At 61.1% G+C, this 227,119-nt stretch carries 212 protein-coding genes, 1 tRNA gene, 5 pseudogenes and 2 riboswitches (2 of these 220 cut by a window edge); of the genes and pseudogenes, 112 read left to right on the top strand and 106 right to left on the bottom strand.

Features of this window, described 5'->3' with window-relative positions; genetic code table 11:
* The 3 genes from J2J98_RS12130 to J2J98_RS12120 form a co-directional block, all read right to left on the bottom strand.
* Nucleotides 1-654, bottom strand: the 5' portion of a protein-coding gene (locus J2J98_RS12130; protein WP_064705217.1) for an ABC transporter permease. It extends 177 nt beyond the left edge of the window; 654 of the gene's 831 nt are visible here — the first part of the coding sequence; the start codon lies at nt 652-654; the stop codon falls past the left edge of the window.
* Entirely contained in the window at nt 651-1,457 is an 807-nt protein-coding gene (locus J2J98_RS12125) for an ABC transporter permease (protein ID WP_064705216.1), read from the bottom strand. Before J2J98_RS12125 ends, J2J98_RS12130 begins: the two co-directional genes overlap by 4 nt.
* 113 nt (nt 1,458-1,570) lie before the next feature.
* Nucleotides 1,571-2,344 (bottom strand): transporter substrate-binding domain-containing protein, encoded by a 774-nt coding sequence (locus J2J98_RS12120; protein ID WP_064705215.1) that lies wholly within the window; start codon nt 2,342-2,344, stop codon nt 1,571-1,573.
* A 331-nt stretch (nt 2,345-2,675) separates the two neighbouring features.
* Between J2J98_RS12120 and J2J98_RS12115 the strand changes: the two genes are divergently transcribed.
* Nucleotides 2,676-4,847 carry an OmpA family protein gene (locus J2J98_RS12115; RefSeq protein ID WP_207601168.1) on the top strand — a complete coding sequence of 724 codons (2,172 nt, stop codon included), beginning with the start codon at nt 2,676-2,678 and terminating at the stop codon, nt 4,845-4,847.
* A 90-nt stretch (nt 4,848-4,937) separates the two neighbouring features.
* On the opposite strand, the gene J2J98_RS12110 is transcribed toward J2J98_RS12115, so the two are convergent.
* Together J2J98_RS12110 and J2J98_RS12105 are read right to left on the bottom strand one after the other, a co-directional pair.
* Nucleotides 4,938-5,696, bottom strand: a complete 759-nt coding sequence (locus tag J2J98_RS12110) for an alpha/beta hydrolase (protein ID WP_207601167.1) — start codon at nt 5,694-5,696, stop codon at nt 4,938-4,940.
* Between the two features lie 54 nt (nt 5,697-5,750).
* Entirely contained in the window at nt 5,751-7,526 is a 1,776-nt protein-coding gene (locus J2J98_RS12105) for a cytochrome c biogenesis protein DipZ (protein ID WP_207603120.1), read from the bottom strand.
* A 345-nt stretch (nt 7,527-7,871) separates the two neighbouring features.
* Between J2J98_RS12105 and J2J98_RS12100 the strand changes: the two genes are divergently transcribed.
* The 5 genes from J2J98_RS12100 to maiA all read left to right on the top strand — a co-directional run bounded on the left by J2J98_RS12100 (nt 7,872) and on the right by maiA (nt 12,668).
* On the top strand, nt 7,872-8,924 hold the full coding sequence (locus tag J2J98_RS12100; RefSeq protein WP_138395365.1) for an alpha/beta fold hydrolase: 1,053 nt from the start codon (nt 7,872-7,874) through the stop codon (nt 8,922-8,924).
* 218 nt (nt 8,925-9,142) lie between these two features.
* On the top strand, nt 9,143-9,883 hold the full coding sequence (locus J2J98_RS12095; RefSeq protein WP_138395364.1) for a response regulator: 741 nt from the start codon (nt 9,143-9,145) through the stop codon (nt 9,881-9,883).
* Nucleotides 9,880-11,202, top strand: a complete 1,323-nt coding sequence (locus tag J2J98_RS12090) for an ATP-binding protein (protein ID WP_138395363.1) — start codon at nt 9,880-9,882, stop codon at nt 11,200-11,202. The genes J2J98_RS12095 and J2J98_RS12090 overlap by 4 nt, the downstream gene beginning before the upstream one ends.
* Nucleotides 11,203-11,391: 189 nt before the next feature.
* Nucleotides 11,392-11,808: an organic hydroperoxide resistance protein gene (locus J2J98_RS12085; RefSeq protein ID WP_138395362.1), complete on the top strand. Its 417-nt coding sequence runs from the start codon at nt 11,392-11,394 to the stop codon at nt 11,806-11,808.
* A 224-nt stretch (nt 11,809-12,032) separates the two neighbouring features.
* Complete coding sequence (gene maiA / locus J2J98_RS12080) at nt 12,033-12,668, top strand: maleylacetoacetate isomerase (protein ID WP_138395361.1); 636 nt, start codon at nt 12,033-12,035, stop codon at nt 12,666-12,668.
* Between the two features lie 64 nt (nt 12,669-12,732).
* Here the strand turns inward: maiA and J2J98_RS12075 are convergent.
* A pseudogene (locus J2J98_RS12075) lies at nt 12,733-12,912 on the bottom strand (cupin domain-containing protein); the annotation flags it as partial.
* 132 nt (nt 12,913-13,044) lie between these two features.
* Here J2J98_RS12075 and J2J98_RS12070 point away from each other — a divergent pair.
* Together J2J98_RS12070 and J2J98_RS12065 are read left to right on the top strand one after the other, a co-directional pair.
* The gene (locus J2J98_RS12070; protein ID WP_207601166.1) at nt 13,045-14,556 is read left to right on the top strand and encodes an ATPase domain-containing protein; all 1,512 of its coding nucleotides are present in this window, start codon (nt 13,045-13,047) and stop codon (nt 14,554-14,556) included.
* Nucleotides 14,531-16,693, top strand: coding sequence for a hybrid sensor histidine kinase/response regulator (locus J2J98_RS12065; protein WP_207601165.1), 2,163 nt, complete (start codon nt 14,531-14,533; stop codon nt 16,691-16,693). Before J2J98_RS12070 ends, J2J98_RS12065 begins: the two co-directional genes overlap by 26 nt.
* Here J2J98_RS12065 and mobB read toward each other — a convergent pair.
* From mobB to J2J98_RS12050, 3 genes are read right to left on the bottom strand one after another with little or no spacing between them, the layout of a single operon-like run.
* Entirely contained in the window at nt 16,625-17,146 is a 522-nt protein-coding gene (mobB, locus tag J2J98_RS12060) for a molybdopterin-guanine dinucleotide biosynthesis protein B (protein ID WP_207601164.1), read from the bottom strand. The genes J2J98_RS12065 and mobB overlap by 69 nt on opposite strands.
* A complete protein-coding gene (gene mobA, locus J2J98_RS12055) occupies nt 17,143-17,772 on the bottom strand; it encodes a molybdenum cofactor guanylyltransferase MobA (protein ID WP_207603119.1) in 630 nt (209 codons plus the stop codon). The genes mobB and mobA overlap by 4 nt, the downstream gene beginning before the upstream one ends.
* Nucleotides 17,773-17,781: 9 nt before the next feature.
* Nucleotides 17,782-18,690 (bottom strand): DMT family transporter, encoded by a 909-nt coding sequence (locus tag J2J98_RS12050; protein ID WP_207601163.1) that lies wholly within the window; start codon nt 18,688-18,690, stop codon nt 17,782-17,784.
* Between the two features lie 339 nt (nt 18,691-19,029).
* Here J2J98_RS12050 and J2J98_RS12045 point away from each other — a divergent pair, with 339 nt between their 5' ends.
* Nucleotides 19,030-19,797: an SDR family oxidoreductase gene (locus J2J98_RS12045; protein ID WP_207601162.1), complete on the top strand. Its 768-nt coding sequence runs from the start codon at nt 19,030-19,032 to the stop codon at nt 19,795-19,797.
* Nucleotides 19,798-20,081: 284 nt separating this feature from the next.
* Here J2J98_RS12045 and J2J98_RS12040 read toward each other — a convergent pair whose 3' ends face one another.
* The 5 genes from J2J98_RS12040 to J2J98_RS12020 all read right to left on the bottom strand — a co-directional run bounded on the left by J2J98_RS12040 (nt 20,082) and on the right by J2J98_RS12020 (nt 25,414).
* A complete protein-coding gene (locus J2J98_RS12040) occupies nt 20,082-20,864 on the bottom strand; it encodes a glucose 1-dehydrogenase (protein WP_064705201.1) in 783 nt (260 codons plus the stop codon).
* 207 nt (nt 20,865-21,071) lie between these two features.
* Nucleotides 21,072-21,860 carry an SDR family oxidoreductase gene (locus J2J98_RS12035; RefSeq protein WP_207601161.1) on the bottom strand — a complete coding sequence of 263 codons (789 nt, stop codon included), beginning with the start codon at nt 21,858-21,860 and terminating at the stop codon, nt 21,072-21,074.
* Nucleotides 21,861-21,881: 21 nt separating this feature from the next.
* The gene (locus J2J98_RS12030) at nt 21,882-23,360 is read right to left on the bottom strand and encodes a sugar ABC transporter ATP-binding protein (RefSeq protein WP_207601160.1); all 1,479 of its coding nucleotides are present in this window, start codon (nt 23,358-23,360) and stop codon (nt 21,882-21,884) included.
* 28 nt (nt 23,361-23,388) lie between these two features.
* Complete coding sequence (locus J2J98_RS12025; RefSeq protein WP_039620119.1) at nt 23,389-24,318, bottom strand: sugar ABC transporter substrate-binding protein; 930 nt, start codon at nt 24,316-24,318, stop codon at nt 23,389-23,391.
* 115 nt (nt 24,319-24,433) lie between these two features.
* Nucleotides 24,434-25,414 carry an ABC transporter permease gene (locus tag J2J98_RS12020; protein ID WP_207601159.1) on the bottom strand — a complete coding sequence of 327 codons (981 nt, stop codon included), beginning with the start codon at nt 25,412-25,414 and terminating at the stop codon, nt 24,434-24,436.
* A gap of 210 nt (nt 25,415-25,624) precedes the next feature.
* On the opposite strand from J2J98_RS12020, the gene J2J98_RS12015 reads away from it, so the two are divergent.
* From J2J98_RS12015 to J2J98_RS12000, 4 genes are all read left to right on the top strand, one after another.
* Entirely contained in the window at nt 25,625-26,434 is an 810-nt protein-coding gene (locus tag J2J98_RS12015; protein ID WP_207601158.1) for a transketolase, read from the top strand.
* Entirely contained in the window at nt 26,434-27,390 is a 957-nt protein-coding gene (locus tag J2J98_RS12010) for a transketolase family protein (RefSeq protein WP_207601157.1), read from the top strand. Before J2J98_RS12015 ends, J2J98_RS12010 begins: the two co-directional genes overlap by 1 nt.
* Before the next feature lie 65 nt (nt 27,391-27,455).
* Complete coding sequence (locus tag J2J98_RS12005) at nt 27,456-28,922, top strand: FGGY family carbohydrate kinase (RefSeq protein ID WP_207601156.1); 1,467 nt, start codon at nt 27,456-27,458, stop codon at nt 28,920-28,922.
* A 21-nt stretch (nt 28,923-28,943) separates the two neighbouring features.
* Nucleotides 28,944-29,894 carry a sugar-binding transcriptional regulator gene (locus J2J98_RS12000; RefSeq protein WP_138395347.1) on the top strand — a complete coding sequence of 317 codons (951 nt, stop codon included), beginning with the start codon at nt 28,944-28,946 and terminating at the stop codon, nt 29,892-29,894.
* Between the two features lie 56 nt (nt 29,895-29,950).
* Here the strand turns inward: J2J98_RS12000 and J2J98_RS11995 are convergent.
* Together J2J98_RS11995 and moaA are read right to left on the bottom strand one after the other, a co-directional pair.
* Nucleotides 29,951-30,397 (bottom strand): annotated as a pseudogene (locus tag J2J98_RS11995) (ATP-binding cassette domain-containing protein); the annotation flags it as partial.
* Nucleotides 30,398-30,482: 85 nt separating this feature from the next.
* A complete protein-coding gene (moaA, locus tag J2J98_RS11990; RefSeq protein WP_138395346.1) occupies nt 30,483-31,529 on the bottom strand; it encodes a GTP 3',8-cyclase MoaA in 1,047 nt (348 codons plus the stop codon).
* Nucleotides 31,530-31,720: 191 nt separating this feature from the next.
* On the opposite strand from moaA, the gene J2J98_RS11985 reads away from it, so the two are divergent.
* Both J2J98_RS11985 and J2J98_RS11980 read left to right on the top strand, forming a co-directional pair.
* Entirely contained in the window at nt 31,721-32,095 is a 375-nt protein-coding gene (locus J2J98_RS11985; protein WP_064705192.1) for a gamma-butyrobetaine hydroxylase family protein, read from the top strand.
* A 29-nt stretch (nt 32,096-32,124) separates the two neighbouring features.
* Nucleotides 32,125-33,315 (top strand): low temperature requirement protein A, encoded by a 1,191-nt coding sequence (locus J2J98_RS11980; protein ID WP_207601155.1) that lies wholly within the window; start codon nt 32,125-32,127, stop codon nt 33,313-33,315.
* A gap of 3 nt (nt 33,316-33,318) precedes the next feature.
* Here the strand turns inward: J2J98_RS11980 and J2J98_RS11975 are convergent, their stop codons facing one another.
* Nucleotides 33,319-33,786, bottom strand: a complete 468-nt coding sequence (locus J2J98_RS11975; protein ID WP_138395344.1) for a MarR family winged helix-turn-helix transcriptional regulator — start codon at nt 33,784-33,786, stop codon at nt 33,319-33,321.
* Nucleotides 33,787-33,833: 47 nt separating this feature from the next.
* Here J2J98_RS11975 and J2J98_RS11970 point away from each other — a divergent pair, with 47 nt between their 5' ends.
* The gene (locus tag J2J98_RS11970) at nt 33,834-34,814 is read left to right on the top strand and encodes an alpha/beta hydrolase (RefSeq protein WP_207601154.1); all 981 of its coding nucleotides are present in this window, start codon (nt 33,834-33,836) and stop codon (nt 34,812-34,814) included.
* A gap of 37 nt (nt 34,815-34,851) precedes the next feature.
* Nucleotides 34,852-35,463 (top strand): pyridoxamine 5'-phosphate oxidase family protein, encoded by a 612-nt coding sequence (locus J2J98_RS11965; protein ID WP_138395342.1) that lies wholly within the window; start codon nt 34,852-34,854, stop codon nt 35,461-35,463.
* Between the two features lie 6 nt (nt 35,464-35,469).
* Here J2J98_RS11965 and J2J98_RS11960 read toward each other — a convergent pair whose 3' ends face one another.
* Nucleotides 35,470-36,537 carry a GGDEF domain-containing protein gene (locus tag J2J98_RS11960; protein WP_138395341.1) on the bottom strand — a complete coding sequence of 356 codons (1,068 nt, stop codon included), beginning with the start codon at nt 36,535-36,537 and terminating at the stop codon, nt 35,470-35,472.
* 591 nt (nt 36,538-37,128) lie between these two features.
* Entirely contained in the window at nt 37,129-38,736 is a 1,608-nt protein-coding gene (locus J2J98_RS11955; RefSeq protein ID WP_207601153.1) for a fumarate hydratase, read from the bottom strand.
* Nucleotides 38,737-38,953: 217 nt separating this feature from the next.
* Here J2J98_RS11955 and J2J98_RS11950 point away from each other — a divergent pair, with 217 nt between their 5' ends.
* The gene (locus J2J98_RS11950; RefSeq protein WP_138395338.1) at nt 38,954-39,781 is read left to right on the top strand and encodes an Ig-like domain-containing protein; all 828 of its coding nucleotides are present in this window, start codon (nt 38,954-38,956) and stop codon (nt 39,779-39,781) included.
* A 34-nt stretch (nt 39,782-39,815) separates the two neighbouring features.
* Nucleotides 39,816-40,529 carry a cysteine hydrolase family protein gene (locus J2J98_RS11945; protein ID WP_138395337.1) on the top strand — a complete coding sequence of 238 codons (714 nt, stop codon included), beginning with the start codon at nt 39,816-39,818 and terminating at the stop codon, nt 40,527-40,529.
* 75 nt (nt 40,530-40,604) lie between these two features.
* Here the strand turns inward: J2J98_RS11945 and fumC are convergent, their stop codons facing one another.
* Nucleotides 40,605-41,996, bottom strand: a complete 1,392-nt coding sequence (gene fumC, locus J2J98_RS11940; protein ID WP_064712661.1) for a class II fumarate hydratase — start codon at nt 41,994-41,996, stop codon at nt 40,605-40,607.
* Nucleotides 41,997-42,057: 61 nt separating this feature from the next.
* Here fumC and J2J98_RS11935 point away from each other — a divergent pair, with 61 nt between their 5' ends.
* Both J2J98_RS11935 and J2J98_RS11930 read left to right on the top strand, forming a co-directional pair.
* Complete coding sequence (locus J2J98_RS11935) at nt 42,058-42,321, top strand: hypothetical protein (protein ID WP_207603172.1); 264 nt, start codon at nt 42,058-42,060, stop codon at nt 42,319-42,321.
* Between the two features lie 94 nt (nt 42,322-42,415).
* Nucleotides 42,416-44,323 carry a L,D-transpeptidase family protein gene (locus J2J98_RS11930; RefSeq protein WP_207601152.1) on the top strand — a complete coding sequence of 636 codons (1,908 nt, stop codon included), beginning with the start codon at nt 42,416-42,418 and terminating at the stop codon, nt 44,321-44,323.
* Between the two features lie 136 nt (nt 44,324-44,459).
* On the opposite strand, the gene J2J98_RS11925 is transcribed toward J2J98_RS11930, so the two are convergent.
* A complete protein-coding gene (locus J2J98_RS11925; RefSeq protein ID WP_207601151.1) occupies nt 44,460-45,164 on the bottom strand; it encodes an HAD family hydrolase in 705 nt (234 codons plus the stop codon).
* Between the two features lie 247 nt (nt 45,165-45,411).
* Here J2J98_RS11925 and rpiA point away from each other — a divergent pair, with 247 nt between their 5' ends.
* The 3 genes from rpiA to J2J98_RS11910 all read left to right on the top strand — a co-directional run bounded on the left by rpiA (nt 45,412) and on the right by J2J98_RS11910 (nt 47,060).
* Entirely contained in the window at nt 45,412-46,110 is a 699-nt protein-coding gene (gene rpiA, locus J2J98_RS11920; protein WP_064705179.1) for a ribose-5-phosphate isomerase RpiA, read from the top strand.
* Nucleotides 46,111-46,125: 15 nt separating this feature from the next.
* Entirely contained in the window at nt 46,126-46,683 is a 558-nt protein-coding gene (locus J2J98_RS11915) for a DUF2059 domain-containing protein (protein ID WP_064705178.1), read from the top strand.
* Between the two features lie 92 nt (nt 46,684-46,775).
* Nucleotides 46,776-47,060 (top strand): acylphosphatase, encoded by a 285-nt coding sequence (locus J2J98_RS11910; protein ID WP_064712659.1) that lies wholly within the window; start codon nt 46,776-46,778, stop codon nt 47,058-47,060.
* A gap of 45 nt (nt 47,061-47,105) precedes the next feature.
* On the opposite strand, the gene J2J98_RS11905 is transcribed toward J2J98_RS11910, so the two are convergent.
* A complete protein-coding gene (locus tag J2J98_RS11905; RefSeq protein WP_064705176.1) occupies nt 47,106-47,324 on the bottom strand; it encodes a hypothetical protein in 219 nt (72 codons plus the stop codon).
* A 177-nt stretch (nt 47,325-47,501) separates the two neighbouring features.
* Between J2J98_RS11905 and gor the strand changes: the two genes are divergently transcribed.
* Nucleotides 47,502-48,887: a glutathione-disulfide reductase gene (gene gor, locus J2J98_RS11900; protein WP_207601150.1), complete on the top strand. Its 1,386-nt coding sequence runs from the start codon at nt 47,502-47,504 to the stop codon at nt 48,885-48,887.
* Between the two features lie 5 nt (nt 48,888-48,892).
* On the opposite strand, the gene J2J98_RS11895 is transcribed toward gor, so the two are convergent.
* Nucleotides 48,893-50,182 carry a VWA domain-containing protein gene (locus J2J98_RS11895; RefSeq protein ID WP_207601149.1) on the bottom strand — a complete coding sequence of 430 codons (1,290 nt, stop codon included), beginning with the start codon at nt 50,180-50,182 and terminating at the stop codon, nt 48,893-48,895.
* 189 nt (nt 50,183-50,371) lie between these two features.
* Here J2J98_RS11895 and J2J98_RS11890 point away from each other — a divergent pair, with 189 nt between their 5' ends.
* Nucleotides 50,372-51,745, top strand: coding sequence for a class II 3-deoxy-7-phosphoheptulonate synthase (locus J2J98_RS11890; protein WP_138395329.1), 1,374 nt, complete (start codon nt 50,372-50,374; stop codon nt 51,743-51,745).
* Between the two features lie 57 nt (nt 51,746-51,802).
* Here the strand turns inward: J2J98_RS11890 and J2J98_RS11885 are convergent, their stop codons facing one another.
* Nucleotides 51,803-53,641 carry an ABC transporter ATP-binding protein gene (locus J2J98_RS11885; RefSeq protein WP_207601148.1) on the bottom strand — a complete coding sequence of 613 codons (1,839 nt, stop codon included), beginning with the start codon at nt 53,639-53,641 and terminating at the stop codon, nt 51,803-51,805.
* Nucleotides 53,642-53,948: 307 nt separating this feature from the next.
* On the opposite strand from J2J98_RS11885, the gene J2J98_RS11880 reads away from it, so the two are divergent.
* Nucleotides 53,949-54,347 carry a GFA family protein gene (locus J2J98_RS11880; RefSeq protein ID WP_064705172.1) on the top strand — a complete coding sequence of 133 codons (399 nt, stop codon included), beginning with the start codon at nt 53,949-53,951 and terminating at the stop codon, nt 54,345-54,347.
* A 20-nt stretch (nt 54,348-54,367) separates the two neighbouring features.
* On the opposite strand, the gene J2J98_RS11875 is transcribed toward J2J98_RS11880, so the two are convergent.
* A complete protein-coding gene (locus J2J98_RS11875) occupies nt 54,368-54,898 on the bottom strand; it encodes a DUF1003 domain-containing protein (RefSeq protein ID WP_064712655.1) in 531 nt (176 codons plus the stop codon).
* A gap of 180 nt (nt 54,899-55,078) precedes the next feature.
* Here J2J98_RS11875 and J2J98_RS11870 point away from each other — a divergent pair, with 180 nt between their 5' ends.
* Both J2J98_RS11870 and J2J98_RS11865 read left to right on the top strand, forming a co-directional pair.
* Nucleotides 55,079-56,758 carry an NAD+ synthase gene (locus J2J98_RS11870; protein ID WP_207601147.1) on the top strand — a complete coding sequence of 560 codons (1,680 nt, stop codon included), beginning with the start codon at nt 55,079-55,081 and terminating at the stop codon, nt 56,756-56,758.
* 77 nt (nt 56,759-56,835) lie between these two features.
* Nucleotides 56,836-57,663: a TolB family protein gene (locus tag J2J98_RS11865; protein ID WP_207601146.1), complete on the top strand. Its 828-nt coding sequence runs from the start codon at nt 56,836-56,838 to the stop codon at nt 57,661-57,663.
* On the opposite strand, the gene J2J98_RS11860 is transcribed toward J2J98_RS11865, so the two are convergent.
* The 3 genes from J2J98_RS11860 to J2J98_RS11850 form a co-directional block, all read right to left on the bottom strand.
* Nucleotides 57,660-58,724 carry a 3-deoxy-7-phosphoheptulonate synthase gene (locus tag J2J98_RS11860; RefSeq protein WP_138395326.1) on the bottom strand — a complete coding sequence of 355 codons (1,065 nt, stop codon included), beginning with the start codon at nt 58,722-58,724 and terminating at the stop codon, nt 57,660-57,662. The two genes, J2J98_RS11865 and J2J98_RS11860, sit on opposite strands and share 4 nt — an antisense overlap.
* A gap of 312 nt (nt 58,725-59,036) precedes the next feature.
* On the bottom strand, nt 59,037-59,618 hold the full coding sequence (locus tag J2J98_RS11855; protein WP_064705167.1) for a hypothetical protein: 582 nt from the start codon (nt 59,616-59,618) through the stop codon (nt 59,037-59,039).
* Between the two features lie 60 nt (nt 59,619-59,678).
* Nucleotides 59,679-61,556: a methyl-accepting chemotaxis protein gene (locus J2J98_RS11850; protein WP_207603118.1), complete on the bottom strand. Its 1,878-nt coding sequence runs from the start codon at nt 61,554-61,556 to the stop codon at nt 59,679-59,681.
* A 305-nt stretch (nt 61,557-61,861) separates the two neighbouring features.
* Nucleotides 61,862-62,048: riboswitch (cobalamin riboswitch) on the top strand.
* 42 nt (nt 62,049-62,090) lie between these two features.
* Between J2J98_RS11850 and bluB the strand changes: the two genes are divergently transcribed.
* Nucleotides 62,091-62,780: a 5,6-dimethylbenzimidazole synthase gene (bluB, locus tag J2J98_RS11845; RefSeq protein WP_207601145.1), complete on the top strand. Its 690-nt coding sequence runs from the start codon at nt 62,091-62,093 to the stop codon at nt 62,778-62,780.
* Nucleotides 62,781-62,783: 3 nt separating this feature from the next.
* Here the strand turns inward: bluB and J2J98_RS11840 are convergent, their stop codons facing one another.
* Nucleotides 62,784-63,884, bottom strand: a complete 1,101-nt coding sequence (locus tag J2J98_RS11840) for a DUF2865 domain-containing protein (RefSeq protein WP_207601144.1) — start codon at nt 63,882-63,884, stop codon at nt 62,784-62,786.
* A 203-nt stretch (nt 63,885-64,087) separates the two neighbouring features.
* Nucleotides 64,088-64,729 carry a GntR family transcriptional regulator gene (locus tag J2J98_RS11835; RefSeq protein WP_064705164.1) on the bottom strand — a complete coding sequence of 214 codons (642 nt, stop codon included), beginning with the start codon at nt 64,727-64,729 and terminating at the stop codon, nt 64,088-64,090.
* 171 nt (nt 64,730-64,900) lie between these two features.
* Between J2J98_RS11835 and J2J98_RS11830 the strand changes: the two genes are divergently transcribed.
* The 7 genes from J2J98_RS11830 (at nt 64,901) to J2J98_RS11800 (ending at nt 72,091) form a co-directional block, all read left to right on the top strand.
* On the top strand, nt 64,901-66,325 hold the full coding sequence (locus J2J98_RS11830) for a M20 family metallopeptidase (protein ID WP_207601143.1): 1,425 nt from the start codon (nt 64,901-64,903) through the stop codon (nt 66,323-66,325).
* Nucleotides 66,318-67,988 carry a M28 family peptidase gene (locus tag J2J98_RS11825; protein ID WP_207601142.1) on the top strand — a complete coding sequence of 557 codons (1,671 nt, stop codon included), beginning with the start codon at nt 66,318-66,320 and terminating at the stop codon, nt 67,986-67,988. The genes J2J98_RS11830 and J2J98_RS11825 overlap by 8 nt, the downstream gene beginning before the upstream one ends.
* A 56-nt stretch (nt 67,989-68,044) precedes the next feature.
* The gene (locus J2J98_RS11820) at nt 68,045-68,899 is read left to right on the top strand and encodes a transporter substrate-binding domain-containing protein (protein ID WP_207601141.1); all 855 of its coding nucleotides are present in this window, start codon (nt 68,045-68,047) and stop codon (nt 68,897-68,899) included.
* An 80-nt stretch (nt 68,900-68,979) separates the two neighbouring features.
* Nucleotides 68,980-69,699 (top strand): ABC transporter permease, encoded by a 720-nt coding sequence (locus J2J98_RS11815; RefSeq protein ID WP_207601140.1) that lies wholly within the window; start codon nt 68,980-68,982, stop codon nt 69,697-69,699.
* Complete coding sequence (locus J2J98_RS11810; RefSeq protein WP_207601139.1) at nt 69,699-70,439, top strand: ABC transporter permease; 741 nt, start codon at nt 69,699-69,701, stop codon at nt 70,437-70,439. Before J2J98_RS11815 ends, J2J98_RS11810 begins: the two co-directional genes overlap by 1 nt.
* Nucleotides 70,436-71,203 carry an ABC transporter ATP-binding protein gene (locus tag J2J98_RS11805; RefSeq protein ID WP_207601138.1) on the top strand — a complete coding sequence of 256 codons (768 nt, stop codon included), beginning with the start codon at nt 70,436-70,438 and terminating at the stop codon, nt 71,201-71,203. Before J2J98_RS11810 ends, J2J98_RS11805 begins: the two co-directional genes overlap by 4 nt.
* Before the next feature lie 30 nt (nt 71,204-71,233).
* Complete coding sequence (locus J2J98_RS11800) at nt 71,234-72,091, top strand: transporter substrate-binding domain-containing protein (protein WP_207601137.1); 858 nt, start codon at nt 71,234-71,236, stop codon at nt 72,089-72,091.
* A gap of 218 nt (nt 72,092-72,309) precedes the next feature.
* Here the strand turns inward: J2J98_RS11800 and J2J98_RS11795 are convergent, their stop codons facing one another.
* On the bottom strand, nt 72,310-74,622 hold the full coding sequence (locus tag J2J98_RS11795; protein ID WP_064705157.1) for an NADP-dependent malic enzyme: 2,313 nt from the start codon (nt 74,620-74,622) through the stop codon (nt 72,310-72,312).
* Nucleotides 74,623-74,858: 236 nt separating this feature from the next.
* Here J2J98_RS11795 and J2J98_RS11790 point away from each other — a divergent pair, with 236 nt between their 5' ends.
* Nucleotides 74,859-76,298 (top strand): FAD-binding oxidoreductase, encoded by a 1,440-nt coding sequence (locus J2J98_RS11790; protein WP_207601136.1) that lies wholly within the window; start codon nt 74,859-74,861, stop codon nt 76,296-76,298.
* A 113-nt stretch (nt 76,299-76,411) separates the two neighbouring features.
* On the opposite strand, the gene J2J98_RS11785 is transcribed toward J2J98_RS11790, so the two are convergent.
* Entirely contained in the window at nt 76,412-77,161 is a 750-nt protein-coding gene (locus J2J98_RS11785) for a histidine phosphatase family protein (protein ID WP_207603117.1), read from the bottom strand.
* 173 nt (nt 77,162-77,334) lie between these two features.
* On the opposite strand from J2J98_RS11785, the gene J2J98_RS11780 reads away from it, so the two are divergent.
* Together J2J98_RS11780 and J2J98_RS11775 are read left to right on the top strand one after the other, a co-directional pair.
* Nucleotides 77,335-78,177, top strand: a complete 843-nt coding sequence (locus tag J2J98_RS11780) for a UDP-2,3-diacylglucosamine diphosphatase (RefSeq protein WP_138395317.1) — start codon at nt 77,335-77,337, stop codon at nt 78,175-78,177.
* Nucleotides 78,178-78,341: 164 nt separating this feature from the next.
* On the top strand, nt 78,342-79,559 hold the full coding sequence (locus J2J98_RS11775; RefSeq protein ID WP_064705155.1) for an MFS transporter: 1,218 nt from the start codon (nt 78,342-78,344) through the stop codon (nt 79,557-79,559).
* On the opposite strand, the gene dgcA is transcribed toward J2J98_RS11775, so the two are convergent.
* On the bottom strand, nt 79,511-80,494 hold the full coding sequence (gene dgcA / locus J2J98_RS11770; protein WP_207601135.1) for an N-acetyl-D-Glu racemase DgcA: 984 nt from the start codon (nt 80,492-80,494) through the stop codon (nt 79,511-79,513). The genes J2J98_RS11775 and dgcA overlap by 49 nt on opposite strands.
* An 83-nt stretch (nt 80,495-80,577) precedes the next feature.
* Here dgcA and J2J98_RS11765 point away from each other — a divergent pair, with 83 nt between their 5' ends.
* Genes J2J98_RS11765 through J2J98_RS11750 form a run of 4 tightly spaced genes read left to right on the top strand, consistent with a single transcriptional unit; the run spans nt 80,578 to nt 84,625 of the window.
* Nucleotides 80,578-81,762, top strand: a complete 1,185-nt coding sequence (locus tag J2J98_RS11765) for an MlaE family lipid ABC transporter permease subunit (protein ID WP_138395382.1) — start codon at nt 80,578-80,580, stop codon at nt 81,760-81,762.
* A 1-nt stretch (nt 81,763) separates the two neighbouring features.
* Nucleotides 81,764-82,609 carry an ABC transporter ATP-binding protein gene (locus tag J2J98_RS11760; protein ID WP_064712644.1) on the top strand — a complete coding sequence of 282 codons (846 nt, stop codon included), beginning with the start codon at nt 81,764-81,766 and terminating at the stop codon, nt 82,607-82,609.
* An 8-nt stretch (nt 82,610-82,617) separates the two neighbouring features.
* Nucleotides 82,618-83,988, top strand: coding sequence for an MlaD family protein (locus J2J98_RS11755; protein ID WP_064705152.1), 1,371 nt, complete (start codon nt 82,618-82,620; stop codon nt 83,986-83,988).
* Between the two features lie 25 nt (nt 83,989-84,013).
* Nucleotides 84,014-84,625, top strand: coding sequence for an ABC-type transport auxiliary lipoprotein family protein (locus J2J98_RS11750; RefSeq protein ID WP_064705151.1), 612 nt, complete (start codon nt 84,014-84,016; stop codon nt 84,623-84,625).
* Nucleotides 84,626-84,840: 215 nt separating this feature from the next.
* On the opposite strand, the gene J2J98_RS11745 is transcribed toward J2J98_RS11750, so the two are convergent.
* Nucleotides 84,841-85,716 carry a D-alanyl-D-alanine carboxypeptidase family protein gene (locus tag J2J98_RS11745; RefSeq protein WP_207601134.1) on the bottom strand — a complete coding sequence of 292 codons (876 nt, stop codon included), beginning with the start codon at nt 85,714-85,716 and terminating at the stop codon, nt 84,841-84,843.
* Nucleotides 85,717-86,062: 346 nt separating this feature from the next.
* Between J2J98_RS11745 and J2J98_RS11740 the strand changes: the two are divergent.
* Nucleotides 86,063-86,822 (top strand): annotated as a pseudogene (locus tag J2J98_RS11740) (aminoacyl--tRNA ligase-related protein).
* Between the two features lie 130 nt (nt 86,823-86,952).
* A complete protein-coding gene (locus J2J98_RS11735; protein ID WP_207601133.1) occupies nt 86,953-87,471 on the top strand; it encodes a P-loop nucleotide/nucleoside kinase family protein in 519 nt (172 codons plus the stop codon).
* A gap of 208 nt (nt 87,472-87,679) precedes the next feature.
* Here J2J98_RS11735 and J2J98_RS11730 read toward each other — a convergent pair whose 3' ends face one another.
* Nucleotides 87,680-94,786 carry an apolipoprotein A-IV repeat region-like domain-containing protein gene (locus tag J2J98_RS11730; protein WP_207601132.1) on the bottom strand — a complete coding sequence of 2,369 codons (7,107 nt, stop codon included), beginning with the start codon at nt 94,784-94,786 and terminating at the stop codon, nt 87,680-87,682.
* Nucleotides 94,787-95,249: 463 nt separating this feature from the next.
* Between J2J98_RS11730 and J2J98_RS11725 the strand changes: the two genes are divergently transcribed.
* Both J2J98_RS11725 and J2J98_RS11720 read left to right on the top strand, forming a co-directional pair.
* A complete protein-coding gene (locus J2J98_RS11725) occupies nt 95,250-95,633 on the top strand; it encodes an Hpt domain-containing protein (protein WP_082930498.1) in 384 nt (127 codons plus the stop codon).
* Nucleotides 95,634-95,835: 202 nt separating this feature from the next.
* Nucleotides 95,836-96,156: a 2Fe-2S iron-sulfur cluster-binding protein gene (locus tag J2J98_RS11720; protein WP_003540151.1), complete on the top strand. Its 321-nt coding sequence runs from the start codon at nt 95,836-95,838 to the stop codon at nt 96,154-96,156.
* A 423-nt stretch (nt 96,157-96,579) separates the two neighbouring features.
* Here the strand turns inward: J2J98_RS11720 and J2J98_RS11715 are convergent, their stop codons facing one another.
* Nucleotides 96,580-97,206, bottom strand: a complete 627-nt coding sequence (locus J2J98_RS11715) for a DUF922 domain-containing Zn-dependent protease (RefSeq protein ID WP_207601131.1) — start codon at nt 97,204-97,206, stop codon at nt 96,580-96,582.
* 102 nt (nt 97,207-97,308) lie between these two features.
* Between J2J98_RS11715 and folP the strand changes: the two genes are divergently transcribed.
* Genes folP through folK form a run of 3 tightly spaced genes read left to right on the top strand, consistent with a single transcriptional unit; the run spans nt 97,309 to nt 99,051 of the window.
* A complete protein-coding gene (folP, locus tag J2J98_RS11710; RefSeq protein WP_207601130.1) occupies nt 97,309-98,178 on the top strand; it encodes a dihydropteroate synthase in 870 nt (289 codons plus the stop codon).
* Nucleotides 98,175-98,540 carry a dihydroneopterin aldolase gene (folB, locus tag J2J98_RS11705; protein WP_207601129.1) on the top strand — a complete coding sequence of 122 codons (366 nt, stop codon included), beginning with the start codon at nt 98,175-98,177 and terminating at the stop codon, nt 98,538-98,540. Before folP ends, folB begins: the two co-directional genes overlap by 4 nt.
* Nucleotides 98,533-99,051 (top strand): 2-amino-4-hydroxy-6-hydroxymethyldihydropteridine diphosphokinase, encoded by a 519-nt coding sequence (gene folK, locus J2J98_RS11700; RefSeq protein ID WP_207603116.1) that lies wholly within the window; start codon nt 98,533-98,535, stop codon nt 99,049-99,051. Before folB ends, folK begins: the two co-directional genes overlap by 8 nt.
* A 62-nt stretch (nt 99,052-99,113) precedes the next feature.
* Here the strand turns inward: folK and J2J98_RS11695 are convergent, their stop codons facing one another.
* The 4 genes from J2J98_RS11695 to J2J98_RS11680 form a co-directional block, all read right to left on the bottom strand.
* Nucleotides 99,114-99,665: a hypothetical protein gene (locus J2J98_RS11695; protein ID WP_064705144.1), complete on the bottom strand. Its 552-nt coding sequence runs from the start codon at nt 99,663-99,665 to the stop codon at nt 99,114-99,116.
* Between the two features lie 209 nt (nt 99,666-99,874).
* Nucleotides 99,875-100,954: a YcjF family protein gene (locus J2J98_RS11690; RefSeq protein ID WP_207601128.1), complete on the bottom strand. Its 1,080-nt coding sequence runs from the start codon at nt 100,952-100,954 to the stop codon at nt 99,875-99,877.
* Nucleotides 100,951-102,426, bottom strand: coding sequence for a YcjX family GTP-binding protein (locus J2J98_RS11685; RefSeq protein ID WP_207601127.1), 1,476 nt, complete (start codon nt 102,424-102,426; stop codon nt 100,951-100,953). Before J2J98_RS11685 ends, J2J98_RS11690 begins: the two co-directional genes overlap by 4 nt.
* A 76-nt stretch (nt 102,427-102,502) precedes the next feature.
* Nucleotides 102,503-102,997 carry a SixA phosphatase family protein gene (locus J2J98_RS11680; RefSeq protein WP_207601126.1) on the bottom strand — a complete coding sequence of 165 codons (495 nt, stop codon included), beginning with the start codon at nt 102,995-102,997 and terminating at the stop codon, nt 102,503-102,505.
* Between the two features lie 275 nt (nt 102,998-103,272).
* Here J2J98_RS11680 and dksA point away from each other — a divergent pair, with 275 nt between their 5' ends.
* The gene (gene dksA, locus J2J98_RS11675; RefSeq protein ID WP_008525884.1) at nt 103,273-103,692 is read left to right on the top strand and encodes an RNA polymerase-binding protein DksA; all 420 of its coding nucleotides are present in this window, start codon (nt 103,273-103,275) and stop codon (nt 103,690-103,692) included.
* 86 nt (nt 103,693-103,778) lie between these two features.
* Here the strand turns inward: dksA and J2J98_RS11670 are convergent, their stop codons facing one another.
* On the bottom strand, nt 103,779-104,414 hold the full coding sequence (locus J2J98_RS11670; protein WP_207601125.1) for a DUF1062 domain-containing protein: 636 nt from the start codon (nt 104,412-104,414) through the stop codon (nt 103,779-103,781).
* 403 nt (nt 104,415-104,817) lie between these two features.
* Nucleotides 104,818-105,843: a flagellar biosynthetic protein FliO gene (locus tag J2J98_RS11665; RefSeq protein ID WP_171049261.1), complete on the bottom strand. Its 1,026-nt coding sequence runs from the start codon at nt 105,841-105,843 to the stop codon at nt 104,818-104,820.
* 307 nt (nt 105,844-106,150) lie between these two features.
* Here J2J98_RS11665 and cckA point away from each other — a divergent pair, with 307 nt between their 5' ends.
* Entirely contained in the window at nt 106,151-108,754 is a 2,604-nt protein-coding gene (gene cckA, locus J2J98_RS11660; RefSeq protein WP_207601124.1) for a cell cycle histidine kinase CckA, read from the top strand.
* Nucleotides 108,755-108,834: 80 nt separating this feature from the next.
* Here cckA and J2J98_RS11655 read toward each other — a convergent pair whose 3' ends face one another.
* Together J2J98_RS11655 and J2J98_RS11650 are read right to left on the bottom strand one after the other, a co-directional pair.
* A complete protein-coding gene (locus J2J98_RS11655; protein WP_207601123.1) occupies nt 108,835-109,761 on the bottom strand; it encodes a pseudouridine-5'-phosphate glycosidase in 927 nt (308 codons plus the stop codon).
* 78 nt (nt 109,762-109,839) lie between these two features.
* Entirely contained in the window at nt 109,840-110,793 is a 954-nt protein-coding gene (locus J2J98_RS11650; protein WP_207603115.1) for a carbohydrate kinase family protein, read from the bottom strand.
* A 228-nt stretch (nt 110,794-111,021) separates the two neighbouring features.
* Here J2J98_RS11650 and recA point away from each other — a divergent pair, with 228 nt between their 5' ends.
* The 3 genes and pseudogenes from recA to J2J98_RS11635 all read left to right on the top strand — a co-directional run bounded on the left by recA (nt 111,022) and on the right by J2J98_RS11635 (nt 115,776).
* On the top strand, nt 111,022-112,110 hold the full coding sequence (gene recA, locus J2J98_RS11645; protein WP_011425583.1) for a recombinase RecA: 1,089 nt from the start codon (nt 111,022-111,024) through the stop codon (nt 112,108-112,110).
* 156 nt (nt 112,111-112,266) lie between these two features.
* The gene (alaS, locus tag J2J98_RS11640) at nt 112,267-114,921 is read left to right on the top strand and encodes an alanine--tRNA ligase (protein WP_207601122.1); all 2,655 of its coding nucleotides are present in this window, start codon (nt 112,267-112,269) and stop codon (nt 114,919-114,921) included.
* A 128-nt stretch (nt 114,922-115,049) separates the two neighbouring features.
* Nucleotides 115,050-115,776 (top strand): annotated as a pseudogene (locus tag J2J98_RS11635) (AraC family transcriptional regulator).
* Between the two features lie 47 nt (nt 115,777-115,823).
* On the opposite strand, the gene J2J98_RS11630 reads toward J2J98_RS11635, so the two are convergent.
* The 3 genes from J2J98_RS11630 to J2J98_RS11620 all read right to left on the bottom strand — a co-directional run bounded on the left by J2J98_RS11630 (nt 115,824) and on the right by J2J98_RS11620 (nt 118,257).
* Nucleotides 115,824-116,450: a glutathione S-transferase family protein gene (locus J2J98_RS11630; RefSeq protein WP_207601121.1), complete on the bottom strand. Its 627-nt coding sequence runs from the start codon at nt 116,448-116,450 to the stop codon at nt 115,824-115,826.
* An 80-nt stretch (nt 116,451-116,530) separates the two neighbouring features.
* Nucleotides 116,531-116,977 (bottom strand): GNAT family N-acetyltransferase, encoded by a 447-nt coding sequence (locus tag J2J98_RS11625; RefSeq protein WP_064705133.1) that lies wholly within the window; start codon nt 116,975-116,977, stop codon nt 116,531-116,533.
* A 68-nt stretch (nt 116,978-117,045) separates the two neighbouring features.
* Nucleotides 117,046-118,257, bottom strand: a complete 1,212-nt coding sequence (locus J2J98_RS11620; protein WP_064705132.1) for an NADP-dependent isocitrate dehydrogenase — start codon at nt 118,255-118,257, stop codon at nt 117,046-117,048.
* Nucleotides 118,258-118,448: 191 nt separating this feature from the next.
* Here J2J98_RS11620 and J2J98_RS11615 point away from each other — a divergent pair, with 191 nt between their 5' ends.
* The 10 genes from J2J98_RS11615 to J2J98_RS11570 all read left to right on the top strand — a co-directional run bounded on the left by J2J98_RS11615 (nt 118,449) and on the right by J2J98_RS11570 (nt 128,882).
* Complete coding sequence (locus J2J98_RS11615; protein ID WP_207601120.1) at nt 118,449-118,991, top strand: hypothetical protein; 543 nt, start codon at nt 118,449-118,451, stop codon at nt 118,989-118,991.
* Nucleotides 118,992-119,085: 94 nt separating this feature from the next.
* Nucleotides 119,086-121,125, top strand: coding sequence for an FUSC family protein (locus tag J2J98_RS11610; protein WP_207601119.1), 2,040 nt, complete (start codon nt 119,086-119,088; stop codon nt 121,123-121,125).
* 4 nt (nt 121,126-121,129) lie between these two features.
* Nucleotides 121,130-121,960, top strand: coding sequence for an RNA methyltransferase (locus J2J98_RS11605; RefSeq protein ID WP_064705129.1), 831 nt, complete (start codon nt 121,130-121,132; stop codon nt 121,958-121,960).
* Nucleotides 121,941-122,741 (top strand): glutamate racemase, encoded by an 801-nt coding sequence (gene murI / locus J2J98_RS11600; RefSeq protein ID WP_064705128.1) that lies wholly within the window; start codon nt 121,941-121,943, stop codon nt 122,739-122,741. Before J2J98_RS11605 ends, murI begins: the two co-directional genes overlap by 20 nt.
* Nucleotides 122,742-122,870: 129 nt before the next feature.
* Nucleotides 122,871-124,382 (top strand): helicase HerA domain-containing protein, encoded by a 1,512-nt coding sequence (locus tag J2J98_RS11595; protein WP_207601118.1) that lies wholly within the window; start codon nt 122,871-122,873, stop codon nt 124,380-124,382.
* Between the two features lie 225 nt (nt 124,383-124,607).
* A complete protein-coding gene (gene rpsD, locus J2J98_RS11590; protein WP_064705126.1) occupies nt 124,608-125,225 on the top strand; it encodes a 30S ribosomal protein S4 in 618 nt (205 codons plus the stop codon).
* Nucleotides 125,226-125,297: 72 nt separating this feature from the next.
* Nucleotides 125,298-126,227: a glutaminase gene (locus tag J2J98_RS11585; RefSeq protein WP_138395293.1), complete on the top strand. Its 930-nt coding sequence runs from the start codon at nt 125,298-125,300 to the stop codon at nt 126,225-126,227.
* Between the two features lie 57 nt (nt 126,228-126,284).
* The gene (ttcA, locus tag J2J98_RS11580) at nt 126,285-127,148 is read left to right on the top strand and encodes a tRNA 2-thiocytidine(32) synthetase TtcA (protein ID WP_064705124.1); all 864 of its coding nucleotides are present in this window, start codon (nt 126,285-126,287) and stop codon (nt 127,146-127,148) included.
* Between the two features lie 48 nt (nt 127,149-127,196).
* On the top strand, nt 127,197-128,024 hold the full coding sequence (locus tag J2J98_RS11575) for an inositol monophosphatase family protein (RefSeq protein ID WP_064705123.1): 828 nt from the start codon (nt 127,197-127,199) through the stop codon (nt 128,022-128,024).
* A gap of 33 nt (nt 128,025-128,057) precedes the next feature.
* Nucleotides 128,058-128,882 carry an inositol monophosphatase family protein gene (locus J2J98_RS11570; protein WP_207601117.1) on the top strand — a complete coding sequence of 275 codons (825 nt, stop codon included), beginning with the start codon at nt 128,058-128,060 and terminating at the stop codon, nt 128,880-128,882.
* A 59-nt stretch (nt 128,883-128,941) separates the two neighbouring features.
* On the opposite strand, the gene J2J98_RS11565 is transcribed toward J2J98_RS11570, so the two are convergent.
* The 5 genes from J2J98_RS11565 to J2J98_RS11545 all read right to left on the bottom strand — a co-directional run bounded on the left by J2J98_RS11565 (nt 128,942) and on the right by J2J98_RS11545 (nt 132,844).
* Nucleotides 128,942-129,415, bottom strand: coding sequence for a GNAT family N-acetyltransferase (locus J2J98_RS11565; RefSeq protein ID WP_207601116.1), 474 nt, complete (start codon nt 129,413-129,415; stop codon nt 128,942-128,944).
* Nucleotides 129,416-129,450: 35 nt separating this feature from the next.
* Nucleotides 129,451-130,728, bottom strand: a complete 1,278-nt coding sequence (locus J2J98_RS11560; protein WP_207601115.1) for a multidrug effflux MFS transporter — start codon at nt 130,726-130,728, stop codon at nt 129,451-129,453.
* Nucleotides 130,729-130,763: 35 nt separating this feature from the next.
* On the bottom strand, nt 130,764-131,969 hold the full coding sequence (locus J2J98_RS11555; RefSeq protein WP_207603114.1) for a multidrug effflux MFS transporter: 1,206 nt from the start codon (nt 131,967-131,969) through the stop codon (nt 130,764-130,766).
* 137 nt (nt 131,970-132,106) lie between these two features.
* Complete coding sequence (gene grxD, locus J2J98_RS11550) at nt 132,107-132,442, bottom strand: Grx4 family monothiol glutaredoxin (protein WP_011425564.1); 336 nt, start codon at nt 132,440-132,442, stop codon at nt 132,107-132,109.
* A gap of 171 nt (nt 132,443-132,613) precedes the next feature.
* Nucleotides 132,614-132,844: a hypothetical protein gene (locus J2J98_RS11545; RefSeq protein WP_064705119.1), complete on the bottom strand. Its 231-nt coding sequence runs from the start codon at nt 132,842-132,844 to the stop codon at nt 132,614-132,616.
* A 164-nt stretch (nt 132,845-133,008) separates the two neighbouring features.
* Here J2J98_RS11545 and J2J98_RS11540 point away from each other — a divergent pair, with 164 nt between their 5' ends.
* Nucleotides 133,009-134,199, top strand: a complete 1,191-nt coding sequence (locus tag J2J98_RS11540; protein ID WP_207601114.1) for a hypothetical protein — start codon at nt 133,009-133,011, stop codon at nt 134,197-134,199.
* A 260-nt stretch (nt 134,200-134,459) separates the two neighbouring features.
* On the opposite strand, the gene J2J98_RS11535 is transcribed toward J2J98_RS11540, so the two are convergent.
* The 4 genes from J2J98_RS11535 to J2J98_RS11520 are packed head-to-tail and all read right to left on the bottom strand — an operon-like array spanning nt 134,460 to nt 137,659.
* Entirely contained in the window at nt 134,460-135,176 is a 717-nt protein-coding gene (locus J2J98_RS11535; protein WP_207601113.1) for a transporter substrate-binding domain-containing protein, read from the bottom strand.
* Between the two features lie 13 nt (nt 135,177-135,189).
* Entirely contained in the window at nt 135,190-135,954 is a 765-nt protein-coding gene (hpaI, locus tag J2J98_RS11530) for a 4-hydroxy-2-oxoheptanedioate aldolase (RefSeq protein ID WP_207601112.1), read from the bottom strand.
* Between the two features lie 7 nt (nt 135,955-135,961).
* Entirely contained in the window at nt 135,962-136,744 is a 783-nt protein-coding gene (locus J2J98_RS11525) for a fumarylacetoacetate hydrolase family protein (RefSeq protein ID WP_207601111.1), read from the bottom strand.
* Nucleotides 136,745-136,765: 21 nt separating this feature from the next.
* Nucleotides 136,766-137,659, bottom strand: coding sequence for a dioxygenase family protein (locus J2J98_RS11520; RefSeq protein ID WP_207601110.1), 894 nt, complete (start codon nt 137,657-137,659; stop codon nt 136,766-136,768).
* A 252-nt stretch (nt 137,660-137,911) separates the two neighbouring features.
* Here J2J98_RS11520 and J2J98_RS11515 point away from each other — a divergent pair, with 252 nt between their 5' ends.
* From J2J98_RS11515 to J2J98_RS11470, 10 genes and pseudogenes are all read left to right on the top strand, one after another.
* A complete protein-coding gene (locus J2J98_RS11515) occupies nt 137,912-138,646 on the top strand; it encodes a GntR family transcriptional regulator (RefSeq protein WP_138395285.1) in 735 nt (244 codons plus the stop codon).
* Nucleotides 138,646-139,461: a sugar phosphate isomerase/epimerase family protein gene (locus tag J2J98_RS11510; RefSeq protein WP_207601109.1), complete on the top strand. Its 816-nt coding sequence runs from the start codon at nt 138,646-138,648 to the stop codon at nt 139,459-139,461. The genes J2J98_RS11515 and J2J98_RS11510 overlap by 1 nt, the downstream gene beginning before the upstream one ends.
* Before the next feature lie 48 nt (nt 139,462-139,509).
* Entirely contained in the window at nt 139,510-140,178 is a 669-nt protein-coding gene (locus tag J2J98_RS11505; protein ID WP_207601108.1) for an amino acid ABC transporter permease, read from the top strand.
* Nucleotides 140,179-140,187: 9 nt separating this feature from the next.
* A complete protein-coding gene (locus tag J2J98_RS11500) occupies nt 140,188-140,838 on the top strand; it encodes an amino acid ABC transporter permease (RefSeq protein WP_207601107.1) in 651 nt (216 codons plus the stop codon).
* A 43-nt stretch (nt 140,839-140,881) separates the two neighbouring features.
* Nucleotides 140,882-141,706 (top strand): transporter substrate-binding domain-containing protein, encoded by an 825-nt coding sequence (locus tag J2J98_RS11495; RefSeq protein ID WP_207601106.1) that lies wholly within the window; start codon nt 140,882-140,884, stop codon nt 141,704-141,706.
* A 7-nt stretch (nt 141,707-141,713) separates the two neighbouring features.
* Nucleotides 141,714-142,487 carry an amino acid ABC transporter ATP-binding protein gene (locus tag J2J98_RS11490; protein WP_281403602.1) on the top strand — a complete coding sequence of 258 codons (774 nt, stop codon included), beginning with the start codon at nt 141,714-141,716 and terminating at the stop codon, nt 142,485-142,487.
* A 19-nt stretch (nt 142,488-142,506) separates the two neighbouring features.
* Nucleotides 142,507-143,366 (top strand): annotated as a pseudogene (locus J2J98_RS11485) (shikimate dehydrogenase).
* A 15-nt stretch (nt 143,367-143,381) separates the two neighbouring features.
* The gene (locus J2J98_RS11480; protein ID WP_207601105.1) at nt 143,382-143,750 is read left to right on the top strand and encodes a 5-carboxymethyl-2-hydroxymuconate Delta-isomerase; all 369 of its coding nucleotides are present in this window, start codon (nt 143,382-143,384) and stop codon (nt 143,748-143,750) included.
* 31 nt (nt 143,751-143,781) lie between these two features.
* A complete protein-coding gene (gene aroQ / locus J2J98_RS11475; protein ID WP_064712615.1) occupies nt 143,782-144,231 on the top strand; it encodes a type II 3-dehydroquinate dehydratase in 450 nt (149 codons plus the stop codon).
* 2 nt (nt 144,232-144,233) lie between these two features.
* Entirely contained in the window at nt 144,234-145,271 is a 1,038-nt protein-coding gene (locus tag J2J98_RS11470) for a Gfo/Idh/MocA family protein (protein WP_207601104.1), read from the top strand.
* A 41-nt stretch (nt 145,272-145,312) separates the two neighbouring features.
* On the opposite strand, the gene J2J98_RS11465 is transcribed toward J2J98_RS11470, so the two are convergent.
* The 4 genes from J2J98_RS11465 to J2J98_RS11450 all read right to left on the bottom strand — a co-directional run bounded on the left by J2J98_RS11465 (nt 145,313) and on the right by J2J98_RS11450 (nt 150,037).
* Nucleotides 145,313-145,546 (bottom strand): BolA/IbaG family iron-sulfur metabolism protein, encoded by a 234-nt coding sequence (locus tag J2J98_RS11465; RefSeq protein WP_004676237.1) that lies wholly within the window; start codon nt 145,544-145,546, stop codon nt 145,313-145,315.
* A gap of 19 nt (nt 145,547-145,565) precedes the next feature.
* Nucleotides 145,566-147,797, bottom strand: a complete 2,232-nt coding sequence (purL, locus tag J2J98_RS11460) for a phosphoribosylformylglycinamidine synthase subunit PurL (RefSeq protein ID WP_207601103.1) — start codon at nt 147,795-147,797, stop codon at nt 145,566-145,568.
* A 120-nt stretch (nt 147,798-147,917) separates the two neighbouring features.
* Nucleotides 147,918-148,496 (bottom strand): acyloxyacyl hydrolase, encoded by a 579-nt coding sequence (locus J2J98_RS11455; protein WP_064712612.1) that lies wholly within the window; start codon nt 148,494-148,496, stop codon nt 147,918-147,920.
* Between the two features lie 122 nt (nt 148,497-148,618).
* Complete coding sequence (locus tag J2J98_RS11450) at nt 148,619-150,037, bottom strand: aminotransferase-like domain-containing protein (protein WP_207601102.1); 1,419 nt, start codon at nt 150,035-150,037, stop codon at nt 148,619-148,621.
* A gap of 81 nt (nt 150,038-150,118) precedes the next feature.
* Here J2J98_RS11450 and J2J98_RS11445 point away from each other — a divergent pair, with 81 nt between their 5' ends.
* Nucleotides 150,119-150,373 carry a DUF1127 domain-containing protein gene (locus J2J98_RS11445; protein ID WP_207601101.1) on the top strand — a complete coding sequence of 85 codons (255 nt, stop codon included), beginning with the start codon at nt 150,119-150,121 and terminating at the stop codon, nt 150,371-150,373.
* Between the two features lie 24 nt (nt 150,374-150,397).
* On the opposite strand, the gene J2J98_RS11440 is transcribed toward J2J98_RS11445, so the two are convergent.
* From J2J98_RS11440 to J2J98_RS11415, 6 genes are all read right to left on the bottom strand, one after another.
* Nucleotides 150,398-150,796 (bottom strand): hypothetical protein, encoded by a 399-nt coding sequence (locus J2J98_RS11440; RefSeq protein WP_207601100.1) that lies wholly within the window; start codon nt 150,794-150,796, stop codon nt 150,398-150,400.
* Between the two features lie 75 nt (nt 150,797-150,871).
* The gene (gene purQ / locus J2J98_RS11435; protein ID WP_207601099.1) at nt 150,872-151,543 is read right to left on the bottom strand and encodes a phosphoribosylformylglycinamidine synthase subunit PurQ; all 672 of its coding nucleotides are present in this window, start codon (nt 151,541-151,543) and stop codon (nt 150,872-150,874) included.
* A gap of 85 nt (nt 151,544-151,628) precedes the next feature.
* Entirely contained in the window at nt 151,629-151,871 is a 243-nt protein-coding gene (gene purS / locus J2J98_RS11430) for a phosphoribosylformylglycinamidine synthase subunit PurS (protein ID WP_138395274.1), read from the bottom strand.
* A gap of 15 nt (nt 151,872-151,886) precedes the next feature.
* A complete protein-coding gene (purC, locus tag J2J98_RS11425; RefSeq protein ID WP_008526002.1) occupies nt 151,887-152,651 on the bottom strand; it encodes a phosphoribosylaminoimidazolesuccinocarboxamide synthase in 765 nt (254 codons plus the stop codon).
* Nucleotides 152,652-152,920: 269 nt separating this feature from the next.
* A complete protein-coding gene (locus tag J2J98_RS11420; RefSeq protein WP_138395273.1) occupies nt 152,921-155,218 on the bottom strand; it encodes a putative bifunctional diguanylate cyclase/phosphodiesterase in 2,298 nt (765 codons plus the stop codon).
* Between the two features lie 88 nt (nt 155,219-155,306).
* Nucleotides 155,307-155,861, bottom strand: coding sequence for an RBBP9/YdeN family alpha/beta hydrolase (locus J2J98_RS11415; protein WP_064712609.1), 555 nt, complete (start codon nt 155,859-155,861; stop codon nt 155,307-155,309).
* 176 nt (nt 155,862-156,037) lie between these two features.
* Between J2J98_RS11415 and J2J98_RS11410 the strand changes: the two genes are divergently transcribed.
* Together J2J98_RS11410 and J2J98_RS11405 are read left to right on the top strand one after the other, a co-directional pair.
* A complete protein-coding gene (locus tag J2J98_RS11410) occupies nt 156,038-156,841 on the top strand; it encodes a DUF2189 domain-containing protein (protein WP_138395272.1) in 804 nt (267 codons plus the stop codon).
* Nucleotides 156,842-156,970: 129 nt separating this feature from the next.
* Nucleotides 156,971-157,450, top strand: coding sequence for a low affinity iron permease family protein (locus J2J98_RS11405; protein ID WP_207601098.1), 480 nt, complete (start codon nt 156,971-156,973; stop codon nt 157,448-157,450).
* Nucleotides 157,451-157,953: 503 nt separating this feature from the next.
* Here the strand turns inward: J2J98_RS11405 and purB are convergent.
* From purB to J2J98_RS11380, 5 genes are all read right to left on the bottom strand, one after another.
* Nucleotides 157,954-159,261 carry an adenylosuccinate lyase gene (purB, locus tag J2J98_RS11400; RefSeq protein ID WP_207601097.1) on the bottom strand — a complete coding sequence of 436 codons (1,308 nt, stop codon included), beginning with the start codon at nt 159,259-159,261 and terminating at the stop codon, nt 157,954-157,956.
* 72 nt (nt 159,262-159,333) lie between these two features.
* Nucleotides 159,334-159,819 (bottom strand): hypothetical protein, encoded by a 486-nt coding sequence (locus J2J98_RS11395; RefSeq protein ID WP_138395269.1) that lies wholly within the window; start codon nt 159,817-159,819, stop codon nt 159,334-159,336.
* 16 nt (nt 159,820-159,835) lie between these two features.
* Entirely contained in the window at nt 159,836-160,561 is a 726-nt protein-coding gene (locus J2J98_RS11390; RefSeq protein WP_138395268.1) for a DUF2259 domain-containing protein, read from the bottom strand.
* On the bottom strand, nt 160,558-161,235 hold the full coding sequence (rpe, locus tag J2J98_RS11385; protein ID WP_207601096.1) for a ribulose-phosphate 3-epimerase: 678 nt from the start codon (nt 161,233-161,235) through the stop codon (nt 160,558-160,560). Before rpe ends, J2J98_RS11390 begins: the two co-directional genes overlap by 4 nt.
* A gap of 62 nt (nt 161,236-161,297) precedes the next feature.
* Nucleotides 161,298-162,380, bottom strand: coding sequence for a branched-chain amino acid ABC transporter substrate-binding protein (locus tag J2J98_RS11380; protein WP_138395266.1), 1,083 nt, complete (start codon nt 162,378-162,380; stop codon nt 161,298-161,300).
* Between the two features lie 198 nt (nt 162,381-162,578).
* Here J2J98_RS11380 and J2J98_RS11375 point away from each other — a divergent pair, with 198 nt between their 5' ends.
* Nucleotides 162,579-163,073, top strand: coding sequence for a flavin reductase family protein (locus J2J98_RS11375; protein WP_064705087.1), 495 nt, complete (start codon nt 162,579-162,581; stop codon nt 163,071-163,073).
* Between the two features lie 31 nt (nt 163,074-163,104).
* Nucleotides 163,105-163,425, top strand: a complete 321-nt coding sequence (locus J2J98_RS11370) for a TfoX/Sxy family protein (RefSeq protein ID WP_064705086.1) — start codon at nt 163,105-163,107, stop codon at nt 163,423-163,425.
* 348 nt (nt 163,426-163,773) lie between these two features.
* Here the strand turns inward: J2J98_RS11370 and J2J98_RS11365 are convergent, their stop codons facing one another.
* From J2J98_RS11365 to J2J98_RS11345, 5 genes are all read right to left on the bottom strand, one after another.
* Complete coding sequence (locus J2J98_RS11365; protein WP_207601095.1) at nt 163,774-164,187, bottom strand: NUDIX domain-containing protein; 414 nt, start codon at nt 164,185-164,187, stop codon at nt 163,774-163,776.
* Between the two features lie 7 nt (nt 164,188-164,194).
* On the bottom strand, nt 164,195-165,694 hold the full coding sequence (locus tag J2J98_RS11360) for a DEAD/DEAH box helicase (protein WP_138395264.1): 1,500 nt from the start codon (nt 165,692-165,694) through the stop codon (nt 164,195-164,197).
* A gap of 157 nt (nt 165,695-165,851) precedes the next feature.
* Nucleotides 165,852-167,165 carry a peptidoglycan DD-metalloendopeptidase family protein gene (locus tag J2J98_RS11355; protein ID WP_207601094.1) on the bottom strand — a complete coding sequence of 438 codons (1,314 nt, stop codon included), beginning with the start codon at nt 167,163-167,165 and terminating at the stop codon, nt 165,852-165,854.
* Between the two features lie 138 nt (nt 167,166-167,303).
* Nucleotides 167,304-168,131, bottom strand: coding sequence for a ferritin-like domain-containing protein (locus J2J98_RS11350; protein WP_138395262.1), 828 nt, complete (start codon nt 168,129-168,131; stop codon nt 167,304-167,306).
* On the bottom strand, nt 168,128-168,601 hold the full coding sequence (locus tag J2J98_RS11345) for a peroxiredoxin (RefSeq protein ID WP_064705081.1): 474 nt from the start codon (nt 168,599-168,601) through the stop codon (nt 168,128-168,130). The genes J2J98_RS11350 and J2J98_RS11345 overlap by 4 nt, the downstream gene beginning before the upstream one ends.
* Before the next feature lie 125 nt (nt 168,602-168,726).
* Here J2J98_RS11345 and J2J98_RS11340 point away from each other — a divergent pair, with 125 nt between their 5' ends.
* The gene (locus tag J2J98_RS11340; protein ID WP_207601093.1) at nt 168,727-172,125 is read left to right on the top strand and encodes a YhdP family protein; all 3,399 of its coding nucleotides are present in this window, start codon (nt 168,727-168,729) and stop codon (nt 172,123-172,125) included.
* 13 nt (nt 172,126-172,138) lie between these two features.
* Here J2J98_RS11340 and J2J98_RS11335 read toward each other — a convergent pair whose 3' ends face one another.
* The gene (locus J2J98_RS11335) at nt 172,139-173,800 is read right to left on the bottom strand and encodes an alpha-amylase family protein (protein WP_207601092.1); all 1,662 of its coding nucleotides are present in this window, start codon (nt 173,798-173,800) and stop codon (nt 172,139-172,141) included.
* A gap of 183 nt (nt 173,801-173,983) precedes the next feature.
* On the opposite strand from J2J98_RS11335, the gene J2J98_RS11330 reads away from it, so the two are divergent.
* Nucleotides 173,984-174,280: a hypothetical protein gene (locus tag J2J98_RS11330; RefSeq protein WP_207601091.1), complete on the top strand. Its 297-nt coding sequence runs from the start codon at nt 173,984-173,986 to the stop codon at nt 174,278-174,280.
* Between the two features lie 63 nt (nt 174,281-174,343).
* Here J2J98_RS11330 and tyrS read toward each other — a convergent pair whose 3' ends face one another.
* A complete protein-coding gene (gene tyrS, locus J2J98_RS11325; protein ID WP_138395258.1) occupies nt 174,344-175,600 on the bottom strand; it encodes a tyrosine--tRNA ligase in 1,257 nt (418 codons plus the stop codon).
* A 130-nt stretch (nt 175,601-175,730) separates the two neighbouring features.
* Here tyrS and J2J98_RS11320 point away from each other — a divergent pair, with 130 nt between their 5' ends.
* Both J2J98_RS11320 and J2J98_RS11315 read left to right on the top strand, forming a co-directional pair.
* Entirely contained in the window at nt 175,731-176,843 is a 1,113-nt protein-coding gene (locus J2J98_RS11320; protein WP_207601090.1) for an anhydro-N-acetylmuramic acid kinase, read from the top strand.
* Nucleotides 176,840-177,346, top strand: a complete 507-nt coding sequence (locus J2J98_RS11315; RefSeq protein WP_207601089.1) for a GNAT family N-acetyltransferase — start codon at nt 176,840-176,842, stop codon at nt 177,344-177,346. Before J2J98_RS11320 ends, J2J98_RS11315 begins: the two co-directional genes overlap by 4 nt.
* Nucleotides 177,347-177,403: 57 nt before the next feature.
* On the opposite strand, the gene J2J98_RS11310 is transcribed toward J2J98_RS11315, so the two are convergent.
* A complete protein-coding gene (locus tag J2J98_RS11310; RefSeq protein ID WP_064705075.1) occupies nt 177,404-178,081 on the bottom strand; it encodes an alpha/beta hydrolase in 678 nt (225 codons plus the stop codon).
* A gap of 218 nt (nt 178,082-178,299) precedes the next feature.
* Between J2J98_RS11310 and J2J98_RS11305 the strand changes: the two genes are divergently transcribed.
* The 7 genes from J2J98_RS11305 (at nt 178,300) to sufA (ending at nt 185,477) form a co-directional block, all read left to right on the top strand.
* Nucleotides 178,300-179,466 carry a cysteine desulfurase family protein gene (locus J2J98_RS11305; RefSeq protein WP_207601088.1) on the top strand — a complete coding sequence of 389 codons (1,167 nt, stop codon included), beginning with the start codon at nt 178,300-178,302 and terminating at the stop codon, nt 179,464-179,466.
* Between the two features lie 143 nt (nt 179,467-179,609).
* Entirely contained in the window at nt 179,610-181,079 is a 1,470-nt protein-coding gene (gene sufB / locus J2J98_RS11300) for a Fe-S cluster assembly protein SufB (protein ID WP_064705073.1), read from the top strand.
* A 190-nt stretch (nt 181,080-181,269) separates the two neighbouring features.
* Nucleotides 181,270-182,025, top strand: a complete 756-nt coding sequence (sufC, locus tag J2J98_RS11295) for a Fe-S cluster assembly ATPase SufC (RefSeq protein WP_138395254.1) — start codon at nt 181,270-181,272, stop codon at nt 182,023-182,025.
* Between the two features lie 24 nt (nt 182,026-182,049).
* Nucleotides 182,050-183,324 (top strand): Fe-S cluster assembly protein SufD, encoded by a 1,275-nt coding sequence (gene sufD / locus J2J98_RS11290; RefSeq protein ID WP_207601087.1) that lies wholly within the window; start codon nt 182,050-182,052, stop codon nt 183,322-183,324.
* A 13-nt stretch (nt 183,325-183,337) separates the two neighbouring features.
* Nucleotides 183,338-184,579, top strand: coding sequence for a cysteine desulfurase (locus tag J2J98_RS11285; protein WP_207601086.1), 1,242 nt, complete (start codon nt 183,338-183,340; stop codon nt 184,577-184,579).
* Nucleotides 184,580-184,591: 12 nt separating this feature from the next.
* Nucleotides 184,592-184,972: an SUF system Fe-S cluster assembly protein gene (locus J2J98_RS11280; RefSeq protein ID WP_064705069.1), complete on the top strand. Its 381-nt coding sequence runs from the start codon at nt 184,592-184,594 to the stop codon at nt 184,970-184,972.
* A 112-nt stretch (nt 184,973-185,084) separates the two neighbouring features.
* Nucleotides 185,085-185,477 (top strand): Fe-S cluster assembly scaffold SufA, encoded by a 393-nt coding sequence (sufA, locus tag J2J98_RS11275; protein ID WP_207601085.1) that lies wholly within the window; start codon nt 185,085-185,087, stop codon nt 185,475-185,477.
* Between the two features lie 60 nt (nt 185,478-185,537).
* On the opposite strand, the gene J2J98_RS11270 is transcribed toward sufA, so the two are convergent.
* The 5 genes from J2J98_RS11270 to gcvT all read right to left on the bottom strand — a co-directional run bounded on the left by J2J98_RS11270 (nt 185,538) and on the right by gcvT (nt 191,638).
* Nucleotides 185,538-185,840: a flagellar basal body protein gene (locus J2J98_RS11270; protein ID WP_207601084.1), complete on the bottom strand. Its 303-nt coding sequence runs from the start codon at nt 185,838-185,840 to the stop codon at nt 185,538-185,540.
* Nucleotides 185,841-185,995: 155 nt separating this feature from the next.
* Nucleotides 185,996-187,036 carry a glycoside hydrolase family 25 protein gene (locus J2J98_RS11265; RefSeq protein WP_207601083.1) on the bottom strand — a complete coding sequence of 347 codons (1,041 nt, stop codon included), beginning with the start codon at nt 187,034-187,036 and terminating at the stop codon, nt 185,996-185,998.
* A 212-nt stretch (nt 187,037-187,248) separates the two neighbouring features.
* Nucleotides 187,249-190,113 carry an aminomethyl-transferring glycine dehydrogenase gene (gcvP, locus tag J2J98_RS11260; protein WP_207601082.1) on the bottom strand — a complete coding sequence of 955 codons (2,865 nt, stop codon included), beginning with the start codon at nt 190,111-190,113 and terminating at the stop codon, nt 187,249-187,251.
* Complete coding sequence (gene gcvH / locus J2J98_RS11255) at nt 190,113-190,475, bottom strand: glycine cleavage system protein GcvH (RefSeq protein WP_064705064.1); 363 nt, start codon at nt 190,473-190,475, stop codon at nt 190,113-190,115. Before gcvH ends, gcvP begins: the two co-directional genes overlap by 1 nt.
* 26 nt (nt 190,476-190,501) lie before the next feature.
* Complete coding sequence (gene gcvT, locus J2J98_RS11250; RefSeq protein WP_207601081.1) at nt 190,502-191,638, bottom strand: glycine cleavage system aminomethyltransferase GcvT; 1,137 nt, start codon at nt 191,636-191,638, stop codon at nt 190,502-190,504.
* Nucleotides 191,639-191,794: 156 nt separating this feature from the next.
* Nucleotides 191,795-191,887: riboswitch (glycine riboswitch) on the bottom strand.
* 158 nt (nt 191,888-192,045) lie between these two features.
* Between gcvT and J2J98_RS11245 the strand changes: the two genes are divergently transcribed.
* Entirely contained in the window at nt 192,046-192,426 is a 381-nt protein-coding gene (locus J2J98_RS11245) for a hypothetical protein (RefSeq protein ID WP_207601080.1), read from the top strand.
* A gap of 72 nt (nt 192,427-192,498) precedes the next feature.
* Nucleotides 192,499-193,500, top strand: a complete 1,002-nt coding sequence (locus tag J2J98_RS11240) for a DUF1775 domain-containing protein (RefSeq protein ID WP_207601079.1) — start codon at nt 192,499-192,501, stop codon at nt 193,498-193,500.
* Nucleotides 193,501-193,562: 62 nt separating this feature from the next.
* Here J2J98_RS11240 and J2J98_RS11235 read toward each other — a convergent pair whose 3' ends face one another.
* Nucleotides 193,563-193,829: a hypothetical protein gene (locus tag J2J98_RS11235; RefSeq protein WP_207601078.1), complete on the bottom strand. Its 267-nt coding sequence runs from the start codon at nt 193,827-193,829 to the stop codon at nt 193,563-193,565.
* A 111-nt stretch (nt 193,830-193,940) separates the two neighbouring features.
* Here J2J98_RS11235 and crcB point away from each other — a divergent pair, with 111 nt between their 5' ends.
* From crcB to J2J98_RS11200, 7 genes are all read left to right on the top strand, one after another.
* Nucleotides 193,941-194,318: a fluoride efflux transporter CrcB gene (crcB, locus tag J2J98_RS11230; protein WP_207601077.1), complete on the top strand. Its 378-nt coding sequence runs from the start codon at nt 193,941-193,943 to the stop codon at nt 194,316-194,318.
* Between the two features lie 87 nt (nt 194,319-194,405).
* Nucleotides 194,406-195,404 (top strand): RluA family pseudouridine synthase, encoded by a 999-nt coding sequence (locus tag J2J98_RS11225; protein ID WP_064705058.1) that lies wholly within the window; start codon nt 194,406-194,408, stop codon nt 195,402-195,404.
* Nucleotides 195,401-196,054: an HAD-IA family hydrolase gene (locus J2J98_RS11220; protein WP_207601076.1), complete on the top strand. Its 654-nt coding sequence runs from the start codon at nt 195,401-195,403 to the stop codon at nt 196,052-196,054. Before J2J98_RS11225 ends, J2J98_RS11220 begins: the two co-directional genes overlap by 4 nt.
* A 9-nt stretch (nt 196,055-196,063) precedes the next feature.
* Nucleotides 196,064-196,849, top strand: a complete 786-nt coding sequence (locus tag J2J98_RS11215) for an ATP12 family chaperone protein (RefSeq protein WP_207601075.1) — start codon at nt 196,064-196,066, stop codon at nt 196,847-196,849.
* Nucleotides 196,850-196,914: 65 nt separating this feature from the next.
* The gene (locus J2J98_RS11210) at nt 196,915-197,373 is read left to right on the top strand and encodes a calponin homology domain-containing protein (protein ID WP_207601074.1); all 459 of its coding nucleotides are present in this window, start codon (nt 196,915-196,917) and stop codon (nt 197,371-197,373) included.
* A gap of 35 nt (nt 197,374-197,408) precedes the next feature.
* Nucleotides 197,409-198,941, top strand: a complete 1,533-nt coding sequence (locus tag J2J98_RS11205; RefSeq protein ID WP_207601073.1) for an acyl-CoA carboxylase subunit beta — start codon at nt 197,409-197,411, stop codon at nt 198,939-198,941.
* 139 nt (nt 198,942-199,080) lie between these two features.
* Nucleotides 199,081-199,473: a DoxX family protein gene (locus J2J98_RS11200; RefSeq protein ID WP_064705053.1), complete on the top strand. Its 393-nt coding sequence runs from the start codon at nt 199,081-199,083 to the stop codon at nt 199,471-199,473.
* Nucleotides 199,474-199,522: 49 nt separating this feature from the next.
* On the opposite strand, the gene sugE is transcribed toward J2J98_RS11200, so the two are convergent.
* From sugE to lipB, 8 genes are all read right to left on the bottom strand, one after another.
* Nucleotides 199,523-199,837, bottom strand: coding sequence for a quaternary ammonium compound efflux SMR transporter SugE (sugE, locus tag J2J98_RS11195; RefSeq protein WP_207601072.1), 315 nt, complete (start codon nt 199,835-199,837; stop codon nt 199,523-199,525).
* Nucleotides 199,838-200,001: 164 nt separating this feature from the next.
* Nucleotides 200,002-200,460: a YaiI/YqxD family protein gene (locus J2J98_RS11190; protein ID WP_064705051.1), complete on the bottom strand. Its 459-nt coding sequence runs from the start codon at nt 200,458-200,460 to the stop codon at nt 200,002-200,004.
* A 10-nt stretch (nt 200,461-200,470) separates the two neighbouring features.
* A complete protein-coding gene (locus J2J98_RS11185) occupies nt 200,471-200,944 on the bottom strand; it encodes a GNAT family N-acetyltransferase (RefSeq protein ID WP_064705050.1) in 474 nt (157 codons plus the stop codon).
* A complete protein-coding gene (locus tag J2J98_RS11180) occupies nt 200,944-202,071 on the bottom strand; it encodes an S-(hydroxymethyl)glutathione dehydrogenase/class III alcohol dehydrogenase (RefSeq protein ID WP_138396517.1) in 1,128 nt (375 codons plus the stop codon). Before J2J98_RS11180 ends, J2J98_RS11185 begins: the two co-directional genes overlap by 1 nt.
* A gap of 75 nt (nt 202,072-202,146) precedes the next feature.
* On the bottom strand, nt 202,147-204,156 hold the full coding sequence (locus J2J98_RS11175; RefSeq protein ID WP_207601071.1) for an acetyl-CoA carboxylase biotin carboxylase subunit: 2,010 nt from the start codon (nt 204,154-204,156) through the stop codon (nt 202,147-202,149).
* Between the two features lie 73 nt (nt 204,157-204,229).
* On the bottom strand, nt 204,230-204,934 hold the full coding sequence (locus J2J98_RS11170; protein ID WP_207601070.1) for a hypothetical protein: 705 nt from the start codon (nt 204,932-204,934) through the stop codon (nt 204,230-204,232).
* A gap of 97 nt (nt 204,935-205,031) precedes the next feature.
* The gene (locus J2J98_RS11165; protein WP_171049258.1) at nt 205,032-205,982 is read right to left on the bottom strand and encodes a DMT family transporter; all 951 of its coding nucleotides are present in this window, start codon (nt 205,980-205,982) and stop codon (nt 205,032-205,034) included.
* 49 nt (nt 205,983-206,031) lie between these two features.
* The gene (lipB, locus tag J2J98_RS11160) at nt 206,032-206,751 is read right to left on the bottom strand and encodes a lipoyl(octanoyl) transferase LipB (protein WP_138395231.1); all 720 of its coding nucleotides are present in this window, start codon (nt 206,749-206,751) and stop codon (nt 206,032-206,034) included.
* 182 nt (nt 206,752-206,933) lie between these two features.
* Between lipB and J2J98_RS11155 the strand changes: the two genes are divergently transcribed.
* Nucleotides 206,934-207,018, top strand: a tRNA-Leu gene (locus J2J98_RS11155).
* A 184-nt stretch (nt 207,019-207,202) separates the two neighbouring features.
* Here J2J98_RS11155 and J2J98_RS11150 read toward each other — a convergent pair.
* From J2J98_RS11150 to J2J98_RS11140, 3 genes are all read right to left on the bottom strand, one after another.
* Entirely contained in the window at nt 207,203-207,571 is a 369-nt protein-coding gene (locus tag J2J98_RS11150) for a hypothetical protein (protein ID WP_207601069.1), read from the bottom strand.
* A gap of 306 nt (nt 207,572-207,877) precedes the next feature.
* A complete protein-coding gene (locus J2J98_RS11145) occupies nt 207,878-208,390 on the bottom strand; it encodes a BON domain-containing protein (RefSeq protein ID WP_064710517.1) in 513 nt (170 codons plus the stop codon).
* 71 nt (nt 208,391-208,461) lie between these two features.
* Complete coding sequence (locus J2J98_RS11140; RefSeq protein WP_064710583.1) at nt 208,462-208,956, bottom strand: peptide deformylase; 495 nt, start codon at nt 208,954-208,956, stop codon at nt 208,462-208,464.
* Between the two features lie 241 nt (nt 208,957-209,197).
* Between J2J98_RS11140 and mgtE the strand changes: the two genes are divergently transcribed.
* Together mgtE and J2J98_RS11130 are read left to right on the top strand one after the other, a co-directional pair.
* Complete coding sequence (gene mgtE, locus J2J98_RS11135; protein WP_207601068.1) at nt 209,198-210,610, top strand: magnesium transporter; 1,413 nt, start codon at nt 209,198-209,200, stop codon at nt 210,608-210,610.
* A 65-nt stretch (nt 210,611-210,675) separates the two neighbouring features.
* Nucleotides 210,676-211,068, top strand: a complete 393-nt coding sequence (locus J2J98_RS11130) for a MerR family transcriptional regulator (protein WP_011425479.1) — start codon at nt 210,676-210,678, stop codon at nt 211,066-211,068.
* Between the two features lie 26 nt (nt 211,069-211,094).
* Here the strand turns inward: J2J98_RS11130 and J2J98_RS11125 are convergent, their stop codons facing one another.
* Both J2J98_RS11125 and J2J98_RS11120 read right to left on the bottom strand, forming a co-directional pair.
* Nucleotides 211,095-212,084, bottom strand: coding sequence for a heparan-alpha-glucosaminide N-acetyltransferase (locus J2J98_RS11125; RefSeq protein WP_138395228.1), 990 nt, complete (start codon nt 212,082-212,084; stop codon nt 211,095-211,097).
* Nucleotides 212,084-212,848, bottom strand: a complete 765-nt coding sequence (locus J2J98_RS11120) for a DUF599 domain-containing protein (protein ID WP_207601067.1) — start codon at nt 212,846-212,848, stop codon at nt 212,084-212,086. The genes J2J98_RS11125 and J2J98_RS11120 overlap by 1 nt, the downstream gene beginning before the upstream one ends.
* Nucleotides 212,849-213,095: 247 nt before the next feature.
* On the opposite strand from J2J98_RS11120, the gene J2J98_RS11115 reads away from it, so the two are divergent.
* Nucleotides 213,096-214,496, top strand: a complete 1,401-nt coding sequence (locus tag J2J98_RS11115) for an L-serine ammonia-lyase (RefSeq protein WP_207601066.1) — start codon at nt 213,096-213,098, stop codon at nt 214,494-214,496.
* Between the two features lie 60 nt (nt 214,497-214,556).
* Complete coding sequence (locus J2J98_RS11110; protein ID WP_064710522.1) at nt 214,557-214,994, top strand: DUF1489 family protein; 438 nt, start codon at nt 214,557-214,559, stop codon at nt 214,992-214,994.
* 44 nt (nt 214,995-215,038) lie between these two features.
* Here the strand turns inward: J2J98_RS11110 and J2J98_RS11105 are convergent, their stop codons facing one another.
* The 7 genes from J2J98_RS11105 to J2J98_RS11075 all read right to left on the bottom strand — a co-directional run bounded on the left by J2J98_RS11105 (nt 215,039) and on the right by J2J98_RS11075 (nt 221,742).
* Nucleotides 215,039-215,314 (bottom strand): hypothetical protein, encoded by a 276-nt coding sequence (locus J2J98_RS11105; RefSeq protein WP_064710523.1) that lies wholly within the window; start codon nt 215,312-215,314, stop codon nt 215,039-215,041.
* A gap of 113 nt (nt 215,315-215,427) precedes the next feature.
* Nucleotides 215,428-216,978, bottom strand: coding sequence for a D-alanyl-D-alanine carboxypeptidase (locus J2J98_RS11100; RefSeq protein WP_207601065.1), 1,551 nt, complete (start codon nt 216,976-216,978; stop codon nt 215,428-215,430).
* Between the two features lie 118 nt (nt 216,979-217,096).
* Nucleotides 217,097-217,882 (bottom strand): hypothetical protein, encoded by a 786-nt coding sequence (locus J2J98_RS11095; protein WP_207601064.1) that lies wholly within the window; start codon nt 217,880-217,882, stop codon nt 217,097-217,099.
* A 219-nt stretch (nt 217,883-218,101) separates the two neighbouring features.
* Nucleotides 218,102-218,707, bottom strand: a complete 606-nt coding sequence (locus tag J2J98_RS11090) for a transglutaminase-like cysteine peptidase (protein ID WP_064710526.1) — start codon at nt 218,705-218,707, stop codon at nt 218,102-218,104.
* 352 nt (nt 218,708-219,059) lie between these two features.
* Entirely contained in the window at nt 219,060-220,034 is a 975-nt protein-coding gene (gene pip / locus J2J98_RS11085; protein ID WP_207601063.1) for a prolyl aminopeptidase, read from the bottom strand.
* A gap of 327 nt (nt 220,035-220,361) precedes the next feature.
* Entirely contained in the window at nt 220,362-220,973 is a 612-nt protein-coding gene (locus J2J98_RS11080) for a PilZ domain-containing protein (protein ID WP_207601062.1), read from the bottom strand.
* A gap of 124 nt (nt 220,974-221,097) precedes the next feature.
* Nucleotides 221,098-221,742 (bottom strand): PAS domain-containing protein, encoded by a 645-nt coding sequence (locus tag J2J98_RS11075; protein WP_207601061.1) that lies wholly within the window; start codon nt 221,740-221,742, stop codon nt 221,098-221,100.
* Nucleotides 221,743-222,003: 261 nt separating this feature from the next.
* Here J2J98_RS11075 and J2J98_RS11070 point away from each other — a divergent pair, with 261 nt between their 5' ends.
* A complete protein-coding gene (locus tag J2J98_RS11070) occupies nt 222,004-222,792 on the top strand; it encodes a rhomboid family intramembrane serine protease (RefSeq protein WP_064710530.1) in 789 nt (262 codons plus the stop codon).
* A gap of 95 nt (nt 222,793-222,887) precedes the next feature.
* Nucleotides 222,888-223,322, top strand: coding sequence for a CBS domain-containing protein (locus J2J98_RS11065; RefSeq protein ID WP_207601060.1), 435 nt, complete (start codon nt 222,888-222,890; stop codon nt 223,320-223,322).
* 289 nt (nt 223,323-223,611) lie between these two features.
* Here J2J98_RS11065 and J2J98_RS11060 read toward each other — a convergent pair whose 3' ends face one another.
* Nucleotides 223,612-224,496 carry a LysR substrate-binding domain-containing protein gene (locus J2J98_RS11060; RefSeq protein ID WP_207601059.1) on the bottom strand — a complete coding sequence of 295 codons (885 nt, stop codon included), beginning with the start codon at nt 224,494-224,496 and terminating at the stop codon, nt 223,612-223,614.
* A gap of 140 nt (nt 224,497-224,636) precedes the next feature.
* Here J2J98_RS11060 and J2J98_RS11055 point away from each other — a divergent pair, with 140 nt between their 5' ends.
* The 3 genes in view from J2J98_RS11055 to J2J98_RS11045 are tightly spaced (at most 26 nt apart) and all read left to right on the top strand, a layout consistent with a single transcriptional unit that may run on beyond the window.
* Entirely contained in the window at nt 224,637-225,398 is a 762-nt protein-coding gene (locus tag J2J98_RS11055) for an SDR family NAD(P)-dependent oxidoreductase (RefSeq protein ID WP_138395220.1), read from the top strand.
* A 26-nt stretch (nt 225,399-225,424) separates the two neighbouring features.
* Entirely contained in the window at nt 225,425-226,264 is an 840-nt protein-coding gene (locus J2J98_RS11050) for a transketolase (RefSeq protein ID WP_138395219.1), read from the top strand.
* Nucleotides 226,261-227,119 carry the 5' portion of a transketolase family protein gene (locus J2J98_RS11045; RefSeq protein WP_138395218.1) on the top strand. 179 nt of this gene lie beyond the right edge of the window, so 859 of the gene's 1,038 nt are visible here — the first part of the coding sequence; its start codon is at nt 226,261-226,263; the stop codon falls past the right edge of the window. Before J2J98_RS11050 ends, J2J98_RS11045 begins: the two co-directional genes overlap by 4 nt.

Below are 227,119 nucleotides of genomic sequence, written 5' to 3'. Positions count from 1 at the left end.
CGCCGAGCCCTTGATCAGAAGGATGATCTCGTTGCCGTACGGGCGAAGCGCCACAATGAAGGCCTGCGGCAGGATGATCTTGCGGAATGCTATAGTCTTATGGATGCCGAGGGCTGCTGCTGCTTCGCGCTGTCCGTGCGGTACGCTTTCGATTGCGCCGCGCAATATTTCCGCTTGATAGGCTGCAGTGTTGATGGTCATGGCGAACAGGCCGCAATACCAGGCGTCGCGGAAGAACCACCAGAGACCGAAAGCTTCCAGCTGAAGGCGGAACACGCCGAGGCCGTAATAAACCAGGAAGAGCTGGGCGAGCAGCGGTGTTCCGCGGAAGAAGTAGATATAGCCATAGGAAAGCCAGTTCAGCAGCCTGTTTTTCGACAGGCGTGCCATGGCAAGCGGCAGCGACAGGATGGCACCGCAGACCACCGAAATGGCAACAAGGCTGAGCGTCACCCATAGGCCGTGCAGATAACGCGGCCCGTAGCGGGTGAACTTCTCGATATCCCAGCCATTGATGACGGTGAAGATCAGCAGCGCGGCCAGCAAGGCCCAAAAACCGACGAAGATATAGCCGGCGAGGCGCGCCGCCGTCATCGGCTTCGCCGCTTCATGTGGGGCGGGCTGCGGCGGGATCAATGTTTCGGCGTAACTCAACGGCGGATCTCCGAACGCTTGGCCCAGCGATCGATATAGGTGAGCAGGAAGGAGGAGAGGATGGCGAGCACCAGATAGAGACTGCAGGCGATGCCGTAAAAGAAGAAAGGTTCCTTGGTCACGCGCACCGCGACATTTGTCTGGCGCAGGATATCGGCAAGGCTAATGATCGAGACGTAGGACGTGTCCTTCAGGAGCACCATCCAGAGGTTCGTGAGGCCGGGGAGCGCAATGCGCACCAACTGCGGCAGAACGATCAGGCGGAGCGTGCGGCCGCGATGCAGACCGAGCGCATCTCCGGCTTCGTACTGGCCCTTGGGAATGGCGCGGAAGGCCGAGAGCAGCACTTCCGAGCAGTAGGCGGAAAATACGACTGACAATGCGATCACGCCGGCCAGGAAGGCGTTGATTTCGACCGGCGGTCCGACATAGCCCGCAAGCTCCAGAAGGGACTGGATGAGCATCTGCATACCGTAATAAATGATGAAGAGCGTCAGAAGCTCCGGCAGGCCGCGGAAGATCGTCGTGTAAATGCCTGCCGCCAGCCGCAGCGATCCTTCTTCCGACTGCTGGCCGAGCGCGACGAGGAAACCGATGACGAGGCCGATTGGCAGGGTGACGATCGCCACCGATACGGTGACCTGCAGGCCGAGGGCGATCTCGTCACCCCAGCCGGTGTCGCCACAGGCAAGGATCGTCGACTGACCCAACCAGGTGAAGATGCCAACGGGTCCGCATAGCGGATCGAAAATGTGCACAAGTGAGCTCCAGAAGGAGCCGAGCGCGGAAAACAATCCGCCCATCCGAGAATTCCCCTCACGGCTTTTGCCGTTTTGATCTTGCCACCTTTGTCAAACAAAAATGGCGGAAGAGCAAGCCTTCCGCCATTCGCTTGATCGGCCAGATACCGAATTTCTCAGTCGCCGTAAACGTCGAAATCGAAGTACTTGTCCTGGATCTTCTTGTACTCGCCGCTGGCGCGGATCGCTGCGATCGCCGTGTTGAGCTTTTCCTTCAGCGGATCGCCCTTGCGGATGGCGATGCCTGCGCCTTCGCCGTTGATTTCCTTGTCGACCGGCAAGGTTGTCAGGATCTTGCAGCAGGCGCCGGCGTCGGACTTGACCCATTCGGAAAGAACGACGACGTCGTCGATGACGGCATCGACGCGGCCGCTGGAAACGTCGAGCTTGTATTCGTCAGCCGTCGGATAGAGCTTCAGTTCGGTGTCGGCGAGGTGCTTCTCGGCGTAGTTGGCGTGCGTCGTCGAGGTTTGCGCGCCGATCACCTTGCCCTTGAGGCCAGCGACGTCTGATATCTTGGAGTCCTTCGGCACTGCGATCGCCGGCGGGGTGTTGTAATACTTGTTGGAGAAGTCGACGAGCTTGAGGCGCTCCGGTGTGATCGACATGGAGGAAACGATCATGTCGAACTTCTTGGCATTCAACGCAGGGATGATGCCGTCCCAGTCGGTGCTGACGAAGGAACATTCGGCCTTCATCTCGGCACAAAGCGCCTTGGCGATATCGATGTCGAAACCCTGGATGGTGCCGCTGGCATCGACGAATTCGAAGGGCGGATAGGTCGAATCTGTGCCGATCACGTATTTCTCGCCCTCGGCCATAGCCGAGCCAGCGAAGAGCGACATTGCCGCGATCGAGGCTGCCGCGAAGATACGGGTGGAGTTAAACATGAGGATCCTCTCTGTTGGTGGCCGCTGCCTGTTCTTGTCTTGGACTCACGGCCGCAATTCAACGGTGTCGACACCGCCTTGTAGCGATAATCAGACTTTTTTTCATGGAATTGCAACACAAATTCCAGCGCAATTGTGCAGTGCAAATAACAGGCGAGATGAACGAAAGCAGACTGCAACATTCACGGGAGGTTAATCCAGGGCTTCCTAGAACCGGAACAAATCGGCGGGTTGGCGCTTAGCCATTTCGCCGTTTCGCCTCATTGCGAAGCTAGGGGCGAACCAAGGCCTGTCGGCCTTTAGGAAGCTCAAACAGGATCGAGGAAACCCGATGGGCAAGAAATCAAGATTGTTTGCAAGCGCAGCTTTCCCGCTGCTTTCTATTTCGCTGGCGCTGCAGCCGGCATCGGCAATGGCTGCCGCACGCGGTGCTGCGACCGAGGCTGCAGCCGTGCTGCAGATTGAACAGGGCAGCTTCGAAGTGGCGCAGGACGCGCCCTCCGAGGAGGAGCTCTTGAAGAAGAAGCGCAAGCAGAAGGAGGAAGCTCCGGCTGAACAGGCGCCGGCCGCCAAGCAGCCGAAGGAGGCGCCCGCTGAAGAGCCGAAGGCTGAGCGGAAGGAGGCGCCTGCGCCCGAACCTAAGGCAGAGCCGGAACCGCCGAAGGCCGAAGCGCCGAGGGAGGAGCCTGCGCCCGAAAGCAAACCGCAGCGGAAAGCCAAGCAGGCAGCTCAGCCGGAGGCAGAGCCGCAGCAGGAAGAGCAGCCAGTAACGCAGGAAAAGCCGAGAAAGCCGAAGAAGCAGGAGACGCAGCAGGCCGAGCCGGAGGCTCAGCCGGCGCCGGAGCCGCAGCCGGCCGCGAGGGAAACTCAGCCCGAGACAGAGCAGGCCCAGCCCGAGGTCAAGCCGGAGGGCAGCAAGAAGGGTCAGGACAAGGCCCAGAGCCGAGACAAGGGAAAGGCTAAGACCGAGACTGCCGCTCCGGAGGCGGTGACGCCGGCCGAGGAACAGGCCACACCGGCAATCGAGCCGGAGGCAAAACCCGCTGCCGAAGCGCCAGCCAAGAAGCCGAAGAAGGGCGAGGCTGCAGCACCGGCGGTTAAGCCAACAGAAGACAAGGCGGCCGCTCCTGATGCTGCGCCCGCCGAAACGTCCACGGAGGGCACGGCTGCAAAACCTGCCGCCAAACAGCCCGCCGCCGAGCAGCCCGCCGGCGAACAGCCCGCCAGCGGACAGTCGGCTGCGCCCGCCACCGACACGGCTCAGCCGCTGCCGGATGCCAGCGGCGGACAGCAGGTGGAGCAGGCAATTCCGGCGCCGGAAAAGGTTTCTCCAGAGGAGCTGGAGCGCCGCAAGCAGATCGCCGCAGATCCGGCCAAGAGCAACGAGACCGTCGTGCTGCCGGTCGAGAACGGTGCAGCCGTGCTCGACAGCGACAAGGATGCCGAGCGCAGCAAGGGGCGGGAAGGCCGCCTTGACCGCGACAAGCTGCGCGCCGAGAGCCAGGAGGTAAAGGTGCCGACCTCGGACGCCGATGCCCAGGCTCCCGCCGCCGCTGCGGCGCCGGCAATAAAGCTCGAGGCCGTGACCAGCGAGAAGGGCACGAGGCTTGACACGCGGCCGCAATTTGCCCGTCCCGAGGGGGCGCGCATCGACGACCAAACCGACGATAACCGTGTGATCATCCAGTACAACAATCAGGTGATCGTGCGCAGTGACGACGACAGACGGTTCTTGCGCGACGGCGAACGGCCGATCTATGAAGAGTTGCCTGACAATCGCTATCGCGAGACCATCACGCGGCCAGAAGGCTATCGTATCGTGACGATCCGCAACCGCTACGGCGACATCATCCAGCGATCGCGCGTAGATGCCCGCGGGCGCGAATACGTGCTCTACTATTCGCCTGATCTCTATGAGGATCCGGATCGCGGTTATTTCGAGGACCCGGGCGCCGATCTGCCGCCGATGCGGCTGCGCGTCCCGCTCGAGGACTATATCATCGACACCAGCAGCGATCCGGACCGGGACTATTACGAATTCCTCAGCGAGCCGCCCGTCGAGCAGGTGGAGCGTGTCTATTCGCTCGACGAGGTGAGGTATTCCGCCCGTATTCGCGATAAGGTGCGCCGCATCGACCTCGATACGATCACCTTCGCCACCGGCAGCGCCGAGATCCCCATGACCCAGGCGCGCACCTTGCGCAAGGTGGCAGACGCAATCAACAAGGTGCTTGAGAAGGATCCGAGCGAGACCTTCCTAATCGAAGGCCACACAGATGCGGTCGGCTCCGACCAAAGCAATCTGATCCTCTCCGATCAGCGCGCGGAGTCGGTCGCCAACGTGCTCACCGACGTCTACGGCATCGCGCCGGAGAACTTGGCGACGCAGGGTTATGGCGAGCGTTACCTGAAGGTCAACACGTCGGGTCCCGAACAGGAAAACCGCCGCGTCACCATCCGCCGCGTCACGCCACTGGTGCGCCCGGTCGCCGCTAACCAATAAATGCATCTGCCCCTCCCTCGCGCGCGAGGGAGGGGCGCTGACTTCCGCATCTCTCCTGCCGGAGAGGCGATGTAGCCATACCTTGCCTCTCTACTTCCCGGCTTTTGTAGCCGCCTTTTCGATGACGTCGGCGACTTTTTCCGGTTGTGAGGCGAAGACGGCGTGGCTGGCTCTGATTTCCGTCACTTCGCTGCCTGCTCGTTTTGCCATGTCACGCTCAAGCTCCGGATTGATGGAGCGGTCCTCGGTGGCGATGATCGACCAGCTCGGCTTCGTCCGCCATGCCGGCTCTCCGATCTTTGCCGAAAAAGCCTGTTTGGAGGCGAAGACCTGCGACCTTGCCAGGAAATCGGCTTCGGCCTTCGGCAGGTCGGCTGCGAAAGCCGCGGCGAAGGCGCCGGGGTCGAGATAGAGATATTTGCCGTCCTTCGTTTCCTTGATGTCCATGCTGCCTGCCGGCTTCGAACTCGCCAGGTTCAGCAGGCTCTCGCCCTTGTCCGGCTGGAATGCCGCGACATAGACGAGGCCCGCGACGGCGGGATCGTTACCGGCTTCCGTGATAACCATGCCGCCATAGCTGTGGCCGACGAGCAGGACCGGTCCGGTCTGGAGGTCGAGAACCCGCTTCGTTGCGGCCACATCGTCGTCGAGCGAGGTGAGGGGCTCCTGGACGATGGTGACGTTGAAGCCGCGTTTTTCGAGGATTTCCGTCGCCTTGCGCCATCCCGAGCCGTCCGCCAGCGCGCCGTGAACGATCACGATGTTCTTGACCGCGGCAGCCTCGGCTTCGAAGGCGATTCCGGCTGTGGCAAAGGCAAGGCTTGCGATGAAAGTCAGATGCTTGTTCATGGAGTCACTCCTTTGTTTCGATAGTGATGGTCTGGATGCCAAATGGTCTCGGGTTCAGCCGAAGGTGAAGGCGTATGCCTGGACGCGCGGATCGAGAAACCGGATTTCGAAGGTGCGGGCTGCGACGTTGCCGGCCTGGCGAACGAGCTGGTAAAGCCGCGTTGCGGTGACCGTTCCGTTGCCGTCGGCATCGATGTCGGAGCCGTGATCGGGTCCGGGGGCCTTGCCGTCTATCCTGACCTGGAAACGGATCGGTTTGGTGTCGGCGCCGGGTCCGAGAACGAGATGCAGGTCGCGGGCGCTGAAGCGGTAGGCGATGCTGCCGCCCGGCTGGTCGAGCGTTGCTTGATCCTTACCGATGGTCCAGGTGCCGGACAGGCCCCATGCGTTGATGCCGGGCTCAGTGATGGAGTAGTTTTGCGGTCTATCGGCCTGCAGCCCTTCGGGCGAGACGAAATTCGCGGCCTGTCCATAGCCGAGGTAGGTCTCGCCGGAGCGGACATTGGCGAGATCGGGAGCGGCTTCCACGCCCTTGGCATCGGGCGCTACCGGTGGCGTTTCAGTCATCTGGCTGCCGGCTTCGCGCAGCAGATCCTGGATGGCTTTTTCAGTCCTGCTGTAATTGCCTTCGCCGAAATGGTGATACCGGATCTGGTCATTGGCATCGATCAGATAGGCGGCAGGCCAGTAGCTGTTTTCAAAGGCGCGCCAGATTTTGTAATCATTGTCGATCGCAACGGGATAGCGGATTTGAAAGTCGCCGACGGCCTTCTTGACGTTATCGATCTTCTTTTCAAAGGCAAATTCCGGAGCGTGCACGCCTATGACGACGAGTCCTTGATCGGCATATTTTTCCGCCCAAGCCCTGACATAAGGAATGGTGCGAATGCAGTTGATACAGGAATAGGTCCAGAAGTCGACGAGCACCACCTTGCCCCGCAGTTGCTCGGAGGTCAGAGGCTTCGAGTTCAGCCAGTCGACCGCGCCGTCGAACGAAGGCGCATAACCTTCGATGGGCAGATCACTGCGGAAAGGCCTCTTTGCATCGCTCGCGGGAAGGATCGCGTCATTGCTCGCCACCTCAGAGGGCGTGCCGCCGGCCGGCTTGGCGTGCAGCCTGTCCAGCACGGCCTGTTCCAGCGAGGCGGTGCTGGCATAGGAAAGGCGCGCCAGCAGGCTGGTGTCGAGACCGAGCGCGATGACGGTAACGCCTGCCAGCACGGCAGCGCCGACCACTTGGCGAATTCGGTCGCCGATGCCAAGCGAACGCTTTATCGTAGCGAAGATTTTGCCGCCGACAAGCAAGGCGACCGAAAGCGAGGTCGCAGCGCCGGCGGCATAGGCGATCAAGAGGACGGTCGTCTGCAGATTGGCGCCCTGCAATGCCGCGCCGGTCAGCACGAGGCCGAGAATCGGGCCGGCGCAGGGCGCCCAGAGGAGGCCGGTGGCGACGCCGAGGATGAGCGCGCTCTTCACTGTCGGGGCCGCGAGTCCCCCGCCACCGGCATTCATAAGATTGTTGCCGAGATTGACGATCGGGCGGGCAAGCGTGCTTGCAAAGCGCGGAGATAGCAGGCTCGCTCCGAAGAGCGCGAGCAGGACGATCGCGGCAAGGCGGCCATATTCATTGGCACGGATCGCCCAGCCGCCGCCCACCGCGGCTAGCGTGGCAACGAGCGCGAAAGTGGCGGCCATGCCCACCAGCATCGGCAGAGTGCTCTTGACGAAAGGTTGGCCGGCTCGGGCGAAGACGAAGGGGAGGATGGGGAGGATGCAGGGGCTGAGAATGGTCAGCACGCCTCCGAGATAGGCAATGATCAGCAATGTCATCATCGTTTCCTTTGAAACCGATTGATCGGGCTCTGGACGGCGATGGGCCTGAACCAGCAACGGGGCGATTTAGCCGGCCGGAGGTATCCCGGATGTGTCTGGTCTGGCGGGAAAATGTACCGAACTATTGCGCTGGGGCGTCGCCGATACAAAAGGATACAAACTGTCGTGCCGGCAGAGGCGGCGGCAGCCGGCCGGACGTCCTGCCGAGGCAGCGCGATTGTATCGGAATGTATCTCGGAAGGCGCAGGTTACACTCGCATTCAAAAAACGCAGCCTGTGACATACGGGCGATACAAGCTGAACGCTTTCTGAGCACCGTGATCCATTCGACAGGAGAAACCGATGTCAGAGCAAATCAACCACCAACGCCGCCGTTTCTTCGGCATGACGGCAATTGCGCTTGCGGCCGTCGAATTCGGCGTCGCCGGCACCGCCGCCGGCCAGCCGGTGCCGGCCTCCCCCGCAGCCTTGCCCGAGGTGAAGGCCGGAACCAACACGAGCTTCGAAGCGCTGAAGCAGATCAAGACCGATGTGCTGGATATCGGCTATGCCGAGGCGGGCAAGGCGGATGGCCCGGTCGTGTTGCTGCTGCACGGCTGGCCCTATGACATCTATAGCTTCGTCGACGTCGCGCCGCTGCTTGCCTCTGCCGGCTACAGGGTCATCGTGCCTTATCTCCGGGGCTACGGCTCGACCCGCTTCCTCCATGAAAAGACGCCGCGCAATGGCCAGCCTTCGGCTCTCGCTGCCGATATGATCGCCCTGCTCGACGCGCTTGGGATCGAAAAGGCAGTCATTGCCGGCTACGACTGGGGCGGACGGACCGCCAACATCATGGCGGCGCTGTGGCCGGAGCGCTGCAAGGCGATGGTATCGGTGAGCGGCTACCTGATCGGCAGCCAGGAAGCCAACAGGAAGCCGCTGCCACCCAAGGCTGAACTTGCCTGGTGGTACCAGTTCTATTTCGCGACCGAACGCGGGCGTCTCGGTTACGAGAGCAATACTCACGATTTCGCGAAGCTCATCTGGCAGACGGCATCGCCGAAGTGGAATTTCGACGACGCGACCTTCGACAGGTCGGCGGCCGCCTTTGACAATCCCGATCACGTTGCGATCGTCATTCACAATTATCGCTGGCGTCTGGGGCTTGTCGAAGGCGAGGCGAAGTATGATGCCTATGAGAAGAAGCTTGCTGCCTTGCCGATGATTTCGGTGCCGACGATCACGATGGAAGGTGATGCAAACGGTGCGCCGCATCCGGAGCCCTCCGCCTATGCCGGTAAATTCTCCGGCAGATACGAGCACCGCACGATCGGCGGCGGCATCGGCCATAACCTGCCGCAGGAGGCGCCGCAGGCCTTTGCCCAGGCGGTCATCGACGTCGATCGCTTCTGATTGGCGCTAGAACAGCATGATTTTAGGCCGAGACCTAAAATCTGAATCCTGTTCTAAGTTAACAGTTAGAGCATGGTGTCGTCCGAAAACAGCTCACACTTTTCCGCATCATGCTCTGGAGGCTCGTTGCTCGGGCCGGCGGAATATGCGTAGGTCGCGTCCGGCGCCTCGACATTGTGAACGAGGCGGGGCGCGGCCGTAATGGAAATGGGGCAAATATGGATCATGTCGATCACATCCTGATCGTCGACGACGATCGTGAAATCCGCGAGCTGGTCTCGGGCTATCTGCAGAAGAATGGCCTCAGGACCAGCGTTGCCGCCGACGGCCGCCAGATGCGCAGCTTTCTGGAAGCCAATGCCGTCGACCTGATCGTGCTCGACATCATGATGCCGGGCGACGATGGGTTGGTGCTGTGCCGCGAATTGCGCGCCGGCCGGCACAAGGCGATACCGATCCTGATGCTGACGGCCCGCACTGACGAGATGGACCGGATCCTGGGTTTGGAGATGGGCGCCGACGATTATCTTGCCAAGCCCTTTGCCGCACGCGAGCTTCTCGCCCGCATCAAGGCGGTGCTGCGGCGCACGCGCATGCTGCCTCCCAACTTCCAGATCAGCGAAGCGGGACAATTGCTGACCTTCGGCGATTGGCGGCTCGATACGGTCGCCCGTCACCTTCTCGACAAGGACGGGACCGCGATTGCGCTGAGCGGCGCGGAATACCGCCTGCTTCGTGTCTTCATCGACCATCCGCAGCGCGTGCTCAACCGAGACCAGCTTCTGAGCCTGACGCAGGGCCGCGACGCCGAGCTCTTCGATCGCTCGATCGATCTTCTCGTCAGCCGCCTGCGGCAGCGTCTGGGGGATGATGCGCGCGAGCCGACCTACATCAAGACAGTGCGCAGCGAAGGTTATGTCTTCTCGGTTCCCGTCGAAATTTCGGAGCCGCGCCGATGAAGGCGGGAATGTCGATCCTGTCGGGCCTGATGTGGCCGAGAACGCTCAGATCGCGGATTTTTCTGATTCTTTTGGTTGGCCTGGCCTTCGCCTATGGGCTCTCTTTCAGCGTTCTCTACATGGAGCGCTACATGTCGGCCAAGGCGGTGATGCTCGGTACGCTGGAAAATGACGTCGCAACATCGATTGCCGTTCTTGACCGGCTTCCGGCAAGTGAGCGCGGCGACCTTTTGGACTGGCTGAGCCGCGGCAACTACCGTTTCGAACTCGGGCCTGGCCTGGCCGGTGTGCCCGACAGCTCCAGCAAGGCGAGAGAGATCGCAGGAAAGATAGGGGCGGCTGCGGGGCATCGCTTTCCGATCCGAATCGAACGGATTCCGGGCGAGGTGAACCGGCTGCAGGCGCATCTGACGCTGAGCGACGGAACTCCTCTGACGATCGATGTCACACCGAGAGGCGTCATGCCGATCGCCGCATGGCTGCCCTATGTGTTCGCGATCCAGATGGCGCTGCTTATCCTCTGCACCTGGTTTGCGGTCCGCCAGGCGATCCGGCCGCTCGGCAAGCTCGCCGCTGCCGCCGATGCGCTCGATCCTGACAAGGACGGTCAGGCTTTGAGCGAAGCCGGGCCGAGCGAGGTGGCGCATGCGGCAAGAGCGTTCAATGCGATGCGGGAGAGGATCGCCCACTATCTCGAGGAACGTGTGCAGATATTGGCGGCGATCTCGCACGACCTGCAGACACCGATCACCCGCATGCGGTTGCGCGTCGACATGGCAGAGGATTCACCCGAGAAGGAAAAGCTGGTGCATGATCTCGCCGAGATCCAGCGTCTCGTCCAGGACGGTATTGCCTATGCGCGCAGCGCCCGCGGCAGCGGGGAAAAGAACGCTCGAATCGATCTCGCATCGTTCATCGACAGCATAGCCTACGACTATCAGGACACTGGAAAGGCCGTCACGGTCGTCGGGTTGGTTGAAGGCGCCGCCTTCACCAGGCCGCATGCCCTTCGCCGCATCCTGTCGAATTTCATCGACAATGCGTTGAAATTTGCCGGCGCCGCGGAGATCAGCGTCGAGCGCGGTGCTGACAACGCAGTCGTTATCAGCGTCATGGATCGCGGACCCGGCATTCCGGATGATATGCTCGAAGCCGCGATGCAGCCCTTCTTCCGGCTCGAGCACTCCCGCAACCGGGAGACAGGCGGCACAGGTCTTGGACTAGCCATCGCCCAGCAGCTGACGGCCAAGATCGGCGGATCTCTGAGGCTCTACAATCGCTCCGGCGGCGGGCTGGTGGCTGAAGTCACCATTCGGTGATGTCGGCGACCGTTGGAAACGTCGCAATGTTTTGTACGGGAAAATGTCATGCGTGCCGGATGCTACGTTCTGTGACATTTCGGCCGTTTCCAGAAACATTCCGGATATATCGGTCCGTCAAACCACGCTCCGTCAACCCGGTCGCGCAGCGGCCAGCCGCGCAGAGCGACGTAAACAAGGAGTGTTTCCATGACCAAGATCGACAAGGTTCTCTATACCGGCAGGACCCGCACCACCGGCGGGCGCGACGGCGCTTCGCTGAGCGATGACGGAGAGCTGGATATCAGGCTCTCGCCTCCCGGCAGCACCCGCCCCGGCACCAATCCCGAACAGCTTTTCGCGGCCGGCTGGTCTGCCTGCTTCATTGGCGCGATCGGCATTGCCGCCGGCAAGTTGAAGGTCAGGATTCCCACCGAAACCGCCGTGAATGCGGAGGTCGACCTCGGCACGACGGATGGCGACTACTTCCTGCAGGCCCGTCTCAAGGTCAGCTTGCCGGGCATCGAAGCGGATGTCGCAAAGGCGCTGGTGGATGAAGCGCACCGGACCTGCCCCTATTCCAAGGCGACACGCGGCAATATCCAGGTCGAACTGAGCATTGCCTGACGGGCAGGAGCCGAAACAAGGAGCGAGGCCGGTCGGGCCTCGCCGACGGAGGATCGAATGAGATTGATGATCATCTGCGTTCTCGGAGCGGCAGTATTTGCCGCGCCCTGCATCTACGACATGAGTTCGCGGGAGCCTTCGCCGCTTGTGGGCCTCGTGACCGCGGCATCGGCAGTTTCTTCGGCGCAGGCGGCCGTTCATCCGAGATCATAAGGGAGAAAGCATTGAAGCTCTATCAGAACGAAATTTCCTCAGCGACGGCGAGGGTCAGGATCGCGCTCGCCCTGAAGGGGTTGAAGGCCGAGGCATTGCCGGTCACCATTCTTGGCGAAGACGCTGAGAGCCGGCAGGCGGGATACCGCAAGATCAATCCGCAGGGGCTGGTTCCGGCCTTGCTGACGGATAGCGGTGTTCTCATCACCCAGTCGCTGGCAATCATCGAATATCTCGATGAATTTCAACCTGAGCCGCCGCTCTTGCCCGGCACGGCGGAGGGCAGGGCGCAGGCCCGCTCGATCGCGCTTGCCATCGCAGCCGAGATCCATGCGCTGCTGCCGCCGCGAATCGGCCTGCATCTCCGCGCGGTCTTCCAGGCCGATGCCGATGCCATTGCCACATGGAGCCGCCATTGGGTCGGTGAGGGAATGGCTGCTGTCGAGACGATGATCGCGGGCCGGAGGCAAGGGGCTTTCGCCATCGGAGATCGGCCGGGCATTGCCGAGATTTTCCTCTTTCCGCAGGCGGTCAGCGCCCGGCGCATGGGTTTCGATCTCGCGCAGTGGCCGAATATTTCAGAGATTGTCGCAAAGCTCCAGACGATCCCTGCTTTCCAGGAGAACGCGCCTGCGGCTAGACGGTGACGTAATCGATGAGCACGCGGCCGCTTCCTTCTTACCGATTGAATTCGGTTTGCTTCGTCCTTTTCTAGCCCTGATATTGGGCATAGGTGACGCGTTCCATCCACTCGACGATCTTGCCGTCGAGCTGTTCCTGGATCGCTATATGGCTCATCGCCGTTTGCGGCGATGAGCCATGCCAGTGGCGTTCGTCCGGGGCGAACCAGACGACGTCGCCGGTGCGGATATCTTCGATCGGTCCGCCTTCGACTGGCTTCGCTATCGCCGTTCGATCTGGCCGCTTGCGCACCACCGATCCACAAGCGGAATCATCCCTTCCGGCAATTTGACATTCCTTAACGCGCCACTAATTCACCGTTGAAGCTGAAGGAAACGATGAATGAACAGTGCCGCGCCTGCCACGAAAGCCCGGACCGGTGTGTCCGGTTTGGATACAATTCTGGCAGGGGGCCTCTCCACAGGGCACGTGTTCCTACTGGAGGGGAATCCGGGAGCGGGCAAAACCACAATCGCCCTGCAGTTTTTGATCGAAGGTGCGCGGCTTGGCGAGCTGGGGCTCTACATCACGCTTTCGGAAACCGAGAGCGAATTGCGGGCCGGCGCCGCGTCGCACGGCATGGTGATCGACGGCAATATCGAGATCTTCGAGGTCGTGCCTCCTGAAAGCCTGCTCGATGCAGACCAGCAGCAGAGTCTGCTATATTCTTCGGATCTTGAACTCGGAGAGACGACGAGGGAGATTTTCGCCGCGTTCGAGCGGGTCAAGCCACGTCGCGTGGTGCTTGACAGCCTTTCCGAGATCAGGCTGCTGGCGCAAAGCTCACTCCGCTATCGCCGGCAGATCCTTGCGCTGAAGCATTATTTTGCGCGGCAGGGAGCGACGGTTCTTTTGTTGGACGATCTGACATCCGACGTACTGGACAAGACGGTGCACAGCGTTGTCCACGGCGTGATCCATCTTGAGGAACTGGCGCCGAATTACGGCTCCGAACGCCGACGTCTGAGGATCATGAAATATCGCGGGCAGGCGTTCCGCGGTGGCTTTCACGATTTCATCATCCAGACTGGCGGCGTGGTTGTATTTCCTCGGCTCGTCGCCGCCGAACACAGGTCGAGTTACCTCCGCGATCAGATCTCCTGTGACATTCCGAAGCTGGATCTTCTTCTTGGCGGCGGCATCGAGCGGGGTTCCAGCACACTCATCCTCGGTCCAGCGGGCACGGGCAAAAGCACCTTTTCGTTTCAGTTCCTGGTTGCGGCGATCCGGCGGGGCGAAAAGGCGGCGGCCTTCATTTTCGATGAGGAGCTCGGTCTGCTCCTTGCGCGTCTGAAGGTTCTCGGAATGGACCTTGAGGCGATGAGGGACGCCGGTCAGGTCCACATCGAACAGCTCGATGCCGCCGAGCTTTCGCCAGGGGAGTTTGCCCATCGCGTGCGAGACTGCGTCGACAAATTGGGCGCAAAAACCGTTATCATCGACAGTATCAACGGATATCAAGCGTCGATGCCGGATGAGAATTCGCTGGTCCTTCACATGCATGAGCTGCTGCAATTTCTGAACAGGCAAGGCGCCAACACCTTTCTCACCGTCGCCCAACACGGGCTGGTCGGGGACATGAAGGCACCCGTTGACGTCACCTATCTCGCCGATACCGTCATTCTGCTGCGTTACTTCGAGGCTGCCGGGAAGGTGCGGCGGGCCGTTTCCGTGATCAAGAAGAGGACCGGCTTCCACGAGGATACCATTCGGGAATATCGCATCGGCGCTAACGGGCTAACACTCGGAGGACCTCTCGTGGGGTTCCAGGGCGTGCTCCGCGGCGTCCCCGAATTCACAGATACCGCAAAGTCGCTCTTGTCGACCGATGGTGGGGATAGCGGCAATTCCTAATTCCGGCAAACCGAGAGCGCTGATCTACACCCCCGCTGGCCGCGATGCCTCGGTGGCGGTTTCATTGATTGATGAGGCAGGATTGGAATCGATTGCCGCCGCCGACCTTTCCACGTTTGCCTCGTCACTCAGTGATGACATAGCGCTTGGCGTTCTGACGGAAGAAGCGGTTCGGTCGAGTGATCTGAAGGCGATCGCGTCCTGGGTTTCGGCCCAGCCGAGCTGGTCGGACCTGCCTTTCATCGTCCTCACCATGCGAGGCGGGGGGCCAGAGCGAAATCCAAGCGCAGCCAGACTTTCCGAAGTGCTTGGCAACGTCACCTTCCTGGAAAGGCCGTTTCATCCGACCTCCTTCATTAGTATTATTCGAACAGCTTTGAAGGGACGGCATCGCCAGTATGAGGCGCGTGCCCAGCTCGAGGCTCTTAGCGAAGGAGAGCGTCGGCTGCAGACCGCGCTCGTTGCCGGTCGGCTCGGGGCATGGGAGCTGGAACTATCTTCGAAGGCCTTGTCGGTCTCGCCGACCTGCAAGGAGATTTTCGGCCGAGGCGCCGACGACGATGTCACCTACGACGATTTGATTGAAAGCATCCACCCCGAGGACCGGCCCGTCGTGGAAGCGCGCCTGCGCCAGACCATCGACACTGGACGTGACTACTCCATCGAGCACAGAACGATATGGCCGGATGGATCGCTACATTGGACCGAGGTCCATGCGCAGCTCTATACCGACAGATATGGTTCCGCCAGGAAACTTGTCGGCGTCTGCTCCGATACCACCACCCGGAAGACCGCCGAGGATGATCTGAGACGGCTGAACGAAACCCTCGAAGAGCGCGTCAAGGAACGGACCAGGGAGGTCAACACCGCGCATCAGACCCTGCTCGAGGAGGTGGCCCAGCGTGAGCGAGCCGAGGAGCAGCTTCGCCAATCACAGAAAATGGAAGCGATCGGCCAGCTCACGGGTGGTGTCGCACATGATTTCAATAATCTGCTGATGGTGGTTCTTGGGAACCTGGAGCTGCTGGGCAAACATGTCGCCGGAGATGCCAAGGCGATGCGTCTGGTCGATGGCGCACTGCAGGGCGCGCGTCGGGGCGCTGCGCTCACGCAGCGGCTGCTGGCCTTTGCCAGACAGCAGGACCTGCAGGTCAGGCCCGTCGATCTGGCCGAGCTGGTGACAGGAATGCACGATCTGCTGCAGCGTTCGGTCGGGTCCTCGATCAACATCGAAACCATTCTGCCGGCGGCGTTGCCGCCGGCGCTGGTTGATGCGAACCAGCTCGAACTGGCGCTGCTCAACCTTGCCGTCAACGCGCGCGATGCGATGCCGGAGGGTGGAAGGCTGGCGATATCGCTCCGTGAGGAACAGGTTATCGGCAATGATGGCGGTCTCGGGGAGGGAAGCTATCTCGTGTTGGCGGTGGCTGACAGCGGCACCGGTATGGATGCGGAGACGCTGAAAAAGGCGGTCGATCCGTTTTTTTCGACCAAGGAAGTCGGAAAGGGCACTGGCCTGGGCCTGTCGATGATCCACGGGCTTGCCGTTCAGCTCAACGGCGCTCTTGTCCTGACAAGCGAGCTGGGCACAGGAACGACCGCAGAGCTGTGGCTTCCGGCGACAGAACGGCCCCCTGAGCGTCCGGCCGAAGAATTGCCAGCCCTAGAGGCCTCGCCCGGGCTGAAGATACTTCTGGTGGATGACGATACGCTGATTGCCATGAGTTCCGCCGATATGCTCGAAGATCTCGGCCATGATGTCGTCGAGGCAAATTCCGGTTCGGAGGCGCTCGCGTTGATCAGGAGCGGTCAACACTTCGACCTGATGATTACCGATTATTCGATGCCGGGCATGACCGGCGCACAGCTCGCTCAGTCCGCGCGGAACATGCTTCCGACTCTCCCGATCATCCTGGCAACTGGTTATGCCGAGCTTCCCGCCGGCACAGATATCGATCTTCCGCGATTGGGAAAGCCCTATAATCAGGCGCAGCTTGCCAAGGAAATCACCAAGGCGATTGCAGGCGAAATGACTCCGATCTTGGGATCCAGCCGCATCGCAACCGCTTCAGTGCCTCGCTTGGCCGAGGCCGACGACCGCCGCGATGAAATCGGCGATGGCGTCCGTGTCATCTAGATCGAAGACGGGCAGGGCCGTATCCGCCACGGCATGATCGGCGGCGATGGCGCAGATATGAGGATCGGTCGGTGCCAGCGGCTGACGATTGGCGGCTTCAAGGCGACGAGCCTCGATCTTCGGAATAGGCTCGCGCTTGTAGCCCTCGATCAGGACGAGATCACAGGGGGCAAGGCGGGCGAGGATCTCCTCGAATTCGGGTTCGGGGGCGCCGCGTAATTCGTGCATGATGGCGTAGCGCGTGCCGGACACGATGGTGACCTCGTGGGCGCCGGCCTGGCGGTGGCGGTAGCTATCGGCTCCGACCTTGTCGATGTCGAAATCATGATGAGCGTGCTTGATCGTCGAGATCCGGTAGCCTCGGCGGGTGAACTCCGTCACCAGCCGGACGGCAAGCCCGGTCTTGCCCGAGTTCTTCCAGCCGGCGATGCCGAAGATTTTTGGTGCTGTCATGCGCGAAGGGCCTCCAGCCAGCGTTCCGCCTCGATGAGATCATCCGGCGTATTGATGTTGAAGAAAGGGTCGAGCAGGCTGGCGCGGGTCGGATGCAGGGGAAAGGCCACTTGCGTAACGTCATGCCGCAACAGGAAGTCGCGCACGCGGCGTTTTTCGTCGATGGCGAACCAGGTTTCCAGATCAGCGGCAAGCGTCACCGGCCAGAGCCCGAAGACCGGATGGCTGCGGCCCTCGGAGGCGGCAATGGCGATCTGCAAAGGATGCTCGAGCGCTGCTGACAGGCGGGCGACGAGATCGGTGGGGAAGAACGGGCAATCCACCGAAACGGTAACGACGTGGGTAACCGAGGGAAGGCCGGCCGCATAGACCATTGCCGCATGGATGCCGGCCATCGGCCCGGCCTTGCCGGGAAAACGGTCGGGGATGACCGGCACGTGCTCGGTGGCGGCATCCGCGTTGACGGCAACGGAGATGACCTGCTGCGAGAGACGGGCCAGCACATGGTGGAGCAAGCTCTCTGTTCCAAGCGTCACCTCCGCCTTGTCGCGGCCCATGCGTTGCGAGCGGCCGCCGGCGAGCACGACGCCCGCTATATCTGACCTGTCGAGCGAAAAACCAGTCATCATCCTGCCTCAAACCGGCGAGCGCGGCGCCGATTCCTGCGCGATCGGCGATACGCGGCGTTTGGCCTCACGATAGAACGTATAGAGGCCGGAAGCGATGACGATCGCAGCGCCCACGAGCGTCCACCTGTCGGGCACTTCGGCGAAAAAGACGAATCCGAGCAGCGAGGAGAAGATCAGGCTGGTATAGCGGAAGGGTGCAACGAAGGAGATTTCGCCGGTGCGCATGGCAAGGATGACCGACTGGTATCCGACGAGCACCAGGACCGAGGCGAGCAGGAGATGTCCAAGCGCGCTGGCGCTGACCGGCTGCCAGCCACCGAGCACCGGAATGAGCAGGGCGCCGAAGAAGGAGGCGGATACGGCTGTGATGACTGTTATCATCAGCGAGGGGATGTCCGGGTTGATGGTTCGGGTGGCGAGATCGCGTCCGGCCGTCGTCAGCACTGCGCTGACGCAAAGAAGGGCAGCGGCGGTAAAGCCCTCTGGACCGGGTCGGATGATGACCATCACCCCGACGAGGCCGACGAGGATCGCTGACCAACGCCGCCAGCCGACCGGCTCGTTGAAGAAGAGTGCCGCGCCAAAAGTGACGACCAGCGGCAGCGACTGCAGGATCGCCGAGGCATTGGCGATCGGCATCATGCCGAGCGCGGTGATATAGGTAACGGCCGAGAGCATTTCGCAGATGATCCGGAGGATGATCATCGGCTGCAGCACGATGCGCCAGGAGCGCAGCGCGCCTATTTTCCACGCGATCAGGTAGACGAGCAGGCTGGTAAACAGGCCGCGCAGGAACATGATCTCGCCGGCATTCATATAGGCGATCACCGATTTGGACAGAGCGTCGCTTGCGGAAAAGCCGGCCATCGCCAAGCTCATATAGATGGCGCCCTCAGTATTACGTGACCGCGGCATGAAGAGATTCCCTTACCTGTGCGCTCCTTCTTAGTCGGGAAGATGCATGAAGGGAATCGGATGAATGTCACACTCGGGATAAATCGCTGATGCGGTGCGCAAGGGGCTGACGTAACGGCAGCGCCTATGTGGAAAATCATCACAAGGGACGATTTTACCTCGCGAATTCGGCATTTCCGATACGGTCATCACGACTTCCGCCCGAACTCTGCCGCGAAACTGATCAGCGACGACGACCATTTGCCATCAGCGACTTTTGCTTTTGCGCGCGGGAAACGGGTGGCTGCAGCGCCTTATGTCTGAGATTTGGAATGCCTCGACAACTGAGGAGAAACAAACATGAGACTTCTGAACGACAAAACCGCGATCATCACCGGCGCAAGCTCCGGCATCGGCCGCGCAGCCGCTAAGGTCTTTGCACGGGAAGGTGCGAAGCTGGTGATCAACGGCCGGCGGCAGGATGCGCTCGATGCCGTCGTCGCCGAAATCGTGGCGGAGGGCGGAAGCGCTGTCGCCGTAGCCGGCGATGTCAGGGACGAGGCGCTGCAGGCAAGCCTCGTCGAAATGGCGGTCTCGCGTTTCGGCAGGCTCGATATAGCCTTCAACAATGCCGGCGTCGTTGGCCAGATGGTCCCGGTTGCCGGATTATCGCTGGAGGGCTGGCGCGAGACGATCGAGACCAATCTGACGGCCGCTTTCCTTGGGGCGAAGCACCAATCGGAAGCGATGGGAGAAGGCGGAGGGTCGCTGATCTTTACTTCCACCTTCGTCGGCCATACCGCTGGCATGCCGGGCATGGGCGCTTATGCCGCCAGCAAGGCCGGCTTGATCGGTTTCGTACAGGTGCTCGCCGCCGAACTCGCCTTTCGCAACATTCGCGTCAATGCGCTGCTGCCCGGCGGAACCGACACGCCTGCCAGCATCACCAATGCGCCTGATGCGACGGCGGAAGTGCTTGCCTTCGTCAACGGGCTGCATGCGCTGAAACGCCTGGCGCAACCGGAAGAGATCGCCAATGCGGCGCTCTTTCTGGCGTCCGATCTGTCGAGCTTCGTCACCGGCACGGCGATGCTGGCGGATGGCGGGGTTTCGATCAGCCGCACCTAAGCACGTCAGAGATCGAGCCACCCGCCCTCGTCCTTCGAGGCTCCGGCCTGCGGCCTAAGCACCTCAGGATGAGGGCTGATGGTGGTGCTCCGTCGTGGCTGGAGTGATCTGCGTGCCGTGTGGCTAGTGTGGTAATCAGGGCGCTACCTCACGTAGACTGGAGCTCTCGCGTGATGCTCGGCCCTCCATTGAGGCAAGCCGCGATTTGTCTCCGACCTCATCTGGTGCCCCGCAGGGGCCTCTAAGGACGAGGTCGGCCGCCATTGCGCCGTCATTTCCGGGACCTAGGACATAATCAAGCCGCCATCAACATTGATCGTCTGGCCGGTGATGTAAGCGGCGTCGTCACTGGCGAGGAAGGTGACCAGCCCGGCAACGTCCTCGCCGGAGCCGGCGCGTTTCATCGGGATGCCCTCGACCCATTCCTTCATCAGTTCGCCCGGGCCGTAATCGCCGAGCAGCTTGCCCCAGGCTTGGTCGTTATAGGCCCACATGTCGGTCTCGATGATGCCGGGGCAGAAGGCGTTGACGGTGATGTTCTCGGTCGCGACTTCCTTCGCCAGGCTCTGGGTGATGCCGACCACGCCCATTTTGGAAGCGGCATAGTGCGGCGTGAAGATGAAGCCGTCGCGGGCCTGGCCGGAGGCGGTATTGATGATGCGGCCGCCGCGCTTGTGCTTTCGCATTCTTGCAATGGCCTCCTGGGCGCAGAGGAAGACGCCCTTGGTGTTGACGGCCATGACCTTGTCCCACTCATATTCAGTGAGATCCTCGACTCGGGCGATGGTGATGACGCCGGCATTCTGGATCGAGACGTCGACTGTGCCGAATTCGCTTTCGGCCGCGTCGTAGAGAGCGACGACGCTCGCCTTGTCGGTAACATCACCGATGAAGGAGATCGCATTGCCGCCTTCGGCCCTGATCCCTTCGGCAACGCCGTGGACCAGATCCTCATTGGCCGAGAGGACGAGATTGGCGCCCTCGCGCGCAAAGCGCCTGGCGATCGCGGCGCCGATGCCGCGGCTGGCTCCGGTAATGACGACAGTCTTTTGCTCAAAGCGTTTCATAGTCGTTCCTCGTATTCTGACATAAACAGCAAATCTCGGCGCGGCCGATCCCGCGCTTATTGTTGGAGCTGAAGCGGCTGCTCGGCGTGAAGGGCGGGCAGACAGCGATGTTGCACGTCGTCATGCCCGTTAGTCCCTTCAGCACCGCGGTCTCAGCCAGGGAGGGAGCGAGACCGTTCTTTTTCCAGCGGCCGGCTTCTCATCGCATCACCAGCAGCAGAAGCCGCCATCGACGAGAAGATCGACGCCGGTCACGAAACTTGCCGCATTCGACAGCAGGAAGATCGCCGGCCCCACCATCTCGTCGACCGTCGCCATGCGCTGCATCGGCGTCTGCTCTTCGAAGAGCTTGGTCTGGTGGACCATCTCCGGCCGGGTGTTCATCGGCGTTGCCGTGTATCCGGGGGAGATGGTGTTGACGCGGATGCTGCGGCCGACCCATTCCATGGCCAAGGACTTCGACATATGGATGACGCCCGCCTTGGAGGCGTTGTAATGCGCCTGGCTCAGCCCCCGGTTCACGATGACGCCGGACATGGAGGCGATGTTGACGATGGAGCCGCGCCCATTCTTCAACATGGCGCGGGCCTCGGCCTGGCAGGACAGGAATATGCCCTTCAGGTTGATATCCATCAGCGTCTGATACTGATCCTCTTCCATCTCTTCTGCCGGATTGGCGTTGGCGATGCCGGCAGCATTGACGGCAAGGGTCAACGCGCCGAGATCCGCTTCGGTGCGCGCGACGGCGTCTGCAAGGGAAGATTTGTTCGTGACGTCAGCCGCGATCTGGATCGAGCGGCGGCCGGCGGCGCTGATGTGGTCAGCCGTCCTGGCCAGCCCGTCATCAGTCCGGCGGTCGAGCAGCGCGACGTCGGCGCCGCATTGCGCAAGGCCGATGGCAATGCGCTGCCCGATGCCGCTCCCGGCACCGGTTACGATGGCGACCTGGCCGCTGAGATCGAAAAGCTTCGGGGCGTTCAGAGTGATGTCGGACACCGCTCTTCCTTTCTCTGTTTGTTAGATAGTAGCCAACTCCATGACCGAAACGTCATTGGCCTGGTCACGATCGAGGATGCCTGCCTGCTTGCCTTGGGCAAGCACGAGAATGCGGTTGGAAACTCCGAGAACCTCCTCGAGGTCCGAGCTTACGACGATGACCGCCACACCTTGTTTGGCAAGGTTGACGATGATGTCGTAGATGCCGGCGCGGGCGCCGACGTCGATGCCTCTCGTCGGTTCGTCGAGGACCACGACCTTGGGATCGCGCAAGAGCCACTTCGCGATCACGACCTTCTGCTGGTTGCCGCCGGAGAGATCGGAGGCGTATTGCTCGGCGCGGCCCTTGACGCCGAACTTGGCAACTGCCTTTTCCGCGAAGGAGCGCTTGAGGCGCGGCGTGATCCAGCCACCGCCGAGTTTATCCAGATTGGCGTAGATGATGTTTTCGCTAATCCGGTGGCCGACGATGAGGCCCTGCTCCTTGCGGTCTTCCGGAACCATTACGATGCCCTTGGCGATGGCGTCGGCCGGATCACGCAGCCTGAGTTCCTCGCCTTCCAGCCTGATCGAGCCGGCACTGATCGGATCCGCGCCCGAAATCGCCCGCACCAGTTCGGTGCGGCCGGCGCCGACCAATCCGGCGATGCCGAGAATTTCTCCGGCCCGAACCTCGAAACTGACGTCCCGGAACGAATTGTCAGGCGAGCTCAGGCCGGAGACTTGGAGTACAGGGCGCTCGGTCGGAACGGGCAGGGTGGGGAACAGGCGATCAAGCGGGCGTCCCACCATGCTCTCGACAATCGTTCGCACCGGGGTCGCGCTGTCCGAAAATTCCTGCACCCGCTCGCCGTCGCGAAGAACGACGATGCGGTCGGTAATCTGCTTGATCTCTTCCATGCGGTGGGAAATGTAGACGATGCCCACGCCTTCCGAGCGAAGCTTGCGAACCTGTGCGAACAGAGCTTCCGTCTCGGCGCCGCCAAGGGCGGCCGTCGGTTCATCGAGGATAAGGAGCTTGGCGTTGAGAGCCAGCGCCTTGGCGATCTCGATGAGCTGTTGATTTGCGGTGGAAAGGCCGGCGACCATCCGCGTTGCCGGTATATGGAGGTTCAAGCGCGCGAGCTGGTCTTGGGCCCGGCGGACCATCTGAGCCCGGTCGACGACACCGTTCTTCATCGGCCAGCGTCCGATGAAGACGTTTTCGGCGATCGACAGCTGCGGCAGAAGCTGCAGTTCCTGGTGGATCAGCACAACGCCCTTGTCGATCGCTTCCCGCGGGGTGGCCGGGGCATAAGGCTGCCCCAGCCATGTCATCGATCCCTCGGAGGGTGTGCGTGAGCCGGCAATGATGCCCGACAGCGTCGACTTGCCCGCTCCGTTTTCCCCGAGAAGCGCAACCACTTCACCGGGATGGACGTCCAGGCTGACATTCTTCAGCACCTGGAGCGGTCCATACCACTTGGATATGCCCCTCAGGGAAAGAACTGGATCAGTCACGGCACACCTCCTCAAGACCTCGACTTCATTACGGATGGTTGGCGATGAAGCCTGCGACGTTTTCCTTGGTTGTCAGCGTGGCATCCAGGAGCTGTACCGGGGGTACCTTTTCGCCGGCGACAAGCTTGGCGGCATTTTCGACAGCGTCGCGGCCCATCTTCTGCGTCTGCTGGGTTGCCGTTACGTTGAAGACGCCCTTGCTGAGGGCTTCGAGAGCCGCGGTGTCGCCATCGAAGCCGCCGACCACGATCTTCTGCGAGGGGTTTGCGACCTTGATCGCCTGAGCGGCGCCAAGCGCGAGGCCATCGGCCTGTGCGAAGACGATCGAGACATCAGGATTTGCCTGCAGCATGTTCTGCATGATCTGGAAACCTTCGTCCTGGCTCCAGATGTTCGAATATTGCTCGGCGACGACCTTCACATCCGGATAGGCCTTGAGCGATTCAGCGCAGCCCTTGGAGCGGTCGACTTCCGGGGTCGTGCCCTTCTGGCCGTGGATGATGACCATCTTACCCTTGCCGCCGGCTTCTTTCAGAATGTAGTCGCATACCGCCTTGGCCGATGCGACGGAATCCGTTGCGAGGAACGTATCTCCCGGCGCGCCCTCGGCGTTGCGGTCGACGTTGACCACCGGAATGCCGGCGTTCTTCGCGAGCTTGACCGGAACGGTCGCAGCGGCGGCACCTGCCGGAATGTAGATCAGCGCGTCGATCTTCTGGGTCAGAAGATCCTGAATTTGGTTGACCTGCGTCGGCCCGTCGCCCTTTGCATCGACCGTGATGACTTCGATGCCGCGCTTCTTGGCTTCGGCCTCGACCGATTGCTTGATCTGGTTGAAGAAGTTTGCCTGAAGGTTGGCGACGGCCAATCCAAGTTTCTTCAGCTCCGCCGCGTGGACGGGACCGAGCATGAGACCGAGCAGTGCAGCGGACGCAAGCATGGTGCGCGCAATTTTCATTGTAGTTCCTCCGTTTTGATGGAACCCTAGGGTATGTCCTCCCCCTCGGGTGATTGCTCCGCCCCGAATTTCCGGGACGGAATTCCGTGCCCGCCAACGCGGCGGACGATGCGCGTCAGGCGCGACGCCGACGAATGGTCTCTGCGCCGACCGCAAGCACGATCACGATCCCGATGATCACCTGCTGGAGGAAGGGCGAGACGTTGAGAAGGTTGAGGCCGTTGCGCAGCACACCGATGATCAGCACGCCGATCAGCGTTCCGCCGATGCCGCCTGCGCCGCCGGAGAGCGAAGTCCCGCCGATGACGACGGCGGCGATGGTGTCCAGCTCATAGCCAAGGCCGCTGGACGGTTGGACGGAATCCAGGCGGGCGGCGAGCACGATGCCGGCAAGCCCGGCAAGGACTGCGCTCACGACATAGACGGCTATCGTCACCAGCGGGACGTTGATGCCGGCCAGCCGCGCGACTTCGGGGTTGCCGCCCACCGCATAGAGCATGCGGCCTTCGGACCGGAAGTGCAGGAAGAGCCAGGCCGCAAGAACGACCGCGAGCATGAGGAAGACCGTGGCAGTCATGACGCCGAAATGGCGATCGATTGCCAGCATCATGAACCAGTCGGGGAAGCCGACGATCTGCTGGCCGTCCGTGATCATGTTCGCAACGCCGCGCGCCGCCGACATCATTGCAAGAGTGGCAATGAAGGCTGGAACCCTGAACTGCGTCACCAGAAGTCCGACGATCAGGCCGCAAACAGCCGAGGCGATCAGCGCAAAGGCGATCCCAACGAGTAGCGGCAGACCAGCGACGTTGGCGGTCCAGCCCATGACCATCATCGCCAGGGCGAGGGCCGAGCCGACGGACAGATCGATGCCGCCGATCAGGATGACGAAGGTCATTCCAACCGCCATGATGCCGAGGACGGTGATCTGGTCGAGGATATTGAGGCCGTTCCGGACCGAAAGAAACGTGTCCGTGCTGAAGCTCAGAAAGATGCACAGCGCCAGCAATCCCACGAGCGGACCGGTCGCTCCCTTGAGCTTGCCGAGCCAAGCTCCGGAGGAAAGCCTGTGTTCATTGATATCGAGCGCCACCATTGCTCCTCCCATGCTTACGCTTGTATCTGATATTTGTGCAAGCTAGAATAATTATTCACCGTTGCTGGAAAATTCATTAACAAGTTGCTTTCCGGCTGTCAACAAGATTTGCAGCAGTGTGCGCTTCCGGGTGCCTCGCTAAAGGGCTTGACTAATCGGTTGGTTGTGCAAAAATATTGAGTAGTGAATATTTATGCACATGAGGAGCCCATGGATACGACAGAACTTGAGCGCATCGCCCGCGAGATCCGATTGCGTGATCTCCAGGCGGTCTTTGAAGCGGGCGCCGGCCATATTGGAGGGGAGATGTCGGTCATCGACATTCTGACGGCGCTCTATTTTCGTGTGCTGAAAGTCTGGCCGGATCAGCCGAAGCATCCCGACCGCGACAGGTTCGTTCTGTCAAAGGGACATACGGCCTGCGCTCTCTATGTGACGCTTGCCAAACGCGGCTTCATTCCGGAGGAGGAGATTTCCACCTTCCTGCAGCCGCATTCGAGGCTGAACGGGCATCCAAACTGCAACAAGGTTCCGGGCGTCGAAACGAATACCGGTCCGCTCGGCCACGGCCTTCCTGTTGCGGTCGGAATGGCAAAAGCCGCGAAGCTCTCAGGCGCTGGATATCGCACCTATGTCGTCACCGGCGACGGCGAGATGCAGGAGGGCTCCAACTGGGAAGCGATCATGGCGGCGGCCCAGTTCAAGCTCGATAACTTGACCCTGATCATCGATCACAACAGGTTCCAGCAGGGTGCTGCGCTGGCTGAAACCAACGATCTCGCGCCCCTTCGTCCGAAGCTCGAAGCCTTCGGCTGGGAAGTCACCGAAATCGACGGCAACAGTATGGGCGAGATCGTTCCGGCTCTCGAACACCGGGGGTTGGGACCGCATTGCATCGTCGCCCACACCAACAAGGGCCACGGAATCTCCTTCATGCAGGACCGGGTCGAGTGGCATCATAAGGTGCCGAGTAGGGAACAATACGAAATCGCATTGGCAGAATTGTCGGAGGCACTGTGATGAACGCGCCAGTAAACCCACCCAAGCTCCACGATTGCCGCGACGCATTCGCCTCTACGCTCGAGCGGCTGGCCGGCGAAAACGAAACGATCGTTGCCGTCTGCAACGACTCTGTCGGCTCCTCCAAGCTCGGCGGCTTCAAGTCGAGGTTTCCGGAGCGCCTCGTCAATGTCGGCATCGCGGAGCAGAACATGGTCGGCGTCGGAGCAGGCCTTGCCAATGGCGGACGGCTGCCCTTCGTGTGCGGCGCTGCTCCGTTTCTGACGGGGCGGTCGCTGGAGCAGATCAAGGCCGACATTTCCTACTCGAACGCCAACGTCAAGCTGGTGGGGATCTCGTCCGGCATGGCATATGGCGAACTCGGTCCGACTCATCACTCGATCGAAGACTTCGCCTGGACGCGGGTGCTGCCCAATCTCCCGGTCATCGCGCCCTGCGACCGGATCGAAACCGCTGCTGCGGTTGCCTGGGCAGCGACCTACAGCGGGCCTTGCTTCCTGCGCCTGTCACGGGTCGGTGTGCCCGACCTTCTTCCGGAAGGTCACACGTTCGAACTCGGCAAAGCGAATCTCCTTCGCCAGGGTTCGCAAGTCACCTTGATCGCCAATGGCACCTTGACGCATCGCATCGTGAAGGCTGCCGAGATTCTCGCAGACCGCGGCATCGATGCCAGGGTGCTCAATCTCGCAACGGTTCGTCCGATCGACGAAGAGGCCATCATCGCCGCAGCCAGGGAAACCGGAGCGATCGTCACGGCCGAAGAACATTCGATCTTTGGCGGGCTCGGCTCCGCGGTGGCCGAAGTGGTGGTCGACCATGCCCCGGTGCCGATGAAGCGCCTCGGCGTTCCCGGCGTCTATGCCCCGACCGGTTCGGCAGAGTTCCTGCTCGACGAATACGGCATGTCGCCATCCGCAATCGCCGACGCCGCGCAGGAGCTGATCAAGCGCAAGTAATGGGATCAAGACTGGCCGGGACGCCTGTTGCCATCCCGGCCGTCAGCTGATCTGGGGAGGATAGAATGCGGGCAATTCTGGCAATCGACCAAGGCACGACCAATTCGAAGGCAGTTCTCGTTTCCGAGACGGGCGAAATCATCGGCCGAGGTTCGTCCCCTGTCGGCATCTCCTATCCGGGGGAAGGCTGGGTCGAACAGGACCCGCGCCGGCTCTACGCTTCGGTCTGCGAAGCGATCGATGCGTGCCTGAAGGCCAGCCCCGACGCGAATATCGCGGCCATTGCCATTTCCAATCAGCGCGAGTCCGTCACCGCCTGGGATGCCGAAACGGGAGAGGCGCTTGGACCGGTGGTCAGCTGGCAGTGCCGTCGAACGGCACGGGATTGCGAACGTCTGATTGCCGAACGCCGCCTCGAGCGTGTGCAGGCGCTGACCGGCCTTCCGCTGGATCCGATGTTTCCAGGTTCGAAATTCCGGTGGCTGCTCGACCGGATTCCGGCCGGACGGCGGGTGCGATTGGGAACGGTCGACAGTTGGCTCATCCACTGCCTGACAGGCGGGCGCCGGCATGTATGCGATGCTTCGAATGCCGCCAGGAGCCAGTTGTTCGATCTCAGCGAACAGAGATGGAGCGAGGAACTCGGTGAGATCTTCGGCGTCGATGTCGCGTTCCTGCCCGAAGTGCTCGACAGCTCCGCCGATTTCGGCCGGACGAAAGGACTGCCAGGGGTGCCGGACGGCACGCCGATCATGGCCGCGATCGGAGACAGCCACGCCGCCCTGTTCGGCCATGGAGCATTCAAGCCGGGCGACGGCAAGGTGACCTTCGGAACCGGCTCTTCGATCATGACGACGCTCCCGCAATTCATAGCCCCACGCAACGGCATCACGACCACCGTCGCATGGCGCATCGGGGGAAAGCCGACCTTCGCTTTCGAAGGCAATATTCTGGTTTGCGCTGCCAGCCTTCCCTGGATGGCCGGCATTCTCGGCCTTGAAGATGTGGCGGCCCTTGTCGAACTTGCGGCGAGCGCCGAGCCTGGCGGACCCGGTTTCGTGCCAGCCTTCGTCGGACTGGGAGCGCCCTATTGGAATTCCGACGCCCGTGCCCTGTTCTCGCAGATCAACTTCAATACGACACGTGCGCAGATGGCGCGGTCGGTAACCGATTCCATCGCGTTCCAGGTCCATGATGTGATTGCCGCCATGCGGGCACAGAGCGGCGGCGCGCTCGGCGCGCTCTATGTCGATGGGGGACCGAGCCAGAACCGCTTCCTGATGCAGTGTGTGTCGAACCTCATCGAACATCCCGTAATCCAATGCGAAGCACCCGAGGCATCGGCTCTGGGCGCTGCCTATCTGGCGGGGCTGTCGCTCGGCATGTGGAGCGATCTCCACGTTGTCGCGGCGCTGCCGCGAAACACCGAGATCATCGAGCCGCAAACCGTGGATCGCGCGGGACTTCTCGATAGCTGGAATGATGCGCTCGCCCGCTCGACGTCCCGCGAAACACAGGCTAAAGGTGAATAAAAATTCACTCCGGGATCAGCGATGACTCGCCTCAACGAACTCCGCCTCATTTCAAGGGTCGCCCAGATGTACCACATAGAGGGGCGGCGACAGGCGGAGATCGCAGAGCACCTTCGACTGTCGCAGGCCACGGTGTCACGCATGCTCAAGCGCGCCGAGGCTGAAGATATCGTAAGGACCAGCGTGATCCCTCCTGTCGGCACCTACAGCGAGCTCGAGGGCGCGCTTCGCGAGAAATACGGCCTGCCTGAGGCGATCGTCGTCGAGTGCACGGAAGATCGGGACGGCGCCATCATGGCCCGTATCGGTGAGGCAGCGGCTCATCTCCTGGAGGTGACGCTTGCGCCGGGTGAGATCATCGGCGTTTCGAGCTGGAGCCAGACCATTTTCAAGATGGTCGAGAATATTCATCCTCAGAAGAGCGCCCAGGCGAAATACGTCGTCCAGACCCTTGGAGGCATGGGCGATCCGTCGGTGCAGACCCATGCGACGCAGCTGACAACACGGCTTGCGCGCCTGACCGGCGCCGAGCCGAAGCTGCTTCCTGTGCAGGGCGTCACGACATCCAGAGAAGCAAAGCTTCTTATGCAGGCCGACCCCTTCGTGCGCGAGACGATGGATCTGTTCGGCAGCATAACGCTTGCAATCGTCGGCATCGGAGCCGTGGAACCATCCGAACTTCTTGCACGCTCCGGCAATATCTTTTCGTCTCGCGAACTCTCCGACCTTGCGGAAGCGGGAGCCGTCGGCGATATCTCGCTTCGCTTCTTCGATAAGAACGGCAAGGCGGTCAAGACGCCCTTGGATGACCGGGTCATAGGGCTTCCACTCGAGGATCTCGAACGGGTGGACCGGGTCATTGCTCTTGCCGGCGGAGCCAAGAAGACCGACGCGATCGCAGGCGCGCTCCGCGTGGGTGTCATCGACATGCTTGTTACGGACAAGTTTACCGCGCAGCGATTGATCGACTGACGAGATGGGGTGACTTTACCAGGTCAATGTGCCGTCCCGTCGACGGTTACATGATGCTATTCCAGCGAGCATTTCTCCACCCGAGCCTCGATCCTGTAGATCTCCATCAACGTCTCGGCGGTCACCACATCCCCTTGGGGCGCCGCAGACGCGCATGCGGCCGTTGGCAATGATGAGGACTTGTCGACGAACCGCAGCGCCTGGTTGAGGTCTTGAATGGCGATCATGGCGAGCATGCCCTTGGTGCGGGCCTGTCGGCCATGAAGTCCAGGACTTCGATCTGGCGGTGGAGGTCGAGCGCGCTGGTTGGTTCGTCCATCAGCATGATTTCCAGCTCGCGGAGCGCCTGGGCGATCGAGACGAGTTTGACGTTGCGGCCGGACAGCGCGCCGAGATCACGGAAGGCGAGGGCTAATGTCTAGGGCGCCCATGATCTCGTCGATGAAGCGCAGGTCGCTGTCGCCGGCGGCCCAGGACTGGCCCTGCTTACGGGCGAGCGGGATGCCCGGGCCCTTCGCTTCAGGCTCCGGGCGTGCGGCCCTGCGATCGATTCACTGGATCGATCGCTGTGCTTTGCGGGACCGGGCATCACCCACCGGTGACACTCATATGCCGGGCCACCGCCGGACGGTTGTGCGTGCGGTCGATGATGAAGTCGTGGCCTTTCGGTTTGCGGGTGATGGCCTCGTCGATGGCGGCATGGAGAAGGGCGTCGTCTTCGGTGGCCCGCAGCGAGGCGCGCAGGTCGGCGGCATCGTTCTGGCCGAGACACATATAGAGCGTGCCGGTGCAGGTGAGGCGCACACGGTTGCAGCTCTCGCAGAAATTATGTGTCAGCGGCGTGATGAAGCCGAGGCGGCCGCCTGTTTCCTCGACCCTAACGTAACGCGCTGGGCCGCCGGTCTGATAATGGATGTCCACAAGGGTGAACTGACGTTCGAGATCGGCTCGCAATTTCGAGAGCGGCAGATACTGGTCAGTCCGGTCTTCTTCGATCTCGCCCATCGGCATGGTTTCAATGACGGTCAGGTCCATGCCGCGGCCGTGGGCGAAACGCAGGAGATCGGGGATCTCGGCACCGTTGAAATCCTTCAAGGCCACGGCATTGAGCTTGATTTTGATGCCTGCCTTCTGCGCGGCGTTGATGCCTTCCATCACCTTGTCGAAATCGCCCCAGCGGGTGACCTTGCGGAACTTCTCGGGATCGAGCGTATCGAGCGAGACGTTGATGCGGCGCACGCCGCAGTCATAAAGTTCCTGAGCATGGCGGGAGAGCTGCGAGCCGTTGGTGGTCAGCGTCAGCTCATCAAGGCCGGAGCCGATCTTTTCGCCGAGCCTGCGCACGAGATACATGATGTTCTTGCGCACCAAGGGCTCGCCGCCCGTCAGCCTGATCTTCTTCACGCCTTTCGAGATGAAGGCGGAACAGAGCCTGTCAAGCTCTTCCAGCGTCAGGAGATCCTTCTTCGGCAGGAAGGTCATATTCTCCGCCATGCAATAGGTGCAGCGGAAATCGCAGCGGTCGGTGACGGAGACGCGTAGATAGGTAATTGCTCGGCCGAAAGGGTCGATCATTGGATGCGCATCGGACACCAGCGGCGCTGCGTTGCTTATCGTTCCCACTCTTGTATTCACCAGTTCCTCCGCCGCAGGGCCTTGCCCTTCGGGCTGTCGTCGTCGCGAAAGTCATGCCGGTTTCAAGCGATATCTTTCAATGTGTGCATATGTGATTGCCCCGTCAAGGGAAACAGATTTCACATACGGCAATTTGCGCTTGCCTCCAAAATGGCGAAAGCCTACTTCTCCAGGGAAAGAGGGTGACAGAGATGAGCGATATCTGGCCGACCGAACTCCGCGTCTCGAAAGACAGGCAGCGGCTTGTGGTGACCTTCAGCGATGGGCAGAGCTTCGACCTGTCGGCCGAGCTGCTGCGAGTGCTCTCGCCTTCGGCCGAGGTGCAGGGCCACGGGCCGGGGCAGAAGGTAACGGTACCTGGCAAACGCAACGTCGCAATCATCTCGATGACGCCGACCGGCAATTACGCGGTCCGTATCGGTTTCGACGACATGCACGATACCGGCATCTACACCTGGACCTACCTGCGCGAGCTTGGCGAGCGAGGGCCCGAGCTGTTTTCGGCCTATGAGGACGAGCTCAGGGAAAAGGGCATGAATCGCGACACGGCGGAGAAGCCGCGCTGAATTTCAGATAAAACAGCCATGAGGGGCATATGGCGAAAACCAACCGAAAGAGCTGGCTGCGTGCCAAGGGCAGCGCCGCCGGCAGCAAAGTGACCTTTCTCGAGCTGTTCTTCGACCTGGTCTTCGTCTTTTCGATTTCGCAGCTTTCGCATGCGCTCGCAGCCCATTATACGCCGCTTGGCGCGGTCGAAGCGGCGCTGATGACCTTCGCCGTCTGGTGGGTGTGGATATTCACCGCCTGGGTGACGAACTGGCTCGATCCGGACAGGATGCCGGTGTGCGGCATGCTGGTGGTGCTGATGATGCTCGGGCTGGTGTTGTCAGCCTCCATTCCCGAGGCATTCGGCGACAAGGGGCTGCTCTTTGCCGGCGCCTATGTGGCAATGCAGGTTGGGCGGTCGCTGTTTGCGACCTATGCGATGACGCGAGTGGACCGTGCCAATACGCTGAATTTCGCCCGCATCACAAGCTGGCTGGTGGCGGCCGCCGTCTTCTGGATCGCCGGCGGGCTCTTGGAGCATGAGGCCCGGCTCATCGCATGGCTGATCGCATTGGCGATCGAATATGCCGGGCCGGCCGCGGGCTTTGCGGTGCCGCGGCTCGGACGCTCAAGGCCAAGCGACTGGGATGTGTCCGGCGCCCACATGGCTGAGCGTTGCGCCCTCTTCGTCATCATCTGCCTCGGCGAAGCAATTCTTGTTTCAGGCCGTACATTTTCGGAGTTGCCGATCTCTGGTTTGACCGGCCTGATCTTCGTAACCGCCTTCATCGGCACGGTCGCCATGTGGTGGCTCTACTTCCGCTTCGGCCACGGGCGAGCCGTTCATCGTATCGAGCATGAGGAGACACCGGGGGCCTTGGCGCGGCAGGCCTTCACCTATGGGCACATTCCGATCCTGGCCGGCATCATCGTGCATGCGGTGGCTGTGGAATTCATGTTCTCGCATCCGCATGAGACGGGCGACTTCGGAATCGCCGCGGCGGTGCTCGGCGGTTCGGGCCTGTTCCTCGTCGGCAATCTCTGGTTCAAGGGCGCGACCAGCGGGCAGATGCCGCTGTCGCATCTTGCCGGCCTCGTGCTGGTGATCCTGCTGGCCTTCGTGACCCCCTTCATCGAGGTCTATCTGCTGGGTATTCTGGCGACGCTGGTGCTGATCATCGTCGCTGCCTGGGAATACCGCTCGCTGAGCGGCACATCGACGGCGCCGTCGCTGCATTGATCATCACTCGTCGTCGCGCAGATCTTTCAGCAGCACGGCGACGATGCGTTCCATCGAGGTGGCGGTCGCCATGCATTGCTCGATCGGCTCATCGGAGAGCGTGCGCTCGATGAGATCGGTCTGGATTGCCATCGCCGCCTCGGTCAGTTTGCGACCCTCCGGAGTGAGATAGAGGCGTAGCACCCGCTTGTCGCGCTCGTCGCCGCGCCGCTCGATCAGGTCGCGTTTTTCCATCTGTGGCAGCAGCATGCTCATGTTGGAGCGGCCGACAAGCAGTTTGCGTGCCAGCTCCTGCTGCGAAATGCCTTCGAAGCGGTAGAGATTGACCAGAATGTCGAGGTGAGGCGGCTTGATTTCGAGATCGGCGAGCGAGCGGGTCAAAGACTGCTGCATCAGCTGACAGGCGCGCGCCACCGCAATCCAGCTGCGAAAACGCGGATGATCCCAGGGAAGGGATTGATTTTTGTTCATAGTTGTACTTTATTGTTCAGCGTTGAACAGTCTTTGGGATTCCCACTATGGCAAATTTCTTAAGTGACGTCACCCGCCGCGGTTTTTCGCTGCTGCAGGCAGTTTCACCCGCTCTGGCGGGCAAAGCGGCGTTCCTGCTGTTCTGCCGTACGCCATCGCCAAGGCCGGAGGGAGCGAAGGCGAGGGCGGCGCATGCGTCGGGTGCGGCCCGGCTTGCCGGAGCCGAGCGTTTCGCCCTTAAGCTCGCCGGTGGAGGACGTGCATATGCCTACCGGCTGAACGGCGGGGCCCGGGGCAAGCGCAAGCGATTTCTGGTGACGCATGGCTGGGGCTCGCGCACTGAATATATGGCCGAGCTCGTTTCCATGCTTTCGGCGCCTGGCGCGGAGGTCGTGGCGCTCGATTTTCCCGGCCATGGATGCGCCGGCGGACGCTTTCTGCACATGGGGCTCGCCGTGGAAACGATAGCGGCGGCCGAAGCGCGGTTCGGCACATTCGATGCAGCGATCGGCCATTCCTTCGGCGGGGCAGCTCTGATGGTCTCGGCTTTGGGTTTGCTGCCTCATCTCGCACCTGTCACCATCGAGCGACTGGCGTTGATCGGCGCACCGAGCGAGATGCGCTGGCTGTTTATCGATTTTGGCCGTTTGGTAGGCCTGCGCCCTGCCGCGCAGGCAGTCTTCGAGAACGAGGTTAGCCGTGTCACCGGGCGGCGACTCGAGGATTTCGATATCGGCGGGGCGGCGGATAGCATTGGCCGGCCGGTTCTCGTCATGCACGCCGAAGACGATAAGGAGGTGTCGCCCGCCCATGCAAGACGCTACGGGGCGGCAGGCGAGAGCGTCCGGCTGTTGTGGGCGAACGGTTTCGGGCATCGGCGCATCGTAAGCGCCGCTCCGGTGCTTGCTGCGATTGCGACATTTCTAGATGGCAATCCGGACGAGAAAGGCGTTACCGGCAGCGCTATCAAAAAAGATGCGGAGATCATTCCGTTTTTTGAGCTTCCGGCAAGGCGCGCGGCATTGTAGCGTCCGCCCCGGATATCAAGCCGCGGCGGGACGCCTTATGAAAATCATCAGCAGCATCGAAGAGCTCAATAGGATCTACGGCGCAGGCCTATCGCAGGCTTCGGTCGACAAGGTGACCAAGCGACTGACGCCGCTTTACCGTCAGATGATCGAGATATCGCCCTTTGCGGCGCTTGCGACCGTCGGCCCGGAAGGGCTCGATTGTTCGCCACGCGGCGATCTCGGCGGCGTGGTTCGCGTCGTCGACGAAGAGACGCTGCATCTGCCGGACTGGCGCGGCAACAACCGCGTCGATTCGCTCTCGAATATTGTGCGAGATCCAAGGCTCGCGCTGATGTTTCTGGTCCCTGGCTCGAATACGACGATGCGCATCAACGGACGCGGTGTCGTCTCCGACGATGATGCGCTGCTTGCAAGCTTCGAGATGGATGGCAAACACCCGCGCACCGTCGTCGTCATCTCGATCGACGAGGTCTATTTCCAGTGCGCACGCGCAGTGATGAGGGCCGATCTCTGGAATGGCGAACATTTCGCCGATCCGGCGAAGCTGCCGACGCCGGGTCAGATGCTGAAGGCCGCGGTCGGCGATTTCGACCAGGAAACCTACGACCGGGAATGGCCGGCACGTGCGGCGAAGACGATGTGGTGAAGGCCATCAGGACTTGTAGATCAGCCAGCTCTTGCTGAAGTCCTTCTGCATGCCGTCCTGATAGAGGACTATGCAGTTGCGCCCGGCATTCTTGGCGCCGTAGAGGGCGATGTCGGTCTTGCTGTATAGCTCGCCGGCATCCTCGGCATTCGACGCCATGCAGATGCCGATCGAAACGGTGATCGGGCCGTAATTCACCCGCGTGCGGGAATTCTTGAACGGCGTGGTTTCCAGCGTACGGCGGATGCGTTCGGCGATCGCCGCCACTTCCTCGACTGTGTTGCCCTCGATGATCAGGGCAAATTCCTCGCCGCCGGCACGGGCGACGAAGACGTCGCGCCGGACATTGCTGCGGATGACGGAGGCTACGGTGGCAAGAATCTTGTCGCCGACGGGATGGCCGTAGGTGTCGTTGATCTTCTTGAAATTGTCGATATCGGCGAGCAGCAGGGCCGTCACCGGCCGCATGCCGGGATTGTTGAAGACGGCCGCAAGGCGGTCGTCGAAGGCGCGGCGATTGGAAAGGCGCGTCAGCGAATCGGTATTGGCGATGCGCTTGTATTCGTCGAGTTCCTTGCGGACCTGGTCCATCTCCTGCGAGCGCTGGACGACGTCCTCGACGGTGCGTTCGCCATGCGCCATGGTGTCGCCAGTCGCCTGGCTTAAAAGTTCGATGGCGCTTTCGATCAGTTCGACGCTGGCATTGCTCTTCGATGTGATGCGCTTGTGGGTTTCGCCGAGCAGCCTGGAATAGCTTTCGAGCGAGCTCTGCTCCTGCCTCAGGATCCGCAACAGGCCTTCGAGTTCGCCTGATATGCGCGTATGAACGTCGTCGAAGACCCGGGCCGGGCTAGTGGTGAAATATTGCGCACCGAGCGCATCAAGTTCGGCCTGCGTGGCTTGGCTGCCAAGGGCTGCAAGTTCGCGAGTGAGGGCAGGGTTAGAGCCGATATAGGCCTCGTAGAAGAGTTCGTAATTGCGCGGTATCGGCGCAACACCCATCGAGCGCATGGCATAGGTGATTTGACCCGCGACGTCGGGAACCTGCACCTTCGGCGCGACAGCCGTATTCATCCGGCGAACTCCTCATAAATTCAAAGGCAATATTTAATTTGTTAGCTTAAATTTCTTGGGAAAAGATTAAAGCGACATATACCAAAGATTACATATAAAAATTCCGGCGAAGCTCAATACTTCAGGCAGACCTATGATTCTGCATTGGAAAATGTATCTTCGGCGGAACAGTGCATACCCGCTTGGCGGGAACGGTGTCTAAAAAACTTACAGTTCTTATCTGGTCCGAGGCCGTATTCATCTTGTCGACACCTGTAGGCAGAGGCATGAGACCATGAAAAGGTCTCGCCACATTTCTGTCATCGCTCTCGCCTCAACTGTCATCGTCGCTGGTGTCTTGCTGCTGGAGCAAACCGGTATTTTCGCCGGAGTATTCCGTACGGAGATACTGGCCAGAGTGGACGATGGAGATGTCGCGCGTCCCAGCCCTACTGCCGGTATGCCGCAGGATAACGGGGCATTGGATAAGGCGTCGACGCGGTAGAGGCGCGTGAGGAGCAGCTGACCGCGGTTGTTTTCATTGCCTATTCCTGGCGCTCAACGCGCTTGTGGCTCTGCCGCTTGCTTCTTCTCAACTGGATACCGTCGCAGTCATGCCAGGTTCAACTCCTGGAAGAAATCATTGCCTTTGTCGTCGATGACAATGAAGGCGGGAAAGTCTTCGACCTCGATCTTCCAGACTGCTTCCATGCCGAGTTCGGGATATTCGAGTACCTCGACCTTGCGAATGCAGTCCTTGGCGAGACGGGCAGCGGGGCCGCCGATCGAGCCGAGATAGAAGCCGCCATGTTTCTTGCAGGCCTCGCGCACGGCGCGCGAGCGGTTGCCCTTGGCGAGCATCACCATCGAGCCGCCGAAGGACTGGAACTGGTCGACGTAACTGTCCATGCGGCCGGCCGTCGTCGGACCGAAGGAGCCGGAGGCGTAGCCGGCCGGCGTCTTGGCGGGGCCGGCATAGTAGACCGGATGGTTTTTCAGGTAATCCGGCATGCCTTCGCCCTTTTCCAGCCGTTCACGAATCTTGGCATGTGCGAGGTCGCGGGCGACGATGATGGTGCCGGTCAGCGAAAGGCGCGTCTTGACCGGGTGCCTGGAGAGTTCGGCGAGCACCTCGGCCATCGGCTTGTCGAGGTCGATATGCACGGTCGATTCCGACAGTTTCGCCTCGTCGATCTCGGGCATGTACTTCGACGGATCAGTTTCGAGCTGCTCGATGAAAATGCCATCGCGGGTGATCTTGCCTTTGGCCTGGCGGTCGGCGGAACAGGAGACCCCGAGGCCGATCGGAAGGGATGCGCCGTGGCGGGGCAAGCGGATGACGCGCACGTCATGACAGAAATACTTGCCGCCGAACTGGGCGCCGACACCCATCTGCTGCGTCAGCTTGTGGATCTCATTTTCCATCTCGAGGTCGCGGAAAGCATGGCCGCTTTCTGAACTTTCGGTGGGTAGTTCGTCGAGGTAGCGGGTCGAGGCAAGCTTGACCGTTTTCAGGTTCATCTCCGCCGAGGTGCCACCAATGACGATCGCCAGATGGTAGGGAGGACAGGCTGCCGTACCTAACGTCAGAATCTTTTCCTTAAGGAAGTCGATCATCCTGTCATGCGTCAGGAGCGAGGGCGTGCCCTGGTAGAGAAAAGTCTTGTTGGCCGAACCGCCGCCCTTGGCGACGAAGAGGAATTCGTACGCGTCGGTGCCTTCCTCATAAATGTCGATCTGGGCAGGCAGGTTGTTCCTAGTGTTTTTCTCCTCGAACATCTTCACGGGCGCAAGCTGCGAATAACGCAGGTTCTTCTTCTCGTAGGCGTCTATGACGCCGCGGGCGAGGGCCGCCGCATCGCCGCCCTCGGTCCAGACCCTGCGGCCCTTCTTGCCCATGATAATGGCCGTGCCGGTGTCTTGACACATGGGCAGCACGCCACCGGCGGCGATATTGGCGTTCTTCAGGAGGTCATAGGCGACGAAGCGGTCATTGTCTGTGGCCTCGGGGTCATCGAGGATGGCGGCGAGTTGCTTCAGATGGCCCGGACGCAGCAGGTGGTTGATATCGGCAAAGGCGGTTTCTGCAAGTAGGCGGATGCCTTCCGGCTCAACAGTCAAGATTTCCTGACCCCTGAAAGTGTCGATCGAGACATGATCGCCGCTGATCTTGCGATAGGGGGTGGTGTCCTTGCCGAGCGGGAAGAGATCGTCAGCCATCGAAGAGACCTTTCTGGTGGGCGTGCGTCGCTAGATTGGAACCGATCTAAATCCCCTGCCAGGCAAAAGCAATCAGGATGCCGCGAGAGTTCGGCGGGTGCGCCATGCGCAGTGGACGAGGCGAGGCTGCGACGGGCTCGACACAAGACGACTTCAGGTTGCCTTCGGTTCGGAGCCGGTCCATATTCCCGGTCGCGTTAACTTGCAGGAGCTTCCGATGACCAAAGCAAAGCCAACTGCTAACGACGACCTCTTTATTTCTTTCGAACATGATCCGATCAGAGGGAACCTTCTCGACAACGACAACGATCCCGAGGGTGCGCCGCTCTATCTTCGTTTTTTCGATGGTGTCCGCGTCGATGCGAAACAGGGACCGACGCAGGAGACGATCATACAAGGGAAATACGGCACGTTCACCGTGCGGCCCGATGGTCATTTCACCTACGAGCTGGATTACACGCTCGACGTGGTGAAGAACCTGCGGGCGCACGAACAGCTGATTGAAGAGATCCGCTACAAGATCTCCGATGGCGCCGGGGGAACGGACGTCGGCATTTTGACGCAGGCGATAGACGGCGTCAACGAAGAGGACAAGTACCATGAGACTCTGGATTTCGACGATATGGGCGTCTTATCGAGGGCAGATAATTTCTCCCTTCCCAATTACCGTGGCTTTGCGCTCTCCGTGAACGGCAGCCATGAAGTGACGCTTCTGAACGGTATCGTCTATGATACGATCGCGGGCGTCGACGCCATCACCGAGGACGGGTTCAGCGATACCGTTCTATCGCCGGGTTCTGCGCCCGTAAGCTTGAAGCTGCTCGATGGCGGGGAATTCACCTTTCAGAGCGTTTCGATCGCCGAAGTGTCGGCAGCGCCCTTCCACCTGACGCTCACTGCCCTGAATGGCGGGCAGATCGTCTATCAGCAGGAACTCGAGGTCACCGGCGCCAGTCTCGAGGTCACTCTTGAAGACATCGAAGAAATCCGTTTCGACTTCATGGGCAATTCGGTCGTCATGGACAATTTTTCGCTGCTGGTTTGATCCCGGTCACCCAGGTCTGCAAGAGGAATGTCACATGTCAAACAGATATTCTATCGCAGCACAGCCTGAAGCGATCAGCTTCGATCAGGATCGGACGGCCGTCATGGTGATCGACATGCAGAATGACTTCGGCAGCCGCGGCGGAATGTTCGATCTTGCCGGCCTTGATATTTCGCCGATCCAGTGCCTCGTTCCGCCGATCGCGCTGCTCCTCGAAGCGGCGCGAAAGGCCGGTCTTCTGATCGTCTACACCAGACAGGAGCACAATTCCGATCTCTCTGATGCCGGAAATGACGATTCCGCCCATCGAATAAAGCACAGGCGCATGAATATCGGGCGGGCCGTCACGGCACCCGATGGCAGCGAAAGCATGGTTCTGGTTCGCGATACGTGGAATACGGCCATCGTTCCGGAACTAGCGCCTCAGCCAGGCGACGTCGTGATTTCCAAACATCGATACAGTGCGTTCTTCGAGACGCCGCTCGATGCCATTCTGCGGACCAGGCGGATCAACACGCTCATATTCGTTGGGGCGACTACCAGCATATGCGTCGAATCGACGGTCCGGGACGCAACTTTTCGGGATTACCGTCCCGTCGTGCTTCGCGACTGCACCGCTGAATTGATCGCCGCCGATGCTGCCCGCAGCAATCATGAGGCGACGCTGCTCGCAATCGAGCTGCTTTTCGGCTGGACGGCAGAATCCGGCGACGTGATTCAAAGTCTGCTTGCCGAGGCTGCCGGGTAGAAGGAAAGACGGATCGAGGTGAGCGATCGACCCGTCAGCAACGCCAGGCAAAGAAGGGCTGCAGCTTGCCGCCGGCTACTTCGGCCCGATCATCGTTTCCGGGCGGACGATCGCATCGTAGTCTTCGGCGGAGACCAAACCGCTGGCGAGCGCCTCTTCCTTCAGCGTCGTGCCGTTCTTATGGGCCGTCTTGGCGATCTTGGCGGCGGCGTCGTAGCCGATCTTCGGGGCGAGGGCGGTGACCAGCATCAGCGAGCGTTCGAGACCGGCCTTGATGTTGTCCTCGCGCGCCTCGATGCCGACGACGCAATTGTCGGTGAAGGAGACGGCGGCGTCGGCAAGGAGCTGCACCGACTGCAGGAAATTATAAGCCATCATCGGATTGTAGACGTTGAGCTCGAAATGGCCCTGGCTGTCGGCGAAGGTCAGTGCGGCGTGATTGCCGAAAATGTGGATGCAGACCTGCGTCAGCGCCTCGCACTGGGTCGGATTGACCTTGCCCGGCATGATCGAAGAACCGGGTTCGTTTTCCGGTAGCGCCAGCTCGCCGAGGCCGGCGCGCGGGCCTGATCCGAGCAGGCGGATGTCGTTGGCGATCTTGAATAGGGCGGCAGCTGCCGCATTGATGGCGCCATGTGAAAAGACCATGCTGTCATGCGAGGCAAGCGCCTCGAACTTGTTTGGCGCAGTGACGAAAGGCATGCCGGTGATGTCGGCGATCTCCTCAGCGACCTTTTCGGCGAAGCCCACCGGCGCATTGAGGCCAGTCCCGACTGCGGTGCCGCCCTGGGCGAGTTCGCAGAGACCGGGCAGCGTCATCTCGATGCGCTTTATGGCGGAGCCGACCTGAGCGGCATAGCCGGAAAATTCCTGGCCGAGCGTCAGCGGTGTCGCATCCTGGGTGTGGGTGCGGCCGATCTTGATGATGTGGCTAAATTCCGTAACCTTCATATCGAGGGCGGCGTGCAGGTGCTTGAGGGCCGGCAGCAGATGATGAGCGATCCGTTCGGCGCAGGCGATGTGCATCGCCGTCGGATAGGTGTCGTTGGACGACTGGCTCATATTGACATGGTCGTTCGGGTGCACCGGTTTCTTGGAACCCATGACGCCGCCGAGCATTTCTATCGCACGATTGGAGATGACTTCATTGGCGTTCATGTTCGACTGCGTGCCGGAGCCGGTCTGCCAAACGACCAGCGGGAAGTGCTCGTCGAGCTTGCCGTCGATCACCTCCTGGGCGGCGTCGATGATCGCCTTGCCGAGTGTGGGATCCAACTGCCCGAGCGACATGTTGGCGCGGGCGGCGGCCTGCTTGACGATGCCAAGAGCGCGGACGATCGACAGCGGCTGCTTTTCCCAGCCGATCTTGAAATTGCCAAGCGAACGCTCGGCCTGGGCGCCCCAATATCGGTCGGCGGCGACGTCAATTGGGCCAAACGTGTCGGTTTCGGTGCGGGTAGCGGTCATAGGGTTTGCCTTCCTGTAGCATGCTGTTTTCGGGCATCTTCGAAAGATGAGGTCTTATAGGTTGGAAACCCGGACAAGAAAACCGGATGCTGCGCGAAATATTGAAGGTAGCAGTCATGTTTGTGCTGCTGCCGCGTGCTTTTTCGGCCACGTTGAAAATTTTATGCGGCAGGAGGTTTTAGCCGCACTGGTTTGGCGGCAAAAAATCGGTAAAAAATTAACTAATAATTTCATAATTTTGTGTGAACTACTGCGCGGCGCCGTGCAGGATTTTCGTCACATAGAATTAGGTCCGCCGGCGCTGGCAGCGAAGGCCGGTTTCTGATCAATGGAGCCCTGCGCTGCTTGAGTTTCGCGGGATTTGAGCTTGAGCCTTGCGCTCGTGACAAGAACAGCATGACACCGGGACTGGAATATATATGACGTTCGTTTTGAAAGGTGCGGTATCCGCATTGGCAATTTCCTGCGGGCTGGCGGCAATGAGTGCCGCTCCCGCGCATGCCTATACGCTGATGGATATGCTGCGCGGCGACAGGCAGCGGACCCAGAACACCATCTTCATGGACCAGATGCCGCCCGGGCGCGTGGCGCCGCGTGGCAGCGCCGGCGGATCGCTTGGGCTCGACCCGGAGGCGCCGCTGCCGAAGGTGAGCGGCCCACGCTATTACACCTACAAGACCGAAGCCCTGCAGTTCGTCGATACCAGCAAGTTCGCCGATCCGATCGTCACAGGTGCGGTTGCAGAGGTTTCGCCGGCGAGCGATTCCGGCACGGAACCGGTGGTGCAGCGCCGCTTCCTGGCACAGGCCAGGGTTCGCGCCAATGCCGACGTCGCCAAGGCGCTCGAAGCTTATTATGGCGACAACCGCAACCCGCTCGTCTGGATTGACGGCAACCAGATCAGCGAGCGCGCCAAGTCGGCGATAGCCGCGCTGGCCGATGCGGCTTCCGTTGGCCTCGACCCAGCCGATTATGCCGTCCAGACGCCGACTGTCGATCCGGCCAATCCTGATCCTGCCGTGCGCGACCGGGCGATGATGCAGTTCGAGCTCGAACTTTCGGGCAAGGTGCTTGCCTTCGTGCAGGACACGGTCCGCGGCCGCATCGATCCAAACAAGATTTCCGGCTATCACGATTTTCAGCGCAAGGCGGTCAATCTGGCGCCGGTGCTGAAGCTCGCCCGCATGAGCCCTAACGCCGGCGCCTATATCGCGAGCCGTTCGCCTGATAGCCCGCAGTTCGAGGCTCTGAAGGCGGAGCTCGCCAAGCTTCGTGCCGCCGGCGGGAGTGAGGAGCAGATCGTCATTTCGCTCACCGGGTTGCTCAGACCCGGCGACAGCTCGCCCGAGATCGCCAACATCGTCAAAGCGCTGCAGAAGCACGGGTCCGAGACGCTGAAGACCGATCATGCGGCGACGCTTGCAGCCTATGCGGGCGGCAGCGACTATTCGCCCGAGATCGTCGCACTGGTCGAGGACTTCCAGAAAGAGCGCGGCCTGAAGCCGGATGGTGTGATCGGACAGGCGACGGTGCGCGCCATGACCGGGGGCGACACAAATGCTTCGAAGATCGACAAGCTCGTCGTCGCCATGGAGCAGGCGCGCTGGCTGCCTGAGGATCTTGGTTCCCGCTACGTCATGATCAATCAGCCGGCCTATATGGCCTACTACCATAATGACGGCAAGGAACAGCTGTCGATGCGGGTGGTGGTCGGTGGCAAGAACAACCAGACCTATTTCTTCAACGACCAGATCGAGACGGTGGAATTCAACCCGTTCTGGGGCGTGCCGCAGTCGATCATCATCAACGAGATGCTGCCGAAGCTGCGATCGGACCCGAACTACCTCGATCAGCTCGGTTATGAGGTTGAGGTGAATGGCCATGCTGTCGCCTCGTCCAGCGTCGACTGGTACGGATCAACGGCGAATGTTTCGGTGCGCCAGCCGCCAAGCAGCGATAACGCCCTCGGCGAACTAAAAATCCTGTTCCCGAACAGCCACGCGATCTACATGCACGATACGCCCTCGAAGAGCTTCTTCAAGCGCGACATGCGGGCGCTCAGCCATGGTTGTGTGCGCCTTGCAAACCCGCGTGCAATGGCAGCCGCCGTGCTCGGTACGACAATGGACGACATCGCCAGGCAGATCGCCAGCGGACAGAACCATGCGGTGAAGGTGCCACAGAAGATCCCGGTTTATGTCTCCTATTTCACCGCCTGGCCGAACAAGGACGGCGTGGTGGAATATTTCGACGACGTTTACGGCCGTGACGCCTATGTCGAGAAGGCTTTCGATGCCACGAGCAAGGCGCGTGGGGCGCAGATCTGACAATCGGATTTGATGGTTATGCGGGCGGGCGGTCTTTGGACCGCCCGTTTTGTTTTGGGGGCTTAAAGGGGAAGACACGAGGGAGAGGACATGCAACGGGCCGTGATCGCGCAGACATCGTCTTGATCACCAGGCCTCAAACAGCAACCTTTTCCGCATATTCCCCTAATAGTCTTTCGACCAATTCCGTTGTCAGCTCATCGAAATGGGTGATGATGTGGTCTGGTCCTAGGGTGTTCACCGGCACATCGGAATAGCCGAAAGGCACGGCGATCGACGGCACGCCGGCGTTTTTAGCGACAGCGATGTCGTTGATGCTGTCGCCGACCATTACAGTCCGGGAAACATCGCCACCGGCGCGCTCGATGGTAGATGTGAGGTGACGCGCGTCGGGTTTTCGGTATTCGAAGGTGTCGCCGCCGGTGATGGCGTCGAAATAGCCGGTGAGACCAAGCTTCTCGATCAGGCCGCGCGCGAGGCTCTCCATCTTGTTGGTGCAGACGGCGAGCCTATAGCCGCCCGATTTCAGCAGGTCCATCGCGGCGATCAGGCCGGGATAGGGTTGGGTATGGCCCGGCATATTGCCGGCATAATGGGCGACGAAGCGTTCGACCAGCGGCGGCAGGGTGTCCGCTGAGAGCGGATGGCCGCGCAGCCGGCAGGCGCGCTCGATCATGACGCGCGCGCCCTGGCCGACAAGATGGGTGAGGTCGTCATAAGTGACCGGTTCAAGCCCGAGGGCTGCAATCGTATGGTTCAGGCTTTCGACCAGGTCGGTATGCGTGTCGAGGAGCGTGCCGTCGAGATCAAAGACGACGAGCGGAGCGGGTGCAGGAGTCAAGGGCTTGCCTTTTTGAGCGTGGGCGTCTTGCGAGCGGCGTCCACGGAAACGAACGTGTCTCTCCGCGGAAGCGATGGACACTCCTGAGGTAGGCGATCGCGTGACGGAAAGCAACGGCCTGAGGACCGCCGGGAAAGCCGCAGGCGTTTGTTTCGGCTTTTCATTTTCCGTGATGATTTTGACTTTCGTTTGCCAGGCGAGGCGTGTAAACAGCACATCCAACGCAATAATTCGGAGTTGGCGGCGCATGGATGCCCGCGAAATGAAGATCAAGGCCGCCGAGGCCGCGCTCGCTCACGTCGAAAGCGGGATGCGTCTTGGCATTGGCACAGGGAGTACCGCGGAAGAATTCGTCCGCCTGCTGGCGGAGAAGGTTGCGGGCGGCTTCCAGGTCGAAGGCGTTCCAACGTCCGAACGAACGGCGCGGCTCTGTGTCGAACTCGGTGTTCCGCTGAAGTCGCTTGACGAACTGCCGGCGCTTGATCTGACGGTTGACGGCGCCGACGAGGTCGATCGGGCGCTTAGGCTGATCAAGGGCGGCGGCGGCGCGCTGCTGCGCGAAAAGATCGTCGCCGCCGCTTCGCAGCGGATGATCGTTATCGCCGACGAGAGCAAGCTGGTCGAAACACTCGGCGCCTTCGCGCTGCCGATCGAGGTCAATCCCTTTGGTCTCGTCTCAACACGGATCGCCATCGAAAAGGTTGCGACGCGGCTCGGCCTTTCGGGCGAACTCAACCTGCGTCAGTCCGGTGACGGAGAGTTTACCACGGACGGCGGCCATCACATCATCGATGCATCTTTTGGCCGCATTCCTGATGCAGAGGCGCTTTCGAGCGAGCTGAATTCCATACCCGGCGTCGTCGAACACGGGCTCTTTATCAATATGGCGGCACTTGCGATCATTGCCGGTCCTGCGGGTGCGCGCACTCTGCAGGCAAACAGATAACAGGAGCATACACTCATGGTGAACATTGCAGGTCTTGGCCGTTTTGCCGCTGCGACCATCGTTCTTTCCGGGCTTGCCTTCGGCTCCGCCGTCAACGCGCAGGAGGTCTCCGAGGAGCAGCTGAAGGCCGCGCGCGCGGCGATCGACGCCATCGGCGCTACTGCCCAGTTCGACAATATCCTGCCCGGTCTTGCCGAGCGCCTCAAGGCCGGCCTGATCCAGGATTCGCCGAACTACCAGGATGCCATTTCCTCGACGGTCGATGCGCAGGCGTTGGCGCTAGCGCCGCGTCGCGGCGATCTCGAGAAGGAAGCTGCGCTCACCTATGCGAAGACTTTCACCATCGACGAGCTGAAGGCGATCGCCGACTTCTACAATTCCGACGTCGGCAAGAAGCTGCTGAAGGACGGCCCGGTCGCCTCGCGCGAGACAGCGAAGGCCGCGGATATTTGGGCGCAGGGCATTTCTCGCGACCTGGAAAGGCAGAGTAACGCCGAGCTTTCCAAGGTCATCAAGGCGCCGCCGCCGGCAACCGACAGCCCGGTTGCTCCGGCTCCGGCCACCCAGCAGTAAGATCTGCTCGTCAGAACTTGCGAAAGCCCGGCATTGACCGGGCTTTTTTGTTATGATGCAGCAAGTGTGCGGCGGAGCTTGGTGAGGCAGACATGTCCGATCATTACAAGGCTGTGCGAGTGCGCATATCAGGGAGAGTCCAGGGCGTCGGGTTTCGCATGTGGACGCGCGGCGAGGCGTCACGGCTTGGGGTCACTGGTTGGGTGCGCAACGAAGCGGACGGATCTGTGGCCGCCTTGGTCGCTGGATCCGATAGCGCGATTTCGACAATGATCGAACGTTTGAGAAGCGGGCCGGCCGGGGCATCGGTTTCAGGCGTCGAGACTGAAGCGGTCCGGCTTGAGCAAATGCCCGCGGAGTTCCGTATCACCGGCTGAGAGCGGCAATCCGCCGACGGATGTGATCATCGACGCGCCGGAGACTCACCCCCAATCCTTCGAGCTCTTTGCCAGTTGCCACACGCCCGTCTCGTCCGGCTCCACGCGTTTGTTGCCACGGTAGAAGATCGGCACTCCGGTTTTCTTGTCCATTGCGAAGCGGCTCGGGGTAAATTTCTCATTCTCGTGACCCTGGATGGCGAGGTTGAGAGCTTCCTTGAACTTGCCGGCCCTGCACAGGTTGGCGAAGAGAATCTGATCCATCTTTTGCTCCGGCATTTTTGATCCCGTCAGTTGCCTGCCAGTCTGATGCGACCCGGTCAACCGCCAATGAGGATTCGCCAAGAGAGAACGTCGTGACGCGGGAGCGGGCTTTTGTTTTCATGACGATCGCCCCTATATCAGGAACGTCCTTCCTGTGATTCCCTTCCGGAGCTTCTCATGTCTTCCTATGATTACGACCTCTTCGTCATCGGCGGTGGTTCCGGAGGCGTGCGCGCCGCGCGCGTCGCCGCCTCGCTCGGCAAGAAGGTGGCAATCGCCGAGGAATATCGCTACGGCGGCACCTGCGTCATCCGCGGCTGCGTGCCGAAGAAACTCTTCGTCTATGCCTCGCAGTTCCACGAACATTTCGAGGATGCGGCGGGCTTCGGCTGGACTGTCGGCAAAAGCAGCTTCGACTGGAAGAAGCTGGTGGCCGCCAAGGATGTAGAAATCGCCCGGCTGGAAGGCCTCTACAAGAAGGGACTGGCCGGCGCCAATGCCGAGATCCTGGAAACGCGCGCCGAACTTGTCGATGCCAATACGGTGCGGCTTATGAAAACAGGGCAGACGGTAACGGCAAAGACGATCGTTATCGCGACCGGCGGACGCCCGAACCCGCATGTCGCACTTCCGGGTCACGAGCTTTGCATTTCCTCCAACGACGCCTTTCATCTCGACGAACTGCCGAAATCGATCGTGATCGCAGGCGGCGGTTACATCGCCGTCGAATTCGCGAATATCTTCCATGGCCTCGGCGTGGGAACGACGCTGATCTATCGCGGCGCCGAAATCCTGTCTCGCTTCGATGAGGATCTGAGGCGGGGGCTGCATGAGGCCATGGTCGACAAGGGCATCCGCATTCTCTGCCACGATACGCTGCAGCAGGTTTCGAAGGCCGAGGACGGGCTCGTTCTCGAGACGCTGAACAACGGTACGCTGCAGGCCGATGTCGTCATGCTGGCGCTCGGGCGCGATCCGAATACAGAGGGGCTTGGCCTCGAGGCGGCCGGCGTTGCCGTCGACGAGCGCGGCGCCATCATCGTCGACGAATATTCCCGCACCAACATCGAAAACATTTACGCGCTCGGCGATGTGACCAATCGGGTACAGTTGACGCCGGTGGCGATCCACGAGGCGATGTGCTTCATCGAGACCGAGTACAAGAACAATCCGACCCGGCCGGACCATGAGCTGATCCCTACCGCTGTCTTCTCACAGCCGGAGATCGGCACCGTTGGCCTTTCGGAAGAGGAGGCGGCCAAGCGCTACGGTGAGCTCGAAGTATACCGCGCCCAGTTCCGGCCGCTGAAAGCCACGCTTTCCGGTCGGCGCGAGCGGATGATCATGAAGTTGATCGTCGATTCTGCTAGCCGCAGGGTGGTGGGAGCCCACATCCTCGGGCATGATGCCGGCGAGATGGCGCAGCTGCTCGGCGTCACGCTGAAGGCCGGTTGCACCAAAGACGATTTCGACCGGACGATGGCACTGCACCCGACAGCGGCCGAAGAGCTCGTCACCATGTATGCGCCGAGCTACCGTATCCGTGACGGAAAGCGCCTTTGAGCCTGTTAACTGGTGATGCGTGGCGCGCGGATGACCTTGAGGAAGAGCGCCTTCATCGCTTCGGCGATACCTTCGGTCGGCGTCACCTCGAAGTAGAGGCCGGGTGAGGCGCATGCCTGCATCTTCGTCGGGATCTCGCTCTGAAAGGGCTTGATCCAGGTGTTGTACCAACTGTTCTTCGGCAGCGGCAGATAGGTGGTGTAGAGCACCGCGATCCTAACGCCTTTATCCTTCAGCGGCTGGCAGAACGAAGTGTCGATCGGCTCCTGGCAGCGCTTGCCGGTTAGCTTCTTTGTGCAGCCCTTCGGTTTCTCGCTGTCGCCGACGCCGTCCGAAACGAAGAAGAGGATTTTCTGCGGTGTCGCGGAGGTGCTGCCATCGCCGGGCGTCGTGATGATGTCTTTCATCTGCGTCAGCGCGTTGTCGAAGCTCGTCTGTTGGTCATTGTTGTAACCCTGATAGGGAATGGTCATCAGATCAACGGCGTCGGTGTAGGTGCGTACCTTGTCGAGATCGTCCGTCGGAGTGGATATGGTCGTCAGCTTGGCGTCTTCGGCCTTGGTGCCGAAGGTGTAGACGCCCATGCGGAACTGGTTTTCGGAAACCCGCGTCGTCTTGGCGGTCTGCGTCAATTCCTTGGTCGCCTGGCGCACGACGTCGATGCGCATGCTGACGCCGAGTTTCTTGGCTAGATTGTAGTAATTGTTGCTGTTCTGCGTTTCGTGACAGGCGAAGGCACAGCTGTCACTAGTGTTCTTTTCCATTGTAGCGACGTCCTTCGCGGTGGCGCCGACGCCCATTGAAGGCGTATTGTCGAGCAGGATATAGAAATCCATGAACGAGGCGGTCTGGTATTCGGCTGTCGCCCTGCCCGAAATAGTGATCGACTCACGGCCGAGAACGCGCATGAAGGTGGTCGGCACAGTCGCGTTGAAGGAAACTTGCGAGTTCAGCTTGTTGGCCGCCTTGGTCACATCGATGTCGAGATCAACCTGAATGTTGCTCAGCTCACCCGACATTTGAGACATGAAGATGTTGTGGGCATCAGTTTTGCCGAACGAAATCGTACCATTGCCGCTCATCGCCATCGCGGCAGCGACCGCTCCGGATTTTTCGGCGATCGAACCGACGGCGGCGGCATCGGCAGCGGCATAGAGTTGCGTCCTCAGGCTCAGTGCGTGGGCCACATCCACCGCCATGCCGGCCGCACCCAGGAGCGGCGCCATTAGCAATGCCGTCATGATGCCGAAATTGCCCGAACGGTCCAGAATGAAGTCGGGCGGAAGAATCGCCATGACATGCCCCTGATGTTGAAACTCTGTTCAGGTCCTACACGCAAAGTCTGAAATATGGGAAAATCGACATGGTATATGCTGGTTTAAAGCTTCCGCCGATTGGCCTTTGCAAGCCTCATCTAAAGGTCTATAAGCCGCCGGATATCAAGACAGGGCATCCGAGGAATGGATGTGAGTGAGGTTGGCGAAATGGCAGAGAACTGGACCCCGAGCAGCTGGCGGCAGAAACCGATCCTGCAGGTGCCCGAATATCCCGACGCCGCCGCTTTGGCGGCGACGGAGGCCCAGCTTGCCAGCTATCCGCCGCTTGTCTTCGCGGGCGAAGCGCGCCGCCTGAAGAAGCATCTCGCCAATGTCGCCGAAGGCAACGGTTTCCTGTTGCAGGGCGGCGACTGCGCCGAGAGCTTCGCCGAACACGGCGCCGACAACATCCGCGACTTCTTCCGCGCCTTCCTGCAGATGGCGGTCGTGCTAACCTTCGGCGCGCAGCTGCCGGTCGTCAAGGTCGGTCGCATCGCCGGCCAGTTCGCCAAGCCGCGCTCGTCAAATGTCGAGAAACAGGGCGACGTGACGCTGCCTGCCTATCGCGGCGATATCATCAACGGCATCGAGTTCACCGAGGAATCGCGCATTCCGAACCCGGAACGGCAGGCCATGGCTTACCGCCAGTCGGCCGCGACGTTGAATCTTCTCCGCGCCTTTGCGATGGGCGGCTACGCCAATCTCGAAAACGTGCATCAGTGGATGCTCGGCTTCGTCAAGGACAGCCCGCAGGGAGAGCGCTATCGCAAGCTTGCCGACCGCATCAGCGAAACCATGGATTTCATGAAGGCGATCGGCATCACTTCGGAAAATCACCCGAGCCTGCGCGAGACCGATTTCTTCACCAGCCATGAGGCGCTGCTGCTCGGCTACGAGGAGGCGCTGACCCGTGTCGATTCCACCTCGGGCGATTGGTATGCCACATCAGGCCACATGATCTGGATCGGCGACCGCACGCGCCAGGCAGACCATGCGCATATCGAGTATTGCCGCGGCATTAAGAATCCGATCGGCCTGAAATGCGGCCCCTCGCTGCAGGCCGATGATCTGCTGCAGTTGATCGATATCCTGAATCCGGGCAACGAAGCCGGCCGCCTGACGCTGATCTGCCGCTTCGGGCATGACAAGGTTGCCGAAAACCTGCCGCGCCTCATTCGCGCCGTCGAGCGGGAAGGCCGCAGAGTCGTCTGGTCGTGCGATCCGATGCACGGCAACACGATTACGCTCAATAACTACAAGACCCGTCCTTTCGAGCGGATCCTGTCGGAGGTCGAAAGCTTCTTCCAGATCCACCGCGCCGAAGGCACGCATCCTGGCGGCATCCATGTCGAAATGACCGGCAAGGACGTGACGGAATGCACCGGCGGCGCCCGCGCGGTCACCGCTGACGACCTGCAGGACCGATACCACACCCATTGCGATCCTCGCCTCAACTCCGACCAGGCGCTCGAGCTCGCCTTCCTGCTTGCTGAGCGCATGAAGGGCGGCCGCGACGAGAAGCGCATGGTCGTCAACGGTTGAGCCCAGCCCGAGACGAATGACGAAAAACCCGGCGCGAGGCCGGGTTTTTTATTGCCCTCAGATGCTGGCTTGGACGCTGTGCAGGTTGGCGTAGACGCCGTCCTGCGCCATAAGTTCGTCGTGTGTGCCCTGTTCGACGATGCCGTCAGCAGTCAGGACCAGAATCCGGTCGGCATGGCGGACTGTCGACAAGCGATGGGCGATGACGAGCGTGGTTCGGCCATTCGCCAGGCTCAGCAGCGCCTGCTGTACCGCCCGTTCGCTCTCGTTGTCGAGGGCGCTGGTCGCCTCGTCGAAGATGAGGATCTCCGGATTTTTGAGAAAGGCGCGGGCGATAGTGATGCGTTGGCGCTGGCCGCCCGACAGCTTGACGCCGCGCTGGCCGATATCGGTATCATAGCCATTGGGCAGGGCCATGATGAAGTCATGCGCATTGGCCGCACGCGCCGCCGCTTCCAGTTCGGCATCGCTGGCATCCGGCCGGCCGTAACGCAGGTTTTCCGCCACGGTGCCGGCAAAGAGGTAGACATCCTGCTGCACCACTCCGACATGGCGACGAAGCGAGGCAAGGGTCACGTCACGGATGTCTGTGCCGTCGATGCGGATCGCCCCGGCCTCGACATCGTAGAAGCGCGGTATGAGCGCGCAAAGCGTACTCTTGCCTACTCCCGAAGGGCCGACCAGCGCGACGAATTCGCCGGGGGCGATGGTGAGGGATAGCCGTTCCAGCACCTTGGGGCCATCGGCCTCGTAGCCGAAGGCGACGTCGGAAAAGCTGATCTCGCCGCTTGGCGCCGACATCAGACTGGCGTCTGGCAGATCGGTGATATCGGGATCGATCTCCAGGATTTCCATGGCTCTGATGAAACCGGTATAACCCTCCTGCCAGAGCCGCACGAAATTCGCGAGCCGCTGCACAGGATCGACCAACACGCCGACGCAGAGCAGGAAGGTCAGCATGTCCGGGACGGTCAGGTCCGCGGCCAGGATGCGCAAGCCTCCTGCGATGATCACCAATATGGTGACAAGCTGGGCGAAGGTTTCAGTGCCGACTGAAAACCATGCCTCGCTGCGGTAGCCATCAGCGCGGCTTTGCAGGAAACGCTGGTTCTGCTCGGCGAAGCGCCGGCGTTCGAGTGCCTCGTTGGCGAAGGACTGGACGACACGGATTCCCGCAAGCGCATCCTCGACACGCTCGTTGACGGCCGCGATCTGCCGCTTGCTGGCTTCGAGCGCCCGGTTCATGCGCCGGTTGAAATAGAGGGCATAGGCCACCGCCACCGGTGTCAGCAGCAGGATGAGGGTCGCCAAGAGCGGGTCGATGAAGAACAAGACCAGCATGGCGCCGCCATATTTCAGAACTGCGATGGAGATATCCTCGGGGCCGTGGTGAAAGAGCTCGCCCAGCCAGAGGGAGTCGTTGGTGATGCGGCTCATCAACTGCCCGGTGCGCTGACGGTCGTAGAAGCTGAACGAGAGCTTCTGGCAATGCTCGAAAAGTTCTTGGCGCACCGTCGCTTCGATGCGGGCGCCCATCACGTGGCCGCGATAATCGACGAAGAAGATTGCCGCTATCTGGACAGCCAGAACGGTCAGCATCACACCGCCCATCGCAAGGATCTGAGCGAAGGCCTGCGGCGCGTCCGGCAGAGACAGAAGCCGGCTTGTGACAATATTGGCGCAAAGCGGCAACGCCACCGCGGTGCCGGCGACGAGGATGGCGCAAAGCAGATCCGCCAGCAGCAAAGGCAGATGCGGACGGTAATAAGAGAGGAACTTGCGCATGCGCGACCAGCGCCGCTGCCGATCGGCGGCGTTCGAATAGTCGCGGAAGAGGTCCAGGAAGAGGTTATGGCGTCGCGAGCTTTTCCTCGCGCGGGAGAACGGAGTGTGCATGAAGCAGAATGTCCTTGTGGGCGATATTTCCTTTCTGTTCGGACAGGGTCGCTCTCATGTCAGTCTCCCGGCGGTTGAATAAATCGAGCCTATAGTATCACCGAGAACAGCGTCCGGTTCAACGCGGCGAGGAGAGGAGATCGGCGAGTGTTGTCGACGGGCAACATCTGGCGGTCGCCGGCCAGGCTTGAACGGGGTTTGCGTTGAACCTGCGCCTTCAAGATTTCTGATCACTGGTTCAGGGGAATGGATTTGACGATGAGACCTTGTCGCCGCAAGTTTCTCCACGAACGAGGAGAGAGCGATCATGAGTGAACAACATACCGGCGGCTGTCTTTGCGGCGCCGTGCGATTTTCAATTCGGGCAAAGCCGGGACCTGTCGTGGGTTGCCACTGTTCCCAATGCCGCCGGCAGACGGGACTTTATTATGCTGCGGTCAACGTGCCGCGCACGGCGCTTTCGGTCGAAGACAATAAGGCGGTCCGCTGGTATCGCTCGAGCGATGAGGCGCAACGCGGCTTCTGCCCCAATTGCGGCTCCGCGTTGTTCTGGCAGGGGGATGAATCGCCGGAGGTTTCCGTCCTCGCCGGAGCCTTCGACGAACCGACCGGCCTTGCTTTCAGCCATCATATTTATTGCGCCGACAAGGGTGATTTCTACGAAATAACAGATGGCCTGCCGCAATATGACATCTATCCCGTCTAGCCGATTTGGGCCGTCTTGCGTCAGGTCTTGGCCGCGAGCGAGGCGCTGAGGCGAGCCACATCTTCTCGCAGCGCCGTCAGTTCCGTCAGGACGCGCATGTCTATTTTCTGGTGCAGCGAGAGCACTTCGAGTTCGGCCTTGAGATTGACCTCGTAATCCTTGGCGGCCTCGAAGCGGTCGCGCTCGGCCTGGCGGTTCTGTGACATCATGATGATCGGCGCCTGGATGGCGGCGAGCATCGACAGGATCAGGTTCAGGAAGACGAAGGGGTAGGGGTCGAAGGCGCCGGTTGCCAGGACGACGGTGTTGATCACCGTCCAGACAACGAGGAAGGCCAGGAAACCGAGGATGAAGGACCACGAGCCGCCCACACGGGCAATGCTGTCGGCGATACGTTCTCCAAACGAGGCCTCGGCAGAAAAGGCGGCGTTGACATCGGTCGAAATGATCTTGCGCTCGTGCGCTTTCGCCAGCACGCGTTTTTCGGTGTCGTCTAGTTCGTCGGCCGGTTTGTCGAAATGATGGTGCACGAAATTCGAGAAATTATTCATGGCCTGTTTCCGATGCCGGTTGTCTATCTCGGGCGTCAGTATTCCGCTCCGCCGGTAAATTGCAATGCATCGACGCAGTAGGCCTGCAGCGCGGCTGTTCACAAAAAATTCGTGGACCCGATGCAACGCTTTGACCGCGAACGTGTTGCGGTAACGGGAGCCGCAGGCTAAACAAATGACATGACACAGGAAAACGCTCTCTCCGATATCTTCCGCATCGCTATCGGCCAGCTCAATCCAACGGTCGGCGATGTCGCCGGCAATCTTGCCAAGGCACGTGAAGCACGCGCAGATGCCGGCCGAGAGGGCGCGCATTTGCTTGTACTGACCGAACTTTTCATCTCCGGCTATCCGCCGGAGGACCTGGTGCTGAAGCCGGCCTTCATCCGCGCCTGCTGGAAGGCGGTGGAGAGTCTTGCGGCCGACACCGCCGATGGCGGGCCGGGCGTCGTCATCGGCTTTCCCAGGCAGGACGAGACGGGGCGCTATAATTCCGTCGCGGTGCTCGACGGCGGCAAGGTGATCGCAGTGCGCGACAAGGTCGATCTGCCGAATTACGGCGAGTTCGACGAGAAGCGGGTCTTCGTGCAGGGGGCCATGCCGGGACCGGTGAATTTCCGCGGCGTGCGGCTCGGCATTCCGATCTGCGAAGATATTTGGGGCGAACTCGGCGTTTGCGAGACACTGGCCGAAAGCGGGGCGGAGATCCTGCTGTCGCCGAACGGATCTCCCTACTATCGCGGCAAGGTCGATATCCGTCACCAGGTGGTACTGAAGCAGGTGCTCGAGACCGGTCTGCCGTTGATCTATGCCGCCCAGCTCGGCGGCCAGGACGAGCTTGTCTTCGATGGTGCGAGTTTCGCCTTTAATGCCGACAAATCGCTTGCCTTCCAGATGAGCCAGTTCGAGACGGCGATTGCAGTGACGACATGGAAACGTCGGGAAGCCGGCTGGCACTGCGCCGAAGGGCCGATGGCGCGTATCCCCGAGGGTGAGGAGGCCGATTATCGCGCCTGCCTGCTCGGCTTCCGCGACTACGTCAACAAAAATGGCTTCAAAACCGTCGTTCTCGGCCTTTCCGGCGGCATCGACTCGGCGATCTGCACAGCGATCGCGGTCGATGCCCTCGGAGAGGAGCGGGTGCGAACGGTCATGCTGCCCTATCGTTACACCTCGGAAGATTCGCTGAAGGATGCGGCCGACTGCGCCAAGGCGCTCGGCTGCCGCTATGACATCGTACCGATCGAGCAGCCGGTAACCGGCTTCAGCAGCGCGCTCTCCAACCTCTTCGAGGGTACGGAGAGCGGAATCACCGAGGAGAACTTGCAGAGCCGCGCGCGCGGCGTCATCCTGATGGCGATCTCCAACAAGTTCGGCGCGATGGTGGTAACGACGGGCAACAAGTCGGAAATGTCGGTCGGCTATGCCACATTGTACGGCGATATGAACGGCGGCTTCAATCCGATCAAGGACCTCTACAAGATGCAGGTCTATGCGTTGGCGCGCTGGCGCAACGAGAATGTGCCGCCGGGTGCACTAGGGCCGTCGGGTGAGGTGATCCCGCAGAATATCATCGACAAGGCCCCATCGGCCGAGCTGCGTCCCGACCAGAAGGACCAAGATTCGCTGCCGCCTTATCCCGTTCTCGATGATATTCTCGAGTGCCTGGTGGAGAAAGAAATGGGGGTCGAGGAGATCGTCGGGCGCGGCCATGACGTCGCGACCGTTCACCGCGTCGAGCATCTGCTCTATCTCGCCGAATATAAGCGCCGGCAATCGGCGCCGGGCGTGAAGATCACCAAGAAGAATTTCGGCCGGGACCGGCGCTATCCGATCACCAACCGATTCCGGGATCGCTGACGCGATCGGGATCTGGGGCGATCGTGATCACCGACGCGATCGGCATCGCGGACGCGCTCGGGATATCAGGAGGAAACATGCGCAGCTCGGTCGAGATCTACAATGTCAGGACAGGCAGGGCTTGCGAGGTCTGGCAGACGGACAGGCTGGTGGAGGCGCCGAACTTCTCCCCCGACGGTTCATATCTTCTGCTCAACGGCGACGGGCTGCTGTTCCGGCTGCCGCTCAACGGCGGCGATGTGGTGAGGGTCGATACGGGCTTTGCGGTCAACTGCAACAATGATCACGGCATTTCACCCGATGGCACCGAGATCGTCATCTCCGACAAGACCGAATTCGGCAAGTCGGCGATCTATATCCTGCCGATCGAAGGCGGCACGCCGCGACTCGTCACTGAAAACCATCCTTCTTACTGGCATGGTTGGTCACCGGACGGTCGGCAACTCGCCTATTGCGGCATTCGAGACGACCTCTTCGACATATATACGATTTCCGTCGACGGTGGCGTCGAGACGCGGCTGACGCATGGCGAGGGCCGCAATGATGGACCCGACTATTCCGCTGACGGGCAATGGATCTATTTCAACTCCAGCCGCACCGGGCTGATGCAGATCTGGCGTATTCACCCCGACGGCACGGGTCTCGAGCAGGTGACCTCGGACAATCAGGGCAATTGGTTCGCCCATCCATCACCCAGAAATGACAAGGTGTTGATCCTGTCCTATGACCCCTCTGTTTTCGATCATCCGCGCGATCTCGACGTGCGATTGCGGCTGATGGATATGGACGGCGGCAACCTGAAGACCCTGTTCGAGCTTTTCGGCGGGCAGGGCACGATCAACGTGCCCTGCTGGTCTCCTGATGGCGAGGAATTCGCCTATGTGCGCTATTTCCCGGCCGTTTAAGCCGCTGCCGCTTTGCGCCGCGTGCCAGCGGCTTTCGCCAACTCTTCCAGCACTGTCACCGACAAGTTCCAGTCGATGCAACCATCGGTGATCGACTGACCGTAGACCAGCGGCTTGCCGGGAACGAAATCCTGGCGGCCGGCGACGAGGTTGCTTTCCACCATCATGCCCTTGATATGATAGTTTCCGGCGGTCACCTGCGAGGCCACGGAATGGACGACGAGTGGTTGGTTCATCGGGTCCTTGCCACTATTGGCATGGCTGGCGTCGATGAGAATGCGGGGGGCGACGCCGAGTTTAAGGCATTCCGCTGTTACGGATTCGACATCGGCCGCCTCGTAATTCGGCCGCTTTCCGCCGCGCAGAATGATGTGGCAGTCCTCATTGCCCTTTGTCGAGGCGATTGCCGCCTGTCCGTCCTTGGTGACGGCCGGGAAGTGATGCGGCTGTGAAGCGGCGAGGATCGCGTCGAGCGCGACGCGAGCGCCGCCATCGGTGCCGTTCTTGAAGCCGATCGGGCAGGAGAGGCCGGAGGCGAGCTGGCGATGGATCTGACTTTCGGTCGTGCGTGCGCCAATCGCACCCCAGCTGACGAGGTCGGCAATGTATTGCGGCGTGATCGTCTCGAGGAATTCGACACCCGCCGGAAGCCCCATCGCATTGATGTCGAGCAGCAGGCGTCGCGCAATTCTCAGCCCTTCCTCTATTCTGTAGCTGCCGTCTAGATGCGGGTCGTTCATCAAGCCCTTCCAGCCGACTGTGGTGCGGGGCTTTTCGAAATAGACACGCATGACGATTTCAAGATCGCTGGAGAAGCGCTGTCGTTGCTCGGCCAGCCGTGCGGCATATTCCCGTGCGGCAACCGGATCATGGATGGAGCAGGGGCCGATGACCACGATCAGGCGGTCGTCTTCACCCTTGAGAATCTTATGGATCGCATTGCGATTGCTGGTCACCGTCTCGCTGACGTCAGCGGTTCGGGGAATTTCCGCGATTATATCAGCGGGTTTGGTCAGCGGAGTGATCTCGAGGATACGCAGATCATCGATGGTATCAGACACAGTATGGCTCCTGTTTGGTCATACCGTGCGGAATAAAAAAGCCGCCAGGTAGACTAGCGGCTGTTCGGGTTGTCGTCGCGTCGAATTCAGTTACGCACGGACCCGCATCCGCTGGGAGCAGCGGTACGAATAAAATCGCGAGGCGTAGATTGAAGTCGTCGACATCAGGCGTATGTAGCGTCGAGGTCGTCGATTGTCACGCAAAATTTGCGGTCGGAAATCCGGCGTTCGCATGGCATCTTCCGCCTCCGAGAGGCTCAAGGCGTATCGCCCAGAAGCATTCCCTTCGAGGCGATACGTTGTATAACGAAATCAGAGGGCGTCGACGTTCACGCCTATGGTGACGGCGCCGATCGGGGTTCCCGATTCGTCTGAGATAGTGATGCTCGCCTGCGACTGCAGTGTCTGGGTCGATTCGTCTTTTTCGATCTCATCGACGAAGATGGCATCCTTGCCGGCGCCGAAGGACTTCTGGAATTTCGCCTCGTCCCCCTGCCAGTAATCGGAGGTGACGTCGCTTTGGCCGACATTCAGCCCCTTTGCGTCCATGACGAAGATCTCGGTAATCTTGCCGCCCGAGGCTTCCTTTTTCGCCTGAAGGAATTTCGACAGCGCGTTGCCGAGCACGCCATCGATCATCGAGTGGTCGGAGCCATCGACCTCGGCGCGCCATTTCTTGTCGAGGGCGTCGATGTCGGCTTCGCTCAGATTGGCGTTCGCAGTATCCTGCGCCTTAATTGCCTCAATGACGGTGGGATCGTTCAGCCAGGGGTTCACCTCGCTCTTAACGTAATCGGCAATCGGGGCAAGCTTGGCATCCTCGGCCATCGATACGCCGATGGGTGCGACGAATGCGGCTGAGGCGAAAAGCAATGTGGTCACAACTCTCTTCATAACTGTTCCCTTCCTGTGATCAGTTGCTGAGAAATGGGGCTTATCGGGGCGAGGACGACATCAGAACTCCTCCCAGGCACTGGGAGAAGCGGCAATGGCTGCATTTCCGGCATGTCGTGGCACGATGGCTTTGGGTTCTGCACGATTTTGGCGGGCGCTCGGCCGGACGGGCCTTGGCTCGCCCGCCACGGTCGAGCCGACAACGAACCGGCCGGCCGAATCCTGCAGCTGGCGTCCCTGCAACAGCAGCTCCTGGCAGGCCGCGTTCGTTTCTTCGACCATCGCCGCGTTCTGCTGCGTCGCGTGATCCATCTGGTTGATCGCGCCGTTGATTTCCTGCAGACCGGTCGCCTGCTCGCGATAGGACTGAACGAGGGTAGCGATGCTGTCGCTGATGCGATTGATCTGCTCCTCGATCTTCAGGAGAGCATCACCGGTCTCGTTCACCAGCCCGACGCCGGCGGCAACCTCCCGGCCGGAAACGTTGATCAGGTTCTTGATTTCCTTTGCCGCGTTTGCCGAGCGCTGGGCGAGTTCACGAACCTCCTGTGCGACAACCGCAAAACCCTTGCCGGCCTCGCCGGCGCGCGCGGCCTCGACGCCGGCATTCAGCGCCAGCAGGTTCGTCTGGAATGCGATTTCGTCGATGACGCCGATGATGCGCCCGATCTGGCTGGAGGAGGTCTGGATCCGGTCCATCGCTCCGATCGCGTCGCGCACGACCGTCGCCGAGACGTGAGCACTTCGCTTGGTTTCCTCGACCAATTGTCCGGCATTTTCGGCCCGCTGCGACGAGGTCTTGACGGTCGTGGTCACTTGATCCAGTGCCGCAGCCGTCTGTTCCAGTGCTGCCGCCTGCTGTTCGGTCCGCTTGGCAAGCTGATCTGCGGAGGAGGCCAGTTCACTTGAACCGCCCTCAACCGCAACGGAAGCGATCTTTATCTCTGTCAGCGCGGCCGCGACGGCCTGGACCATGTTGTTGAAATCCTGGCGCAACTTGTCGAATTCAGGGCCTAGATCGGCAAGCTGAACCGAGAAGTCGCCGGCGGCCAGCTTTTCCAATGCGTTCGCAAGAGTGGTCATCACTAGCCGTTGCCTGTTGCCGGCTTCTTCCGTCAACAATGCATTGCGCGCCCGTTCGGCATCGAACGAGGCGCTCTGCTCGGCAGCGGCCTGCTCTCTTTCGACCTTTGCGATCGCCTCGTGACGGAAGACTTCCAGCGCACGCGCGAGAAAGCCGATTTCGTCGCCATTTTCCCTGTAGGCGACGGGGGAGGCGAGGTCGCCATTCTGCAACGCGCCAATTCGTTTGCTGAGGATCCTGAGGGGCCGGCCCACCAGGCTGCGCATGGCGAAAAGGAGAGCGATGACTGCGAAGGCAGTGATGACGGATTGGGTGAGCAGCGAAACGAGAACCTTCTGGCGGACTTCGGAAGCTATCTTTTCGACAGACCAGTTCGTAACGACGTAGCCGGTTGTCTTGCCGGACTTGTCCAGCGGCAGCGGCGCAATAATCGTGACCAGACCGGCGGACATTCCGTTGTCATCGACTGTCGTTTTGTCAGGTTTGGCGCTGAGGCGCGTCGCCAGGTCGGCCGGCGTCGGCAAACCGGAAATGCCGTCGCGCGTCCAGGTGTCGACGGCAGCAGGCTCCGCGTTGAATGCGGCAAATTGAACGAGATCGAGCGAGGGGTCGTCACGGTACAGCGAATAGGCTTCGCGAACGGCGTTCGCCTTGCCCCATTTCACGCCGCCGGCGGCCAGAGAGGCAAACTGTTCCGCATCCTTGGACCAGTTCGCCTTGGCGCTATCGATCAGCGCCCGGGTTTCATACATCCACGTATAGGTGGCGAAAGCGGAAATGCCGCATACATTGACGGCGACGATGATCACAGCCAGCTTGGCTGTCAGGGGCATGGTTTTCAAGAATTGGAACATCCGCGGAGCCTGGAATTGCGGCTCGGTCGACCATCTTTGCGACCGGCATATCTGCACGGCATCGACGCTGACGGTCACATCACGAGCGCTCATGCCCATGTCTGATTTGCGACCCAAAACGCGCAAAGGCAGTGTGGATTTGATGTATGAAGAAATCATAAAGTAGAGGAGGATGGGTAGGCACACAGAGGCTGTTCCTCCCGCAACCAAAAGATCGCCGATGCGGAGCTGTCTGCCCCTGATCAGCCGTCTGCGGTCGCGGTTCAGGGTCAGTCTGCCCGCACTTGCCGCCGCGCCGGTTTCCTGAAATAGATGCGCCGTCAGGTGCTCGCCCTGTGGGCGGGAGAATCGGGAATCCGGTGCAATGCCGGAACGTGCCCAACGCTGTAAGGCCGACGTCTGCCGCTTCATCGTGCCACTGGCTTTTGCCGGGAAGGCTGCGGCAGATGGATGAAGCCAAGTCAGAAGACCGGCCTGGCGAGATAGACCCAACCCGCGCGGACGGCGGGCGGTTGCGTTGTTGGGGATATGACGATGCGACCCTTTGATGTGGATGCCCTTTCGGCGGCATCCGGTTTTTCGCCGGCCGAGCGCGAGGCGGTGTATCACGCGATCATGACGCGACGTGACGTGCGCAGCCAGTTCCTGCCCGATCCCTTGCCCGACGACCTCGTGGCGCGGCTTCTGACAGCCGCGCATCATGCACCTTCGGTAGGCTTCATGCAGCCATGGAATTTCATTCTGGTCAAAAGTGCAGCCGTCCGCTCGCGCGTGCGCGACGCCTTTGCTGTGGCCAACGATGAGGCAGCGTCGATGTTTGAAGGTGAGCGGCGGCAGGCCTATCGATCCCTCAAGCTCGAAGGCATCGTGGAGGCGCCGCTCGGTATATGCGTGACCTGCGACCCCACTCGCGGCGGCAGCGTGGTGCTGGGACGGACGCACAATCGGCGGATGGATTCCTATTCGACCGTTTGCGCCATTCAGAATCTCTGGCTTGCCGGCCGCGCCGAGGGGGTCGGCATCGGCTGGGTCAGCATCTTCCGTGAAGGTGACCTGAAAACCATTCTCGGCATCCCCGAGCATATCGAAGTGGTCGCCTGGCTCTGCGCCGGCTTTGTCGACCGGCTATATGAGGAACCGGAACTCTCGATCAAAGGCTGGCGGCAGCGGCTGCCGCTCGAGGAACTGGTTTTCCACGACGGATGGGGACGCAACGACCCCTAGCAGTTACTGCTGTTGCGGTTGTGGGCCCGGCGTTGCCGGATTGGCAAGATCGATCGAGCCCTGGTCGCCTGCAAGGAATTGCGGGCCGACCTGACGGATCTTGTTCCGGGTGGGGTCGTAGGGACGCTCGGGAACGGATGGTTGCTGCGAGGCTGCTGCTGCTGCAGTGTCCTTCGCCGGGGGGGTGGTGCGGATCGTTGTGATCGAACCCTGCTGCGGCGGCTCGCTTAGGGCCTGCTTGCCACGCATCTCCTCGTAATAGGCGGTGAGATTGCAGGCGCAGGAATTTTTCTCGCCAGGCGCGCGGTTCTTGTAAGCGAAGGCGTTCTTCATGGCGCTGTAGGGAGCGCCCGTCGCGACCGAGATCATGTTCGAGGCCTCGGTACTGGTCACGTCGCGATAGAAGAGTTCTGTCTCGATGCCAGGGCACATTTTGGCGCAGGTCTGGGCATCCCGGCCGAAATCGACTGAGGTGGTGTTCGAGCTGATCGGGAAGAAGCCGCCGTCGCAGCTGCGAACGCAGATGGTGCTGACCGGCGAAAACATTTCAGCCCTCGGCAGGCCGTAACGCGGATCGGCCTCTTCACCGCTACCGAGCGCGATGAAGGTGTCGGTGCGCATCGCCTGTTCTTCGACGCTTGGGGCGGCCTCGCTGGCGCTGCGCTCTGTCGGCGCATAGAAATTTTCGCTGTTGCAGCCATTGCGTTCGAGCGCAGCCGTCAATTCACGGCGCGCGCCGTCATCGCCGCCGGCTTGGCTGCGCAGCTCGTTGCGGCGCTCCTGGAGATAACGGATATTGTCGATCATCCGGGCTTCGGCGTCTGAGAGCTCGGCGCAAAAATCGGCATTCTCGCCGCCGATCACGAGCATGCTGCCCGAGGTGCAGCCGTAGCTGCGCAGATCGTTGCGGACCTTGCGCAGCTCGAGGTTCTGCTCGGCGATTGCGCTGGCATATTGGCGCGCTTCCGGACCGTTGCCGTTGCCGATCGACCGCGGCAGATCGGCAAGACGACCGCGCAGGTCGTTGCAGACGGCGCTGGACTGCGCGGCGGCGGGCGATGCCAACGCAAGAAGAAATGCAAGAGACAGGTTTCGGCGTTTCACGACTCGTCCCGGAATAAGCAATCGGTGGGGTATCGAATGCGACGTCACCCCGTGCGTTTCATAGCTCATTTCTCTTAATAAGCTCAGAGGATTTCTTAGCGTATTTTCGCGATCTTATCCAGCAGAGCGCCTGGCGCTCGTCGCTCCAGCTATTCCGATTATGCCTAAGTTCCAGCGACAGCTGACGGCGTCATTGAGGCCGATCAGCCTTGAAGAATGTGCCTGCGCGTCAGCTCCATCAGGCCATCGGTGTCGCGTTTCTCTATCGCGTCGACCATCTGCTGATGTTCGCGGCCGGATTGCTCTATGCGGGCGCGCGTTCGCCACTGCGACACCGGCGCGGAAGACGTCCGCTGCCGAATTTCCGTGATCAGTTCCACGAGTTCCTGGTTGCCGGCGAGAGCAAGCAGATGGCGATGGAAGGCGAGATTGGCTTCGTAAAGTTCAAGCATGGTGCCGTTCAGCACAAGATCGTCGAAGCGTAAAGCCAGAACCCGCAAATTTGCAATATCGGCCTCGCTCGCATTCGCGATGATGCGGTCGCTGACGGCCACTTCGAGGATGACGCGAATGTCGCTAACCTCCTGAGCGCGGCGCCCGTCCTGCTCATGGACGTGATAACCGCGATTGGGGATATGCTCCACCAGTCGCTTCTGCACCAGTCTGTCGAGAGCCCTGCGAACCTCGGGCCGTGTACAGTTATACCGCCTCTCGAGATCGATCTGCTTCAACCAGGTTCCGGGCGGGAGGCGACCGGCAAGGATATCCTGGAGAATGAGTTCGGTCACATCGATGGCTTGCGGCTCTTGTGCTTGCGCTGTCGCGTCGCCTTCCAGCGAAATCATTCAATTCTCCCAGCCCGATTTCGGCGATGACTATCATAGCTCTGCCTCGGCCAACAACGAGGCGACATCGGCATCGAAAAATATTCATGCTCATGCCTTGCGCGCCTGATGCAATTGGAGCATAAATTGGCGCCAATTTGATTACCACTTTATAAGGCGGATTGTAAATCCATGCAGAATTCAGATGCCGTTTGGGAAATCGTCGAGAGAAAGCGCACGGCGTTCTTCGAGTTGAGCGATCGCATCTGGGATATTCCCGAGATCAATTACCTGGAACATCAATCTGCCGAAGAGCACGCCCGCATGCTGGAAAGCGAAGGTTTCCGTGTCGAGCGCGGCATTGCCGGGTTGCCGACGGCGGTCATGGGAGAGGCAGGCGAGGGTGGGCCGGTCATCGCGATCCTTGGCGAGTTCGATGCGCTGCCGGGTTTGAGCCAGGTGGCCGGTATTGCCGAGCAGCGCCCCTTGGTCGACGGCGGCAATGGCCACGGCTGCGGCCATAATATGCTAGGCGCCGGATCCATGCTCGCTGCCGCCGCGGTAAAGGATTTCCTCGCAAAAAGTGGTTTGAAGGGAAGGGTGCGCTATTACGGCTGCCCAGCCGAGGAAGGCGGCTCTTCGAAGGGTTTCATGGTGCGCGCCGGCGTTTTCGACGACGTCGATATCGCCATCTCCTGGCATCCCGCAGCCTTTGCCGGCGTCAACAACCCCATTTCGCTCGCCTGCAATGAGATCAACTTCCATTTTTCCGGGAGGGCGTCGCATGCCTCCGCCACGCCACACCTCGGCCGCAGCGCTCTCGATGCGGTGGAGTTGATGAATGTCGGCGTGAACTATATGCGCGAGCACATGCCTTCGACCGCGCGCATCCACTACGCCATCACTGACGCTGGTGGCGGGGCGCCTAACGTCGTGCAGGCGCGCGCGACGGTACGCTATCTCGTCCGTGCAAGGACTTTGCCGGAGCTCCTGTCTCTGGTCGCCCGCGTCAAAAAAGTTGCCGAAGGTGCGGCCCTGATGACCGAGACGATCGTCCGCAGTGAGATCGTCAGCGGCGATGCCAATCTCGTCGGCAATACACCCCTTGAAGAGTGCATGTTCGCCCATCTGCAGCGGCTTGGCCCGCCCCCATTCGATGATGCCGACCGGGCGGCAGCCCGCAAGTTCCAGCAGACCTTCAATGCAGAAGATATCGCCGCGTCCTATGGTCGTTTTGCGCTGAAACCGAAGGAGGGGCAGGCGCTCTGCGAGGAGATATTTCCTTTGAATGCCGGTGACGGCACACTGGTCGGCTCCACCGATGTCGGAACCGTCAGCTGGGTGGTGCCAACCGTGCAGATGCGAGGCGCTACCTATGCCATCGGCACGCCCGGACATTCCTGGCAGCTGGTTGCGCAAGGCAAACTGCCGGCTGCACACAAGGGAACCGAACACGCCGCCAAGGTGATGGCGAGCACGGCCGTCGATCTCATCTGTAATCCCCGATTGATCGAAGCTGCCAAAGCCGATCACAGAGCGCGACTTGAGCGTACGCCGTTCGTCAATCCGATCCCGGATGACGTCGAGCCGCCATTGCCGGAGAAGGCTGATGCCTAACCCGGACTTTCAGCCCGATCCTGAACGCCTGATGGCCCATATCCGCGAGTTCGCCCGTCGGGTGAAATTGTCCGGAACGCCGGAGGAACTCGAGAGCTTTCATTATCTTCAGGCGCAGATGGAGAGCTACGGATACAGGACGCAGTTGCTGTCGCATGATGCGTTCATCAGCTTGCCCGGTCCTGCGAAGGTCGAGGTCAAAGGCGAAAGTCTCCGTTGTATTACCCATTCCATGTCGGTTTCCACAGCGGGCATAAGGGGCGACCTCGCATATGTCGGCGAAGGCAAGGAAGCCGATTTTTTTGGCAGGGACCTGGCCGGCAAGATCGTCCTAATCGACGGAATTGCGACGGAGGAAGTCGCCGTATTGGCGAGCGCGGCCGGCGCTGTCGGCGAGATTCATGTGAGCCCGAATGAGCATCTCTACGAGATGTGCGTGTCGCCCGTCTGGGGCAGCCCATCGCAACACACGCGCGCCCACCTGCCGAAGACCGTGATCTGCACCATTGCCTCGGAAGATGGGGTGCGCCTGCGCGAAAGGCTCGCGCGCGGCGAAAGGGTGCGGGCGACGCTGACGGCAGAGGTCGATACCGGCTGGCGCAAGACGCCGCTTCTTGTCGCCGAACTTCAGCCGTCAGGCGAGGACAAACCATTCGTGCTGTTTTCAGGCCATCATGACACCTGGCATTTCGGCGTCATGGACAATGGAGGCGCGAACGCGACCATGCTGGAGGCGGCGCGCCTGCTGGCCCTTCATGCAGGTGATTGGCGACGCGGCTTGCGCATCTGCTTCTGGTCAGGCCATTCGCACGGCCGCTATTCCGGCTCGGCATGGTATGCGGACGAATTTTTCGACGAACTCGATCGCCGTTGCGCCGTGCATGTCAATGTCGATTCCACGGGCGGCGAGGGTGCGACCGTTCTCACCAATTCCGCTGTCATCGATGAACTGAGGCCGCTGGCGCTAGATGTAATCGAGAGGGTAACCGGACAAAAGCATGCCGGCAGACGGCATGGCCGAGCCGCGGATCAGTCATTCTGGGGAGTCGGAATCCCCTCGATGTTCGGCAGCCTCAGCCATCAGCCGCCGGGGCCCATCAAGACCCTGACGGCGCTTGGTTGGTGGTGGCACACGCCGCATGACACGGCAGAGCATATCGATCCTGACAATCTCAGCCGAGATACGCGGATCGTGCTTGACGTGCTTTGGCGCTTGCTGACCTCTCCGCTCCTGCCATTTGACTATACCGTCTACGCGCAGGCTCTCAGCCAACAAGTCGCGAAACTGCAGGCTGAGCTTTCCGGGCGCATCGACATTTCGGCTCTCGCAAACGCAGTCGAGGAGTTGAGCAACAGCGCGAAAGCCGTATTGGAGACGACGGACCTGTCTCCGGCAAAGACGGCGCGTGTGAACGCGTCGCTGATGCGCGCCGGTCGCCAGCTCGTGCCGCTGAATTATACGAGCGGCGAGCGCTTTCATCATGATCCCGCCCTTCCGCACCCGGCCTGGCCGGCGTTGGACGGGCTGCGAGCGTTGGCGGCGCAGCCCGTGGGATCGCCGGATATGCCTTTTTACGCTGTCCATGCCCGCCAGACGAGAAATCGCCTGGTCCACGGGGTGAGGGAAGCCAACGCAGCTTTGCGTGCGGCCCTGGAGGACTGACGCAGCCATACTGCAGAACAAACAAGCGGTCATTTGGCCGAAAAAGGGGAACAGAAATGAAGAATAGAAATTTGCTTGCCGCTCTGTTCGGCGCCATTGCCGTCCTGACTTCGTCCGCTGCCGGCGCCAAGGACTGGACGCATGTCAAGGTCGGCATCGAAGGCGCATTTCCCCCCTGGAACCTCATGGATTCCAGCGGCAAGCTGGCAGGCTTCGATGTCGATCTCATCAACGACCTCTGCAAGCGCGCCAAAGTCGGCTGTGAACTCATATCCGGCGAATGGAATGCAATGATCCCCAGTCTCAATGCCGGCAAATTCGATCTGGTGATGACCCTCGGCATCAACGAGAAGCGCAAGCAGGTGGTCGATTTCACTGTACCCTACGCCAGCGGGGTCGCAAGCTTCCTGCTTCTGAGGGACGGGCCGGTATCTTCTCTGCCGATGACCGGCGAACGGCTGAATTTGAACGACAAGTCCAAGGCCGATCCGGTGATGGCCGAAATCGGCAAGGCCCTCAATGGCAAGACCGTCGGCGTCGTACAGTCGACCAGCCAAGAGCAGTTGATCAACGCCTATTTCGGGTCCGATGTAACGGTGCGCGCCTACAAGAATTCCGGCGAGCGTGACCTCGATCTGAAGGCTGGGCGCATCGATGCTGGTTTCGACAGCGGTGTTTACGGAACCTCCGTGCTCGGGAAGCCTGGCAATGACGGTCTGATGATGTCAGGCCCGCTGGTGAAAGGCGCGATGCTAGCTACCGAAGTCGCACTCGGCATGCGCAAGGGCGAGACCGATCTGAAGGCCAAATTCGATGACGCAATCAGGCAGGCCGCCAAGGATGGCACGATCAAGCAGCTCTCTGAAAAATGGAGCAAGATCGACCTGACACCGACGTTCGACGTCCGCTAAGCGCCCTTTCGGCGCATCATGCCAACTGAGGCTATGACAATGTCAGTCGCTGCAAGAATAAGCTCTCCCGGGGCGGCGCCATGAGCCAGCCGGGTCTTTTTGAGCTTGCCGGCTTCGGTCCGGATGGCTGGGGGCATGCTCTTCTGGCCGGAGCGTGGATGACCATCCTCGTTGCAATCGCCGGCTATGCCGTCGGCGCCTGTATCGGGACGCTTGGGGCATGGGCGAAGATTGCCGGCAATGGCTTTGCTCGAGCAACCGCTGATGCTTATACGACCGTGTTGCGGGGCATTCCCGACCTGTTGGTCATCTACCTCTTCTATTTCGGCGGCAGCGCCGTGGTCACGGCGGTCGGCAGACTTTTCGGTGCCGAAGGCTTCCTCGGCTTCCCGGGCTTTCTTGCCGGTTCCCTTGCCGTGGGCGTCACCTCCGGCGCCCAGTTTACGGAGGTGCTGCGAGGCGGGTTCAAGGCGGTCCACCCGGGTGAGATCGAGGCGGCCATCGCCTGCGGCATGCCGCGCTGGCTTCGTCTGCGGCGGATCATTGCGCCGCTGACGCTGCGTCACGCGCTTCCTGGTCTCGGCAATGTCTGGCAGGTCGTCCTGAAGGAGTCGGCATTGGTATCGATCACAGGCGTTGCCGAACTCCTGCGCCAGGCCCAGGTCGGCGCGGGATCGACCGGGCTCCCATTCGATTTCTACCTGATCGCCGGCGCGATCTACCTGATGATCTCGACAGTTTCGAGCCTCATCATCCAGCAGGCGGAGCGGCGCCTGTCGCGCGGCGTGAGGAGGGATTGATGGACTGGCAGTTTCTCAAGGAAACATTTCTGAGCCTGGTCTCTGCAATTCCGTTGACGATCGAGCTTGCCGTGACATCGATCTGCCTTGGGGCCATTCTGGCACTCTTGCTGGCGCTTGCCCGCCTCTCCGGCGTCGTCGCTCTGGATTGGTTCGCACGGCTCTATGTCTTCATCTTCCGCGGCACGCCGCTGTTGGTGCAGATATTTCTCATCTATTACGGGCTTGGCCAGTTTCCGGCCATACGGCACAGCGTCTTCTGGCCGTTTCTCCGCGATCCTTACTGGTGTGCGGTTCTGGCGCTTACCTTGAATACCGCGGCCTACGCCAGTGAAATCATTCGGGGCGGGCTGCTCTCGGTGCCGCACGGTCAAATCGAGGCTGCTCGCGCCTGCGGCATGCATCGCATTCTTATGTTTCGCCGAATTATCTTGCCACTCGCAATCCGCCAAGCATTGCCCGGATACGGCAACGAAATGATATCGATGGTCAAGGCGACGTCGCTCGCCTCGATCATTACGCTGATGGAGGTAACGGGCGTTGCCGCCAAGATCATCTCCGAGACCTATCGGGCAATTGAGGTCTTCGTCGTCTCCGGGGCCATCTATCTCGCCCTCAATTTCTTGCTGACGCGTCTCATTCAATTCGCCGAATACAGGCTTAGCCCGCATCTGCGCGCTCCTCTTCCCGTCACCCGAGAGAGTGCCGCCACGACGACCCCTGCAGGAGAACATCGATGACGGCTACACCAATCGCACTCAGCGTGCGCGAAATGCACAAGAGCTTCGGACCTATTGAGGTCATCCGGGGCATCTCCCTTGACGCTTTGGAGGGCGATGTCGTCTCCATTGTCGGTTCGTCGGGCTCCGGGAAATCGACGTTCCTGCGTTGCATCAATCTGCTCGAAACGCCGGACTCCGGCGAAGTGACCGTCGCCGGCGAAACGATCTCGATGCAGCGCAATGCCGACGGCGTGCACCGCGCGGCGGATAGAAAGCAGGTCGATCGTATTCGCTCCCAGCTTGGAATGGTGTTCCAGAACTTCAACCTCTGGTCTCACAAGACGGTCATCGAGAATCTTATCGAGGCGCCTATCCATGTTCAGCGCCGCTCGCGCGCCGAATGCATAGAGGAAGCCGAAGCGTTGCTCGCCAAAGTCGGTATTGCCGATAAACGCAATTTCTATCCCGCACATCTCTCCGGTGGCCAGCAGCAGCGCGCCGCCATTGCCCGCGCGCTCGCCATGCATCCAAAAGTGATGCTCTTCGATGAGCCGACATCGGCACTCGATCCGGAGCTTGTAGGGGAGGTTCTGCGCGTCATGCGCGCCTTGGCCGAGGAAGGACGCACCATGCTGGTCGTCACACATGAGATGGGATTCGCCCGCGACGTCTCCAGCCGCGTCGTCTTTTTACACAAGGGTGTGGTCGAGGAAGAGGGCAAGCCCCAGGATGTCTTCTCGAACTCGAAGTCGGAGCGCTTCCGACAGTTCATCAATCAATAATTCATCAGCTCAAACAAGGGGAACTCAAACATGAAATACCTGACTGCAATTATGACCGCGATCGGTATGATCGCTGCCTTGGCCGTTTCGACGGCGGTACGCGCCGAGGAGAAGAAATGGACGCATGTGACGATTGCGACCGAGGGAGCCTTTCGGCCGTGGAACTTCACCAAGGCCGACGGTAGCCTTGACGGTTACGAAATCGAGCTGATCAAGTATCTTTGCGCCCATATGAAGATCGAATGCACGACCGTAATCCAGCCTTTTGACGGCATGATCCCGGCCCTCAATGCCGGCAAGTTCGACGTAATCATTTCGGGGATGTCTGCAACCGCCAAGCGCGAGGAGGTTATCGCTTTCAGCGATTCCTACGGCACGACGGGTCAGACCTTTGCTGCATTGAAAGACTCTCCGGTTGCCAATTTGCCTTTGAAGGGCGAGGTATTTTCGCTCGCAACGGACGAGGCCGGCGCTGTCGCCGCGCTGAAGCAGATAGAGCCGTTGCTCAAGGGCAAGACAATCGGCGTGCAGACTGCATCGATCGCTGCAGCCTTCCTCGACAAATATTTAAAGGGTGTCGTCGATGTCCGTGAGTACAAGACGACGGAACAGCATGATCTTGATCTGAAGGCCGGTCGCGTCGACCTCGTCATGGCGTCGATGGCATATCTCTCGACCGCGGCGGCAAAGCCGGGCAACGAGGATTTGATCGTCACAGGCCCTCGGTTCCAGGGCGGCATGCTCGGGCGAGGGAGCTCGGTTGGCTTGCGTAAGGAGGATACGAATCTGAAAGCTATGTTTAACGACGCGATCGCAGCAGCCAAGGCGGACGGCACGATCGTCAACCTATCGCAGAAGTGGTTCGGCTTCGACGTTACGCCGAGGTGAAATGCGGCTGGATTCTCCCGGCTCAGAGTTCGTGGACTTCACGAAGCCCTTGAAACCTTGATCTTCAAGGGCTTCAAAGAGCTTGGCGGCGCAACTGAACGAGCCGGCGCGTGCCGCCGAATCTCGTTGCAGCGGATCGAACAGCGGTTCTCGGTGCTTACTCTTCACGACAGCGGTGCTCGCTTCGAAACACCGCCGCGAATTGGGCCAACATCGCTTTACGCCGGCTGCGATGCCTCGACGACGGCGAGTGCGGCCATGTTGACCACACCGCGTGAAGTCACAGACGGAGCAAGAATGTGAGCGGGCATGGCGGTGCCAAGCAGGATCGGGCCGACATGCAGTCCGTCGGTCATCGACTTCACCACACCGAAGGTGATGTTGGCGGCGTCGAGGTTAGGGAAGACGAGCAGGTTCGCCTCGTCGTGCAGCGTTGTATCCGGCATGACGCGCTTGCGCAGCGCTTCGGTGATGGCGCTTTCGCCGTGCATTTCGCCGTCGACCTCGAGGTCGGGGGCTGTTTCGCGAACGAGCTGCAGGGCATTTCGCATCTTCGTCGCGCTTTCGGACTCGCGCGAGCCGAAGTTGGAGTGCGAGACGAGGGCGGCTCGCGGAGTGATGCCGAAGCGGCGGATTTCCTCCGCCGCAAGCACGGTTGCTTCGGCAACTTCCTCTGCGCTCGGATTGAAGGTGACGTAGGTATCCGTGAAGAAAGTGGCGCCGCGCTGCGAGATCATCAGGCTGAGGGCTGAGAAATCGCGGACATCCTTTCGCTTGCCGATGATCTGGCGGACGTCGCGCAGGTGCTTCTCGTAGCGGCCTTCGAGGCCGCAGATCAGCGCATCGGCCTCGCCGCGCCTCAGCGCCAGCGCGCCGATGACGGTCGTGTTGGTACGCACGATAGTACGGGCGGCTTCCGGGATGACACCACGCCGGCCGACCAGTGAGAAATACAGATCGACATATTCCCGGAAACGCGGATCGTCTTCCGGATTGATGACCTCGAAATCCTGCAGCGGCCGGATGCGCAGACCGTAGCGCTTGAGACGCGTTTCGATGACCTGCGGACGACCGATCAGGATCGGCTTGGCCAAGCCTTCTTCGAGCAGCACCTGGGCAGCGCGCAGCACGCGCTCGTCCTCGCCTTCGGAGAATATGACGCGTTTGCGCTCCGCGGCCTTTGCCGCAGTGAAGATCGGCTTCATGACGAAGCCGGAGCGGAAGACGAAGCGATTCAGCTGGTCGAGGTAGGCGTCGAAATCCTGGATCGGGCGGCGGGCCACACCGCTCTGTTCGGCGGCTTTCGCAACCGCAGGGGCGATGCGCAGGATGAGGCGCGGATCGAAGGGCGAGGGGATCAGGTAATCGGGACCGAAGACCGGCGTTTCGCCGGAATAGGCGCGGGCGGCGACGTCGGACGGCTCCTCGCGGGCGAGAGCTGCAATGGCGCGCACGGCCGCCATCTTCATTTCTTCGTTGATCGTCTCCGCGCCGCAATCGAGGGCGCCGCGGAAGATATAGGGGAAGCACAGGACGTTGTTGACCTGGTTAGCGAAATCCGAGCGGCCTGTGCAGATCATCGCATCCGGACGGGCGGCGCGGGCGAGATCCGGCATGATCTCCGGCGTCGGATTGGCAAGCGCCATGATCAGCGGCTTGTCCGCCATCTGCGCCAGCAGCTCCGGCTTCAGCACGCCCGCGGCGGAAAGGCCGAGGAAAACATCCGCGCCGCCGATATTTTCGGCGAGGGTGCGGGTGTCGCTCTTCTGTGCATAAACGGACTTCCATTCGTCCATCAGCTCGGTGCGGCCCTCATAGACGAGGCCTTCGATGTCATGGACCCAGATGTTTTCGCGCTTGGCGCCGAGCGTGACCAGCAGATTGAGGCAGGCCAGCGCCGCGGCCCCCGCGCCCGAGGCGACGATCTTGACGTTATCGATGGACTTGCCAGCCAGCTCCAGCCCGTTCAGGATCGCGGCGGCGACGATGATCGCCGTGCCGTGCTGGTCGTCGTGGAAGACCGGGATTTTCATCTTCTCGCGCAGGCGCCGCTCGACCTCGAAACATTCCGGCGCCTTGATGTCTTCGAGGTTGATGCCGCCGAAGGTCGGCTCCAGCGACGAAACCGTCGAGACCATCTGATCGACGCTTGCGGCGTCGATCTCGATGTCGAAAACATCTATGCCGGCGAATTTCTTGAAGAGCACGGCTTTCCCCTCCATGACCGGCTTCGAAGCCAGGGGGCCGATATTGCCGAGGCCGAGCACGGCGGTGCCGTTGGAAATGACAGCGACGAGATTGGCGCGGGACGTGTAGTCGGCAGCCGTTTCAGGATTGTCGCGAATGGCGAGGCAGGGAGCGGCGACGCCCGGCGAATAGGCAAGTGCGAGGTCGCGCTGGTTGCCGAGCGGCTTGGTCGCCTGGATCTCCAGCTTGCCGGGGCGGGGGTAGCGATGGAAGAACAGCGCCTGCTCGTCGAGATCGCCGCCCGGCAGGTTCTTGTCCGTCTTGGATTTTTCCTGGTGATCCATTGCCGCCTCCGTGCACGTCTTTTTCTGAAGATCCCTCCATACATCAATCGGATCGTGGGGACAGTATGGAAATGAGGGTGGGAGAAGTTTTCGTCGAGACGGCGTGTCCCATGACACTACGCGGCAGATCTACCGCCATCGCCGGTACTAATCCTTTTGGAAACTTGTTTGACACCCCTTGCAAGCGCAAGATGCCGGCCGCGACGGTGCGGGGCGCCGGTCGCATGGAGGAAATCATGGACAATTTGAACCTGACGACCCTGCAACGGGGTCAGACGATGGTCAATGACGTGGCCATGGATGCGTTTGCCGCCGGCTTTCGCGGCAGTCTCCTGACCAGCAAAGACATGGATTACAACGAGGCGCGGACGATCTGGAACGCAATGATCGATCGCCGGCCGGGCCTGATCGCGCGGTGCGCGGGAGCGGCCGATGTCGTGCGCGCTGTGCGCTTTGCGCGCGACAACGATCTGCTCGTTTCGGTGCGCGGCGGTGGGCACGGCATTGCCGGCAATGCGGTTTGCGAGGGTGGTGTCGTCATCGATCTGTCGCCGATGAAATCGGTGCGGGTAGATATCGAGACACGCCGCGCCAGGGTCGAGCCAGGCGCCACGCTCGGCGACGTCGACAAGGAAACGCTGGCCTTCGGGCTGGTGCTGCCGACCGGCATCAATTCCACGACCGGCATTGCCGGCCTGACGCTCGGTGGCGGTTTCGGCTGGTTAACCCGCAAATTCGGGCTGACGCTGGATAATCTGATTTCGGTCGATGTGGTGACCGCCGAGGGCGAGCTGGTCAACGCGAGCGAGACGGAAAGGCCGGATCTGTTCTGGGCACTGCGCGGCGGCGGCGGCAATTTCGGCGTCGTCACCTCCTTCGAATTCCAGCTCAACCCGCTCCATCCTGAAGTTTTCGCCGGATTGGTCGTACATCCCTTCGCCGACGCGGAAAAAGTGCTTCGGGAGTATCGGCAGGCGCTGGAAGCAGCACCCGACGAGCTGACCTGCTGGATGGTGATGCGCCAGGCGCCGCCGCTGCCGTTCCTGCCGGCCGAGTGGCACGGCAAGGAGGTCGTGGTGCTCGCCATGTGCTATTGCGGAAACGTTGCGGCCGGCGAAAAGGCTGCGGCCAGATTGCGTGGGATCGGAAAGCCGATTGCCGACATCGTCGGCCCAATGCCGTTTGTTGGCTGGCAGCAGGCATTCGATCCGCTGCTGACACCAGGGGCGCGCAACTACTGGAAGAGCCAGGACTTCGCGTCGCTTTCGGATGCGGCGATCGGCTTGCTTCTGGACGCCGTGCGCGGACTGCCAGGACCCGAATGCGAAATATTCATCGGCCATGTCGGTGGGGCCGCCGGCCGTGTGCCGACCGAAGCCACCGCATTTCCGCAGCGCAGTTCGCATTTCGTCATGAATGTGCACGCGCGCTGGCGGGAAACCGGGATGGACGCAGGCTGCATTGGCTGGGCGCGTGAACTCTTCGAAGCCACCAAGCCGCATGCTGTGGGCACCGCCTATATCAACTTCATGCCCGAAGACGAGGTCGACCGGGTCGAAATGGCTTACGGGGCCAATTATGCGCGTCTTTCCGAAATCAAGCTGCGCTACGATCCGAACAATCTGTTCCGGATGAACCAGAATGTGAAGCCGATGGCGGCGGAGCAGGCTGCGTGAAGTTGAAGTAGGGCGGGAGGGGTTGAGTTGGCGCTGACCGTGGCGGACATGGACGTTTTCGCGGATGAAACGATGAATTGGAGAAGGACGGTGCGGCCTCGTTGGGGAGGGGTTTATCCACCGCCCTTCGGCGTTATCGTCACATCAGCGCCATAGGCATCGCGCAATTCGCTCTCCTGTCCCGGCTCCCGGTCGCAGGCCTGGTGCAGCAGGATTGATTGGTAGCCGTGGGAGCGGGTTCCCTCGATCAGCGTGACGTCGGCGTTTCCGGGATTGTCGGAGCGCTCGAACCAGTCGACCGAATGGTGGAGAAAATTCATTTCCACCGCGCGGTTGGTGACGCCATGGCCGACGATCGCTACGTTGTCGTCGTCATGTTCGGCGTCGCGCATGACCGTCTGGAGAAAGAGACGCACCCGCTGCGCCACGTCCGCCCGGCTTTCGCCGTCCGGCGGCCGCGCGTAGAATTTCCCGCTGTTATTGCGCAGTCTTGCCCATTTTTCGAATTCCTCGGGGAATTTCTGCTTCCGCTCCGCGTGATCATAGATCTCGGTGAAGAGACCGAAATCCTGCTCGCGGAGGAGATAATCTTCCCTGATGTCGCCGACAAAGCTTTCCGGCAGGGCTTCGAGCAGCGCATCCTTGCTCTGGCGTGTCCTTAAAAACGGGGAATACCAGATGTGGAGCTTGCCTCGACGTGCGCTCGGCAATGCTCTCAGGAAGGAAGCAATCGCACCGCCAGCCTCTGACGCCTGCCGGTAGCCCCACTGCGTCAGCGGCACATTGTGATCGCCGAATTGGCGGTAGGCCTGCTCGTTGATGTTGCCAAGGGACTCGCCGTGACGAACAAGGAAGAGACGCATCAGCCAACCCGCAGTGTCGAATGTGGAATCGCCATCATCATGAACGTGCCGGATGAACAGGGCAACATTGCCGGCGGACGATAGCGCTCGCGCAATGAACGGGTTTGCGAGGCTTTTCCCCACCTTGTCATCTTCCTGAAACACGAGTCTGGTTTTGGAAGGCTAGATGAAAGATGGGGCATGAGCGGCAGCTCGTGATAGACATGATGGAACCCAGACATTTCCGCACGCTCTTCATTTCCGATGTCCATCTCGGCTCGAAGGCCGCGAAGGCCGATTTTCTGCTGGATTTCCTGCGATACCACGAGGCAGATACGATCGTCCTCGTCGGCGATATCGTCGACGGCTGGCGCCTGAAGCGCAGCTGGTACTGGCCGCAGGTCTGCAACGATGTCGTCCAGAAATTGTTGCGCAAGGCGCGCAAGGGCACCCGCGTCGTCTATATCCCAGGCAATCACGACGAATTTCTGCGCGACTTCCCGGGCATGCATTTCGGCGGCATCGAGGTGGTCGAGCGCATGATGCATGACGGTGCGGACGGCAAGAAATACCTGATCCTGCACGGCGACGAGTTCGATGTCGTCGTCCGCAACGCCCGTCTGCTCGCCTATCTCGGCGACTGGGCCTATGATACGGCCATCCGCATCAATATCCTGCTCGCGGCCGTACGCCGCCGCCTCGGCATGCCCTATTGGTCGTTTTCCGCCTGGGCAAAGCTGCAGGTCAAGCACGCGGTCAATTTCATCGGTGAGTTCGAGCGCGTCGTGGCCGAGGAGGCTCGCAAGAGCGGTGCCGAGGGCGTGATCTGCGGCCACATCCACCACGCCGTCATCCAGGATATGGACGGCATACGCTACATCAACACCGGCGACTGGGTGGAAAGCTGCACCGCGGTCGCCGAACATGCGGACGGCACCTTCGAACTGATCACTTGGCGGGCACTCACCAGCGCCGTACCGGCGCTTGCAGCCGTCGAGCGTTCCGAAGAGGCGGAACTCGCCCCGCAGGCGGCGTGATTTTTGCGCCGTCGCAGCCGCGGCGGCTCTCCAGCAGTTTAGCCGTTACCGCGAGGTGACAGGCCCAATTTATTTCTTAAAACGTTTTCGGACGGCTATTTCTCGCAATAGTCCCTTCCGGGGTGGTGTGTTAGGACAGCGTCCAGTTTCCTTCAGGTCCACCTATGATTCCCGCTCAACATTCCCCGGGTGAGGGAGCGCCGCCGCGCTTCCGGCTGCTCAGCGCGCTGTCCTATTGCGCGCCGCTGCTCGTCAACGGCATCGTGCTGCCGTTCTTCCCCGTATGGCTGGAAACTCACAGCTTCAGCGATCATGAAATCGGCATCATCCTTGCCATACCGATGGTGGTTCGGGTCCTGGTGGCGCCCGTCGTCGCCATGTTCGCTGACCGCATGACGGAGCGCGCCGACGTGCTGCTCTGGTCGGGCGGCCTCTCGCTGCTGACGGCGATCGCGCTTTATTGGACGACGAGCTTCTGGCCGGTGACGATCGTCTTCGCGCTGCAGGGCGCTACCTTCGCACCCTATCTGCCTGTCATCGAATCGATCGTCATTTCGGGCGTGCGCCGCTGGGGACTCGACTATGGCTCGATGCGGGTATGGGGCTCAATCGCCTTCATCATCTCGACGCTTCTCGGCGGGCAGCTGATCGGCTGGTGGGGCGGAGGGATGGTGCTCGTCGTCATGATATTCGGCTTTACCATGACGGTGGTCATGGCGATCTTCTGTCCGCGGATCGGGCCGACGCGGCGTCGCGGGCAGCCGATCGATCTTCCGGCCGCGACCGGCCGCGGTCTGCGCGAACCGCATTTGCTGATGCTCCTGATCGGAGTCGCCATTCAGCAGTCAAGCCATGCGGTGCTGAATGCTTTTTCCTCGATCTACTGGCATCAGCTCGGCTTTTCCGGCACTGAAGTCGGCCTGCTCTGGAGCGCCGGCGTTGCGTCGGAGGTGACGGTCTTCTTCCTGTCGAAGCGTCTCAACCGACGCTTCAACGCCTGGACGCTGATCCGCTTCGGCTGCGCCGTCAGCGTCTGCCGCTGGATCCTGTTTCCCATGGATACCGGCTTTGCCGGCTTCTTTCTGTTGCAATGCTTCCACGGCTTCACTTATGCCTTCGTGCATACCGGCGTGCAGCGGCGGATCGTAGCGACGGTGCAGGAGACGCAAGAGGCCTCGGCGCAGGGCGCCTATTTCTTTTATGTCGGCATGGCGATGGGTTTGATGACTATTGCTTCCGGCTATCTCTACGCTTGGCTCGGCCTCGTCAGTTATTACGTCATGGCGCTCGTCGCGCTTTCCGGCCTTGGGCTCGTCATCTCAGCCTACTACCTTCAGCCCCAAAGGGCGCTGTCCGGCGGAAAGACCAGGGAAGCGGCGTAGCGCAGGCCGGGCTCGCGATCGCGCGCGAGCAGCAGAGGGCCGTCAAGATCGACGAAATCGGCATTTTGCGCGAGCAGCACGGCCGGCGCCATGGCAAGCGAAGTGCCGACCATGCAGCCGATCATGATCGAAAAGCCGAGCCTCTCGGCTTCGGCCTTCATCGCCAAGGCCTCGGTGAGGCCGCCTGTCTTGTCGAGCTTGATGTTGATGGCGTCATAGCGGTCGGCAAGGCTTGCGAGATCGCCGGTGTGATGGACGCTCTCGTCGGCGCAGACCAGCAGCGGACGGCGAATTTCGGCAAGCAGCGCATCCCGGCCGGCCGGCAGCGGTTGCTCGACAAGGGCAACACCGGCCTCTGCGGCGATCTGCAGGTGACGCTCGAGCACTGCTTCGGGCCAGCCCTCATTCGCGTCGAGAACGATTGCGGCATCGGGTGCGGCCGCACGGACAGCGCGGATGCGGCTTTCATCATCACCGGTTCCCACTTTGACCTTGAGCAAAGCGCGATCGGCATGTTCGCGCGCTTGGGCGGCCATCACCTCCGGCTCGCCAAACGATATGGTGTAGGCTGTCGTGAGCGGCTTCAGCGCAGTGAGGCCGAGGCGGGCTGCGACAGCCTGGCCCGTCCGTTTTGCTTCGAGATCCCAGAGAGCGCAATCGACGGCGTTGCGCGCCGCACCCGGCGGCATCGCCGACAACAGATCGTCGCGCGAAATGCCGGATTCAACCAGCGGGCGCGCTGCCTCGATCTGTGCGAAGACGCTCTCCATGGTCTCGCCGTAACGGCGGTAGGGCACACATTCGCCGTGTCCTTGCGCGCCTTCTTCTGTGACTGTGCATGTAACGACCTCGGCCTCCGTCTTTGCCCCGCGGGAGATGGTGAACGTTCCGGCAATCGGAAAGGAATTCATCTGGATATCGAGGGTGCGCGGCATTATTGCTATCCTGCAAGCATAGAAATTGGACGTTGCTTCTGTATATTGACCCGCCGGGCGGCGATCCGCTTCGCGAGTCGGCAATGTCGCCGCAAGCCTTGAAAGACACAAGTATCTTGAACGCCGAGAATCGCAACGCCGCCTCGCTGCAAGTGGACGACCGGTCAGATGGTTCGGGGCAGCACGTTCGTCTCAGCGGCAATTGGCGCAGCGCCTATGTGCATCTTGTGCTGCGCGACTTCGAAAAGCTTCGGCGAGAGAAGAACGGCGACTTGACGCTCGACCTCTCTGACTTATCAGACATCGATACCGCCGGCATCTGGTTGCTGTGCCGGCTGAAGAAGGAAGAGGAAGCGGCTGGACGCACAGTGCGCTTCGTCGGCACCAATCCGCATATCGACGAAATGCTGGAGATGTTTTCCGAGGAACCGGCCAAAGCGGAGCCGGAACAGAAGGAAAAGGTCTCGCTTGCCGCGCGCATCTTGGCGCCCATCGGCAAAATGACTTATGACATCTGGGATAATCTTGCCGCCTCGATGTATATTCTCGGCTCGGCGGTGCGCGGCGCGCAAATGAAGCTCGGCCGCGGTAGCGGCGTTTCGCCAGCCTCGATCGTCAACCAGATCGACCACATGGGTGTGCGCGCTGTTCCGATCATCCTGCTGATGTCGTTTCTGATCGGAGCGATCATCGCCCAGCAGGGCGCCTTCCAGCTGCGTTATTTTGGGGCGGAGGTCTTCGTCGTCGATCTCGTCGGCATTCTGCAGCTGCGCGAAATCGGCGTGCTCCTGACCTCTATCATGATTGCCGGCCGCTCCGGCAGCGCGATCACGGCCGAGATCGGCTCGATGAAGATGCGTGAGGAGATCGACGCGCTGAAGGTGATGGGGCTTAACCCGATCGGCGTGCTGATCTTTCCCCGGCTGGTGGCGCTCACCATCGCGCTGCCGCTGCTGACGGTATTGGCGAATTTCGCCTCGCTGGCGGGGGCAGCGGCCGTCGCCTGGGGCTATTCCGGCATCACTTTCGCCAATTTCCTGGCGCGCCTGCACGAGGCCGTGACGCTGTCGACCGTGCTGTCGGGCATGATCAAGGCGCCATTCATGGCACTCGTCATCGGCATCGTCGCCGCCGTGGAAGGGCTGAAGGTTGGCGGCAGCGCGGAATCACTCGGTCAGCACGTGACGGCCTCGGTGGTGAAGGCGATTTTCGTCGTCATCCTGATGGACGGACTTTTTGCGATGTTCTATGCAGCGATCAACTTCTAGTATGGCGGACCGCGTGAACGAGCAACGGATCGAAAGCGAAGGACAGGGCAGGGATATCGTGCTTTCTGCGCGCGACGTCACCGTTGCTTTCGGTTCGAAGGTGGTGCTCGACAATCTGAACCTTGATATTTATCGCGGCGAGATCCTCGGCTTCGTTGGCGCGTCGGGCACCGGCAAGTCGGTGCTGATGCGCACGGTGCTAAGGCTGCTGCCGCGCCGCTCCGGCACGATAAAGATCCTCGGCCAGGACTTCGATGAGCTCAACGAGCCGCAGCGCAACGCGCTCGACATGCGGCTCGGCGTGCTCTTCCAGCAGGGTGCATTGTTTTCGTCGTTGACCGTCAAGGAAAACATCCAGGTGCCGATGCGAGAATATCTCGATTTGCCGCGCTCGCTGATGGATGAGCTGGCGCACCTGAAGATCCGCATGGTCGGGCTTGCCGCCGATGCGGCCGACAAATATCCGTCCGAGCTTTCGGGCGGCATGATCAAGCGTGCCGCGCTTGCCCGTGCGTTGGCGCTCGATCCCGAGCTCGTCTTTCTGGACGAACCGACTTCAGGTCTCGATCCGATCGGAGCGGCCGAGTTCGACGAACTCATCGCCAATCTGCGCGATAGTCTCGGGCTGACCGTCTATATGGTGACGCACGATCTCGACAGCCTGTTTTCGGTTTGTGACCGTATTGCCGTGCTCGGAAAGAAGCGGGTAATGGTGGAAGGCACGATCGACGACATGCTGGCCTATGACGATCCGTGGGTGCAGGCCTATTTCAAGGGTAAGCGAGCACGATCGATCGTGCCGCAGGACAGTGGCGCGCGGCACGGCAACGGCAGCGGCGGGAAGTGACCGGATAGATGGAAACCAAAGCCAATTATACGATTGTCGGTTTTTTCACGGTGCTGGTGATCGCGGCCGCCTTCGGCTTCGTCTACTGGATGGCCGAATATGGCCGCGGCGGCCCGATGACGGAGTTGATCGTGCGTATACCCGGCTCGGCGAACGGCCTCAGCGTCGGCTCTCCGGTGCGCTTCAATGGTATTCAGGTGGGCTCGGTGCAGACGCTGTCGATTGATGCCGACGATCCCCAATATTCGCTGGCCTTCACCCAGGTGCGCACTGACGCGCCGATCTACCCCTCCACCAAGGCTGCCCTAGAAATTCAGGGACTGACGGGGGCCGCCTACATCGAGCTGTCGGGCGGCCGCAAGGGCGAGGAGAGTATCCTCAAACATGCGATCGAAAGCGGCAAACGCGCCGTCATCGTCGCCGACCAGTCGAGCGTTACCAATCTTCTGGCGACCGCCGACAAGATCCTCGATCGCGCCAACGGCGCGGTCGGCGAACTTCAGGGGTTTATCGAAGACTCGCGCGCTCCGCTTACCCAGACATTCAAGAATGCCGAAACCTTTTCGGATGCTCTTGCCAAGAATTCCGACAATATCGATGCATTCCTGCAGAGCGTCGGCGAACTCTCCAATACGGTGAAGGCGGTCTCCGGCCGTGTCGATTCTACGCTCCAGGCCGTGGAATCGCTGGTCAAGGCAGTTGACGCTCAGAAGATCGACAATATCGTCTCCAATGCCGAGAAGATCACCGCCAATGTCGCCGATGCCTCAGGCGATCTCAAGGGCGCGATCCAGAAGTTCGACGAGACGGCCACCACCTTCAACGATTTCGGCAAGCAGGCGCAGGCGACGCTTGACCGCGTCGACACGCTCGTCGCCCAGATCGACCCGGCGAAAATCAAGGGTTCGGTCGACGATATCTCGCAAGCCACGAAGGATGCGCGTGCGGCAGTTGCCTCGATCCGCGATGTCGCCAACACGGTTTCGTTGCGCCAGAAAGATATCGACCAGACGATCCAGGACGTGTCGCAGCTTGCCAACAAGCTGAATTCGGCCTCGACCCGCATCGACGGCATTCTCATCAAGGTCGATGCGCTGCTCGGCACCGACAATACGCAATCTCTGTTTGCCGAGGCGCGCGCGACGCTCGAATCGTTTAAGAAGGTTGCGGACAATCTGAACTCGCGCATCGGTCCGATCGCCGACAATCTACAGAAATTCTCGAGCGGCGGCTTGCGCGACGTGCAGACTCTCATCAATGACATGCGCGGAACCGTGAGCAATCTCAACGATACGATCAGCAACTTCGACCGCAATCCGCAACGCCTGATCTTCGGCGGGGACACGGTCAAGCAGTACGACGGCCGGACGCGGCGTTAACAGGGGAAGTCAGGGGTAGCCTAATATGGTCGCATCGCATCTGCTGTCGCGCCGTTCGTGGATCAGGGGAACGGCGATCGCGCTGCCGTTGACGGCGCTGATCCTTTCCGGGTGCGGTACTACGGCCAAGAACGACACTTATGACCTGCCGGGCGCCGTTGATGGCGACGGACCCGCGGCCAAATCCCGCCAGATACTGATTGCAAGCCCGACGGCGCTGAGGGCGCTCGACAGCGACCAGATTCTTATCCGCGTCTCGTCCTCGGAAATCCAATATCTGTCGCGAGCCCAATGGGGCGACAAGCTGCCGCGCATCGTTCAATCGAAACTGGTCGAGGCTTTCGAGAATTCCGGCAAGCTCGGCGGCGTTGGCATGCCGGGGCAGGGGCTGGCGATCGATTACCAGATCGTCACGGACATCCGCTCATTCGAGATCGACGCTTCCAGCGGCAACCAGGCGGTGGTCGAAATCTCCGCCAAGATTCTCAACGACCGAAACGGTTCGGTACGCACTCAGAAGGTGTTTCGCGCCACGGCGCCGGCCGGTGGCGACAATGCCGGTTTCGTCAAGGGTCTCGACCGCGCCTTTTCGACGGTGGTTTCGGAGATCGTCAGCTGGACGCTGCGCTCAATCTAAGATGGCGTTCCGTCGCCGGTATCGCCTCGCTAGTCATGCGCACCGGCAATGGTACAAGGCGTGCTCCGGTCTGGCAGCCGAAGAGGTGTCGCTCGAGGACACGTTCTGCCGCTGAGTGGTCGACTGTGACGAGCCCGTTATCGTACCGGGCGCCAAACTGGAAGTGGGCCTTCCGGTAACGAAGTGCGTCACGATCATCCAGCTTCGCTTGCCGTTTACTTCGTCGGCTGCGCATCCGTCATCGTCGCTGCAGGCTGAGTGCCTGGCGTGGTGGAGGCAGTGGCGGTTGGTGATGACGGCAGGGCGCTATCGAGGAGGCTCGCCATCTTGTCGTCACGCAGGCTTGCCGTCTTTTCGCCCATGACGACGCCGACGACGCGGCGGCCATCCTTCAACGCCGAGGTCACGACATTGTAGCCCGATGCATCGGTATAGCCTGTCTTGATGCCGTCGACGCCGTCATAGCGATACATCAGATTGTTGTGGCCGCGCAGTTTCATGCCTCGGAACTGAAAGCCGCGCATCGAGAAGAGCTTGAACTCCTCGGGGAAGTCCCGCATCAGCGAAACACCGAGCGTGGCCATATCACGAGCCGTGGTCACCTGCTCCGGATCGGGAAGGCCCGAGGGGTTCTTGAAGACCGTGTCCTTCATCCCCAGCTGGCGCGCCTTGTCGGTCATCGTTCTGGCGAAAGCCTGTTCGGAGCCGCCGAGCTGTTCAGCGATCGCCACCGCGGAATCGTTGGCGGACAGCACAACGATGCTTTCGACGGCTTCACGCAGCGTCACCTTCCGGCCGGCGCCGACCGCAAGCTTGAAGGGCTCCTTGCTCTCGGCGTTTTCCGACATAGTGAGCTTCTGATCCCAGGTGAGGCGTCCATCGTGCAGCGCCTCGAAAGCGAGATAGAGCGTCATCATCTTGGTCAGCGAGGCGGGATAGTTGAGATCGTCCTGGTTGGAAGCTTCAAGGACCTGACCGGACTGCGCATCGATGACGAAGCTTGCCTGACCGGCCTCGGCCGGCATGAAAGCGCCCATCAGCAAGGTGGACGAGAGCGCGGTGGCAAGGAGCCGGGATGTCGTCATGGTCATCGGTATTGCTGTCTCTTTCGTTGCACGGCCGAGGAGCCGTTGGATTTAAACGCAAGCGGATCGGAAAAGTTTGTGACGGAATGAAGGACGGCGAGCAATAAAAAAGCCCCTTCCACAGATGATACTTTTTGTCTCGGACCTTCAGGTTTTGACAGTCGCACGCACGGCACGTAAACGTCATGAGCACGAACCGAGCGCTTTTCTCCCATCACGACCGCACCTGCAAGCAGGTCGGGATCGCGCGCGCCCTTGGTGGACGAGGTCTCCGCGTCCTGCTGTGACGTCCGGGCGCTGCATGCGGCCGGCGCGCCGCCGGACGTAAAGCCCTTCACCACGTCAATCAGGGTTGCCAGGGAGACACAATATTTATCACGTCAATTCGCTCGTCCATTGGGAGGAGCGCGAGATCAATCTGCGCGATCATCTGATCGGCTTCTTCTCGCAAGAGGTCCGCAGCTTTCTCAGATCGGTCAATCCGGCCTGGGATGTGCGAAGGATCGAAGCGCCGGCGCTGATGCCGCGGTCGTTGGTTTCAAGCGCTTATTCGAATGCCGACATCTGGGTCCAGGAGCAACTCGGCGCCAGCGATACTACGCTGGTGCTGAGGCCGGAGGCCACGCCTTCGACCTATGTCTACATGCAGCATATTCTGGCAACCATTCGAAGACGCGGCTGCCTCTCTGTGTCTGGCAGGCTGGGAGGTCCTATCGTCGCGAGCAGGAGCAGCCGACGAAACAAATGCGGCTGAAGGAATTTTTGGCAGCTCGAATTTCAATGCGCCTTCACCGCCGACAGCGGCAACGACTATCACGCGGCTTGCCTCGAACCGGTGCGCCGCATGATCGGCTTCGCTGATCCATCTACCTACGCGGGTAGTGTCCTCCGATCGGTTGCCGGCCTATTCCGAGGTGACGACGGATATCGAGGTCAATAATGGCGACAACTGGATGGAAGTCTGCTCGATCTCGCGACGCACCGATTTTCCGCAGCGCTACCGGTCGCAGGCCAAAAAGGGAGCGGCCGTCGACCACGATGTCCTCGTACTGGAAATCGCCATCGGCCTCGATCGGTGCATCTATAACTGGGGTATAGCGGCCGATCAGTAGGGTATGTGGAACCGGGGCCGGCAAGTTGTATCTCCTTTGCCCCTGCCTTTCATCTCCTCTACAAGGAAAGGTGGAAGGCGGGCAATCGGTCCGGCTCTGATGACACACGGTTCAAGCAGTGTGAGAAGCCATGCTGATTATCTTCGGCGGTTTGCCGGGTAGTGGAAAGACGACTATTGCCGGTGCGCTCGCGAGACGGCTCAAAGCCGTATATGTAAGGGTCGACACGATCGAACAGGCAATCAGAACGTCTGGGGATCATGCAAGAGACGTCGGCTCTGCAGGCTATGTGGTGGCATACGGCGTTGCCGAGGACAATCTCGCCCTCGGCAGGTTGGTGATCGCCGACTCCGTCAACCCGCTGAAGATAACGCGTGACGCCTGGCTGGCGGTCGCAGAACGGTCCCAGGTGAGCGCCGTCGAGGTCGAGGTTATCTGTTCCGATAAAATCGAACATCGCCGCAGGGCCGAGACGCGGGAAAGCGATGTCCAGGGCTTGGTCAAACCGACGTGGCAGCAGATCGTCGACAGGGTCTATGACGATTGGGATCGCAGGCCGATCGTCGTCGATACGGCTGCGATGAATGTGCAAGAGATTGTTGACGCATTGGTCGTCAAGATCGGGGCCGATCGCCCGCTGCCCGTATAATGTCCAGCTCTGTTGCGGGGTACTGCGTGCAAAAGTCCCTCTGCCCTGCTGCTGGGAGCGGGCGCGGCATACAGAGGTTTGTGAAATGCCAATGTAGCCGGCCGCGGGCGATCCCGTCATCGCGCGGCTCACACCCCGCATCGCAAGTGAAAGCCGCCTGACACAGGTTCAGGCGGCTTCAGCTGAGGTCAACAATATCTGCCAGACTCTATCTGAGCCTGCCGGCTGCATGGGCGAGCATGGTGTAGACCTTGCCCGTATCCGAGGTCAGGTAGGACTGTGTGACGGTCTGGTTCGGGTCAGTTCGGGCGACGTCGGCCAGCAGCTTTTCGAAATCGCCGATATAACGGTCGACGGCGGTGCGGAATTCCGGTTCGCGGTCGTATTTGCGCTTGATCTCGTCGAAGGTCTGCTGGCCCTTCAGCGTGTAGAGGCGGCGGGTGAAGACGTCGCGCTCGCCGCGCTGGTAGCGGCGCCAGAGATCAACCGAGGCATCGTGATCAATGGCGCGGGCGATATCGACGGAGAGCGAATTCAGCGATTCCACGACATGGCGCGGATTGCGGCTGTCGTTGCTGCGCGCGGCCGGTGCGGCGGTTTCCGCCGAGCGAGCGGGAGCACGGGCCGGCGCCGCGTCCGCAGCTTCTTCACGGGATGCACCCCGCAGGAGATCGCTGATCCAGCCGCCGCTTTCCCGGGCCGGTTCCTGACGGCCCAGTTCCTGGCGAGTGGGGGCGGGCTGCTGGGCGGCTCGCTGAGGGGCGACTGCCGGAGCGGACGGCGCGATTGTTCCGCGTAGACCCGTCGCTTCGATCGGCGCAGGCGCTGCCGGCTGCGGTGGTTGGGCTGCGATCGGCTGCGTCGGGCGCGGCGCCGGCTGCGCCTGGGCAAGCGAGCGGGCGACAGGCTCGGAGAGCTCGAGCTGCTGGCTGGAGCGGCCGACAAGCTGCGAGATGTCCTGCAGCGCCTTGATCTGTTCGGCGACAGCGCGGCGCATGGCCGAGGCGCTTTCCTTGGCCTCCTCCGGCAAGTCGAAGGCGCCGCGCTTCAGTTCGGCGCGTGTAGCGTCGAGTTCATTGCGTATGTCGGCAGCAGAGCGGCGGATGTCCTCGGTGGCGCCGGAGAAGCGGCCGACGGCATCCTCGATCGCCTCGCGCAGCGATTCGCGCATGTGCTGGGCGGCACCGTCGGAGGCGCGGCCAGCTTCGCCGAGCATGCGCTCGACTTCCGACAACGAGGCGGTGAGGCCGCCGCGAATACGATTGGAGAGATCGCCGGAACGGCGTTCGACATTGGCGAAGGTGCTGTCGATCGTCGTATTGGCCTCGTTGCCGGCGCGGGTGATCGCCTCGCGCATGGTCTCGGCGGCTTCCTGAGCGCGCTTCTCGGTTTCCGTCAGAACGCGGCCGATATCGGCAAAGGAGGACTGTACACCCTCACGTAGATTACCGGTGACTTGGTTTGAACGCTGCTCGGCGCGCTCGAACACGGTCTCGATCATGCCGCCGAGCCCACGCATCGTCTTTTCGATCTCGCTCGAGCGCTGCACGAGGCTGACCGAGAGGGCCTGAAGCGCGCTCTCGCGCTCTTCGAGCGTCGACACCAAGTTGGACTGGGCCGCACCCAAAAGGTGCGAAGCTTGGGTGAGAACCTTGGAATGCTCGTCGAAGCGGCCGATAATGCTGCCGACCTGGGCCAGAGTCTGCCCGGAAATGTCGGACAGGCGGTCGACCTTGCCTTCGAGAAGCCTGGTCGAGGCGTTGACCATTTCGGCAGCCTTGGTAGCGGAGTCGGCAAAGCGGGTCGTGGTTTCGCCGAGGCGCCCGTCGACACTCGTCAGCTGCTCGGCGGCGCGGTTCATCATCATCGCCATCGCCGCGCTGCTTTCCGACATGCGCTGAACCAGACCGTTGACGTTGCCGACGAGGCTGTTCTCGATGGCGCTGACGGCGTTGGCGACATTCTCGGTGCGGGCGGCAACGGCGCTTGCGAGCGCTTCGTTCTCGGCGCGCAGACGGTCCGCACTTTGGCTGGCCGCGGCGGTGATGCGGGCCGCGGCCTGCTCGCCGGCATCGGTGTAGCGATCGATGATCGGACGGGCCGTTTCGTCGAGTATACGGGTCAATTCGACAGAGCGGCCTGCCAGCATCGAGTTGAGGTCCCGGGTGCGTTCCTCAAGCGTCGAGCGAATCGAGTTGCCTCGCGCTTCGAGCGCCCGGTCGACGTCGGAAAGGGTGGTATCGATCTCACGGGCACGCTCCTCGAGATTGGAGCGGATGGCGCTGCTGCGGGCTTCGAGCGCCTTTTCAACATCCGCCATGGTGGAGGAAATCTCGCTGCCGGCCCCAGAGAGCGTCGTGCGGATGGCATTGCCACGCGCCTCGAGAGACTGACCGGCATCCGACAGGGCCCTGGAAATCGCATTAACCTGCGTGCCTACGATGGTCTCGGCCTCGGCGACCTTGTTGACAATGGCATTGCCGGCTTCCGAGAAGGTCTGGGCGACGGCAGCGGCCTGGGTTGCCAGGCGGTTCTGAGCTTCGGCGACCCGCGTGACGATCTGTGACGAGCGCTCATCCATGGTGCGGGTGAATTCGTCGCTTTTCGCATTGAGATCCTCGGCGAACTGCTGGCCGGTCTTGCCGAGCAGTTCTGTGGTTCTCGTCGCTTCGCCTTCCATTCCCTGGGCTGCTTCGGCCACCGCGCTGCGGAGCGTCGAGGCGAGGCCGGCGGCCTTGCCTTCGATGGTGCGGTTCACGGCTTCGAGGCCGACAGTCAACGCGCGATCCATGGTGGAGAGGCGTTCCTCAATGCGTTCGTTGCCGCGGTCAAGGGTTTCGCCGAGACTTGCCGTGCGGCCTTCGATCGCGCCTGCAAGCGAGGTCGTGCGGCTGTCAAGCGTCTCAGCCAGATTGGCGGTGCGGCTGTCGATGGCCTGGGTAAGATTTGCGGCGCTTCCTTCGAGTGTCGCCGAGATGCGCTGGGTGGCATCGTCACCAAGCGCGCCAAGACGGGAAATGCCGTCGGCAAGCACCCCGGAAAGCTGGCTGCTGGCAGCTTCGACCTTTTCGGCAACGCCGCCGACGCCGTCACGTATGCGGGTCTCGATGGCCGTAAGGCCGGCTTCCATACGAGAACCGGTTTGTTCGAGACGTCCCGCGAGGTTTTCGACCGACCGGTCGAGATGGGAGGATAGGCTTTCGGCGGAGCTCGAAATAGCGTTCGCTGCCTCCTGGAAGCGGCCGGCGATCTGGCCGGCGCCGGTGCGCATCCGATCTTCCAGTGTCTGGGCGCCGGCATCGATCGCCTGACGGATCGAAGCTTCACGGTCTTCCAGCGACAATTCGAGCATGCTGATGCTCGTCGCCACCGAAGTGCCGATGCTGGTCGCCTGTTCGGTCAGCGTATCGCTGATCTGCGCATGCGCCTGGTTCAGCGACAACTCGATGGCATTGCCGCGATCCTCAAGCGTCGTGCGGATGCGCTCATGGGCAGAGGCAAGCCCACCTTCGATGCGCGCCGCGGCTTCCTCGGCCAGGCCCCCGAGCCGCGCATGGGCATCGCTCAGGCGGCCATCGATCCGGCCGGTCAAGCCGCTTACGAGATCCTCAAAACGGGCACCGCCCGCATCGAGAACGCCAGAAAGCGTGGCGCTGTGCTCGGCAAGCGCGGATTCAAGCCGTCGCTGATTGTCGGCATAGGCGTTGTGGATGGCGTCCGTCTTGTCGGCAAAGGCGCCGGCGACTCGGGCCTCGGCATTGGCAACGGCTTCCATGATCGCATTGCTGCGGGCTTCGAGGGCGCTGTCGAAGCGGCTCTGGTTGTCATCGAGGGAAATGGCGAGCGCCATGGTCTTCTCGTCGAGCTTATCGGTGAGCCGGTCATGGCTTGCCGTTACCGCGCCGACGAGTGCGGCGGTGCGGTGTCCCAAGGCTTCCTCGAGGCGAACCTGACCTTCATTCAGCGAGGCGGCCAGCGCGCTAGCCTTCTGGTCGAGCACTCCATTCAGGCGTTCATGCGTGCCGGAGACCGCATTGGTGATCGCATCGGCGCCGCTCGTCAGCGTTTCCTCGAGGCGGCTCTGGCTCTCGTTCAGCGAAATGGCAAGGGCCATCGCCCGATCATCGAGCGTCTCGGACAGGCGGTCATGGGTGGCAGAAACCGCATTGAGGAACGATTCCGAGCGGCTCTCCAGAGTGTCCTGCAGGCGGCTCTGGCCTTCGTTCAAGGAGGCGGTCAGTGCCGATGCCTTCTCGTCAAGGGTTTCGGCGATACGCTCATGCGTACCGGAGACGGCCCTGAGGAAAGCTTCGGAGAGAGCTTTCAGCGTGTCTTCGATCCGCGTCTGGTTCTCGTTGAGAGAGATTGCGAGTGCCATCGCCTTCTCGTCCAGCGTTTCGGACAGACGATCATGGGTGCCGGAGACTGCATTCAGCAGGGCTGCCGATCGGGTCTGCAGCGTGTCGTCGATGCGGGCCTGGCTTTCCGTCAGCGAGATGGCAAGCGCCATCGCCTTTTCATCCAGGGTCTCAGCGAGACGGTCATGGGTGCCGGAGACGGCGTTCAGAAGGGCCGCGGAGCGGGTTTCGAGCGTATTTTCGATACGCGCCTGGGTCTCGCTCAGCGAGTTGGCAAACGCTGCCGCCTTACCTTCCAGCGTCTCGGCAAACAGGTCGTGCGTGCCGGAGACGGCATTCAGCAGGCCAGCGGAACCGGTTTCTAGCGTTTGCTCGATGCGGGCCTGGCTCTCGTTCAAGGAAATGGCCAGCGCCATTGCCTTTTCATCCAAGGTTTCGGCAAGCCGCTCGCTCGTGCCGGACACGCTGTTCAACAAGGCTTCGGCGCGGGTTCCGAGCGCGTCTTCGATGCGGGCATGGCGCTCGTCGAGCGAGGTGGTCAGGGCCGCTGCCTTCGTATCCAGCGTTTCCGACAGCCGATCATGCGTGCCGGAGACGGCGCTGAGGAAGGCAGCGGAACGGGTTTCCAACGTGTCTTCGATGCGGCTCTGGCCTTCGTTCAAGGAAATAGCAAGCGCCATCGCCTTTTCGTCGAGCGTTTCGGAGAGGCGGTCATGGGTGCCGGAAACGGCGTTGAGCAGCGCCTCGGAGCGGGTTTCCAGTGTATCCTCGATGCGGGCCTGGCTCTCGTTCAGGGAAATGGCGAGCGCCATCGCCTTTTCGTCAAGCGTTTCCGCAAGACGGTCATGGGTGCCGGAAACGGCGTTGATGATGGCGTCGGAACGCGACGTCAGCGCTTCCTCGAAGCGGCCGTGGTGGCTGGTCAGCGCATCGACCAGCGCTCCGCCGCGCTCCGCCATGACGCTGTCGATACGCTCGTGGGCTGTGCCAAGCGCTTCCCGGATTTCTGCGGCGCGCGCCGTCAGCACGCCGGTCAGTTCCGCGGCGCGGCCGCCGAAGGCCGTCGTGACCTGCTCGGTGCCAGCGGCAACGGCGGCGGTCAAATCGGTGGTGGTTGTGTGCAGCGTATCGCGGAATTCGGCCGAGCGGGCCTGAAGATTGTTCTGCAGGTCGGAGGTGCCTGATGCAAGCGCCAGCGCGATGTCAGACGTGGCGCTCTGCAGCGCCGAGGTCAGTTCGCCGGTGCGGCTGGTAAGTGCGGTTGTGATTTCTTCGGTGCGGCTGTTGAGCGTGCTCTCCAGCACTTCATGGCCGGTTGCGAGCGCAGTAGCAAGCGCCAGCGACTGGTCGGTCATCGAGGAGCCGAGCCGCTCGATGCTGGAGCTCAAGATGCCTTCGATCGAATCAGAACCGCCGGTCAGCGTCTCGTTGATGCGGGCAAGGCTCTCCATCAGCTTGGTGTCGAGCGAGCCGGTGCGCTTGTCGAAAGCGCTCGTGAATTCGGCGACCCGCTCGTCGAAGGCGGTCGACAGCTGGGCAACGGTCGTCTGCAGCCGCTCTTCAAAGAAGCCGGAACGTAGGTCGAGATCCATGACCGCGTCGTCGGCAGTGCTTTGCAGGCTCTGGCGGAAGCTTGCGCCCTTCTCGTCGAGCGCGTTGTTCAGCTTCGACAGCACGTCATCGAGCGTCCCGCCGATGGTGCGTTCGCCTGACGTCAGGCTCTCGTTGATCTCGCGGGTGCGGGCGATCAGGATCTCATTGAGCTGATGCGTGCGCTCGTTCAGCGCGGCGTTCAGCTTCTCGGTGCTGCTGTCCATGGTCGAGGCGCGCGTCTCGAACTGGCTGAGCAGCCTTTCGCCGTGTTCATTGAGGTGGGCGGTGAGCGCCTCGAGGCGGTTGTCAAATTCGGTGGCGAGCGCAAAACCGGATGCATTGAGCGTCTGGAGCAGGCTGTCGGTCTTGGCGGCCAGCAGGCTGCCCATCGACTGCAGGGCACTGTCCGATTTTTCCAGGATCGTCGCTGCGCGCGTGTCGATCAGCGAGGCGAAGGCTTCGCCCGATGTCGCAAGCCGCACTGCGATCTCTTCAGTCGCGAGCGACAGCTCTTCCTTCAACTGATCGTGGACACTGCCGATCGAGGTGCGGATGCGGTCGGCATGGTTGACGATCGCCTCCCGCTCCGAGCCGAGTTCATGGACAAGGCCGCGCACGCGCAACTCGTTGTCCGCATAGGAGCGTTCCAGCGCGTTGACTTCGGAATGGACCAGCGTTTCCAGCTCGGAAGCGCGCGCGATGGTGCGCTCGATGCCTTCGTTCATGGCGGAAACCTCGCGGCGTACCGCCTGGCCAACGGTCATGATGCGTTCGGAAGCGATGGTTTCCGGCTCGGCCAGGCGCAGTGCCACCTCTGCCATGGAGCGGGCGGCGTTGCGCATGTCCTGGGCTCGGGAGATCATGATGGCGAAAGCATAGAACATCATCACCGGAATGATGATGCCGACCAGGCCGGCAATGACGCCGGGCAGGGCGACGAGATCGGCGATCGAGCGGATCTGCCAGATCTGCGGCGCATAAAGCAGCGACATCAGGCCGAGGCCCGCCATGACCCAAAGCACGGAAAACAGGGTGGCGGTTCGCACCGCCGAGCGGCTGGAGGCGCCGTCGAAGGATTTTAGGATCGAAGCGGGCGTGTTGCGGCTGGCATCATTGGCGGGGGCGAAGGCCGGAGCCCTGGAAGCCTGCTCGGCCCCGGCGCCGCGGCGGCTGCGACGCTGCGCTTCTTCCTGGGCCTGCTGGTTACGCGCATTCGATGGATCAGACACATTACCCTCCGGCGCCTGGGGCGCGTCGCCGCGGCGAGACGGCACATTGTCCTTGCCGAAGTCGATCTGGAGCGCCTCGTCCAACGCCTTGAACGCCTTGTCCTCGATCGACTCATTATACTTGTTATTCGCCATTCGGTTACGCCTCGTTACTGTCGGCCGGCCCGGCAGCGCATCCCGGCTTCCGCCTTGTCCGGGAACAACTTTGCCGTTACGGCCTTCCATCCCAACCGCGGACGGATAAGCATGTCATTTCAGAGTAGATAGCCGCTTTTTCAAACGGAAGGTATCAAAACACTACCATTATCCACTCACTCGGCAAAGGCGCGTACCATAAACCCGCTCCACCAGTATCGTAGTGACACATCTGGGCTCTGCACACAATTAATGAAGGCTTGAGATTCACGGCTCGTTAACCTGTTGTTAACACCTTTGAATCTGAGGCTCGGCTTAAAAACCAATAATTTAGGGATATTTAACAGACGTTAACCATATGGTGAGATTTCCGCGCCCGATGTGCCGGAATTTAACGCGATGGCCACCCTCCTGACGCAGAACTGTAGCAAGTGCGGACGACATGAGACGGGAGAAATGGCAAATGGCGGCCCAGATGGCAGCATTGAAGATCGTATTCGAGGCGCCGGATAATGCAAAGGGGCCGTGTCCCTCGAAGGTCCGGCCGATCGATCTCGTCCATCTCGCAAAGCAGACGATGGGCGACAAATCGTTGGAAATCGAAGTCCTTCAGATGTTTGCGCGCCAGGCACGGGCGTGCCTTCAAGATATGGCGAGCGGCGAAACCGTGCGTGTCGGGGCGGCCGCTCACCGGCTGAAAGGTGCGGCGAGTTCAGTGGGCGCTTTCCACGTGTCGCAGACGGCTGAGGTCGTCGAGGAGACCGGCGGCGATGCCATCGCGATGGCGGCGCTCGGTGCTGCCGTCCTCGAAGCCGAGAATTTCATTCTCAAGCTCTGCCGCGGCTAACCTCCAAGTCTTCGCTGATCGAATGAGGCCCGTTGTTTCATTGCGGAACCACGGGTCTTTTTGCGACGTCCCAGATGACGCTTTGAAGACGGTGGACGAAGGTCCGATCTGCGAGGTTATGGCGGATTTCCGATTGTTGACTGACGCGTCGAATTATCGGAAGAAAATCCGCCCATCCATTTGAAGACCGGAAATAGTCCTGATGCCTAAACTTACCATCGTCGCCTTCGACGGCACGCGCTTCGACCTCGACGTCGACCAAGGCTCCACCGTTATGGAGAATGCCGTGCGCAATTCGGTGCCCGGCATCGAGGCCGAATGCGGCGGCGCTTGCGCCTGTGCCACCTGTCACGTGTATGTCGACGAGGAATGGACCGAGAAGGTCGGTCAGCCGGAAGCGATGGAAGAGGATATGCTCGACTTCGCCTTCGATGTCCGCCCCACCTCGCGGCTCTCCTGTCAGATTCGGATGAAAGCCGTCTATGATGGGCTCGTAGTGCACGTGCCCGAACGCCAGGCCTGACGGGTTCCGCGCTTCGCCTGGGCATAGCCGGAAATCGGAACCGACTTTCGGAAAGCCCGATGCGCAGATCCTGATTGTCAGAGCGTCCTTTGCGCGTCGAAAGGACGCACGGCGCTCAGAGTGCGAATAGCCGACATCACTCACCACAAAAAAGACGCCTCGCGCGCTGGTGCGAGCGAGGCGAGGCGGGCGCATTACCAACGGATGAGGGAGGAACATCCGCGGCTTCGGAACGCGCCAGGAGAACCCAGCGAGGAAAGTCCAGATGCCGTACCTGAACTTTCGAATGTGTTCATATTAACGCGTTCCGGTTGAGTCTGCCAGGATGAAAAATGACCATTAACACGTTGGGAATGGGGTAAGTTTCGCACAAGTTTCGTTGCGCAGCTAAGTTTTTCTGCTCGTCACCGGCCTTAAAAAGCCTTAGTTTGCGCCGACTCGACCGTTGATTCGATTTTTCAACAGCCGCAACATGCGCTTCTGGAAGTTGACCGCCTCAACCCGGTCGAATCGCGCCTGCAGCCGATCGTGCTCCTCTATACCGCGAGCTGATTCGTTTGAGACGAGCTCCTGCATGGCCTCGCAGCTGCGCTGCTGCGGCAATGCGCGGATGGCGCGCTCCATGGCGCGGGCCTGATCTCTGGCGATCTCGGCATGACGCTCCTCGTGGCGCTTGATGTCGCTCGACAGTGCGTCCCATATCAGCGACAGCTCCTTGCTGGCACCCCTGCGGCTCTTCCAGCGCGGCAGGATGATTTGGGTGTGGACCGTAACCTTGACGTTGCCGACGCGGCATCGGCCATTATCCTGGATATAAGTAGCCTCGCCGCCGAAGCGTATCTTGGTGGCGCCTGGATGGCGCGACGACGAGCCGCTCGCCGTCGGGCCGCGCCGGCTGAGTTCGCGGTCGAGCTCATCCGCGGTTTTGCCGCGGATATCGAAATAGGAATAGCTTTTCGATGCGATCACTTCGGCTGCCGCCGGACTGCCGAGAGAAAGAGCAATGGAAAAGGCGACAGGAAGGCACATATAACGCATTGCAAGCGGCATTCTCAACGCAACCCATGTTGAAATCGACAGGAGCTTGGGGCATAGCCACCGCAAGCGCAATATCGGATGACGGCTTTTTTCGTCATCAATAGGATAAGTCTGGTGACAGGGCTCGAAGGCAGTTTATGGCGTGTGGGCCATGGCCGGGAAATCGAACTCGGCCGTCGCTCGGCGATCATGGCGATCATCAACGTGACGCCGGACTCCTTCTCCGACGGCGGACGTTTTGATACCGTCGATGCCGCCGTCGAACACGCGCTGCAGGCGGTCAGCGACGGTGCCGCGATCGTCGACATCGGCGGTGAATCGACCCGGCCGGGCGCGGCGCCGGTCAGCCCTTCGGAAGAGCAGGCGCGGGTGTTGCCCGTCATCGAGGCGCTACGCGGTCGAACCGAGGCGCTGATCTCGATCGACACCTATCGTGCCGAGACGGCGCGGCTTGCAGTCGGCGCCGGCGCCCATATTGTCAACGACGTCTCCGGACTGCAGAAAGATGCAGGTGTTGCGGATTTGGCCGCGGCCACAGGGGCGGGGCTCTGCATCATGCATACCGGCCGCGACAGGGTCAAACTTGCCGATGTAATCGCTGACCAGGTGCATTTCCTCGAGCGATCGCTTGCGATCGCCGCCGCAGCCGGCGTCAACAGCGACCGGATCGTGCTCGATCCGGGCTTCGGTTTCGCCAAGGAGACTGCGGAGGAGAACATGGAGCTGATGGCGCGGTTTTCCGAACTTTTGCGATTCGGCCTGCCGTTGCTTGCCGGCACGTCACGCAAACGCTTCCTCGGCGCCGTGACGGGGCGCGAGGCGGCGGAGAGGGACGCGGCGACGGCCGCGACCAGCGTGCTGCTCAGGCTTCAAGGGGCTGCGGTTTTCCGGGTGCACAATGTCGCAATCAACAGGGATGCGCTTGATATCGCCGATGCTATGCTCAATGCGCGCCAGGAATTCGAGAGGAAGCGGCCGACATGACCACCTACACGATCACGCTGCAGAACTGCGCCTTCTTCGCGCGCCACGGCGTGCATGACGAAGAGGAATTCCTCGGCCAGCGCTTCTTCGTCGATGCCGAGCTCGATGTCGTCGCGGGCGAGGCGCTGGAAAGCGATTCGATCGACGACACCGTCAATTACGGCATCGCCTTCACGGTGATCGAAGAAATCGTCACCGGCAAGCGACGCTATCTCATCGAAGCCCTGGCGCTCGATATCGCCAGGGGGCTCTGTCAGAAATTCCCACAGGTCCGGCGGGCGAAGATCACGGTGCGCAAGCCGAACGCGCCAGTGCCCGGCGTGCTCGATTTCGTCCAGGTGAGTGTTGAGCACCTTGCGTAAGGCTGCATCGCAATCTGCCACACTCGGTCTCGGCGGCAATATCGGCGATCCGGTAACGGCGATGGCCGCGGCGCTGCAGAGGCTGGATGGGCGCGACGACTGTCGTGTCACCGCCGTATCACGGCTCTATCGCACGCCGCCCTGGGGCAAGACCGACCAATCATTCTTCTTCAATGCTTGCGCTGCCATCGAAACCCGGCTCGCTGCGGAGGCGTTGCTCGATGTCTGCCTTTCGATCGAGCGTGAGATGAAACGCGAGCGTATCGAGCGCTGGGGGCCGCGCACGCTCGATATCGACGTGCTGACCTATGGCGACGTCGTCCAGCAGGCCCCGCGGTTGGAGTTGCCGCATCCTCGTATGACCGATCGCGGTTTCGTCCTGATGCCGCTTGCCGATATCGCCCCTGGGCTCGTTGTCAGGGGCCGGCCGGTCAGCGACTGGCTCCTCGAGGCCGACGTGACCGGCATCGAGGTCGCCGATGTCAGCGGCGAATGGTGGCGGAGCGCCTGAGGCTCTAAAACGTGAAACGGCGGTAAACCCGCCGCTTCAGGAAAACCCCTCATGCAGTCCGTCTACTGGATCGAGCCGACGGCCATTTCATCGACCTGACGGGTCAATGTCAGGCCGATAACCGGTATCATCTGGCTTTCGACCTTGACCGATACGGTGACATTCATCGTCTTGTCATCACGGACGCGAGCGATCATCGCGCCGTTCAGCTTGGCGCGGTTGATGCCGACCACGACAGTATCCTCGGTGACCGCGCCGGAGACAACGTCAAGCCCCTTGCCGGCGGCGCCGTCGAGGAACTTGCCCTTGTAGGTCGAGCCCGACTGCGAGATGACGGCGGTCATCGGCTGCTTGAAGACGCCGACGCGGCAGGTGCCGTCGAGCTTGATGCCGGCAGTGCTGTCGCCGGTCGGTTCACCGGTCAGGTTGCAGGTGAATTTCGTGCCCTTGTACTTGCCGGCGACGATCTCGCCGGGCCCTTTCCAGGAACCGGTGACGGATTCGAAGAAGGCCTTGTCGCGGGTTGCGGCAGTGGCTGCCGGAGCGACGTCTGCGACGGGCGACAATGCCGCGGCGGCGAGGCCGCATACGAAGAGAAACTGGCGCGAATACATGGATTTTCCTTGGCAAACACCACTCACGAACTGCTGCCAAGTTTTGCCGAAGAATGGTTAATCCTTCCTTTCGAATGTGCCGAAATGCGAGGGATTGCGTTTCTCTCCCGCCGCGCGGATTCTAAGATCTGGCAACTATGCTGTTGAATCTGCTCGGTTTCGCCAACTTCACCTACGGGAGGGCGTAAGCTGAGGGATGGTCTCGTCAGTTAAGGATTGTTGCCGCGCGGCGACATTGACGGCGTGAGATCCCCGATAAAATCGCCGATTCCCGGTCGCCTCACCGCACGAAAGGCAAGCGGGCGACACAGATCCATCGCCGCGATTCCGATGCGAGCAGTCATCAGGCCGTTGATAACGCCTTCGCCGAGTCGGGCCGACAGCTTCGATGCCAGCCCATGGCCGAGCACCTGCTGGACGAGACTATCGCCGACTGCGATCGAGCCAGTGACAGCGAGATGGGCCAACACGTCACGCAGCAGGCGGAACATGCCCAGCGTGCCGGGGCGGCCTCCGTAGAGCTCGGCCATGGCGCGGATGAGGCGTACGGACTCGTAGAGCACATAAAGCAGATCGACGATCGCGCGCGGGCTAACGGCGGTGACGATCGAGACGCGCTTGGAGGCGTTGACGATGAGGGCCCGCGCTTTGCGGTCGAGCGGGGCGAGCAGCTCGCGCTCGGCCAGGGCGATCAGATGCGGGGGATCGATGACCTCGCCCTCGGTCGCCGTCAGCGTCGCGCGGCCTTTCGCTGTCTCGGGATTGGCCGCAAGAAGCGTGGTGAGTCGCGCAACGACGGCACGCGCCTTCGCCGGCCGTGTCTCCAGGATCGCCGCCTCTGCTTCGGCCTTGATTTCCTGGACAGCGGCAAGGCGCATCATCCCCGCGGTCTCGCGGATGACGAGGGCAAGTACGGCGAGGATACCGATGGCGAGCACGCCAAGAGCCGCATAACCTAGCCAGTCGGCGCGGGTGAAGAGATCGCGAATCAGCCGGTCGGTCCAGAGGCCGAGCCCGAGCGACAGCAGGATGCCAAAGGCGCCAAGGGCGATCTTGCCGAAGGAGGTGCGCCGCTTGCGCGGCGTTGCCACCGGCACTGCGCTCAGATCCCGATCGGGATTGATGAAGGGATCCTCCTCGTCGGGCGTCAGAACGATGTCGTCCGCGAAGCTTTCCGGTTTGCGCCGGCCTTGCTGTTGCCGGCCGTTGTCGCGCGGCTCGGCAGCCTCATCCTCATAGGCGAAGGCGGCGGGCGGGCGGCGCGGCAAATCGGAAGGGGGCTTACTCATGCGAGACGGTCTCCGAACAGGAACTGCATGGCGCGGTCGAGGCGGATATGGGGTACTGACAGCTTGATGCCGCCGCCGGTCTCCTCCAGATGCGGCGGGCGGAATCTGACGACGTTAACGTCGGGGAGGGTGTCGGCGGTCTCGCCTGAGGCGATTCGATCGAACAGGCTTTCCGGATCCTGCGGCAGGTCTCCGGGGAAAATTGCAGTCTTTCTCTGGCCGTCGAATAGCTCGCCTGCGATGGTTTCGCCCTCCATCGGCGTGCCGACGATGACAGGCAGGTCATGGCCGTTGCGTTTGACCGAAGCCTCGCGCGTGGCGCGCACGGAAGCGAGCGCCATCACATCGATGCCGGCTCCGGCCATGCCGATGCGGGCGATGGCGCGCTCGACGAGGCGGCGGGTCAGCGCATCGAGCCGATCATGGCTCTCATGATGAAGATGGTCGGCTTTGGTGGCGGCGACCAGCACGCGATCGATGCGGCGCCCCAGCAGCGAGGAGAGCAGCGAGTTGGTGCCGGGGCGGAAGCAGGCAAGCACATCGGTCAGCGCGCGTTCCAGATCCTGGACGGCTTCGGGGCCGCGGTTCATTGCCTGCAGCGCGTCGACGAGCACGATCTGGCGGTCGAGCCGGGCGAAGTGCTCGCGGAAGAAGGGTTTGACGACGACGGATTTATAGGCCTCATAGCGTCGCTCCATCATCGTCCAGAGCGAGCCGCGATCGGGACGCGCGCCCGGCGGCAGGACGAGTGGCGCGAAGGTCAGCGCGGGCGAGCCATCGAGATCGCCGGGCAGAAGCAGGCGCCCCGGCGGCAAGGTGGAGAGCGAGCGCTCGTCGGCCTTGCAGGCCTTGAGATAATCGGCAAAGGCGGTGGCAAGCTCGCGGGCCACCATCTCGTCGGCGCCGGCATCGATATCGGCGGCACGTGTCAGCGCCAGCCATTGCCGCGACAGTTCGGAGCGAACGCCGATTTGCGCAAGCGCGATCGTCTCCTCGCTGAAGGCGCGATAGTCCTTGCCGAGCAGCGGCAGGTCGAGCAGCCATTCGCCGGGATAATCGACGATATCGATCGACAGCCGGCCGGGTGAGAACAGGCGGTTCCAGCCGCTGGCGCTCTGATAATCGAGCGTGATGCGCAGTTCGGAAATGGCCCGGGTCGAATCCGGCCAGACGCGGTCCTTCACCAGCGCCCGGATATGATCCTCATATTGAAAGCGGGGCACGGCATCGTCAGGCTGCGGCTCCAGCCGCACGGCGGAAACGCGCCCCGACTGCACCGGCTCGAACAGCGGCAGCCGACCGCCATGCAGGAGATTGTGAACAAGCGAGGAGATGAAGACCGTCTTGCCGGAACGAGAGAGGCCGGTAACGCCGAGCCGCACGGTTGGATTGACGAGGCCGCTTGCCCTGTCGGCGAGATTATCAAACGCGATACGGGCGTCGTCGGCAAGGGATGTCAGGCGTGGCGGCAAGGCGCAATTCCGGTTTGATGACTGCCGGGAATATAGGAAGGCTGCGCCGCACGATAAAGAAGCGGAGCGAAAGACTTCAGACGACTAGGAAATCGATAAGGCGCCAGCGGCCGTCGGACACGTTGAAATCGAGAACCGCTAGGCCTGCAGTCGGGAAGCCGCCGGGAAGTGCGCTCACCATAGCCTCGTGGCCGATCAGCGCCTCCAGCGCCTGCTCGATTGTCGGGTTGTGGCCGACCAACATAACGGCGGCATTATCCTGCGCATCGACGATTTCGACATAGGTATCGACCGTGGCATTGTAGAGCGCGTCGATGTAGCTCACCTCCAGCGCCGCACCCATCGCCCGATGGACGGCATCGGCGGTGTCGCGGCACCGTAGCGCCGTCGAGCTGATCAGAAGATCGGGACGGTAGCCCTTATCAGCGGCCTTGTCGGCGATGATTTCGGCATCGCCATACCCTTTTTCGTTGAGCGGCCGGTCGAAATCGCGCTGTCCGGGTTCGGCCCAGGCGGCCTCGGCATGACGCAGGAGAAAGATTCGATTGGGGGGAGGCAGCGGTACGGTCATGGGCAAATCCAGGATCGGCGGGCCTTTTCAGTAGCGGTTGCGATCATCCGCCGTCAACCGCCAGCCATGCCGCGCCCGCCGAAAACCTGGCTGACAACACGGCGTTTTGAAGGCGAAGCAAAAATTGCGAGCTCGAATAATCATGAGAAAATAGCCCGTTAGCCGAAAATTGTAACAGATTTAAAAATCTGTTTAGCTGTCGTATTTGGCTTGAATCGCGGCTAGCGCTTGGGATATACACCCCGCCAGATGAGATGTTCTTCAGGAGAATCGCGTTGAGTGAGAAGATCGATCTTAGCAATTACGTTCCCTCGGAAGAGGAAGAGTTCATGAACGTAAACCAGCGTGCCTACTTCAGGGCGAAGCTGGTCGCCTGGAAAAACGATATCCTTAGAGAAGCGCGCGAAACACTCGACCATCTGGCTGAGGAAAGCGCAAACCATCCCGATCTCGCCGACAGGGCGTCGTCGGAAACCGACAGGGCGATCGAACTTCGCGCCCGCGACCGGCAGAGAAAGCTGATTTCCAAGATCGACGCGGCGCTGCAGCGCATCGAAGACGGCACCTACGGCTATTGTGAAGAAACCGGCGAACCAATCGGTCTCAAGCGTCTCGACGCCCGTCCGATTGCGACGCTGTCGATCGAGGCGCAGGAGCGCCACGAGCGTCGCGAAAAGGTCTACCGCGACGAATGACAATTCCCATGCAGGCATGAGCCATATTAGCGCCGCGATTTGTTCGCGGCGCTTCTTTGTTGAGCATCTGCCCCGGCGTTTCGAGGTTATAGCGGTGCGCCTGTCGCCAACGCTTTCCAGTAGGGCTCCCGCTCGGCCTCCATGGCGAGATCGATCATGACGAGGGTGCCATTCCTGATGCGCCGCCGCATGATGTCTGCCCGGTCGGGTTCCGTTCGACAGACGCCCTGATCGTAAAGAGCCAGCAGGCGGGAGCGAGATATCTTCAACTCGCCGGCCAGCAACCGATCCAGGCGTATATTCGTGGGAAACGGGGCCATCAGTTCGATCTCGAGGCTCGTCCAGCCTGTGGTCTCGTGCCGTATCTCCTTGGCGATGTCGACTTCGGCGAACTCATCCACGCGCTGTGACTTGCGTCGCAGCGCATCAAGGTTGAATGTTTCCGACCGAATCCAGTCCGGATCGTTGGACTGCAGCGCGCCAAGAATCATTGGATCGATGTCACGGATGTTCCGGCGCTCCAAGATCGGCCGGTTCCATGTCCTTTCGCAGATCAGGCATTTGTAGATAAGCCAGGCGTCGAGCTTGCGACCGTTGGCATTGAGCCGGATCTTGCCGCTGGATCTGAAAGCTCTGAGACTTCCGCATCCGCTGCACGCAATCCATGGCTGCGGCGCCGTCCTGGGAGTGATGGTCCATCGGACCCGGAGTGTCTTGCACATATCGTCTTGGTCTTCCGTTCGGAAGTCCACCAAGATGGTGCATGAGAAGACCCTTGCGGGCGCGGTATGGCGATGTTGTGGGCGGCTGAAGAGCTGAGACAGCGGAGCTGCACATGGCACATGTTAACAATGCCAGACCGGTCTCTCGCCACCACCCGATGAACATGTTCGCATGCCGCCAGCGTGTCGCTTGCAGCAATACGGGTGAAACTGGAGTGAGACCGGTATTTACTTAGGCAAAGTCTACCTCGAATGCGCCGATGCTCTTCGACCTGATCGATAGCAAATGCTTGGCGAGTTAGGGAGCCCTCAAGGGGGTCGCCACCTAAAAGCCGCAGCACTGCGACTTTTATGCAACTTTGCCACGAGGGCCGAAGTGCAGCAACCGGATATGAGCGTTTTCCTACTTGTCGCGATTGACGCTCATTTCACCGAAGATGCGGGCAACTTCTTTTTGCAGTTCGGTATCGGCGCCGGTGATGGGGGCAAGTTCTGGATCGCGGCGCGGGAGGGTGGCTGGCTGCGGTGCGGCCTGGCGGGCCTGGTTTGACGGGACCGGCACGAGGCGCTCGGCTGTCAGATTGTTAGCCATTTCCTGTTCCAATACCCGCTGGAAATCATGGCGAATCGCCGCTGCCGAGTGCGCAGCCGCATCGTCCTCGGCCGTGGCCGGTACCGCGCGCGGCGCCGGCATGTCCGAGACGGAGACCTCGGGCTCGATGCGCTGCTGCGGCAGCACGCGCTGGCGGGCGGCATCCAGAATCTCGGCGGCGCTCGCGGTATCGCGAAATGGCGCCGGTTGCGCGGCGGCGGGAGCGGGGTGACGTTCCCCAGCGCGGGATTGGGGCGGCACAGGGCGGGGAGAATGATCGCGTTCGGCCGATGGAGGTGCCGTCACGGGTTCTGGTGGAAGCGGGCTGGTGGCCACCGGTGGCGGCACGATAGGTGGGGCCGAAGGCTCGGGCCGCGAACGCTGCTCCGGAGCGGCGGGCGCTGCGAAGGAGGGCTCGGCTGCCGGCTCGGCGCGGGGTGTGGTCGGCGCACGGGCCGCGGAAACAGGTGGTGTTTCCGGCCGCGGGACTGTTATCGGCCGCTCCGCGGCCGGCTCCGGGCGATAGACGCTTTCCGGCTGTTCGGCCGTCTCCGCCAGAATGCGGCTTTCGATGACGATATCGGTCGGGCCGCCGATCATGATGAGATGCTCGACATCGTCTCGGCGCACCAGCACCAGCCGGCGGCGGGCATCGACGGCGGCCGCATCCAGGACCTGCAGGCGGGGCTGACGGTTGCGGCCGCCGCGTACGAAGGGCGACGGAGCGCGGCCTCGGATCAGCCAAAGTGCGAGAATGAGCAGGAGGAGCGCCAGGCCGACGCCACCGGCCGCAAGCAGGAAATTGCTGCCATAGTCTGCGACAAGATCATCGAACATAGTCACTCACTCCATTTCACATTCGGCACATATTGACGACTTTTCCGTTTCTTAGGCAAGGGCCGCCGGTTCTGTCCAGCGATGCGCGAAGGCGATCTCGTGTCATGCCGAATTGCAGCTACGGGCTTCCTACGCGGGCAGCTGTCGCGGGCATCAGGGCGCAGATGGCGCTCTTGCCTGTGAATTCAAGCGGTCTTGCCGGCGCCCGGTGTTTTTGCCGACGTGGCAAATTGCTAAGAAGAAAAGAGCGCCTGATTCCCGGTTCTTGTTTGTGCTACGAGGGGGGAGGGGCTTATGCGAGGAATACATGACGAAACCGCGTCAGGCCGACGACTATAACGCACCACTTGTGGATCGTGGGGGGCGTTCTGGCACGGTTTTGCGTATTCTTCTCCTTGCTCTCGTGCTGATCGCAGCCGCCGGCGCTTTTATCGTCTTCAAGCGAACGCTCGATAACGAGATGGTGCTCGGCGGTCTTGGCGTGCTTGCCATGGTCGGCATTTTCTTCCTGGTATCCTCCGTCATCGGCTTCATCGAAGTGATGCCGCAGCGCCAGTCCGACAGCCTCGCGCGCGCTTTCCTCAACAGTCACCCGGACGGCACGCTGATCACGGACGAAAAGGGCCGGATCGTCTATGCCAACGCCGCCTACGGTGCGCTCACCGGCGCGCGAAAGGCAACAGAAGTGCAGACTTTGGAAACACTGCTGTCGCGGCACCGCGAATCCAACGAGGCGCTCTACCGGCTGGTCAATGGTCTGCGCGAGGGCAAGGAAGGCCGGGAGGAATTCCGCCTGCTGCGCGCCGTCGGGCCTGGCAGCAACAGCTCGGGCGCGCATTGGTACCGGCTGAAGGTGCGGCTGCTGCAGCCGGAGGATGACGGCGGCAAGCCACTGCAGATCTGGCAGATCACCGACATCACCGCCGAACGCGACGATCAGGAGCGCTTCTTCAAGGAGCTGCAGAATGCGATCGACTATCTCGACCACGCACCCGCCGGCTTCTTCTCCGCCGGCAGGAAGGGCGAGATCTTCTACTTGAACGCTACGCTTGCGGAGTGGCTGGGGCTCGACCTGACCAAGTTCCTGCCGGGCTCGATGTCGATCGGCGATCTGGTGGCGGGCGAGGGGCTGGCGCTGATCCAGTCGGTGCAGGCCGAGCCAGGCCTGAAGAAGACCGTGACTTTGGATCTCGACCTGCGCAAGACCAATGGCCAGAGCCTGCCGGTTCAGATCATTCACAGCGTCACCTCGATGCGCGACGGCGCGCCCGGTGAAAGCCGGACGATCGTGCTGGCGCGCGGGAAGAGCAGCGAGAGCGGTCAATCCGCTTCGGCTGCCGCCATGCGCTTCACCCGCTTCTTCAACAATACCCCGATGGCGATCGCCTCGGTCGACGGCGACGGACGCATCCTGCGCACCAACGCGCCGTTCCTGAAGCTGTTTTCCGGCATCATCTCGCGCGATGACCTGGAAAAGGCGCCGTATCTCGAAACGATAGTTCAGGAGAGCGATCGGCCGCAACTGGCCGCGGCGCTGGCGGCCGCCAAGGACCGGCAGAGTGACATTTCGCCACTCGACACCCGCACGCCAACCGACGAGGCGCGCTATTTCCGCTTTTATGTCAACGCCGTCATCGACCAGAGCGATGAGGCGCCGGAAGAGGCGGCGATCGTCTATGCCGTCGAGGTGACCGAACAGAAGGCGCTGGAAGCGCAGATGGCGCAGACGCAGAAGATGAACGCTGTAGGAACGCTCGCCGGCGGCATCGCGCATGATTTCAATAACGTGCTGACGGCGATCCTGCTTTCTTCCGATCATCTGCTGCTGCAGGCGCGTCCTTCCGATGCGAGCTTCGCCGATCTCATGGAGATCAAGCGCAACGCCAACCGCGCCGCGGTGCTGGTGCGCCAGCTGCTCGCCTTCTCACGCAAACAGACGATGCGGCCCTCGGTGCTGAACCTGACCGATGTCATCGGCGACCTGCGCATGCTGGTGGACCGGCTGCTCTCGGGCACCAACGTCAAGCTCGACGTGCAATATGGCCGCGATCTCTGGCCCGTCAAAACCGACCTTTCGCAGTTCGAGCAGGTGCTGATCAATCTCTGCGTCAATGCGCGCGACGCCATGCCCGATGGCGGCACTCTGACGCTGCGCACCCGCAACCTGACCGCAGCCGACGTCTCCGCCTTCAACTATTCATACATGCCGGCCGAGGACATGGTGCTGGTCGAGGTGGCCGATACCGGTACAGGCATCGCGCCCGAGATCATGGACAAGATCTTCGAACCATTCTTCACCACCAAGGATGTCGGTAAGGGCACCGGGCTTGGCCTCGCCATGGTGTATGGCATCGTCAAGCAATCAGGCGGCTACATCCAGCCGGAATCCGAAGTCGGCAAAGGCACGACCTTCCGCGTGTTCCTGCCACGCTACATTCCCGAGCCGGCGGTCGCGGCCGAGGCGGGATCGATCGACAATGCGATCAATGAAGTCGCCACCGCGCCCGAGGCGCCCGCAGCGCAGCAGCCGGAGGACCTGACCGGCTCGGCCGTCGTCCTTCTCGTCGAAGACGAGGAGGCGGTGCGCCGCGGCGGCAAGCGCATGCTGGAAACACGGGGGTACACTGTGCACGAGGCGGGCTCGGGCGTCGAGGCGCTGAGCATTATGGAAGAACTCGAGGGCAAGGTCGACATCGTCGTTTCCGACGTCGTCATGCCCGAAATGGACGGCCCGACGCTGCTGCGCGAATTGCGCAAGAGCTACCCCGACCTGAAGTTCATCTTCGTCTCCGGCTATGCCGAAGATGCCTTCGCCCGCAATCTGCCGCCGGATGCGAAATTCGGTTTCCTGCCGAAGCCTTTCTCGCTGAAGCAGCTCGCTGTTGTGGTCAAAGAGACGCTGGATAGCTGATCGGGTGATTGTGAGGGCTGCCGTGTGGCACACCCTCCCCGGAGATTGCCAAGCTGTAAGACCAGCCCGCCCGTCAAAAATCACTCACCAAGAGCCACGGCAATCTCCGCCGCAAGCCGCGCATTGTTCTCCACCAGCGCAATATTCGTCTTCAGGCTCTGGCCGTCCGTCAGGTCAAAGATCGTGCTCAAGAGATAGGGCGTCACCGCCTTGCCGGTGATTTCGTCGCGCTCGGCGCTGTCGAGCGCCCGTTCGATATAGATCTCCATCTCCTCGCGCGCGATCTCGTCGGCCTCGGGCACGGGGTTGGCGACGAGCATGCCGCCGTCGATGCCGAGCTGTTCGCGCACCGTCTGGAAATTGGCGATGGCCGCCGGACTGTTCAGCGACAGCGGGCTGCGGATGCCTGATGAACGCGACCAGAAGGCGGGGAATTCTTCACTCTCATAGGTAACCACCGGCACGCCGCGGGTCTCCAGCACTTCAAGCGTCTTCGGAATGTCGAGGATTGCCTTGGCGCCGGCGGAGACCACGATAACGCCGGTGCGCGCAAGTTCCTCGAGATCGGCTGATATATCGAAGCTTTCCTCGGCGCCGCGGTGCACGCCGCCGATGCCGCCTGTGGCAAAGACGCGAATGCCGGCGCGGGCGGCCGCGATCATCGTCGCCGCGACCGTGGTGGCGCCGGTGCGGCGTTCGGAGATCGCGAAGGCGAGATCGGCGCGCGACACCTTCATCACCTCTTTCGCCTTGGCAAGTTGCTCGAGTTCCGCAGCTTCAAGGCCGATATGCAGCGTGCCGTGGATGACGGCGATCGTCGCCGGCACCGCGCCCTGTTCGCGAATAATTGTCTCGACGCTGCGCGCCATTTCGATGTTGCCGGGATAGGGCATGCCATGAGTGATGATCGTCGATTCCAGCGCCACCAGGGGCGCGCCGCGCTGCTTGGCGCTGGCGACCTCCTTCGAATAGGCGATCGGCAAAAGAGGGGAAATGGGCTTGGTCATGGTCTTATCCTGTGTCGATAGAGCATGATGCCAAAAAATGCCGGCGGTGTTCGGAGGACATCATGCTCAACTCTTTAGTTAGGCGCTTGAATGCAGAATTCTCGCCACGGGAACAAGGGCAAGCGCTTCATTCAGGCCATCCGCGGTCAGATTTTCGTTGACGGCGTGCCGCGACTGAACGGTGAGCGCTGCCGCTGCTGCGCCATACCGGACGGCTTCCTCGAGCGGTAGGCCTGTTATCAGGGCGGCAAGCGTGCCGGCGGCAAGCGAATCGCCTGCGCCGGTGACATCGGCGACGGCGTCGGCGACCGGCGGCTGCAGCGTGGCGACGCAGCCTTCACGAATCGCTACGAGCTCGCGCTGGCCTCGGGTGACGACAGCGCTCCTGATGCCCATCGCCTTCAGCAGCGGAGCCCAGCCGGCCGCATCCTGCGGCTGTTGCCCGACGAGGACGGCGGCCTCGGCTTCATTGAGGAATAGGTAGTCGATATCCTTGATGGACGGCTTCAGCCTGACGACTTTCGCCGGCGAGATGGCAATGGCCCCAACTGGTTTGTCCAGGGAGTGTGCCTTCGCGACGATCGCCGTGATTGTCTCTTCCGGCAGATTGGCATCGACGAGAATGCAATCATGAGCGGCGAAGGCCTCTCGCACCCAGCGGATGGAAAGGCGCCGCGGCACGAAGAAGCGGTAGAGATCCATGTCGGCAAGGGCGATCACGAGGTCGCCGGTCTTCTCGATGATCGCGGTATAGCTCGGCGTCTTGCGGTCGAGGAAGACGAAGGGCCGGTCGTCGATGCCGGCGAAATCGGCAGCTTCGCCGACCATTTCGCCGAAGGGATCGCCGCCGCGCGGCGAGATCATTGTCACGTGAAAACCCAGTCTTGCAAGGTTGCGCGCCGCGTTAAAACCGCCGCCGCCCGGCTCCTCGAACCAGGTGCCGGGATTGCTGGCACCTGGCGCCGTTTCGCCGGAGATGCGGCCGCGCCGGTCGATATGGGCACCACCGAGAACGAGAATCTTTTTCATCAGCTTACCCGCTATGATAATGCGCGGAGGGCGAATCGATGCGTTCGCCTGGCTGCGAAAAAGCCCGCGCATTTGGCGTAAGCCGTTGCTTTGCATCGATAAAACAAATGTAGAACACGGACCGTTTTACCTTTTTCTTTCAAATGTTTGTTCGCCCATTGCGGGAATGGAACAAATAGGGTACAAACTCGACATTGCTTGAGCGGCTTCAATAACCTAAAGGTGGATCGGATGTCTCAGAATTCATTGCGGCTGGTAGAGGACAAATCGGTGGACAAAAGCAAGGCGCTTGAAGCGGCACTCTCACAGATAGAGCGGTCGTTCGGCAAGGGCTCGATCATGAAACTCGGTTCCAACGAGAACGTTGTCGAGATCGAAACTGTTTCGACGGGCTCGCTTGGCCTCGATATTGCACTCGGCATTGGCGGTCTGCCGAAGGGCCGTATCATTGAAATCTATGGGCCGGAAAGCTCGGGCAAAACAACGCTTGCGCTGCAGACCATTGCGGAATCGCAGAAGAAGGGCGGCATTTGCGCCTTCGTCGATGCCGAACACGCGCTCGACCCTGTCTATGCCCGCAAGCTTGGCGTCGATCTGCAGAACCTCCTGATCTCACAGCCAGACACGGGCGAGCAGGCGCTGGAAATCACCGACACGCTGGTGCGCTCCGGCGCCGTCGACGTTCTCGTCGTCGACTCGGTCGCTGCGCTGACGCCGCGCGCCGAAATCGAAGGCGAGATGGGCGACAGCCTGCCGGGCATGCAGGCCCGACTGATGAGCCAGGCGCTGCGCAAACTGACTGCTTCGATCTCCAAGTCGAACTGCATGGTGATATTCATCAACCAGATCCGCATGAAGATCGGCGTCATGTTCGGTTCGCCGGAAACGACGACCGGTGGCAATGCGCTCAAATTCTATGCCTCCGTGCGCCTCGACATTCGCCGCATCGGCTCGGTCAAGGAGCGCGAGGAAGTGGTCGGCAACCAGACCCGCGTCAAAGTTGTCAAGAATAAGATGGCGCCGCCCTTCAAGCAGGTCGAGTTCGACATCATGTATGGCGAAGGCGTATCGAAGACAGGCGAGCTCGTCGATCTCGGCGTCAAGGCTGGTATCGTCGAGAAGTCGGGCGCCTGGTTCTCCTATAACAGCCAGCGTCTAGGTCAGGGCCGCGAAAACGCCAAGACCTTCCTGCGCGACAATCCGGATCTCGCCCGCGAAATCGAGCTGGCGCTGCGCCAGAATGCCGGCCTGATCGCCGACCGATTCCTGCAGAATGGCGGGCCGGACGCCGATGACGGCGATGCCGCCGCGGAAATGTAATTTTCGCGCCTGATCTTGATCGGATATCTCAGCCGGCCGCATTCCCTCATCGAGAATGCGGCCGGTTTTGTTTGTCGGCTGGACAGTGGCGGAGGCGAACGTTAAAAGCCGATGAATTTGTATTTACCGGCCTCGGGCAGCATTGAAGGGCATAGAATGAGCGGCGTGAACGATATCCGGTCGACCTTCCTCGACTATTTCAAGAAGAACGGCCACGAGATCGTTCCGTCGAGCCCGCTCGTGCCGCGCAACGACCCGACGTTGATGTTCACCAATGCCGGCATGGTGCAGTTCAAAAATGTCTTCACCGGCCTTGAAAAACGTCCTTATGCGACTGCGACAACCTCGCAGAAGTGCGTGCGCGCCGGCGGCAAACATAATGACCTCGATAATGTCGGTTATACCGCCCGTCACCTGACCTTCTTCGAAATGCTCGGTAATTTTTCCTTCGGCGACTATTTCAAGGAGAATGCGATCGAGCTTGCATGGAAGCTGGTGACTGAAGGCTTCGATCTGCCGAAGCATCGGCTGCTGGTGACCGTCTATTCCGAAGACGAGGAAGCAGCGGCGCTGTGGAAGAAAATCGCCGGCTTCTCCGACGACAAGATCATCCGCATCCCGACCTCCGACAATTTCTGGCAGATGGGCGATACCGGCCCCTGCGGCCCGTGCTCGGAAATCTTCATCGACCAGGGCGAGAATGTCTGGGGCGGCCCTCCCGGTTCGCCTGAGGAAGACGGCGACCGGTTCCTGGAATTCTGGAACCTGGTTTTCATGCAGTTCGAGCAGACCGAGCCTGGGGTTCGCAATCCGCTGCCGCGTCCTTCGATCGACACCGGTATGGGTCTGGAGCGCATGGCCTGCATCCTCCAAGGCGTTCAAAGCGTCTTCGAGACCGATCTTTTCCGTACGCTGACCGGCACCATCGAGGATACGATAGGCGTCAAGGCGGAAGGCAGCGCCAGCCACCGCGTCATCGCCGACCACCTGCGCTCCTCGGCCTTCCTGATCGCTGACGGCGTTCTGCCGTCGAATGAAGGCCGCGGCTATGTGCTGCGCCGTATCATGCGTCGCGCCATGCGGCATGCACAGCTTCTAGGCGCCAAGGAGCCGCTGATGTACAAGCTGCTGCCGGCGCTCGTGCAGGAGATGGGCCGCGCCTATCCTGAACTCGTGCGCGCCGAGGCGCTGATCTCGGAGACGCTGAAGCTCGAAGAAGGCCGCTTCCGCAAGACGCTGGAGCGTGGCCTGTCGCTGCTCTCGGATGCGACCACAGATCTCGGCAAGGGCGACATGCTGGATGGCGAGACGGCCTTCAAGCTTTACGATACCTACGGCTTCCCGCTCGACCTGACGCAAGACGCCCTGCGCGCTCGCGAGATCGGCGTCGACATCTCCGGCTTCACCGATGCCATGGAGCGCCAGAAGGCGGAGGCCCGCTCGCACTGGGCCGGCTCCGGCGAGAAGGCAACCGAAACCGTCTGGTTCGAGCTTCGCGAAAAGCATGGTGCAACCGAGTTCCTCGGTTACGACACCGAAGCCGCTGAAGGCGTGGTGCAGGCGATCGTCAGGGATGGCGCCGTTACGGAAGAAGTCAAAGCCGGCGACAAAGTGCAAATTGTCGTCAACCAGACGCCGTTCTACGGGGAATCCGGCGGTCAGATGGGTGATACCGGCGTCATTTCGTCCGACCACGGCAGGATCGAGATCTCAGACACGCAGAAGAAGGGCGAGGGCCTCTTCGTGCATTCCGGAGCCGTCGTCGAAGGTGCATTCAAGACCGGGGATGCTGTTGTTCTGACGGTCGACCATGCCCGTCGTTCGCGCCTGCGCGCCAACCATTCGGCAACCCACCTGCTGCACGAGGCGCTGCGCGAAGTGCTCGGCACGCACGTTGCCCAGAAGGGTTCGCTGGTTGCGCCCGAGCGCCTGCGTTTCGACGTATCGCATCCCAAACCTATGTCGGCCGAGGAACTTAAGGTCGTCGAGGACATGGCAAACGAGATCGTTCTGCAGAATGCCCCCGTCACCACCCGCCTGATGAGCGTCGACGATGCGATCGCAGAAGGCGCGATGGCGCTCTTCGGCGAGAAATACGGCGATGAGGTGCGCGTCGTTTCGATGGGCACGGGTCTGCATGGCGCGAAGACCGACAAGCCTTACTCGGTCGAGCTCTGCGGCGGCACGCATGTGTCGGCGACCGGTCAGATCGGCCTCGTCCGTATCCTCGGGGAAAGCGCAGTTGGCGCTGGCGTTCGCCGTATCGAAGCGGTGACCGGTGAAACGGCGCGTGAATATCTTGCCGAGCAGGACGAGCGCGTGAAGACGCTCGCGGCGTCGCTCAAGGTCCAGCCGGCGGAAGTCCTGTCGCGGGTCGAGGCGCTGATCGATGAGCGCCGCAAGCTCGAGAAGGAACTGGCCGATGCCAAGCGCAAGCTCGCCATGGGCGGCGGGCAGGGCGGCTCGGCTGATGCCGTGCGCGAAGTCGCGGGCGTCAAGTTCCTCGGCAAGGCGATATCGGGCGTCGACCCGAAGGATCTGAAGGGCCTTGCCGACGACGGCAAGACCAGCATCGGCTCCGGCGTTGTCGCCCTTGTCGGCGTGTCCGACGACGGCAAGGCGAGCGCAGTCGTTGCGGTGACGCCGGATCTCGTTCAGCGCTACAGCGCCGTCGATCTCGTTCGCATCGCCTCGGCCGCTCTCGGCGGCAAGGGCGGCGGTGGCCGCCCCGACATGGCCCAAGCCGGTGGCCCGGACGGCTCGAAGGCTGATGACGCCATCGAGGCCGTGGCTCTGGCGCTGGCCGGCTGATCGATCACGACACGGAATATTCGAAAGGCGGAGCCTTGGCTTCCGCCTTTTTGGTTTTCGGCTTCCGCTGCAAGTTCCGCAAGCTTTGTCAAATCGAGATATGATGGTCTGCAGTCGATCGATTTGCAATAGGGCTTCGACATGGACAGCGGGCGATCTATGGCGAGACGCTGGCGGCCACCGTTAAGCGGCTCAGGCTGCATCGCGCGGCGGGCGAGATTGTCAGCACCGAGCTTGCTGTCAGCGAGATTGCGAAGCGATCCGGCTATCCCAATCTCCAATCCTTCAACCGCATCTTCGCAATCGGTCTAAGGCATGCCGCCGGCGCGCTACCGGAACGAGGGAAGCCAAATAACGTTCCGGCCCTCACCTAACGGAAAGACCAGAGCCATGTTAGACGTTACCTTGCGGCAGATCGAGCCGACCGAGCTGATCGGCGTCGCCCACACCGGTTCCTACATGCAGATCGGCAAAGCCTTCGATACATTGTTCGGCACACTTTACGCCCGCGGCCTTGCCAAGCCGTATATGCGGATGATCGGCGTCTATCTCGACCATCCCGACATCGTGCCGGCCGCGAAACTACGCTCCATCGCCTGCGTCACCAGCACCCCTGGGTTGTTCACCGAAGCGCCGTTCGAGCGACGCACGATCGAGGGCGGCGACTATGCCGTCCTGCGCCACAAGGGTCCTTATGCGGGCATGTACATGGCCTATCAGTGGCTTTATTCCGAATGGTTGCCGAAATCGGGACGGCAGCTGAAGGACAGCCTCATGTTCGAGGAATATCTCAACAACCCGCGCGACGTGCCGCCGACAGAACTGATGACGGATATTCACATGCCGCTTGCCTGACGGCTGCATCCCGGCGCGGCATTCTGGACGCCGCGCCGGGATGAGAGTCAGGCAGCCTGCATTGTTTTGCCGGCCTCGTCGTCCATAGCGTTCGCCCGTTTGTAGGCCTCGCGCTCGCTGATGCGTCCGAAATAATCGATGAAGGCCTGGCGTTTTTCGATGCTGCCGAAACCGAGGCCCCAGCCGATATGGGCACCGACATAGACGTCGGCAGCGGTAAAGCGCTCGCCGGTGACGTAGGTCGATTGGGAGACGGCCATCTCAAGTGTATTCATGACGTCGCCGAAGCCGCCGCAGCCGGCCATGCGCAGGCGTTCTGCCGGAATTTCGAAGCCGAGCGCCTTCATCGTCACGGCCGATTCGAGGGGGCCGGCGGCAAAGAACATCCAGCGATAGTAGCGGGCGCGTTCTTCCGGCCGCGGCGCAAGGCCCCTTTCCGGGAAAGTCTCTGCCAGATAGGCGCAGATCGCTGCGCATTCGGTAACGACGGTGTCGCCGTGGCGGATTGCCGGCACTTTGCCCATCGGATTGAGGCGGAGATATTCCGGCGCCTTCATGGTTTCACCGAAAGTCAGCAGTTCCGTGCGATAGGGCTGGCCGATTTCCTCCAGCATCCAGCGCGCGATGCGGCCGCGCGACATCGGGTTCGTATAGAATACCAGCTCTTCGGTCATGACGTCCTCCTCGTGTTCCCTTGGCTTTTCCATTGCCGTCGCCCGGAATCAATAGTGCGGCGAGACCTTTGTGCAAGGGGCTAAAGCGCCTTGCGGTATTGGATGAAACCCGAGCGCTCGGCGACCCTGTCATAGAGCTGCCGGGCCGCTGCATTCGTTTCATGCGTCATCCAGTAGAGCCTGCCTGCACCGTTCGCGCGCGCGAGGTCGGCGACTGCATCGATCAGTGCCGCGCCGGTGCCGAGCCCGCGCTGGCTGTCCTTGACATAGAGATCCTGCAGATAGCAGGTCCATTGCGGCAGCCAGCAGGAGCGGTGAAAGATGGCATGGACAATGCCCACCAGGCGACCGTCATCATCGAAGGCGCCGAGCGCGTGCATCGGCTCGTCGGGATCGTGAAAGCGGGCCCAGGTAAGATCCGTCGTTTCAGGCGGGATGACGACTTCGTAGAACCGTTGGTAGGCAGCCCATAAGGGTTCCCAGGCGGCACGGTCGGAAGGTTGGAGCGGGCGTACACTTGCCGTCATTTTCAGCTCTCCCAACAAAAAACGGCGGGAGATCCCCGCCGTTTCAACGCTATTCCAAAAAGGCCAGCTTACGCCATGGCCTTCTGCAGGTTCTGATCGATCTTGTCGAGGAAGGCGGTGGTGGAGAGCCACGGCTGATCCGGGCCGATGAGCAGCGCCAGGTCCTTGGTCATAAATCCAGCTTCGACGGTGTCGACGCAGACCTTTTCCAACGTGGAAGCGAACTTGGCCAGCTCGGCATTGTCATCGAGCTTGGCGCGGTGGGCGAGGCCGCGGGTCCAGGCGAAGATCGAAGCGATCGAATTCGTCGAGGTTTCCTGACCCTTCTGGTGCTGACGGTAGTGGCGGGTGACCGTGCCGTGAGCGGCTTCGGCTTCGACCGTCTTGCCATCGGGCGTCAGCAGAACCGAAGTCATCAGGCCGAGTGAGCCGAATCCCTGGGCGACGGTATCAGACTGGACGTCGCCGTCGTAATTCTTGCAAGCCCAGACGTAGCCGCCAGACCACTTGAGGGCCGAGGCGACCATGTCGTCGATCAGGCGGTGTTCATAGGTGATGCCGACTTCCTTGAACTGATCCTTGAATTCGGTTTCGTAGACTTCCTCGAAGATGTCCTTGAAGCGGCCGTCATAGGCCTTGAGGATGGTGTTCTTGGTCGACAGGTAAACCGGCCACTTGCGCATCAGGCCATACATCATCGAGGCGCGGGCGAATTCGCGGATCGATTCATCGAGATTGTACATGGCCATGGCAACGCCGGCGCCCGGCGCGTTGAAGACTTCCTTCTCGATGACGGTGCCGTCTTCGCCGACGAACTTGATCGTCAGCTTACCCTTGCCGGGGAACTTGAAGTCGGTGGCGCGGTACTGGTCGCCGAAAGCGTGACGGCCGACGACGATCGGTTGCGTCCAGCCGGGAACCAGGCGCGGCACGTTGCGGCAGATGATCGGCTCGCGGAAGATGACGCCGCCGAGGATGTTGCGGATCGTGCCGTTCGGGCTCTTCCACATTTCCTTGAGGTTGAATTCCTTGACGCGGGCTTCATCCGGCGTGATCGTCGCGCACTTGATGCCGACACCGTACTTCTTGATGGCGTTCGCCGCGTCGACTGTGACCTGGTCGTTGGTGGCGTCGCGGTTTTCGACCGAGAGGTCGTAATAGTCGATGTCGAGGTCGAGATACGGATGGATCAGCTTGTCCTTGATGAGCTGCCAGATGATGCGCGTCATTTCATCGCCGTCGAGATCGGCGACGGGATTGGCGACCTTGATCTTCTTCATGTATCTGCCTCGTTAAGCTTGGAAGGGAACGTTGTCCCGGCTGGGTGATGTAATCCGGAGCGCTATAGCATTGTGAGCCGGGAACGCAAAGCTGCAACGGCCAGGCATGTGACGTTTTTGCCGCCATTGCCAAGTGCTGGAAAATGGCTAACCTCCGCGCCATAAGCCCGCCCGAGACCCGGACATTTGCCATGAAGAAGATCGCCGTTCTGTTCGCCGGCCTCGTTGCCGCCGTGTCCGTCGAACCTCGGCTTTCGCTTGCGGCCGATGCGGCTGAGCCGGTCAAGGAAATCATGGAGGACACGCAGAAGAACTGGGCGAGCGACGTCAATGACTGGATCGATATTTTCGAAGAAAGCATGCTCGGCCGGCTCTACAGCAAGGACTTCGGCGACAAATACAAGGCCGCCGCCCAGAACCCGGCGGCCGACGAAGATGGCATTTCACCCTTCGACTATGACGTGATCGTCAACGGCCAGGATGCCTGTCCGCTGCAGGACCTTTCCATCGAAAGCGGCCAGCCAGTAAACAACGCGACAGAGGTGACGGTGAAATTCAAGGCGGCGACCTGCATGGAAGGCGCACCCAACAAGGATGACTTCACGACTGTGCGTTTCGAGGTCATTGAGGAAAACGGCAAATCCGTCATCGACGACATCATGGTTCATGGGGAAGGGGGATTGGGGCCGACCTCGCTCAAGGAAATTATGGTGCTGATCGCCAGGGGCCAGTAGGCGCGCGATATCGAGATTCGGGAGGATGCTCGTCAGCCGTTTGATTTCCGCTCCCGCGACTGTATCTATCGATACTTCATGGCATGAGGGGCTCATGCACTTGTTTTTCCGTTTTCAGTTCCGCGACTGGCTGCTTGCCAATGATCCAGCGCTTTCGCGCCTGCGCATGGCCTCGCGAGTGACGCTGACGATCGTCCTCGTATTCCTGATCCTGCTTGCGATAAAGGCCTTCATCCTGCCGCTGCCGACGGCGGCCTTCGGCCTCGGCATCGTGCTGTCGATCGAAGGTGGAGTGGCGGTACGCGACAAGGGCAGTGCGCGCCAGCTGGTGACGCGGCTGTTCGGCTGTGCCGCAAGCCTTATTGTCGTCGGCATTGCAGCAGGGCTGGAGGATCAGCGCGTTCTCTCCGACCTCGTTTTTCTCGTCATCATCCTGCTCGCATCGGCGGGCCGCGTGTTCGGGCCGCGCGGCTTTGCGATCGGCATGTTCGCCTTCACCTCCTACTTCATGGGGGCCTATTTCCAGCCGACGCTTGCCGAACTGCCTGAGGTGATGATCGGACCGGTCGTCTCCGTTCTTGTCGGCCATGTGGTAAGGACGGTGTTTCTACCTGATGATTGGCGCCGCGATCTGCTGCGCTCGCTCGAAAGTGTCAGCGGGCGGATCAATCAGATCCTCTTCAAACTCGCTGCCCTCGCCCGGAGTGGTGACATCGACGATGCCGACCGGCAGGAACTGCGCCAGCTGGAAGACCGGCTGAAGGAAGTGGTGCTGATGGCCGAGACATTCATCCCGCGCCCGTCAGCGGGCGTCTTCGATGGCGCTTCCGATCCAGCTGCGGAGCTGGCGATCCGGCTTTTCGATGCGCATCTTGCCGCCGAAAGCTCTATCGTGCTGAGCTTCCAAAGCCCGCCGCCCTTTGCTGTCGTCCACGCTGTGATCGAGGCTGATGCGGCAGAACTCAAGAGATATGAGGGAACGACCGAGGCCAACAAGGATCAGCCGCAGGGCGAAACCGTAAGGGCGCTGCTATGGCTGGGGGAGACGCGGCGACACCTGACGGAGGCGATCAACAAGGGACGGGCCTCCGGTTTCTCCGGCATTGATGCGGCCAAAGATACAATTCAAGCTCAGCCGATCGATTTTTCCCTGGCCAATCCCCTGCTGCGTTCAGCGCTGCAGATCACGCTCGCCTCGGCGATCGCCATGGGCTTCGGTCTCCTCTTGTCCCGCGAGCGCTGGTTTTGGGCGGTGCTTGCCTCTTTCCTCGTCTTTACCAACACCAGTTCGCGCGGCGATACGGCCATGAAAGCTTTGTCGCGATCGCTCGGAACGGTGTTCGGCATCGCCATGGGCCTCGTCCTGGCGACCTTGATTTCGGGCGAGCCGAGTATCGCTATCCCGGTCGTGGCCATATGCATCTTTCTCGCTTTCTACTTCCTGCAGGTTTCGTACGCGACGATGACCTTCTTCATTTCGATCGTGCTCTGTCTGGTCTACGGCATGACCGGCGTGTTGACGCTCGATCTGCTCAAACTGCGCATCGGGGAGACCATGATCGGCGCGGCGGCCGGAACGGCGGTTGCTTTCGTCGTTTTTCCGGCGCGCACCCGCGGCGCGCTCGATATGGCGCTCGCCCGTTGGTTCCAGGCGCTGCGCGAACTGCTTGGCGCAATCGGCGAGGGCAAGAGCGGTTTCGAGTTGATCGCATTGTCGCAGAAGATCGATTCCTGCTACCGCGATGTGACGGTGGCGGCCCGCCCGCTTGGCTCCTCCTGGTCGGTGGTGACGCGGCCCGGCCAGATCCGCCAGGCGTTGGCGATCTTTCTTTCCTGCACCTATTGGGCGCGCGTCCTGGCGAGGAGCTACGAAGCACCGCCTGCCAACAGCGATCAGAAGAGTTTGATCGCAGCGGATCTGGCGTTGATCGATGACGCGGCTCAGCGCGGCTCTACTTGCTTCTTCGTCAAACGCAATGCGTCGCGGACGACGGGAAGGCACTTGCCACTGTCACGAGAGGGCGCCCGGGTGGGGCTCGAGATGATCGGTTCGGCACTGGAAAGGCTTTATCCGCAGGCCGACACCTTGCCGTTTGCGCCGAGCGAGGCTATTGCGCGCTCGAAACAGGGATAAGACCATGGCAGGCACGAACAGCGAGCGTCAACTTCTGGCCGAAGGGCCGGCCATTATTCTGGTCGAGCCTCAGATGGGCGAGAATATCGGCATGGTGGCGCGCGCCATGGCGAATTTCGGCCTCGCCGAGCTGCGTCTCGTCAATCCCCGTGACGGCTGGCCGAACGAGAAGGCGCAGGCAACCGCCTCCAAGGCCGATCACGTGATCGAGGCGACGAAGGTCTACGACACCTTGGAGCAGGCGATCGCCGACCTCAATTTCGTCTATGCGACGACGGCGCGCAGCCGCGACAACTATAAGCCGGTGCGCTCCCCGGTCTTTGCCGCGCAAACGTTGCGCACAAAGTTTCGGGCAGGGGAGGCAACGGGCATTCTCTTCGGTCGTGAGCGCTGGGGTCTGACCAATGAGGAAGTGGCGCTGGCTGACGAGATCGTGACCTTCCCGGTCAATCCCGCCTTCGCCTCGCTGAATATTGCGCAAGCCGTGCTTCTGATGTCCTATGAATGGATGAAGTCCGGCATGGAAGATCTGGAGGCCGTGCCGTTCCAAGCGCTCGAGCAGCGGCCTTCCACAAAGGAGCAGCTCTTCGGCCTGTTCGACCAGCTGGAAGAAGCGCTCGATTCACGCAACTATTTCCATCCGCCCTCGAAAAAGCCGAAAATGGTGGACAACCTTCGCGCTGTTCTCTCCCGCCGGGCGTTCACGGAACAGGAAATCAGCGTGCTGCGCGGCGTCATCTCCTCCCTCGACCGCTTTTCGCGCAACAGTCCGCGTAAAGGCGGTTTCACCAGATCCGGCAAGGAAGCGCCAAGCGATGACAGCGCCGACGAATGAGCTGAAGCCCGTCCTCGTCTTCGATTCAGGTATAGGCGGGCTGACCGTGCTGCGCGAGGCGCGTGTGCTGATGCCGGAGCGCGGCTTCATCTATGTCGCGGACGATGCCGGCTTTCCCTATGGAGGCTGGGAGGAGCAGGCGCTGAAGGAGCGCATCATCGGGCTCTTCGGCAAGCTGCTTCAGGAGCACGATCCAGAAGTCTGCATCATCGCCTGCAACACCGCCTTCACCCTTGTCGGCGCCGACCTGCGCGCGGCCTTTCCCCAAATGACCTTCGTCGGCACAGTGCCGGCGATCAAACCGGCGGCGGAGCGGACGCGCTCAGGCTTGGTTTCGGTGCTGGCGACGCCGGGGACGGTCAAGCGCGCCTATACGCGCGACCTCATCCAGTCCTTTGCGCAGCAATGCCATGTGCGGCTTGTCGGCTCGGAAAACCTTGCGCGCATGGCCGAAGCCTATATTCGCGGCGACGCGGTCTCCGACGAGGCCGTGCTTGCCGAGATCGACCAGTGTTTCGTCGAGAAAGAGGGGCACAAGACCGATATCGTGGTGCTTGCCTGCACGCACTACCCGTTCATGGCCAACCTCTTCCGCCGTCTTGCGCCTTGGCCGGTCGACTGGCTCGATCCGGCCGAGGCAATCGCGCGGCGCGCCCGCACGCTGGTGCCGCTGATCGCCGATGCCGTGCATCCGGATAATTTCGACTTTTCAGTCTTCACCTCAGGCAAGCCTGATTTTGCCACGCGGCGGCTGATGCAGGGATTCGGCTTGAGGGCATGAGCGGAATTGTCCTGTGGGTTGGCGAAATCCAGTCCTGAAAAACTGCGCATTCTTTGATAGACGGGGCGGTGCCGTTTCGGAAGAATGGCACTTCATTTCGTGTGAGTCTCTTCGCCGCGAGGATCAGCATTGCAGGTTGGCATCGATATGGGATTGGCGTCCGGCAGCCCGGCGACGCTCGATATCGAGGAGCTGCTGGCGACCCGTCTGCTCGTGCAAGGCAATTCAGGCTCCGGCAAATCGCATCTCCTGCGCCGCCTGCTCGAGCAATCCGCCCAATGGGTGCAACAGGTCATCATCGATCCCGAGGGTGATTTCGTCACCCTTAGCGACAGGTTCGGTCATGTCGTCGTTGACGGCGAGCGCACCGAGGCGGAACTGGCAGGCATCGCCAACCGCATTCGCCAGCATCGCGTGTCCTGCGTGCTGACGCTCGAGGGCCTTGATATCGAGCAGCAGATGCGCGCTGCCGCTGCCTTCCTCAACGGCATGTTCGAAGCCGACCGCGAATACTGGTACCCGGTTCTGGTCGTCGTCGACGAGGCGCAGATGTTTGCGCCGTCGGTCGGCGGAGACGTTTCGGAAGATGCGCGCAAGATGTCGCTGGGCGCGATGACCAACCTGATGTGCCGCGGCCGCAAGCGCGGGCTTGCCGGGGTGATCGCAACGCAGCGGCTCGCCAAGCTCGCCAAGAACGTCGCGGCCGAAGCCTCGAACTTCCTGATGGGCCGCACCTTCCTCGATATCGACATGGCGCGCGCCGCCGACCTGCTCGGCATGGACCGGCGCCAGGCGGAAATGTTTCGGGATCTGAAGCGCGGCAATTTCGTTGCCCTCGGTCCGGCCTTGTCGCGCCGGCCGCTGCCGATCCAGATCGGCGCGGTGGAGACTTCGGCGCGCTCCTCCAGCCCGAAGCTGATGCCGCTCCCGGATGCGCCGCAGGATGTCGAGGACCTGATCTTCACGCCCGACCCGCAAGAATTTCAGCGCCCGCTCATGCGCCGCGCGCCGCCGGCGCCGCGGCCGACGACCGATATCCTGGCCGAACTCTCGCGCTCGACGCCGGCCGCATCCCCAGCGCCGGTGGAGGCGAGGGCAAGCCAGGTTGAGATCTCCGCTGAGGAGCGGGAGGAGCGGCTTGCCGGTGTGCTTGCCGAAATACTCGACGATCCCGCATCCGCCTTCCGCACCGATTCCGTGCTCTATCAAGACTTTCTCGTCCGGCTGCGCATGCGCCGCGTGCCGGGTCCGCCGATCGCGCTGCCGGATTTCCGCCGGCGCGTGGCGATCTCACGCTCCGGCGTCGATGCGGCAACAGCTGCGAGCGATGAGTGGGCGACGGCACTGTCGCTGTCGGCAGGCGTCACCGACGATTTGCAGGGTGTCTTCCTGATGCTTGCCAAGGCCGCCGTCTGCGGCGAAGCGTGCCCGTCCGACGCGCGTATCGCACGTGCATACGGCACGCATTCGGCGCGGCGCGCCCGACGGCTGCTCGGTTATTTCGAGGAACAGGGGATCGTCGTCGTGCACACGGATTTCTCCGGCAAGCGCATTGTGGCGTTCCCCGACATGAATTGCCAAACGGCGCCTGGCGACGCGAACGCGCCCGACACGGGTGACCAGCCGTTGGCTGCGGAATAGTCGCGTTTTCGGGCTTTGGCGCAGTTGACATTTTCATGACGGGCCTCTAAAGACCGCGCCAAGCACCGGGCAGCAATGTCCGGTGTTTCATTTGACATGTCCCGTGGATCGTTTCTGTTCGCGTAACCGGAACATCCTGTCAGGCCTCGGAAGAGGTCAGAGGAGGGCGTGTTTCCTTCGCGCGGTTTGGCAACAAGCCGCCATAAACCTTTGAAAGGAAATACGATGAGCAAGCGCGAATCGTCCAAGTACAAAATTGACCGCCGTATGGGCGAAAACATCTGGGGTCGTCCGAAGTCCCCGGTGAACCGCCGCGAATACGGCCCGGGCCAGCACGGCCAGCGCCGCAAGGGCAAGCTGTCGGACTTCGGTGTGCAGCTGCGCGCCAAGCAGAAGCTAAAGGGTTACTACGGTGACCTGCGCGAGAAGCAGTTCCGCGCGATCTTCGCAGAAGCCGCCCGCCGCAAGGGCGACACCTCCGAAAACCTGATCGGCCTGCTGGAATCGCGTCTCGACGCGATCGTCTATCGCGCAAAGTTCGTCCCGACCGTATGGGCAGCCCGTCAGTTCGTCAACCATGGCCACGTGACGGTCAACGGCGTTCGTGTCAACATCGGTTCCTACCGCTGCAAGGCCGGCGACGTTATCGAAGTTCGCGAAAAGTCGAAGCAGCTGGTGACCGTTCTGGAAGCCGTGAGCCTCGCCGAGCGCGACGTTCCCGACTATATCGAAGTCGATCACAACAAGATGGTCGCCACCTACGCACGCGTTCCGACGCTCAGCGACGTTCCGTTCCCGGTTGTCATGGAACCGCATCTGGTCGTCGAATTCTATTCGCGTTAAGAATACCCAGGCGTTTTCGCATATGGAAAAGCCGCTCTTTCGGGCGGCTTTTTTGTTATCCGGAGAGAAGCGATGGCGGACTTGCAGGCGACCCTCGACAGTATCTACAGCGATATCCTGCCGCGCATCGGCGAGGGCAAGGTCGCCGACTATATTCCAGAGCTTGCCAAGGTGGATCCGCGGCAATTCGGCATGGCGATCGTCACCGTCGACGGCCAGGTCCATCGCGTCGGCGATGCCGATATCGCCTTTTCGATCCAGAGCATATCCAAAGTCTTCATGCTGACCTTGGCGCTCGGGAAGGTCGGTGAGGGCCTCTGGAAGCGCGTCGGGCGCGAACCATCGGGATCGGCCTTCAATTCGATCGTGCAGCTCGAACATGAGAGCGGCATTCCCCGCAATCCCTTCATCAATGCCGGCGCGATCGCCGTCACCGACGTCGTCATGGCCGGCCATGCGCCACGCGAGGCGATCGGCGAGCTGCTGCGTTTCGTGCGTTATCTCGCCGATGACGAGGCGATCACCATCGACGACAAGGTGGCGCGTTCCGAGACGCAGACGGGATACCGCAATGTCGCGCTTGCCAATTTCATGCGCGCCTATCGCAATCTCGACCATCCCGTGGAGCACGTACTCGGCGTCTATTTCCACCAATGCGCCCTGTCGATGAGCTGCGAACAGCTGGCCCGGGCCGGGCTGTTCCTGGCGGCGCGCGGCAGCAATCCGATGACCGGCCACTCCGTGGTCTCGCCGAAGCGCGCGCGGCGCATCAATGCGCTGATGCTGACCTGCGGCCATTATGACGGCTCGGGCGACTTTGCCTATCATGTGGGCTTGCCCGGCAAGAGCGGCGTCGGCGGCGGCATCTTCGCGGTGGCGCCCGGCATTGCGTCTATCGCCGTGTGGTCGCCGGGGTTGAACAAGGTTGGCAATTCGCAGCTTGGCGCCGTGGCGCTCGAGATGCTTGCGGCCCGCACCGGCTGGTCTGTTTTCGGCGATTGAGGCTGTGTTGCCAGGCCGCTTTCTGCTATGGCAAGTTCACCTTCGATAGGACAAGCAATGAATATCGCAGCTAATATCGCGGATGAGCTCGAAGCGGACGACGGCGTTGGTCTTGCGCTCTTTGCCGATGCACCGCGTTCGGTGTCCTTCAACAAGCTGCGCAAGCGCCTGCTCAGGCAAGTACGTCAGGCTTTCGACGATTTCGACATGCTGAAGGGACAGAAGCGCTGGCTGGTCGGCCTCTCCGGCGGCAAGGATTCCTACGGTCTGCTGGCGCTGCTGCTCGATCTCAAATGGCGCGGGCTGCTTCCCGTCGAGCTCATCGCCTGCAATCTCGACCAGGGACAGCCGAATTTTCCGAAGCATGTGCTGCCGGATTATCTGACGAGGATCGGTGTCCGGCATCGGATCGAATATCGCGACACCTATTCGATCGTGAAGGAAAAGGTGCCCGAAGGCGCCACCTATTGCTCGCTGTGTTCGCGGCTGCGACGCGGCAATCTCTATCGTATCGCGCGGGAGGAGGGCTGCGACGCACTGGTGCTCGGCCATCACCGCGAAGACATTCTCGAAACCTTCTTCATGAATTTCTTTCACGGCGGGCGGCTTGCCTCGATGCCGGCAAAGCTTCTGAATGACGAGGGCGACCTGATGGTGCTTCGGCCGCTCGCTTATGCCGCTGAGGACGATCTTGCCAGGTTCGCCGCCGCCATGCAGTTCCCGATCATTCCCTGCGATCTCTGCGGCTCGCAGGACGGGCTGCAGCGCAATGCCATGAAGGACATGCTCGCCGATATTGAACGGCGCATGCCTGGACGCAAGGACACGATGCTGCGGGCGCTTTCGCATGTGAACCCGTCGCATCTGCTCGATCCGAAACTCTTCGACTTTTCCAGCCTTGGTGTCACCGATCCTTCATGAAAGGCCGGCTAAGCAGGCTGGCTCTTTGCATGAAGGACAGCAATTCGCATGACCATTTCAGATCAGGATATTCTCTTTCTCGACGAATGCGTAAAGGAGGCAGCGCGTGCGGAAATCATGCCGCGGTTCCGCAACCTCGGCGATACGGATGTTTTGGAAAAAACCTCGGCAACCGATCTGGTGACGCAGGCGGATCTGCTTGCCGAACACCGGATCACCGCCGCGCTGAAACAGCGTTTTCCCTCAGCACTCGTCGTCGGCGAGGAAGCCTATGACGCCGACAAGTCGGTGGTGCGGGCGCTTGCCGATGCCGAGCTCGCCTTCATCATCGATCCTGTTGACGGCACGTTCAATTTCGCCGCCGGACTGCCCGTTTTCGGAACGATGCTTGCGGTTACCGTCCGGGGCGAGACCGTTGCCGGCATCATTCACGATCCCGCTCTTGGCGACACGGTGACGGCGATCAAGGGGGCGGGTGCCTTTCTGACACGCCGGGAGGGACAATCGAGCAGGCTCAAGGTGGCCGAGCCCGCCGCCATGAACCAGATGGTCGGCGGCATGTCGTGGGCCCATATGGAAGAGCCCGACCGCTCGCGGATCTGCGCCAACATGGCGAAGGCGCGGATGACCTTCGCCTTCAACTGCTCGGCCTATGAATATTGGATGGTCGCGTCGGGCAAGATGCATTTCATCGGTCATGCGAAGCTGATGCCCTGGGATCACCTGGCCGGCGTGCTTGCGCACCAGGAGGCGGGCGGCCACACGGCGAAATTCGATGGCACGCCCTATCGCCCGGGCGAGACGACCGGCGGCATTATCTCCGCGCCTGATAAGGAGAGCTGGCAGCTAATTCGGCGCGAGATCGTCGGCATCTGAGTTGAGGTTTTGGCCGAAGTGAGAGGATTTGATATGACAACAACCGTTGACGTGACCGTTCTTGCCGATCTCTTGCGCCGCGCGGCGAAGGCCGAGATCCTGCCCCGCTTCCGCCGGCTTGGCCGGGATGATGTGCGCGCCAAGAGCGAGGCGACCGATCTTGTCACCGAGGCCGACGAGCAGGCCGAGCGGATGATCAAGGCGGAAGCGCAGCGGCTCTGGCCGGACGCGCTGTTTCTCGGCGAAGAGTCTGTCGCGGGCGAGCCGACGTTGCTTGGCAGGCTTGCCGATGCCGATCTCGCGATCGTGGTCGATCCGGTCGATGGAACGTTCAACTTTGCCGCCGGCATTCCGGCCTTCGGCGTCATGGCTTCGGTCATTTCAGGCGGCGAAACCATTGCAGGCATCATCTACGATCCGATGGGCGACGACTGGGTGATGGCGGAGAAGGGCGGCGGCGCCTGGCTGCGCAGGCCGGATGGCGAGGCGCAGCGACTGCGCGCAGCCGAGCCTGTCGCGCTCGACCAGATGGTCGGTATGGCTTCGACCGGCTACCTGCCGCGGGAGAAGCGTGCCGAGGTCCTTGGCAATCTCGCCAAGGTGCGTTTCCTCACCAACTACCGCTGTGCCGCTCACGAATACCGCACCCTTGCCGGCGGGCACGTACATTACCTGATGTACAACAAGCTGATGCCTTGGGATCATCTTGCCGGAACGCTGATCTCGCAGGAGGCCGGCGCCTATGCCGCCCGCTTCGACGGCTCGTCCTACTTGCCGCAGCATCTGGACGGCGGACTGTTGATTGCGCCCGACAATGCATCGTGGGACGTGCTGCGGCGTGAGGTGTTGACCCTCTGACAAGCCGACTGTCTCAAAGGCCGGTGGCGAATGTTGGTTTGCGGCAGGCTCTTGCAAGATCAGGCGTAGAACTTTTCCATCAGGAAGTTTTCCAGGCTCTGGCCGCGCTTCTCAACAATTTGGCCGGTCATCACACGAAATCCTTTGCTTTCGAAAAACGGGCGGGCGGTTATGCTTGCCTCGGTGTAAACTCGCCTGAACCCCAGCCTGAGAGCCTCCTTCTCGGCTCTGCGCAACAGGCGGGTTGCCACGCCGATCCCTTGAAAGTCTGGGTGCACGAACATCATGTCGAGACACCCGTCGCCGGTCAGGTCCGAAAACCCGACGGGCTGTCCGTCGATCTCCGCGATCCATCCAGGCCTGCTTATCCTTCTTTCCGCCCATAGAGCGCGATCCTCGACTCTCGCCCAAGCCTCGATCTGGGCCGCGGAATAGTCGTGCGACGAGACCTCCCGGATGGCGCGCAGAAAAATCTCGATCGTCGCATCAACGTCACCTGGCGCATAAGGCCTGATCACAATCCGCTCGTCCATCCGGGAATACCTTCGATCGATCCGACGCACCTGGCTCAGAAATGGGCGGCGCCCGGATCGAGTTGCGGACCGTCGCCGGGATGGGTGAAGAGCTTGCCGTTCTCAGCCCACAGCGTGGCTGCGATCGTCAGCAAGCCGAACAGCGCGAAGCCGCCGAAGAGTGGCTGCACGGTGCCGTTGAACATCTGGCCCACCAGCCCGCCGAGGATGGCGCCAAAGGTCGTCGATACAAAGCCGGTGATAGCGGTCGCCGTACCGGCGAGATTGCCCATCGGCTCGAGGCTGATGGCGGTGAAATTGGTGGCAATCACCGCAAACATCATCAGGACGATGGTGAAGATGCTGTAGGCGACGGTGAAATCTGGCTTGCCCGCCAAGGCGATGACGAAACCGAGCGCTGACAGCGCCGTGAAGACCAGCAGCGCGGCGTGCGAGATGCGGCGCATACCAAATTTGCGAACGAAGAAGCCGTTGGCAAAATTGGCGACGGCAATGCCGCCGGCGGTGGCCGCAAACGCGATCGGCAGCCAGTCGCCTAAGCCATAGACTTCGCCGAAAACCTGCTGCACCGAAATCACATATGCGCTGATAACGCCGGTGAACATGGTCAAACCGATCATGTAGCCGCAAGTGATGCGGTTGGTGAGCACGGTCTTGAATCCGTCCGCAACAGAGCCGACCGACAGCGGCAGGCGTTCTTCGGGAGGCAGCGATTCCTTCAACCGCAGAAGAGCCCAGACGAACAGGATGCTGGCGACGATGCCGAGCAGGATGAAGATCCAGTGCCAGTCGGCATAGAGGATGATGAGCTGGCCCACGGACGGGGCCACGATCGGCACGATCATGAAGACGATCATGACATAGGACATGACGCGGGCCATTTCGCGACCGCCGAAGCAGTCGCGAACGATGGCCATGGTGGTGATGCGCACGGCGGCGCCACCCACGCCCTGGACGAAACGCATGAGGAGAAGCATTTCGAAGCTCCCGGTTGCGGCAGCGGCAAACATCGCGACCACATAGCAGGCAAGGCCGCCGAGCAGGATATTGCGGCGGCCGAACGTGTCGGAAAGGCTGCCGAAGAATATCTGCGAGACGCCGAAGCCGAGGAAGAACACGCCGATGATGAGCTGGGCGTCGTTGGTGTTGGTGACGCCGAGGGAATGTCCGATATTGGGCAACGCCGGCAGCATGCTGTCGATTGCCATGGCAATGCTGGCGGTCATGATGGCGATGGTGATAACGAATTCGCCGAAGCCCATGCCGATGCGGCGGGACCCCTGGTTTTCCTGGTGCGGTTTATGCGGCGTCATGCGGTGAAATCCTGGATGCGGAAGGAACCGGCCGTTCAAATGGCCGGATTGTGCTGATGGAAGAGCCGGCCCTTCTCGGCGATCAGCACGAAGATAAGGCCGATGATCGAGACCATGAAATAACCGGCGACCATCGGCAGTGCAGTGCCGTCGAAAGCCTGGCCGATGCCGGCGCCGATAAGGGCGCCGCCGACCGTGCTCATGAAGCCGAGAACGGAGGAGGCGGTGCCGGCGACGTGTCCCAGCGGCTCCATGGCAAGCGAATTGAAGTTCGAGCCGATCCAGCCGAACTGGAACATGGCAAGCCCGAAGAAGGAGATGAACAGCGCAAACGGCATCGGCTCTGAACTTGCCATCTGGACGGCCAGCCAGATGGTATTGATGGCGATGAAGCCGAGGAGCGAGGCGTGTGACAGGCGGCGCATGCCGAGCTTGCCGACAAAACGGGAATTGAAGAAGGACGACAGCGACATGAAGATCGCCACGCCGGCGAAGGCGACTGGGAAATAGACGCCGAGGCCGTAGATGCCGACATAGATTTGCTGGGCGGAATTGATGAACCCGAACAGCGCGCCGAAGATGAAGGTGCTGGCGATGGTGTAACAGAGCGCCACGCGATTGGTCAGCACCAGCTTGAAGGCACCGAAGATCGAGCGGGCGGTGAAGGGCCTGACATTGGCGGGATGCAGGGTTTCCGGCAGGCGCAGATAGGCCCAGACGGCGATCGCAGTCGCCATCGTGGCGATGAAGAGGAAGATCAGGTGCCAGTTGCCGAAGAACATCACCACCTGGCCGGCGCCCGGCGCAATCACCGGTACGATCATGAAGACCATCATGATCAGCGACATGACCTCAGCCATCTGCCGGCCACCATAGATATCGCGAACGATGGAGATGGTGATGACGCGGGTGGCGGCCGAGCCGACGCCCTGGACGAAGCGCAGCACAAGCAAGCCGGCGAAGGAGGGAACGAAAACGATTCCGATGGCGGACACGATATAGACGACGAGGCCGATCAGCAGCGGCGTGCGGCGGCCGAAACGGTCGGAGAGCGGTCCGTAGAAAAGCTGGGCGCTGCCGAAGCCGAGCAGATAGGAGGAGACGACGAACTGCCGGTGGTTCTCACTCTCGACGCCGAGGCTCGCGCCGATCTGCTGCAGGGCCGGGAGCATGATGTCGATGGCAAGCGAGTTGATGGCCATCAGGAAGGCGGCAAGCACGATGAACTCACGCTTGCCCATGGGCAGGCGGCCCGCGGACACGGCTTGTGATGAATCTGTCACAATGAAATTCCCATAAACAGGCCAAGGCGCTGCTCACCACAGCGCCTCGGACTCGAGAAATAGATTTGGAAACCGGGCGGACGTCCGGTGACCGGTCAGGCGGCGCCGCGAACGGTGACGCCGTTTTCCTGGAGATGCTGTTGCAGTTCACCGGCCTGGAACATTTCCCGGACGATGTCGCAACCGCCGATGAACTCGCCCTTTATGTAAAGCTGCGGGATAGTCGGCCAGTTGGAATAGTCCTTGATGCCCTGGCGGATTTCCGAATCGGCGAGCACATTAATGCCCTTATAGTCGACGCCGATGTAATCGAGAATCTGCACGACCTGGCCGGAGAACCCGCACTGCGGAAACTGCGGCGTGCCCTTCATGAAGAGGACGACGTCATTGCTCTTGATTTCGTTGTCGATGAATTCGTGAATGCCGCTCATGGGATCTGATCCTTTCAACAGGCGAGTTAAAGGCCCGCCGTTTCAATCGTTTTCCTTAGATAGCATGCGACAGCAGGAATTCCAGCCGCTCAAACCAAAAAAAGACCAATGCGGTCAGACCACTTCGGGATTGTTGCTGCCGCGTTACGGTCGCAGGTTTTGCCGTTTCCCTCAGACGCGACGCTGGCGGCTGCGGCCGGCGGCGGTGCGGCGCTTGCTGACCTGCTTGCGGGCCGGCTTGCGCTTGGGTGTGACCACCTTCCGAGGAGCAGTCGTCGTCGCGGCGGGGCGCGCCTTGCGCCGCCTGCGTTTCGTGGTGGCGCGGCCGATGGTTTTCTTCAGAATTTCCTTCAGCACACTGTCGACGACGCCTGAAATCAATTCTTTGACAAGATCCGCCACAAAACCCCTCCATGCGCTGCGAAAACAACGTGGCTGCTATTGAATTCCAGAAGAGTTCGGTTAGCAAGGCGGCTTCGAAACCCATGCCTGCTTTTTCGCCGATGTCAGCGACCAGCAGCCGGATCGCAGCAACAGGCCGGCCTTTGGCTGGGCGGAACAGCGCAATGAAACTGATAAAGAAGCGGGTCGTCCTGCATTTCCCGGGCTTCGAGCCGCTCGACGGCCTTGCCCATAGGGCGCGATACGAACGCTCTGCCAGACAGAGTGCTGCCGTCTGGGGCTACTCGATCGAAACCGGCCCGCCGGAGGCGGGAGACGACCCCTTCAGCTTCGAGGTCACGACGGGCAGCTGGGAAGCGCGCGAAACGGCGCCTGCGGCGGAGACCAGTTCCGCCGGCTGGCGGACGAAGAGCCGGATCCACATGGTTGATCATGACGTGCTCGTGCGCCGGCTGAGTTGCCGCAACACGCTGGGCCGGATCATTGCAGGCTTTCGAAGCTGCGCCCTAATCATGCTGGAAGGTGGCATGCGGAGGTATTTCAGGCATGCATGGCGTTTCGGTCTGTTCTTCCTCTTTCCGTTCCTGCTGACGGCGTTGGCAATCATGCTGACGACTGAGATTGCTATCCTGCCCTATAGTGTCGGCTTCTCCGCTTGGCACGTGCTCTGGAGCGGGCCACTGGCGCTCTGCTTCTTCATTTTCGCATTCCTGCCGTTTTCCGAACGTTTTCATACGCTGCATCTCTTTGCCGATTGGGAGATGGCGGTGGCGCTCGGCCGTATGGATCGAGCCGACATCAACGAATGGCTGGAAGAGCGGGCGACTGTTGTGCGCAAGGCGTTCGCCGAGGAAGCTGACGAGTACGTAATTTCATCGCACAGCATGGGTTCGAGCGTCGCCGCCCATATCATCGGCATACTGCTTGAAAGGGAGCCGGAGATTTTCGAGGGCAGGCGCGTTGTGTTTGCCACACTCGGCAGCGCCATTCTGCAATGCGCCCTGCTGTCATCGGCAACGCTGCTTCGCGCCCGCGTCGGCCTGATCGCCCGCTGTCCGGAGATCTCCTGGCTCGACGTGCAATGCCTGACGGATTCGATCAATTTCTACAAGGTGCCGGTCGTTGCCGTCTCGGGCCATGCAGACGCGCCTGCAGCGAAGATCCTTCTGATCCGCGTCAAGCAGATGCTAACGGGCGCGCACTACCGGAAGGTCCGCAAGGACCAACTGCGGGTCCACCGGCAATATGTGCTTGGCCCCGATCTCAAGGCACCCTTCGATTTCACGCTGATGACGTCGGGACCGATGCCGGCTTCGGTCTTTGCCTATCCGGAGCACGACAAGCTGCCGGCTTGAGAGCCGGGTTCCGTCGGCGTTGGCTGGTCAAGATGTTGCCGTTCTGATCCCGCCAAGGTCAGCTCGCGCCCCACAGCCGAGGACGTCTCTTTACGGCGCTCGAAAATGGGGCGAGTGCGGCATCGAAAAGCCTTCAGCTCGTGCGCAGTTTTGACTAGTTAAAATACTCGCCGCGATCATCTTGATTATTGTAGATATTGCGGAGTTTGGCTCGCTCGGCGAGCGCGGGATCAAGCGCGACACATTTCCGCACGCCGCCGTCACGGGAGATTCTCTTCACCGCCGCCGGCCGCCTCACGGTCTCCCGAAGCAGTTCTGCTCAGACGGCATACGAAATCTGCAAAGAATGCCGACGCATGAATGGATCTTCGGTGCACGGCGATCGTCTGGGGAATTTCGGAGAACGCTCCCTCCACTAGTCGGAAGCCGGAAATTCGCTCCGAAGTGTGAGCGAGGAATTCGGTCAATCCAGCAGCGGCGTCGCATTGCGACCCGACAAGGAGATCGATGGCAGCTGCCGGGCTGTCAGTATAGGAGACGGTGGCTTTTTCAAGGATACGTTCGAGCTGCTTCGTATAGGCGGCACTTCTTGCGGAGGCGATCTGCACGCTCTCGATGTCGAGGTCTCCGACCGTCCGGAAAGCCGAAGCCTCGGCCACCAAATAGGTCGCTTTGACGGACATATAGGGGGGTGAAAAGGAGAACCGGTCGACTCTCGATGGATCCGAAGCAATGAAAGCAATGTCCCACTCGCCGCGATCCGCAGCGGCGAGGATATCGGCGGCGGAGCCGTACTGGATCAGCGACAGGCCGCAATCCAGTTGCCCGGCAATTTTGTGACCGATCTGAGCACTTGGACCGACCAAGGCGCCGTCCTGATCGTCCCAACGGACCAAGGCGGCATTCGACATGTTGACGGCGGCCCGGATTACGCCCGCCGGTGCTATCTCAGACAGAATTTTCTTCCGCGTCGACATCGGCGCGAACTCCCTAAGATGAAAACCGGGCTGCGAGCGCCTCCGATCCTCTCGCAAGGAGGGCGACGTCAACGCCAACGGCGGTGAACAACGTCCCGAGCGAAATGCAGCGGGCTGCGAACGTCTCGTCCGGCGTGAGGATGCCTGCGGGCTTTCCAAGACTATTCAGGCGTGCGATGGCGTCTTCGATCGCCGCGACCACGTCGGGATGCCCCGGTTGGCCGGGATGACCGAAGCTAGCCGCCAGATCGGCGGGGCCGATGAAGACGCCGTCAACGCCTTCGACCCCTGCGATGGCCTCCAGTCGACCGAGCGCCTCACGGGTCTCAATCTGCAGAAGCAGGCAGATCTCCTGTTCAGCAATCCGTGCGTAGTTCGGAACGCGCCCGAAGCGGGTGGCGCGCGTCAGGGCGGAGACCCCGCGAACGCCCTGCGGCGGATACCGGATGGCGGCGACCGCTGCCTTCGCTTCCTCTTCGTTCTGCACATAGGGAACGAGGAGCGTCTGGACGCCGATGTCCAAAAAGCGCTTGATCAGGACGGGATCGTTGAAGGCCGGGCGTACGACGGGGGAAACGTCATAAGGCGCGACCGCCTGCAATTGCGGCAGGACGGTGAGGACGTCGCCTGGAGAGTGCTCGGTATCGAACAGCACCCAGTCGAAGCCCGACGGCGCGACGATTTCTGCGGCGTAGCTTCCGGGAAGGCCGCACCAGAGACCGATCTGGCTTTGACCGGCTCTCAGTTTCCGCTTGAAGTGATTGACGGGGAGTTCCATCGGCGCCTCACACGAACGAGACGCCGATGGAGCCGACGGAGCCATAGTCGGCTTGAATGACGTCGCCTTTGGCGATGTCCACCGGGCGAGTAAACGAGCCGGCAAGCACGATCTGGCCCTTCTTCAAGCCGCCTCCGACGGCGTGGAGCTTGTTCACGAGCCCGGCGATCCCCGCGGCCGGATGTCCCATGATGGCTGCGGAAACACCCGATTCCTCGATGATGCCGTTTTTCGAAAGCGTCGCGCCGACCCAGCGGATGTCGATATCCATCGGCCGGATGATACGACCACCCACGACGATCGCTCCGAAAGCGGCGTTGTCGGCGATCGTGTCGGTGATCGCTCTGGGTACCTCGGTTCGGTAGTCGATGATCTCAAGCGCCGGAACGACAAATTCAGTCGCGCGCATGACGTCGTAGATCCGAGTGCCCGGACCCTCGAGATCCTCACCCATCACGAAGGCAAGTTCGACTTCGAGGCGAGGCTTGATAAAGAGATCCGCCCTGATCTGCGCCCCATCATTATAGAGTGCATCGTCGAGAATGACGCCGTAGTCGGGTTCCGTCATTTTCGAGGCCATCTGCATCGCCCGCGATGTCAGTCCGATCTTATGACCCGCGATCCGCGCACCCTTTGCAATCCGCGCCTGCGCCCAGAGCGCTTGGATCTTGTATGCGTCTTCAAGTTCCAAATTCGGATATGTCCGGCTCGGCTGGACGATGGGCCTGCGTTCGGTTTCTGCCTTCAGCAGCGCGTCGGCGGCCGCCTGGCGTTCCTTGTCCGTAATCATGATTTTGCTCTGCTGGTTTCGTTACTTGATCGGAGGACGCGGCAGGATGGCCTCGCCCGGCTCCATGACGTAGGTGTAGTCGAGCGAGAACCACGGGCCAGTAACGTCCGTGTCGGATGGGTGCGGCTCGTCATGACGGACAAAGTCGCCTGTCAAAGCCGCGGTTACGCCGAACTGCACATCGGAATCAATGTTCGGATCGCTCGGGTCGAAGACCTGGGAGATCAGGGTTTTGTATCCCTCTTTGAAGATCAGCGCGTGCAGATGAGCAGGTCGGTAGGGGTGGCGGCGTTGCGCTTGCAGAAGCCGACCTACGACTCCGTCGACAGGGATGGGATAGCCCACCATCTTGACCGTTCTGAACCAGAAGCGACCCTTGTCGTCCGTAGTGAACTTGCCGCGCAGGTTCATTTCCGCCTGGTCCGGGTCCTGGTTCTCGTAAAGGCCGACAGGAGAGGCATGCCATACGTCTATTTCGGCGCCTGCGATGGGTTTGCCTCCGCGATCAACCACCTTCGCATGGACGAACAAGGGCGTTCCGGGCGTTTCCGAGCGGATGATGGTTCCGCCGTTTTCGACGCGCGGAGAGTTGAGGCGCCAGAATGGCCCGAGCAGCGACTGCGAAGTCTCGGTCTGCCCGTTGTCGCCGTTGTTGAGCAGGCAGACGAGCGACGATACCCCAAGCGATCCGGCCATGAGCACGAACTCGTTGTGGCTGTCAGTCTGCAGCTGGCCAATTTCGTTGAGGATGGCCGTCGCGTCGCGAAACTCGACTTCCGACAGCCTGACTTCCCGCACGAATGCGTGAAGATGCTTCACCATTGCAACGAGTATTTCCCGGAGCCGTGGATCTTCGGTGCGGTTCATCACGGCGAGAACGGCGGGCGTCAACTCGCTTTCGGTTCTGATTGCCATAAGGCTACCTCCCAATGAGGTTCGACTATCAGAATAATCGATTATTTGTCAACCGGGCGACCGAGCGATGAATGCTACTGGCGGAAGAGGAGGCGTGGGCGATTTTGATTAAATGGTTGAAATATGTTGCCATATACGTTTTTCTCGGGCGTAGGCGCAGCCGTTTGGTGGTTTTTGACGCATTCAAGTTGACATCAATAATCGTTTATCATATCGATAATCGAAACTTTGGCAGTTGCTTTGGGAGGAAGGATGGACTCGGCCGACGACAGCTTTCTCGGGCCGTTGACAGAAGACGGGCCGTCAGCCGGCTTCCTCGACGATGGCAAGAACACCATCGGCAGCCAGCTCGCATCGCGCCTTCGGGAGGCGATCATCTCCGGTGATCTGGAAGCGGGCAGCAAGATCAATCTCGACAAGGCGCGGAAGACTTTCAATGTCAGTCTGAGCCCCTTGCGGGAGGGCTTGGCCAGGCTCATTTCAGACGGCCTGGTCGAGTTTCAGGACAACAGAGGCTATCGCGTCGCGCCGATCTCGCTGGCTAATCTCGAAGAGGTCACTAGCCTGCGTGAGGAACTCGAGGTTTTCGCGCTGCGTGAATCCATGCGTCTTGGCGACGTCGAATGGGAGGGCAACATCATGCGTGCGCTTCATCGTCTAAATCGCACGGAGCGCGACGCCGCTCGTCCCGAAACGCTGGAGCACTGGGAAACGCTTCACCGCGAATTCCATCTCACCCTGATCTCCGGCTGCGGCAAACCTCTTCTGCTTCACTTCTGCAGTCTTCTGCTCAATCTCAACGACCGATATCGCCGTGTCTTCCTGATCCGTACGTCGGGGGATCGCAACGTCGGGCAGGAGCACAGCGAGATTGCCCAGGGCGCGGTCGCGCGTGATGTCGAGTATGCCTGCGAAAAGCTCCGCCAGCACATCCATCGCACCGGCACCAATCTTCGCAACCATCTCGCGACGAAGGGGATCGCGTGATGGCCGCCGTAACATCGACATCGGCGCCTCTGATTGGCGTTGCGCATTTCTCATCGATATCGCTGCCTCCCGTGGAATTTGCGAAGGCCGCCGCCCGCGCAGGGTTCTCCAGGATCGGGCTCAGGCTGAATCCGGCGTTCCCTGGTGCGCCTTACTACGAGCTCGGTGGTTCGGCTGCGGGCGAGCTGAAATCGGTGCTTGCCGGCGAAGGTGTCGAGGTTTTCGACATCGAGTTCTTCGTAATCGATCCCTCGTTCGACGCGTCGTCGGTGGAGGCCACCGTCGCCGCGGCTGCGCACATCGGAGCACGCCGGCTGAGTGTCTGCGGAGACGATCCAGATCACGCCAGATTGGTATCAAACTTTTCGGAATTCTGCGGCCTCGCGGGCCGTTACGGCTTAGCTGTCGACATCGAGAACATGGGTTGGCGGGTGATTAAGACCTTCCAGGACAGCGTCGGCCTTGTGAAGGCGAGTGGTGCCCGCAATGCCGGCGTCCTCGTCGACGGAGTACATTTCTTCAGGAATGGCGGCACGCTCGCCTCGCTGAAAACCGAGATTGGCTGGGTAAAGCACGTTCAGTTGTGCGATGTCGCTGGACCGGCGCCGGTGACACCAGAGGAGATGATCGCCGAAGCTAGAGGCGGGCGTTTCGCGCCGGGAGAGGGCGAATTGCCGTTGAAGGAAGTCGTCGCAGCGGTCGATAGCTCCGCGGCGATCTCGGTGGAAGTCCCACTCGCAGGGTCCGCCCCGCCTGAGACGCATTTAAAACATCTGTACGACAAGGCAGAAGGATTGTTCGGGCGGGATCGCTGATCCGGCGCCGGCGAGGCGTGAGCCGCGTCGGAGGGAGGAAGTCAACACATGGGTTATACGTTCGATTTTGGTGCGGTCTTCGACCGCGCCCCGGAATTGTTTTGGGGTTCGCTTGGGACGCTCGGTGTCGCGGTCACCGGAATGATCCTTGCGCTCGCGATCGGTATTCTCGGCGTCGCTGCAAGAACGTCCAAGAACAAGCTCGTCCGAGCTCCGGTGATTGCCTTCGTCGAGATTGTTCGAAACACACCGTTCCTGGTGCAGATTTTCTTCATCTACTTCGCGCTTCCGCTCATGGGAATCCGTCTGAACCCTACCGCTACCGCCATTATCGCGCTGGGGATCAATGGCGGCGCCTATGCGATTGAGATTATTCGAGGTGGCGTGGAAAGCGTGAGCAAGGGGCAGGTCGAGGCAGGCTTTGCGTTGGGCTTGCATAAGACCGATGTGTTCCGGCTGATCGTTCTGAAGCCGGCTCTCCGGGCGATCTATCCGTCCCTGACCAGCCAGTTCGTGATGCTGACCTTGACGACTTCGGTCTGCACTTCGATCGCGGCCTACGAGCTGACCTCGGCGGCACAGCGCATTGAATCCGACACTTTCCGAAGCTTCGAGGTCTATTTCAGCGTGACCGCAATCTACCTGGTCATCTCGAGCCTGATGATGGGCATCTTCGCCCTTATCTCCCGTTCCTACTTCAACTACCCGACCCGATAGGAGGCGTTCATGGGTCCCATCGGTGAAAACGAGCTGTTCTTCCTCTTGCAGGGTCTGAAATGGACTGTGCTGCTGGCCATCATCGGCTTCGTCGGCGGAGGCGTATTTGGAGTTCTGATCGCTCTGGTGCGCACGTCGAGGAACCGCTTCGCACGTTTCTTATCGTCGAGCTACATCGCGCTCTTCCAGGGCACGCCGCTCCTGATGCAGCTCTTCGTCGTCTACTACGGCGTCGCGCTATTGGGCGTCGACGTCAATGCATGGATCGCTGTGGCCATCGCGTTCACCCTCCATGCAAGCGCCTTCCTGGGGGAGATCTGGCGCGGCTCGATCGAAGCCGTTCCGAAGGGCCAGACCGAAGCCGCGAACGCACTCGGGCTGCATTACATCTCCCGAATGAAGGACGTCGTCCTGCCGCAGGCGCTGAAGATTTCGATGCCTGCAACCATCGGATTTCTCGTTCAGCTCATCAAGGGCACATCGCTGGCAGCAATCGTCGGCTTTATCGAGCTGACCCGTGCCGGACAGATCATTTCGAACCAGACCTACCGCCCGCTGCTCGTCTTCGGGATCGTCGGAGTTGTCTACTTCATCATTTGTTGGCCTCTCTCCCACATCGGGAGCGGCCTCGAAAAACGGATGGCGAAAGCCGTCCGCTAACCTTGCTTCGCCCGAAGCAAAGACCACAGAGGAGGAGAATGGAATGTATAGCAATCGCAGACAATTTCTTGGAATGGCCCTGGCTACGGCCGCCTTCGCCACAGTAGGGGCCGCAGCGGCTTCCGCGGCGACCGTCGAGGAGATCAAGGCCAAGGGCACGATCGTCGTCGGCATTCAGGGCGACAACGCGCCATGGGGCTTCGTCGACTCGAGCGGCAAGCAAGACGGGTTCGACGCCGATGTTGCGACACTCTTCGCCAAGGAGCTCGGAGTTAAGGTCCAGTTCCAGCCACTCGCCGTCGCCAATCGGATTCCGGCCCTGACCACCGGAAAGGTCGATATCCTGTTCGCCACGATGGCAATGACGGAAGAGCGCGCCAAGTCGATACAGTACAGCAAGCCATATGCGGCAAACACGATCTCGCTTTATGCGGCAAAGGCCGATACCGCGAAAACGCCTGCCGATGTTGCCGGGTGGGAAATCGGCGTGCCGAAGTCCAGCTCGCAGGACAAGGCCATTACCGACGCCGTGGGATCGACGGCGACCGTCCGCCGCTTCGACGACGACGCCTCTACCATTCAGGCGCTGGTCTCCGGACAGGTCAAGGCCGTTGGAGGCAACATGTTCTACGGACAGCGGCTGGATGCCGCCAGCCCAGGCACCTATGAGCGCAAGATCGACTTCCTGACGACTTACAATGGCGTCGGAACACGACTGGGCGAGAAGGACTGGAACGAGGCCGTCAATGCCTTCCTCGACAAGATCAAGGCCAATGGCGAACTTGCAGCCATTACCAAGAAGTGGATGAAGATCGATCTGCCGACGTTCCCGGAATCCATCCCCAACATCCCGTTCACCGTCAAGTAAAGCATACATGGAGGGCGCCGTGCTCAGTCCCGCTAATGATCAGTCGACATTGATATCCCTTGAGAAGGTGGAGAAATGGTACGGCTCCTTCCATGCGTTGAAAAACATCAGCCTATCGGTTCGCAAAGGTGAGAAGATCGTCCTTTGCGGGCCTTCGGGTTCCGGCAAGTCGACTTTGATCCGCTGCATCAACGCTCTCGAGTTGATCCAGGAAGGCAAGATCGTCGTCGATGGGCAGTCGCTCGATGGCACGACCAAGGCGGTTGACGCCATTCGGCGCGAAGTCGGGATGGTGTTCCAGAACTTCAACTTGTTCCCCCACATGACCGTTCTGCAGAACTGCGCGCTTGCGCCGATGAGGGTCCGCGGAACCAGCCGGGCTGACGCCGAGAGACTGGCGAGAAAATACCTCGAACGGGTTCGAATCCTTGATCAGGCGGAGAAGTATCCCGCGCAGCTCAGCGGAGGGCAGCAACAGCGTGTCGCCATTGCCCGGGCGCTCTGCATGGAACCTAAGGCGATGCTGTTCGATGAACCCACATCGGCCCTCGATCCGGAAATGGTGAAGGAAGTGCTGGACACGATGATCGGTCTCGCACGCGACGGCATGACCATGATCTGCGTGACCCATGAAATGGGTTTTGCCCGCCAGGTCGCAGACAGGGTCATCTTCATGGCTTCAGGCGAGATCATCGAAGAGGCCGAGCCCGAGGTTTTTTTCAGGTCTCCGAAGCATGAGCGCACCAAGGCCTTCCTTGGAGAGATCCTCGCACATCACTGAGCCGATTGGTTTTATCGAGATGAACAGCAACACATTCCTCGTCGGCCTCATTGGAGCCGACATCCAGATGTCGAAGTCTCCCGCGCTTCATGAGACCGAGGCGCGGAACCTGAGGCTGGATTACCGTTACGAGCTCGTCGACCTCGCCGAGCGCGGTCTACCCGCTTCTGCGTTGTCCGGGCTGCTCGCAGAACTTGAGGACCGTGGCTTCGCAGGAAGCAACATCACGCATCCATGCAAGCAGACGGTCATCGCGCATCTTACCAGTCTTCCGAGGACGCCGAGATGCTCGGAGCGGTCAACACGGTCGTGCTTCGGGACGGAAAGCGGATCGGGCACAATACGGACTGGTATGGCTTCTACAAAAATTTCGAGCGGGGTATGCCCGGTGTCGCCAAAACTCATGCCGTCCTGCTCGGCGCAGGCGGCGCAGGGGTCGCCGTCGCGCACGCGGCAATCAAGCTCGGTATCGGGAAGCTCTCGATCTTCGACCAGGACACAAATCGCGCCGCCACGCTTGCCGATCAGCTCAACCGCCGCTTTTCAAGAACCTGCGCGCAACCGGTCGGGGAAGTCGGTGCGGCGCTCGCTTCGGCCGACGGGCTGATTCACGCTACGCCGACAGGCATGCGAAGTCATCCGGGTCTCCCGATCGAACCGGAATGGCTTCATTCACGTCACTGGGTTGCCGATATCGTCTACATGCCGCTCGTGACGGAACTTCTGGCTCTGGCAGAGAAGAAGGGGTGCAGGACCCTGCCCGGCGGCGGCATGACCGTGTTCCAGGCCGCGGCCGCCTTCGAACTGTTTACGAGTGTAAAACCAGACGCGGAACGCATGTCGCGTCACTTCGAAGAATTATGCCGAGCTACAGCCTGACTGGGAGGACATGCCTTGCCGCACATCATCATCGACTATAGCCGAGGTGCTGGCGAACGGGTGGCGATCGATGAATTGACCAGAGCGGTCCACCACCGAGTGCGCGACGGAGGCTTGGTGAAGCCCACTGCCGTGCGCACCTTCGCCAGGGAGGCGAACTTCTCCTGCGTCGGCGACGAGCATCCGGACAACCACTTCATCCAGATCATCGTGCGCATGGCTCCTGGCCGGCCGGCGGAGACCAAGCGGGAGTTGTTGAAGGCGGTCTTCGACGCCGCGCGCGATGTCGCGGCCTCCGCGCTGCAGGCGGGTCGGCTGGGGCTGCGGGCCGATCTTTACGAATCCGATCCGGATTTCGCATTCCAGGAAATAGCGTTCGCCTGAGCCTGGCAACGCCCTCACAAGGACAATTACAATGAGCCTGATCTACGTTCTCAACGGCCCAAACCTCAACTTGCTCGGCAAGCGTCAGCCTCATATCTATGGTCACGAGACACTGGCCGACGTCGAGGCAGACTGCCGGAAACTGGCCTCGGAACTCGGCCACGAGATCCGTTTCCACCAGAGCAACCGTGAATATGAAATCATCGACTGGATCCACGAAGCCCGCGAAGATGGAGCCGGCATCGTCATCAATCCGGCCGCATTCACGCACACGTCGCTTGCAATCCTCGACGCCTTGAACACGTTCGAAGGTCCCGTCATCGAGATCCATATCTCGAACGTGCATAAGCGCGAAAGCTTCCGTCATCATTCTTTCGTTTCTCACCGTGCCGACGGCGTCATCGCCGGTCTTGGTACGGAAGGCTATCAGCTCGGAATCCGCCGCGTCGCGACCATGCTCAAGGCGCCGAAGAAGGACTGACAATGGCTGCCCCAGTCAAACTGGCGGTCCTCGGCGCGGGGCTTATCGGAAGGCGTCACATCAAACACGTGTTGGACGAACCGACGGCGGACCTTGTCGCTGTCGTGGATCCGACCCCGGTGGGAGAGGCGATCGCAAGCGAGGTCGGCGCCAAATGGTTTTCGAGCTTCGATGAAATGGTCGCCGCCGCGCGCCCTGACGGCGTCATCATCGCGACGCCCAACCAGATTCATGTCAGAAACGGTTTTGAGGCCATAGAGGCTGGCATCCCGGCATTGATCGAGAAGCCAATCGCCGACGATATTGCCGCCGGCGAAGAGCTCGTCGCCGCGGCGGAGGCCAAAGGCATTCCGTTGCTGACCGGACATCACCGACGGCATAATCCGATGATGCAAAAGGCTAAACAGATCATCGAAAGCGGCAAGCTCGGGCGGATACTGGTCGTGAATGCGATGTTCTGGCTATTCAAGCCGGACGAATACTTCGACATTTCCTGGCGGCGCGAACGCGGCGCGGGACCAGTCTTTCTCAATCTGATCCACGATATCGACAACCTTCGCTACTTATTCGGCGATGTCACGGCGGTCCAGGCATGCGAATCCAACGCAGTTCGCGGAAACGCCGTTGAGGAAACCGCGGTGATCCTCATCGAGTTCAAGAATGGAATTCTCGGCTCTGCTTCCGTTTCGGATTCCGTCGTCGCACCCTGGAGTTGGGAGATGACGACTGGCGAAAACCCCGCTTATCCTAAAACTGGGGAGGCCTGCTACATGATCGGCGGCACCCACGGGTCGCTGTCGGTGCCGTCACTCAACATCTGGAGCAATCCCGGCAACAGGGGCTGGACGGAACCGTTCGAATGTCATCGCGCCAAAATCAGGAACGAGGATCCGCTCGTCCTGCAGATACGCCAGTTTTGCAGGGTCATCAGAGGCGCGGAAGCACCTCTGGTCAGCGGACGTGAGGGACTGGAAACCTTGAAGGTTATCGACGCCGTGAAGCGGTCCGCCGCAGTGGGCCAGCGTATCTGCCTGATCTAAATGGTTGCGTGCCAGCTCAAGGCGGGTCGCGACTCGCGATGTCAATCCGGCGCGGAGGTCTGCAGGGCGAGCGCGTGCAATACGCCGCCCATATTGCCCTTTAGCGCCTCGTAGACCATCTGGTGCTGCTGCACGCGGCTCTTGCCGCGGAAGGCTTCGGCGACGACTTCGGCGGCGTAATGATCGCCGTCGCCCGCCAGATCGCGGATCGTCACCTTGGCACCGGGAATCCCAGCCTTGATCATGTCTTCGATATCGCCGGGTTTCATGGCCATGATCGTTACTCCTTGCGCATTATTCCGCGGCAAGTTCGCCGCGGCCTTCCATGAAATCAGGGAACCACGATTCATGGGCATCGCGCAATTGCTGAATCGGCAGTGAAATAAGATCGCCGACAACAAGTGCATCTCCGCCAACGGTGCCGAGGCGACGAAAGGGAACGCCGGCACCTTCCGCATTGACGCAGACGAAATCCGCCACATCGGCCGGCACCGTCAGCACGTAGCGCGCCTGGTCTTCGCCGAAGAGCAGCGCATGCGGCAAGCCTTTGCCTTCGCCGAGATCGATCTTCAGGCCCTTGTTCGAGGCCATGGCCATTTCGGCCAGAGCGACGGCAAGGCCGCCCGAGGAAATGTCGTGGCAAGCGGTCGCCTGACCGTTACGGATCACGGAGCGGACGAAATCGCCGTTACGACGCTCGGCGAAGAGATCTACTTCCGGCGCCGGACCCTCGCGGCTGGAGAGAACGTCTCTCACATAGACGGACTGGCCGAGGTGGCTGCCGTCAAGGCCGATCATGATCACCTTGTCGCCGTCATTGGCGCTGCCGATGCGGACCATCTTGCGCCAGTCCGGCAGCAGGCCGACGCCTGCAATCGTCGGGGTCGGCAGGATGGCGACGCCGTTGGTCTCGTTGTAGAGCGAGACATTGCCGGAGACGATCGGAAAGTCGAGCGCGCGGCATGCTTCTCCGATGCCCTTCACCGCCTGAACGAACTGGCCCATGATCTCCGGCTTTTCGGGGTTGCCGAAGTTGAGATTGTCGGTGGCGGCAAGCGGTTCGGCGCCTGTCGCGGTGATATTGCGCCAGCACTCGGCGACCGCCTGCTTGCCGCCCTCGAATGGATCGGCCTCGACATAACGCGGCGTCACATCGGAGGAAAAGGCTAGCGCCTTGCTTTTATGGCCATCAACACGCACGACGCCGGCGTCGCCGCCGGGAAGTTGCAGAGAATTGCCCTGGATCAGCGTGTCATACTGTTCGTAGACCCAGCGGCGGCTCGACTGGTTGGCCGAGCCGACGAGTTGAAGCAACGCCTGGCCGTAATCCTTGGGGGCGGCGACAAGATTGGCGGGCAGGGGCGCAGCCTTGCCGGATTCACGCCAGGGGCGGTCATATTCCGGCGCCTGGTCGCCGAGATCCTTGATCGGCAGGTTGGCGACTTCTTCGCCCTGATGCATGACACGGAAGCGCAGATCATCGGTCGTCCTGCCAACAATGGCGAAGTCGAGGCCCCATTTGACGAAGATCGCCTTGGCCTGCTCTTCTTTTTCCGGCTGCAGCACCATGAGCATGCGCTCCTGGCTTTCCGACAGCATCATCTCATAGGCGGTCATTCGCTCTTCACGGACCGGCACCTTGTCGAGTTCCAGCAGAATGCCGAGATCGCCCTTGGCGCCCATTTCGACGGCCGAGCAGGTGAGGCCGGCAGCACCCATGTCCTGAATGGCGATGACAGCGCCCGTCTGCATCAATTCGAGGCAGGCTTCGAGCAGGCATTTTTCGGTGAAGGGGTCCCCGACTTGGACGGTCGGGCGCTTTTCTTCGATCGATTCGTCGAACTCGGCCGATGCCATGGTTGCGCCGCCGACGCCATCGCGGCCGGTCTTGGCCCCGAGATAGACGACCGGAAGGCCGACGCCCTTGGCTTCGGACAGGAAGATGGCGTTGGATTTCGCGATGCCGGCGGCAAAGGCATTGACCAAAATATTGCCGTTGTAGCGCGCGTCGAACTCGACTTCGCCGCCGACCGTCGGCACGCCGAAGGAATTGCCGTAACCGCCAACGCCGGAAACGACTCCGGAGACCAGGTGGCGGGTCTTTGGATGATCGGGCTCGCCGAAGCGCAGCGCGTTCATCGCGGCGATCGGGCGCGCGCCCATGGTGAAGACGTCGCGAAGGATGCCGCCGACGCCGGTTGCGGCACCCTGATACGGTTCGATGTAGGATGGGTGATTGTGGCTCTCCATCTTGAAAACCACGCAATCGCCGTCATCGATATCGACGACGCCGGCATTCTCGCCCGGCCCCTGGATGACGCGCGGCCCCTTGGTCGGCAGTGTGCGCAGCCATTTCTTCGATGATTTGTAGGAGCAGTGCTCGTTCCACATGGCCGAGAAGATGCCGAGCTCGGTGAAGGTCGGCTCGCGGCCGATCAGATCCAGAATGCGCTGGTACTCGTCCGGCTTCAGGCCATGGCTTGCAATGAGTTCCGGCGTGATCGGAATGGTGTTTGGAATGTTCATGAGCGGAAAGTCCCTGGCGCGTTTTGGGCTGTCTTTAGCCTATGTAGCGGCGACGCGCGACAGAAAAAACCCGCCGTCAACAAAGGGCGGGCGGGCTTTTCTCACAAAAGCAGCAATCGTTCAGAACTTGTAGCCGATCTGGATGCCTGCGCGTGTCATGCCGTCGTTCGGGCCGTCACAGAGATTGGCATGCGAAGAGTGGGCGATCTGGGCCATCACGTTCCAATGAGGAGTGAAACGGTAGCCGCCGCCTACATATTCGTGGAACAGAACGCGACAGCCTAATTCCGGTCCGTCATCATTGTCGTCCAGCTCGCCGGTATGGATGACGCCGCCGAATCCGGCTTCTGCAAAAAGCTTCTCGTTGAAATCGACGGTCCAGGTGAAGCCGGTGAAGAATTGGGTGGCTTCACCCGAGGTGCCGATCGAGGTGCCCAGATGGACACGGGGACGCAACAACTGTTGCTGCCAGCCAACGGCCTCCTCGTAGCCGAAAGGATCGAAGAGAGCGGTTATCTCCGGGAAGACGCCGTCTTCTCCGGAACGGCCCGATTGTACCGAGGCAGAGACCCCGAAACGCAGTTCATCAAATATCTGCTCGCCAGCATTTGCCGAACCTGCCATCGAGGTGCCCGCTAAGGCCGCCACTGATGCTAGCCCCAGGCAACGCAACGCGATCCTTCCGAACTCGACCCTCATCTGCTGTCCTTTGATTCGCACAAAGCGGGAATAACAAAGAGGTAACACGGGGGGTGGTGCGGTAAAGCGTTCTCGTCGGGCGTGTGCTTTTTTTCGGAATTATGGCGTGTATTTGCAACAGGTCATATCTCGCCGTCATAGGCGGATCCGCCATTTTCAAGCAGTCGGCGCAGGATCATCAGTCCTGCGGTCAGTTCCTGGCCCGTCTTGGGCGAAGAGAAGCCGATGCGAACGCGGTAGTAGGTTTTCTCGCCGCGCGCCGCCTTGAATTCGTCTTCGTCGTCGACAAGCACGCCGTCGCGCAAGGCAGCGTTCTTGAAGGTGCCGGACATCCAGGGTTCGGGAAGTTTCAGCCAAAGGAAGGGCGCATGTGGGTGCGAGGCGAAGTCGAAACCCTGCAACTGCTCGCGGGCGACGCGGGCGCGCCGGGAGATTTCCCCGATCACTTCCTTGCGGATCTCGTGTGCGCTACCGCTTTCGACCAGCCGTGCGCAGGTTTCCGCCAGGATGAATGGCAGGCCGCCGGTGACCATCCTGTGGGTCACCTTAATGCGTTGGGCAAAATGCGGCGGACAGGCAACCCAGCCGCCGCGCACGCCGGCGGCGACCGATTTCGACAGACCATTGACCAGGAATGTGCGGTCGGGCGCAAGTGAGGCGATGAGCGGCGTATCGTCGTCGGCCATGCCGCCGTAGAGATCGTCCTCGATCAGCCAGACGCCGTGCTTTCTGGCAATTGCGGCAATTGCCGCGCGCCGCTCATGAGGCATGATCGTCACTGTCGGATTGTGGACGGTCGGCATCAGGAAGGCGATCTTCGGATGCTGCTGCTGGCAGAGCCGTTCGAAATCCTCGGGAATTACGCCGAATTCGTCGGAATCGACCGTCACCATGCGGCGGCCGAGAAGGCGGGCGCTGCGGCTGACCTGGGTATAGGTAAGGTTTTCGAAGACGATCTTGTCCCCCGGCGCCGAGACCGCGGCAATAACAGCGACGGCGGCCGCATGGGCGCCGAGCGTCGGCACGATATTTTCGACCTCCGGCGTCCAGCCGCTGCGGGCAAGCCAGCGGCGGCCGGCCTCGAACCAGTTCGGCGGAAAACTCCGGGAATAGGAGGATATTTCGGTGAGATGCTGTTCGCCGATCTCGGCGAGAATGCCTGAGATGATCTTGCCCTGGCCGAGGTCGGGGGCGGCTGTCGTATCGAAACGGATCTTATTGGCGGGTGCGTCCTGAAAGCGCGTGCCGCCGAGCGAGACGGCCATCGGATCAATCTGTTCGCCTGGCGGTGTTTCGGTGCGGTTCAGCACATAGGTGCCGCGGCCGACTTCGCCGGCAACCAGGCCACGCTCATGCACCAGAGCATAGGCGCGGCCGATCGTGCCGATTGTCACGCCGATATCGTAGGCGAGGTTGCGCTGCGGCGGCAATTTGCTGCCGGCGGGCAGGGTGCCGCTCGCAATGGCGGATTCAATGCTGTCGGCAAGCCGGAGGTAGACCGGCCCGGAGCCGCGGGAGAGATCAGGAAGCCAATTTGTCATGGTGACAATTGTATATCTTGGCACATTGTATCAGTCAAGCGTAAGAGACAATCTAACGGACGAACCGAGAGGATTCCTGGAATGTCTGCCTTGCCCGAAGTCAATATGCCAATTGTATCGATTGTCACTCATGAGAACGGACGCCTCAGTCGCTGCGACGGAAGTGCCAGGGCGACGACGCGTCTGGGCCGGATCTGGGCCGCTATCCTTCTTTGGCATCAGAAGCGCGAGGGGCGCCGCGCCCTGAGAGAGCTTTCGCCGGCTGGGCTCAAGGATATCGGGGTGTCGCACTCCGATGCCGCACGCGAAGTCGGAAAATCGTTTTTCTGGGACTGATGCCTATGAAGGCGAAGGCAGCGATCAGCTGCAGGCCTTATTGCCTGCCGACCAGCGATTGACGTCGGCGGCGATACGGCCGGCGACCGGTTCCTGCATCATCGGACCAAAAGCCTGGAGACGGGCGGGGCTGCCTTCGGCCTGCACGACGAGCAGCGGCCGGCTTTCAGGGCTGCCCTTGTGGACGAGCAAAATGCGCGGGCGGCCGGTGAAGGAATTGAGCTCGGGCGCGAGCTTATAGGCTGCAAAGGCCGGATCGGCTGATTTGAACCAGCATGCATTGGCGCCGAGCGCCACTCGCTCCATGGTCGGCAGCGCAGCCCGGTTTGGATCTGCTGCCGGCGCCGGCGATTGGCAGGCTGCCAGAGCAACTGCGATAGCCGTCAACACGGCGGCGTTGGCGACGGAACGGCGAGGGCGCATTGGTCTTGCTCCGGGGAAGAAGGTCTTGCATGGCGTCCCCGCGGGGCCTGCAGGAGACATATCAGCAGGCGCGGGTTAGGCAGCGACGACGTCGAGTGCCGAGGCGAAGAGACCGCGGCCGTCCGAACCGCCGTGGGCTGCTTCGATCAGGTTTTCCGGATGCGGCATCATGCCGAGGACATTTCCGTTTTCGTTCATGACGGCGGCGATGTCGTTGAGCGAGCCGTTCGGATTGGTGCCTTCTGCATAACGGAAGACAACCTGGCCATTGCCTTCGATCTTCGCCAGCGTGGCTTCGTCGGCGAAATAATTGCCATCATGATGGGCAACCGGGCTGCGGATGACCTGACCCTGCGCATAGGCGCGGGTGAAATCAGTCTCTGCATTGACGACTTCGAGCTTGACCTCGCGGCAGACGAATTTCAACGAGGCATTGCGCATCAGCGCGCCGGGCAACAGACCGGCTTCGACGAGGATCTGAAAGCCATTGCAAACGCCGAGCACCTTCACGCCCTTTGCGGCCTTGTCGATGATCGCCTGCATGACTGGCATGCGGGCGGCGATCGCGCCGCAACGAAGATAATCGCCATAGGAGAAGCCGCCGGGGATGACGATTAGGTCGACATCCGGAATCTCGGTTTCTGTCTGCCAGATCGTCACCGGTTCGCGGCCGGAGATCTTGCTCAAGGCTGCGATCATGTCGCGGTCACGGTTGAGACCCGGAAGTTGAACGACGGCTGATTTCATGGGTGCGGTTCAAACCTTGCTTGTATTTGTGCCACGTCCCGAAGCAGCCATACATATGCTTCGGGCATTGTAAGTCTCGCAATGTTCAATCGAGAGAAATGGTGTAGTTCTCGATGACCGTATTTGCCAGCAATTTTTCGCACATGGCCTTGAGGTCGGCTTCGGCCTTGGCCTTGTCGGCGCCTTCGAGCTCCAGGTCGAAGACCTTGCCCTGCCTTACATGGCCGACGCCCGAAAAGCCGAGAGCGCCGAGCGCGCCTTCGATGGCCTTGCCCTGCGGATCGAGAACGCCGTTTTTCAGCGTGACGGTGACACGAGCCTTGATCACTTTGTCTTTCCTGCCTTACTTGACGAGAACCGGGCCGGTGCCGCGCACAGGCTCGTTTTCATTGATGATGCCGAGACGGCGAGCGACTTCGGAATAGGCTTCAAGCAATCCGCCAAGGTCGCGGCGGAAGCGGTCCTTGTCCATCTTCTCGCGGGTTTCGATGTCCCAGAGCCGGCAGCTGTCCGGCGAGATCTCGTCGGCGAGGATGATGCGCATCAGATCGCCCTCGAAGAGGCGGCCGCATTCAATCTTGAAATCGACGAGCTGGATGCCGACACCGAGGAAGAGGCCGGTCATGAAGTCATTGACCCGGATAGCAAGCGCCATGATGTCGTCGAGCTCGGCCGGATTGGCCCAGCCGAAAGCGGTGATGTGCTCTTCGGAGACCATCGGATCGTCGAGCGCGTCGGACTTGTAATAGAACTCGATGATCGAGCGCGGCAGGACGACGCCTTCCTCGATGCCAAGGCGCTTGGCAAGAGAACCGGCCGCCACGTTGCGCACGACGATCTCCAGCGGGATCATTTCCACTTCCTTGATCAGCTGCTCGCGCATGTTGAGCCGGCGGATGAAGTGGGTGGGGATGCCGATCTTGTTCAGATGGCTGAAGATATATTCGGAAATGCGGTTGTTGAGGACGCCCTTGCCGTCGATGACTTCGTGTTTCTTCTTGTTGAAGGCGGTGGCATCATCCTTGAAGAACTGGATCAAAGTGCCCGGCTCCGGACCCTCATACAGAATCTTTGCCTTGCCCTCGTAGATACGGCGGCGACGGTTCATCGTGGTCATTCTCTGTTGTTGGCGCGCTTGGGATAGCGCGAGTGGATCAATCTCGTGGCGTCCCCTTAAAGGAAAAGAGAGTGTTTCACAATCCGCCTGTCGCTCCTTCCCAGGATTCTGGATTTCATGGCCGCGGTTTGCGGATTCATGGCCCGCATTCCGAATTTTACGGAATAGCACTAAGAGAATCGAATAAATTCGCTTTACGAGCCTAGCGGCTTTTTCTGTACGGTGGAATGAAGGCGAAATGGCGGGCCGCTTATACAGGATTATTTGGCGGTTCTGCTTGGGAGCGCGCGGCGAAGATGCGTCTGCAAGGCGCGCGCGGCGGTCAGTCCATGGCGCCAGCTTCCGGCGCGGATGAAGGACGGGATCTGCGTTGCTGGCATCGGCCGGGCCAGCGCATAGCCTTGCAGCGTGTCGCAGCCGAGTTGCTCCAGAATGCGGATGTGATCCGCCGTCTCGACGCCCTCAGCAATGACGAGGATGTTGAGCGAGCGCCCGATATCGATGATCGAACCGACAAGTTTGCGCTGCTCCGCCGATTGCGGCAGCATGCGGATCAACTCGCGATCAATCTTCAGCGTGTTCGGGCTCAGGCGCAGAAGGCTGACGATCGAGGCGTGGCCGGTGCCGAAGTCGTCTATATGGATGTCGATGCCGAGCTTGCGCAGCTTCTTGAGGTTGGCGGCCACCGCCTTGTCGCAATCGTCGAGCGAGATCGATTCCAGCAGCTCGAAGGCGACGGCGCCTGGCTCGATCTTCAGGGCGCGGAGCTTCTTGCCGAGATCGGGATCGGTCAGCCGCCGGGCGGAAACGTTCACCGAAATTTTTGGAATCGACAGCCCCTCCTTGATCCAGGTGCGGCGGTCTGCCAGCGCTCGCTCCAGGATCAGGGCGTCTATCGTCGAGACGACGTCGAGATCCTCGGCGATATCGAGAAAGCGGTCCGGCGTCAGCAGGCCGTGTACGGGGTGTTGCCATCGGGCGAGCGTCTCGACGCCTGCCACATCGAGCGTGCCGGCATCGAACTGCAATTGATAGAATGGCACGAATTCATGGCGATCCAGGCCAATCAAGATTTGGTCGGCGAGCCGTTTGGCGGAGACAATATCATCGCGGGCCGATGCGGAGAAGAATTCGAAGCGGTTCCGGCCGAGACCTTTGGCGCGATAGAGCGCAATGTCGGCGTCGAGCAGCGTCTGCTTCGCGTCGAGCTTGGCGCCGCCATTGACGGCGATGCCGATACTGGCGCCGAACCGGCAGTCATGCCCCTCGTATCTGACCGGCCTGCGCAATTCGCGGATCAGGCGTTCGGCCAGATTGGCGATCTTCTTCGATGCAGGATCGACCGCGCAGAGGATGACGAATTCGTCACCACCAATGCGAGCGACGAAATCGGCGGCGCGGACGGAATGTCTGAGCACATGTGCGGCGTGCTGCAGCATGGCGTCGCCGGCGCGATGGCCGAGGGTATCGTTGATCTGCTTGAAGCGGTCGAGATCGATATGCAGAATCGCCAGAGCAAGACCGTTGGCCCGGCATTCCGCCGCGCGGTCGTCCAGCATCTTGTCGAGGTATCGGCGGTTCGGCAGGCCGGTGAGGTAATCGTGCAATGCCAGGTACTCGATGCTTTCCTTGGCAGCCTCGAGTTCGCGGTTGCGGGCCTCCGCCAAATCCTTGGCGCGCTGCAGTTCATTGCGAAGTGCGACTTCTTCGGTGACGTCCCAATTGGCGCCGATCAGCTTGCGTTGGCCGTTACCGTCGACAAAGAAGGCAGAGCGCGCACGGATGATGCGTTCAACGCCGTCGCCGCGGATGATGCGGTATTCCTGCTGAAAGTCGCTGCCGCTTTCGACGCTGCGGTCGGCAAGGTCTAGCACCCGCTCCCGGTCGTCAGGATGCAGCCTTTTGGCCCAGGCGTCGCCGCCGATCTTGCGCGCCGCACCCTGCATCCCGTAAATGGCAATCAGGCGGTCGTCCCATTCGACGACGTCGTTTTCGATATCGGCCTCGAAGACGCCGATACGGGAAATTTCCAGCGCCAGGTCGAGCCGGCGGGACAGGCGGGACAGCGTCTCCTCGGCTTCTTTGCGGGCAGTGATATCGGTATCCGTGCCGACGACGCGCGTCGGCACGCCATTCTCGTCCCATTCGACGCAGGCGCCGCGGCAGTCAATCCAGATCCAGCGGCCGTCCCTGTGGCGTTCGCGATATTGGAAGACCTGATATTCCGGATCGTCGGCATTCTGCCGCTCGATCGCATGCACGACAAAATCGCGGTCGTCGGGATGGACGAGCTGCAGCCAGGCTTCATAGTCGCCGGCGACGTCCTCGTCGGGAGCCATTCCGCGGATGGTTTTCCACGTTGGCGAATAGTATTTTCGGTTGAGGCGGTAATTGTGATCCCATACGCCAAGCCCGGAGCCGACCAGCGCATAATTCCAGCGGCTCTCCCGCTCGGCCAGATCGGGATGGTCGGTTGGCCCGGTGCCCACGAAAGTCTCAGCCGCTGCGATATCGCCATGCGGTCTATCGGCCTCTGGATGGGCTTTTTTCACTGGCATTCTCGCTGATTGCATCTCGGCGCAGTCTGCGTTCTTTCTATTAAGAAAAACTTAGAAAGCAGGCGTTCAAACAGCGAGAAGCGGTCAATCAGACGGAGAGGCGGCTGAGGAATTGGGCAAAGACCATCGTTCCTTCCGGCCAGGGGCCGTGACCGGAATCGGCGTTGATATGTCCTGCCTCGCCGGCATCGACGAGGAAGGAACCCCAGCTGCTGGCGATATCGTCGGCATGGTCGTAGCTACCGAACGGGTCGTTGCGGCTGGCCACAGTGATCGAAGGGAAGGGCAGCGGATCGCGCGGGTAGGGCCCGAAGGTCATCAGGTGCCTTGGGCGAATGTCCGGATTGGTGACATCCGGCGGAGCGACGAAGAAAGCGCCCGCTACCCGCTTGCGGAAATGCGGGATGGCGTGGATCGCCGAGGGTACGCCGAGCGAATGGGCGACGAGAACGACCGGGCGGGTCGAGGCGTTCACCTCTTCGGCGATGCGGGCGATCCAGTCCTCGCGGACCGGCTTCGTCCATTCGGCCTGTTCGACGCGTCGCGCCGTGCTGAGTTTCGCCTCCCAGCGGCTCTGCCAATGGCCGGGGCCGGAATTGGTATAGCCGGGGATGATGAGGATATCTGCGTCTGAGGCTTTCATAGTGCCGCCGATGTGAGAAAGCCTGTCCAAGATGTCAAGAGGGGGCTGCAAGGGAGAGAGCGACACGGGCGCTGAAATTTGTTATGTTGCCCCGGTGCCGGTTGCGGGTTTCGTATCGGCTTACCCGCCGATGCGTGTCCGCCGCCGACCAAGTCTCGGCTGAGGAGGAGAAAGCCATGGCGGCATTTCATGTCATGACGGGTGCAAGCGAAAACTTCGCGCGGCCCGTCGTCAATCGCATCGGTATCGCCGACGTCTTCGACGCGCTGAAGCGCGGGCTCGACGATTTCAGCGAAAAGCCTTCCCATTATGTGTTCCTGTGCCTGATGTATCCGATCGCCGGGATCTTCCTGACGCTGTGGACCTCCGGCGCCAACCTTCTGCCGATGGTCTTCCCGCTGATTTCCGGCTTCGTGCTGATCGGCCCGATTGCGGCGATCGGCCTTTACGAGATCAGCCGCCGGCGCGAGGAGGGTCTCGATACGTCATGGACGCACGCGCTCGAGGTACGCCATTCCCCGGCGCTGCCGTCGATCGTCGCGGTCGGGCTGATGCTCTTTGGCCTTTTCGTTGTTTGGCTGGTGACGGCGCAGACGCTGTACACCAACCTTCTCGGCGACGTCTTTCCCCGCACCATGACGGATTTCACCCGGCAGGTCTTCGGTACGGCCCAAGGCTTGCAGCTGATCATCTGGGGCAATCTCATCGGCTTTGGCTTCGCGCTCGTCGTGCTGGCGATTTCAGTCATCACTTTCCCAATATTGCTGGACCGCGATGTCGGAGCGGTTGCCGCCGTCGTGACCTCAATCCGTGCGACGATCATCAATCCGGTGCCCGTGCTGCTTTGGGGCCTGATCGTCGCAGCGCTCCTCGTCATCGGCACCATCCCGGTATTTGCCGGACTTGCGCTTGTCATCCCGATCCTCGGCCATGCGACCTGGCATCTCTACCGCAAGCTGGTTGCGCGCGAACCCGCATGATCACAGCCTTCCGGGGATCGCGAGCCGTCGCGATCCCCCCAATCCCGACCTTGACCTAGCTTCCGGAACCTCTGGACTTCTCCCCGCGTTTATCAGAACCGGCTTCGAGGAGGACTTTGAGAGGTGACGATGCAGCATCTGTTCGCCCGCTTCGCAAGCAAGGCATCGGAATGGGCGGGCAAACCCGTCACCTTCATTCTGGCGCTGAGCGTCGTCGTTGTCTGGGCCGTGCTCGGACCTTTCTTCGACTATTCCGAAACCTGGCAGCTGATCATCAACACCGGCACGACGATCATCACCTTCCTGATGGTCTTCGTGCTGCAGAACGCCCAGACGCGTGACACGCGAGCGATCCAGGCAAAGCTCAACGAGATCATTCTGACAAGCCATGCGGAGAACCGTTTCATCGGCATCGAACACCTCGATGAGGAGGAGTTGAAGCATCTCGACCGGCTTGTGGCCAAGGCCGCCAAGGGACGGGGTGACACGGAGGCGTGCAGGACGTCGGAGGCAGAGAAAGCCGAGGCGCCGAAAAAGGCAGACGGGCGCAAACGCTCTGTGGTTCCGAAAGCGTCGAAGCAAAAACAACGGCCGCTTGAGAAAAGCTGAACTATGAAATACACATTCCAATCATATTGACGTCAATCCCAACTCCGTAGGGAAAATGAACGACTCCTTCTTAGCGAGCCGCAGGTCGAGCTGTTCTTTCAGGCCTATTTCATAGGAATGACGTAGGTCATTTGCCATTTTCTTCGACGAAATCGGCTTTATCGAATTTATCCCAAAATTTATTATTTCGTTGCTAATCGTTTAAATACAGTGCAATAAATTCACTTCCATTTCTTTGGTCATTTATTATTTTTATAGCAATTTTATTACTGATTACGGCGGCTGTCTTGTTGTTATCAGGTGGTAGTATTCAAAGGCTGACCTTATTAGCTTTTTTCTTAGCCATTTCCCTGCCTTCGATCCTTGTCGCATGCATCTACTTCCCAGTTGTGATCAGGCTGCGACTAAGGGGAAAAGCCGTCCGATAGATTCTCGACTGAGAAGTATGCCGGCAGAAAAACGGCGCCTGCAAGGGCGCCGCCATATCGTTGATTGCAGATCGCTCACGCCTCGCCGAAGACGCGGCGGAAGATCGTGTCGACGTGTTTGGTATGGTAGCCAAGGTCGAATTTTTCGCGGATGTCTTCTTCGGACAGGGCGGCACGAACTTCTGCGTCGGCGAGCAGCTCTTCCAGAAAATCCTTGCCCTGTTCCCAGACCTTCATGGCGTTGCGCTGTACGAGACGGTAGGCATCCTCGCGCGAGACGCCGGCCTGAGTAAGCGCCAGGAGGACGCGCTGGGAGTGGACGAGGCCGCGGAACTTGTTGAGGTTCTTCTCCATGTTCTCGGGGTAGACCAGCAGCTTTTCGACGACGCCGGCCAGCCGCGCGAGGGCGAAGTCGAGGGTGACCGTTGCATCCGGGCCGATCATGCGTTCGACCGAGGAGTGGGAGATATCGCGCTCGTGCCAGAGGGCGACGTTTTCCATTGCAGGCATGGCATAGGAGCGGACCATGCGGGCGAGGCCGGTCAGGTTTTCGGTCAGCACCGGATTGCGCTTGTGCGGCATCGCCGAAGACCCCTTCTGGCCGGGCGAGAAATATTCCTCGGCTTCCAGCACCTCGGTGCGCTGCAGGTGGCGGATTTCTGTCGCCAGGCGCTCGATCGACGAGGCGACAACGCCGAGGGTGGCGAAATACATGGCGTGGCGGTCGCGCGGGATGACCTGGGTCGAGACCGGCTCCGCCTTCAGGCCGAGTGCTGCGGCGACATGTTCCTCGACGCGCGGATCGATGTTGGCGAAGGTGCCGACGGCGCCCGAGATGGCGCAGGTCGCTACTTCCTCGCGGGCAGCGATCAAGCGCTGACGGCAACGCTCGAATTCGGCATAGGCGAGCGCCAGCTTGATGCCGAAGGTGGTGGGCTCGGCGTGGATGCCGTGCGAGCGGCCGATGGTGACGGTGTCCTTATGTTCGAAGGCGCGGGTTTTCAGCGCCGCGAGAAGGCGGTCGAGATCGGCGATGAGGATATCCGTGGCGCGCACGAGCTGGACGTTGAAGCAGGTGTCGAGCACGTCAGAGGAAGTCATGCCCTGGTGGACGAATCGCGCATCCGGGCCGACAATCTCGGCGAGGTGGGTGAGGAAGGCGATGACGTCATGCTTGGTGACGGCCTCGATCTCATCGATGCGAGCGACGTCGAACGTAGCGGCGCTGCCTTTCTCCCAGATCGTCCTTGCCGCCGATTTCGGGATGACACCGAGCTCGGCCAGCGCGTCGCAGGCATGCGCCTCGATCTCGAACCAGATGCGGAACTTGGTTTCAGGAGACCAGATGGCGACCATTTCGGGCCGGGAGTAACGCGGGATCATGGGCGGCTGCCTTCACTTCAAGAGGTTTAAGCGTCTATGTCTGCGCCCCTGTAGCAAAGACGGGCGGCAATCTCAACGCATGCGTTTGGCAAGATGATAGCTGCTAATGACGAGGCAGACGAGGCCGAGCGGCAGGAAGAGGCGAAGACCAATCACCAGGAATTGGTAGACGGCGCTGATGCTGGTGAAGACGAACTGGAACGCCCAGACGATACTGCCGACAGGCGCGTGCCAGCGCGAATAGAAGATCCGGTACTCCATGGCGAAGAGGAAGGCGGTCATCAGGATCGTGGCTGCCGTCAGCGTCACGAAGAAGGCAGCAAATCGCGCTTCCAGCGGCCTGCCATAGGCAAAAAAACGGGCCGCTGGCAGGGCGAAGGGCCAGGAAAGCAGGCCGCCGAGGAAATAGAGTGCCGCGACCTCAGCCAGCCGGCTGGTCTGCAGACCGTTGCGGAGGTAAAGCCCCAGCATGGCGGCGGCGAGCATCTGCAGGCCCCAGAGCAATGCGCCGGCAAAGAGATCAGAGGAGGGCGGCTTTGCCGCCCTTAGACGATCCATCCTGGGCGATCCACGCTCAGGGATGAACTGGAACGGCGATCCAGCGTCCGTTCCTCTCAGCATCGAAGGCCAGGACGAGCGCGATGTGAACCTGGTTTCCGCCTTCCGGCTGGTAGACTACGGCGCCGCCGATCCGGTATTCGACCGAGCAAGTGCGCTCGGCCGGGACGGCGGTTGCCTGCCGCGCCGCCTGACGATTCGGCACGCCTTCCTTCTCGATCATTTGCAAGCTGAAGCCAAGGATGCGTTTGTCGATCGTTGCGCATTCCTTCGGCGCCGGCACCGGCATCTCGCTGAGTGCGAGCGTATAGGGCGTCTTCGGCGGCCCATCGATTGCAAGTGTGGTGTAGCGAAGTGTCTTCGAGGGGGAGCCGAGCTCGGTTGGTGGGTTGAGGGCGGCAATCAGACCGGGATTTGTCAGAAGGTCGTATTTATCCATCTGGCTGCGCGCCGCCGTCAGGTTCTGCCGCCGTGCTTTGGAAAGATTGGCGTCCTTGTCGGTCAGCTCGGTGCGGAAGGGTGTACCCTCCAGATATTGGCCGCTGTCGGTGTCGATGAAGTAGGTTTCGGAATAGGGAGTCTTGCCGCTATCTTTGATACCGAATTCCTGGAATGCAAAGACCTTGCCGTCGGCCGAAAAACCGATCGGCTGGATGCTGGCTATGTCGCCCGCCAGCGATATGCCGGGCAGGCCGGCCGATGCGGCGGCAAGCACGCCGCCAATAATCAGACCCTTGTTCATGTTCGTGTCCCTTCGGCAGCCTGACGCAATTCGGCGACGGTCCTCCGGTAGCTGTCGACCGTACCGCCCTTGAAAATTGCCGAGCCGGCGACCAGGACGTTGGCGCCGGCACGCGCGATCGCGGGCGTCGTTTCTACGGTGACGCCGCCGTCGACCTCGAGTTCGATCGGCCTGTCACCGATCAGTGATTTCGCTGCGGCGATTTTGGCCGCCATTGCCGGAATGAACTTTTGCCCGCCGAAGCCGGGATTGACCGACATGATGAGGATGAGGTCAACGTCATCAAGCACGTTCTCGATGGCGCTCAGCGGCGTCGCCGGATTGATCGTCACGCCGACCTTCTTGCCGAGATTGCGGACGGTCTGCAGCGACCGGTGCAGATGCGGTCCGGCTTCGGCATGGACGGTGATGCGGTCACAGCCGGCCTTAGCGAAGGCTTCGAGATAGTCATCGACCGGAGAGATCATCAGATGGCAATCGAAGGTCGCGTTCGTGTAGGAACGCAGCGACTTGATGACGTCGGGACCGAAGGAAATGTTCGGCACGAAATGCCCGTCCATTACATCAAGGTGGATCCAGTCGGCGCCGGCGGCGGTGACGTCGCGCACCTCCTCGCCGAGCCTGGCGAAATCCGCCGCGAGGATCGAGGGGGCAATGCGAATAGGCAGCGTCATCAAGTCTCACTCCCATATGGCGCCATTTGCCGATGGCGCCGAAATTCAGGGCTGGCAGCCGCTCATTGCGTCGGCGCAGCAGGTGGAAAAAAGCCATTGCCCCGCCATTCGAGCAGGCGGTAGGGGTTTTGCGAAAGCTCATGCGCGCCGGTGAAGGCGACGGCGCCGACCGGCGTCTGGAACGTCGTGCCGATAAGCGCCTCCTGCAACGGCTTGCCGGCAGCCGCGGCGGATTCGGCTGCCTTGCCGGCAATCAGGGCCGCCGCCAGCGATGGCAGGACATAACCTTCAGGCTCGGTGCCTTTGGCGCGTAAAGCGTCGGCCGCCGGCGCGCCTTCCGGCAGAAGGACATATTCCGGCAGGGCGACCGCGCGCACGCCGGACGCGAGCGGCAGCGGCTGATCGGCGGCACGCATGGCATCGCCGCCGAGGATCGACAGGGGAATATTTTCCGTCGTGGCGTCGCGGGCGATGACGGCGACATCGTTGCGATCGCCGCCAACGAAAACTCTGGTTGCGCCGGCCCGTTTCAGACGGCGCACGAGGGCGATCTGCTGCTCCTGTCCCGGACGGTAGGTATCGGTGAAAACCGGCTTCAGGCCATTCTGCTCAAGCGCATTGCGCACTGCTTCCGTCAGTTCGCGGCCATGTATGGTGCCGTCCTCGATGAGGGCGATCGGATCGGCGGCCCAGTTCTTCAGGATCACTTCGATGATCTTTGCCGCTTCAGCGCCATCGGCAGGTGCCAAGCGGAAGAGCGGCCAGCCATTTTTCAGCGCATCCTCCATCAGAATGCGGGAGCGGACCGAGACGGTGATGGCGGGAATGTTCGCGTCCTTCAACTTCGGCAGCGCGCCTTCCAGCGTCTCGCTGCAGAGAAAGCCGACGGCGACCTGCACCTTGGCATTGACAAGCGCATCGGCGACCGCCGCTCCGCTATTGTCCTCGCAGGTCTCGTTGATGGCAACGAGCGTATTGCCGGACTGCTGGATCTCGAAGCCGGCGCCGGCGGCAATCTGTGCGCCGAGCGAGCCAAGCGGGCCACCCTGGGGGGCGACGACGCCGATCGTCACGCCGGCCGCATGGCCTTGCGCCGCCGCCACCAGCAGCGTCAGGAAGGCTGCTATGCCACGAAGGTTGGTCATGAAAGGCGGAAATCCCTAGCCATCGTCCATGCCCTTTTATCCGCAAGGCGGCGATCGTCAAAGAAAAACAAGCGGAACGCGACGCTTTTCACCGCTCCTATTGTAGAAAAGGTAACCGATGCTCGCCATATTGCGCGATAGCAAGTCGAACTACAGCGCCACGCACCGTTTGGGATGCAGAGCGCACGGGAGAAGCAGGTGTTGAACAGGCAGCATATCGACCCCGGCCTTTATCGCGATGCCATGAGCCGTTATGCTGGCCATGTGCAGCTCGTGACGACGGCGATGGAAGGCATGCGCCGCGGCGTTACCATCACCGCCGCCTGCTCGGTTTCGGACAATCCAGCCTCTGTGCTGATCTGCCTCAGCAATACCAATCCGAAGAACGAGATCTTTTTCCGCAGCGGCATCTTCGTGCTCAATACGCTCGGCGCTCACCACCAGGCGGTTGCCGATGCTTTCTCCGGGCGCACGGCGCTTGCCAATGACGAGCGCTTCGCCAGTGCCCGTTTCGATACGCTCGTCACCGGCGCGCCCGTTCTCGCCGATGCGCTCGCCGCCTTCGATTGCCGGGTGACCGACATCAAGGAAATGCCGACGCATAATGTCATCTTCGGCGAAGTCGCCGCCGTCCGCTTCAGCGAGAAGCATCCGGCGCTCATCTATATGAACCGGGATTATCATACGCTGTAATCCGGCTGGCAGGTATTCAAGGAAACAGAGAATGGACAATGCCGGGATCGAGGAAATGTTTCAGGGGCTCGGCCCCGTCACGATCAAGCGCATGTTCGGCGGCAAGGGCATCTATCATCTCGGGCGCATCGTTGCTGTCGAAGTGCGCGACGAGATGCTGCTGAAAGCCGATGAGACGAGCGCCCCGGAATTTGCCGCCGCCGGCGCCACGCAATGGGCATATGAGGGCAAGAAGGGCAAGCCGGTGAAGATGCCTTATTGGTCGATTCCCGAAGAGGCCTATGACGATCCGGATCTGATGGCGAAATGGGTGCGACTGGCTTATGAGGCGGCGCTTCGCGCCGAAAGTTGAGCGGGTTAGAGCTTTTCCGGGTTGGATTCCAGCATTCTGTTGGCTCAGACGGAGTCGGATGGTCGACCGGCCGGCGCGCGTCGTATCCCAGTTCTACGGCCAAGCCGGCCGGTCGATCAGCCGGCCCGTTTCAGCCAACCCTCCCGCAGATTTGCACGGCAAATCTAAAAGACTTTAATCGCCGGACGCACTTGTCGCTTCGCCGCGGCGAAGCGGTGCGGCCGGTGGGCCGTGCATGTTTCCGCCGGGATCAAAGGCGATCGGCTCGGACGTACCTGGAGGTATGCCCGTTGCCAATCGCCTTTGCCCTGACGAAAAGCTGCTCCGGCAGAATGCTTCAATCTAACCCTAGCCTGTCGGCAAGGCTGCGATCGCCGCCTTGGTGAAGGCCGACAGCGGCTCAGGCAAATCGGTTAACGAAAACCAGCCGAAATCCGAAAGCTTATCCGGCTCGGTCAATTGCGGCTCGCCGTCGACGTCACGGGCGAGATAAAGGATGGAGATCCAGTGCTGGCGGTCGGCATCGATGATCTGTTCGGTCATGCCGATGCGGTCGATCCGGCCGATGCTGAGGCCGGTCTCTTCTTCGGCCTCGCGGCGCGCAGCTTCTTCAGCCCGCTCCATGTGATCGACCTTGCCCCCGACGATGTTCCAGTAGCCGGCTTCAGGCGGACGCATGCGCTTGTAGAGAAGGATCCTGCCTTGGCGCAGGATCACCAAGCCGACGCCAAGGCCCGGAAAATCGACGCCAGGCTTGCCCACTGGACGTTCAGACCTTGGCGCTGCCGGCGATCAGCATGAAAGCGGGGATATCGTCGCCGAAACCGACCGGAGTCGGGCCGTCGTCGTGATCGCGATGACGGCGGCGGTCGCGGCTGTCGTCATTTGCCGGATAAGGCCGATTGTTGCGCGCATTGTTTTGCGGCTTCTGCTCTGCTTTGCGCTCATTCTTCACGACTTCGGCCTTTGCTGGTGCTGCTGCGATCACTTGGACGTCATTATCCTGTATGTCGTTATCAGATTTATGACTCGCAGCACTGTGCTTGCCGCGTCCGCGCCCGCGATCCTTGTCGCCACGTTCGCGTCCGTTACGGCGCGGGCGGTCGCTGTCCTTGCCTTCTTCCACAGGCGGCAGCGAGTTCAGGTCGCCGTTCAGCCATTCGACATTTTCGCCGATCAGCTTCTCGATTGCGTCGACGAACTTCGTGTCGCGCTTGGTGACGAGCGTGAAGGCGGCCCCGGAGCGGCCGGCGCGGCCGGTACGGCCGATGCGGTGGACATAGTCCTCGGAGTGGATCGGCACGTCGAAATTGAAGACGTGGCTGACATCGGGAATGTCGAGACCGCGGGCGGCAACGTCGGAGGCGACCAGCAGCTGGAGGTTGCCGTCACGGAAGTTCTGCAGCATCGTCGTGCGGGAGCGCTGGTCCATGTCGCCATGGAGCGCACCGACGGAGAAGCCGTGGCGTTCGAGCGAACGGAAGAGATCGGCGACATCCTTCTTGCGGTTGCAGAAGATAATCGCGTTCTTGAGTTCGGTCTGGGCGCGGACGAGTTCACGCAGAACCGCACGCTTTTCGTAATCCTTGCTGTGCGAGGCGACGAAGCGCTGCGTCACGGTCTTTGCGGCCGAAGCGGGCTTTGCCACCTCGATACGCTCGGGGTTCTGCAGGAACCGGTCGGCGAGCTTCTGAATTTCCGGCGGCATGGTTGCCGAGAAGAACAGCGTCTGGCGGGTGAAGGGGATGAGCTTGGCGATGCGCTCGATGTCGGGAATGAAGCCCATGTCGAGCATGCGGTCGGCCTCGTCGATGACCAGAATTTCGACGCCGCTCATCAGGAGCTTGCCGCGTTCAAAATGGTCGAGCAGGCGGCCGGGTGTGCAGATCAGCACGTCGGCGCCACGCTCGAGCTTGCGATCCTGGTCCTCGAAGGAAACGCCGCCGATCAGCAGGGCGACGTTGAGGCGATGGTTCTTGCCGTACTTCTCGAAATTCTCGGCGACCTGGGCGGCGAGTTCGCGGGTCGGCTCAAGGATCAGCGTGCGGGGCATGCGGGCGCGGGCGCGGCCCTTTTCAAGAAGCGACAGCATCGGCAGAACAAAGGATGCCGTCTTGCCGGTGCCGGTCTGCGCGATGCCGCAGATATCGCGACGCTCGAGCGCAAAGGGAATGGCCCCTGCCTGAATGGGTGTGGGGATCGTATAGCCCGCGTCTGTTACAGCGGATAGCACTTTTTGGCTCAAGCCAAGGTCAGCGAATGTCGTCAAAGGGAAAACTGTTTCCGTTCCGGTTCGGCCGAACTCTGAACGAGTCGGCGGGATTGCATGCCGCAATGCAGCGCGACATAGCTCCGAATGGCCGGCAAGTCAAGAAATAGAGAGGCCGCACCCTGTGCAGAGTGAAGCTTTGGTTACCAGGCGGGTATTACTTGATATAGGTGGCGAGTTTAAGGCCCGCATTCATGAAATATACTGGATCGACCGCATGGCCGTTCTGGCGCACTTCATAATGCAGATGTGTGCCCGTCGAGCGGCCGGTGCTGCCGGCAAGCCCGATAACGTCGCTACGGTCGACCGTGTCACCGGTCTTGACCAGAACCTGCGACATGTGCCCGTAGCGCGTCAAGATGCCATTGCCGTGATCGATCTCGACCATATTGCCGTAACCGCCCGTCCAGCCGGCGGATATCACCTTACCCGGCGCAGTCGGGCGGATCTTTTCGCCCGGCGAAAAGCGGAAGTCGACGCCGGAATGCAGCGCTAGGCGGCCGAGGAAAGGGTCGCGGCGGTTGCCGAAGGGGCTGGTCATCTCCTTGCCAATGGCAGGGCTGCGGAAGGGCAGGGATTCGGCGGTATTGCGCACGGCTTCCAGCCGGGTCAGCGCGTCATCAAGAGCGATCAGCGAATTGTTGAAGTCGTCATTGCTCTCCGGCTCGACGAAGGGGCCGCCAACGGCGCCGTCATCCTCGTCCTGCTTGGCAGCGGCCTCGGGCATGGGGATCTTGAACCGGGTCAGCACGCTCTCGATGGCGTTGGCGGCGTTGCCGGCGTCGCTCGTCAGCTGCTCGACGCGGTTGCGCTGGTCCTGTTCGACATCCTTTAGCGACAGCGTCACCTTGGAAAAGATGCGGTCGGCGCGATCGCCGACCGTCTCGGTGGCCGGCACGTAGGCAAGGGTCGTATTGTCGGGGGTGGCGTCGGCTGGTGCGCCGCTTGCCAACTGTTTCTCGATCGCCTCGATGCCGCTGTGGTCAAGCGAAGCGCGCTTGTCCTTGATGGCAGGGGCATAGGATTGCACAGGCGAAGCCGGCGCGCTGTCCTTATCCGTGAGCCCGGAGCTTTCGGCCCGGTCGAGCAGATTGTCGAGCTTGCCGTGACGTGAGGTGAGCGCCATCTGCTGCTCCATCAGCTTGTCGACCTTGTCTTCCACCACCTGCTGATCGAGAAGCTGGCGGGAGGTGATGCGGTCGACCTGGGCGCGTAGCGCGGCGATGCGGTCCTCATAATCATGCTGCATGCGGGCCTGGCGCGCCATGGTGGCGCCAATCAGGTCGTCGCGCAGCACGAGATAGGAGGTCGCCAGGAGATAGCCGATGGAAAAGACGCCGAGGAAGCAGAAGGCGACGGCGGCCATCCACGGCCGGATCGTCATGTGGCGGACTTTGTCACCGCTTGCCAGGATAAGAATATGTTCCTGCGCCCGCCTGCCGAATACCCGGTGCTGCTGTCCGCTGTTCACGCAGGCTCTCCCGATTGATGCGCTACGCCTCTTTCAGAAAATTAGACACGTTTATGGTTAATGAACGCTTACTTTGCCGTTGTGCTGGTCGCAATTATGCACCAATTCCACGTGCTACAGCATCGTTGCGGAATGATCTCACGCATGGCTGATCGACGCCAGCGAGCGGTAGAAGGACGGCGTCAAACCGGCCTCGGCGCGGGCGAGATCGTTGAAGGGCGGCTTCAGCGGCCCGCGAAAATTGGCACGCACCAGTTCCTGAAAGGCCTTCGCCGGATCGCGCTTCTCCCGCGCACAGAGGAAGCGGAACCATTTGGCGCCGATGGCGACATGCCCTTTCTCGTCATTGTAGATAACGTCGAGCACCGCAGCGCTTTCGCGATCGCCGGTCTCGCGCATTTTCGCCTGCAGCGAGGGAGTGACGTCGAGACCGCGGGCTTCCAGAATGAGCGGCACGACGGCGAGCCTTGCCGTCAGGTCGTTGCGCGTCGAATGGGCCGCCTGCCACAGCCCGTCATGGGCGGGAAGATCGCCGTAATCGGCGCCGAGATCGTTGAGGCGGGCGCGCACCATGCGGAAATGCTTCGCCTCCTCGAAGGCGACCTGCATCCAGCCGTCGAAGAAGGAATTGGGCACTGGCTCGGTTGCGAATCGCGCGACGATATCGAGCGCGAGATCGACGGCGTTGAGCTCGATATGGGCGATGGCATGGAGCAGGGCGATCCGGCCCTTCAGTGTGTGGAGTGAGCGCTTCTCCACCTGGGTCGGCGGTGTCAGCACTGGCTTCTCCGGACGACCGGGCCTCTCCGGCAAGGCCGCGTCGAGTGGTGACCGCAGCGACACCCGGCGGGCAAACCAGCGGGTGGCGCTTTCCTGCGCCAGGGCGGTCTTGCGGTCGAGATCGGCCGAGCGGATGGCGTCGATGGCGCCGCCGCGCAGCGAGGTTATCGAGAGATCGCCATTCACGCGGCAAGATTCCTGACTGCCTCGAGCACGGTCTCGGCATGGCCCTGTACCTTCACCTTCCGCCAGATCGTCGCGATCGTGCCGTCCTGGCGGATGAGGAAAGTGGTGCGCTCCACGCCCATGAAATTGCGGCCGTACATGCTCTTTTCCTTCCAGACGCCATAGGCCTGGAGCGTCGTCTTCTCTTCGTCAGAGGCGAGCGCGACCGAAAGACGGTGCTTCTTGATGAACTTGTCATGGCAGGCTGCCGAATCGGGCGACATGCCGATCACGGCAGCGCCCGCTGCTTCAAACTCCGGCGCCAGAGCAGTGAAGGCCAGCGATTCGGCGGTGCAGCCTGTCGTGTCGTCCTTCGGGTAGAAGAACAGGACCAGCGGCCTGCCGTGAAAATCGGAAAGCGAGACACGTCCGCCGCCATCGCGGGGGAGGTCGAAATCGGGGGCCAGGGCACCGATGCCAGGAACCGCCATTGGGAAAACCTTTCTTTTGCCGGGTTTGTGGATGACACTCTCTGTCCCCGAATTATATAGTGGACGGAAACCCGTCCAGCATGGCCGGGTTCAATTCTTCGATTTAAGGGAGAGCCCGAGGGCGCATGTCAGCCATCCGCGGCGAAAAGGTCACGTTTCGCAAGAAGGATATCGTTGCGCTGGACCGCTTGCCGTCCGCTCAGGCCGAGGATCCGATCATCGTTCATTGTCCGCCGCCGCGTTCGCCGATGCGCCGGACGGCGAAGCTGACGTCAGTTTTTCTCGGACTGATTCTCCTTATCCTTGCCGCCATCGTCTTCACGATCGAAAGCGGCATGTTCGACAAGCCACTGTCTCAGCAGGCACAGGCGGCGCTGAACGGCGTGGCCGGACCGCGCTACCGCGTCGAAGTCGGCTCCACCGTCATCCGTTTCACCTCCGACTTGCGGCTGGCGCTGGAAGCCCGCAACGTCAATATGATCGATCAGAAGAGCGGCCAGCACCTGTCGACGACGGGGTCGGTGCGCCTGGGCCTCGATCCGCTGCAGCTTTTCCGCGGCCGTATCGCCGTAGCGGATATCGAAGCGGAGGATATCGCGCTCGATACCGCGCTTCTACCCTCGGGCAACCCCGTCAAGCTTGACGATCTGCGCATCGACGCCATGCCGGAGGCGATGGAGACGATCTTCGCGCAGCTCGACATGTTCGACAGCATCGTGACGCGCGGCTCGACCAATTCAGTGCGTATCTCCGGCATCGACATCAAGCTCGCCGACAGCGCGAACGGCCCGCTGTCGCTCGTCGTCGACAATCTCGTGTTTGCCCATGCCGGGCCATCCTCGCTGCAATTGCAAGGCGAGGTTGCGCTTAACGGCGAGGTGGCGGAGCTCGACGTGCTGGTCGAGAAAGAAGACGGCCAGGTGTCGAGGATGGCGGCAACGCTCAAGCATGCGAACCTCACGCCGTTTGCGCTGAAACGCAACGATCAGGGCGTGATACGGCAGGGGCTCAGCGCCTTCGCCGATCTGACGGTGTCGGCCACCAGGGAGCGCGACGGGGTGCAGCCGGCTCTTGCCGCAACGGTCGATGTCGATCCCGGCCTGATCTATGCGGACGGCGATCCGCAGGAGTTGTCGGGCGCGCAAATCAACCTTGTTTATGATTTCGCCAAGCAGACGCTAGAGATCGCCCGGTCGAACGCCCGCTTCGGCGCGACCACGCTTCCCCTCAACGGCGCGCTGATCGATCTCGACAAACTCGATCCCAATGCCGGCAAGGGATTCGGCATCGATCTGCTTGTCAGCGGCGGCACCGCCGCTCCAAGCGGCTCCGGCGAACAGCCGCTCTCCTTCGATATCCAGGCGACCGGACGCTATATGGTCGGCGGCCGGGAATTCCTGTTCCCCAACATGACCGTCTCCAGTCCGCTCGGCGCACTTTACGGGGCGCTGCACGTCAAGCTCGGCGACAAATCTCCGGAAATCAGCTTCGCCGGCCAATCCAGCGAGTTGCAGACGACGGCGATCAAGCAGCTCTGGCCGTTCTGGATGGCGCCCAAAGTGCGCACATGGGTGCACGGCAATCTCTTCGGCGGCACCGTCACCGACGCCGCCATATCCGTCTTCATTCCCTTCGGCCGGCTTGACGAGGCAGCCGGCGGCAGAGGGTTGAAGCTTGACGCCAACCAGATCCGCGTCGGCTTCGATATTGCCGGCGCGCGGATGAACGTCGCCGGCGACATTCCGCCGGTTCGCGATACGGCGGCGCATTTTGACCTGACCGGTCCGGTTGCGACGGTTTCGATCAAGAGTGGCACCTCCTATTTCCCCTCCGGCCGGTCAGTCGGTCTCGGGCAGGGCACATTCGTCATACCCTCCGCCTACGACAAACCGCTGATGGCCGATATCGATCTTGCGGTATCGGGCGCGGCGGACGCCATAGGCGAGCTCCTCACTTATAAGCCAATCCGGGTGCTGCAGCGCGCCGGCTTTACGCCCGAGGATTTCAAGGGGCACATCGACGCGAATGTGAAGGCGCATTTCGGACTGCTCTCGTCGCAAAACCCGCCGCCGGCCGAGTGGAAGGCCGCCATGAAGCTCGCCGACGTCGATCTTGCCAAGCCTTTTTCCGGCCGCACGATCAGCAATGTCAGCGGCATGCTGAACGGCGATCCGAAGCAGATCGCGCTTGATGCCAAGGGCGAGATCGACGGCATTCCCGCCGATATCGATCTGACTGAGCCCGTCGAGGCGTCGTCTGGCGTCCAGCGGCAGCGCGTGATCACGGCGACGCTCTCCGATGATCAGCGCAGCAAGGTGATGCCCGGGCTTTCCGATATCGTCAAAGGTAACCTGAAGATGGTTTTGACGCGGATCGACGACGACCGGCAAGACGTTCAGCTCGACCTCACCAGATCAATGCTGGACTTACCCTGGATCGGCTGGTCGAAGGGCAGCGGCATTGCCGCCTCCGCGGAATTCGAGATGTCCGGTCCCCCTGAGGATACAGAGATCAGGAATTTCCGGCTGAAGGGTGATGGCTTCGGCGCCAGCGGTTCGCTCAACGTCGGCAAGACCAGCCTTATCTCAGCGGATTTCGACAGCGTCAGGCTCTCCTCGCTCGACGATTTTTCCTTGTCGGTAAAGCGCAGCAAGGGCAATTTCGACGTCTCCGTTTCCGGCGACAGCGCCGATGCGCGGCCGGTCATCGCGCGATTGAAATCGGGCTCGGATAGCGGCGAGGACGGAGACGGCGACAATGTAGGCGTGTCGGTGCGCGCCAAGCTGAAAAACGTCGTCGGCTTCAACGACGAGAAGGTCGGCAATTTCCAGGCGCAGGTGTCACTGCGCGGCGACAAGCTGCAGGTACTGAATTTTTCTGGCGTCACCGGTAGCGGCGAGGCCGTTGTCAGCCAGATGAAGGACGGCGGCGTCATCAATATCACCAGCGGCGATGCAGGTGCGATATCGCGTTTCGCCGATCTCTATCAGCACATACAAGGGGGCCTGCTCAACCTCTCGATCCGGCTTTCGCCTCAGGGGGGGTGGGACGGCTCGCTCGATGTGCGCCGCTTCTCGATCGTCAACGAGCAGCGCCTGCGTTCGATCGTCTCGACACCTGTCGGCAACGAGCAGCGCAGCCTCAACGAGGCTGTCAAACGCGACATCGACACCTCATCACAACGCTTCCAGCGCGGTTTTGCCCGCATCGTCTCGCGCAATGGCATGATCGGTATCGAGAACGGCGTGCTGCGCGGTGACCAGATCGGAGCGACCTTCCAGGGAGTGGTGCGCGACCGCAGGGGCAATATGGATATGACCGGCACCTTCATGCCGGCCTACGGCCTCAACCGCCTCTTCGCCGAACTGCCGCTGATCGGCGTCATCCTCGGCAATGGCAGCGACCGCGGCCTGATTGGCATCACCTTCAAACTTACCGGCAAGTTCGACCAGCCGAACTTGCAGATCAACCCACTGTCGATCATCGCGCCGGGCGTCTTCCGGCAGATCTTCGAATTCCAGTGAGGCCGGGCGAGATCTAGATCTCCTTTCGCCTGAGGAGATAGTCGAGGCCGCCGACGCGATACCAGCGGTAGCCATAGGCATCGAGCATGACTGTGTGGAGTCCTTTCTCGTCGGCTTCGCTACTTGCGCTGTCGGCAATATCGATCAGCAGTCTCCCGTGTTCACCAACATCAGGATCGAAGGTCACTTCGGCCGGATGCGGATGCAGGTTGTGGAGGATCAGCACCGAATTTCCGCGCCAGTCATAACGCAGCGCCAGCACGCCGTCGTCACCTGTGTCGATTGCTGAGAAATCGCCCCAACCGATCTCGGGAGCCTCCTTGCGCATTCGGATCATCCGCTCGGTCCAGTTCAGAAGCGAATTCGGGTCGCGCCGCTGTACGGCGACATTGATGTGCTCGAAGCCGTAGGGGCCGTCCTTGATGACAGGGGAAATGGGCTTTTTGCTTTTGGTGAAACCGCCTTCCGGTTCGGTCGACCACTGCATGGGCGTGCGCGCGCAGTTGCGCTCCGGCAGGCACAAATCATCCCCCATACCGATTTCATCGCCGTAGCGGATGACCGGCGTTCCGGGCAGAGAAAACAGCAGGCTGTAGGCCATCTCGATCCTGCGACGGTCGCCGCCCAGCATCGGCGCCAGGCGACGGCGAATGCCTCGATCGTAAAGTTGCATGCCCTTCTCGGGTCCGAATGCGGCAAACACTGCGTGGCGCTGCTTATCCGTCAGACGACCGAGATCCAGTTCATCGTGGTTGCGAAGAAACAGCCCCCATTGCGCTGTCGCCGGGCGCGGCTTGGTGGCCTCCATCGCGTTCTTCAGAGGTCGCGTATCGGCCGTTGCGAGAGCATAAAACAGCGTCTGATTGACCTGGAAATTGAACATCATCTGCATGCGGTCGCCATCGTCGCCGAAATATTCGAAATTATCTTTCGGCAGGATATTTGCCTCCGCCAGCACGATCGAGTCACCCAGGCGCCATTGCAGGAATTCGCGAAACTTCCTCAACATGTCGAACTGCTCGACCGGCTTGGTGACGTCGGCGCCCTTGGTCGCGATGATGAAGGGGGCAGCGTCCATGCGGAAGCCAGAGACGCCGAGCTGGATCCAGAAGCCCATGATCTTGAGGATCTCCGCCTGCACCTCGGGATTGGAGGTGTTGAGATCGGGCTGGTGATCGTAGAAGCGGTGGAAATAATAGGCCTTGGCCTTTTCGTCATAGGTCCAGGTCGTTTTCTGGACGCCCGGAAAAACCATGCCTTGATCTGCGTTTGCAGGCTTCTTGTCTGACCAGACGTACCAGTCGCGATAACGTGAATTCGGATCGCTCCTGGCGTCTTCGAACCAGGGATGATCCTTCGACGTGTGATTGATCACCAGATCGATCAAAACCCGGATGCCCCGCTGTTTGGCGCCGTGGGTGAATTCGACGAAATCACCGAGGGAGCCATAGCGGCGGTCGACGTTGTAGTAGTCGGAGACGTCGTAACCGTCGTCGCGACCGGGCGAAGCCTGGAACGGCATGAGCCAGATCGCCGTCACGCCGAGTCCGGAGAGATAATCCAGACGGCGCATCAGGCCCTGGAAATCTCCCACACCGTCGCCGTTCGCATCCATGAAGGTCTCGACGGACAGACAATAGATGACGGCGTTCTTATACCAGAGGTCGTTGATCATGCCGGCGCTCCAAATGCATTTGGTCGCAAATCCCGTCGAGCGGAAAAGGTTCCGGGAAGGCGATATCGTTGCGCGGCCGGTCGGATAATTGCGACCGATTGCGACAGCTCGATCATTGATGTTTTGCTTATTTTAGATAACTCTGATGTAATGTGGCTGCCAGCTGCAACAGCGGTCTGTGCAATGTCGGAGGATGCCATGCAGTGCGCCCGGACGGTCTCATTCCTATCGGCGACCATGATGGCCGTGATAGTTGGCGAGGCTTCGCATTCTGCAGAAAAGGGCGGACGGCTGAAGCCGGTGAAGAGCATCCCCTCTGAGCATGTCCTTTTGGTTCCCCTCGACGCAAAGATGACGCCGCCGGTCTTCTCGATCGGCTGGTGGTCGCGCGTACGACCCGCTTCGGAGGTCGATCCGCCCGGACCGTTGCTTCGAGAGACGAAACAAGACGAAGCGGAATACCGACGGCAGGCCGACTGATCCCGCGCCAAACGAAAAGCCGGCGCGAGGCGCCGGCTTCAAGATCCGTTCAGTTGGAGCCACCTAGGCCGCGCGGCGGATCAGGATGTGCTTCTTCTTGCCGAGCGAGAGCTTGATGACGCCGTCTGCGGTGATTTCGCCGCTGCCGATCAGGCGGCGTTCGTCGCTGACGGCCTCGTCATTGATGCGCACTGCGCCGCCCTGGACGTGGCGACGGGCCTCGCCATTGGAGCCGGCAAGACCGGCGCGCACCATCAGCGAGAGCAGGCCGATGCCGCCGTCGAGTTCGGTGGCCGGGATTTCAACCGAAGGCAGGTTTTCGGCGACGCGGCCTTCCTCGAAGGTGGTGCGGGCCGTTTCGGCGGATGCTTCGGCCGCCTCGCGACCGTGGACGATCGCGGTCGCTTCCGTGGCGAGAATCTTCTTCGCCTCGTTGATTTCGGCGCCGCCGAGGGCCTCGAGTTGGGCGATCTCGGCGAGCGGCAGGCGGGTAAAGATCTTAAGGAAGCGGCCAACATCGGCATCCTCGGTGTTGCGCCAGTACTGCCAGAAATCATAGGGGCTGAAGACGTCCTCGTTCAACCAGACGGCGCCGGAGGCGGTCTTGCCCATCTTGGCGCCCGAGCTCGTGGTCAGAAGCGGCGTCGTCAGTGCGTAAAGCTGCGGCGTCCCCATGCGGTGACCGAGATCGACGCCGTTGATGATATTGCCCCACTGGTCAGAACCGCCCATCTGCAAGCGGCAGCCGTAGCGGCGGCTGAGCTCGACGAAATCGTAGCCCTGCATGATCATGTAGTTGAATTCGAGGAAGGAGAGCGACTGCTCGCGATCGAGGCGCAGCTTGACGCTGTCGAAGGAGAGCATGCGGTTGACCGAGAAATGCCGGCCCACATCGCGCAGGAATTCGACATAGTTGAGCTTCATCAGCCAGTCGGCATTATTGACCATGAAGGCATCGGTCGGACCATCTCCGAAGCGCAGAATGCGCGAGAAGATTTTTTTAATGCCCTCGATATTGGTGGAGATCGCCTCCGGCGTCAGAAGTTTGCGCTGCTCGTCACGGAAGGAGGGGTCGCCGACCATAGAGGTGCCGCCGCCCATCAGCGCGATTGGCCGGTGACCGGTCTCCTGCAGCCAATAGAGCATCGTAGCGGAGATCAAATTGCCGATATGCAGGCTCGTCGCCGTTGCGTCGTAGCCGACATAGGCTGTCACGACCTCCTTCGCGAACAGGTCGTCGAGGCCGCTTTCATCGGAAACCTGATGAATGAAGCCTCGCTCTTTCAGCGTGCGGAGGAAATCGGACTTGAACTCGGACATGGCTTTCGTCTCTTGGTGTCTGCGCTCCGCCCTCGAGGCTTGCGCAACTTCGTTGTTGTTGATCTGTCGCGGCGCGTTTAGCACTGTTTTTACGAAAGTGCATCCGGGAATCGCATGGGAGGCAAGCCTCATGGATGTCGTCAGAACCGCGATCGGACTGATGAGCGGCACGTCGATGGACGGAATCGATGTCGCGCTGATCAGGACCGACGGCCGCGGCTTCATCGAGCGCGGGCCGTTCTTGGGCGTGCCGTATGATGCAGAGTTTCGTGGGCGTCTCAAACGGGCGCTGGAACTGGCGCGGCCGCTCCGCGACCGGAACGAACGGCCGGCGGAACTTCGCGAGATCGAGCTCGAACTGACCTTACGGCATGCAACTGCCGTTATGGCATTTCTCGAGAGTTTCGGGCTCGCTGCCAGTGCCGTCGATGTTCTCGGTTTCCATGGCCAGACCGTGCTTCACCGGCCCGACGAGGGACTGACGATCCAGATCGGCGACGGCCGGGAACTGGCGCGCCGGACCGGCCTGTCGGTGGTTTACGACATGCGTGCCAACGACATGGTGAATGGGGGGCAGGGCGCGCCGCTGGTGCCGGCCTATCACGCTGCCCTTGCGGGAAAATTCCAGCAGGCGGGAGAGGCGGTGTGCTTCGTCAATATAGGCGGCATCTCCAATCTCACCTATATCGGCGCAGACGGCCGGATTGCGGCCTTCGACAGCGGCCCGGGCAATACGCTGATCGACCAATGGGTGGAGATGCAGACCGGCAGAAGCTACGATCCCGGCGGCGAGATCGGCGGACGCGGCAAGGTCGTGCCCGTCTTGGCGGAGCGGTATCTGGACAGTCCGTTCTTCCGCGGCAATGTCCGCCGTTCGCTCGATCGCGGCGATTTCGCACCGCTTCGGCCCGATGAGGCAAGCCTCGAAGACGGCGCCCGGACGCTTGCGCATGTCGCCGCCGCATCGATCGTCAAATCCGCCGGGTTCCTGCCCGAACGTCCCTCGACCTATGTCGTCTGCGGCGGCGGGCGGCTGAACGGCACCTTGATGGCCGAGCTGTCGGCGATGGCCGAGGGATCGAGGGTGTTGAGCGCCGAGGCCGCGGGTTTCGACGGCGATGCGATGGAGGCTGAGGCCTGGGCCTATCTTGCCGTACGCTCGCTGGAAGGACTGCCGCTGACATTTCCCGGCACGACGGGGGTTGCCGCTCCTGTCAGCGGCGGCGTGCTTGCCACGCCATGAAAAGCGAAAAGCTCATATTGAGGTCGCCGAGGCTGCGCTTTGTCATGTGGGACGAAGGCGACGCCGCCCTGTTGCAGCAGTTGCATTCAACGGTAGCGACGACGCAATATCTCGCCGGCAACGCTCCATGGAGTCTCGACAGGGCGGAGGAACGATTGCGCGGTTGGATCGAGGAGCATGCGCGCGACGGCATGACCAAATATAAGCTTCTCGCCGAGGACGGCAGCTTCGTCGGTCGGGCCGGAATTTCGCGATTTGGGAGCGAAGAATTCGAACTCGGCTATTCCCTGCGCGAGGAGGCGTGGGGCAAGGGCCTAGCGACGGAGGCGGCGAGCGCGTTGGCCGGCTGGTTCTTCGCAAGGGAGTTCGCGTCTGGCTTCATCGCCTTCACCCATCCCGGAAACATCGCCTCGCAACGCGTGCTCAGTAAGATCGGCATGCGCGAACGCGCACCGATCTTGGTCGATGGAGTGCCCAACACGACTTTCGAGCTGACTGCCTAAATGCGGTCGAAATGACGCGGCCCGTCGTGACGATGGGCAGACGTCGGCGCTATGAGGTCAGCGGATCCGTTTGGCTGCCGGCTCCGGCACCAGCTCGCCATTGAGGCGGCGGTCGAGATAATCCTCGCATTCGCTCATCAGCGTCTCCACCTGACCATTGAAGAAGTGGTTGGCGTTGGCGACTGTGCGATGAGTAATGAGGATACCTTTCTGGGTCTTCAGTTTCTCCACAAGTCCGTTGACATCCTTTTCCGGCGCCACCTTGTCGGCCTCGCCGTTGATGATCAGGCCGGAAGAGGGGCAGGGCGCCAGGAAGGAAAAGTCGTAAGTATTCGGCTGCGGGGCAATCGACATGAAGCCCTCGATCTCCGGCCGGCGCATCAGAAGCTGCATGCCGATCCAGGCGCCGAAGGAATAGCCGGCAACCCAGCACGTCTTGGAATCGGGATGCAGGCTCTGCACCCAGTCGAGCGCGGAAGCGGCGTCGGACAGTTCACCGGCGCCATGATCGAATTCGCCCTGGCTGCGACCGATGCCCCGGAAGTTGAAGCGCAACGTCGTGAACCCTCGCTTCTGGAACATGTAGAAGAGCTGGTAGACGATCTGGTTGTTCATCGTGCCGCCGAACTGCGGATGCGGATGCAGGATGAGCGCGATGGGCGCGCTTTTTTCCTTGGAGGGCTGGTAGCGGCCTTCAAGTCGGCCGGCTGGGCCGTTGAAAATTACTTCGGGCATTGGTACTCCGGGTTTTATTTCGCGTTCGCGCTGCGTTGGACGACAACATGACTTGACTCTGGTTGTCAGCTTTTCTAAAACGCAGTTTAGAACAATTCGAAACTTGCATGGCGATCCACAGCTTCGTGGAACGTGTCATAAGGCAAGCCCGGCGGAAATTTCAAGAAAAATGCACCGCGGCCGCTGAAGCAAGCTCGTCAAGCGCAGGACTGAAGATCATGGCGCCGCCACGCCTTTATCTCGACTGGAACGCCACAGCGCCGCTGCACCCCGCAGCACGCGATGCGATCATGCGCGCCATCGACATATTCGGCAATCCGAACAGCGTGCATGGAGAGGGGCGCGCCGCCCGCGCCGCCATCGAGGGGGCACGGCGCAAGGTGGCCGCCCTTGCCGGTGCCGATCCCGGCAATTTGATCTTCACCAGTGGTGCGACGGAAGCCGCCAATCTGGTGCTGACGCCGGATTTTCGTATGGGCCGCACGCCGCTTCGGCTCGGCCATCTTTATTTTTCGGCAGTCGAACATCCGGCGGTGCGCGAAGGCGGGCGCTTCTCCAGAGACAAAATGACGGAGATCCCGGTGACGGAGGCCGGAATCGTCGACCTCGACGCGCTTGGCCGGCTGCTCGGCACCCATGACAAGGCCGCCGGCCTGCCGATGGTTGCCATCATGCTCGTCAACAACGAGACGGGTATTGTTCAGCCGGTCGAGACGGCGGCAAAGATCGTGCATGCCCATGGAGGGCTCATAGTGGTTGATGCGGTGCAGGCGGCTGGCCGCATTCCCCTTGACATCGAGCAGATCGGCGCCGATTTCATGATCGTCTCTTCGCATAAGATCGGCGGACCGAAGGGAGCCGGCGCGCTGATGGCGCGCGGCGAGGCACTGATGCCGCGGCCGCTGATCCAGGGTGGCGGACAGGAGCGAGGTCACCGGTCGGGGACGCAGAATTCACTGGCGCTAATCGGTTTCGGTGCTGCGGCCGAGGTCGCGGCGGGCGAGTTCGAGACGCGCAATGGAGCGATCGGCGCGTTGCGCGAGCGACTGGAGGCCGGCATGCGTCAGGCGGCGGCCGACGTAATCATCCACGGTGAGGGCGGCCAGCGTGTCGCCAATACGATCTTCTTTACTCTGCCGGGGCTGAAAGCAGAGACCGGGCAGATCGCCTTCGATCTTGAAGGCGTGGCGCTTTCGGCAGGGTCGGCTTGTTCGTCCGGTCGGCTCGGCGAAAGCCATGTGCTGACGGCGATGGGACGCGACCCCAAACTCGGAGCGCTGCGCATATCGCTGGGCTTTTCGACGACGGAAGAGGATATCGACCGGGCGATTGCCGCTTTTGCGAAGATCGCCTGCCGGCGCAGGTCGGCGGGCGAGGCGGCTTGACCGCATCATAAACTTGCGGAAATGCAAATTTCCGCTTGCCAATCGGGCTGAAAAGTTCCTTTTGGCCTCCTACATCAGGGCAAAGAATTTGCCCGTACGCTACAAGCTGCCGGACCTTGTATCCGGCGAGATTGGAGAACGAAATGGCTGCCGTGCAGGAAACGATCGACCAGGTGCGCCTGATCGATGTGGACCAGTACAAATACGGTTTCGAGACTGTCATCGAGATGGACAAGGCACCGAAGGGCCTGTCCGAGGATATCATCCGCTTCATTTCGGCCAAGAAGCAGGAGCCGGAGTGGATGCTGGAATGGCGTCTTGAGGCTTATCGCCGCTGGCTGACGCTGGAAGAGCCGACCTGGGCGCGCGTCAACTATCCGAAGATCGATTTCAACGACATCCATTATTACGCCGCGCCGAAGAGCGCGCCAGGCCCGAAATCGCTCGACGAGGTCGATCCGGAGCTCTTGAAGGTCTATGAGAAGCTTGGCATTCCGCTGCGCGAGCAGGAGATCCTGGCAGGCGTCGAGAAGCCGAAGATCGCCGTCGACGCCGTTTTCGACAGCGTCTCGGTCGTCACTACCTTCAAGGCGGAGCTGAAGAAGGCCGGTGTAATCTTCATGTCGATCTCGGAGGCCATTCGCGAGCATCCCGATCTCGTTCGGAAATATCTTGGCTCGGTCGTGCCGACATCGGACAACTATTACGCGACGCTGAATTCGGCTGTCTTCACCGACGGCTCCTTCGTCTTCGTGCCGAAGGGCGTTCGCTGCCCGATGGAGCTTTCCACCTATTTCCGCATCAACGAGAAGGGCACCGGCCAGTTCGAGCGCACGCTGATCATCGCGGAAGAGGGCGCCTACGTCTCCTACCTCGAAGGCTGCACGGCGCCGCAGCGCGATGAAAACCAGCTGCATGCCGCCGTGGTCGAGCTCGTGGCGCTCGACGATGCCGAAATCAAATATTCCACCGTCCAGAACTGGTATCCGGGCGATAAGGAGGGCAAGGGCGGCATCTACAACTTCGTCACCAAGCGCGGCGATTGCCGCGGCAACCGCTCGAAAATCTCCTGGACGCAGGTCGAAACCGGCTCGGCGATCACCTGGAAGTACCCCTCCTGCATCCTGCGCGGCGACGACAGCCGCGGCGAGTTCTACTCGATCGCCGTGTCGAACGGCCATCAGCAGATCGATAGCGGCACCAAGATGATCCATCTCGGCAAGAACACGTCGAGCCGCATCGTGTCCAAGGGTATCGCCGCCGGTGTTTCCAACAACACCTATCGCGGTCAGGTCTCGGCCCACCGCAAGGCGTCGAATGCGCGCAACTTCACCCAGTGCGACTCGCTGCTGATCGGCGACAAGTGCGGCGCCCATACCGTGCCCTATATCGAGGCGAAGAACTCGACGGCGCAGTTCGAGCATGAAGCGACGACATCGAAGATTTCCGAGGACCAGCTGTTTTATTGCCTGCAGCGCGGCATCCCCACCGAAGCGGCGATCGCACTGATCGTCAACGGCTTCGTCAAGGAAGTCCTGCAGGAGCTGCCGATGGAATTCGCCGTCGAGGCGCAGAAGCTGATCAGCATCTCGTTGGAAGGTAGCGTCGGCTAAACACGGTTCCGTCATCCTCGGGCTTGTCCCGAGGATCTGCGCACCTATGCGGAAATGCCGCATCGGGACAGTCGGACGGTTACAATTGAAGGCTTAGTTCCTCGGAGCTAGTCCGAGGATACGGATCGAGACCGGTGCGAACGGTCAATCAGGCGGTCCTTGAACCCGCTTTATGAACAGGAAAAATGAGATGCTTGAAATCAAGAACCTTCATGCCCGCATCGCCGAAGACGGCACCGAGATCATCCGTGGTCTCAACCTGACGGTTAAGGCCGGTGAAGTTGCCGCGATCATGGGGCCGAACGGCTCCGGCAAGTCGACACTCTCCTACGTGCTGTCGGGCCGCGAAGACTATGAAGTGACCGAGGGCGACATCCTTTATAACGGCGAGAGCATTCTCGAGCTCGATCCGTCCGAACGCGCCGCCAAGGGCATCTTCCTCGCCTTCCAGTATCCGGTCGAAATTCCCGGTGTCGCCACCATGCAGTTCCTGAAGGTTGCGATGAACGAGCAGCGCAAGGCGCGCGGAGAGGACGAGCTGACGACGCCGGATTTCATGCGCCGTGTCAAGGAAGCTGCGGCCAAGCTGCAGATCAATACCGAAATGCTGAAGCGGCCGCTCAATGTCGGCTTCTCCGGCGGCGAGAAGAAGCGCGCCGAGATCCTGCAGATGGCGCTGCTCGAGCCGAAGCTCTGTGTGCTCGACGAAACCGATTCCGGCCTCGATATCGACGCGCTGAAGATCGTTGCCGACGGCGTCAATGCGCTGCGTTCGCCTGATCGCGCCGTCGTCGTCATTACCCATTACCAGCGCCTGCTCGACTACATCGTGCCTGACACTGTCCACGTCCTCTACAAGGGCCAGGTGGTCAAGTCGGGCGACAAGACCTTGGCGCATGAGCTGGAAGCCAACGGTTACGCCGACATCATCGGCGCAGCGGCCTGAGTTCGGGTGGAAAGGACGACGTCCATGAACATGCAGACGACGAGCCGCCTCACCGCGGCCGAAACGGCGCTGATCGAGGCCTTCAACCATCAGATTGGTGACCTGCCTGGCAATGGTGCAGTGACGGCGCTGCGCGACCGGTTGCTCGATGACCTGAAGCAGGCCGGCCTGCCGACGCGCCGCATCGAAGCCTGGCACTATACCGATCTTAAGAACCTGCTACGGGCCGTGCCGGCGCAAGTGGGTGATGCAGGCTCCAACGCACTCGAACCGCTCGTTTCCGGTTCCTCGGTGCTGGCGGTAATCCAGGGCCATGCCAATCAGAAGGCGTGCGTCGATCGTCTTGGCCTTTCGGCCTATTCCGAACGGCTGGTCGACGGTTCCGCTGCCGAAAGGCTCGATGCGCTTGGTGGCGACGACGCTGTCGGCCGCATCAATGGCAGCTTCGTCCGCGACGGCTATGTCATCGACGTGCCTGATGAAACCGAGCTTGAAAACCCGCTGGAAATCCAATTCATCCATGCTGGGGGGCAGACGCATACGCGTCTTCCCGTTTCCTTCGGCGCCGGAGTCAAGGGAACGGTCGTCGAGCGTCACCGCGCGGTGACGAGCGATTCCGCCTTCGTGTCCCATGTCAGCGACATCACCGTGGGCAAAGGTGCGGAGCTGACCTGGATCATCCTGCAGCAGCAGGGCGCCGACGATACGCATCTCGGCCAGATTCGCGTCGATCTCGGCGCCGATGCCAAGCTTCGCCTGTTCGTAATCAATGCCGGCGGCAAACTGGTGCGCCAGGAGCTTCATATCAAGGTGACGGGCGAGGGCGCCGATCTGACGCTGCGCGGCATCAACCTGCTCGGGGCCGAAAGCCATACCGACGTGACGATGGTGCTTGGCCATGACGTCCCGCACACCGGTTCGACGGAAGTGATCCGCAACGTCGTGTTCGACCGCGCCAAGGGAGTCTTCCAGGGCATGATCCGGGTCGCGCCCGACGCGCAGAAGACCGACGCCAAGATGGCCTGCAACACACTCTTGATGTCCGACGACGCCGAGTTCTCGGTCAAGCCGGAGCTAGAGATCTTCGCCGACGACGTCCAGTGCGGCCACGGCGCGACAGTGACCGATATCGACGCCAACCATCTCTATTACATGATGGCGCGCGGCATCCCGGAGAAAAAGGCGCGTGCGATGCTCGTCAACGCCTTCGTCGCCGAGATCGTCGAGGAACTGGAAGACGAGGCCCTGGTCGAAGCGCTGGAAAGCGTGATTTCCGCCTGGCTCGAAAAGCACGCCTGATCGGATAAATGCCATGGACAAGATAGTGCCGGCCACTGAGTACGACGTCGAAGCCATCCGCCGGGATTTTCCAATCCTGGCGGAAAAGGTGCACGGCAAGCCGCTGGTCTATCTCGACAATGGCGCGTCCGCGCAGAAGCCGCAGGCGGTCATCGACGCGATCTCGCATGCCTACGCCCATGAATATGCCAATGTGCACCGCGGCCTGCACTACCTCTCCAATGCCGCCACGGATGCCTATGAGGCGGCACGCGAGAAGGTCCGCCGCTTCCTCAATGCGCCCTCGGTCAACGACATCGTCTTCACCAAGAATTCGACGGAGGCAATCAACACCGTCGCTTATGGCTGGGGCATGCCAGAGATTGGCGAGGGTGACGAGATCGTTCTGACGATCATGGAGCACCACTCGAACATCGTGCCCTGGCATTTCATTCGCGAGCGGCAGGGCGCCAAGTTGGTCTGGGTGCCGGTCGATGACGAAGGCGCCTTTCATATCGAGGATTTCGAGAAGAGCCTGACGGAGCGCACCAAGCTCGTCGCCATCACCCATATGTCGAATGCGCTCGGCACGATCGTTCCCGTCAAGGAAGTCTGCCGCATCGCCCATGAACGCGGTATTCCCGTGCTGATCGACGGCAGCCAGGGCGCCGTGCACCTGCCGGTGGACGTGCAGGACATCGATTGCGACTGGTACGTCATGACCGGCCACAAGCTCTATGGCCCGTCCGGCATCGGCGTGCTCTACGGCAAGAAGGAACGGCTCTCGCAGATGCGTCCATTCCAAGGCGGCGGCGAAATGATCTTTGAAGTCGCCGAGGACGCTGTAACCTATAACGATCCGCCGCATCGCTTCGAGGCCGGCACGCCGCCGATCGTGCAGGCGATCGGGCTCGGTTACGCGCTCGACTATATGGAGCAGATCGGCCGTGAGGCGATCGCTCGGCATGAGGCTGATCTCGCGGCTTACGCGGCCGAGCGCCTTCGGTCAGTCAATTCGCTGCGGATGTTCGGGACAGCGCCCGACAAGGGCAGCATCTTCTCCTTCGAGCTCGCCGGCATCCACGCCCATGACGTCTCGATGGTGATCGACCGGCACGGCATTGCTGTGCGGGCCGGCACGCATTGCGCCATGCCGCTCTTGAAACGTTTCGGCGTTACCTCCACATGCCGTGCATCGTTCGGCATGTACAATACCCGCGCCGAGGTCGATGCCCTGGCCGATGCGCTTGATTATGCGCGCAAGTTCTTTGCCTGAGGAGTGTCCGTGATGAGCCTGGACGAAAGCGAACAGAAGATCGACGTGCGCGAAGGCATCGTGCATTCGAGCATCCCGGCCGATGAACTGGCGCGGCTCAGCGACGACGTCATCGCCGCGCTGAAAACCGTCTACGATCCGGAAATTCCAGCCGACATCTTCGAGCTCGGTCTGGTCTACAAGATCGATATCGAGGACGACCGGATGGTGAAGATCATGATGACGCTGACCGCGCCCGGCTGCCCGGTTGCCGGCGAGATGCCCGGTTGGGTGGAGAATGCCGTCGGCGCCGTCGAAGGCGTGTCAGGGGTCGAGGTCGAAATGACCTTCGATCCGCCGTGGACGCCGGACCGCATGTCCGAGGAGGCGCAGGTCGCCGTCGGCTGGTACTGAGCTGCGCTAGTAGGCAGTACCACGCGCGGTATTGATCCGTTTACCTCGGGCGACTACATTTGATGCACGAAGCACCGGATCTTGACCCCGGTTGTGGAAGGAGATGAAGCCGATGGGCTTTGCAGTGATGAGCATGACGGAAGGGGCTGCCGCCCGCGTCAAGGCGATCGTCGGAAATTCCGGACCGGACGCCAAGGGCATTCGTGTCGGCATCAAGAAGGGCGGCTGCGCCGGGATGGAGTACACCATCGATCTGGTGACCGAGCCGAATGCCAAGGATGACCTGATCGAGCGCGACGGCGCCAAGGTCTGGGTCGAACCGTCAGCAGTGCTTTATCTTCTCGGCACCGAAATGGGCTTCGAGCAGACTACGCTCCGCTCCGGCTTCACCTTCACCAATCCGAACCAGACATCGGCCTGCGGCTGCGGCGAATCCGTCGAGCTGAAGCCCGCTGACCTCGCGGCCCTCGCTGCACAGCGCCAGGTCGAGCCGGCGCATTCCTGACAGCCGGTCGGACTGACCAGAATTCTCCGCCAGCCAATCGCTGATGAAGTATCGGCGTGCTTAGTCGCGCTTGATGCTCATCAGCATTTCCCAAATATCGGCGCCGGTGTCGAAGACCGCGGCGTTCGCCTTGTGGCTCTGCTCGGCTTCGATCATGGCGGTCAGCTCGTTGGCGAGATCAACATTCAGCGTCGTGGGCTCGACTATGGCTCGAACGCCTGGCTCGGTGGAGGTGAGGCTGGTGTTGAGCCTGGCGTAATCGGGCGTGCTGCTGTTTGCGATGTTGTTGGCGATCGCGCCGACCCGCGCCGTCTGCGCCCGCATACCCGAAAGAGCAGTGTTGGTGATGCCCGATATGCTCATCAGCCGTTTCCTAAAGCGTCTGGATGGTACGCTTGTATCTGCAATGATTTAGGGAATGCTGAAGGCGTTGCGTTAGCAAAAGATGGGCAAGCGCGGGGTTCGTGCCACCTTCCTGTCTCGAACTGGGACAAGACGGAGGAATATGAGCCGGCCTGCTATCGAGACGCCACCCAGTCGTGCCAGTCGCTTTCGCTGCCGTTAAAGACGTTGAGGTCGATCTTGCCATCGACGCCGTCGGAGAGGCCGGAGCCGGAATACTGCCAGAAGACCCACTTGCGGCCGGGATAGACCTTGGAGGGGTGGGCGGCTACCGATCGCAGCCAGAAGGGATAATCGAGCAGCTCGCCCTTCAAATTGTCGCGGTAAAAGTCCGGCGCGGTGTAGATGATCGGACGCTGCCCATAATGGCGTTCCACCTTATCCAGGAACACCTGCATCTTCTCCAGGACGCGCTTGCGAGAGATTCTTTGCTTGCATCTCGACTCGCCGTTCCATTCGACGTCGATAACAGGCGGAAGCGCGTTGGCTTCCTTTGGCACATTGCGAATGAACCAGTCGGCCTGTTCGCCGGCAGTTCGGCACCAGTAGAAGAAGTGATAGGCGCCGTGCTTCAGTCCGGCCTCCCTGGCGCGGCGCCAGTTCTTCTTGAACATCGGATCGAGGTGATCGCCACCATCCGTTGCCTTTATGTAGACGAAGTTCGCACCTTGCTTTCGCAGCGTCTCCCAGTCGATCTCGCCCTGCCAGCGCGAGACGTCGACGCCATGCACGGCAAGCTTTCTCGGCGAAATCTTGCCGAAATTGATCGGCTTGGCATCACCGAAGCGGTGGCCGTAGATTCGCGAGCGTGTCGGCGATTTCGGTCCGGCATCGGGGGCGATCCCCGGATTCTCGGGCATAAGCATCGCAACGGGGCGTTCCGTCGGCATCGGCATGCCGACCGCCCCGTCTGCCGGCACGAGCGCCTGCGGCTCCGGAACCGATCCGGTCCAGCTCAACGCCTGCTGCGGCTTGCTTGCCTGCGGGACAGGACCACCCACGGCAGCAGCCGGAATCGGGCCGCTCGGCTTCGTGATCGCATTGGTGGTTTCCGCAGAAGGCACAGGGCTGAGCACATCTTCGGCGCCGGAACTTGCGGCGCATCCCGACAGGATCAGGGTGGCGAGGAGAATTGCTGGCACAGCCGATGGACGCATAGGAACCCGCACGCAAAACAGAGATCGACGGCAACATCCATGATGAATGGAAACCGCCCATTTCGAATTGCTAACAGAGACTTGCTAAGAAAGATTGAATTTGAATCGCGTGCTACGGAATGGCTGCGTCGGGTCGAGCCCGTGCGGCGCATGAACGGCCGAACTGCAGGCGGCCCCTCCCGCACTGGCGGGAGGGGCTTGCGGACTTCATGTTACTCCGCAGCCTCCGCATAACTCTCGACCGGCGGGCAGGTGCAGATGAGGTTGCGGTCGCCATAGACATTGTCGACCCGGTTGACCGGCGACCAGTATTTGTCGACGCGGAAGGCGCCGGGCGGGAAGCAGGCCTGCTCGCGACTATAGGGTCTATCCCACTCGCCGACGAGATCTTCCACCGTGTGGGGGGCGTTCTTCAGCGGGTTGTTGATCTTGTCCATGCGGCCTTCCTCGATGGCGCGGGCTTCCTCGCGGATGGCCAGCATGGCCTCGCAAAAGCGGTCGAGTTCGGCCTTGGTCTCGCTTTCCGTCGGCTCGATCATCAGCGTGCCGGCGACCGGCCAGCTCATCGTCGGAGCATGGAAGCCGCAATCGATCAGGCGCTTGGCGACATCGTCTACTGTCACGCCTGCGCTGTCGACCAGCGGGCGGGTGTCGATGATGCATTCATGCGCGACGCGGCCGGTCTGCGACTTGTAGAGCACGTCATAGGCGCCCTTCAGCCGGCTGGCGATGTAGTTGGCGTTGAGGATCGCCACCTTGGTCGCCTGCGTCAGGCCTTCGCCTCCCATCATCAGGCAGTAGCTCCAGGAAATCGGCAGGATCGATGCCGAGCCGAAGGCTGCCGCCGAAACCGCACCCGGACGGCCGTCGGTTTCCGGGTGGCCTGGCAGGTGGGGCGCCAGATGCGCCTTGACGCCGATCGGGCCCATGCCGGGGCCGCCACCGCCATGCGGAATGCAGAAGGTCTTGTGCAGGTTGAGGTGGGAGACGTCGGAGCCGATGTCACCGGGTCGGGACAGCCCGACCATGGCGTTCATGTTGGCGCCGTCGAGATAGACCTGGCCACCATGCTGATGCACCAGATCGCAGATTTCCTTGACTGTTTCCTCGAACACGCCGTGGGTCGAGGGATAGGTGATCATGCAGCAGGACAGATTGGCCGCATGCTCCTCAGCCTTGGCGCGGAAATCGTCCATGTCGATGTCGCCATTTTCGCGGACCTTGACGACCACGACCTTCATGCCGACCATCTGAGCCGAGGCAGGGTTGGTGCCGTGCGCGGAGGTCGGGATCAGGCAGACGTCGCGGTGGCCTTGGCCGTTGGCGATATGGTAGTTGCGGATCGTCAGCAGGCCGGCATATTCGCCTTGAGCGCCGGAATTCGGCTGCATGGAAAAGGCATCGTAGCCGGTCACGGCGCAGAGCTTTTCCGTGAAGTCATCGATCATCTCGCGGTAGCCGAGCGCCTGGTCCGCGGGCACGAAGGGATGGATGTCGGAAAATTCCGGCCAGGTGATCGGCAGCATTTCCGCTGTCGCATTCAGCTTCATCGTGCAGGAGCCAAGCGGGATCATCGCGCGGTCGAGCGCGAGATCACGGTCGGAAAGCCTGCGGATGTAACGCGTCATTTCGCTTTCGGCCCGGTTCATGTGGAAGATCGGGTGGGTGAGATAATCGCTGGTCCTGAGCAGGCCCTTCGGCAGGCGATAGGAAGACTCGAAATCTGCGATCGCGAAACTGCCGCCGAAGGCGCGCCAGACGGCTTCGAGTGTCGCAGGCCGCGTGCGTTCGTCGAGGCTCATGCCGATCTTGGTCTCGCCGACCTTGCGCAGATTGACGCCTTCGGCGACACCGGCGCGCAAAATCAGGCCCTGCATATGGCCGACATCGACGGTGATCGTGTCGAAGAAGCTTTCCGGCTCGACCTTATAGCCGAGCTTCTCCAGACCCTTGGCCATCAGCACGGCCTTCTGGTGCACCTGCTGGGCAATCGCCTTGATGCCCTTCGGACCATGGAAGACGGCGTACATGGAGGCCATGACGGCGAGCAGCACCTGGGCGGTGCAGATGTTGGATGTCGCCTTTTCACGGCGGATATGCTGCTCGCGTGTCTGCAGTGAGAGGCGGTAGGCGCGGTTGCCGCGGGCGTCTACGGACACGCCGACGAGTCGGCCGGGCATGGAACGCTTGATGGCATCCTTGACGGCCATATAGGCGGCATGCGGACCGCCGTAGCCGACGGGGACACCGAAACGTTGCGAGGAGCCGACGGCGATGTCGGCACCCATTTCGCCAGGCGATTTCAACAACGTCAGCGCCAGAATGTCGGCTGCGACCACGGCGATGGCGCCGGTCTGGTGCAGGCGGGAGATCAGGCCGGTGAAATCATGCACGTGACCATGTGTGCCGGGATACTGGAAAATCGCGCCGAAGACGTCGACGGGATCGAGATCGGTGAAGGGATTGCCGACGATGACCTGCCAGCCGAGCGGCTCGGCGCGGGTGCGGATGAGAGCGATCGTCTGCGGATGGCAGTCGGCATCGACGAAGAAGGCCTTCGCCTTGGACTTCGAGACGCGCTCGGCCATCGCCATGCCTTCGGCGGCGGCGGTCGCCTCGTCGAGCAGCGAGGCATTGGCTACGTCAAGACCGGTGAGGTCTGAGATCATCGTCTGGTAGTTCAGCAGCGCTTCGAGGCGCCCCTGGCTGATCTCCGGCTGGTAGGGCGTATAGGCCGTGTACCAGGCTGGATTTTCCAGGATGTTGCGCTGGATCACCGGCGGCGTGATCGTGCCGTAGTAACCCTGGCCGATCAGCGAAACGAGCACCTTGTTCTTGTTGGCGGTCTCGCGCAGCTTATCGAGCGCCTCGCGCTCGGTCATCGGCGCGCCCCAGACGAGCGGCGCCTTCTGGCGGATGGCGGGCGGCAGCGTCGCGTCGATCAAGCCGTCGAGGCTGTTATAACCGATCACCTTCAGCATCTCGGTCATTTCGGACGGCGAGGGGCCGATATGACGGCGATTGGCGAAATCGTAGGGCTGATAGTCGGTGAACTGGAATTCGGTCGGCGTTGTCATTACGCGATGAGCTCCTTGTAGGCGGCCTCGTCGAGCAGGCCGTCAGCATCAGCGGGGTTCTTGAGCTTCAACTTGAAGAACCAGCCGGCGCCTTGAGGATCGGAATTGATGAGCGACGGATCGGCGACGATCGCCTCGTTGACCGCGGTGATCTCGCCGTCGAGCGGACAATAAACCTCGGAGGCTGCCTTGACAGACTCGACGGTCGCCGCATCGTCGTTCTTGGCGAAGCTCTTGCCGACTTCGGGCAATTCGACGAAAACGAGATCGCCAAGCTGTTCGACGGCATAGGTGGTGATGCCGACGGTTGCGACATCGCCGTCGAGCTCGAGCCATTCATGTTCAGCGGTAAATTTCAGCATGGAAAAAATCCTTTCGGGAAACGGGTTCAGCGTTTGTAGGTCGGCGTAACGAAGGGCAGGGCAGAGACGGTGACGGGCAGGAACTTGCCGCGCACTTCGGCATAGACTTGGTTGCCTACCGCAGCATGGGAGATCGGCAGGTAGCCCATGGCGACGGGACCTTCGACGCTCGGGCCGAAGCCGCCTGAAGTGACTTCGCCGATTTCGGTCTTGCCCTCGGCATCGGCGTAGAGCTTGGCATGGCCGCGCACCGGCGCCTTGCCTTCCGGTTTCAGGCCGACACGGCGGCGGGCTGCCCCATTTTCGAGTTCGGAGAGGATGCGGCCGGAGCCGGGGAAACCGCCGGCCCGCGCGCCGCCTGCGCGCCTTGCCTTCTGCATCGCCCATTCGAGGGCCGCCTCGACCGGCGAGGTGGTCGTGTCGATATCGTTGCCGTAAAGGCAGAGGCCTGCTTCCAGGCGCAGCGAATCGCGCGCGCCGAGGCCGATCGCCTGGACGTCGGGATGTTCGAGCAACCGCATGGCGACATCTTCGGCCTTATCAGCCGGGATGGAGATTTCGAAGCCGTCCTCGCCGCTATAGCCGGAGCGCGAGACCAGGCAGGAAATGTCGTGCAGGCGGCAGTGGCGCACGTCCATGAATTTCATCGCCGCGACGTCGGCCCAGAGTTCGGCGAGAACCTCGACCGCGCGCGGCCCCTGCAACGCGATCAAAGCGCGGTTCAGAAGGGTGATGTCGCACTGGTCGCCGATATTGGCCTGCAGATGGGCGAGATCGGCCTCCTTGCAGGCGGCGTTGACGACGACGAAAAGGTGGTCGTCGACATGGGTGATCATCAGATCGTCGAGAATGCCGCCGGTATCGTCGGTGAAGAAGCCATAGCGCTGTCGGCCTTCGGCCAGCCCGAGAATATCGACCGGCACCAGGCTTTCGAGCGCCAGCGCCGCATCCTCGTAAGTGCCCGACTTCGCCTTCACGATGATCTGGCCCATATGCGAGACATCGAACAGGCCGGCCTCGGTGCGGGTATGAAGATGCTCCTTCATCACGCCTGCGGGATATTGCACCGGCATGTCGTAGCCCGCAAACGGCACCATGCGGGCGCCGAGCGACAGATGCAGGGCATGCAGCGGGGTTTTCTTAAGGGCAGCAGTATCGTCCAAACGACGCCTCCGGGGTTTGCGCCTTGTTGAAAAGGCGCGGGCTCAAATCTGAAGGCGCGGCTGCGCGCTTCTCTCCTGAGCCCCTCTGTCCTTGACGCCTGAGATTGTTATCCCTTCGGCGAGCGTTTCGAGAACGCTTCTCTCCAGAGTTCCGTCTGCCCCTTGCTGGTCCTTTGGCCTGAGAGTTTCCGGGGCGGTTGCTCCTTCGGCACCGGTGGCAAAAGCACCGGATTCTCCCAACAGGGTTGGCGCAATTATCCGGCGGGTGTGGCGCTTGGCAAGACCAAATGTCGTGACCTGACAAATTTTTGTCGCCATACTCAGGTGCAAGCCGGGATCTGAGGCAAATCTGCTTTTGCATTCGGCAAGGAAACCGGCTATCGCGACATGCTGTTGAAGGGGATCTCATGCGGCGGACCGGACTGAAAGCGACGCTCTTCCTGCGCATGCTTTGCGCATTGAGCCTGCTTTTGCTCGGCTTTGCCCATCAGGTGCCGCAGGCTGCCGCTTCCGATGGTTATGATGCTGCGGCCTATATGCTGCCAGACGGCACCTTTGCCTCGCTCTGCGTCACCGTAAAGGAGGCCCACGGCAAGACCGTTGTTTTCAAGCCGAATTGCGAAGCCTGCCGGCTGTCCGCCTCGGTGATCCTGCCGACGCCGGATGAAGGTTCATGGTTGGAGCGCAAGCTCGCCTCGCTGACCAATTCACCGATCGAAACAGCCGCGATTGCCGGGGCAGGCACCGTCAGCCGCCCGAATTCCCGCGCGCCTCCCATCCTCGCCTGATCTGCCTCCTAATCCATGACGCAGCATGCCGGTTCGTCCCAAAGAAGTTCGCAGCCGGCGAGGAGATTTCCGATGAAAACAATCAAGACGTTTGGGCTTGCCACCCTGATTTCCGCAACTGCCTTTGCCGGCGCCGAAGCGCATGTGAGCTTCCTCGACAAGCAGGCGACGCAGGACAGCACCATTCTTGCCACGCTGCAGGTGCCGCATGGTTGTGACGGCAAGGCGACCACGGAAGTGCGGGTCAAGCTTCCGGAAGGCTTCGTTTTCGCCAAGCCGCAGCCGAAAGCGGGATGGGAACTCGAAGTGCTCAAGGGCGATTACCAGAAGACCTACGACAATCACGGCGACAAGGTGAAGGCCGGTGCGGTCGAGATACGCTGGAAGAGCGGCAATCTTTCCGACGATTTCTACGATACTTTCGTCATTCAAGGTAAGGTTTCTGGCGTCGAGGCCGGGACCTTTCTTGCCTTTCCGGTGACGCAGATGTGCGGCGACGCGGTCGAGGCTTGGGATCAGGTGGCTAGGGAAGGTGGCGATGCGCATAACCTTAAAAGTCCGGCGCCTCTCCTGAAGATTGTTGCTAGGGAGGGTCACGGGCATGACCACGACGACATGGCCGGGATGGACATGACCGGTAATACCGGCATGGAGATGTCAGCGACATCGACAGCGCCGCCTAACGAAACCGCCAAGGCCGGCGATCTTGAGATCTCCGGCGCCTTCGCCAAGGCGATGCTGCCGGGCCAGCCGGTCGGCGGTGGGTTTTTCACCGTGAAAAACAACGGCAAGATGGATGATCGACTGCTATCGGTAGCGTCGCCGGCCGCAGGCGAGGTTCAGATCCATGAGATGGTGACCAAGGACAATGTCATGCGGATGCGCCAATTGAAGGACGGCATCGCCATTGCCGCGGGCGAAACAGTGAAGCTGGAGCCCGGCAATCTGCATCTCATGTTCCAGAAGGTAAAGACGCCGTTTAAGCAGGGCGACACAGTGCCGGTGACGCTGACCTTCGAAAAGGCCGGTAAGGTCGACCTGGTGCTGCAGGTACTTTCGGCACAAGGCAAGTGAGCACGGGCCGGTTGACGCAGAGAGGCCCGCGGGGAGGGTTTTTCGCCGGAATGGCGATTGCCTCAGACGTCCTCGTAGGATTGCAGTGCCTGCTTGAGACCTGCCTGGGGCTGGCGATTGCCCTTTTCCATCAGGTCGAGTGCTACTTCCGTCGACTGGATAATGCTGGCGGGATCGTCGATCCCCTCAGTGCCTTCGGCCCTCAATTGCCGGTCGGCGAGACGTCGCGCTTCGCGCGCGGCGGTGCTCGTCGCAACACGCTGCGGTATTCTCAGCGATTCCAAAGCAATGGCGGCGGTGCTTGCCGAAATGGACAGGAGCTGGGTCATGCCGGCACAGTATCGACAGGATCTTGGCACGGGCATAAGAAAACCGCTGGCATTTTACTGAATTGAAAGAATTTATTCCGTCACGATCGCTCAAACTGGGATATCCCGCCCATGATCCAGGCTCTCCTCGTCGCCGTCGGTGGCGCCATCGGTTCCCTCCTCAGATATTTTGTCGGCCAATGGGCGCTGAGGCTTATGGGGCCGGCATTCCCCTGGGGCACTCTCGCCGTCAATGTCGTCGGCTGTTTCGTCATCGGCGTCTTGGCTGAACTGATCGCGCGGAAGTTCAATGCCTCGCTGGAACTGCGCCTGCTGCTGATCACCGGCTTTCTCGGCGGCTTCACCACCTTCTCGGCCTTTTCGCTCGACGCCATCTCGCTCTTCGAGCGCGGCGAGGCTGTTGCCGGCGGCATCTACGTGGCAGCCAGCGTCGGCCTTTCGATGGTGGCAGTCTTCGCGGGCCTCGCCATCATGCGTGCCTTGGTCTGATTCCGGTTTCCGTTTTGCATGAAAATGCTCTAAGGCTGCGGCAAGAACGCCGGCTTGGCCCGCGCTGCAATTTCCGAAAGACTAATCATGGCTGGCATAGAACATATCAAAGTTGAACCTGATGAGGCGGGCATGCGGCTCGATCGCTGGTTCAAGGTGCATTTTCCGGGGCTCGGATTCGGGCCGCTGCAGAAGCTGCTGCGCTCCGGCCAGATCCGCGTTGACGGCGGGCGCGTGAAATCGGATGCACGCGTGCAGCCCGGCCAGACGGTGCGCGTGCCGCCGCTCGATGTCGACGCCAAGCTGAAAGCCGGGCCGATCGCCGGCAAGGATCTGAAGCACTCCACGGATTTCGACCTCCTGTCACGCATGGTGCTGCACGAAGACGAAAAGGTGATCGTCCTCAACAAGCCGGCAGGCCTTGCGGTACAGGGCGGCTCCGGCGTCGCCAGACATATCGACCAAATGCTCGAAGCCTGGACCAGCCCGAAGGGTGAGAAGCCACGGCTCGTCCACCGCCTCGACCGCGACACCTCCGGCGTACTCGTCATCGCTCGCACCCGGGGTGCCGCGCAGAAGCTGACGGCCGCCTTCCGCGAGCGCGATACCAAGAAGACCTACTGGTCGCTGGTCAAGGGCGTGCCGCGCAAGCGTGAGGACAAGATCTCGACCTGGCTCGTCAAGGAGCCTACGGTTGACGGCGACCGCATGCGCATTGCCAAGCATGGCGAAGACGGCGCCGATCATGCAGTGTCCTACTACCGCATCGTCGAGACGGCGGCGCAACGTCTCGCCTGGCTGGAGATGGAGCCCTATACTGGGCGCACGCACCAGCTTCGTGTCCATGCCCTGCACATCGGCCATCCGATCATCGGCGATCCCAAATATTTCGACGATGATCCAAACTGGGATTTTCCGGGCGGTATCCAGAAGCGGCTGCACCTGCATGCCCGCCATATCGACATCCCTCATCCCTCGGGTGGACGGTTGCGCGTGACCGCGCCCTTGCCGCCGCATATGGTGCAGACCTGGAACCTGCTCGGTTTCGACGAAAATACGGCTCCCATCCTGGACGATGAAGCATGAAGCTGGCTCTCTTCGATTGCGACGGCACGCTGGTCGACAGTGCCGGGCTGATCCACGAAACGATGCGACGCACCTTCGAGAAGTTCGGCAAGGCGGAGCCTCGGTTTGAGCACACCAAAGCCATTATCGGCCTGTCGCTGGATATCGCCATCGCCCGCATGCAAGGCAGGCCGCATGTCGAGCAGGAGGATATCGACATGACAGCGCATTACAAATCGCTGTTTACGATCGTGCGCAGGGACCTTGAATACAAAGAGCCGCTGTTTGCCGGCATTCGCGAGATGATCGACGCGATCAGCGGCCGCGAGGATTTGCTGATCGGCGCGGTGACGGGTAAATCCCGGCGCGGGCTGAACCTCGTGATGGAAACGCACGGCTTCGACAAGCATTTTGTCGTTGCGCGCACCGCCGACGATTGCCCCTCCAAACCGCATCCGGCCATGGTGACGGAATGCTGCGACGAAACCGGAACGAATGCCGCCGACACCATTGTCATTGGCGATGCGGTTTACGATATGCAAATGGCAAAGGCTGCCGGCGCAAAAGCGATCGGTGTTGCCTGGGGCTATGCCAGCGTGGATGAGCTGATCGCCAGCGGCGCCGATGCGATCGCCTATCATCCGAACGAGATCTTGCGCCATTTTTCCTGAGGTGACGCCATGCGCGATCTTCTAAACGATCTTTCCGAAGGCCTGAGCCACCCCGATCCCATCCGCCGCGCGCAGATCCAGATGAAGAAGCCGCTGCCGAAGCGTTTCTATGTCGATGTCGCGATTGCCGAGCACGAGGGCGGTTTTGCAATCACGCTCGACGGCAAGCTGGTGCGCACGCCGGCACGGCTGGTTCTCGCAGTCCCGACAGAGGCGCTTGCCCGGCTCGTCGCTGCTGAGTGGAACGCGCAGGCCGAGGTCATCGACCCTGTCACCATGCCGGTGACAAGGCTCGTCAATACCGCAATCGACGGCATTGCCACCAATACGCAGGCGATCTTCGAGGACATACTGCGCTTTTCCTCGAGCGATCTGATCTGTTACCGCGCCGAAGGTCCGGAGCGGCTGGTCGAGCGCCAGGCCGAGCGGTGGGATCCTGTTATCGACTGGGCCGCCAGCGATCTTGGCGCCCGCTTCATCCTCGTCGAAGGTATCATGCATCACGAACAGCCACGCGAGGCGACCGCCGCCTTTGCGGTCACGCTCGCGCGGCATCAGAACCCGATGGCGCTAGCGGCCCTTCACACGATCACGACGCTGACCGGCTCGGCGATCCTGGCGCTTGCCTTGGCCGAGGGCCGGCTGACGATGGAGGAGGTATGGTCGCTTGCCCATCTCGACGAAGACTGGACGATCGAGCATTGGGGGCGCGATGAGGAGGCCGATGAGCGGCGGGCTAAGCGCTTCGTCGAGTTCAAAGCTGCAGCCGATGTTTTTTTCGCCCTAAGCGCCTGAAACATATTGCCTTCCCAGGCATTATGACGAAATCTGCGACTCCAATGGGGAGTGCGGGATTTGCAATGATTTGGCTGAGGTCGTGTTTCTGCCGGGCCGCACTCATCTGTATTGCGCTTACGGCCTGCGTCAGCCTCTCGGCCAATAAGCCGGGGGCCCCGCTTTACGATGTTCGAAGCGCCGTCGTTCTCTCAGGCCCGAACATGCCGGCCGAACTGCTTTCGGGGATCAATGACCGTGTCAATGCCGCGATCAACGCCACCGTGCGAGACACCGTTCTGCCGCGGGTGGTGCTGACGATCCGCGTGGTTTCCATCCAGAAAGGCCTCGGTTTTCAGAAGGACCGCAACCTCGCCAAGATCAGCGTCGACGCGGCTTCGGTCGAGGATGGCTCGGTCATTGCCGTCAGCGCCTTCGACGTGACCAGCATGGCCGCCGATCCGAAGCTCGCCGACGAAATCATCGCCGAGGATGTGGCTGCACGGATACGCTCGGTATTCTCGCTCAGCGGACGCAGCCGCTGAGGCATGTCGAACAAGGAGCGGCGAGGGGAGATCACATGAAGGAAATTCTCGAAGAACTGGAACGCCGCCGCGGCGTTGCCCGTCTCGGCGGCGGCAAGGAGCGCATCCATGCTCAGCACAAACGCGGCAAGCTGACGGCGCGCGAACGCATCGACCTCTTCCTCGATGAGGGCTCCTTCGAGGAGTTCGATATGTTCGTCGAACATCGCTCGACCGATTTCGGCATGGACAAGAGCCGTATCGCCGGCGATGGTGTGGTCACCGGCTGGGGTACGGTCAATGGCCGTACGGTCTTCGTCTTCGCCAAGGACTTCACCGTCTTCGGCGGTTCGCTTTCGGAAGCGCATGCCGAGAAGATCATGAAGGTGCAGGACATGGCGCTGAAGAACCGCGCGCCGATCGTCGGCATCTACGATGCAGGCGGGGCCCGCATCCAGGAGGGCGTGGCGGCACTTGGCGGTTATGCCGAGGTCTTCCAGCGCAATGTGCTCGCCTCTGGCGTCATTCCACAGATCTCGGTCATCATGGGCCCCTGCGCTGGCGGCGACGTCTACTCACCTGCCATGACCGATTTCATCTTCATGGTGCGCGACACTTCCTACATGTTCGTCACCGGTCCCGACGTGGTGAAGACGGTGACCAACGAGACTGTGACAGCTGAGGAGCTTGGCGGCGCCACGGTGCACACGACACGCTCATCGATTACCGACGGCGCGTATGACAATGATGTCGATACACTCCTGCAGGTGCGCCGGCTGATTGATTTCCTACCGCAATCGAACACATCGCCGCTGCCTGAGATCGAATGTTACCAATCGGTGACCGACATTGATAATTCGCTGGATACACTGGTGCCAGCGAGCGCCAATAAGCCATATGATATCAAGGAATTGATCCGTAAGGTCGCGGACGAGGGAGACTTCTTCGAAATCCAGGAGAGCTTCGCCAAAAACATCGTCTGCGGCTTCGGTCGCGTCGAAGGCTCCACCGTCGGTTTTGTCGCTAACCAACCGATGGTGCTGGCCGGCGTGCTCGATAGCGACGCCTCACGCAAGGCGGCGCGCTTCGTGCGTTTCTGCGACTGCTTCAACATTCCGATCGTCACCTTCGTCGACGTGCCGGGCTTTCTGCCGGGCACGGCGCAGGAATATGGCGGCCTGATCAAGCATGGCGCCAAGCTGCTCTTCGCCTATGCGGAGGCGACCGTGCCGAAGCTCACCGTCATCACCCGCAAGGCATTTGGCGGCGCCTACGACGTGATGGCGTCAAAACATCTGCGGGGCGACTTGAATTATGCCTGGCCGACGGCGCAGATCGCGGTGATGGGCGCCAAGGGCGCGGTCGAGATCATCTTCCGCAAGGATATCGCCGATCCGGAGAAGATTGCTGCCCACACGAAAATGTACGAGGGCAGGTTCCTCTCGCCCTTCGTCGCTGCAGAACGCGGTTATGTCGACGAGGTGATCATGCCGCATTCGACCCGGCGGCGGCTGGCGCGCGGCCTGAAGATGCTGCGCAACAAGGACCTCGCCAATCCCTGGAAGAAACACGACAACATTCCGCTTTGACATTGGCCGATGAATAAAACCGTCCGGTCAAGTGTTTACCTCCTGTCGAAAATGTGAACGGCCGTCAGTGATCCGTGTGTTCAATCCGCGCCGGGGACAAGCTAACGCTCGGCTCTTATTCTTTTAAAGGAGGGATTTAATGTCAACTTTCGAGCGTCTTTCTGCCTATCGCCCCTATGGGCTGGCCGCTCTCAGAATCATGACCGCGCTACTGTTCATCGAGCACGGTACGATGAAGCTTTTCGGTTTCCCGGCTTCGCAGATGTCAGGCCCGCTGCCGCCATTGATGCTTTTCGCCGCTCTTCTGGAGCTTATCGGCGGTCTCCTGATTCTGGTCGGCCTGCTGACGCGTCCGGTCGCCTTCCTGCTGGCCGGCCAAATGGCGGTCGCTTATTTCATGGCGCATGCTCCGAACAGCTTCTTCCCGGCTGTCAATCAGGGCGACGCCGCAATCCTGTTCTGCTTCGTGTTCCTCTACCTGTTCTTCTCCGGTCCCGGCGCTTTGGCGGTCGATAACCGCAAGACGGCTTGAAACTGACATTGATTGCGGGGCGCTTCGGCGCCCCGCAGCATTTCCGGGGTCAGGCGGTGAGTTTGAGGCCGGTGATGCCGGCGACGATCAGCGTGATGCAGGCAAGACGGGAGATACTTGTTTGGTCACCGAGCAGCCAGATTCCCAATATCACGGTGCCGACCGTGCCGATGCCGGTCCAGACCGCATAGGCGGTGCCGATCGGCAGGTGCTTCACCGCCAGACCGAGCAACACGATGCTGACGACCATCGATATGACGGTCAGCGCTGTCGGCAGCGGCCGCGTGAAACCATCTGTGTATTTAAGGCCGATCGCCCAGCCACATTCGAAAAGACCGGCGAGAAAAAGCAGAAACCAGGCCATGCGACTCTCCTTGTCAAGAGCGAGGCCGTCCCCGCGACGGTTGCATCCTGGGGATGCCGCAGTCGTCTGCGATAGTGCCTATATCATGGAGAGAACGGCTGTCTTCAAGATACGAATCGCGTTGGCCACCATTCCACCCGTTTCTTGCGGTCTTCCGGAAGGGATCATGGCTGTCCGCCGGAAAGATTCTTGGCACGGCGGCAGAGGCGATCGAAGGTTTCAAGGAAACGCGAGCGGTCTTTCGGGCTGAAGGCGGCGTTGTAACCCTTGCTCTCGCCGGTTTCACGCAGATGCGCGCCGAGATCGCGCATGGCGCTCGCCATGCCGATATTGGTCTCGTCGAAGACACGTCCCGTGGGGCCGCTGACGAAGGCGCCGGTCGCGACGCAGCGCACAGCAAGCGGCACGTCGGCAGTAACGACGACGTCACCTGCGCCCACGCGTTCGGCGATCCAGTTGTCGGCGGCATCGAAGGCGTTGGAGACGATGACGTTGTGGACCATCGGATCGCGGGACGGGCGCAGCCCGGAATTGGCGACGAAGGTGACTTCGAGACCGTGGCGTTCGGCCACCTTCAGGATTTCCGGTTTCACCGGGCAGGCATCGGCGTCGACATAGATCATTGCGAAATCCTCATGCAGGCTGACTAGCCGGCTGTCTGATCATATCGATATGGGGAATGCCGTCTTCCAGATATTCCTGCGATGTCCCGACAAAGCCGAAGGATTCGTAAAAGCGGCGCAGATGGGCCTGCGCCGACAAGACAATCGGATTTGCCGGATAAAGCTGCTCGCAGGCGGTGATCGCTTCGCGCATCAATGCATCGCCCAGCCGCTTGCCGCGATGGGCAGGCGAGACGACGACGCGGCCGATCTTCGACGGATCCTGCGACTCGTACGGTTTCAGGATTCGCGCCGCGCCCAGGAGTTCGGCGCCCTCCAGCAGCCGCAGATGCAGAGCATCGATATCCTTGCCATCGAGTTCCGGATACGGGCAGTTTTGTTCGACGACAAAGACATCGACGCGCATCCTCATGAGATCGTAAAGATCTCGTGCGGAGAGTTCATCGAGCGTCCTGAGATCGACCCCGTAGTTGGCTGCAGCCATCAATACACCACCACGCCGCGGATGCTTTCACCCTTGTGCATCAGCTCGAAGCCCGTGTTGATGTCTTCGAGCGGCATGGTGTGGGTGATCATAGGATCGATCTGGATCTTGCCCTGCATGTACCAGTCGACGATCTTCGGCACGTCGGTGCGGCCGCGGGCGCCGCCGAAGGCCGTGCCCATCCAGTTGCGGCCGGTCACCAGCTGGAACGGCCGCGTCGAGATTTCCTGGCCGGCGCCGGCAACGCCGATGATGACCGACTTGCCCCAGCCGCGATGGCAGGCCTCCAGCGCCTGGCGCATGACCTTGGTGTTGCCGGTGCAGTCGAAGGTGTAGTCGGCGCCGCCGATCAGGTCACCATTGCGCTTGGTCATGTTGACCAGATAGGGAACGATGTCGTCGCCGACCTCCTTCGGATTGACGAAATGCGTCATGCCGAACTTCTCGCCCCAGGCCTTGCGGTCCGGGTTGATATCGACGCCGATGATCATGTCGGCGCCGGCCAGGCGCAGGCCCTGCAGGACGTTCAAACCGATGCCGCCGAGCCCGAAGACGATCGCCGTCGATCCGACCTCGACCTTGGCCGTATTGATGACGGCGCCGATGCCGGTGGTGACGCCGCAGCCGATGTAGCAGACCTTGTCGAAGGGCGCGTCCGGGTTGATCTTGGCAAGCGCGATCTCCGGCAGCACCGTGTAATTGGCAAAGGTCGAGCAGCCCATATAGTGATGGATCTTGTCCTTGCCGATCGAGAAGCGCGAGGTACCGTCCGGCATGACGCCCTGACCCTGAGTGGCGCGGATCGCGGTGCACAGATTGGTCTTGCGGGACGTGCAGGAATAACATTCGCGGCATTCCGGCGTATAGAGCGGAATGACGTGGTCGCCCTTCTTGACCGAGGTCACACCCGGGCCGACATCGACGACGATGCCGGCGCCCTCATGGCCGAGGATGGCCGGAAACAGCCCCTCAGGATCGGCGCCCGACAGGGTGAAATCGTCGGTGTGGCAGATGCCGGTCGCCTTGACCTCCACCAGCACTTCGCCGGCCTTCGGGCCATCGAGCTGCACGGTCATCACTTCAAGCGGTTTTCCGGCCTGAACGGCTACGGCGGCGCGAACGTCCATCGTCCTATCTCCTGCTGATTTGTCGGTGCCCAACTGTCTTTATCGGCCAAGCTTGACATGGCCGGCGAGCCGGGCTCAAGCGAATTCCATGATGACGGCGTCGACAGCCAGGCTTTCACCAGCCGCGGCATTGATCTTCGAGATGACGAGATCGCGATCGGCGCGCAAAACATTTTCCATCTTCATCGCCTCGACGATCGCAAGCGTTTCACCGGCCTTGACCTCCTGGCCCTCGGCGACCGCGATGGACACGACGAGGCCGGGCATCGGGCAGAGCAGGAGCTTGGAGGTATCCGGCGGCAGCTTCACGGGCATCAGCCTGTCGAGTTCCGCATGGCGCGGCGAGAAGACCTTGACGGTGACGGACAGTCCCTGCCAGTCGATGCGCAGGCCGTTGAGAACAGGACGGATCTGCGCGGCAATATCCTGGCCGCCGACCTTGCCGCTCCAGACCGGATCACCCGGTCTCCAATCGGTGACAACGCTCCGGCTTACGCCCTCGATCTCCATGTCCATATCGAAAGGAATGGTGACGAGGCCATCGAGCAATCTGACAGCGACGTAGCTCCCGCCTGTTTTGACCACCCAATCCTCCCGCAGCGCGCCTGTCGCGACGCGCAGGCGATCGGCGAAACGTTCGCGGCGGTTCGCTTCGATGAGCGAGGCAGACAGCGCTATGGCGGCAAGCGTGCCTTCCTCCTGCCGGTCCGGCTTCATCGGCGCGAAGCCATCAGGATATTCCTCGGCAATGAAGCCGGTGGAAAGCCGGCCCTCGCGCCAGCGTGGATGTTTCATCAGCGCCGACAGGAAGGGAATATTGTGCTCGATGCCGTCGACGACGAAGCCGTCCAGTGCACGTCCCATTTCCTCTATCGCTTCGCTGCGCGTCGGCGCCCAGGTGCAGAGCTTGGCGATCATCGGGTCGTAATACATCGAGATCTCGGCACCTTCGAAGACGCCGGTATCGTTGCGGACGACAATATTGTCGGTCCTGCCTTCCGCGGGCGGGCGGTAGCGCGTCAGGCGACCGATCGAAGGCAAGAAGTTGCGGTAAGGATCCTCGGCATAGAGTCGGCTCTCGATCGCCCAACCGTCGAGCCTGACATCCTCCTGGCCGAATCCGAGCGGCTCTCCCGCCGCGATCCGGATCATCTGCTCGACGAGATCAATTCCGGTGACGAGTTCGGTCACGGGATGCTCGACCTGCAGACGGGTGTTCATTTCGAGGAAATAGAAGTTGCGGTCGCGATCGACGATGAATTCGACGGTGCCGGCGCTTTGGTAGTCGACGGCCTTCGCCAGCGCCACAGACTGTTCGCCCATAGCCTTGCGGGTCTTTTCGTCGAGGAAAGGCGAGGGCGCCTCTTCCGCCACCTTCTGGTTCCTGCGCTGGATCGAGCATTCGCGCTCACCGAGATAGACGACATTGCCATGCGCGTCGGCCAGAACTTGGATTTCGATATGGCGTGGCTCAACGACGAACTTCTCGATGAAGACGCGGTCGTCCCCGAAGGAGCTCTTCGCCTCCGAACGGGCGCGCTCGAAGCCGTCGCGCACCTCGACCTCGTTCCAGGCAATGCGCATGCCCTTGCCGCCGCCGCCGGCGGACGCCTTGATCATGACCGGATATCCGATCTCGCCAGCGATCGTTTCGGCATGCGCGGCGTCCTCGATCACGCCGAGATGGCCGGGCACCGTGGAGACACCGGCCGCCTTGGCAAATTTTTTCGATTCGATCTTGTCGCCCATCGCCATAATGGCCTTCGGCTTCGGGCCGATGAAAACGATGCCCTGCTTTTCCAGCTCGGCGCAGAAAGAGGCACGCTCTGAGAGAAATCCGTAACCGGGATGCACCGCCTCGGCGCCGGTCGCCTTGCAGGCGGCGATGATCTTTTCGGCAACCAGATAGCTTTCCGACGCTGCGGCGGGACCGATATGGACGGCCTCGTCGGCCATCTCGACATGCAGCGCATCCCGATCCGCATCCGAAAAGACCGCAACGGTGGAAATGCCCATGCGGCGCGCGGTCTTGATCACGCGGCAGGCAATCTCGCCGCGATTCGCGATCAGGATTTTCTTGAACATCGAGACTCCACCCAGAAATGCGTCCCGGAGTTTTACGCATAAAACACCGGAACGCACAATCGGGCTTGATATCTCAGGCGACGGCGGCTTTCGCGACGGGTTCGTCGTCGACGACGCGCAGCCAGCGGCTGCGCCGCGGTTCGGGACGATCGCGCAGCGTGACGGCGGCCATGATCCCAGCCCAGTGCGGATGGTTGGCGCCCGGCAGGGTTGCTTGCTCGATCTGGTGGAGGACGCCATATTCGGCCGGCGACAGGGCGAGGACGCCGCCTGCGGCGATGCTTCTCAAAATGCGCATCGTAAAATCGACGTCCTGGCGTGTGATGTTCTTGCGGTCGACGGCGCGCGACAGTTGGTAGCCGCCGACGCCGTCGGTGATTGCCAGGCGAAGCTGGTCGAGCGCAAGCGCTCTCAGCTCATCTGGAACATTCGCTGAAATCTCCATGACGTGGAGAATGAGCTCGAGTTCCAGCGCCGAATTGACAACACCGTCGGTCGTGAACATGCGCATGATCCAGGCAACGTTGATTTCATCAAGCGAGCCCTGCGGATAAGTGTAGTGGACGATGAAGCCGGCGATCTGCTCCACGAAGAAAGCGTTCCACTCGGCACATTTTTCGGGACAGGAATTGTTGAGCGCCAACATTGCAACGACATCCTGGGATGTCCGGATCCCCTCCGGAAAGGCATGTTTGCGCAGCAGCACGATATCTTCGGCCGTCAGCCGATGCTTGCCGGCCACGACACAGGCCGGAAAAGCGAAACGGAATTCGCTCATGTTTTAACTCCAGGCTTCGTCATGAAGCCGGAGACAGGTTTAGCGACGGCGAATTGACGATCCCTCAACAAGGGGAGTTAACTCCCAGTTCCGGAAATCACGACGATTTTAGCGATCTTGCCTGCAGCCGCTCGCGCCAGATGATGAAGAGGCCCGATGCGACGATAATGAAGATGCCGATCCACTTGGAAAAGGTGGGAAAGTCGTTGAAGAGCGCGTAGCCGAGCACCGTAGCCGAGATGATCTCGAAATACTGGAACGGCGCAAGCAGCGACAGAGGTGCAAGCCGGAAGGCTCGAACCACCAGCATATGCGCGTACCCGGAGATGGAGCCGAGCGCGAGAAGCAGAGCAAGGCCGAGCCCGGAGGAGGGCAGGGAAATGGTGAAATCCTCATTGCCGGCGCTGCTGCCGACGAGAAGTGCGGCCGCCATGAAAATCGTTCCGCCGATGCCGGCCATCGTCTGCATGGTGAGCGGCGAATCAGCTTCGCCGATTGCGCGATTGAGGAAAAGGTAGAGCGAGAAGAGAAAGGCGCAGGCCACCGGCAGCAACGCCTTCAGGCCAAAAATCTCGTAACTCGGCTGGATGACGATCATCGCGCCGCCGAAACCGACGACGATCGCCATCCAACGCCGCCAGCCGACCTTTTCTCCGAGAAACAAGGCCGATAGGGCGGTCAGCATGAAAGGCTCGACGAAATAAATGGCGAAGACGTCGGCAAGCGGCATATATTTGACGGCGACGAAGAAAAGCAGGCTTGCCGCGCCATGCAGAACGCCGCGCAGCAGGTTCAACCACGGTCGTCTCGCCGAAAACGCCTTCAGCCCAAAAAGAGCGAAAAGAATCGGCAAGGTGCAGGCGATCTGGAAGAAGAAACGATAGAAGGTCACCTGACCCGGTGACATCGCCTCGAAGGTCGCCATATATTTGGCGATGGCATCCATGGTCGGCAGGATGAACATGGCGCCGGACATGATGGCCATGCCCTGCAGGGAGTTTTGATGGGGCTCTGACATGGCTGCCGATTCTTGTGGGAACGGCGCCATCAATCACAGGAAAGCCCGGCAAATCAAGCCCGTTAAACCCCGCGAGCGGTCACACTTCGTTCGCCGTTTCGCCAAAAACCGCCTCGAATGCGGCGCGCAGCCTCACATCAACATCGGCCATCATGACAGGAAGGCCCAGATCGACGAGACTGGTGACGCCATGGGCCGAAATCCCGCATGGCACGATGCCGCTGAAATGATCGAGATCCGGATCGACATTGAGCGACAGGCCGTGGAAGGTCACCCATTTGCGCAACCGGATGCCAAGGGCTGCGATCTTATCTTCGGCCATCGTTCCGTCGGCCAGCAACGGCTTTTCCGGACGGCGCACCCAGACACCGACGCGTTCCTCGCGCCGCTCGCCGCGCACGTTCATCATGTCGAGCGTGCGGATGACGACCTCCTCCAGGGCGGCGACGAAGGCGCGTACGTCCTGGCGCCTCCGCTTCAGGTCGAGCATGACATAAGCGACGCGCTGGCCGGGTCCGTGATAGGTATATTCACCGCCGCGTCCCGTCGCAAAGACCGGAAAGCGATCCGGCTGGACGAGGTCGCTCGCATTGGCGCTGGTGCCGGCGGTGTAGAGCGGCGGATGCTCGACCAGCCAGACAAGCTCGTCGCCGCCTTCTGCGATCGCCGCCACCTCGCGCTCCATCGTCGCCACCGCTTCCTCATAGGCAACGAGCCCCTCGGCGATGCGCCAGCGCACTGGCCGGGTGCCGAGTTTCGGAAGCATGGAAAATTCGAGATCGGTGCGTAGCATGGCCATTCCTTGCCGCTTGCCCCGAATGCCTGAAGAAATAGGGGCGGCAGGAGACCTATATGGACCCGTTTTCCGGCCAATACAAATGTCGTGATAGGTTTTCAAAAAAACTGTCATATCGCCCTTGTGCACCCCAAATGCTTTTGCTACATGCTGCCCCGCCGACGCAAATCGGCACCTACCACGATGCGGTCGTGGCGGAATTGGTAGACGCGCAGCGTTGAGGTCGCTGTGGGGCAACCCGTGGAAGTTCGAGTCTTCTCGACCGCACCAAATTATTAAAAAACCCTCGTGACCATCTGGTTTCACGAGGTTTTTTTATGTCTTCGTTTTCCCAGATGTATGCGAGAGTTCTGCGGCGCAGGAAATCAGCGCGTCCCCGGCCGAAGCACCGGGACAGCTGAATAGAAAAAGGGCCTGTTACGGCCCTTTCCTCCCGATCACGTATTGCGGCGGATCAATGCGTTGCGCGGCAGGCTTCTGTGCGGGAGGCGCCGCTGTCGGCACCTTTTGTATGGGAGCCGCTAGGGCCGACCATGCTGTGGCACGGAGGCAGGGGCCTGATGCTCGCGGTCGCGGTCTTGTCGACTGCCGGTTTCGTCATGGCAACCGGGGCGAAGCCGTCGCTGTCATTGGTGTAATCGCTGGAATAGGCCGGAGCCTTGTGGTCGTTGCTGTAATGTACGTGGGCAGGCTGCGCCATCTTAGTGGGCGCAAAGCCATCGCTGTCGTTGGTATAGTCATCGGTATATGTCGGCTGAGCGAAGGCAGCGCCTGCAAGGCTGACGGCAAACAGGGATGCGGCGAGGGCGAATTTAATGCGCATGGTTCTTCTCCTCGATCTGTTGTTGCATTCAACAACATAAACCATCCCCGGCGGATAAGATTTCGCGCGTCAAATGAGGCATTTTTGCGCACGAAAACCGGCTGGTGCAAGGCGTTTTGCTCAAGTGAAATCACGGCGTTGTCAACTCGCTTGACGTTTTCGTTACGGCAGTGCCTGCCAAGAGAGGCAGCCGATCGTCCGCCCTTGCTACAATCGCTAATTGTTAAGTTTTGGTAACGTAAAGGCAAGGCCGGACGGGGAGGCGACGCCGCCTTCCTGCGATGATGACCATCGGGCGGTCATGGGTCAGTCTTCGTTTGGAATATGGGCGTCGACCCCGGTTAGTTGCAGCTTGTTGCGGACATGGTGGACACCGTCGACCGAAAGTGCGCTGAGCTCGACCTTGCGGGCAATGCCGATCGTCTCGACCGAACCTTCCAGGGTTACGACGTGACCGTCCGCGTGAACCTCGATACTGTTGATATCGACCTCAGGGATATTCTCGAGAACATCGTTCACCCGCGCTTCAAGCTCGTCGCTTTCATCGCGGTCGATCATCCCGGCGCGAAGCGAATCCTTCAGCCGATTCTCCTTGCCGTCCTTGTCTGTGCCATCGACACGGAAACCTGTGTTGGGATCGCTGTCGAAATTTGCCGCAGTCTCGCCATAGGGGCGGTTTGCCGGGTCGCTGGCAGCAGTGCCGTCGGCGTAGGGCCAGCCGTCGTCGAGGTTGCGTTCCTCGAGGTCGCGATAGTCTTCTTCGCGGGAAAGCTCGGGGGGCACGCGTGAAATCGGGGTCTTGTCGCCGATCCTTGCCATTATAGTCGCTCCTTGTTTCTCTGCGGGTCAACGCTGAGAGGGGCGAATGGTTCGGCGCCCCGGTCGATTTGTCAGCCTTGCATTTTCTCCCATCTTTTGACGAGGCGGTCGCGCTTCAGCCGTGAAAGCCGCTGCAGCCAGAAGATGCCATCGAGCTGGTCGATCTCGTGCTGGAGGCAGATGGCGAGGAAATCTTCGGCGGCCTCCTCATGCACGTTGCCTCCGGCATCCTGATAGCGAAAGCCGATCGCTCGTGGCCGTGTGACCTCTTCGGTCGCGCCGGGCATGGAGACGCTGCCTTCAGCATGGCTCATCGTCTCCTGCGATCTCCAGGTAATCTGCGGATTGACGTAGAGGCGCACACCGTCTGCCCTGTCGAGCTCAAGCACGGTGATACGGAGGAAGACACCGATGTGGGCAGCGGTGATGCCGACGCCGGGTGCTGCGCGCATCGTCGCCAGCAGGTCGTCGGCAAGCTCGGCCAGCGATGCATCGAAGGCCGTTACCGGCGCGCAGACGGTCTTCAGGCCCGGATTCGGATAGCGCAGGATCGGACGGATAGGCATGAAGCGGGCTCCCTCGCTTTGAACGGCGAGGAAACTATCGCCGGCCGCAGACATTGTCATCACGAAGCACGGTTTGCCGCTTTACGGCAAGGATGCTTTGAGCTAGCAGGGGCCAAGAATTTCGGCTGCGGCGAGCTCGCGCGGGATTCACTTATCTGCTTGTTGACAATGTGTTTTCGGCCGACATTTGCGAATGCGGCTCGGCAGTCGTTGAAATTCGAACCAGGTGCGAGGGCGGCAGATGACGACGACCGACACGGAAGACCGTATTCGCCGGCGCGATGACGAGGAAGCGGATATTTACGACGAGGACGGAAATGTCCGCGGCGATTTCCTGGCGCTCGTCGGTGCCGCGATCGCCGATCGCGATACGTTGTTCCTGCGCGGGAATGTCGCCCGCCTGCATGAATCCGAAATAGGCGACCTGCTCGAATCGATCCAGCCGGATCAGCGCCTGGCGCTGGTGCGCCTGCTCGGCGAAGACTTCGACATGACGGCGCTGACCGAGGTCGACGAGGCGATCCGCCGAGAGATCGTCGACCAGATGCCGAACGAGCAGATCGCGGCCGCCATCGGCGAGCTCGACTCGGACGATGCCGTTTACATTCTCGAAGAGCTCGATAAGGAGGACCGGGAAGAAATCCTCGCCCAGCTGCCGTTTACCGAGCGGGTGCGGCTGCGCCGGGCGCTTGACTATCCCGAAAGCTCGGCCGGGCGCCGCATGCAGACCGAGTTCGTCGCGGTGCCGCCATTCTGGACTGTGGGTCAGACGATCGACTACATGCGCGACGAGGAGGATCTGCCTTATTCCTTCTCTCAGATCTTCGTCATCGATCCGACCTTCAAGCTGCTCGGCGCCGTCGATCTCGATCAGATCCTGCGCACCAAGCGGCAGACGAAGATCGAACAGATCATGCGTGAGACCAATCATCCGGTTCCCGCCGAGATGGACCAGGAGGAGGCCGCCCAGCTCTTCGAACAATACGACCTTCTCTCGGCTGCCGTCGTCGACGAAAACGGCCGGCTGGTCGGCGTGCTGACCATCGACGACGTCGTCGACGTCATCCACGAAGAGGCGGACGAGGACATCAAGCGCCTCGGCGGCGTTGGCGATGAAGAGCTGTCGGACAATGTGATATCGACGGCGCGCTCGCGTTTCCTCTGGCTTTTGATCAATCTCGGCACGGCGATGCTGTCGGCCAGCGTCATAGGCCTGTTCGACGCCTCGATCGAGAAAATGATCGCGCTTGCGGTGCTGATGCCGATCGTCGCCTCGATGGGGGGCAATGCCGGCACGCAGACGATGACGGTGACGGTGCGTGCTCTCGCCACCCGCGATCTCGACATCTACAATGCCGGCCGCATCATTCGCAGGGAAGCGGGGGTCGGCATTCTGAACGGAATGGTCTTCGCCACTATCATGGGCCTTATCGCCGGCACCTGGTTCCAAGACTATCAGCTCGGCGGTGTGATCGCGGCGGCGATGATCATCAATCTGATGGCGGCCGCCCTGGCTGGCATCCTGCTGCCGCTGCTGCTCGACAAGATGGGAGCGGACCCGGCGATCGCATCGTCGGTGTTCGTGACCACGGTAACCGACTGTACTGGCTTCTTCGCCTTTCTCGGCATTGCCACGTGGTGGTTCGGGATCTGACGGATCGCCGAAATTGACTATTACGTAAAAGTCAATATTATTGCCGGTTCGACGACGGGGAAGACATGCCGGTGAACAAATATTATAGCATAACGGAGCTGACGCGCGAATTCGGTGTATCCACGCGCACGCTCCGCTTCTACGAAGACGAGGGACTGATCCATCCGGAGCGGCGAGGGCGCACCCGTCTCTTCCGGCCGGCGGACCGACGGCTCATCGGAGAAATCCTGCGCGGACGACGGATCGGCTTCACCATCGCGGAGATCCGCGAGATCATCCAGGTCTACAAGGAGCCGCCAGGCGAGCTCGGCCAGCTAAAGCTGCTGATGAAGCGCGTCGACGAGAAACGTGAGGACCTGCGCCAGAAGCGCAAGGACATAGACGACACGCTGACGGAACTAGACAATATCGAAGAGGCCTGCCTCGGCCGCCTCGCCGAAATCGGCGTCACCACCTGAGAATTGCCGTGGAACGGTTGCGGAGATTACTGCGCCTCGGCGCTGCATTGGCCAGCGATCGTCTGGACCTCCTCATTAGTCTCTGGATCGATCTTGCCCGTCTGCAGCGGCGTGAGAAGAGCGTTGGCCTGCAGCCTTTCGAGCGTGCACTGGCAGAAGGCCCTGCATAGGGCCTCGCCTTGCTGCTTGACGCAGGCGGCGTTGCATTCCCTTAGGTAAGTTTCGGCGGAATCCGGCTGCGGCGGCGGGACCACAATGGAAAGTCCGTAAGCGATCGCGATCAGAACGGGCTGATGAATGAGGTAGAAGGCAAGGCTGTGACGGCCGAGCCTGGCCGGCCACCAGGAGCCTGTGCCGATCGCCGCAAGCCAATGCGGCAGTCTGGTTCTGATGGCGATCAAGGCGACACTCAGCCCCACAAAGAACGGCAGTGCCCAGGGAAACAGCGGCACGTAATCGTTCGAGCGCTGCGGCGTTTCGGCAAGGCCGATCCAGGCGAGATATCTGGGATCGAAGAAGGACGAACGGAGCAGGCCTGGTGTGCCGAAAATGTCGAGAATCCAGGCGGCAAGGAGCGCGACTGTGGTGAGGAGCGTGAAGGCGAGCGGCAATCTCATAAAGACGATGCCGATGAGCGTGAGCACCGCGATACAGTGCAGGATGCCGAAATAGATCCAGGTGTCCGGCATTGCGATGCGGGTGGCGATCGAAATGACCGCGGCTGCTCCGGCAATCATGGCGAGACGTTTCCAGAAGGACGGCCAGCGAATCGTCGGCGTGCTGGAAAGCACAAGGCTTATGCCGACAATGAAGAGAAAGGTCGTTGCGATCGCCCGGGCATAGATCTTCAGCCAGCCGGTCTCGGCGGTGCCGGGCGCGAGATAGGCCATGAACTCCATGTCCCAGGTGAAATGGTAGCTCGCCATGGCGATCAGCGCGACGCCGCGCGCCGTATCCAAGAGACCGATGCGCGGTGGTCTTGCCGCCGCATCTGCCTTCATTGCCGGCATTGTCATCACAGTCCCCCGGTCGAAGCATTTCCGTCGCTCGACGGCATGTCGCGGCGAATAGCAGAAAGCTGAAGATCTGATGGCGGCCTTCCATCCATGATCGCCAGCCGCGCCTCCGAAAAGAACTGCCGCCGTGCCAGCACGAAGATGACGACTGAGGTCGTCAGCATGAAAACATAAGGATTGATGAACCAGCCGAGATAGCCGATCGACAGGAAGATCGCCCTCAGACCCTCGTTGAAATTGCTGCCCGCGATGACATTCATGCGGATAACGCGTTCGGCCGCCCGCTCGGCGGCGATAATGTCGGCTTCGGTGTCGCGCATCATCGGGATGGAACCGAAAAGAATGGTGCAATAGTTGAACAGCCGATAGGACCAGCCGAACTTGAAGAAGGCATAGCCGAAAAGCGTCGCCAGGCCGCCGACCTTCATCTCGAAAGAGCCATGGCCGCCATGGAGGACGAAGGGCAGGTCGGCAAAGACGGCGTCGACTTTCTCCGTCGCGCCGAGCAGGGCGAAGCAGCTGCCCATTGCGAAAATAGAGGTGGAGGCGAAAAAGGCCGTGCCGTTCTGCAGGCCGGCCATGATCTGCGTGTCGATCATCTTGAGGTCGCGGCGCAGCGAATTGTAGATCCACTCCCGCCGGCGTTCGGTCATCGCATGGGTCAGGCTGGTGCGGCCGAAGAAGGTGCGGCCCTTCAACAGCCAGGAATAACCCACCCAGACACAGGCAAAAAAGGCCAGAGCGATATAATCCGCCGTCGTCATCAATGATTCAGTCTCCGCGTGTATGCGGCCACCTTACATATGCGCTGCAATGCTGCAATGACCGGTGAGCCGAGGCCGCCGAGATTAAGAGCGCCGCACGCCATATCGCTTTGAAAAGCGATTCCGATTTTCCGGGCTCTGCGCTAGTGTGAAATGTCGCATCGACTCCATGCGATGTCGGTTCGCCGCGTGGATCCGAAACCGGCGGCGTTTAAATTTTGTACTCCAGTGTTCAGAAGGCGCATCCATGTTTCTTTCGGTTTTCGACGTGTTCAAGATCGGTGTCGGACCGTCGAGCTCGCACACAATGGGTCCGATGTCGGCCGCCAACCGGTTTCTCGATCTGATCCTGTCGAACGAATGGCCGCGCCCGTCAGGTGCACAGGTTGCCGCGATCAAGGTCAGCCTTCATGGCTCGCTCGCCCATACCGGGATCGGCCATGGGACGGGCAGGGCTGTCATTCTCGGGCTGATGGGCGAGGCGCCCGACAGTGTCGATCCCGACAAGATGGACGGCATCATCGATATGGTGGAGCGCATCGGTCGCATCACGCCGCCGGGCCATCCGGCCTACCAGTTCCAGCCGAAGACCGACCTGATCTTCGACAAGAAACAGCCGCTGCCCGGCCATGCCAACGGCATGATCTTCTCCGCTCATGACAAGGACGGGCGGCTGCTCCTCAAGCGCATCTATTATTCGGTCGGCGGCGGCTTCGTCGTCACCGACACCGAGCTGGAACAGATGCGGGCGAAGAAGAATGCCACGGGCGGGGTTCGCGTGCCCTATCCTTTCGCGACAGCCAAGCAGATGCTCGAGATGGCGGAGCGCTCCGGGCTTACGATCGCGCAGATGAAGAGGGCCAATGAGGAGAGCCAGCGCAGCCAAGAGGAGCTCGATCGGGGGCTCGACCGCATCTGGGAGGCGATGCGGTCCTGCATCGAACGCGGTCTCAAGGTCGAGGGCGTCATGCCCGGCGGTCTCAACGTCAAGCGCCGCGCCCGCCGAATCCACGACAAGCTTCAGGAGGAGTGGCGCAGCAATCGCGTCAATCCGCTGCTCGCCAATGACTGGCTCAGCGTCTATGCGATGGCTGTCAACGAGGAGAATGCAGCGGGCGGGCGGGTCGTCACGGCGCCGACCAATGGCGCGGCCGGCGTCATTCCAGCAACGATCCGCTATTACGAGCATTTTCACGAGGACTGGGACCAGAAGGGTATCCGCGACTACCTGCTGACGGCAGCAGCCATTGGTGGCATCATCAAGCACAATGCCTCGATCTCAGGCGCCGAGGTCGGCTGTCAGGGCGAGGTCGGCTCGGCCGCGGCGATGGCGGCCGCGGGTCTTGCAGCCGTGATGGGCGGCACGCCGGAGCAGATCGAGAACGCCGCTGAGATTGCACTCGAACATCATCTCGGCATGACCTGCGATCCGGTCGCGGGCCTCGTGCAGGTTCCCTGTATCGAGCGCAATGCGCTCGGCGCAGTCAAGGCCGTCACCGCGGCATCGCTCGCCGTCAAGGGCGACGGCCAGCACTTCGTGCCGCTCGACGCCTGCATCGAGACAATGCGCCAGACGGGCCACGACATGAGCGAGAAATACAAGGAAACCTCGACGGGCGGCCTGGCCGTCAACGTTGTCGAATGCTGATAGTAGGGACTGCTTCGCTTCATACTTGACGCCCGCTGCCAAAAGGATTTCAACGGCGGCATGGCATTGCATCTCATCAAACTCTGTGTCGGCGCCGACTCAATCGAGGATCTGCGCGAATGGGTGGCGGAGCGCTCTCTGCGCGCCATCGCCGCCGGACTCGAACCTCATTCGGTGCACACCACGCGCATGGTGCCCAAACGCATGGCGGAGCTCCTCGACGGCGGTTCGCTCTACTGGGTGATCAAGGGACAGGTGCAGGCAAGGCAGAGGCTGCTCGACATCGTGACATTCACCGACGACGAAGGGATTTCACGCTGCCGCCTGATGCTGGGTCCGGAGGTCATCGAAACCGCGGTACAGCCGAAGCGGCCTTTCCAGGGCTGGCGCTACTATACGCAGGATGACGTGCCGCCTGATCTGACGAGCTTGGGCGCCGGGATCGCCGAAATGCCCGCGGACCTGCGCCGCGAGCTTACAGAGCTCGGCCTACTCTAATTTCCATCGCCCAAAACGCCGGCTTCGGTAACAGCAATCAAATTTCAGCGCAGACGCAGCTGCACAGGCGCGCTGCCGTCCGGCGACGTCACATGCAGATGAATGCGGGCTTCAGGCTGCGAATAGCGCCAGGCGCGGGCGCCGTGGCAAAGCAGCAGATTGATGAGATCCCGGGTCTTTGCAGACTTCGCCCTCGGCCGTTGCAAACCGATTTCGGCAAGTCGCAGAGCGGCTTCGTGCAGCGGATGCAGGGGCGAGCGCCCCTTGGCTCCGATGCGGCGGTCGCCTGGCATTCCCGGAACATTCTCATTGATCGCCATTGTTTTCCCCGTACGCACTACTGATCGAGTTCAAAAATGGTGGCCGGAAACGCAAACACCGATTCCGGCCGTTACCAATGCCGCCGACCATGTTGCTGGCAGCACCGAATAGCTCATTGGGCGGCCGCCCAGCACTTGATGCCGGCCTTCTTCAAGGCCTTGCAGGCGTTGACCGCATCACGCTGATCGTCAAAGCCGCCGAAGCGCGCGCGGTAGACCTGGTCATTGCCGGTGCCGTAGGCGACCGCGAAGGGCTTTGCCGAGGCCAGTGCCTTGCCGCCCTTGCTCTTGGCGCCCTCCAGGAGGTCCATGGCCATCTGCCGGCTCGGCGAGACGCCGACCTGTACGACCCAGCCTGCAGGCGCAGGGCTGGCGGGGGTGGTGCTGGTCGAAGCGGTCGTGACGTGATCGACGGCGGCGTTATCCTGTCCAGCAGGTGCGGCGACCGGAGCCTGCTGCTTGAAGCTCGTGGTCTTGACCTTGGTCGGCGCCGGCATCGTCTGGGCGACCAGAGGGTTGTCGGACTTCGGCGCCGATGTTTCGGTATAGGCGACTTCGGCCTCGGCCACCTGATAGCGCGCGTCCGGCAGAGGACCCTTATGTGGCAGGCTGAGATCGGCGGCGGCAGCGGCGGCAACCGGCGTCTGCGCCGCGGTGATCGTCTTCGCGACCTGCTGCGGGGCGACCGCTTGTCGGGCCTTCTGCGGCTGAACGGGAGCGGGCGTTTCGATCATCGCCGGGGCAGGGGTTGCCTGAGCCATCAGCGCCGAATTTCCGCCGCGGCTCGACGCCTTCGGCAGATAAGTAGCGATCAGATTGCGCATCTGGGCATCGCGAGCCGAGCCGGAAGTGCCGCCGAGAACCACGCTGACGATCGACTTGCCGTCGACCTGCACCGAACTCACAAGATTGAAGCCGGCGGCGCGCGTATAACCGGTCTTAATTCCGTCGACGCCACGCACTGAACCGACCAGGCGGTTATGGCTACGGATCGTGCGGCTGCCAAACTTGAAGGCGCGGGTGGAGAAATAACCGTAATATTGCGGGAAATGCTGGCGAAGAGCGATGCCGAGGCGGGCCTGGTCACGGGCCGTCGTCATCTGCGCCGTGTTCGGCAAGCCGTTGGCATTGCGGTAGGTCGTGCGCGTCATGCCGAGAGCATGCGCCTTGGCAGTCATCAGTTGGGCGAAACGATCCTCGCTGCCGGCGAGCAGTTCGCCAAGGGCGGTCGAGGCATCATTAGCCGACAGGGTGACGAGACCGAGGATGCCCTGTTCCACGGTAATCGTGCCGCCTGCGCGCACGCCAAGTTTCGTCGGTGCTTGCGCTGCGGCATGAGCGGAGAAGGGAACTGGTGTATCGAGACGGATGCGACCCTGCTCCAATGCTTCAAAGACCATGTAGAGGGTCATCATCTTGGTCAGCGAGGCAGGGTATTGCAGCCGATCGGCATTCTCGCTGTAGAGAACGTTGCCGGTCTTGGCGTCGACGACGATGCCGGCATATTTCGGATTGGCCGTTTTCGCTTCGACACTTGCCGAATCGACCATGATGATCGTGACAGCCACCGAAAGGATCGCCAACAGCTTTGCAACAAAGCTGCCGGACCGGGACGATGATACGGAGGAGACTGACGTTGACACTATTCCACTCTTCGCTTGCATTTCAGATATTGGGCAGGAACCGCACACCCCCCGCCGCACAGCTCGTCTTTTGAAATTACCGATTCAGCGTTACCAATCCGTTTATGATGAATCGTTTCACTCCCTATCCGCGAGCATTTTAGGGGCTTGTCGCAGAACGGTTCACAAGACGCGCCTCCACAAAGATGCGGATCGCGGCATCAATATGTTCCCAGTCGGCGAGATGGCTGCTGGAGAAGCGGTAAAGGACGCTCAGATCCTTGCCGACCTTGATGTCCCGCTGGCAATCTCCACTTGCAGCCTTGTCCTGAGTTGAAGGCAATATGCAGCGCACGACGTAGTCCGACCCGCCCTTGACGGGTGCCGTGAGCAGCACTTCGCCGCCATAACCGGCGTCGGCGCGGAGCCGATGGAGCGTCAATCCGTCCCGGAAAGGCTCGGCTGCTCCTTCGATCAGATGCGAATAGATCGGCTCCAGCCGGCCGGACATATCGCGCGACATGGTGCTCTGGGCGATCTGCAGGAAGATGAGGTCGGAGGACTGGGCGATATCGTCGAATCGCAGACGGTTGTCCTTGCCGTAACCCGACATGGAGGGCCAGGTAAGGTAGAGGTCGACGCGCTCGGCTGCCCCGTTATGCCTCTGGCTCGGGAAGCGGATGGTATTCTCGAGGAATCGTACAGTGTCACGGCCGATGGTCAGCGTGATTTCCGCCGTGCTGTCGGTATTGCCGGCGAGCGAGATATGCCGGCCGAACCAGCGGCCGGCGATACTGATGGCGACGGTCAGGACCGCCAGGATGGCGATTGCCGCCATCGCGCGCAGGAGAAACCCCATCGAAAGAATCGGTTGCTCGTCGGGTGCGCTTTGCGCGGCTTGGCTCATGGCGGTTCTTCGCGTTTCGGTCCGCCGCAGGAAGAACATGAGCCGCCGGTGCCGATAATGAATCTCATCGGCATGATCGGACCGGCAGGGTTAAAAATTCACTAAGATTTGAGTTGCAGCTGTACCGGAATGAATCCCTGTCCCAAAAAGGAGTGAGCCGTTCCCGGGACAGCGGGAACGGCTCTTGGGCACCGGTCGGGGACGGGATGCGGGGACTGACCGGGCCGAAACCTGTGCCGGCTTTGCCGGCAAGCTGGCTTACTTGACGCTGCCGACTGCGACGGTGCGGCCGTCCTGAAGCTTCGACCAGCGGGCCGGATCGCTGGCGGACTGGCGCTTGAGATAGGTGTACTCAGTGTCCGACCATAAAAGGACCTTATTGCGCATGTTGTCGAGAATGAAGTCGCCGCGATCGGTGCGGACCGTCAGCACGGCATGGCCTTCGCCGTTCGGCTGCAGCACGACCGTGATCAGCGTGTCTGATGGCGAGAAGCCGTCTTCGATCAACATCTTGCGCTTCAGGAGGGCGTAGTCCTCGCAGTCGCCGACGCTGGTTGGATAGGCCCAGCGCTCTTCGACACCGTAGATCTGTTCATCCGTCTCCGGCTGGATCGATGAATTGACTGCGTAGTTGACCTTGAGAATCTCCTTCCAGCGATCCTCCGTGAGGATGGCTGGCCCGGCATCGCCGCCGGCATAGGTGCACTCCCTCGGATTGGTCTTGCAGAATTCATAGTGTCCGATCGGCGGGCTGGCATTGCCTGCCAGTGCCATGCTGGCGGGCGTTGCCTGTCCCGAGCCGGCCATTGCCATCATGATCGCACCGGCCAGCAGGCCGCCTTTCAAGACATTCGCAGTCGTCATTGCCGTCTCCCCTGAGTTGAGACGACAATGACACGGACGTTTTTATCTCACGCAAAATTACGCAATAGAATTATATGCTTAGTTAAATCAAATGCAGATCAAACTTGGTTCGAATGCAAATAAAATTCGATGCGCATTTGTGTCAAATTTCATTAAAATTGTCGTCGACGCGACAAGGACTTCGCTCATCGAAAGCCTGCGCTGCCGTTGCGGCGTTAAGATTTTTCGCTGAGCCGGATAAACGCCGGTGGCCCTGCGGTGGGATGGGTGCGGTGGCGATGCAGGTGGAATTCGCGGGTTTGAATAGGCCGAAAGCAGAATATCGCTCCGATTCCGGACTCAGCCAGCAAAATTATTTTTGAGGGAAATCGCGGAATCGATCGGTGGCGGCGACGATTGCCGCGCTCATATCGGGATTTGCGGTGGAATGAGAGGCGTGGGGAAGGATTACGAGCTCGCTTTGCGGCCAGGCGCGGGCCAATTCCCAGGCGGTGATGAGCGGCGCCTCGATGTCGAACCGTCCTTGCAGCAAGATGCCGGGAATGCCGGCAAGCCGCGCTGCGTTCTTCAAGAGTACGCCCTCCTCAAGCCACGCGCCGTTGACAAAGTAGTGGGTGATGATGCGGGCACGGGTCAGCACGTAAGCCGGATCGGCCCAGCGGCGCGGCAGCCCCTCGGGATCGGCAAGCAGGATCGAGGCGGCCTCCCAATCATGCCAGTCGCGCGCCGCCTTCAGACGCGTCTGCGGATCTGGATCGTTGAGGAGGCGGTGATAGGCACCAGCCATGTCCTCTTCGGACCCCAGCGTGCCAGAGGGGACACCATGACGGAAACTGTGCCATTCTTCGGGAAAAAGCGGCGCCATGCCGCGACAGAGCCAGTCGATTTCCGACCGCCGCGTCGTGGTCACGCCCGATATGACCATCGCCCCGACGCGCTGCGGATGAGTCTCGGCATAGGCGAGCGCCAGCGTCGAGCCCCAGGAATTGCCGAAAAGCAGCCAGCTGTCGATTTCAAGAAAGAGCCTCAGCTTTTCGATATCGGCCACGAGATGCCAGGTCGTATTGAGCGAGAGGTCGGTTTCGGAATCTGCGGCGCTCGGCAAGCTTCGGCCGCAGTTGCGCTGATCGAAGAGGATGATCCGATAGGCATCCGGGTCGAATTGCCGGCGGGCCGCGGTCGAACAGCCGGAGCCCGGGCCGCCGTGCAGGACGAGCGCCGGCCGCCCCATAGGATTGCCGCAGGCTTCCCAATAGATCAGGTTGCCATCGCCCGTATCGAGCAGGCCATGATCATAGGGGTCTATTTCCGGGTAGAGAGCTGACATCGGTGCACCTGCGGTCGAGCGGAGGTTATCCATCATATCCTCGACCGAGTGAAGACGGATCGCTGCCAATTTCGCGCGACCCGTATCCGGTCGGTGTCGCAGCTTGTTCCACTTATAAAATCGATAGTTTACTGGTGGGAACGACTTGCGTCAGGATTTCGCGCCAGCTTTCCAAAGCCGGATTTGTTGCCGCTTGCAGATTGCTTGCCGTGAAGATCGCGCCTTTCAAAACGACCCGAGCCCGTGCGCTCCGGTTGGCAAACGCGCTCGGCGCAGTCTCGAATCGACCCGCCCCGAAGATTGCGCAAGGCAGCGTTTTTCAGGTTGTCAGAGGAATTCCCGCAGCGTCTCACGGGACTGGATCGAGAGGAATTCGATCGCTACGCCTTCGACGAAGTGGCGCACGACGCGGCCGCGCATGTTGCCGAGGCGCACTGCCGTTCCGATCGAGGGACGCATCTCGACGTCGATGGCTGCGCCGGATAGCGAAAGGTCCATGATGCGGCAGCTATATCGCGTGCCGTCTTCCAGAGTGAGTTCGGTCTTGACGTCACGCGGCGTCAGACGGTCATGGCGACGATCCTCCGGCAGGCCGAGTTCGTGCTTGTTCGCAAGCCATGTGAGCTGGGCGGCGAGCTTCTCGCGTTTGCGCTCGGTGGCATTGATCGACATGGTGAAGCCGCGGCCGTCAAGGGTCTGGACGTAACCTTCGACGCGCCCGAGATGATCGATATAGGCGACGACGCGTTCGTTGGCGCGCGGCCGGCCGGAGCAGGTGACGTACATATCGCCGGGCGACATGTCGATCACCATGCATTCGAACTCCTCGTAGTTCGCAAGCATCAGCCGGCCCTGCATATTGATCGGCACGCGCTGGAAAACGCCTTGTTCAGGGCGCGGCGCAGGTCGTTGCGTCTGAGCTGGCTGGAACGAGTGCATCAAAGGGCTTCTTCATGAAAACTGGAGAGATCAATCATTACCCTCAATCCATTAACAGATGGTTGTCTCGCCCCATTGTGACATAGCCGAAAACGAGCATGCGCCTTGTCCTGAAACGAGACGCTCAACGCGCGTCGGCACTCAGCAGCTGCGACACCATCCGGCGCATGGCCTGGCCGAATCCGATGCCTTTTGCCGCGACGATCTCGTTGATCGGGCGCGCTTCGACCGGTGCGGCCTTGCTGAATTTTTCGGGCAGCAGACGGCTGCGGTCCAGCGCGAGGAATTCCAGCGGGACGATCTCCAGCCAGCTCGCAGCCGCCGTCGGTGCGATCGCGCCGAGCAGGCGGTCGCAGGCGCCGTCTGACGAGCGCAGCGGCATCATGATGATCTCGAAGGAAGCCTGATGACCGACTGTACTGTAGCCGGTGGTGTTGAACAGGGCCGGCATGGCGTGGTCCATGACGCCCATCGCCGTGCGTTCAATATCGGCGTGCTGGCCATGCGCCCAAAGGGACGAAAAACGTTCACCGCGCAGGTCGCGCCCGAAGAAATCACAGATGCGGGTGCCGGCGAGCCGGAAAACGATGTCTCCGTCGTCGCGCGCCTCAAGGATGAAGAGACTCTGCAGAAGATGAGGAACGGCGGAAGGTTCGACCTGTGATTTCAGCGGCGCATCGGCAGCGCCACGGATACGGTTCCAATAGTCAAAAATTTCGATGGTCGTTTGCACACGCATTTCACACCAACCTGTCCCATTCCGGATCATTTTCGGGCAGTCATTGCCCGGACAGCTTCTACCTTGCGGATTTCATGCCAAATCCCGGTCGTTAAGGTTAAGAATGGGTTTAGGTTGAGGTGCAGTGGCTGGCGTGACACTGTCTCGCCAACACTTCGACGTTCGAAGTTCTGCACAACTGCTGGGGCCGAGGTCTTTCCTCAAGCGCCAAGTTCGCCGTCCGCCACGTCGGACGGCTTTTTTTTTGATCATCCCTCCTGTATGGCTGAGGCCTCAACGAGGCGAACACAGATGAATGAGCAGACGGGCGAGCCGCAGAAGGCGCCCGAACCTTCCGAGGTCCAGCCGCCGGCGCGACCCCAGCGCGTACCGGTCTTCAACCTTCCGCCGGCGCTGCTCTTCAGCCTTTGCCTGCTCATCCTCGTCTATGCGGTGCAGGCGCTCGTTCTCTCGGACGATGCGGTGAGCTGGCTGCTGTTTACGTTTGGTTTCGTTCCCGCCCGCTACGTCATTCCGCTGTCGCAGCAGGGTCTGGAATTGTTCTGGACGCCCGTCACCTATTCGCTGCTGCACGGCAGCGCCCAGCATATCGTCTTCAACGCCTTCTGGCTGATGGCCTTCGGGGCACCGGTCGTACGCCGCATCGGGACGCTGCGGTTCCTATTCTTCTGGATCTTTTCCGCCGCCGCTTCCGCCGCCCTGCATACGACGCTTAACTGGGGAGACGTATCTCTGCTGATCGGCGCGTCGGGCGTCATTTCCGGGCTGATGGGAGCCGCCTGCCGATTCGCTTTTCCGCCTGACCGGCGACCGATGGCGGTGGCGCATCTCAATGCCCGACTGTCCATTATCGACGCGCTGAAGAGCCGGACCGTCGTCATCTTCATGCTGCTATGGCTGGTCGGCAACGCCCTGATCGCCGTCGGCATCCCGCTCGTCGGCGACAGCGATCAAGAGATCGCCTGGGATGCCCATATCGGCGGCTTCGTCTTCGGCTTCTTTTTGTTTTCGCTGTTCGACCGGGCGCTTCGGCCGCCTGCGGAACCGACCGAACCGGAGAAGGATATGTTGCAATCCTGAGCCGGGCAGTGCACGATCGAACGATCCGTGTTTGGGGGGAGAAACCGCCGCGGACGCCTGTGACACCCGTCACAGTATCGACATAGGAGGTTCGAATGACCAGTTCAGTCAAAGCAATCCTCGACCTGAAGGGCAGGGACGTCGTCACCGCCGGGCCGAACACCACCGTCGCAGAGGCGGCCGTCATTCTGAGCAAGAAGAGGATCGGCGCCATCGTCGTCGTCGGCATGGAAAACCGGATTTCCGGCATGTTCACCGAGCGCGATCTCGTCCATGCAATCGCCAAGCACGGCAAGGAAAGCCTCGATCAGCCGCTCTCTCAGCTCATGACGTCAAAGGTCTACCGCTGCAACGAGGAGACGACCGTCAACGAACTGATGGAACTGATGACCAGCCGCCGCTTCCGCCACGTTCCGGTGGAAAGCAACGGCAGGCTTGCCGGCATCATCTCGATCGGCGACGTGGTGAAATCCCGGATCGCCGAAGTCGAGCGTGAGGCCGAGGAGATCAAGGCCTATATCGCCGGCTAAGGTTTCGCCTGTTGCTTTACGCGATCTCTAGTCCCCGATTGCGGAGCCCTCCACGACGGTTAGGCTCCTTTCAAAACCTTAGCAGGTCAAATTCCGCCCTGTCCCACAAGTGAGATGTTGTGCCAGGCGTTGCCTGATGCCTTCGGGTCGACGTTGATAGCCGCCGTTCCAACAGGTTGACAGCATCCGTCGCCGTCGATCGCAGAGCACCGTGATCTTCCGCCGCAAGCGAAAAACGCGTTGTGATCCGGCGGAAGATTCACACGGCGTCAGACCAATCCACATCCTCTTAAAGCGTTTGATCGCCCACGCCGTCGATAAGCCAATCGGCAAAACGTTTGGCGAGGCGCCGCTGGGCGCCGCTTTTCGGATAAGCGAGATAGTGGCCGATATAGCGACTGTCCCTGCAGACGGGAAAGAGTCGTACCAGTCGGCCATTTTCGAGTTCGCGCCTTGCAAGAGTGGTCGACTCCAACGCGATGCCAAGTCCGTTTGCCGCGGCGTCAACTGCAAGAAAACTTCTATCGAAGCTCATGGCAGGCAAAGGAGGAGGGCCGAGGTTGTTGAGTTCAAACCAATCGATCCACTGAATCCGTTTCAAGTCGCTCCGGATAAGCGGCACGCGGACCAGATCCCGCGGAGATTTCAGGCGCTCCGCCATTCCGGGGGAGCAGAGAGGAGAGACTATCTCCTCACCGAGCGGCACAACAATCAAGTCCTCGCGGTTCGATGGCTCGCCATATACGATGTCGACGTCGAAAAGGCCGTCGACAAATCGGGCATAGCTAGTACTCGCGGCGACCCTGACCTCGACCCCTGCGTAATGCGCGAGAAAATCTGGGAGACGAGGCGACAGGACTTGCGCGGCATAGCTCGGGGCACAGTGGACACGGAGAAGATGGGCCTTGTTGGATGAAATGGTCTCAACACCACGGCGGAGTTCCTCGAACGCGTTCGACGCATGGGACAGAAGCGTCTGGCCTGCAAGCGTCAGTGTGACCTTGCGTGTGCTGCGTTCGAAGAGAGACGTGCCCAAATCACGCTCAAGTTTGGCAATGGCGTGGCTGACGGCGCTGGGCGACAGATGCAGCTCTTCCGCCGCCGCTCGGAACGAAGCAAGCCGGGCAGCTGCTTCAAAGATGCGGACCGCAGATAAGGACGCCAACTGAACCATGGAATTAGTGAACCAGATTCACCTACCGTTGTAAACTTCACGTTTGTCCAGGGCCATCAAGTACGTCAGTTTCCAAACCACAAGGCGACTGACTTGTCCATGATTTGCCAGATGCTCGGGAAGCATCGGGAGGAGATTACATGCTTTTGAAAGGGAAGACCGCGGTCATTTCCGGCGCGGCGAGCAAGCGCGGCATCGGCCGTGCGACCGCACAGCTTTTTGCGGAACATGGCGCCCGTGTTGCCATCCTCGATATTGATGCTGATGCCGCAGCGGCAGCCGCGGCGGTGTTGCCAGGCGTGGACGTCGGCGCACATTTAGGATTCCGCTGCGATGTCGCCGACAAGGGCTCCTGCCAGGAGGCCGCATCCAAGGTGATCGAATCCTTCGGCGCGGTGAATGCCTTGATCAACAACGCCGGCATCACGCAGCCTGTCACAACGCTCGATATCACCGAAGTCGACTGGCAGCGGATCGTAGCCGTCAACATGACCGGCGTGCTGTTCCTCAGCCAGGCCTTCATTCCATACATGCGCGATAATGGAGGCGGATCGATCGCCTGCATGTCTTCGGTCTCGGCGCAGCGGGGTGGAGGCATCTTTGGAGGCCCTCACTATTCCGCAGCCAAGGCAGGCGTGCTTGGTCTCGCCAAGGCAATGGCGCGAGAATTTGGCCCCGCCGGTATTCGCGTCAACTCGGTGACGCCAGGTCTCATTCAAACGGATATCACCGGAGGCAAGCTTACCGAACAGATGCGCGCCGACATCATCAAGGGGATCCCGTTAAGTCGGCTCGGCGACGCAGCCGACGTCGCAAACATTTACCTATTCCTCGCCTCGGATCTGTCGGCGTACGTCACGGGCGCTGTGATCGATGTCAACGGCGGCATGCTGATCCACTGAAATCCAATCAGGAGATACATCCGAGCATGAGTCAGATCGGTCACAATATCAGCCTCACCGAGCGCGCTCGCCGCATCCGGCGTCACGCGCTTCGGATGGGCGAAGTCCAAGGGCAAGGCTACATCGCACAGGCACTTGGCGTCGCCGACGTCCTCGCCGTTTCGTACTTTCACGCCACGAACTACCGCCCGGACGATCCGGAATGGGAGGGGCGGGACCGCTTCCTCCTGTCGATCGGGCACTATGCCATCGCTCTCTATGCCGCGCTGATAGAAGCCAAGATCATTCCGGAAGACGAATTGGAAACTTATGGCACAGACGACAGCCGCCTTCCGATGTCTGGAATGGCTGCCTATACGCCCGGCATGGAGATAACGGGCGGATCGCTCGGTCATGGCCTCGGCATTGCCGTTGGAATGGCGCTTGCCCTGAAGCGGAAGAAATCGTCCTCCTTCATCTACAACCTGTTCTCCGACGGCGAACTCGACGAGGGTTCGACATGGGAGGCGGCGATGTCTGCCGGCTCCTACAAACTCGACAATCTGATCGGCATAGTGGACGTCAACCAGATGCAAGCAGACGGCCCATCGATCGGTGTGCTCAACTTCGAGCCGCTTGCACCCAAGTTCGACGCCTTCGGCTGGTTCGTCCAGCGGGTGGATGGCAATGACATCGATGCGCTCGTGAAGGCATTCGACGCAGCCCGGCAGTATGAGGAAGCGAAGCCGCGCATCATCATATGCGACACGAAGATGGCGAAGGGAGTGCCGTTCCTGGAAGCACGCGACCGTAACCACTTCCTTCGCGTGGAACCCCACGAGTGGGCGGACGCGCTCAAAATCATCGACGGGGGGGTGGAAGCATGAGACGTTCGAAATATATCCGACCGGCACACCTCGGCGCCAGCAGCGACAAGCCTCGGCTGACAACCTCGGCGATGATCGCATCCATTGCCGGTCCCGACCAGCCAACGCGGCCGGCGCCTTTCGGCAATGCTCTGGCAGCTCTGGCCCAAAAGGACGACCGGATCGTCGGCATGTCTGCGGACCTGGCGAAATATACGGATCTCCATGTGTTCCGCGCTGCACATCCGGACCGCTTCTACCAAATGGGGATGGCGGAACAGCTACTTATGATGTCTGCCGCGGGCATGGCGCGCGAAGGCTTCCAGCCATGGGTCACGACATACGCCGTGTTCGCGTCCCGCCGCGCCTACGACTTCATATGCCTCGCGATCGCCGAGGAGATGCTCGACGTCAAGATCGTCTGCGCCCTCCCGGGCCTGACGACGGGATACGGTCCCAGCCACCAAGCCACGGAGGACCTCGCGATGTTCCGGGGGATGCCGAACCTAACGATCATCGATCCATGCGACGCCAGCGAGATCGAGCAGGCGGTTCCCGCAATCGCCGCTCATCGGGGCCCGGTCTATATGCGGCTGCTGCGCGGCAACGTTCCGCTCGTTCTCGAAGAGTACGGCTACAAGTTCGAACTCGGACAGGCGAAACTTCTCCGCGACGGCAGGGACACTCTCATTATTTCTTCCGGTCTGATGACGATGCGGGCCCTTGAAGCCGCCAAGCAGCTACGGAAGGACGGTGTCGACGCGGCGGTCCTTCACGTTCCGACCATAAAGCCACTCGACGAGCCAACCATCGTAGCCGAATGCCAGAAGGGCGAACGGCTTGTGGTCGTTGCGGAAAATCACACTGTCATCGGCG

The sequence above is a fragment of the Rhizobium bangladeshense genome (assembly GCF_017357245.1).
In the GTDB taxonomy this organism is placed as follows: domain Bacteria; phylum Pseudomonadota; class Alphaproteobacteria; order Rhizobiales; family Rhizobiaceae; genus Rhizobium; species Rhizobium bangladeshense.
This window is presented reverse-complemented; position numbering and strand designations above follow the sequence as displayed.

Coding starts and splice junctions, on each gene's coding strand:
- J2J98_RS12125 (WP_064705216.1), bottom strand. CDS start 1,457: ATGGGCGGATTGTTTTCCGCGCTCGGCTCCTTCTGGAGCTCACTTGTG.
- J2J98_RS12120 (WP_064705215.1), bottom strand. CDS start 2,344: ATGTTTAACTCCACCCGTATCTTCGCGGCAGCCTCGATCGCGGCAATG.
- J2J98_RS12115 (WP_207601168.1), top strand. CDS start 2,676: ATGGGCAAGAAATCAAGATTGTTTGCAAGCGCAGCTTTCCCGCTGCTT.
- J2J98_RS12110 (WP_207601167.1), bottom strand. CDS start 5,696: ATGAACAAGCATCTGACTTTCATCGCAAGCCTTGCCTTTGCCACAGCC.
- J2J98_RS12105 (WP_207603120.1), bottom strand. CDS start 7,526: ATGACATTGCTGATCATTGCCTATCTCGGAGGCGTGCTGACCATTCTC.
- J2J98_RS12100 (WP_138395365.1), top strand. CDS start 7,872: ATGTCAGAGCAAATCAACCACCAACGCCGCCGTTTCTTCGGCATGACG.
- J2J98_RS12095 (WP_138395364.1), top strand. CDS start 9,143: ATGGATCATGTCGATCACATCCTGATCGTCGACGACGATCGTGAAATC.
- J2J98_RS12090 (WP_138395363.1), top strand. CDS start 9,880: ATGAAGGCGGGAATGTCGATCCTGTCGGGCCTGATGTGGCCGAGAACG.
- J2J98_RS12085 (WP_138395362.1), top strand. CDS start 11,392: ATGACCAAGATCGACAAGGTTCTCTATACCGGCAGGACCCGCACCACC.
- J2J98_RS12070 (WP_207601166.1), top strand. CDS start 13,045: ATGAACAGTGCCGCGCCTGCCACGAAAGCCCGGACCGGTGTGTCCGGT.
- J2J98_RS12065 (WP_207601165.1), top strand. CDS start 14,531: ATGGTGGGGATAGCGGCAATTCCTAATTCCGGCAAACCGAGAGCGCTG.
- mobB (WP_207601164.1), bottom strand. CDS start 17,146: ATGACAGCACCAAAAATCTTCGGCATCGCCGGCTGGAAGAACTCGGGC.
- mobA (WP_207603119.1), bottom strand. CDS start 17,772: ATGACTGGTTTTTCGCTCGACAGGTCAGATATAGCGGGCGTCGTGCTC.
- J2J98_RS12050 (WP_207601163.1), bottom strand. CDS start 18,690: ATGCCGCGGTCACGTAATACTGAGGGCGCCATCTATATGAGCTTGGCG.
- J2J98_RS12045 (WP_207601162.1), top strand. CDS start 19,030: ATGAGACTTCTGAACGACAAAACCGCGATCATCACCGGCGCAAGCTCC.
- J2J98_RS12040 (WP_064705201.1), bottom strand. CDS start 20,864: ATGAAACGCTTTGAGCAAAAGACTGTCGTCATTACCGGAGCCAGCCGC.
- J2J98_RS12025 (WP_039620119.1), bottom strand. CDS start 24,318: ATGAAAATTGCGCGCACCATGCTTGCGTCCGCTGCACTGCTCGGTCTC.
- J2J98_RS12020 (WP_207601159.1), bottom strand. CDS start 25,414: ATGGTGGCGCTCGATATCAATGAACACAGGCTTTCCTCCGGAGCTTGG.
- J2J98_RS12015 (WP_207601158.1), top strand. CDS start 25,625: ATGGATACGACAGAACTTGAGCGCATCGCCCGCGAGATCCGATTGCGT.
- J2J98_RS12010 (WP_207601157.1), top strand. CDS start 26,434: ATGAACGCGCCAGTAAACCCACCCAAGCTCCACGATTGCCGCGACGCA.
- J2J98_RS12005 (WP_207601156.1), top strand. CDS start 27,456: ATGCGGGCAATTCTGGCAATCGACCAAGGCACGACCAATTCGAAGGCA.
- J2J98_RS12000 (WP_138395347.1), top strand. CDS start 28,944: ATGACTCGCCTCAACGAACTCCGCCTCATTTCAAGGGTCGCCCAGATG.
- J2J98_RS11985 (WP_064705192.1), top strand. CDS start 31,721: ATGAGCGATATCTGGCCGACCGAACTCCGCGTCTCGAAAGACAGGCAG.
- J2J98_RS11980 (WP_207601155.1), top strand. CDS start 32,125: ATGGCGAAAACCAACCGAAAGAGCTGGCTGCGTGCCAAGGGCAGCGCC.
- J2J98_RS11975 (WP_138395344.1), bottom strand. CDS start 33,786: ATGAACAAAAATCAATCCCTTCCCTGGGATCATCCGCGTTTTCGCAGC.
- J2J98_RS11970 (WP_207601154.1), top strand. CDS start 33,834: ATGGCAAATTTCTTAAGTGACGTCACCCGCCGCGGTTTTTCGCTGCTG.
- J2J98_RS11965 (WP_138395342.1), top strand. CDS start 34,852: ATGAAAATCATCAGCAGCATCGAAGAGCTCAATAGGATCTACGGCGCA.
- J2J98_RS11960 (WP_138395341.1), bottom strand. CDS start 36,537: ATGAATACGGCTGTCGCGCCGAAGGTGCAGGTTCCCGACGTCGCGGGT.
- J2J98_RS11955 (WP_207601153.1), bottom strand. CDS start 38,736: ATGGCTGACGATCTCTTCCCGCTCGGCAAGGACACCACCCCCTATCGC.
- J2J98_RS11950 (WP_138395338.1), top strand. CDS start 38,954: ATGACCAAAGCAAAGCCAACTGCTAACGACGACCTCTTTATTTCTTTC.
- J2J98_RS11945 (WP_138395337.1), top strand. CDS start 39,816: ATGTCAAACAGATATTCTATCGCAGCACAGCCTGAAGCGATCAGCTTC.
- fumC (WP_064712661.1), bottom strand. CDS start 41,996: ATGACCGCTACCCGCACCGAAACCGACACGTTTGGCCCAATTGACGTC.
- J2J98_RS11930 (WP_207601152.1), top strand. CDS start 42,416: ATGACGTTCGTTTTGAAAGGTGCGGTATCCGCATTGGCAATTTCCTGC.
- rpiA (WP_064705179.1), top strand. CDS start 45,412: ATGGATGCCCGCGAAATGAAGATCAAGGCCGCCGAGGCCGCGCTCGCT.
- J2J98_RS11915 (WP_064705178.1), top strand. CDS start 46,126: ATGGTGAACATTGCAGGTCTTGGCCGTTTTGCCGCTGCGACCATCGTT.
- J2J98_RS11910 (WP_064712659.1), top strand. CDS start 46,776: ATGTCCGATCATTACAAGGCTGTGCGAGTGCGCATATCAGGGAGAGTC.
- J2J98_RS11905 (WP_064705176.1), bottom strand. CDS start 47,324: ATGGATCAGATTCTCTTCGCCAACCTGTGCAGGGCCGGCAAGTTCAAG.
- gor (WP_207601150.1), top strand. CDS start 47,502: ATGTCTTCCTATGATTACGACCTCTTCGTCATCGGCGGTGGTTCCGGA.
- J2J98_RS11895 (WP_207601149.1), bottom strand. CDS start 50,182: ATGGCGATTCTTCCGCCCGACTTCATTCTGGACCGTTCGGGCAATTTC.
- J2J98_RS11890 (WP_138395329.1), top strand. CDS start 50,372: ATGGCAGAGAACTGGACCCCGAGCAGCTGGCGGCAGAAACCGATCCTG.
- J2J98_RS11885 (WP_207601148.1), bottom strand. CDS start 53,641: ATGCACACTCCGTTCTCCCGCGCGAGGAAAAGCTCGCGACGCCATAAC.
- J2J98_RS11880 (WP_064705172.1), top strand. CDS start 53,949: ATGAGTGAACAACATACCGGCGGCTGTCTTTGCGGCGCCGTGCGATTT.
- J2J98_RS11875 (WP_064712655.1), bottom strand. CDS start 54,898: ATGAATAATTTCTCGAATTTCGTGCACCATCATTTCGACAAACCGGCC.
- J2J98_RS11870 (WP_207601147.1), top strand. CDS start 55,079: ATGACACAGGAAAACGCTCTCTCCGATATCTTCCGCATCGCTATCGGC.
- J2J98_RS11865 (WP_207601146.1), top strand. CDS start 56,836: ATGCGCAGCTCGGTCGAGATCTACAATGTCAGGACAGGCAGGGCTTGC.
- J2J98_RS11855 (WP_064705167.1), bottom strand. CDS start 59,618: ATGAAGAGAGTTGTGACCACATTGCTTTTCGCCTCAGCCGCATTCGTC.
- J2J98_RS11850 (WP_207603118.1), bottom strand. CDS start 61,556: ATGTTCCAATTCTTGAAAACCATGCCCCTGACAGCCAAGCTGGCTGTG.
- bluB (WP_207601145.1), top strand. CDS start 62,091: ATGCGACCCTTTGATGTGGATGCCCTTTCGGCGGCATCCGGTTTTTCG.
- J2J98_RS11835 (WP_064705164.1), bottom strand. CDS start 64,729: ATGATTTCGCTGGAAGGCGACGCGACAGCGCAAGCACAAGAGCCGCAA.
- J2J98_RS11830 (WP_207601143.1), top strand. CDS start 64,901: ATGCAGAATTCAGATGCCGTTTGGGAAATCGTCGAGAGAAAGCGCACG.
- J2J98_RS11825 (WP_207601142.1), top strand. CDS start 66,318: ATGCCTAACCCGGACTTTCAGCCCGATCCTGAACGCCTGATGGCCCAT.
- J2J98_RS11820 (WP_207601141.1), top strand. CDS start 68,045: ATGAAGAATAGAAATTTGCTTGCCGCTCTGTTCGGCGCCATTGCCGTC.
- J2J98_RS11815 (WP_207601140.1), top strand. CDS start 68,980: ATGAGCCAGCCGGGTCTTTTTGAGCTTGCCGGCTTCGGTCCGGATGGC.
- J2J98_RS11810 (WP_207601139.1), top strand. CDS start 69,699: ATGGACTGGCAGTTTCTCAAGGAAACATTTCTGAGCCTGGTCTCTGCA.
- J2J98_RS11805 (WP_207601138.1), top strand. CDS start 70,436: ATGACGGCTACACCAATCGCACTCAGCGTGCGCGAAATGCACAAGAGC.
- J2J98_RS11800 (WP_207601137.1), top strand. CDS start 71,234: ATGAAATACCTGACTGCAATTATGACCGCGATCGGTATGATCGCTGCC.
- J2J98_RS11795 (WP_064705157.1), bottom strand. CDS start 74,622: ATGGATCACCAGGAAAAATCCAAGACGGACAAGAACCTGCCGGGCGGC.
- J2J98_RS11790 (WP_207601136.1), top strand. CDS start 74,859: ATGGACAATTTGAACCTGACGACCCTGCAACGGGGTCAGACGATGGTC.
- J2J98_RS11785 (WP_207603117.1), bottom strand. CDS start 77,161: ATGCGTCTCTTCCTTGTTCGTCACGGCGAGTCCCTTGGCAACATCAAC.
- J2J98_RS11780 (WP_138395317.1), top strand. CDS start 77,335: ATGGGGCATGAGCGGCAGCTCGTGATAGACATGATGGAACCCAGACAT.
- J2J98_RS11775 (WP_064705155.1), top strand. CDS start 78,342: ATGATTCCCGCTCAACATTCCCCGGGTGAGGGAGCGCCGCCGCGCTTC.
- dgcA (WP_207601135.1), bottom strand. CDS start 80,494: ATGCCGCGCACCCTCGATATCCAGATGAATTCCTTTCCGATTGCCGGA.
- J2J98_RS11765 (WP_138395382.1), top strand. CDS start 80,578: ATGTCGCCGCAAGCCTTGAAAGACACAAGTATCTTGAACGCCGAGAAT.
- J2J98_RS11760 (WP_064712644.1), top strand. CDS start 81,764: ATGGCGGACCGCGTGAACGAGCAACGGATCGAAAGCGAAGGACAGGGC.
- J2J98_RS11755 (WP_064705152.1), top strand. CDS start 82,618: ATGGAAACCAAAGCCAATTATACGATTGTCGGTTTTTTCACGGTGCTG.
- J2J98_RS11750 (WP_064705151.1), top strand. CDS start 84,014: ATGGTCGCATCGCATCTGCTGTCGCGCCGTTCGTGGATCAGGGGAACG.
- J2J98_RS11745 (WP_207601134.1), bottom strand. CDS start 85,716: ATGACCATGACGACATCCCGGCTCCTTGCCACCGCGCTCTCGTCCACC.
- J2J98_RS11735 (WP_207601133.1), top strand. CDS start 86,953: ATGCTGATTATCTTCGGCGGTTTGCCGGGTAGTGGAAAGACGACTATT.
- J2J98_RS11730 (WP_207601132.1), bottom strand. CDS start 94,786: ATGGCGAATAACAAGTATAATGAGTCGATCGAGGACAAGGCGTTCAAG.
- J2J98_RS11725 (WP_082930498.1), top strand. CDS start 95,250: ATGGCGGCCCAGATGGCAGCATTGAAGATCGTATTCGAGGCGCCGGAT.
- J2J98_RS11720 (WP_003540151.1), top strand. CDS start 95,836: ATGCCTAAACTTACCATCGTCGCCTTCGACGGCACGCGCTTCGACCTC.
- J2J98_RS11715 (WP_207601131.1), bottom strand. CDS start 97,206: ATGCCGCTTGCAATGCGTTATATGTGCCTTCCTGTCGCCTTTTCCATT.
- folB (WP_207601129.1), top strand. CDS start 98,175: ATGACCACCTACACGATCACGCTGCAGAACTGCGCCTTCTTCGCGCGC.
- J2J98_RS11695 (WP_064705144.1), bottom strand. CDS start 99,665: ATGTATTCGCGCCAGTTTCTCTTCGTATGCGGCCTCGCCGCCGCGGCA.
- J2J98_RS11690 (WP_207601128.1), bottom strand. CDS start 100,954: ATGAGTAAGCCCCCTTCCGATTTGCCGCGCCGCCCGCCCGCCGCCTTC.
- J2J98_RS11680 (WP_207601126.1), bottom strand. CDS start 102,997: ATGACCGTACCGCTGCCTCCCCCCAATCGAATCTTTCTCCTGCGTCAT.
- J2J98_RS11670 (WP_207601125.1), bottom strand. CDS start 104,414: ATGTGCAAGACACTCCGGGTCCGATGGACCATCACTCCCAGGACGGCG.
- J2J98_RS11665 (WP_171049261.1), bottom strand. CDS start 105,843: ATGTTCGATGATCTTGTCGCAGACTATGGCAGCAATTTCCTGCTTGCG.
- cckA (WP_207601124.1), top strand. CDS start 106,151: ATGACGAAACCGCGTCAGGCCGACGACTATAACGCACCACTTGTGGAT.
- J2J98_RS11655 (WP_207601123.1), bottom strand. CDS start 109,761: ATGACCAAGCCCATTTCCCCTCTTTTGCCGATCGCCTATTCGAAGGAG.
- recA (WP_011425583.1), top strand. CDS start 111,022: ATGTCTCAGAATTCATTGCGGCTGGTAGAGGACAAATCGGTGGACAAA.
- alaS (WP_207601122.1), top strand. CDS start 112,267: ATGAGCGGCGTGAACGATATCCGGTCGACCTTCCTCGACTATTTCAAG.
- J2J98_RS11630 (WP_207601121.1), bottom strand. CDS start 116,450: ATGACCGAAGAGCTGGTATTCTATACGAACCCGATGTCGCGCGGCCGC.
- J2J98_RS11625 (WP_064705133.1), bottom strand. CDS start 116,977: ATGACGGCAAGTGTACGCCCGCTCCAACCTTCCGACCGTGCCGCCTGG.
- J2J98_RS11620 (WP_064705132.1), bottom strand. CDS start 118,257: ATGAAGAAGATCAAGGTCGCCAATCCCGTCGCCGATCTCGACGGCGAT.
- J2J98_RS11615 (WP_207601120.1), top strand. CDS start 118,449: ATGAAGAAGATCGCCGTTCTGTTCGCCGGCCTCGTTGCCGCCGTGTCC.
- J2J98_RS11610 (WP_207601119.1), top strand. CDS start 119,086: ATGCACTTGTTTTTCCGTTTTCAGTTCCGCGACTGGCTGCTTGCCAAT.
- J2J98_RS11605 (WP_064705129.1), top strand. CDS start 121,130: ATGGCAGGCACGAACAGCGAGCGTCAACTTCTGGCCGAAGGGCCGGCC.
- murI (WP_064705128.1), top strand. CDS start 121,941: ATGACAGCGCCGACGAATGAGCTGAAGCCCGTCCTCGTCTTCGATTCA.
- rpsD (WP_064705126.1), top strand. CDS start 124,608: ATGAGCAAGCGCGAATCGTCCAAGTACAAAATTGACCGCCGTATGGGC.
- J2J98_RS11585 (WP_138395293.1), top strand. CDS start 125,298: ATGGCGGACTTGCAGGCGACCCTCGACAGTATCTACAGCGATATCCTG.
- ttcA (WP_064705124.1), top strand. CDS start 126,285: ATGAATATCGCAGCTAATATCGCGGATGAGCTCGAAGCGGACGACGGC.
- J2J98_RS11575 (WP_064705123.1), top strand. CDS start 127,197: ATGACCATTTCAGATCAGGATATTCTCTTTCTCGACGAATGCGTAAAG.
- J2J98_RS11570 (WP_207601117.1), top strand. CDS start 128,058: ATGACAACAACCGTTGACGTGACCGTTCTTGCCGATCTCTTGCGCCGC.
- J2J98_RS11565 (WP_207601116.1), bottom strand. CDS start 129,415: ATGGACGAGCGGATTGTGATCAGGCCTTATGCGCCAGGTGACGTTGAT.
- J2J98_RS11560 (WP_207601115.1), bottom strand. CDS start 130,728: ATGACGCCGCATAAACCGCACCAGGAAAACCAGGGGTCCCGCCGCATC.
- J2J98_RS11555 (WP_207603114.1), bottom strand. CDS start 131,969: ATGGGCAAGCGTGAGTTCATCGTGCTTGCCGCCTTCCTGATGGCCATC.
- grxD (WP_011425564.1), bottom strand. CDS start 132,442: ATGAGCGGCATTCACGAATTCATCGACAACGAAATCAAGAGCAATGAC.
- J2J98_RS11540 (WP_207601114.1), top strand. CDS start 133,009: ATGAAACTGATAAAGAAGCGGGTCGTCCTGCATTTCCCGGGCTTCGAG.
- J2J98_RS11535 (WP_207601113.1), bottom strand. CDS start 135,176: ATGTCGACGCGGAAGAAAATTCTGTCTGAGATAGCACCGGCGGGCGTA.
- hpaI (WP_207601112.1), bottom strand. CDS start 135,954: ATGGAACTCCCCGTCAATCACTTCAAGCGGAAACTGAGAGCCGGTCAA.
- J2J98_RS11525 (WP_207601111.1), bottom strand. CDS start 136,744: ATGATTACGGACAAGGAACGCCAGGCGGCCGCCGACGCGCTGCTGAAG.
- J2J98_RS11520 (WP_207601110.1), bottom strand. CDS start 137,659: ATGGCAATCAGAACCGAAAGCGAGTTGACGCCCGCCGTTCTCGCCGTG.
- J2J98_RS11515 (WP_138395285.1), top strand. CDS start 137,912: ATGGACTCGGCCGACGACAGCTTTCTCGGGCCGTTGACAGAAGACGGG.
- J2J98_RS11510 (WP_207601109.1), top strand. CDS start 138,646: ATGGCCGCCGTAACATCGACATCGGCGCCTCTGATTGGCGTTGCGCAT.
- J2J98_RS11505 (WP_207601108.1), top strand. CDS start 139,510: ATGGGTTATACGTTCGATTTTGGTGCGGTCTTCGACCGCGCCCCGGAA.
- J2J98_RS11500 (WP_207601107.1), top strand. CDS start 140,188: ATGGGTCCCATCGGTGAAAACGAGCTGTTCTTCCTCTTGCAGGGTCTG.
- J2J98_RS11495 (WP_207601106.1), top strand. CDS start 140,882: ATGTATAGCAATCGCAGACAATTTCTTGGAATGGCCCTGGCTACGGCC.
- J2J98_RS11490 (WP_281403602.1), top strand. CDS start 141,714: ATGGAGGGCGCCGTGCTCAGTCCCGCTAATGATCAGTCGACATTGATA.
- aroQ (WP_064712615.1), top strand. CDS start 143,782: ATGAGCCTGATCTACGTTCTCAACGGCCCAAACCTCAACTTGCTCGGC.
- J2J98_RS11470 (WP_207601104.1), top strand. CDS start 144,234: ATGGCTGCCCCAGTCAAACTGGCGGTCCTCGGCGCGGGGCTTATCGGA.
- J2J98_RS11465 (WP_004676237.1), bottom strand. CDS start 145,546: ATGGCCATGAAACCCGGCGATATCGAAGACATGATCAAGGCTGGGATT.
- purL (WP_207601103.1), bottom strand. CDS start 147,797: ATGAACATTCCAAACACCATTCCGATCACGCCGGAACTCATTGCAAGC.
- J2J98_RS11455 (WP_064712612.1), bottom strand. CDS start 148,496: ATGAGGGTCGAGTTCGGAAGGATCGCGTTGCGTTGCCTGGGGCTAGCA.
- J2J98_RS11450 (WP_207601102.1), bottom strand. CDS start 150,037: ATGACAAATTGGCTTCCTGATCTCTCCCGCGGCTCCGGGCCGGTCTAC.
- J2J98_RS11445 (WP_207601101.1), top strand. CDS start 150,119: ATGTCTGCCTTGCCCGAAGTCAATATGCCAATTGTATCGATTGTCACT.
- J2J98_RS11440 (WP_207601100.1), bottom strand. CDS start 150,796: ATGCGCCCTCGCCGTTCCGTCGCCAACGCCGCCGTGTTGACGGCTATC.
- purQ (WP_207601099.1), bottom strand. CDS start 151,543: ATGAAATCAGCCGTCGTTCAACTTCCGGGTCTCAACCGTGACCGCGAC.
- purC (WP_008526002.1), bottom strand. CDS start 152,651: ATGAACCGTCGCCGCCGTATCTACGAGGGCAAGGCAAAGATTCTGTAT.
- J2J98_RS11420 (WP_138395273.1), bottom strand. CDS start 155,218: ATGCCAGTGAAAAAAGCCCATCCAGAGGCCGATAGACCGCATGGCGAT.
- J2J98_RS11415 (WP_064712609.1), bottom strand. CDS start 155,861: ATGAAAGCCTCAGACGCAGATATCCTCATCATCCCCGGCTATACCAAT.
- J2J98_RS11410 (WP_138395272.1), top strand. CDS start 156,038: ATGGCGGCATTTCATGTCATGACGGGTGCAAGCGAAAACTTCGCGCGG.
- J2J98_RS11405 (WP_207601098.1), top strand. CDS start 156,971: ATGCAGCATCTGTTCGCCCGCTTCGCAAGCAAGGCATCGGAATGGGCG.
- purB (WP_207601097.1), bottom strand. CDS start 159,261: ATGATCCCGCGTTACTCCCGGCCCGAAATGGTCGCCATCTGGTCTCCT.
- J2J98_RS11395 (WP_138395269.1), bottom strand. CDS start 159,819: ATGGATCGTCTAAGGGCGGCAAAGCCGCCCTCCTCTGATCTCTTTGCC.
- J2J98_RS11390 (WP_138395268.1), bottom strand. CDS start 160,561: ATGAACAAGGGTCTGATTATTGGCGGCGTGCTTGCCGCCGCATCGGCC.
- rpe (WP_207601096.1), bottom strand. CDS start 161,235: ATGACGCTGCCTATTCGCATTGCCCCCTCGATCCTCGCGGCGGATTTC.
- J2J98_RS11380 (WP_138395266.1), bottom strand. CDS start 162,380: ATGACCAACCTTCGTGGCATAGCAGCCTTCCTGACGCTGCTGGTGGCG.
- J2J98_RS11370 (WP_064705086.1), top strand. CDS start 163,105: ATGGACAATGCCGGGATCGAGGAAATGTTTCAGGGGCTCGGCCCCGTC.
- J2J98_RS11345 (WP_064705081.1), bottom strand. CDS start 168,601: ATGGCGGTTCCTGGCATCGGTGCCCTGGCCCCCGATTTCGACCTCCCC.
- J2J98_RS11340 (WP_207601093.1), top strand. CDS start 168,727: ATGTCAGCCATCCGCGGCGAAAAGGTCACGTTTCGCAAGAAGGATATC.
- J2J98_RS11335 (WP_207601092.1), bottom strand. CDS start 173,800: ATGATCAACGACCTCTGGTATAAGAACGCCGTCATCTATTGTCTGTCC.
- J2J98_RS11330 (WP_207601091.1), top strand. CDS start 173,984: ATGTCGGAGGATGCCATGCAGTGCGCCCGGACGGTCTCATTCCTATCG.
- tyrS (WP_138395258.1), bottom strand. CDS start 175,600: ATGTCCGAGTTCAAGTCCGATTTCCTCCGCACGCTGAAAGAGCGAGGC.
- J2J98_RS11320 (WP_207601090.1), top strand. CDS start 175,731: ATGGATGTCGTCAGAACCGCGATCGGACTGATGAGCGGCACGTCGATG.
- J2J98_RS11315 (WP_207601089.1), top strand. CDS start 176,840: ATGAAAAGCGAAAAGCTCATATTGAGGTCGCCGAGGCTGCGCTTTGTC.
- J2J98_RS11310 (WP_064705075.1), bottom strand. CDS start 178,081: ATGCCCGAAGTAATTTTCAACGGCCCAGCCGGCCGACTTGAAGGCCGC.
- J2J98_RS11305 (WP_207601088.1), top strand. CDS start 178,300: ATGGCGCCGCCACGCCTTTATCTCGACTGGAACGCCACAGCGCCGCTG.
- sufB (WP_064705073.1), top strand. CDS start 179,610: ATGGCTGCCGTGCAGGAAACGATCGACCAGGTGCGCCTGATCGATGTG.
- sufC (WP_138395254.1), top strand. CDS start 181,270: ATGCTTGAAATCAAGAACCTTCATGCCCGCATCGCCGAAGACGGCACC.
- sufD (WP_207601087.1), top strand. CDS start 182,050: ATGAACATGCAGACGACGAGCCGCCTCACCGCGGCCGAAACGGCGCTG.
- J2J98_RS11285 (WP_207601086.1), top strand. CDS start 183,338: ATGGACAAGATAGTGCCGGCCACTGAGTACGACGTCGAAGCCATCCGC.
- J2J98_RS11280 (WP_064705069.1), top strand. CDS start 184,592: ATGAGCCTGGACGAAAGCGAACAGAAGATCGACGTGCGCGAAGGCATC.
- sufA (WP_207601085.1), top strand. CDS start 185,085: ATGGGCTTTGCAGTGATGAGCATGACGGAAGGGGCTGCCGCCCGCGTC.
- J2J98_RS11270 (WP_207601084.1), bottom strand. CDS start 185,840: ATGAGCATATCGGGCATCACCAACACTGCTCTTTCGGGTATGCGGGCG.
- J2J98_RS11265 (WP_207601083.1), bottom strand. CDS start 187,036: ATGCGTCCATCGGCTGTGCCAGCAATTCTCCTCGCCACCCTGATCCTG.
- gcvP (WP_207601082.1), bottom strand. CDS start 190,113: ATGACAACGCCGACCGAATTCCAGTTCACCGACTATCAGCCCTACGAT.
- gcvH (WP_064705064.1), bottom strand. CDS start 190,475: ATGCTGAAATTTACCGCTGAACATGAATGGCTCGAGCTCGACGGCGAT.
- J2J98_RS11245 (WP_207601080.1), top strand. CDS start 192,046: ATGCGGCGGACCGGACTGAAAGCGACGCTCTTCCTGCGCATGCTTTGC.
- J2J98_RS11240 (WP_207601079.1), top strand. CDS start 192,499: ATGAAAACAATCAAGACGTTTGGGCTTGCCACCCTGATTTCCGCAACT.
- J2J98_RS11235 (WP_207601078.1), bottom strand. CDS start 193,829: ATGACCCAGCTCCTGTCCATTTCGGCAAGCACCGCCGCCATTGCTTTG.
- crcB (WP_207601077.1), top strand. CDS start 193,941: ATGATCCAGGCTCTCCTCGTCGCCGTCGGTGGCGCCATCGGTTCCCTC.
- J2J98_RS11225 (WP_064705058.1), top strand. CDS start 194,406: ATGGCTGGCATAGAACATATCAAAGTTGAACCTGATGAGGCGGGCATG.
- J2J98_RS11220 (WP_207601076.1), top strand. CDS start 195,401: ATGAAGCTGGCTCTCTTCGATTGCGACGGCACGCTGGTCGACAGTGCC.
- J2J98_RS11215 (WP_207601075.1), top strand. CDS start 196,064: ATGCGCGATCTTCTAAACGATCTTTCCGAAGGCCTGAGCCACCCCGAT.
- J2J98_RS11210 (WP_207601074.1), top strand. CDS start 196,915: ATGATTTGGCTGAGGTCGTGTTTCTGCCGGGCCGCACTCATCTGTATT.
- J2J98_RS11205 (WP_207601073.1), top strand. CDS start 197,409: ATGAAGGAAATTCTCGAAGAACTGGAACGCCGCCGCGGCGTTGCCCGT.
- J2J98_RS11200 (WP_064705053.1), top strand. CDS start 199,081: ATGTCAACTTTCGAGCGTCTTTCTGCCTATCGCCCCTATGGGCTGGCC.
- sugE (WP_207601072.1), bottom strand. CDS start 199,837: ATGGCCTGGTTTCTGCTTTTTCTCGCCGGTCTTTTCGAATGTGGCTGG.
- J2J98_RS11190 (WP_064705051.1), bottom strand. CDS start 200,460: ATGATCTATGTCGACGCCGATGCCTGCCCGGTGAAACCGGAAATCCTG.
- J2J98_RS11185 (WP_064705050.1), bottom strand. CDS start 200,944: ATGGCTGCAGCCAACTACGGGGTCGATCTCAGGACGCTCGATGAACTC.
- J2J98_RS11180 (WP_138396517.1), bottom strand. CDS start 202,071: ATGGACGTTCGCGCCGCCGTAGCCGTTCAGGCCGGAAAACCGCTTGAA.
- J2J98_RS11175 (WP_207601071.1), bottom strand. CDS start 204,156: ATGTTCAAGAAAATCCTGATCGCGAATCGCGGCGAGATTGCCTGCCGC.
- J2J98_RS11170 (WP_207601070.1), bottom strand. CDS start 204,934: ATGAGCGAATTCCGTTTCGCTTTTCCGGCCTGTGTCGTGGCCGGCAAG.
- J2J98_RS11165 (WP_171049258.1), bottom strand. CDS start 205,982: ATGGCGCCGTTCCCACAAGAATCGGCAGCCATGTCAGAGCCCCATCAA.
- lipB (WP_138395231.1), bottom strand. CDS start 206,751: ATGGCCATGCTACGCACCGATCTCGAATTTTCCATGCTTCCGAAACTC.
- J2J98_RS11150 (WP_207601069.1), bottom strand. CDS start 207,571: ATGCGCATTAAATTCGCCCTCGCCGCATCCCTGTTTGCCGTCAGCCTT.
- J2J98_RS11145 (WP_064710517.1), bottom strand. CDS start 208,390: ATGGCAAGGATCGGCGACAAGACCCCGATTTCACGCGTGCCCCCCGAG.
- J2J98_RS11140 (WP_064710583.1), bottom strand. CDS start 208,956: ATGCCTATCCGTCCGATCCTGCGCTATCCGAATCCGGGCCTGAAGACC.
- mgtE (WP_207601068.1), top strand. CDS start 209,198: ATGACGACGACCGACACGGAAGACCGTATTCGCCGGCGCGATGACGAG.
- J2J98_RS11130 (WP_011425479.1), top strand. CDS start 210,676: ATGCCGGTGAACAAATATTATAGCATAACGGAGCTGACGCGCGAATTC.
- J2J98_RS11125 (WP_138395228.1), bottom strand. CDS start 212,084: ATGACAATGCCGGCAATGAAGGCAGATGCGGCGGCAAGACCACCGCGC.
- J2J98_RS11120 (WP_207601067.1), bottom strand. CDS start 212,848: ATGACGACGGCGGATTATATCGCTCTGGCCTTTTTTGCCTGTGTCTGG.
- J2J98_RS11115 (WP_207601066.1), top strand. CDS start 213,096: ATGTTTCTTTCGGTTTTCGACGTGTTCAAGATCGGTGTCGGACCGTCG.
- J2J98_RS11110 (WP_064710522.1), top strand. CDS start 214,557: ATGGCATTGCATCTCATCAAACTCTGTGTCGGCGCCGACTCAATCGAG.
- J2J98_RS11105 (WP_064710523.1), bottom strand. CDS start 215,314: ATGGCGATCAATGAGAATGTTCCGGGAATGCCAGGCGACCGCCGCATC.
- J2J98_RS11100 (WP_207601065.1), bottom strand. CDS start 216,978: ATGCAAGCGAAGAGTGGAATAGTGTCAACGTCAGTCTCCTCCGTATCA.
- J2J98_RS11095 (WP_207601064.1), bottom strand. CDS start 217,882: ATGTTCTTCCTGCGGCGGACCGAAACGCGAAGAACCGCCATGAGCCAA.
- J2J98_RS11090 (WP_064710526.1), bottom strand. CDS start 218,707: ATGACGACTGCGAATGTCTTGAAAGGCGGCCTGCTGGCCGGTGCGATC.
- pip (WP_207601063.1), bottom strand. CDS start 220,034: ATGTCAGCTCTCTACCCGGAAATAGACCCCTATGATCATGGCCTGCTC.
- J2J98_RS11080 (WP_207601062.1), bottom strand. CDS start 220,973: ATGCACTCGTTCCAGCCAGCTCAGACGCAACGACCTGCGCCGCGCCCT.
- J2J98_RS11075 (WP_207601061.1), bottom strand. CDS start 221,742: ATGATCCGGAATGGGACAGGTTGGTGTGAAATGCGTGTGCAAACGACC.
- J2J98_RS11070 (WP_064710530.1), top strand. CDS start 222,004: ATGAATGAGCAGACGGGCGAGCCGCAGAAGGCGCCCGAACCTTCCGAG.
- J2J98_RS11065 (WP_207601060.1), top strand. CDS start 222,888: ATGACCAGTTCAGTCAAAGCAATCCTCGACCTGAAGGGCAGGGACGTC.
- J2J98_RS11060 (WP_207601059.1), bottom strand. CDS start 224,496: ATGGTTCAGTTGGCGTCCTTATCTGCGGTCCGCATCTTTGAAGCAGCT.
- J2J98_RS11055 (WP_138395220.1), top strand. CDS start 224,637: ATGCTTTTGAAAGGGAAGACCGCGGTCATTTCCGGCGCGGCGAGCAAG.
- J2J98_RS11050 (WP_138395219.1), top strand. CDS start 225,425: ATGAGTCAGATCGGTCACAATATCAGCCTCACCGAGCGCGCTCGCCGC.